Annotated in this window: 188 protein-coding genes, 1 tRNA gene and 7 pseudogenes (1 of these 196 cut by a window edge); 25 read left to right on the top strand and 171 right to left on the bottom strand. The window is 53.1% G+C overall.

Annotated features, from left to right (window positions below; all coding sequences use genetic code 11):
* From FHS18_RS08715 to FHS18_RS08700, 4 genes are all read right to left on the bottom strand, one after another.
* Positions 1–416: the beginning of a DUF2334 domain-containing protein gene (locus tag FHS18_RS08715; RefSeq protein ID WP_183599087.1), read on the bottom strand. Its footprint begins 1504 nt before the window's first position; the window shows 416 of its 1920 coding nt (coding positions 1–416); it begins with the start codon at positions 414–416; its stop codon lies off the left edge, out of view.
* A 229-nt stretch (positions 417–645) separates the two neighbouring features.
* Positions 646–1572: an EamA family transporter gene (locus FHS18_RS08710; RefSeq protein ID WP_183599085.1), complete on the bottom strand. Its 927-nt coding sequence runs from the start codon at positions 1570–1572 to the stop codon at positions 646–648.
* A gap of 38 nt (positions 1573–1610) precedes the next feature.
* Positions 1611–2288: an LrgB family protein gene (locus tag FHS18_RS08705; protein WP_183599083.1), complete on the bottom strand. Its 678-nt coding sequence runs from the start codon at positions 2286–2288 to the stop codon at positions 1611–1613.
* Positions 2285–2656: a CidA/LrgA family holin-like protein gene (locus tag FHS18_RS08700; RefSeq protein WP_183599081.1), complete on the bottom strand. Its 372-nt coding sequence runs from the start codon at positions 2654–2656 to the stop codon at positions 2285–2287. The genes FHS18_RS08705 and FHS18_RS08700 overlap by 4 nt, the downstream gene beginning before the upstream one ends.
* A gap of 109 nt (positions 2657–2765) precedes the next feature.
* Here FHS18_RS08700 and cidR point away from each other — a divergent pair, with 109 nt between their 5' ends.
* Positions 2766–3662: a cidABC operon transcriptional activator CidR gene (cidR, locus tag FHS18_RS08695; protein ID WP_183599079.1), complete on the top strand. Its 897-nt coding sequence runs from the start codon at positions 2766–2768 to the stop codon at positions 3660–3662.
* Positions 3663–3809: 147 nt separating this feature from the next.
* Here the strand turns inward: cidR and FHS18_RS08690 are convergent, their stop codons facing one another.
* The 3 genes from FHS18_RS08690 to FHS18_RS08680 form a co-directional block, all read right to left on the bottom strand.
* Positions 3810–4202 (bottom strand): DoxX family protein, encoded by a 393-nt coding sequence (locus FHS18_RS08690; protein WP_183599077.1) that lies wholly within the window; start codon positions 4200–4202, stop codon positions 3810–3812.
* Positions 4203–4349: 147 nt separating this feature from the next.
* Positions 4350–4655, bottom strand: a complete 306-nt coding sequence (locus tag FHS18_RS08685) for a VOC family protein (protein WP_183599075.1) — start codon at positions 4653–4655, stop codon at positions 4350–4352.
* A 19-nt stretch (positions 4656–4674) separates the two neighbouring features.
* Complete coding sequence (locus FHS18_RS08680; RefSeq protein WP_183599073.1) at positions 4675–5217, bottom strand: hypothetical protein; 543 nt, start codon at positions 5215–5217, stop codon at positions 4675–4677.
* A 250-nt stretch (positions 5218–5467) separates the two neighbouring features.
* Between FHS18_RS08680 and FHS18_RS08675 the strand changes: the two genes are divergently transcribed.
* Positions 5468–6766, top strand: a complete 1299-nt coding sequence (locus FHS18_RS08675) for a globin-coupled sensor protein (protein ID WP_183599071.1) — start codon at positions 5468–5470, stop codon at positions 6764–6766.
* 33 nt (positions 6767–6799) lie between these two features.
* Here FHS18_RS08675 and FHS18_RS35130 read toward each other — a convergent pair whose 3' ends face one another.
* From FHS18_RS35130 to FHS18_RS08610, 14 genes are all read right to left on the bottom strand, one after another.
* Positions 6800–7621, bottom strand: a complete 822-nt coding sequence (locus tag FHS18_RS35130; RefSeq protein ID WP_183599069.1) for a CPBP family glutamic-type intramembrane protease — start codon at positions 7619–7621, stop codon at positions 6800–6802.
* 134 nt (positions 7622–7755) lie between these two features.
* Positions 7756–8619 carry an AraC family transcriptional regulator gene (locus tag FHS18_RS08665; RefSeq protein ID WP_183599660.1) on the bottom strand — a complete coding sequence of 288 codons (864 nt, stop codon included), beginning with the start codon at positions 8617–8619 and terminating at the stop codon, positions 7756–7758.
* Between the two features lie 93 nt (positions 8620–8712).
* Positions 8713–9234, bottom strand: coding sequence for a VanZ family protein (locus FHS18_RS08660; RefSeq protein ID WP_183599067.1), 522 nt, complete (start codon positions 9232–9234; stop codon positions 8713–8715).
* A 161-nt stretch (positions 9235–9395) separates the two neighbouring features.
* Positions 9396–9596, bottom strand: a complete 201-nt coding sequence (locus FHS18_RS08655) for a KGG domain-containing protein (RefSeq protein WP_183599065.1) — start codon at positions 9594–9596, stop codon at positions 9396–9398.
* Positions 9597–9834: 238 nt separating this feature from the next.
* Positions 9835–9915 carry a putative holin-like toxin gene (locus FHS18_RS35360; RefSeq protein ID WP_221401261.1) on the bottom strand — a complete coding sequence of 27 codons (81 nt, stop codon included), beginning with the start codon at positions 9913–9915 and terminating at the stop codon, positions 9835–9837.
* An 89-nt stretch (positions 9916–10004) separates the two neighbouring features.
* Positions 10005–10541, bottom strand: coding sequence for a DinB family protein (locus tag FHS18_RS08650; protein ID WP_183599063.1), 537 nt, complete (start codon positions 10539–10541; stop codon positions 10005–10007).
* 112 nt (positions 10542–10653) lie between these two features.
* Positions 10654–11643, bottom strand: a complete 990-nt coding sequence (locus tag FHS18_RS08645) for a cell wall hydrolase (protein ID WP_183599061.1) — start codon at positions 11641–11643, stop codon at positions 10654–10656.
* A gap of 346 nt (positions 11644–11989) precedes the next feature.
* Complete coding sequence (locus tag FHS18_RS08640) at positions 11990–12619, bottom strand: hypothetical protein (protein WP_183599060.1); 630 nt, start codon at positions 12617–12619, stop codon at positions 11990–11992.
* Between the two features lie 117 nt (positions 12620–12736).
* The gene (locus FHS18_RS08635; RefSeq protein WP_183599058.1) at positions 12737–13552 is read right to left on the bottom strand and encodes an ABC transporter permease; all 816 of its coding nucleotides are present in this window, start codon (positions 13550–13552) and stop codon (positions 12737–12739) included.
* Positions 13553–13554: 2 nt separating this feature from the next.
* Positions 13555–14577, bottom strand: coding sequence for an ATP-binding cassette domain-containing protein (locus FHS18_RS08630; RefSeq protein ID WP_183599056.1), 1023 nt, complete (start codon positions 14575–14577; stop codon positions 13555–13557).
* Between the two features lie 613 nt (positions 14578–15190).
* Complete coding sequence (locus FHS18_RS08625) at positions 15191–16486, bottom strand: hypothetical protein (RefSeq protein WP_183599054.1); 1296 nt, start codon at positions 16484–16486, stop codon at positions 15191–15193.
* Positions 16487–17311: 825 nt separating this feature from the next.
* Complete coding sequence (locus FHS18_RS08620) at positions 17312–18529, bottom strand: replication initiator protein A (RefSeq protein ID WP_183599051.1); 1218 nt, start codon at positions 18527–18529, stop codon at positions 17312–17314.
* A 231-nt stretch (positions 18530–18760) separates the two neighbouring features.
* Positions 18761–19639: a CAP domain-containing protein gene (locus FHS18_RS08615; protein ID WP_343060465.1), complete on the bottom strand. Its 879-nt coding sequence runs from the start codon at positions 19637–19639 to the stop codon at positions 18761–18763.
* A 189-nt stretch (positions 19640–19828) separates the two neighbouring features.
* Entirely contained in the window at positions 19829–21241 is a 1413-nt protein-coding gene (locus FHS18_RS08610) for a DHA2 family efflux MFS transporter permease subunit (protein ID WP_246427560.1), read from the bottom strand.
* A 195-nt stretch (positions 21242–21436) separates the two neighbouring features.
* Here FHS18_RS08610 and FHS18_RS08605 point away from each other — a divergent pair, with 195 nt between their 5' ends.
* On the top strand, positions 21437–22087 hold the full coding sequence (locus FHS18_RS08605) for a TetR family transcriptional regulator (protein ID WP_183599047.1): 651 nt from the start codon (positions 21437–21439) through the stop codon (positions 22085–22087).
* A 68-nt stretch (positions 22088–22155) separates the two neighbouring features.
* Here the strand turns inward: FHS18_RS08605 and FHS18_RS08600 are convergent, their stop codons facing one another.
* The 28 genes from FHS18_RS08600 to gltC form a co-directional block, all read right to left on the bottom strand.
* The gene (locus FHS18_RS08600) at positions 22156–22638 is read right to left on the bottom strand and encodes a hypothetical protein (RefSeq protein WP_183599045.1); all 483 of its coding nucleotides are present in this window, start codon (positions 22636–22638) and stop codon (positions 22156–22158) included.
* A 206-nt stretch (positions 22639–22844) separates the two neighbouring features.
* On the bottom strand, positions 22845–23018 hold the full coding sequence (locus FHS18_RS08595) for a GapA-binding peptide SR1P (RefSeq protein WP_183599043.1): 174 nt from the start codon (positions 23016–23018) through the stop codon (positions 22845–22847).
* A gap of 297 nt (positions 23019–23315) precedes the next feature.
* Entirely contained in the window at positions 23316–24131 is an 816-nt protein-coding gene (locus FHS18_RS08590) for a glycoside hydrolase family 16 protein (protein WP_183599041.1), read from the bottom strand.
* Positions 24132–24241: 110 nt separating this feature from the next.
* Positions 24242–25450 carry an MFS transporter gene (locus FHS18_RS08585; RefSeq protein ID WP_183599039.1) on the bottom strand — a complete coding sequence of 403 codons (1209 nt, stop codon included), beginning with the start codon at positions 25448–25450 and terminating at the stop codon, positions 24242–24244.
* A gap of 82 nt (positions 25451–25532) precedes the next feature.
* Positions 25533–26120 carry a TetR family transcriptional regulator C-terminal domain-containing protein gene (locus tag FHS18_RS08580; protein WP_183599037.1) on the bottom strand — a complete coding sequence of 196 codons (588 nt, stop codon included), beginning with the start codon at positions 26118–26120 and terminating at the stop codon, positions 25533–25535.
* A 155-nt stretch (positions 26121–26275) separates the two neighbouring features.
* Entirely contained in the window at positions 26276–27166 is an 891-nt protein-coding gene (locus tag FHS18_RS08575) for a class I SAM-dependent methyltransferase (protein ID WP_183599035.1), read from the bottom strand.
* 197 nt (positions 27167–27363) lie between these two features.
* A complete protein-coding gene (locus FHS18_RS08570) occupies positions 27364–27588 on the bottom strand; it encodes a hypothetical protein (protein ID WP_183599033.1) in 225 nt (74 codons plus the stop codon).
* Positions 27589–27674: 86 nt separating this feature from the next.
* Positions 27675–28544: an SDR family oxidoreductase gene (locus FHS18_RS08565; protein ID WP_183599031.1), complete on the bottom strand. Its 870-nt coding sequence runs from the start codon at positions 28542–28544 to the stop codon at positions 27675–27677.
* Between the two features lie 38 nt (positions 28545–28582).
* The gene (locus tag FHS18_RS08560; protein WP_183599029.1) at positions 28583–29737 is read right to left on the bottom strand and encodes a GNAT family N-acetyltransferase; all 1155 of its coding nucleotides are present in this window, start codon (positions 29735–29737) and stop codon (positions 28583–28585) included.
* Positions 29730–31082, bottom strand: coding sequence for a F390 synthetase-related protein (locus FHS18_RS08555; RefSeq protein ID WP_183599027.1), 1353 nt, complete (start codon positions 31080–31082; stop codon positions 29730–29732). The genes FHS18_RS08560 and FHS18_RS08555 overlap by 8 nt, the downstream gene beginning before the upstream one ends.
* Positions 31079–31978, bottom strand: a complete 900-nt coding sequence (locus FHS18_RS08550; RefSeq protein WP_246427540.1) for an MBL fold metallo-hydrolase — start codon at positions 31976–31978, stop codon at positions 31079–31081. Before FHS18_RS08550 ends, FHS18_RS08555 begins: the two co-directional genes overlap by 4 nt.
* 5 nt (positions 31979–31983) lie before the next feature.
* The gene (locus FHS18_RS08545) at positions 31984–32976 is read right to left on the bottom strand and encodes an NAD-dependent epimerase/dehydratase family protein (RefSeq protein WP_183599025.1); all 993 of its coding nucleotides are present in this window, start codon (positions 32974–32976) and stop codon (positions 31984–31986) included.
* Positions 32973–34205, bottom strand: coding sequence for an ATP-grasp domain-containing protein (locus tag FHS18_RS08540; RefSeq protein ID WP_183599023.1), 1233 nt, complete (start codon positions 34203–34205; stop codon positions 32973–32975). Before FHS18_RS08540 ends, FHS18_RS08545 begins: the two co-directional genes overlap by 4 nt.
* Positions 34195–35196 (bottom strand): beta-ketoacyl-ACP synthase III, encoded by a 1002-nt coding sequence (locus FHS18_RS08535; RefSeq protein WP_183599021.1) that lies wholly within the window; start codon positions 35194–35196, stop codon positions 34195–34197. The genes FHS18_RS08540 and FHS18_RS08535 overlap by 11 nt, the downstream gene beginning before the upstream one ends.
* A gap of 235 nt (positions 35197–35431) precedes the next feature.
* Positions 35432–35863, bottom strand: coding sequence for an L-fucose mutarotase (fucU, locus tag FHS18_RS08530; protein WP_183599020.1), 432 nt, complete (start codon positions 35861–35863; stop codon positions 35432–35434).
* Complete coding sequence (locus FHS18_RS08525; protein ID WP_183599018.1) at positions 35863–38502, bottom strand: transglutaminase domain-containing protein; 2640 nt, start codon at positions 38500–38502, stop codon at positions 35863–35865. The genes fucU and FHS18_RS08525 overlap by 1 nt, the downstream gene beginning before the upstream one ends.
* Positions 38499–39536, bottom strand: a complete 1038-nt coding sequence (locus FHS18_RS08520) for a carbohydrate-binding family 9-like protein (RefSeq protein WP_183599016.1) — start codon at positions 39534–39536, stop codon at positions 38499–38501. Before FHS18_RS08520 ends, FHS18_RS08525 begins: the two co-directional genes overlap by 4 nt.
* Positions 39537–39551: 15 nt before the next feature.
* Complete coding sequence (locus tag FHS18_RS08515; RefSeq protein WP_183599014.1) at positions 39552–40871, bottom strand: glycoside hydrolase family 125 protein; 1320 nt, start codon at positions 40869–40871, stop codon at positions 39552–39554.
* A 15-nt stretch (positions 40872–40886) separates the two neighbouring features.
* Positions 40887–42293: an alpha-L-fucosidase gene (locus FHS18_RS08510; RefSeq protein ID WP_183599012.1), complete on the bottom strand. Its 1407-nt coding sequence runs from the start codon at positions 42291–42293 to the stop codon at positions 40887–40889.
* 34 nt (positions 42294–42327) lie between these two features.
* The gene (locus FHS18_RS08505; RefSeq protein WP_183599010.1) at positions 42328–45438 is read right to left on the bottom strand and encodes an alpha-mannosidase; all 3111 of its coding nucleotides are present in this window, start codon (positions 45436–45438) and stop codon (positions 42328–42330) included.
* 3 nt (positions 45439–45441) lie between these two features.
* Positions 45442–47748: a glycoside hydrolase family 3 N-terminal domain-containing protein gene (locus tag FHS18_RS08500; RefSeq protein WP_183599008.1), complete on the bottom strand. Its 2307-nt coding sequence runs from the start codon at positions 47746–47748 to the stop codon at positions 45442–45444.
* An 84-nt stretch (positions 47749–47832) separates the two neighbouring features.
* Positions 47833–49485: a type 2 periplasmic-binding domain-containing protein gene (locus FHS18_RS08495; RefSeq protein WP_183599006.1), complete on the bottom strand. Its 1653-nt coding sequence runs from the start codon at positions 49483–49485 to the stop codon at positions 47833–47835.
* A 190-nt stretch (positions 49486–49675) separates the two neighbouring features.
* Positions 49676–50575: a carbohydrate ABC transporter permease gene (locus FHS18_RS08490; protein ID WP_183599004.1), complete on the bottom strand. Its 900-nt coding sequence runs from the start codon at positions 50573–50575 to the stop codon at positions 49676–49678.
* Positions 50576–50590: 15 nt separating this feature from the next.
* Complete coding sequence (locus FHS18_RS08485) at positions 50591–51496, bottom strand: ABC transporter permease (protein WP_183599002.1); 906 nt, start codon at positions 51494–51496, stop codon at positions 50591–50593.
* Positions 51497–52223: 727 nt separating this feature from the next.
* Positions 52224–54467 carry an AraC family transcriptional regulator gene (locus tag FHS18_RS08480; protein WP_183599000.1) on the bottom strand — a complete coding sequence of 748 codons (2244 nt, stop codon included), beginning with the start codon at positions 54465–54467 and terminating at the stop codon, positions 52224–52226.
* A gap of 275 nt (positions 54468–54742) precedes the next feature.
* Positions 54743–55756, bottom strand: coding sequence for a sialidase family protein (locus FHS18_RS08475; RefSeq protein WP_183598998.1), 1014 nt, complete (start codon positions 55754–55756; stop codon positions 54743–54745).
* Complete coding sequence (locus FHS18_RS08470; RefSeq protein ID WP_183598996.1) at positions 55753–57021, bottom strand: alpha-L-fucosidase; 1269 nt, start codon at positions 57019–57021, stop codon at positions 55753–55755. The genes FHS18_RS08475 and FHS18_RS08470 overlap by 4 nt, the downstream gene beginning before the upstream one ends.
* 188 nt (positions 57022–57209) lie before the next feature.
* A complete protein-coding gene (gene gltC, locus FHS18_RS08465) occupies positions 57210–58106 on the bottom strand; it encodes a glutamate biosynthesis transcriptional regulator GltC (RefSeq protein ID WP_183598994.1) in 897 nt (298 codons plus the stop codon).
* Between the two features lie 149 nt (positions 58107–58255).
* On the opposite strand from gltC, the gene gdhA reads away from it, so the two are divergent.
* On the top strand, positions 58256–59644 hold the full coding sequence (gdhA, locus tag FHS18_RS08460; protein ID WP_183598992.1) for an NADP-specific glutamate dehydrogenase: 1389 nt from the start codon (positions 58256–58258) through the stop codon (positions 59642–59644).
* 71 nt (positions 59645–59715) lie between these two features.
* Here gdhA and FHS18_RS08455 read toward each other — a convergent pair whose 3' ends face one another.
* The 25 genes from FHS18_RS08455 to FHS18_RS08335 form a co-directional block, all read right to left on the bottom strand.
* A complete protein-coding gene (locus FHS18_RS08455; protein ID WP_183598990.1) occupies positions 59716–62040 on the bottom strand; it encodes an ABC transporter permease in 2325 nt (774 codons plus the stop codon).
* Between the two features lie 2 nt (positions 62041–62042).
* Complete coding sequence (locus FHS18_RS08450) at positions 62043–62747, bottom strand: ATP-binding cassette domain-containing protein (protein ID WP_183598988.1); 705 nt, start codon at positions 62745–62747, stop codon at positions 62043–62045.
* A gap of 200 nt (positions 62748–62947) precedes the next feature.
* A complete protein-coding gene (gene iolB / locus FHS18_RS08445) occupies positions 62948–63766 on the bottom strand; it encodes a 5-deoxy-glucuronate isomerase (RefSeq protein ID WP_183598986.1) in 819 nt (272 codons plus the stop codon).
* A 25-nt stretch (positions 63767–63791) separates the two neighbouring features.
* A complete protein-coding gene (gene iolG, locus FHS18_RS08440) occupies positions 63792–64814 on the bottom strand; it encodes an inositol 2-dehydrogenase (protein ID WP_183598984.1) in 1023 nt (340 codons plus the stop codon).
* Between the two features lie 110 nt (positions 64815–64924).
* Positions 64925–66382: a CoA-acylating methylmalonate-semialdehyde dehydrogenase gene (locus tag FHS18_RS08435; protein WP_183598982.1), complete on the bottom strand. Its 1458-nt coding sequence runs from the start codon at positions 66380–66382 to the stop codon at positions 64925–64927.
* 197 nt (positions 66383–66579) lie between these two features.
* Positions 66580–67596 (bottom strand): 5-dehydro-2-deoxygluconokinase, encoded by a 1017-nt coding sequence (iolC, locus tag FHS18_RS08430; protein ID WP_183598980.1) that lies wholly within the window; start codon positions 67594–67596, stop codon positions 66580–66582.
* Positions 67593–68519, bottom strand: a complete 927-nt coding sequence (gene iolE / locus FHS18_RS08425) for a myo-inosose-2 dehydratase (RefSeq protein WP_183598978.1) — start codon at positions 68517–68519, stop codon at positions 67593–67595. The genes iolC and iolE overlap by 4 nt, the downstream gene beginning before the upstream one ends.
* 34 nt (positions 68520–68553) lie before the next feature.
* A complete protein-coding gene (gene iolD / locus FHS18_RS08420) occupies positions 68554–70419 on the bottom strand; it encodes a 3D-(3,5/4)-trihydroxycyclohexane-1,2-dione acylhydrolase (decyclizing) (RefSeq protein WP_183598977.1) in 1866 nt (621 codons plus the stop codon).
* Positions 70420–70815: 396 nt separating this feature from the next.
* Positions 70816–73059 carry a glycoside hydrolase family 88/105 protein gene (locus FHS18_RS08415; protein WP_183598975.1) on the bottom strand — a complete coding sequence of 748 codons (2244 nt, stop codon included), beginning with the start codon at positions 73057–73059 and terminating at the stop codon, positions 70816–70818.
* A complete protein-coding gene (locus FHS18_RS08410; RefSeq protein ID WP_183598973.1) occupies positions 73056–74819 on the bottom strand; it encodes a prenyltransferase/squalene oxidase repeat-containing protein in 1764 nt (587 codons plus the stop codon). Before FHS18_RS08410 ends, FHS18_RS08415 begins: the two co-directional genes overlap by 4 nt.
* Positions 74816–75781, bottom strand: a complete 966-nt coding sequence (locus tag FHS18_RS08405) for a sugar phosphate isomerase/epimerase family protein (protein WP_183598971.1) — start codon at positions 75779–75781, stop codon at positions 74816–74818. Before FHS18_RS08405 ends, FHS18_RS08410 begins: the two co-directional genes overlap by 4 nt.
* A 65-nt stretch (positions 75782–75846) precedes the next feature.
* Complete coding sequence (locus FHS18_RS08400; protein ID WP_183598969.1) at positions 75847–76722, bottom strand: carbohydrate ABC transporter permease; 876 nt, start codon at positions 76720–76722, stop codon at positions 75847–75849.
* A gap of 41 nt (positions 76723–76763) precedes the next feature.
* Positions 76764–77666: an ABC transporter permease gene (locus tag FHS18_RS08395; protein WP_183598967.1), complete on the bottom strand. Its 903-nt coding sequence runs from the start codon at positions 77664–77666 to the stop codon at positions 76764–76766.
* Positions 77667–77757: 91 nt separating this feature from the next.
* On the bottom strand, positions 77758–79326 hold the full coding sequence (locus FHS18_RS08390; RefSeq protein ID WP_409348541.1) for an extracellular solute-binding protein: 1569 nt from the start codon (positions 79324–79326) through the stop codon (positions 77758–77760).
* A 561-nt stretch (positions 79327–79887) separates the two neighbouring features.
* Entirely contained in the window at positions 79888–82122 is a 2235-nt protein-coding gene (locus tag FHS18_RS08385; protein WP_183598963.1) for a helix-turn-helix domain-containing protein, read from the bottom strand.
* A 321-nt stretch (positions 82123–82443) separates the two neighbouring features.
* On the bottom strand, positions 82444–83124 hold the full coding sequence (locus FHS18_RS08380) for a hypothetical protein (protein WP_183598961.1): 681 nt from the start codon (positions 83122–83124) through the stop codon (positions 82444–82446).
* A gap of 103 nt (positions 83125–83227) precedes the next feature.
* The gene (locus FHS18_RS08375) at positions 83228–84607 is read right to left on the bottom strand and encodes a sensor histidine kinase (RefSeq protein WP_246427538.1); all 1380 of its coding nucleotides are present in this window, start codon (positions 84605–84607) and stop codon (positions 83228–83230) included.
* 17 nt (positions 84608–84624) lie between these two features.
* A complete protein-coding gene (locus FHS18_RS35125; RefSeq protein WP_183598959.1) occupies positions 84625–85323 on the bottom strand; it encodes a response regulator in 699 nt (232 codons plus the stop codon).
* 186 nt (positions 85324–85509) lie between these two features.
* Positions 85510–88719 carry a type 2 lanthipeptide synthetase LanM family protein gene (locus FHS18_RS08365; protein ID WP_183598957.1) on the bottom strand — a complete coding sequence of 1070 codons (3210 nt, stop codon included), beginning with the start codon at positions 88717–88719 and terminating at the stop codon, positions 85510–85512.
* A 96-nt stretch (positions 88720–88815) separates the two neighbouring features.
* The gene (locus FHS18_RS08360) at positions 88816–88983 is read right to left on the bottom strand and encodes a hypothetical protein (protein WP_183598955.1); all 168 of its coding nucleotides are present in this window, start codon (positions 88981–88983) and stop codon (positions 88816–88818) included.
* 229 nt (positions 88984–89212) lie between these two features.
* Positions 89213–89383: a hypothetical protein gene (locus FHS18_RS08355; RefSeq protein WP_183598953.1), complete on the bottom strand. Its 171-nt coding sequence runs from the start codon at positions 89381–89383 to the stop codon at positions 89213–89215.
* 139 nt (positions 89384–89522) lie between these two features.
* Positions 89523–89891: a DoxX family protein gene (locus FHS18_RS08350; protein ID WP_183598951.1), complete on the bottom strand. Its 369-nt coding sequence runs from the start codon at positions 89889–89891 to the stop codon at positions 89523–89525.
* Positions 89892–90069: 178 nt separating this feature from the next.
* Positions 90070–95388, bottom strand: coding sequence for a glycoside hydrolase domain-containing protein (locus tag FHS18_RS08345; protein ID WP_183598949.1), 5319 nt, complete (start codon positions 95386–95388; stop codon positions 90070–90072).
* Between the two features lie 31 nt (positions 95389–95419).
* Positions 95420–97039 carry an S-layer homology domain-containing protein gene (locus FHS18_RS08340; RefSeq protein WP_183598947.1) on the bottom strand — a complete coding sequence of 540 codons (1620 nt, stop codon included), beginning with the start codon at positions 97037–97039 and terminating at the stop codon, positions 95420–95422.
* A 25-nt stretch (positions 97040–97064) separates the two neighbouring features.
* Entirely contained in the window at positions 97065–100601 is a 3537-nt protein-coding gene (locus FHS18_RS08335) for a PA14 domain-containing protein (protein WP_183598945.1), read from the bottom strand.
* A 256-nt stretch (positions 100602–100857) separates the two neighbouring features.
* On the opposite strand from FHS18_RS08335, the gene FHS18_RS34870 reads away from it, so the two are divergent.
* The 3 genes and pseudogenes from FHS18_RS34870 to FHS18_RS34285 all read left to right on the top strand — a co-directional run.
* Complete coding sequence (locus FHS18_RS34870) at positions 100858–100989, top strand: hypothetical protein (protein WP_281378690.1); 132 nt, start codon at positions 100858–100860, stop codon at positions 100987–100989.
* 363 nt (positions 100990–101352) lie between these two features.
* Positions 101353–102366, top strand: coding sequence for a hypothetical protein (locus FHS18_RS08330; protein WP_183598943.1), 1014 nt, complete (start codon positions 101353–101355; stop codon positions 102364–102366).
* Positions 102367–102390: 24 nt separating this feature from the next.
* Positions 102391–102532 (top strand): annotated as a pseudogene (locus FHS18_RS34285) (type I methionyl aminopeptidase); the annotation flags it as partial.
* A 40-nt stretch (positions 102533–102572) separates the two neighbouring features.
* Here FHS18_RS34285 and FHS18_RS08325 read toward each other — a convergent pair.
* The gene (locus FHS18_RS08325) at positions 102573–103079 is read right to left on the bottom strand and encodes a DUF4188 domain-containing protein (RefSeq protein ID WP_183598941.1); all 507 of its coding nucleotides are present in this window, start codon (positions 103077–103079) and stop codon (positions 102573–102575) included.
* 375 nt (positions 103080–103454) lie between these two features.
* Here FHS18_RS08325 and FHS18_RS08320 point away from each other — a divergent pair, with 375 nt between their 5' ends.
* Together FHS18_RS08320 and FHS18_RS34865 are read left to right on the top strand one after the other, a co-directional pair.
* Positions 103455–103904: an SDR family NAD(P)-dependent oxidoreductase gene (locus tag FHS18_RS08320; RefSeq protein WP_246427537.1), complete on the top strand. Its 450-nt coding sequence runs from the start codon at positions 103455–103457 to the stop codon at positions 103902–103904.
* A 15-nt stretch (positions 103905–103919) separates the two neighbouring features.
* Complete coding sequence (locus FHS18_RS34865) at positions 103920–104042, top strand: SDR family oxidoreductase (RefSeq protein ID WP_343060458.1); 123 nt, start codon at positions 103920–103922, stop codon at positions 104040–104042.
* Between the two features lie 184 nt (positions 104043–104226).
* Here FHS18_RS34865 and FHS18_RS08315 read toward each other — a convergent pair whose 3' ends face one another.
* Positions 104227–105036, bottom strand: coding sequence for a GNAT family N-acetyltransferase (locus FHS18_RS08315; RefSeq protein ID WP_183598939.1), 810 nt, complete (start codon positions 105034–105036; stop codon positions 104227–104229).
* 566 nt (positions 105037–105602) lie between these two features.
* A complete protein-coding gene (locus FHS18_RS08310; RefSeq protein ID WP_183598937.1) occupies positions 105603–106088 on the bottom strand; it encodes a GNAT family N-acetyltransferase in 486 nt (161 codons plus the stop codon).
* Positions 106089–106899: 811 nt separating this feature from the next.
* Here FHS18_RS08310 and FHS18_RS08305 point away from each other — a divergent pair.
* From FHS18_RS08305 to FHS18_RS08295, 3 genes are all read left to right on the top strand, one after another.
* On the top strand, positions 106900–107214 hold the full coding sequence (locus FHS18_RS08305; protein WP_183598935.1) for an ArsR/SmtB family transcription factor: 315 nt from the start codon (positions 106900–106902) through the stop codon (positions 107212–107214).
* Positions 107215–107301: 87 nt separating this feature from the next.
* Positions 107302–107733, top strand: a complete 432-nt coding sequence (locus tag FHS18_RS08300; protein WP_221401248.1) for a DMT family transporter — start codon at positions 107302–107304, stop codon at positions 107731–107733.
* A gap of 11 nt (positions 107734–107744) precedes the next feature.
* On the top strand, positions 107745–108218 hold the full coding sequence (locus FHS18_RS08295; protein ID WP_183598933.1) for a DMT family transporter: 474 nt from the start codon (positions 107745–107747) through the stop codon (positions 108216–108218).
* Positions 108219–108688: 470 nt separating this feature from the next.
* On the opposite strand, the gene FHS18_RS08290 is transcribed toward FHS18_RS08295, so the two are convergent.
* The 21 genes and pseudogenes from FHS18_RS08290 to FHS18_RS08195 all read right to left on the bottom strand — a co-directional run bounded on the left by FHS18_RS08290 (position 108689) and on the right by FHS18_RS08195 (position 129482).
* The gene (locus FHS18_RS08290; protein WP_183598931.1) at positions 108689–108982 is read right to left on the bottom strand and encodes a hypothetical protein; all 294 of its coding nucleotides are present in this window, start codon (positions 108980–108982) and stop codon (positions 108689–108691) included.
* 512 nt (positions 108983–109494) lie between these two features.
* Positions 109495–110734: pseudogene (locus FHS18_RS08285) on the bottom strand (IS110 family RNA-guided transposase).
* Between the two features lie 198 nt (positions 110735–110932).
* Positions 110933–111469 carry a hypothetical protein gene (locus tag FHS18_RS08280; RefSeq protein WP_183598929.1) on the bottom strand — a complete coding sequence of 179 codons (537 nt, stop codon included), beginning with the start codon at positions 111467–111469 and terminating at the stop codon, positions 110933–110935.
* A gap of 199 nt (positions 111470–111668) precedes the next feature.
* Positions 111669–112094: a C39 family peptidase gene (locus FHS18_RS35355; protein WP_183598927.1), complete on the bottom strand. Its 426-nt coding sequence runs from the start codon at positions 112092–112094 to the stop codon at positions 111669–111671.
* Positions 112095–112441: 347 nt separating this feature from the next.
* Entirely contained in the window at positions 112442–112903 is a 462-nt protein-coding gene (locus tag FHS18_RS08270) for a GNAT family N-acetyltransferase (RefSeq protein WP_183598925.1), read from the bottom strand.
* 520 nt (positions 112904–113423) lie between these two features.
* Positions 113424–114711 (bottom strand): annotated as a pseudogene (locus tag FHS18_RS08265) (IS110 family RNA-guided transposase).
* A gap of 971 nt (positions 114712–115682) precedes the next feature.
* Positions 115683–116273, bottom strand: coding sequence for a hypothetical protein (locus tag FHS18_RS08260; protein ID WP_183598923.1), 591 nt, complete (start codon positions 116271–116273; stop codon positions 115683–115685).
* Between the two features lie 138 nt (positions 116274–116411).
* Complete coding sequence (gene hisC / locus FHS18_RS08255; protein WP_183598921.1) at positions 116412–117515, bottom strand: histidinol-phosphate transaminase; 1104 nt, start codon at positions 117513–117515, stop codon at positions 116412–116414.
* 252 nt (positions 117516–117767) lie between these two features.
* On the bottom strand, positions 117768–118127 hold the full coding sequence (locus FHS18_RS08250; RefSeq protein WP_183598919.1) for a DUF6463 family protein: 360 nt from the start codon (positions 118125–118127) through the stop codon (positions 117768–117770).
* The gene (locus FHS18_RS08245; RefSeq protein ID WP_183598917.1) at positions 118121–118351 is read right to left on the bottom strand and encodes a hypothetical protein; all 231 of its coding nucleotides are present in this window, start codon (positions 118349–118351) and stop codon (positions 118121–118123) included. The genes FHS18_RS08250 and FHS18_RS08245 overlap by 7 nt, the downstream gene beginning before the upstream one ends.
* Positions 118352–118387: 36 nt before the next feature.
* Positions 118388–119572 carry an ArsA family ATPase gene (locus FHS18_RS08240; protein ID WP_183598915.1) on the bottom strand — a complete coding sequence of 395 codons (1185 nt, stop codon included), beginning with the start codon at positions 119570–119572 and terminating at the stop codon, positions 118388–118390.
* Positions 119573–119635: 63 nt separating this feature from the next.
* Positions 119636–120112: a MarR family winged helix-turn-helix transcriptional regulator gene (locus FHS18_RS08235; RefSeq protein WP_183598913.1), complete on the bottom strand. Its 477-nt coding sequence runs from the start codon at positions 120110–120112 to the stop codon at positions 119636–119638.
* A 199-nt stretch (positions 120113–120311) separates the two neighbouring features.
* Entirely contained in the window at positions 120312–121493 is a 1182-nt protein-coding gene (locus FHS18_RS08230) for a styrene monooxygenase/indole monooxygenase family protein (protein WP_183598911.1), read from the bottom strand.
* A gap of 213 nt (positions 121494–121706) precedes the next feature.
* Positions 121707–122657 carry an NAD(P)-dependent alcohol dehydrogenase gene (locus FHS18_RS08225; RefSeq protein ID WP_221401247.1) on the bottom strand — a complete coding sequence of 317 codons (951 nt, stop codon included), beginning with the start codon at positions 122655–122657 and terminating at the stop codon, positions 121707–121709.
* Between the two features lie 262 nt (positions 122658–122919).
* The gene (locus FHS18_RS34280) at positions 122920–123327 is read right to left on the bottom strand and encodes a putative collagen-binding domain-containing protein (RefSeq protein WP_281378702.1); all 408 of its coding nucleotides are present in this window, start codon (positions 123325–123327) and stop codon (positions 122920–122922) included.
* Between the two features lie 36 nt (positions 123328–123363).
* Positions 123364–124347, bottom strand: a pseudogene (locus tag FHS18_RS34275) (glycoside hydrolase family 140 protein); the annotation flags it as partial.
* 280 nt (positions 124348–124627) lie between these two features.
* Complete coding sequence (locus FHS18_RS08215; RefSeq protein ID WP_183598907.1) at positions 124628–125389, bottom strand: thermonuclease family protein; 762 nt, start codon at positions 125387–125389, stop codon at positions 124628–124630.
* A 122-nt stretch (positions 125390–125511) separates the two neighbouring features.
* Positions 125512–126615, bottom strand: a complete 1104-nt coding sequence (locus tag FHS18_RS08210; protein WP_183598905.1) for an LLM class flavin-dependent oxidoreductase — start codon at positions 126613–126615, stop codon at positions 125512–125514.
* Positions 126616–126655: 40 nt separating this feature from the next.
* Positions 126656–128014 carry a hypothetical protein gene (locus FHS18_RS08205; protein ID WP_183598903.1) on the bottom strand — a complete coding sequence of 453 codons (1359 nt, stop codon included), beginning with the start codon at positions 128012–128014 and terminating at the stop codon, positions 126656–126658.
* Positions 128015–128045: 31 nt separating this feature from the next.
* Positions 128046–128819 (bottom strand): DODA-type extradiol aromatic ring-opening family dioxygenase, encoded by a 774-nt coding sequence (locus FHS18_RS08200; protein WP_183598901.1) that lies wholly within the window; start codon positions 128817–128819, stop codon positions 128046–128048.
* A gap of 18 nt (positions 128820–128837) precedes the next feature.
* Positions 128838–129482 (bottom strand): alpha/beta hydrolase, encoded by a 645-nt coding sequence (locus tag FHS18_RS08195; RefSeq protein WP_183598899.1) that lies wholly within the window; start codon positions 129480–129482, stop codon positions 128838–128840.
* Between the two features lie 194 nt (positions 129483–129676).
* Here FHS18_RS08195 and FHS18_RS08190 point away from each other — a divergent pair, with 194 nt between their 5' ends.
* Positions 129677–130228, top strand: coding sequence for a helix-turn-helix domain-containing protein (locus tag FHS18_RS08190; protein ID WP_183598897.1), 552 nt, complete (start codon positions 129677–129679; stop codon positions 130226–130228).
* 114 nt (positions 130229–130342) lie between these two features.
* Here the strand turns inward: FHS18_RS08190 and FHS18_RS08185 are convergent, their stop codons facing one another.
* The 9 genes from FHS18_RS08185 to FHS18_RS08145 all read right to left on the bottom strand — a co-directional run bounded on the left by FHS18_RS08185 (position 130343) and on the right by FHS18_RS08145 (position 140444).
* Positions 130343–131260: a carbohydrate ABC transporter permease gene (locus tag FHS18_RS08185; RefSeq protein ID WP_183598895.1), complete on the bottom strand. Its 918-nt coding sequence runs from the start codon at positions 131258–131260 to the stop codon at positions 130343–130345.
* Positions 131261–131278: 18 nt separating this feature from the next.
* Positions 131279–132211 carry an ABC transporter permease gene (locus FHS18_RS08180; RefSeq protein ID WP_183598893.1) on the bottom strand — a complete coding sequence of 311 codons (933 nt, stop codon included), beginning with the start codon at positions 132209–132211 and terminating at the stop codon, positions 131279–131281.
* A gap of 84 nt (positions 132212–132295) precedes the next feature.
* Positions 132296–133816: an ABC transporter substrate-binding protein gene (locus tag FHS18_RS08175; protein ID WP_183598891.1), complete on the bottom strand. Its 1521-nt coding sequence runs from the start codon at positions 133814–133816 to the stop codon at positions 132296–132298.
* Between the two features lie 188 nt (positions 133817–134004).
* Positions 134005–135528 (bottom strand): response regulator transcription factor, encoded by a 1524-nt coding sequence (locus tag FHS18_RS08170; protein ID WP_183598889.1) that lies wholly within the window; start codon positions 135526–135528, stop codon positions 134005–134007.
* 4 nt (positions 135529–135532) lie between these two features.
* On the bottom strand, positions 135533–137341 hold the full coding sequence (locus FHS18_RS08165) for a sensor histidine kinase (RefSeq protein ID WP_183598887.1): 1809 nt from the start codon (positions 137339–137341) through the stop codon (positions 135533–135535).
* 200 nt (positions 137342–137541) lie between these two features.
* Entirely contained in the window at positions 137542–138021 is a 480-nt protein-coding gene (locus FHS18_RS08160; RefSeq protein ID WP_183598885.1) for an SRPBCC domain-containing protein, read from the bottom strand.
* 21 nt (positions 138022–138042) lie between these two features.
* Positions 138043–138624 (bottom strand): TetR/AcrR family transcriptional regulator, encoded by a 582-nt coding sequence (locus FHS18_RS08155; protein WP_183598883.1) that lies wholly within the window; start codon positions 138622–138624, stop codon positions 138043–138045.
* A 751-nt stretch (positions 138625–139375) separates the two neighbouring features.
* A complete protein-coding gene (locus tag FHS18_RS08150; protein WP_183598881.1) occupies positions 139376–139753 on the bottom strand; it encodes an Ig-like domain-containing domain in 378 nt (125 codons plus the stop codon).
* 163 nt (positions 139754–139916) lie between these two features.
* Entirely contained in the window at positions 139917–140444 is a 528-nt protein-coding gene (locus FHS18_RS08145) for a pentapeptide repeat-containing protein (protein WP_246427536.1), read from the bottom strand.
* A 613-nt stretch (positions 140445–141057) separates the two neighbouring features.
* On the opposite strand from FHS18_RS08145, the pseudogene FHS18_RS35350 reads away from it, so the two are divergent.
* A pseudogene (locus FHS18_RS35350) lies at positions 141058–141219 on the top strand (hypothetical protein); the annotation flags it as partial.
* Here the strand turns inward: FHS18_RS35350 and FHS18_RS08135 are convergent.
* Positions 141185–141649, bottom strand: a complete 465-nt coding sequence (locus FHS18_RS08135; RefSeq protein WP_183598877.1) for a hypothetical protein — start codon at positions 141647–141649, stop codon at positions 141185–141187. The pseudogene FHS18_RS35350 and the gene FHS18_RS08135 sit on opposite strands and share 35 nt — an antisense overlap.
* Before the next feature lie 20 nt (positions 141650–141669).
* Positions 141670–142395: a hypothetical protein gene (locus FHS18_RS08130; protein ID WP_183598875.1), complete on the bottom strand. Its 726-nt coding sequence runs from the start codon at positions 142393–142395 to the stop codon at positions 141670–141672.
* A 158-nt stretch (positions 142396–142553) separates the two neighbouring features.
* On the opposite strand from FHS18_RS08130, the gene FHS18_RS08125 reads away from it, so the two are divergent.
* A complete protein-coding gene (locus FHS18_RS08125; RefSeq protein ID WP_183598873.1) occupies positions 142554–143561 on the top strand; it encodes a DUF3231 family protein in 1008 nt (335 codons plus the stop codon).
* 154 nt (positions 143562–143715) lie between these two features.
* On the opposite strand, the gene FHS18_RS34860 is transcribed toward FHS18_RS08125, so the two are convergent.
* The gene (locus FHS18_RS34860) at positions 143716–143880 is read right to left on the bottom strand and encodes a DoxX family protein (RefSeq protein ID WP_343060485.1); all 165 of its coding nucleotides are present in this window, start codon (positions 143878–143880) and stop codon (positions 143716–143718) included.
* A gap of 192 nt (positions 143881–144072) precedes the next feature.
* Positions 144073–144324: a hypothetical protein gene (locus tag FHS18_RS08115; protein ID WP_183598871.1), complete on the bottom strand. Its 252-nt coding sequence runs from the start codon at positions 144322–144324 to the stop codon at positions 144073–144075.
* 77 nt (positions 144325–144401) lie between these two features.
* On the opposite strand from FHS18_RS08115, the gene FHS18_RS08110 reads away from it, so the two are divergent.
* The gene (locus FHS18_RS08110; protein WP_183598869.1) at positions 144402–144797 is read left to right on the top strand and encodes a MerR family transcriptional regulator; all 396 of its coding nucleotides are present in this window, start codon (positions 144402–144404) and stop codon (positions 144795–144797) included.
* Positions 144791–144901: pseudogene (locus FHS18_RS08105) on the top strand (YnfA family protein); the annotation flags it as partial. The gene FHS18_RS08110 and the pseudogene FHS18_RS08105, both read left to right, overlap by 7 nt.
* A gap of 86 nt (positions 144902–144987) precedes the next feature.
* Here FHS18_RS08105 and FHS18_RS08100 read toward each other — a convergent pair.
* The 7 genes from FHS18_RS08100 to FHS18_RS08070 form a co-directional block, all read right to left on the bottom strand.
* Positions 144988–146256, bottom strand: a complete 1269-nt coding sequence (locus FHS18_RS08100) for a GerAB/ArcD/ProY family transporter (RefSeq protein WP_183598864.1) — start codon at positions 146254–146256, stop codon at positions 144988–144990.
* Positions 146253–146495, bottom strand: coding sequence for a hypothetical protein (locus tag FHS18_RS08095; protein ID WP_183598862.1), 243 nt, complete (start codon positions 146493–146495; stop codon positions 146253–146255). Before FHS18_RS08095 ends, FHS18_RS08100 begins: the two co-directional genes overlap by 4 nt.
* Positions 146496–146503: 8 nt before the next feature.
* Entirely contained in the window at positions 146504–147742 is a 1239-nt protein-coding gene (locus FHS18_RS08090) for a Ger(x)C family spore germination protein (RefSeq protein WP_183598860.1), read from the bottom strand.
* Positions 147739–149343 carry a spore germination protein gene (locus FHS18_RS08085; RefSeq protein ID WP_183598858.1) on the bottom strand — a complete coding sequence of 535 codons (1605 nt, stop codon included), beginning with the start codon at positions 149341–149343 and terminating at the stop codon, positions 147739–147741. The genes FHS18_RS08090 and FHS18_RS08085 overlap by 4 nt, the downstream gene beginning before the upstream one ends.
* A gap of 283 nt (positions 149344–149626) precedes the next feature.
* Positions 149627–150952 (bottom strand): LLM class flavin-dependent oxidoreductase, encoded by a 1326-nt coding sequence (locus FHS18_RS08080; RefSeq protein WP_183598856.1) that lies wholly within the window; start codon positions 150950–150952, stop codon positions 149627–149629.
* Positions 150953–151197: 245 nt separating this feature from the next.
* The gene (locus FHS18_RS08075; protein WP_183598854.1) at positions 151198–154662 is read right to left on the bottom strand and encodes an S-layer homology domain-containing protein; all 3465 of its coding nucleotides are present in this window, start codon (positions 154660–154662) and stop codon (positions 151198–151200) included.
* 268 nt (positions 154663–154930) lie between these two features.
* Positions 154931–155902, bottom strand: a complete 972-nt coding sequence (locus tag FHS18_RS08070; protein ID WP_183598853.1) for a 2,3-butanediol dehydrogenase — start codon at positions 155900–155902, stop codon at positions 154931–154933.
* Between FHS18_RS08070 and FHS18_RS08065 the strand changes: the two genes are divergently transcribed.
* Entirely contained in the window at positions 155895–156806 is a 912-nt protein-coding gene (locus FHS18_RS08065; RefSeq protein ID WP_183598851.1) for a LysR family transcriptional regulator, read from the top strand. The two genes, FHS18_RS08070 and FHS18_RS08065, sit on opposite strands and share 8 nt — an antisense overlap.
* A gap of 95 nt (positions 156807–156901) precedes the next feature.
* On the opposite strand, the gene FHS18_RS08060 is transcribed toward FHS18_RS08065, so the two are convergent.
* Together FHS18_RS08060 and FHS18_RS08055 are read right to left on the bottom strand one after the other, a co-directional pair.
* Complete coding sequence (locus FHS18_RS08060) at positions 156902–157891, bottom strand: tRNA dihydrouridine synthase (RefSeq protein WP_183598849.1); 990 nt, start codon at positions 157889–157891, stop codon at positions 156902–156904.
* Positions 157892–158208: 317 nt separating this feature from the next.
* Positions 158209–158559: pseudogene (locus tag FHS18_RS08055) on the bottom strand (YheC/YheD family protein); the annotation flags it as partial.
* A gap of 196 nt (positions 158560–158755) precedes the next feature.
* On the opposite strand from FHS18_RS08055, the gene FHS18_RS08050 reads away from it, so the two are divergent.
* The gene (locus FHS18_RS08050; RefSeq protein ID WP_246427533.1) at positions 158756–159739 is read left to right on the top strand and encodes a CapA family protein; all 984 of its coding nucleotides are present in this window, start codon (positions 158756–158758) and stop codon (positions 159737–159739) included.
* A 255-nt stretch (positions 159740–159994) separates the two neighbouring features.
* Here the strand turns inward: FHS18_RS08050 and FHS18_RS08045 are convergent, their stop codons facing one another.
* Entirely contained in the window at positions 159995–161179 is a 1185-nt protein-coding gene (locus FHS18_RS08045) for an MFS transporter (protein ID WP_183598845.1), read from the bottom strand.
* A gap of 123 nt (positions 161180–161302) precedes the next feature.
* On the opposite strand from FHS18_RS08045, the gene FHS18_RS08040 reads away from it, so the two are divergent.
* The 3 genes from FHS18_RS08040 (at position 161303) to FHS18_RS08030 (ending at position 162771) form a co-directional block, all read left to right on the top strand.
* Positions 161303–161689 (top strand): winged helix-turn-helix transcriptional regulator, encoded by a 387-nt coding sequence (locus FHS18_RS08040; RefSeq protein WP_183598843.1) that lies wholly within the window; start codon positions 161303–161305, stop codon positions 161687–161689.
* Positions 161690–161886: 197 nt separating this feature from the next.
* Positions 161887–162207, top strand: a complete 321-nt coding sequence (locus FHS18_RS08035; protein ID WP_183598841.1) for an NIPSNAP family protein — start codon at positions 161887–161889, stop codon at positions 162205–162207.
* 27 nt (positions 162208–162234) lie between these two features.
* Positions 162235–162771, top strand: coding sequence for an NAD(P)H-dependent oxidoreductase (locus FHS18_RS08030; protein ID WP_183598839.1), 537 nt, complete (start codon positions 162235–162237; stop codon positions 162769–162771).
* A 115-nt stretch (positions 162772–162886) separates the two neighbouring features.
* On the opposite strand, the gene FHS18_RS08025 is transcribed toward FHS18_RS08030, so the two are convergent.
* Positions 162887–162962 (bottom strand) — tRNA-Ala (locus FHS18_RS08025).
* Between the two features lie 69 nt (positions 162963–163031).
* Complete coding sequence (gene nrdR / locus FHS18_RS08020) at positions 163032–163511, bottom strand: transcriptional regulator NrdR (protein ID WP_183598837.1); 480 nt, start codon at positions 163509–163511, stop codon at positions 163032–163034.
* Positions 163512–163669: 158 nt separating this feature from the next.
* Between nrdR and FHS18_RS08015 the strand changes: the two genes are divergently transcribed.
* On the top strand, positions 163670–163888 hold the full coding sequence (locus FHS18_RS08015; RefSeq protein ID WP_183598835.1) for an alpha/beta-type small acid-soluble spore protein: 219 nt from the start codon (positions 163670–163672) through the stop codon (positions 163886–163888).
* A gap of 78 nt (positions 163889–163966) precedes the next feature.
* Here the strand turns inward: FHS18_RS08015 and FHS18_RS08010 are convergent, their stop codons facing one another.
* From FHS18_RS08010 to FHS18_RS07905, 22 genes are all read right to left on the bottom strand, one after another.
* Positions 163967–164536 (bottom strand): lytic transglycosylase domain-containing protein, encoded by a 570-nt coding sequence (locus FHS18_RS08010; protein ID WP_183598833.1) that lies wholly within the window; start codon positions 164534–164536, stop codon positions 163967–163969.
* A complete protein-coding gene (gene coaE / locus FHS18_RS08005) occupies positions 164533–165129 on the bottom strand; it encodes a dephospho-CoA kinase (protein ID WP_183598831.1) in 597 nt (198 codons plus the stop codon). The genes FHS18_RS08010 and coaE overlap by 4 nt, the downstream gene beginning before the upstream one ends.
* Positions 165130–165148: 19 nt before the next feature.
* Positions 165149–165847, bottom strand: coding sequence for a sporulation membrane protein YtaF (gene ytaF, locus FHS18_RS08000; RefSeq protein WP_183598829.1), 699 nt, complete (start codon positions 165845–165847; stop codon positions 165149–165151).
* Between the two features lie 218 nt (positions 165848–166065).
* On the bottom strand, positions 166066–166920 hold the full coding sequence (gene mutM, locus FHS18_RS07995; RefSeq protein ID WP_183598827.1) for a DNA-formamidopyrimidine glycosylase: 855 nt from the start codon (positions 166918–166920) through the stop codon (positions 166066–166068).
* 97 nt (positions 166921–167017) lie between these two features.
* Positions 167018–169687 carry a DNA polymerase I gene (gene polA, locus FHS18_RS07990; protein ID WP_183598825.1) on the bottom strand — a complete coding sequence of 890 codons (2670 nt, stop codon included), beginning with the start codon at positions 169685–169687 and terminating at the stop codon, positions 167018–167020.
* A gap of 117 nt (positions 169688–169804) precedes the next feature.
* Positions 169805–171022 carry an EAL domain-containing protein gene (locus FHS18_RS35120; RefSeq protein ID WP_183598823.1) on the bottom strand — a complete coding sequence of 406 codons (1218 nt, stop codon included), beginning with the start codon at positions 171020–171022 and terminating at the stop codon, positions 169805–169807.
* Between the two features lies 1 nt (position 171023).
* The gene (locus tag FHS18_RS07980) at positions 171024–172433 is read right to left on the bottom strand and encodes a GGDEF domain-containing protein (protein ID WP_183598822.1); all 1410 of its coding nucleotides are present in this window, start codon (positions 172431–172433) and stop codon (positions 171024–171026) included.
* 226 nt (positions 172434–172659) lie between these two features.
* Complete coding sequence (gene phoU / locus FHS18_RS07975; RefSeq protein WP_221401245.1) at positions 172660–173316, bottom strand: phosphate signaling complex protein PhoU; 657 nt, start codon at positions 173314–173316, stop codon at positions 172660–172662.
* 47 nt (positions 173317–173363) lie between these two features.
* Positions 173364–174122, bottom strand: coding sequence for a phosphate ABC transporter ATP-binding protein PstB (pstB, locus tag FHS18_RS07970; protein ID WP_183598819.1), 759 nt, complete (start codon positions 174120–174122; stop codon positions 173364–173366).
* 17 nt (positions 174123–174139) lie between these two features.
* On the bottom strand, positions 174140–175027 hold the full coding sequence (pstA, locus tag FHS18_RS07965) for a phosphate ABC transporter permease PstA (protein WP_183598817.1): 888 nt from the start codon (positions 175025–175027) through the stop codon (positions 174140–174142).
* Positions 175024–175938, bottom strand: coding sequence for a phosphate ABC transporter permease subunit PstC (pstC, locus tag FHS18_RS07960; RefSeq protein ID WP_183598815.1), 915 nt, complete (start codon positions 175936–175938; stop codon positions 175024–175026). The genes pstA (FHS18_RS07965) and pstC (FHS18_RS07960) overlap by 4 nt, the downstream gene beginning before the upstream one ends.
* A 76-nt stretch (positions 175939–176014) precedes the next feature.
* Positions 176015–176944, bottom strand: coding sequence for a phosphate ABC transporter substrate-binding protein (locus FHS18_RS07955; RefSeq protein WP_183598813.1), 930 nt, complete (start codon positions 176942–176944; stop codon positions 176015–176017).
* A 531-nt stretch (positions 176945–177475) separates the two neighbouring features.
* Entirely contained in the window at positions 177476–178135 is a 660-nt protein-coding gene (gene phoU, locus FHS18_RS07950) for a phosphate signaling complex protein PhoU (RefSeq protein ID WP_183599641.1), read from the bottom strand.
* A 30-nt stretch (positions 178136–178165) separates the two neighbouring features.
* Entirely contained in the window at positions 178166–178939 is a 774-nt protein-coding gene (gene pstB, locus FHS18_RS07945; RefSeq protein WP_183598811.1) for a phosphate ABC transporter ATP-binding protein PstB, read from the bottom strand.
* Positions 178940–179050: 111 nt separating this feature from the next.
* On the bottom strand, positions 179051–179188 hold the full coding sequence (locus tag FHS18_RS07940; RefSeq protein ID WP_183598809.1) for a hypothetical protein: 138 nt from the start codon (positions 179186–179188) through the stop codon (positions 179051–179053).
* A gap of 82 nt (positions 179189–179270) precedes the next feature.
* Positions 179271–180410: a methyl-accepting chemotaxis protein gene (locus FHS18_RS07935; RefSeq protein WP_183598808.1), complete on the bottom strand. Its 1140-nt coding sequence runs from the start codon at positions 180408–180410 to the stop codon at positions 179271–179273.
* A gap of 124 nt (positions 180411–180534) precedes the next feature.
* Complete coding sequence (gene pstA, locus FHS18_RS07930; RefSeq protein WP_183598806.1) at positions 180535–181440, bottom strand: phosphate ABC transporter permease PstA; 906 nt, start codon at positions 181438–181440, stop codon at positions 180535–180537.
* Positions 181437–182396 (bottom strand): phosphate ABC transporter permease subunit PstC, encoded by a 960-nt coding sequence (gene pstC / locus FHS18_RS07925; protein WP_183598804.1) that lies wholly within the window; start codon positions 182394–182396, stop codon positions 181437–181439. The genes pstA (FHS18_RS07930) and pstC (FHS18_RS07925) overlap by 4 nt, the downstream gene beginning before the upstream one ends.
* A 106-nt stretch (positions 182397–182502) precedes the next feature.
* Complete coding sequence (locus tag FHS18_RS07920) at positions 182503–183354, bottom strand: phosphate ABC transporter substrate-binding protein (RefSeq protein WP_409348543.1); 852 nt, start codon at positions 183352–183354, stop codon at positions 182503–182505.
* Positions 183355–183401: 47 nt separating this feature from the next.
* Positions 183402–184805 (bottom strand): TolB family protein, encoded by a 1404-nt coding sequence (locus FHS18_RS07915; RefSeq protein ID WP_183598800.1) that lies wholly within the window; start codon positions 184803–184805, stop codon positions 183402–183404.
* Positions 184806–185256: 451 nt separating this feature from the next.
* A complete protein-coding gene (locus FHS18_RS07910) occupies positions 185257–187467 on the bottom strand; it encodes a putative bifunctional diguanylate cyclase/phosphodiesterase (protein ID WP_183598798.1) in 2211 nt (736 codons plus the stop codon).
* Positions 187468–187677: 210 nt separating this feature from the next.
* Positions 187678–188670, bottom strand: a complete 993-nt coding sequence (locus tag FHS18_RS07905; RefSeq protein ID WP_183598795.1) for an aldose 1-epimerase — start codon at positions 188668–188670, stop codon at positions 187678–187680.
* 251 nt (positions 188671–188921) lie between these two features.
* On the opposite strand from FHS18_RS07905, the gene FHS18_RS07900 reads away from it, so the two are divergent.
* Positions 188922–189854, top strand: coding sequence for a phosphatidylinositol-specific phospholipase C/glycerophosphodiester phosphodiesterase family protein (locus FHS18_RS07900; RefSeq protein ID WP_183598793.1), 933 nt, complete (start codon positions 188922–188924; stop codon positions 189852–189854).
* 114 nt (positions 189855–189968) lie between these two features.
* Here the strand turns inward: FHS18_RS07900 and FHS18_RS07895 are convergent, their stop codons facing one another.
* The 14 genes from FHS18_RS07895 to FHS18_RS07830 all read right to left on the bottom strand — a co-directional run bounded on the left by FHS18_RS07895 (position 189969) and on the right by FHS18_RS07830 (position 211463).
* The gene (locus FHS18_RS07895; RefSeq protein WP_246427532.1) at positions 189969–190826 is read right to left on the bottom strand and encodes an alpha/beta hydrolase; all 858 of its coding nucleotides are present in this window, start codon (positions 190824–190826) and stop codon (positions 189969–189971) included.
* 55 nt (positions 190827–190881) lie between these two features.
* Positions 190882–191808: an aldo/keto reductase gene (locus FHS18_RS07890; RefSeq protein ID WP_183598791.1), complete on the bottom strand. Its 927-nt coding sequence runs from the start codon at positions 191806–191808 to the stop codon at positions 190882–190884.
* A 15-nt stretch (positions 191809–191823) separates the two neighbouring features.
* Positions 191824–192813, bottom strand: a complete 990-nt coding sequence (locus FHS18_RS07885) for a Gfo/Idh/MocA family protein (protein ID WP_183598789.1) — start codon at positions 192811–192813, stop codon at positions 191824–191826.
* Between the two features lie 195 nt (positions 192814–193008).
* Complete coding sequence (locus FHS18_RS07880; protein WP_183598787.1) at positions 193009–193281, bottom strand: DUF6171 family protein; 273 nt, start codon at positions 193279–193281, stop codon at positions 193009–193011.
* Positions 193282–193296: 15 nt separating this feature from the next.
* Entirely contained in the window at positions 193297–194781 is a 1485-nt protein-coding gene (locus FHS18_RS07875; protein ID WP_183598785.1) for an alpha-N-arabinofuranosidase, read from the bottom strand.
* Positions 194782–195113: 332 nt separating this feature from the next.
* Positions 195114–197483 carry a glycoside hydrolase family 95 protein gene (locus FHS18_RS07870; protein WP_183598783.1) on the bottom strand — a complete coding sequence of 790 codons (2370 nt, stop codon included), beginning with the start codon at positions 197481–197483 and terminating at the stop codon, positions 195114–195116.
* Between the two features lie 114 nt (positions 197484–197597).
* Positions 197598–199319: an ABC transporter substrate-binding protein gene (locus tag FHS18_RS07865; RefSeq protein WP_183598781.1), complete on the bottom strand. Its 1722-nt coding sequence runs from the start codon at positions 199317–199319 to the stop codon at positions 197598–197600.
* A 151-nt stretch (positions 199320–199470) separates the two neighbouring features.
* Positions 199471–200376 (bottom strand): carbohydrate ABC transporter permease, encoded by a 906-nt coding sequence (locus tag FHS18_RS07860; RefSeq protein WP_183598779.1) that lies wholly within the window; start codon positions 200374–200376, stop codon positions 199471–199473.
* 12 nt (positions 200377–200388) lie between these two features.
* On the bottom strand, positions 200389–201369 hold the full coding sequence (locus FHS18_RS07855; RefSeq protein WP_183598777.1) for an ABC transporter permease: 981 nt from the start codon (positions 201367–201369) through the stop codon (positions 200389–200391).
* A gap of 155 nt (positions 201370–201524) precedes the next feature.
* Positions 201525–203081: a response regulator transcription factor gene (locus FHS18_RS07850; RefSeq protein WP_183598775.1), complete on the bottom strand. Its 1557-nt coding sequence runs from the start codon at positions 203079–203081 to the stop codon at positions 201525–201527.
* Positions 203074–204861: a cache domain-containing sensor histidine kinase gene (locus tag FHS18_RS07845; protein WP_343060451.1), complete on the bottom strand. Its 1788-nt coding sequence runs from the start codon at positions 204859–204861 to the stop codon at positions 203074–203076. Before FHS18_RS07845 ends, FHS18_RS07850 begins: the two co-directional genes overlap by 8 nt.
* A gap of 704 nt (positions 204862–205565) precedes the next feature.
* On the bottom strand, positions 205566–206921 hold the full coding sequence (locus FHS18_RS07840; RefSeq protein ID WP_183598771.1) for an MATE family efflux transporter: 1356 nt from the start codon (positions 206919–206921) through the stop codon (positions 205566–205568).
* Positions 206922–206941: 20 nt separating this feature from the next.
* Entirely contained in the window at positions 206942–209302 is a 2361-nt protein-coding gene (locus FHS18_RS07835; RefSeq protein ID WP_183598769.1) for a beta-galactosidase, read from the bottom strand.
* 103 nt (positions 209303–209405) lie between these two features.
* Positions 209406–211463, bottom strand: a complete 2058-nt coding sequence (locus FHS18_RS07830) for a beta-galactosidase (protein ID WP_183598767.1) — start codon at positions 211461–211463, stop codon at positions 209406–209408.
* 134 nt (positions 211464–211597) lie between these two features.
* Here FHS18_RS07830 and FHS18_RS07825 point away from each other — a divergent pair, with 134 nt between their 5' ends.
* Complete coding sequence (locus FHS18_RS07825; protein ID WP_183598765.1) at positions 211598–212431, top strand: AraC family transcriptional regulator; 834 nt, start codon at positions 211598–211600, stop codon at positions 212429–212431.
* Positions 212432–212510: 79 nt separating this feature from the next.
* Here the strand turns inward: FHS18_RS07825 and FHS18_RS07820 are convergent, their stop codons facing one another.
* The 12 genes from FHS18_RS07820 to kduI form a co-directional block, all read right to left on the bottom strand.
* Entirely contained in the window at positions 212511–214178 is a 1668-nt protein-coding gene (locus tag FHS18_RS07820; RefSeq protein ID WP_183598763.1) for an S-layer homology domain-containing protein, read from the bottom strand.
* Between the two features lie 84 nt (positions 214179–214262).
* The gene (locus FHS18_RS07815; protein WP_183598761.1) at positions 214263–217337 is read right to left on the bottom strand and encodes a glycosyl hydrolase 53 family protein; all 3075 of its coding nucleotides are present in this window, start codon (positions 217335–217337) and stop codon (positions 214263–214265) included.
* Between the two features lie 103 nt (positions 217338–217440).
* Complete coding sequence (locus FHS18_RS07810) at positions 217441–219018, bottom strand: ABC transporter substrate-binding protein (RefSeq protein ID WP_183598759.1); 1578 nt, start codon at positions 219016–219018, stop codon at positions 217441–217443.
* 76 nt (positions 219019–219094) lie between these two features.
* On the bottom strand, positions 219095–219967 hold the full coding sequence (locus tag FHS18_RS07805; RefSeq protein WP_409348544.1) for a carbohydrate ABC transporter permease: 873 nt from the start codon (positions 219965–219967) through the stop codon (positions 219095–219097).
* Between the two features lie 78 nt (positions 219968–220045).
* Positions 220046–220966, bottom strand: a complete 921-nt coding sequence (locus FHS18_RS07800; RefSeq protein ID WP_183598755.1) for an ABC transporter permease — start codon at positions 220964–220966, stop codon at positions 220046–220048.
* A 546-nt stretch (positions 220967–221512) separates the two neighbouring features.
* Positions 221513–223069 carry a response regulator transcription factor gene (locus tag FHS18_RS07795; protein WP_183598753.1) on the bottom strand — a complete coding sequence of 519 codons (1557 nt, stop codon included), beginning with the start codon at positions 223067–223069 and terminating at the stop codon, positions 221513–221515.
* A 40-nt stretch (positions 223070–223109) separates the two neighbouring features.
* The gene (locus FHS18_RS07790) at positions 223110–224837 is read right to left on the bottom strand and encodes a sensor histidine kinase (RefSeq protein WP_183598751.1); all 1728 of its coding nucleotides are present in this window, start codon (positions 224835–224837) and stop codon (positions 223110–223112) included.
* Between the two features lie 217 nt (positions 224838–225054).
* Complete coding sequence (locus FHS18_RS07785) at positions 225055–226188, bottom strand: glycoside hydrolase family 53 protein (protein ID WP_183598749.1); 1134 nt, start codon at positions 226186–226188, stop codon at positions 225055–225057.
* 198 nt (positions 226189–226386) lie between these two features.
* Positions 226387–227832, bottom strand: coding sequence for a cardiolipin synthase (cls, locus tag FHS18_RS07780; RefSeq protein WP_183598747.1), 1446 nt, complete (start codon positions 227830–227832; stop codon positions 226387–226389).
* 181 nt (positions 227833–228013) lie between these two features.
* Complete coding sequence (gene kduD, locus FHS18_RS07775; RefSeq protein WP_183598745.1) at positions 228014–228766, bottom strand: 2-dehydro-3-deoxy-D-gluconate 5-dehydrogenase KduD; 753 nt, start codon at positions 228764–228766, stop codon at positions 228014–228016.
* A 21-nt stretch (positions 228767–228787) separates the two neighbouring features.
* On the bottom strand, positions 228788–229543 hold the full coding sequence (locus FHS18_RS07770; protein ID WP_183598743.1) for a DeoR/GlpR family DNA-binding transcription regulator: 756 nt from the start codon (positions 229541–229543) through the stop codon (positions 228788–228790).
* 33 nt (positions 229544–229576) lie between these two features.
* The gene (kduI, locus tag FHS18_RS07765) at positions 229577–230410 is read right to left on the bottom strand and encodes a 5-dehydro-4-deoxy-D-glucuronate isomerase (RefSeq protein ID WP_183598741.1); all 834 of its coding nucleotides are present in this window, start codon (positions 230408–230410) and stop codon (positions 229577–229579) included.
* Positions 230411–230686 lie beyond the last annotated feature (276 nt).

The raw sequence follows: 230686 nt of genomic DNA, 5'->3' as shown, positions 1-230686 counted from the left end.
TCACCATACTGATGGGTATACCCGTGCATGCCAAGGACCGCGCCGCCTTGCTCCGCATTCTGCAGCAGACGGATGAAAGCCTGCATATAAGCATCCGGATTCGGATCGTCGATGCCTCGATTGGTCCATTGCCCATCGTCGTCGACTTGGATCGACCGCGGAATGACCGCCATATGGAACGCCGTGCCCGATTGCTCCAGCCCTTCTAGGACAGCCCGCAGCTTGCCGAGACCCTCAAGCGTGCCGTACTCGCCGCCCGGGCCGATATCCTCCAGCCTGAGCATCGCATGCTGCTTGCCTTTATTCGGGTAAGCGTTCGTTCCGCTTTGATCGTATAGGTAAATCAATAAGGCAACTGCAGCTAGCGATGCTAGCGCAATGAATAGCCGCTTCCATCTGATCCTCTTGCGAAACAACCCTATTCCTCCCCCCGTTATCTCGAACGGACTTATCGCCCGCTTATTTCGACATAAAACAACAACGAGAGTAAGTATAATTCATCCGATAGAAAGAGAATAGTAGGAAATTAGATATTTTGGCTTATTTTAATAATCCGCACGAACTAGAGGAAAATGTTGGATCGGCGCGGGTTTGATGGATGTGGGGCATGAGGAAAAAGACGAAGAGGAACAAGAAAAAACCACGCTAATGCAGCGTGGTTTCCTTTGCCATTATTGTGGTTGGCTTAGTCCGGCGGGAAGGCTTCCGGTTGACCAGTAAGATGCTGATGAGAATGCAGAGCAGGCCGACCAACAAGGACAGCGTGAACGGCTCGTTCAGGAACAGCGTTCCGATCAGGATCGCGACAAGCGGAATGAGGAATGTGTACGACGCCACCTTGCTCGCTTCGCCGGCATCCATCAGCTTATAGAAGATGACCCAGCCGATCGCAATGACGAAGACCGAGATGAACAATAGCGTTAAGACGAAAGATGGCTGCCACTCCACGTCCGACCAGCTTTCTACTCCGGATCCGACCGCTAGCATGAACAGGCCGCCGATAATGAGCTGCATGCTGACCAGCCAGATCGCATCCACCTTAGGACCGATCTTCTTCACGTAGATCGTGCCGAGCGCCCAGCTAAGCGCGGAGCCTAATGCGAGCAGGATGCCTTCGACCGAGATATGGCCGGACAGGCCGCCTGCCCCGCTGCAGATGACGCCTACGCCGCCGAAGCCGAGCAGCAGACCGACGACTTTGAAGCCGTTCATCGGCTCGCCGAGAAACCGCCAAGCGAACAGGCCGACAAGCACCGGCTGCAGGAAGACGATGGCGGAGAACAAGCCGGCAGGCAAATAATGAAGACCGATCGTCTGCAACCCGTAATACAAGACGACATTGACTACGGAAGAAATGACGTAAATCGGCCATGTCTCCGCGAAGCGGAGCCGGCGAACATGGCGCAGCCCCACGAACAAGAGCAGCACGCCGCCAATCAGCGTCCGAATGCCGGAGAATAGGATAGGCGGCATGAATTCAAGCGCATATTTGGATAAAGGCCAGTTGATGCCCCACACGAGGATGAGGAACGCAAGCAGCAATGCCGTCTGGAGTTTCGATAATTGGGGCACTTGGATATCTCCTTATCGGATCATGGAATGAAGTTCGATCATAGCGCAGCGAGCAGCCAAGGCGCAAGGAATAACGTCATGATGGCCGATAAGATCATCGCGATGCTCGATACCGTCCCCGTCATGCTCCCAATCTCGAATGCCTTGGACGTTCCGGCGCCATGCGCGCTGGTTCCGAGCAGGACGCCGCGCGCGACATCGCTGCGGATTCTGCATAGGCGGATAATCGTCGGCCCGATCATCGAACCGAAGATGCCGGTCAGCATGACCGCGACGGCTGTGATCGTCGGAATACCGCCAATCGTGGCCGAGACCGTCATCGCGATCGGCGTCGTTGCCGAGTGCGGGAGCAAGCTGTAGATGAGTTCCTCGTTCAGCTGCAGCTGCTTGGCGATCAAGGCCGCTGACAGAATAGCTACGGCTGATCCGGCCAGCACGCTGACGATGATTTCGACCGCATGCTTCTTAATGACGTCAAAATGCCTCGACAGCGGCACGGCAAAAGCAATCGTGGCAGGCTGCAGCATATCGGATAGCACATGCGCGCCTGAATTGTAAGTCGTAACCGACGTATCCGTCAGGAGAAGCAGCAGCACTAACGTAACGGGCGTAATGATCAAGGGCGACAGCCATATCGTCGGCCTCATGCCGTGAAGCTTTTTCGCCGCGGTATAGACGATGATCGTGGCGAGGAAACTGAGAATTGCCATCATCATGAGGTCGACCGCTCCTTCCTGGCGGCGATCCGCTGCGCCACAAGGCCGCTGCATACCATGACGACCACCGTGCCGAGGGCGATGACGAGCGCGATCTGCACGCCGCTGCTTGCGAGCAGCTGCCGGTACGAAATAATGCCGACCGCCGGCGGGATGAAGAACAGCAGCATGGTGGCAATCAGCCAGCCAGCGCCGTCTTCGACGTAACGACGCGGAAGAATTCGAAGCTGTAATAGCGTAAATACGAGCAGCATGCCGAGAATGCTGCCTGGAATCGGTATATGGAGCCAGGCTACGAGAAGACTCATGAGCCAGGCCAATACGATGAACAACAAGACTTGCGAACTTATACGAATGATGCTGCGCACGATGCACACCTCTTTTCTTCGCAAGTGTACAGCAGCTGTTTTCATAGGTAAAATACATATACAGCATGACTTTCATTCCATTTATCTATGCATGAGAGGAATTTGTCCGATGGATGTACGGCATTTGCATTATTTTCTGGAGGTCGCGCGGCAGAAAAGCTTTACGCGGGCGGCGGAAGCGTTGTTCATCACCCAACCGACGATCAGCAAAATGATTAAAAATCTCGAGGAGGAGCTCGGGGTTATCCTGTTCGACCGGGTCGGCAAACGCATTGAGCTGACGGATGCCGGAGCCATTCTGCTGGCGCAAGCTCAACAGATGGTGCAGTCGTTCGAGCAAATGCAGGGCAGCCTCGATGAGCTGACCGCCGTCAAACGCGGCCGGATTCGAATCGGCCTGCCGCCGATGATCGGCGTCAGCTTTTTCCCGAAGGTCATTGGCAAGTTTCGCGAGCAGTACCCGAAGATTGCGCTGCAGCTGTATGAATACGGCGCGAAGAAGGTTGAAGCGGAAGTCGGATCGGGCGAGCTCGATATCGGCGTCATTCTGCTGCCGACGAAGGCGGAGCAGTTCAACTCGTTCACCTTCGCGAAGCAGCAGCTCATGCTCGTCGTTCACCCCCGGCACCGGCTAGCGGAGTACTCTTGCGTACCGTTAATCGAGTTGAAGGACGAACCCTTCCTGCTGTACCACGAGCAGTTCACGCTGCATGACCGGATCATCGCGGAATGCCGGAGGCTCCATTTTGAACCCAATGTGGTGTACAAAAGCACGCAGTGGGATTTCATCCGCGAGATGGCTGCCGAGAATCTCGGGGTCGCCTTACTGCCCGAGGCCGTCTGCCGCGAGCTCGACCCGGAGCGTCTCCGCGCTATTCCGCTCGTCGATCCGGTCATTCCATGGCATGTGGCGATGATCTGGCGCCGGGACGGCTACTTATCGTTCGCCGCGCGGGAATGGATCGCTTTTACGCAGGGGCTGTTGACGGAGAAGAATGGGGAGTGAGGGAGTCGGACGGAGAGTAAATTCCCTATCTTTATTTTGTGCCTAAATTCTTTTCCAATTCTTCTTCTATCCTGGCAATCTTGATTTCCTTTGATTTATCTAGCACGAAAAAAAACGCAGCCCCGTTCTGCTGCGTCTGATTACACATTATTTGGACAGGGAGAACAGTTTACGGACGCGCGGATCTCTTAGCCAAAGCCCTGCCCAAGCGAAGATCGCCAAGTAGACGGAGAACAGGACATGCGAGAACAGCGGGTTATCGAGTCGGATATGCGTGGCAACTACTCCGCCGTAGTACCCTGTCAGCAGGATTGCGCCAAGAATCGAGGTACGGGGGAAAGCGTAGAGTACGGTGGAGATAAGCCCAAGGATGCCGATTGTCAGCAGATGATGTTCGGCAAAACCAAGGCTCGTCGTGCTCTCCACGATCGAAGCCGGCTTGAAGAGTTTCGAGATGCTGTCCATCAGCATGAACACGATGACGATGCCGCTTAGCAGATAGGCAGCCCAACGGCGGCCCTTCGATTGCGCTTTGACCATGTGATTAGATACCTCCGTATTCCTAATTGGGATACTTGAAGCGTATCACACCGAAGCGCCTCGTGCTTCTTCTCGATTGCGGCATTGCTCGTTCATCCTTAATGGCATCTGGCAGCGGCCCATTCTGCATGGTAAGACCGCGATCCGTTATGCCGTATGGGCGACCAGCATGTTGCCGTCGGGGTCAAAAAACTTCAGAAACCGGCGACCCTCTTCAACCGGTGCAGCCTGCGGATCGCCATGTACCGATACTCCACTCTCGGCAATCTTCCGGCAGAACTCATCCATGTCCACGACCTGAAATCCGATAACGGGGAATGGCTCTCCATGGACGGTAAACGTTGAAGCTGTCGCGTCGGTTGTTTGCCATAAGAAGATATGGGTTGGATCATTTGTACGTGACTGATGAACTTCTTCCCCATAACCATCGCTATCCGCTCCTTTGACGTTCAATTCGTTCTTGCCCGCCCGATTACCGCTGCAAGGCTTGCCTCTTCCCGCTATACAACCACCGATATCCGAGAAACACCGCCATAAACAGGATCACGCTGAATATCGTATTCCCGGCAATATAGGGCTTCACGTACCCGGAACAATAGAAAGGCAGCTCTTCGCACAACAAGCCGTAGCCCGACTGCGGGAATTCCTGTCCATACCACGGAAAACCTTGAGCCATCATTGTAGCTAAGACCGCTATCCCAAGCTTGTCCACGGCTTGCGTGACGACGAAAGTCTGCAGCAGCACTAGGCGCTGTTTGAGCGAAAATAATCGTTCTCGGTTTACTTCCGCCATAGCCATGCTTAAGGTGCCGAGATAAGGGATCAAGGTGAAGAAGAATCCGAAATACAGCCACGAGAACGAACGGCTTCGGTCCGCGGGCATGTCTGCGAATGCCGAATAAGTGAGCGCTGCGAATATGTAGGTCAAGAAATAAAAGATCGTATAACTAGCTGCGATTACGAGTGTCCGCAGAACAATCGAGCTTGTCATTCGCCCGATCCGTAATTGTTGCATCCCTCTACCTCCTGTCCACCGATAGCAAATTCACACATTATTTTACCAGATATAACCAAATATAGACAATTAAAATCGCAGGTACAATCCCGCATCATCCTCTTTCTGGTAATGAATACCGATATCAGTAAGCCATCACTTCATTTTCCAAAGGTATCTGACGATATATCGGTAGACTAGTAGCGGAATGCTGCATGTGTGATACCTTACATGCATACCAATCCGCTTCCAGAGAGGAGATTGTTTACGCATGTTTTTCACCAAAGAGAAAAGCAGTGCCTCAACGCTGCAGCAATTTATTAACGATGAACTCGGCAACGTAACGCTCGAGTTGGATAAAGGCTCCGATCTTGCCGTTCAATTGGATTTAATGGAGCTTACGACGATTGATCTGGCGGTTCTTAGAGGGATTCGCTCAATCGTTTCCAAACATTTGAGCTCCGTTTATCAAGAGACGCTCAATCATACACACCCTGGTGTTCGAAGAATTACGGATACAACGCTTATTGGCATATCCAGAGAGATGAGCGAACAATACGTGCTTTCGTTGTTCGATGGCGTGATAAATTCGGCATTCGTACAGCGCAGGATTGCCGTCGGTCGAATGTATGTTCAGATCGGCGTCGAAATTCATTGGTTTATGTCCGTTTATAAATTACTCATGTCGCGCATTCTCGTACATGTGCAGAATGAGCTATCTCTGCAACCAGAGGAATCGCTAACCGTATTCTTGGCGGTATCCAAAATTTTCAACCTCGAAATGCAAAGCGTCATCGCTTCCATGCAACAAGCGCAGCAAGAGCAGCTGGCGAGCAAGGATCTGGAAGCGAAGAAAAACTTGAAGGACTACGTTGGCGGCTTCGTGGACAGTCTGGCGGCACTAACCGAGCAGACAAGCGCGTCCGTCGAGCAAGTCGTTCTTCAGTCCGAGCGCATCTCCGATACGGCGCAGAAGAGCGCGGGAACTTCGGTTGCGATGGAAGAGAACTCCGAGCACGGCAAGAATCAGCTCGACAAAGTCATCTCCAATATGGTCGAGCTCAAAGATAACGTGCAGCGCATCACCGAGACGATCGCCTCGCTCGAGAAGAATTCGAAGAAGATCGGCGACATCGTCGATGTCATTACCGAGATTGCCAGCCAGACGAATCTGCTGGCGCTTAATGCAGCGATCGAGGCAGCCCGGGCCGGTGAGCACGGCAAAGGCTTCGCGGTCGTGGCCGATGAAGTACGCAAGCTCGCCGAGCAGACCAGAAGCTCGTCCTCGAACATTACTGCTTTGGTCCAAGAGACGATTACGCAAATCACCAGCGTTATAGGCCAAGTGAGTACGATTACTCGCGTTGTCGATGCCGGCAACGAGGAAATGACCAACACGACCCATGTGTTCGAGCAGATCCTGAGCAGCAGCACGGAGAATAAGGACATGAACCAACAAGCGGAATCGGATCTTCAGATGCTCACCACCCTGCTCGGCGAGATTAGCACGGCCGTTGCCAAGATGGCGATCTCCACGGAAGAACTCAGCGATACGATCACGAATTTCTAATCGCTTTACCTCCGCATAAACAAAAACACGCCATCATCTGGCGTGTTTTTGTGCATATAAGGCATATGCGGCGCAAGCGGTCAGTCCGATCGTCAGCAGTCCCTCAGGACTTGGCATCGCAAGGCTGAAATGCTGTGGATCGACAATGATGTACGTTTTCAAAATCATCGTATCGATAAAAGCGTTGCCGAACGTATGCATCAGCACTGCGGGCCACACGCTATTCGTCCGCCAGCGAATCTCTCCGTACACGATGGAGGCGATGATCATGCCGAGCAAGAAGCGGGGGATGAACGTCAGCATACTTTCCGACGTCTCCACGAATCGGTAGAGATAAGGAAAATGCCAAGCGCCCCAGATGATGCCGGTATACGCATGTACGAATAGCCTGTGATGACCCATCGTAAGCAGGCGGGGGACCAAGTAACCACGCCAAGCGAACTCTTCGAATACATTCTTCGCAAGTGAAGGCAAGAGACTGGCCGCAACCGCCCCGATGAAAGCGTACGATAGAATCCCACCGCTGAGCCAGCCCATCTGGCTGCCGACAAGCACGACAATCGTTCCGATAACCGGATAGAAGAGGATACTAACCGCGTACCGTACGGCATTCCCCCGCAAATTCAGCCTCCAGCCGAAGTCCTTCCAACCGTCTGCCGTGAAAGAGCGCAGCGCGATCATCGCGATCACGGGCGTAACGATCCAGATCAATTGCCCGAGGCTACCGTTCTCATCCGTGCCTGCATAGATATCGACGAATCGTCCGAGCCATCCGCAGCTGACGACGATGATAGAAAAGAACAGAAGCTGACGCATGCCCGATTGTCTCGGTTCTTGCTTACTTACTCCGCTCACGATCCTCCTCACCTCCGCCTCATTCTCCTATTCTCCTTCTATTGTATGGAGAGAATAGGAATCCCAAATCCGCCTGCGGAACGAGATTACAGAGGACAAGGTAAATGACAGGCATTAGAGAGGACCTGTGAACGCTATGGTTGCGGCTTGCGGATGACAGGGATCCATATCTCGCTTTTGTAGTTAGGCGAGCTCGTATCCTTCGATTCATTCCACAGCATCTCCGGTCCTTGAGCCAGCTCATAACTTGCGGAAGGGAACCACTCTGAATAAATGCGGCCCCACACGTCCTGCAGCGCGCTTGGGAACGAACCAACGGCCGTGAATACCGCCCATGTCGAGGCCGAGACTTCAAGTGCCGCGAACGGTTCCGGACAAGCCTTCGTCGTCACAACCCCGATATAATGATCCAGCTCGCCGTTCTCCTCCATCCGCCCTTCCGAGAAGTTCGTCGACGCGCTGATCAGCCCGTTCGGTTCGGTATCCGACAGTTCCTTCATCGCGCGGATCCTCGGTTCGTCCAAGCTTTGCCACATGGAGGCGATCTCCGGATTCACCCCGTTAAAAATAATCGGGACCCGCTTCATTAGCCCCACTATACGAAAAGTATCCTTCTCTACGATGCGAAAGTTCATTTCGCTTCCTCCTCGAATCGTCAATTGAAAGGACATGCGCGGGAACGCCTTAAGCGGCTGCCCCTTGTGCCTAGCCTCGGACGGCGTAATGCCATGCAGCTGCCAGAATGCGCGCGTGAAGGCATCGGGCGAGAGATAACCGTATTTCATCGCGACATCGATCACTCTCGCGTCAGAACCTTGCAGCTCCAGCGCGGCCAGCGTCAGGCGCCTGCGGCGAATATATTCATGAATCGGGATTCCGGCCAGCATAGAGAACATCCGCTTGAAATGATACTCCGAACATAGGGCAATACGGGCCGCCTCTAACAGTTGAATGTCTTCCGTCAGATGCGCTTCGATATAGGCAAGCGCTCGATTCATTGGCTCCAGCACCGCAGCACCTCCTTTCAGTTACGATCGTAGCATGATGGCGCAGCGCCCATCCGACATTTTGGGTAGCGGTTCGGACGGGTGCTATCCGAATGTGCTTGTGCCTGACTTTTTGGACGAACCGGGCAGCCAGCGTTTCCGGCCAGGGGTGATATAGAACAGCATCAGCCCCAGCACGCCGCCGGCCGTATTCAAGATCAGATCATCCACGTCAAAGCGGCCCATCGCGAAGATCATCTGCGCGCATTCAAGCGCGAGACTCACTCCGAAGGAACCCAACAGCACCCGGAGGAACCGCTTTCTGGACAATGCCGCGATGAAAAAGCCGAGCGGCGCGAAGATGGCGACGTTGCCGATCAGGTTGACGAAGTCGTTCCCGTTCGACAGCCTGTCAAGATTGCGGTTGATCGATACGAGCGGGGTGAAATTGCCTTGCCGGAAACGTTCGATGACACGGCCCGGGTCCTCGATCGAGCGCCGCAGCTGCTCGCCGAGAAATGCGACATCCACCGTATCGAATTTGAACAGGATCACTTTCACAAGAATATATAGATAAACGATCAAGAGGGCCAATATCGCCACTCGGTTCAGGAGCCGGACTATCATTTGCGTTGTTTCTCCTTCCTAGTTGTACCTCGCTAACGTTTATCTTAAGCGCTGTCGGTATCCATCCGCAACTTCAAGCGTTAAGAACGAAGAAACGAGCCCACGATTGCTCGTGAACTCGTTTCTTGTTCCTATATCAGAGAGCTTCCAAAAGGCGATCCTTAGGACCGGCCGCCTTTTCTGCCCGCTTCTTCCCGGCTCATCTTATCCTCATCCCGGTCGCCGCCGCTTCTGCCGCGGGACTCTCCGCCTTTTTCGCCAATTTCCTGATAGAATTCCTTGTCATGGGTTCTTGCCGTCGCCTCGCCACCCATGCGTCCTGCTTCTTCACGGCTCATCGTTTGTTCCTTGGTTTGTGCCATTACGAATCACTCCTTCGTGGGTTTTGATGTTACGTCTATGTATTACCCTTGTCCAACGATATGAAACATCCGCTGCCGTCCGTTGCGCGACTAAAAAGGCTGTGCTATGCTTAATAATAAGTAAGGGCCGACAGATGCCTGAGAACATCCATCGACCCGGGTACACAGCTGCTTGAAGAAGCAGTCGGCTATAGGAACTAACGATCATGAATAGACCGCGATCCTGGCGAGGGGCGGTCTATTTCTTTTTGTTGACAGCAAGCATCAGCGTCGCGAATGCAATCATGAGCGAGAGCGCTTCATATACCGTCAGAGGCATCACCTCCCTTCCGGGAGATTAGCCGACCGTCCTTCCAAGCCTTCTATGCACTTGTCCATATTATACCATGCGTACTGACAGGCGTGCGTTTATTTCTTGTTCAGAATGCCCAAATAGGCAATCCACGGACCAACATCCTCTCGGTACCGCTCTGCCATTACACGCGTAATCTGAGCCGTATGCGCCAGATCATGAACGACCCACGTGGCAAGCAGTTCCCTAAGCCTTACCTCACCGAATGCCGGATGAAGACCGGTAAGCTCCAGCTGTGATTCTTCCTGCACGAGCTCCTTCAGTTTAGTAATATTCAAGTCCCGCAACTCACGAAACAGATGCAATTGATCAGCAAGCGTCGGTTCCTCTCCCTCAACCGCTCCATTCAAGTGAGCATAGCGGTCAAAAGGCGGGAATGGCTGTCTTGTCCCCTCCTGAATCAGAAACATTAGCCGAGGGAGCCAATTCGTTCGTTCGCCATCGATCAGATGGGCAAGCACTTGCCGAGCATTCCATGTGCCTTCACCCTCATTGCAAGTCAGCCATTCATCCGATAACCCTGCGAGCAAGCTATCCAGCATGCGCGGCGTTCGCGACAAGATTGCAATGGTCTCGTCGAGCTTGAAATTCATTGAAGCCCCCTTTCAGATACGAATCTGTTCCAATGACCTTTAGTGTATATCCTAACAAATTAAAAAAGCCCGTCAATCCATTCCTCTATCAGGAATCGATGACGGACCGTCGTTACTTGGCAAAACTATGATGGCCGATCGTAACAATGACATCCATGCTTGACCAGAATTCGCCCTTCGATACGTTCGGGTTGAAGAAGTACACCGAATTGCCTACGTTGTTCTTGCCGTTCAGCGCATCCTTCACGGCACGCAGCACGCTTGCGTTCGGCTTGCTCTTGTCGAGCAGTCCGTTATGAGCCGGCGGGAACTGCCTGCCGGAATAGATCACGTCGCGTATCGTGTCCGGGAACTTCGGATTCTTGACCCGGTTCAGAATGACGTTCGCGATCGCCAGCTGGCCTTCATAACCTTCGTAGCCGGCTTCCACCATCGTAATCTTCGCCAGCAGCTGGAACTCGGTATCCGTGTAGGATTCAGCCGGATTATTGAAGAAGGCCGGAATGACTACCTTAATCTTCGTCCCTGCGACAGAAGCTACAGCTGTGTTGGTATTAAGCCCGTTGCGTTCGAGCAGCTCGGCCAGAGTTGCCCCGGTGGCCTTGCTAATCTGCGCCCAGCCATAGTTAGTCGCCGTCACTTCTGGCTTCACGATCGTGAAATCGAGCACGTCTCCGCCGGCGTTCGTATTCAGGTTCGCATGGAGGATCTGAGCGAACTCGCGAACCGGAATGTACAACCGGCCGTCAGCCATAAATGGAAGCGCATCCATGACATAACGGACCCCGTTGAAATAAACGACCGGTACCCGGTTGCCAAGCACGACCTTGTCATTCAAAGCGGTATGTATCGTTAGTTCTTCATTATCGTTATCCCAGCTGGCATTCGCACCGAATTCATAGGCGAGCGCTGCCGGCACATAAAGTCTGCCTTCCCGCGCATATACAGGCTCCGTCATCTTAATGACCTCGCCGTTCACTTTAATGGTCACCTTCTCGGTTGTCGCTGCGGATATGAAGGCGGGTGGTCCTACGCAAAGCAGAAGTAACCCCAAAACCATCGTGCTGATCAGCCATCTGAATGGCTTGCTTGCTCTGATCATGTGTACCTCCTTCGCTTGAACGAAATTGTTGTACGCCCCTTCTACTAGGCCAAATTATAACACAGCAAAATACGCCCGTAGGATTAACATTTTCACAGAATTACGGAAAACGGGCGAAAAACGCTGAAAATTTGATTAAAACGGAGCTTCATTGGGTAGTTCAACCGGACTAAAGAAGGTGAAACAGAGGTGGACTGGCGATTTCGTCCTTGAAAAATAACGATCAGCACGAGCGGAAACCGACTTGTCAATATACGTAAAAACCACGCCCTCTCGGACGTGGTTCCTTTGGTGTATAGGGTAGCTTGGCCAATGTTGTTCAGGACAACGCATACTTGGCCGAATGTTAGTTGACGCCATGCTCTTCGCGAATTTTGTACAAGCCCTGCAGCAGAATCTCCGAAGGGTCGCGGTTAAGCAGGTAGTGCGTGAGCAGAAGATGCAGCGGGACAGCGCATACATTATTGCCATCCTTGAATTGCGGGAATCCGGTCTCGAATACAGGACCGTGATCCTTGTGCCAATCCAGACCTGCGTGAACTTGCTCCGGCGCGAACTCCTCACGGACCGCCTCGATGCAATGAGGGACCAGAATCTTATCGATAATGGCTTTGGCTTCGTCCTCGTTCGCGGGAGGTTTCTGCATCTGCTTGCCGCCCTTGGTCTTCATCAATTCGTAGAAGAACGACGCCATCCACATGGCCGGGTTGTTGCCCGACTGAAACTTCGCTACCAGCTCTCGAAGGAAGAATCCGCAGACGTAACCGTCATTCGCCTCGTCCTTCACCTGATACACAAATACCGGACCATAGACAGGCTGGTGCAGCACCTGGCCTTCGACATGTTCGAATTGCGACTTCAGCGCAACCATGCCGTTATGGTACACCGCTTTGACCAGCTCCAGCAATTTCTCATTGCTCTCGGCTGTTTCTGCTTCATTGCCATTGACTTCCGTGTTCGTAGTCTCATTGTTCATCGTCGCTTCACCCGCTCTAAGTATAGCACTCGGTTGTTTGCAGAGTCTAGCAGCGTTAACAACTTTACCCACGGTGAATGGTTTGTGTTCACCATCGCAAGCGCGGGAAATTCTCGCTTACGTCCGGCGCATATAAGCACGCACCGTAATCGGCGCGAAGATCGCCACGATAACAAGCGCCCCGATCAGCGAAATCGTGAGGTCCCAGCCTGCGGAACCGGTATTGGTCAGATCGCGGACGGCGGATACAAGGTGCGAGATCGGATTCATGTCGACGAACCACTGCAGCCAATTGGGCATGGTATCAACCGGCACGAACGCGTTGGACAGGAAGGTGAGCGGGAATAACACGAGCATCGAGATCCCTTGCACGCTGGAAGCGGTACGGGCAATGACGCCGAAGAAAGCGAAGATCCAGCTCATCGACCAGGAGCAGAATATAACGAGCAGCGCGGCAAGCGCTACATATCCAAGCCCGCCTTCCGGTCTGTAGCCCATGACGTAGCCCATCGAAAAGGTTAGCGTGGTTGCGATCGTATAGCGCACGGTATCTGCGAGCAAGGCGCCGGCTAGCGGGGCTATCCGCGCGATCGGCAGTGATTTGAACCGGTCGAATACCCCTTTGTCCATATCCTCGCGCAGCTGCACGCCGGTCACGATCGAAGTCGTAATAACGGTCTGGACGAGAATGCCCGGGATGATGACGGGCAGATAGCTTTGCACGTCGCCGGAGATGGCGCCGCCGAAAATATACGTGAACATGAGGGTGAAAATGATCGGTTGGAGCGTGACGTCGAACAGCTGCTCCGGCGTTCGTTTAATTTTGAGCAGCCCGCGATAGGCCATGGTCAGCGAGTTGCGGATCGTCTGCCCGAGGCTGGTGGAGTTCTTCAACTGCCGGCCGAATCCCGGTTTAATCGAGGTTGTTTTCATACTTAAGCTTCCTCCGACTGTTTCGATTTATGAGCGGTCGTCTGCTCGGCATCCGTGACGCCATGGCCGGTAATGGTCAGGAACACTTCGTCGAGCGTTGGCTTCTGCACGCTCATCTCCGACAAGCCGATCCCTTGCCCGCGGAGCGCGATGAGCAGATCGGTTACCAGATCCGCATTCGCCATCGGCGCCGTTATTTTGCCTGCTTCCGAAGAAATGCTGGACTGCACCTGCAGCACCTGCTCGACGATTTTGCGCGCTTCGGCCATATCACCGGCCTCTTGTACGCTCAGATGGAGCGACGACGTGCCGACGGACGCCTTCAATTCATCTACCGTGCCTTCCGCGACGACACGGCCGCGGTCAATGACCGCAATCCGGTCCGCCAGTTGATCGGCTTCCTCGAGATATTGCGTGGTGAGCAATACGGTCGAGCCCGTATTCACGAGTCGCCGGATCGTCTCCCACATTTGTGCACGCGTGCGCGGATCAAGCCCGGTCGTCGGTTCATCCAGGAAGATGAGCGGCGGCTGCGCGATAAGGCTGGCAGCCAGGTCGAGCCTGCGTCGCATCCCGCCCGAGAAATTTTTGAGCGGACGCTTAGCTGCTTCCGTCAGTCCGAATTCTTCCAGCAGTTCCTCCGCCTTGCGCTTCGATTCCGCCCTTCCTAGCCCCAGCAGTCTGGAGAATATCACCAGATTCTCGGTTGCGCTCAGCGATTCGTCGACTGAAGCATACTGCCCAGTCACGCCGATCAGCTGCCTGACGATTTGCGACTCTTTCACCACATCGTGTCCGAAAATCTTCGCCGAGCCTCCATCCGCCCGCAGCAATGTCGCCAGCATCCGGATCGTCGTTGTCTTCCCTGCGCCGTTAGGCCCCAGTACCCCGTAGATCGATCCGGCGCGCACGTTCAGATCCACGCCGTCGACCGCCCGATGGTTCCCGAACATTTTGACCAGCCCGCGCGCTTCTACCGCCCACTCGCGTTTCCCTTGGTCTATGTTGTTGTGTTTCTTGCTCATCGTTGTTCCTCCTTATTCGGTTCTCATCTCGTATGAGGAGATCTTATCGCTCCTTTATGAACTGAATTTGAACTCGGGAATGAGAAGATGAACGATGGTGTTTCTATCTTTTTAAAATAAGAATCTTATTAAAGAAAAATCTATTAGCGTCTGTTTCATAAGGCATTGATTGCAGGCGGGGCAAGGCTTTGCATCTAGCAATCTATTATTTTTTCAGCCTTGACAGTCGATAGGCGTGACAAATTCAGACGAAATCCGATATTCGTCAAGAATACAGAACAACGCAGGCCGGTTAGGACAAGCAGCAAGATTAAGGAGTCAGCCAAGAATACTGCCAACAGGAATCGAATACTATCCACATCTTCTGTCTGAAACATTAACCGATGTACAGGCAAGCGGAGGCGAAGGGACGGTATCTGTCTGGATTCGTAACCGGATCATTATCGTTCATGCAGCTTCATCAACCTATATAGTAGAAAGATTGCAACAAACAGGGGGTCGATTACGAGGCGAGAACAGCAATGGGGTCATCCGCTTGGTTGAAGATGGGCGAAGAGGCAAACGCAAATAACCCCCTTAAACTGCAGGGGGCTTGCAAAATCTAAATCTTCTATTAAGCTCGCGCGAAGCGTTCGATCAGGAAATCCTCGAGATAGAATTCCTCTGGCGCGCCAGCCGCGGCGCAATCCCTGGCATGCTGAAGCATCGGCAATGCCCGCTTGCAGACCGATTGGAACGAACGAAGCGAAAAATGCCCGCGAATGGTCCGGTAGAATTGCAGCGGACGTGCGCTTGCGAAGGCATCTGACTCATCGCCGCCAATGAACGCGTACAGACCGGTCCGCTTGGCTGCATCCATATAGGATTGGAATGCTCGGTCCGCAAGTTCGGACTCCAGCACACGAACGGGATCGCCTGCGAATAAATGCCCACGCTCCATCAGCTCCCGCAGCCGGATTGCCGCGTAGCGAACGGTCTTTAGCCCTGAGCGGTGAAGCAGTTGAACGAGCCGCAAGAAAGTGCGTCCGTTCTCCATCAGCTCGACCTCGCCCAGCTTATAATAATGTAGCAACATGCGAAGACGCGATACCGTCTTGGAGTACGGTACCTTCGCTTTCGGTATGAAACGGTAATGTCTGCCTGCTTCGTGCCGCACCTGATAGGCCGGATTCGGAACGCAGACAACCGACCATCGTCCAAGCGAATCTTTGGCGACCTTTGTCTCCGACAGCAGCGGCTGGCCAGGATGCGGCGCCAGATTAGCCAATTGATGAAGCAGCTCCCGCACTTGAGCCGGACGGGACTTGTGCGTCAACGTATAGAGCCAGCAATCCTCGCTTAGGAATTCCTTGAATTCGGTGCGTACCTTATCGCCATTGCGGCTGATCAGATACAGATACAGCTTCTGGGCCGAGACGGGCAGATCGGTGAACGCCTTCGTGAACACGACCGGATGGAACAGCACGAAACGCCCGGAACGGCGTTTGAAAGATTCCACGCGCCATTCCGAGATAATGCCGCTGCGTGTCGTCGAGATCAACTTCAGCTCGATAAACTTTTGCACCTCTGCGTAGAACTGCTCTTTGGATCCAGGTTGTTCATACTCTTCATTCATCAGTTTATAGAGCCGGTGAACGGAAACGCCAACAAGCGACCCTTCAGTATTGAAGCGCCGGAAGATCGTCATCATAAGCCGCAGAGACATAGCGGTCACGTGAAATTTGCGTACAGGGTGGCTGTTGCGACGGAACATCTTCGCTTCATCCTCATCATAGGCCTGCTCGATGCTGAATAAATCATGAAGGAAGGTATAGTCGACCGAGACCGGATATGTCGCGCCCTTGTTCGCGTTATTCAGTTCCATGTAACTAAGCGAGTTTGCCTGCTTGACGCGTTGTTTCTTGTCCATATCCGGCTTCGACCTCCTTCCTTATCAGGATTCGTGAAAGAACTTCGGTCGAATCGACTTTACGTCAGCCGGAGCGGGCGTTATAATAAAGTCAATGACCTAAAAAGGCAAAACTAAAGCAGACCTTTTTAATCGCATTTTTGCGCGAAAAAAGGACATGTGGAATTGCTGCTTCCCTGTTGGAGCAGGGAAGATCAGCAGATGAAGTTAGAACCGCCTATTCATTGTTCACTGTTATCGAATGTTCCCAGTTGGAGCTGGGGGCAAGCAAGTAAAGTTTGGAGACTTTACTTATCTACTTTTCACCCCCGTATTCGTACGGGGGTTTTTTATTGCTATATTGTAGTGCTATGTATTCACCAACGAGCAGGCGGAAGTTGGAGTCTTCCGAGAGCCGTTTGCCCTTGAAAGTTTGGAGTCTTTCGAGAGCGGTTTGAACTTCTTATATGCGTCTTACCATTCGACATTAACAGACGAAAAATGATTTGGCAAACGGAGTAGAGAGGATAGAAATGTGGAGTAGACAGGATAGAACGGAGTACAGCGGATAATAATATGGAGTACAGAGGATAGAAAAATGGAGTACAGCGGATAGAATGGAGTACAGCGGATAGACCGATGGAGTGCAGAGGATAGAACGGAGTACAGCGGATAGTTTGATGGAGTACAGAGGATAGAAAAACGGAGTGCAGCGGCTTTTAAAACGGAGTACAGCGGATAGAAATTTAAAAGTTTTTTTGACAATTGTCCGATTTAAAGACAATTGTCCGTCTCTCCCCTCCCGAAACCGAACGCATGTCCGCATAAAAAAGAAGCCTCCAGATCTTACGATCTTTCGGCTTCTATCCCGATCTCATCGATTGTCGCTTGCACTTCCATCGCGGCGAGCGACAGCTGATGACCGAATCCGACCTTCCGCGCCCACTCGCTGGGGGTGAAGATCACTTTCTTGGCCGTGTTCCAGCCGCCTTTGTAAATAAAGTCAAAATCGCTCAAAAAACCAAAATCCTTCAGTTCCTGCATACTTTCCTTGATCGTCTGCACCGCTTTCGGACGCGTACTGGAATGGAGCCCGATATGCTCGATCAGCGTATCGATATCCATGCCATACTCCTGATCCTTCATCCGGTTCGAGATCGTCAGATACAAGCTCTTGGACGTCGGCGATGCGAGGTCATTATAGAGCGCCATCGAGATGAATACGACGTTGCCCGCCGCCAAGCTTTCGTGCATGTAATTACTGAACGTAATGTCTGCTTGCATCATCTCCGAGTCGATATCCGCGGTCGAGATCGGATTATGCGTGACCGTTCTTGTCCGCTTGCCGGTCTTCGGGTTGAAGTATTCTTCCATAATGATCGAAGTCTGCGCCAGATTGTTCAGCGCCTTCTCCATGATGGCATACTCCCCGCCCGTCTTCTCCGAATAGATAACCTCGGCCAGCTCCGAGAATTTGAAGGAGAAGTGCGCATTGCGCCCCTTGTCCGCCCACAGCTTGAACAAGCCGACGAACACCTTCATATCTTGCGGCGTCAAGAGCGCCCCGTTCTCGTTGCGGTAGTACAATCTGCGGAAGCCCTTCTTGCTCAGTTCGATAATGCCGTCTTTCGTACGCAGCTTCTCGAGCGTCTTCTCGTTCGGACTTGTCGCATAGATGAGTCCGTGATCGAGAATGTTACGCTCAACCTCATGCGTCGGTTCCTTCTGATACTGGCGCTTAATCTCAATCGCCCGGTCCAGCAGCGATATCTTCACCGCTAACATGTTCTCCTGCTCATATAGATCGTGATCGATCGGCTGGCCGCTTTCCTTGGCGGACAGAATCACTTTGGAGATATCGTTCTTCTGCGACTCCAGCTTGGTCGATACGCGCTGCAGCTCATAAATTTTCTTGCTGATCAGCTTCTCGCCACGCCGTTGAAGCTCCAGCTCATACTCGGATTGGACGATCATTTCGTCGTTGAATCTCATTTGCGTATCCGCCTTGAAATCCACGAGCGCCTGACCGTGCTTGTCCAGGAAGGACAAGATCGATTTACTCAAACGGTCCACCAACTTTCACTAGCACATTCTTAACTCTTATTGTATCTGCTAGCTGGGTGAACGACAATAAAAACCGCCAATATTGGCATGATGCCAAATAGAGGCGGTCAGACGAAGTGAGCTTTTCACTTCGTGAAAACTCTAAGTCTATGCTTCCGAAGTGAGCTTTTCACTTCGTGAAAACTCTAAGTCTATGCTTCCGAAGCGAGCTTTTCACTTCGTGAAAAGCTCTTACCCGATAAATTGCTGCACCCATTCCCCGTTGTAATACGCAATGCCGATCTGCTTGAAGCCGTCCTTCAGGATGTTGGCGCGGTGTCCCGGGCTGTTCATCCAATCCTTCATGACGTCGGCTGCCGTACGTTGTCCCTTGGCGATATTTTCTCCCGCGACGTTATATTTAATACCGAACGATTTCATCATATCGAACGGCGAACCATAGGTCGGGGATTGGTGGGCAAAATAGTTGTTATCGTACATGTCCTTCGCTTTGGCCATGGCTACCTTCGACAGCTCGGCATTCATCGTCAGGGCGCTCAAGCCTGCTTTCGCACGCTCCTGATTAACGAGATCGAGCACCTGCTGAGCGACAGAGGAACCTGCCGCTGGTTGCTGCGTTGCCGGCTGTTGCGTGACTGGCTTCTGCGCAGCAGGCTGACGGTTCGTATTCGGCTGCGTCGTCGTGGTCGTGCGATTGCCTGCCGGCGTTTGTCCCCAGTATCCGCCAGTCGGTGCCTGCGTCCCGTAATTGGAACCGTTCGGAGCCCCTGTAGGCGCTTGGCCCGTCCAGTTCACCGAGCCGGGATTCGCATAGCCGCCGCCAGTTCCATAGCCCGTACCGGTTCCGGTACCATACTGCGTCCGTCCAACAATTCGGATCTGAATGTCTTCGTTCGCTTGCTGCCGAATACCCGTCGAGTAACCGCGATCCGTCGACGTAGACGAAGACTGGTTCATGTTCGAGTGTTGAGCCGGCCGATTCGTGGAGAGCAATCTGGCATGATCGTTGGCCTGCTGACGAGGCGTCGCATCGTCGCTGGCACAACCGGTCGCGAGCATCATGGATGTGAGAACAGTTGTGATGGCAATGGCTTTCTTAATGATGAACACCTCCTGATGAGTGTAAGAAGATAAGGCTAACGACTGAAGGATTTGTAGATCACGCTCGTGTTATGCGCACGCCAAAAAGGCAAATCCTTACCCTCCGTGAGCGGTGTGGATTTGCCTTGCTATATTGGGGTCCCCGCTTAATCTTTGGTAAAAGCGGAATTACCTGCGGTTAGCATTACGGGATAGAAGTTAGTGCATCGCTTTGGGGCGTTCAGACCCGCCTTCTACCTTCACACGGCGAATGAAGAGCGAGATGACAAAGCCGACGATACCTACGACAAGCGCGAAAATAAACGCATGCTGCGAACCGAATGCCATCGCATGGGCCGATTCCGACGCTGCCGCCGGATCTGATGACGCGCTCATGTAATCGGCGATACCGCCAGACATGAGGCTGACCGCAACGGCGGTACCGACTGCACCGGAAATCTGCTGCAGCGTATTCATGAACGCAGTGCCGTCTGGATGTAGATGCGGCGGCAGCTGGTTCAAGCCATTGGTCTGTGCCGGCGACATAACCATGGAGATGCCGATCATAAGCAGGATGTGCAGCGCGATGATCAGTCCGATCGAAGTATCCGTATCGAATCCCGTCATCATGAACAAGACGATGCTCATGACCAGGAACCCTGGAATGACGAGCCACCTCGGACCGAATTTGTCATACAGAATACCCATTACCGGGGCAAGCAGGCCGTTCACGATACCTCCCGGCAGCAGAATCAAGCCTGCAGCCATCGCCGTCTTCGCAAGTCCCCCTTGGAAATACATAGGGAAAATGAGCATAGTGGACATGATGACATTAAAGCATAAGAAGACCATGAGCAGCCCGACAACGAACATCGGGTACTGGAACACTTGCAGGTTCAGCATTGGCTGCCTTAACTTGTTCTGCCGCAGACAGAAGACGAGCAGAGCCAGCGCACCTATAATGAAGGATCCGATTACGACCGGATCCGTCCAGCCGCCGTCACCTTCGCCGGCATGACTGAAGCCGAAGACGATCCCGCCGAAACCGATGGTCGAGAGCAGAATGGACAGCACGTCAATCTTCGGTTTGGTAATCGTCGAGATGTTCTGCATATATCGAACGCCGACCAAAAGCGAGATAAGCAGGAACGGGATCGTGAACCAGAAGATATAATTCCAAGACAAGTATTGAATGGTCAGTCCGGCCAGTGTCGGCCCGGCTGCAGGCGCGAACATGATGACAAGGCCCATCGTGCCGAGCGCTTGACCGCGCTTCTCCGGCGGGAATATGACGAGGATCGTATTAAAGATGAGCGGGAGCAGAATTCCGATGCCGACCGCTTGCAGAATACGCCCAATGAGCAATAGACTAAAGCCAGAGGATAATGCCGCAACGACACCGCCGACGATGGAGATGCCGAGCGAGAAAATGAATAGCTGCCGGGTCGTAAACCATTGCATGAGGAAGCTCGATACAGGAACGAGTACGCCAAGCGTGAGCAGATAGCCGGTGGTCAGCCATTGTACGGTGCTTGCCGTAATGTGGAGCGATTCCATCAAATCGCTCAACGCGATGTTCAGCGCCGTCTCGCTGAACATCCCGATAAAACCGGCGATACATAACGCGATCATGATGGGCACGACGCGATATGAGGTTGACGCATGTGCCTGTGCTGCAGGTGTTGCTGTTGAAGCCGTTGTCTCCACTTGTTTCATCCTTCCAAAGGGGCTTATAACCTTTTATTTGAGTTTATTCTACAACCGTTGAATAATAAAAGTCAACGAGTGATGAATTAATTATTTTTTTTCTGAAAGTAGGTTTGTATCGTGGAAGAAACCAAACGACGTCCTGGACGTCCGCCCAAACAAACGGAATTCGGACGGGACTTTCTGCTGTCCAATGCGCTTAGCGAATTTTCCCGGCATGGTTACGAAGGGACAAGCCTGCGCACGATCGCAAGCCTCTCCCATGTAGACGTCGCGCTGATTTCCCATCATTTCGGCTCCAAGTTGGAGCTGTGGAAAGCCGTGGTCGATTATTTGGCCGACAGCATCAAAGTGCGTTCGCCTTTCAATAAACCGTTGTTATTTGAGGATCAGGCCGAAGCCCGGGCTGCCATTGAGGAATTCGTGGAGGATCTGGTGCAATTCAGCTTCGAGCATCCGCATCACAGCATGTTCCTGTCGCATGAGGCGGTCGGTCAGAACGAACGGTCCGAATATTTGATGAACAAAATGCTCCAACCGACGTTCCAGGCGCTGAGACCGTTCATCGAGGGCTGCATGAAGATCGGCGCGGTCCGGCAGCAGAATGGAGCCCTCTTCTTCCTGATGCTGATCAATTCCGTGTCGCTGCTCGCCACGATGCCGCATTATGCCGCCTTGTTGTCCGATCATTTGTCTAAGGAAGAGGGTTTCAAGGAGGAAATGAAGCGAAGCGTGCTGTCTAACTTTTTCCATATCGGAGAGTCGAGATAAGGTTAGGATGCTGCAGCACGACGAACAAGGAGGCGCCAGATGGCTGCCTCCTTCTATGTGCTTATTTGTTATTCGGCGAGGAACGGATCGGAATATCTGGATAACCAGCCAGCTTCATCTATCGCTATGAACGCATAGTAGGTTCCAACGGCCAGTTGGTTAGTTTCTAAGGTGAATGCTGCTTCTATGTTCGCCGTAACGTCCTGTTTCGTTATCGCCTGTTCTTCAATAAGCTGCTGCGATAGATCGGGCTTTTGGAGTATGGCTGTTTCGATTAAGTAGATGGCCCCGTCCCTCGAGCTAGTCGCATAGAGAATTACCGCCGCTGAGGCCGGGACCGTATCCGTGGAGGCATGCGTTATGATCGGCTCGTCTACGAGAACGAATCCATCATCGTTCACTACGAGATTTCCCCCTCTATCCTCACCGATCCATACATATTCACCTAGATTGAGCCCATCGGTATCGAAAACAACCGGTTCACCGGCTGCCGCCGTTTGGCGCAATCCTTCGCCTTCGTCTACGGCTGCCGCAATTTGGGCCGGCGTCATCTCTCTCGCCTTTTTCTGCTAGAATCATTAGGCCTGAATTATACTACCGCAAACAATATGGGAAAGACCCGGTACCGTGCGGTACCGGGTCCATTCACGTATTAGGTTGGGAGTCTCGTGAGTTAGAACGGCTCATCAGCGAATGTTCTTGCTTCAAGCGTGCCGCCGGCGGCTGCTCGTCATCGCCGACGGGCAGCCGCTCCGGATCATGCGTTTAACGATTCAACTTCCATCTGCCGCTCTGCCTCGCCTGAGCACTCCGGGCGGGCGCACACGATATAGAAGAAAGTGACTCTCTCCGTATCGACTGTATCCATGATTTCGTTGCAATGCTTGCAAATGACCGTTCCGAGATTCAAATCGCCAGTGGTGTTCGGCATGGTTCTTCCCCCTTCTCGCGTGCAAATTCGGCAAGCTGAATGTCCGCGTCCCGGTTGCCGGGAACCGTATCGTACTTCAGGGTCTCCTTTCGATTTCTAACTGTATTATAAATCAAAATGGATATAATGTGTAATATATATTTAAAAATGAGCTATAAATATTTTTTATTATGACGTACTAAACGATGTGTATATCTCATATATGACGTACTATATAAAGGAGAAGCCATTCGGAACATCTCATCGGTTCAAATAGAAAGACCGCCCACGAAATGTTCGCGGACGGTCGAATTAAGGTTAAGATATCTTCTTATAACAGCGGATATAATCAATGACGCATTCGCTCGGATACGTCGGCTTGGTGCTTGACCCGCTTTCTGAAGACGGGATCTCATAAATGTTCAACATGAATTGCATCGGGTATTGCGGCGACTGCGCGGAGCGATGAATCAGCTCATTGTCGATATAGAACTCGACCCCCTCGTCCGTCCAATTCACAGCATAAATATGGAACTCGGTCGGATCGATCGCAAACGTCCGTTCGAAAAATTCTTCATACAGCGTCTTATCTCCGAATGGATGGATGCCGAATCCGATCGTGCATTGATCTTCTTGCACATTCCAGCCTTTCAATTCAAAAGGGCAGATCTCGGCGGATTGCTCCGGTTCCTCCTCGAATCCGATCATCCAGAACGCGCAGACATTGTTGGGATTAGCGATGCCCTTCATCCTGATCTCGACATAACCATACATCGGCGTGAACAATCGTTCGGCGGCTTGTTCTTCTCGAACGACGCAGTCTGGCGAGAATCTGTGTTGACCGTATCCAGTGCCTGCAGGTCCGGAGAATACCCCCGTCTGGAGGTTGCTGACCTTCACGTCGCCATTGAACTCCGGGGACCACGGTACTTGGTCCTCGGTGATCTGAAGCACAAGCTGACTGTCCTCGAAGCGATAATTCGCTTCCGTGTTGTTGCGGCTGCTCCATTGCGGCAGATAGTACGGCAGCCATTTGGTCCGATCCAGCTCGCGTTCATCAAAATCATCCTGAAACACGAGCTCATAACCTGCTTTGTCAACGCTATTCCTTGGGTAACCTTGGCTTGGCTTCATCTGTTCCCTCCATGAATCGATATCCCTCTTCCATATTATAACATTCGGGAGCGCAAGGAATAGAACAAATGTTTGCAACGGATCTTCATGGTTACGTTAGCTTTGGTACGTTAATTACTGTTTAGCGAGGGGCGTGCCTTGCCCGTCTTGTTGCGAAGCGACATGCCGAAACAGATCAGCAGCACCAAACTTGCCACTATATAAGGGACGTTAATATTCATATCGAACAGGAAACCGGCAATGATCGGCCCGATGATGTTGCCCAGGCTCGTAAAGGCCGAGTTGAGGCCGGCCACATAACCTTGCTGGTCTTCCGCCACCATGGACATCTGCGTGCCGATGGCTGGGCGCAAAATATCGATAGCCAGGAAGATGACGAAGGTAACGGCGAAGATCAACCAGAATTGATGGACGAACAGCGTCAATAGAATAAACACGCCCGCGAAGAACAAGCTGACCGAGATGACCCGCTTCTCGCCGAACCGGTTCAACAGCCAACCGAATGCCGTAAGCTGGACCACCGCGCCGGCGATCGATCCGAAGGTAATGATGAATGCGATATCTTTGGGCCCGAACGAGAATTTATGATCGACGAATAGTCCGAATATCGTCTCGAAGTTGGCCAGACCGAACGACATGACGAATACAATGATCAAGCTGAAGAAATAAGGTTCGCGATAAGCATACCGCAATTGCGTGAACAGACTCTTGGCCGGTTCGGCTGCGGCTGGCGAAGACGATAAACTCTTCCGCGCTTTCGGAGATTCAGGCAAGACGAAGATATTGATAAGGGCTGCGATAACTCCGGCTACGCCGGCAGCGTAGAAAGGCACGCGGATACCGAACTCCGCAATGTAGCCTCCGATTCCGGGACCGATAATGAACCCTGTCGTAATCGCTGCGTTAATATACCCCATGCCCGTGGCACGCTCTTCATCGGTCGTAATGTCTGCAGCATAAGCCATGACGGCCGGCATCACCATTGCCGCGCTAATCCCGCCGAGCATTCTGGCGGCGAACAACAGCCAGGTTTGACTCGCAATGCCGAAGAGCACTTCGGAGATGGCGAACAAGACCAAGCCGATAACGATGATACCTTTTCGACCGAACCGGTCCGAGAGTCTGCCGGCCACCGGCGAGAACAACAGCTGCGTCAGCGAGAACGCGGCCACCAGCAGTCCGGCAATGCCGCCGGTGATGCCCAAGCTCTCAATGAACTTCGGCATAATCGGGACGATAAGGCCGATCCCCGTAAAGACGAGGAAGAGATTAAACATGAGGATTAATAACGATCCTCGATTTTTCAACAACAATGCCATTTTCCGTGTTCCTCCTGTTGCTCGAGAGCAATACTGAATATTCATTCAAGATGTTGTCATAAAAAAGGCCAGCCGCTGAAGGCTAGGCAATGCCGTGCAAAAATACATCGATCGCCAAACGGTAAATGGCCAGCGCTTCCTCGCGCTCCATATTCCGGCTGTGCTGACTTAAACCTAGCGTCAGGCTGTCTAGAATAATAGCAAGCCGCTCTACGTCGTTCACTTTGAATTCGCCACGATCCACGCCCCGCTGAAGCAGTTGCCGGTTGAACGCCAGATAATCTTGCACCATCTCGTTAATGCGATCTTCCACGTCCGACGCTTTCTCCGCATTATTGAAGAACTCATCGACGGCTTTGGTCAGCGGATGGTTCAGTTGGTCATGGGCCAAGTGCTCTGCCAGGCCATACAGCTTCTCGGTCGTTGTCAGATATAGCGGCTCCTTGGACAGCCACGTTTCTTCCCATTCCGTGTTCCACTCTTCAATGAGATGGAAGAATAGCCCTTCCTTGCTCTTGAAATGATAATAAATATTACCCGGGCTGCATCCGGTCGCCTTCACGATATCTTCAATGGATGTCGCCTTGTAGCCCTTCTGCACGAACAAGGCTTTGGCCGCATCGGCAATCCGTTTCTTCGTCTGTTCCGTTTGCTGCTGCTTCTTATTCACGCATACCGCACCTCTTCCTGGCGGATATCCTGGGTATGTACCGCCGTCACATCAATACTGAACTTTCATTCAGTATTGTAACGGAAGACTGCCGGTTAAACAAGACTAGACAGATCGTCTTTTCTCGCTTACCGGCGTACCACGCTATGTCGGGCTCAAATCTCTCTCGTATACATGTTCTGATCCTGCAATCGAATCAGCACTTTGCCGAAACGCCCGCCCTCGTGGATGACGACTTTGTCGGACGGATAGGTCTGTTCCAAATAGTCGGCAATGAGCTGCTTCTTCTGTCCATCTACCGTCAGACGGTGATGGCCAAGCCAAGTGATCGCTTCCTGCAATGCCGCTTCCTTGGAGAGTTCCGTCGTTTTCGTCTCCCGCGTGATCAGCGATTCGTACGCATAGCCTTTCAGGTACAGCAGATGCAGCAGATACCCGAATTCCATCTGTTTGGCTTGGTACGGACGATCGGTGACGAGCGGCCAGACTTCCTTCACCAGGCTATGCTCGTGCGGACTCGCGGGCATACTCAAGTAACAAAACTTCTTGGCGCACTGGAGCACCTTCTCCACGCTGTCCCAATCGTGAATGACCGGGCACATCGATACGAAGACCAGATCGAATGCTTGGCCCCAGCCTTCGGCCTGCACGTCGATATTCTCGAACGGTTCGGTGACAATCTTCACCTGGTCTTCGGCGAACTTCGCGGTGTTGGTTTCCAACAATTCGACCTGTGGCAGCGAGGTCTCGATCGCGGTCACACGAGCCCCGCGCTCCGCGAACGGCACCGAGAACACGCCTGTAGCGGCGCCGATGTCCAAGACGGATAGGTTCTCGAACGGTATTCCCTGTCCTTCAATCCAGTTCAGAATTCGTTTGGACCGTTTTCTGCCCTCTTCGCTAAAGGATTGTTCGTTGAACGTCTTCGCTTTTTGGTCAAACGCTCTCGTAGGGTCGATCCCGGCACTTCTCATTTTGTTGATTCCTGTATCGGAATCTTCTTTCCACGCCTTCTCCCAGACGGCCGCATTGAAAAAATCGTTCATTTTTATCGTTCCTCGCTTTTTTACGTAATGGTGTACAGATGGCTCAAAAGTTAATTAGAGATATTAAAGACTCTTGTTATCTATAATACGACGATATAGCGCCAAGTTGCAACACGAATTTCCGTGCTTAACCTTCCATAGCATGCAAAAACACGCCATCAAGTGGCGTGTTCAGGTTGGTTCGTCGTCCGAACGATTTACAGGCTGTTGGTTTCTTCTTCCGTAAGCGTGCGGAATTTATTGACGCTTCTAAGGAATCTTTTGCCGTCCGCGAGAATGACGGTCTTCTCGTTGAACCCGCTGATCGTCGTGATCGGGCGTTGGCGAACATTATTCTGAGAGACGAAAACCAAAACTTTGTGTTTAACCGCTAATTCGAAATCTTTGTCCGTTTCCAATGATTGTCCGGCTGCAAATGGCATATATAGGTCCTCCAATTTTTAAACGTTATCGAATGCAATAATAACGCAGTTTGAGGGTACAAGCAACCTTATCAAGCAATTCCTTCCTAACGCGTCCCCCGTTCGATCACGCGCTCGAACCATTTCCAGGGAAGAAGCGCCTTGCCCCACAGCGCGAGCGTCGATCCTCGGCCGATCGGATAGCGAAGGCGAGGCGATCGCGCACGCGCAATTCTTCCGATCAGATCAGCGACCTGCTGCGGATCCGGCGCGGTCTCGGACGTGCGCCGCGCATAGCGCATAATCGCCTCCAGCCTGCGGACATAAGGGGAATTTCCGGAGCTGCGGATCTGTTCCAGCCCTTTGTCCCAGATCGGCGTCCGGTATGCGCCCGGCTCCACCAATGCGACATGGATGCCCAGCGGTCCCAATTCGTGACGCAGACTTTCGCTGAATCCTTCGACGGCAAATTTGGAGGCGGCATAAGGCGCATAACCCGGGAATCCGATCCGGCCGCTGACGCTGCCTATGTTGATGATTATGCCGCTGGACTGCTTTCGCATGACGGGTATTACCGCTTGGGTCATCGCCACGAGACCGAAGAAGTTCGTCTCCATTTGGCGCCGCCAATCGTCCATCGCCACCTCCTCGACGAATCCGCCGACGGCAAATCCGGCGTTGTTGACCAATAGATCGATGCGGCCGTATTTATCGAGCGTCTCGCTTACTGCTCGCGCAATGGAGAGCGGTTCCGTGACGTCGAGCGCAAGAATAACGATCCGCTCGGCCACTCCGGTACGTTCGGCGCGCTCGAGCAGTTCTGCCGCCTTACGCGGATCGCGCATCGTCGCAATGACGCGATACTGCTGCTTCGCGAGCTCGATTGCGGTCAACATGCCGAAGCCGCTTGATGTCCCCGTAATGAAAGCGACTCGCTCCTTCGAAGACGAGGCCTGCTGCTGGTTGATGCTGGACATGGGTCACCTCCTTCATGGTGTGCACGCTGTCTAATACACTATAACTTAAGCTTACGCATGATCGGAACGCCGATTCCGTTCAGCAGACGTTCCAAGAGCGTCCAACACCATCTTCGGCTCGGCGGCAGATGCTTGTCGTAGACGGCAGAATACTCCATGTCTGCGACGGCGCCGCGATTGCGTTTGAATTGGGCCGCTCCCGCGCTCTCATGGAGCAGCTGGCCGTTCTCGTGCGCTTGCCGCAACAGGCAGGCCGACAGCATCCGGTAAAGCCCGGTAGATTGAGGGAGCGAGGTATCATATCCGAACAACGGCGTGGTCATGACCCCATTGCGGCAGAAATAACCCATGACGGCATCCAGCCTTCCATCCTTGCGAAGTCCGTACAGCGTTAGTGCGCCTGTTTGCTTAGCCATGCGGATAAAGGATTCGTCGAATTGCGGGTTGTCGTATGAATATTTGTCCAGATAGAGCATGGCGTATAATTGCGCGATACGGGGAATGTCTTCTTCCGTCAGCTCCGCTGCGGAAACGAATTCATAGCCATTCCGCTGAACCAGCTGCAGATCGCGTTTTAGGAGCCATCGCGACTTGGCATTGCCGACCGCCTTCTTATCCGAGCGGTACATATAGATTTGGCGGCTTGGCACCAGTTTGCAGCCCTCAGCCCGCAGCGCCGACAGAATCGGTGCATGCAGGGTCGGACAGAGCGACCGGAACACGATCGCATGATCAGGATATGCCGATCGGACTTGTTGCAGGACGGCCACGGCTTGCTCCTCCGAGATGGAGGGGAACAGGTTGGTCGACAAGAGCCAGTTGTTCACGTGAACGGCACGATTGATCTGCGATTTGGTCATTCCCCACCCCAGGACGTCCAGCACCGCCGCTAACGCCTTCTCGGTTAGCGGGCGATTCAATAGCGCCAACTCTTGCTTGGCATAGCGAATATAGTGCGTGTAGGGCGAACAAACATAAGCATTATCGTATTCGCCTGCGTTGACCGTCAGCGGCAGAACGAGATCATCGATCTGCAAGACGTTTAGCTTCGTTCGGACATTGCGGATATAGCGGCCAGCCCCTTCGCGCATCAGCGGTTCCAGGTACGCTTGCGCGTATCGTCCGTCCTCCGTCTCCGGCCAAGTCAACCGGTCCAGCTGCTCATGCTCATAGAGGCGTACGCGTTCATTCATCCATTTGCCACCTCCTCTCCACTCGCCGCAGTTTGCGGACCCCCGGCGTGAACGAATAGGAAGCGAATGTAATGGCCGGGAGCCGGCAGTGCAATCGCCGGAGCAGTTCCTTCATCTTCACGGTTACTTGCTCCTCGATCGTTTCCCTGTCCGCCCCTGCAGCAAGTTGAAGCTCGACTTCCAGTTCCTGTTCCCCATGCTGGATCACCCGATACTCTTCGATTGCAGGGGAAGCGGCAAGAACGGCCCGTGTGACATAATCGGGGAACACCGGCGTAAGCTTCCCGCTTGCAAGGCTCTTCATATAGAAAATATCGTCGCACCGTCCCTCGATACGCTCGATTGCCGTGAAGACCGAGCCGCAAGGGCAAGGTTCCGCTTCGGTCAGCACATCGTTCAATCGATAGCGGACGATCGGCTGGGTCGTACGGGAGAAATCGGTGACGACCGGCACGAATTTGCGCTTGGTCGGATCTTCTTGCACGTATTCTTTCTCGATATGGACGATATCCTCGTTCAGATGGAGCGTTCCGTGCGAACAGGTGCTGGCAAGGAATCCTTCCGTGCATTGATAGACCTGGTGAATCGGCAGACCGAAGGTAGCTTGGATCACGCGAGCATCCAGCGGATCGAGTACTTCCGCAACGGAAATGATCCTACGCGGCACACTGATCAGCCTGCCTGTCCGCTTCTCCTCGGCAAGCAGCCTGAGTAACGACGGGGGCGCCGCCCAGATGCTCGGCTGATACGCTTCAAGTCTCTTCACATGATGCCCGATCGGTTCCAGCAGATCAAAATATTCGAACTGCAGTTTGCCGCCCCGCACCGATTCATAGAGGTTGCTGTTCGCCCGAAGGAAGAAGGCAATCTTCTCCGGTTGCCACAACGGTCCCGGCAGCAGCTTCGCCAGCATCGTCCCTGCCCAGGCGGATTGTTCGCGCCGGCTGACCAGGAACAAGCCGCGGTTGCCCGACGTTCCCGACGATAAGCCAACCGTGATATCCCCGGTCTGCGGGCGGAAATTACGCGTCGTCTCCGCTTCCAGGGCGATCTCCATCGCGGTCTCCTTCCGGATGCCGGCCGTATTCAGCCGATCGAAGTGTTCCATCATGTCCGTTTTGTCGATGATCGGGAATTGTCTCCACTGCGTCAGCGGCCGTTCGCCCCATAGTTCCTTGTAAAAAGGCGCGCGTGACTGCACGAACCGAAGATGACGGAGCACTTGCCGTTCTTGCCAACGCTCGAACGCTTCACGATCGGACCATTTACGCCCGAGACGGATCCGCATGTACTGCATGAGCAAGATCGCAAGGTCCTGCGCGCCTTTGCTGCCTTTCCCGGTCATGTTTTCCCCTCCCCGATTCCCATCTGAAGCGGCTCCAGACAATGGCTAGGGATAATGCGAATATGCGGATAGTGCTCATGCAGGCGGCATAACCTCTCGAACGAATCGTCATAACTTCGAGGATCATCCATTATGATACGGGCTACCGCATGCGGCTTGCGGCGTTCGCGATAGGCGATGCTCGACCAGACCGCGTCCGCGCACAAGAAGTACGCGCCCTCCGCCGTCGTCAGGAGCAAGCCGATTTGACCGGCTGCATGACCAGGCACGTCTACCGCGATGATGCTCCCGTCCCCGAACAGATCATATCCCGCCTCGAATGGAAAATCGTTCGGCAGCTGCAGCCGCGGCGTCTCCTCGACCAATAATGAGCGATTCTCGAAATCGTCCGGCAACAATCCGGGCAGGTACCCGGCTCTGACGGAAGCAAATGTGCCTAGTTTGTTGACCGTGGAGTAGGCCTCCTGTTTGTACAACAGGCGCGCGTGAGGGAAATCGCGCAGACCTGCCGTATGGTCGGCATGAAAATGCGAAAGCACTACGTAACGGATCTCCTCGGCGGGAATGCCATCTTTGAGTAGCTGATTCATCGCGCTGTCTTGGCTATCGAATGTAACGGGGGTAATCATTCTGTACAACGCTGCCGGAAACCGCTTCGTCTCTTCGAAGAAACGAGCGGAATAGCCGGTGTCGAACAAGATGCAGCCCTGCAGCGGATGTCGGATGCACGCGAACCCCGCCGGGAACGGCACCGGCTTGAAAGAACCGCCGCGCAGGGTTAGAAATTCAGGATGGCGGCAATAACCTGCCGCATACAGCTTTAGCTCAACCAGCACCTCTGAATTCACGCCTTGCGTTCCTTCGGCATGCTTCATCGGTGTTGCATTTAACGTCATTGAAGTCACCTTCCTTTCGTCCTCCACCACTCTGCGAATGCCTTTAGCCCATCCGAGAGGCCGATTCGCGGATCGTACCCGAGCAGCTCGCGCGCCAATGTAATATCGAGCGTCTGATGATAAGCGAGCACGCTGACCGAATACCGGGTTAGCGGCGGTTCTCCGAGCTTCGGCAGCAGACGATGGCTCCATTCCATGAGCGCCGCCGCACTATAGGCGACCGAATACGGAATTGCCCGCGTCCGCAGCTCCGTGCCCATCATGGCGAACAGCTCGTTCAGTACGTCGCGCAGCATGACCGGCTCGCCGTTCGATATGTTATAGGCTAGGCCCAGCGCCTCCTGCGGCGCTTCCCAGCCCAGGAGCATCGCGTCGACGACATTGTCCACGTACGTTAGATCAAGGGCGACGTTCCCTGCTCGGAACAGCGGTACGCCCTGCGACTCGTTCGCGCGCATCAAGCGCGGGAATACGGCTTGGTCCAGCGGCCCGAATATGGCGCGGGGGCGCAAGATGAGACCGGCGAGTCCTTGCGCGAACGCCTCTTGAACGACATGCTCCGCTTGCAGTTTGGTTGCCGCGTAAGCATTGACCGGCTTGGCCGGGAGCGCGTCGGACTCGCGTATGCCGATCCGGTCCTTATAATCGAAATAGATGCTTGGCGTGGAAACATGAATCAGGCGCTGAACCCCATGCTTCCGGCAGCCGTCGACGACATTCCTTGTACCGCCTACATTGACGGCCTGAAACTCGCGGTAATCGCCCCATGGAGTAGACAACGCCCCGCAGTGAAAGACGGCATCTTGGCCCGCGCAGGCCCGCGCTACGGCGGCAGCATCCCGCAAATCCGCTTGAACGAATCGTACGCCTGCAGCCTCGAGTCTCGCGCCTACGGCCTCATTTCGTCCCAAACCGGTAACGTTCCACCCCAGTTGGCTTAATCTCATGCACACATGCTGTCCTAGAAAACCGGTAGCCCCGGTTATTAATGCCTTCATGGTCTGTCACCGTTCCATTCTATGTCGATCGTCGTTGCTTGAACGAGCTTAATGCCGCGTTTACGGCTGGTACGCCATGCGTCTGCCAGAAGGAGCAATTGTTCCGCATATGGCCTGGGATCTGCCGCGCTGAACACGACATCCCGCGCCGAGCGGAATGCGCGCCGCCAATGGCGCAATTCGCTTATGCTGCGGATTCCGCCGAGTCCGGCGGCCACCATCGGGAGCGTAAGCATCGCGCCGCTCGATGCGTGTGGCGTCAGCAAGGTGCCGGCGATCGTCAGCTTGCTCGGGTGAAGGAACGCCGTTACGAGTCCTTCGCCTGTTCCGAACAGATGGACGCCGCTCGTCGCGCGAGGGTTGCATTCGATCGCATACAGTCGGCCGTCAGCCTCTTCAATGAAATCGAAGGCGATTTGTCCGGTGTAACGGATCGCTTGGACCAAGCTTCGTACCCACGCGAGCGAAGTTTCGTGTTCGACCGATTCAAAATAGACGGATGCGCCTTGACCGACGCGATAGCGGCTCGGATAGGCCGAATGGGCAATCAACTGCCCCTCGAACGCGACGCTGTAGGTGCAAATATGCCGTCCATGGACGAGGCGCTGAGCAACCCACGGCGCTGCCGGCGACACGGCTGACACGTTGTCCTTCAACATTCGACGCCGGTTATCGAGTGAATCCTCCTCGTGCATGAACAGCACCTGCGAAGCGAAGCGGGAATACGCCGGCTTCAAGACAAAGCTCTCGCGAATAGGCTCCGCTGCTGCCAGCGCAAGCCAATCTTCGCGCGTCTGAATGAGCTTGGTTGACGGTGTCGGCAAGCCAAGGCGTTCGGCAAGCATGACGAACCGCCATTTGTCATGCAGCTCGCGAAGCTGCTCGATCGGCGGCGCCCACACTTTGCAATGCGGATGAAGGCGGTCCAGTCCTCGGGCAACGTAAAAAATTTCTTCGCATGTCGGGATCAGGACATCGACACGCTCAGTCGTTACGATCGATTCAAGTGCCGCAAGGAACGGTTCGGTATCCGGATTGGGCGGTGGGACTTGGAAGCTGCGCGCAACCGCCCGGGAAACCCGGCATAGATGAAACCGCGCGCTCTCCGCGACGAGCACCCGATGACCGGCAGCATGGAAGGAACGCGCCAGCTCGAGCGTAACCGGCGCGCGTCCTCCGGTGAGCAGGATTGTAAGCGCTCTGCCGTCTGCGAAATCTTTAGTAGACAAGAACCATCCCTCCGAGCGATAGTCCGGCGGCCGTGCCGATCAGCAGCACCTTGTCGCCGCGCCCGATCTTCCCTTGGTTAATCGCTTCATGCAGCCCCATCGGGATGGAAGCGGCGATCGTATTCCCATGATTCGGCGTGATGTACATCAGCTGTTCTTCGGTAATGCCGAGCTTTTTGCGCAGCAGCCTCATGGCCATCGCGCTTCCCTGATGCGGAATGACGACTTTGAAATCGGCCATGCTTAATCCCGCCGGTATGAGCAGGTCGTCAACAAAGCCGGGCAGCAGTTTGGACGCCATCTTGAAGATCGCTTGACCGTTCATATCGAACAGAAAGTCCTTCTCCGTCGCCGCGTTATGCTCGCGAGGGTGCAAGCGTGTGCCGCCGCCGCGGATTTCCGATAACCTTGCGCCTTTGCCGTATGTCTTCATCGACGCGTTGAGGATTGCGGATGCTTCCCCCTCCTGGGAACGGCCGATGACCGCCGCAGCCGCGCCGTCCCCGAATAATCCCGCACTCTCCTTCTCGTCCCAGTTCAGTCCGACCGAGGCGATCTCGCTCGATACGAGGAGGACATGCCGGTAACGGCCGGCATCAACCAGGTAAGACATCACATCGAGCCCCGTGAGGAAGCTGATGCAGGTGGCGTCGATATCGAAGGCCGGAACGCCGGACATCTCTTCCCCAAGCGCGAGTTGAATGAGCGAAGCTGTGCTAGGCAGCGCTTGTTCTTTCGTTCCGCTCGTGCATACCAGGCAGTCGATATCCGCGAACGTAAGCCCTGCTGCTGCCAATGCCGCTTCAGCCGCTCGAGCTCCCATATATGATGCGGTCTCCCCGTCCCCCGCAAAGTGGCGAACGGCAACATCCGTCGTTTTGCGTACCCAGCCTGATCGGGTCTGAAGGCGCATATCCATTTCTTCATCCGTCACGAGGCGTTTCGGTAGGTATTTTCCCGTACCGAGTATTCTGACTTGTCTTGTATGCATAAGTTCCTCCGCTTTCATTGCTGTTTCGTACCATCTCATTCTAATCGGACGGAATAAACGGCAATAGTTCCAATTTCACGTAGTACCTCCTGCAAATTTCGACAATACACGCCGACATCCCTTTTTAGTCAGCATGGGGAATAAATCAATGGCCTATCTTTTCGGGCGGGCATGTTCACCCATGCCAAAAAACCGCAGAACGAATCTGCGGTTCAGACAAGATCGGATCGTCTCCTTACGGGATAATGACGCCTTTCTTCAAAATAATATTCGCGTATTGCGCGCGTTCGCCCGTCGCGACGATCGCGTAAGCGGACTTGGCCCGCTCGTAGAAGTCGTAACGCTCCAAGCGTTCATCGGCAGCCCGCATGCCGCAACGCTCTTCGATGATCTCGGCATAGCGCTGCCAGATTGGCGTATCGACCGGGTCGCCCGGGACGACGTCCATGAGCGTAACCGGCTTGGCCGTATACTTATCGAGCGGGAATAACCGGAGGATGCCATCGAGCAGCTCGGGAATCGGCATGCCGGGGCATCGGATCAGCCGGTGCGCCAGGCGGGCAGCCGGGAAGTTCGCATCCGCGAGGAGCAGCTCGTCGCCGTGGCCCATCTCGGCTAAGATACGCAGCAGCTCCGGGGATATAAGGGGGGAAATACCGATCAGCATTACGAATCTCCTCCTAAGTTCTGTTCCAATTGCGTGCACGCTTGCAGCGCTTCCTTCCCCGTCCCGATCTTATAGCCAGAAGCGCTATAGCGAATACGACGCTGCGCATCCAGCACGACCACGTGCGGGAAGCCCGCTTCGCTTGCTGTCGCCTGGGAGAAGATCGGCGGCAGCGCGTCTCCGTCACGGCTTCGTAAGAATAGCGCATTGGCTGGCAGCTTCGGATATTGGGCGGGATCGAATGAAGATGTCCGTTCGTCATCGCCGATGATCAGCAAGATCGGCAGCCCCTGCTCGGACAAAGGCTCAGCTAGTTCGCTTAGTTCCCGCAGCAGATGTTTCGTCGGTTCCCGCTCCGGTTCGAGCCAAGCCGCGATTAGGGCTCTGCTGCCGGCGAGCTGACCGAAGTCCGCCGTTGTCCCATCGAGCAGCGTCAGCGGCTCGGCCAGCCCGACGGTCCCGAGCACGGGCAGAGTCGTCTTCGCGCTGCGGAACGTGAGCGGGACGTCAGTTGTCTGCCCGGCGTTTACGGTAAAATACGTCAGCCGCGCCAGGACAGCTCCGTCCGGCAATCGTATGCCCGATACTAGGCGATAATCGCCCGGTTCCGCTTCGAATGACTGCGCATAGACATCATGCTTGCCGAATGGATCGAGCAGCGTCTTATAGGCACCGTTCTCCAGTCTGGCTACGGTGAAGTTCTCCGCATAGGATGGCGCCGGAGGTGCTGCCCCCGTACCCGGGTCAGGCAGCATGCGGATCGTTCCCCAACGGTCGTTGCCTTCCGCGGCACGTCCTGTCGCATCGAACGTAGCATCTTCCCATATGCCGTGCTGCCAATATTGCGGCTTAAGCTCGCTCGGATGCAGTCTAGCCGGTATGCCGAGGCTCCGGCAAACCGCCACGAACAGGATATGCAGGGACGTCTCATCACCGCCCATCAACTCGTACGTACCGATCGGATTGCCTCTTCCCTTCAAGTTCGGGAGATCCTCCCAATAGGCGTACTGCTTCTCGAGCCGGCGGGCAAGCTCGTTCGGCGCAGAGCGGAAGGCTTCGATCTCCGCCTCCGTGAAGGAAGATCGGAATCGCTGCCTGTACGGAACGATCTTCTCGTAGAGTACGCGCGGACGGAGCACGGACGTGGTGAATATCTCCTCGGGAAGGCCGTCTTTATGTGCCAGAGCGCCGACGAGATGGTCGTTCAGCGTCTCCATCCAGGTATCGATCAAGTCCTTCTCGTTCATGGACTCGAGCAAACGGAGCGGCCATTCTCCATATGCCGCGGTGTTTGCCTCAAGGAAAGCGGCGATCTCGCGGCTGTTGCCTCGCGCCTTCTGCAGCGCCTCCCATACCCGTTGCGGGGGAAGCCCTGCACGATTCGCAAGCTCCAGAGCCTGCTTCTCGTCCATGAAGGTCGCTTCATAGGCCGACCGTATCGCAGTTCCCTCTTCCAGCCGTTCATTATGGCGTTCGATGGCCGATTCGGACAGCGGTGCAGCGGCGCTGCCTTCCGTCTCGGGCGGCGGCACCAGCTCCAGATCGACCGATTGCGCAGGCTGAGCCGACTCGGCAATGATGATCTCGACACGTTCGCCGCTTGAAGCCGGGCAGACGCACTCCCCCCACCGGCCTTCATGCACGGCACGGATCAGGAGATCGCCGTAGCCCGTCTTGAAGACCGCTTCCCCTTGCTCGTTCGCCGGCAGAGCCGCGATCGGATAGAACTCCGCCATATTATAGAGCTCGAACCGGACTAAGGCTCCGCTGACCGGATTCCCTTGCTCATCCTTCACATGGACGGTAATCGTCCGCGTCCGCGCATAGTTCTCGAGCAGATTGATCTCGGTGAACCATTCATCGGCCAGCGTAACGTCTTCCGGTCCGCCGTAATTCCCGCTGATCCGGGTATTGATCAGCATCGCCCGCCTCGCCGGCGGGCTGAACCAGCCGACATTCAGTCTCGCTTCCGGCTCGCAGGCGCCGAAGTAGTACCACTGCCCGTCGGCCCAAGCCTCAACCCACGCATGGTTATCGTCGCAATGCGCCCAGCGCGGCGTGTACACCTGCCTCGCCGGGATCCCGATGCTGCGCAGCGCCGCGACCGCGAGCGTCGACTCTTCGCCGCACCGGCCGCGCGCGTTCCGGATCATGGACAGCGGCGATAAAGTCCGGAGATCGCTGCCGATATAAGTTGCCCGTTCATGGCACCAGTAGTTGGTCTCGAGAATCGCATCCTCCATCGACAGTTTGCTCGTTCGCTGCGCCAGTTCAGCGTGCAGGATACCGCGAGCATCCTCGATGTTCTCCGTATTGACCCGGTAGGGCAGGACGAAATGCAGGAAGAGATCATCCGGTACCCGCTCCCCCCACGGCATCGCCTTGCGAATCTTAAGCGTCTGGCGGACATGGCTTAGGAACAGCTCGCCGTCGTAATCGGCCAAGTCGTTGACCGGCATATAAGCGAACATGAATTTGAGCGACCACGTTTCTTCCGCGGTGAGTTCCTCTTGTTGAAAAATACCGAACAGCTGCCGCTCCCTTCGGTGCGCAAGCCGCCGTTTCTCCTGGAATTTGCGCTCGATTACGTCCATCACTTCTGCGTCTAGCGAGAATACGTCAGGGTGCTTCGTCGTCATTCCATCGGCTCCTTCCATAACAGGCCGTCTTCCCGGATATGATACATGGCCGTACCGTCCGCAGACGGAGCGGATATCTGGAACAATCCCCGCGTCACTTCGACCGCCGGCTCCATGCTCCATTCGCCATCTCCCATCAGCTTCCCTGCTTCGCCACAGAACGCGCCTTGGGTCTCGTAATAGTTACGCTGGCGGTAATAGAGCTTGCGCAGCTCCCACTTGATTCGTTCATCGGGCGGCAGCTCGAAGGGTTGCGCACCGGCTTCCTCTTGGCCCGCGAACACCACGTAGCCCCACAGCTCGGGATAATGCATGTTGACGATGCCCATCGGCGACCAGACCCAGTTGTCCTCCGGGTAAGGCTTGCCCGTTTGCGGATTCATGACCTTGCGATACTTTCCGTCTTGCACTTCCGTCCGCCATTCGACGCGGGAGAAATTGATGCGCCAGAACTCGCCCGGGAGCGGCGGCCGTTTCTCGTAGGCGCACTCCTTCAAGGCAGCCCATGGCATCGCAACCTCAAGGGTCCACTTCCGGTTGTCCGCGAGCGGATTGTTCAACTCGCCATCGATATGTATCGCGGTGCGAAGCCCCGCGATATCCCAGCCGTTCACCGGCGGGCCGCCGTCGCGGTAAGGCTTCACGAGCAGCAGATCCCAGACGGTATTCAGCGCATTGATCTCGAACTCGTAATAGTTGTGCGAATCGCCATCCGGATCGATGAAGATCTCGAAGTCGTTATCATAGAAGATGACCGAGTCGCGCTCGGTCAGCGTCGCCCAGATTTGATCTTCGATCAGCTCGGCGGCAAAATAGAAGCAGTCGTCGTCCCACAGCATTTTGACCCGCGTCCGCTTCGCCGGCCGCGGCCGTAGATCGCCTTCGATATCGACGAAATCCTCCGTCCATTCGGCTGCATCCCAGAACGGTTTGTCCACCCGTCCATCCAGCTCGAGCGAACTCTCCGCCCGGTTGCACCGATAATGCTTCGGCGCATAGGCGATATTCGGTTCCGGCACGCCGCTTCGGTTCATTTCGCTTCCTCCCGCCTATATAATCTCATCTTCCATGGCCTCATAGACCAATCTCGCGAACAGGCTGTTCGACCAGGCGAACCACGATCTCGTGAACCGCGACGGGTCGTCGGCATGGAAACCTTCGTGCATATAGCCGGTATCCGCGTCGGACGCTTCTAGCATCGCGATCATCGCTAACTTCTCTTCCTTCGTCGTTGCCGTCAACCCTTGCATGGACAGCGCCATCGGCCAAATATACTTCTCCGGCGTATGGGGACTTCCGATCCCCCGGGCCGCAGTCCCCTCGTAGTAGAACGGATTCTCCTTCGAGAGCGCGAACCGTCTCGTATTCTGATAGATCGGATCTTCCGCGCTTACGTAACCGAGATACGGGATGGACAGCAGCCCCGGCGTGCCCGCGTCATCCATCAGGCAGTGGTTGCCGTAGCCGTCCGTCTCGTACGCATAGATCGGGCCGAATTCGGGATGGCGATAGATGCCGTACAGCTTGATGCCATGCTCGATGTCCGCCGCGAGCGTCTTCAGCTCTTTTACCAATGCCTGGTCGCGGAATATCCACTCGGCGAACTCCTGCATATGGCGCAGCGCGACAACGGCAAACATATTCCCCGGGATGTTATAGTGAAAATCGCACGCATCGTCGCTCGATCGGAAGCCGGACCAGACCATCCCGGTGTAGTTGACCGGCATGCCCAGGCCGTTGTTGCCGAGCGTATCCTCGCGAATCCCGCTGTCGCGTTGGAACCGGTACGGCGACGATTCGAAGTGCCGCTGCTCGGTCTTGAATACGTCCACGATCAGGCGCATCGTCTGCTTGAACCCGGCATCGAAGATGTCGGTAAGTCCCGTCTCTCGCCAATACGCGTACGCCAGCCGCACCGGGAAGCAGAGGGAGTCGATCTCGAATTTGCGCTCCCACACCCATGCCGACATGTCCGTCTCATCGGCCGCGTTCCAATGCCAATCATTCTCCGATTCGTTAAAAGCGTTCGCATACGGATCAATACGAATATACTGCATCTGCCGCTTAATAAGTCCCGAGAGAATGCGCTGCAATTGCGGATCGTCCTTTGCCAGCGGCACATAGTGCATCACTTGCTCGACGGAGTCGCGCAGCCATGAGGCCGGAATATCCCCCGTGATGATGAACGTCGTGCCGTCGTCCATTAACTTCGCGGTCGTCTCGAGCGTGTTCGGGAAGCAATTCGCGAACAGCCGCGCAAGCTTCGGTCGATGGGCCAGTTTCTCCTTAGCCTCTTGCAGGACGCGCTGAACGGATTCCGGCAGCGGAAGGGGAGGGATGCTGATCTTCGGTAAGTTGAACGATTCCATTCGTGCTGCTCTCCTTTACTTGGATGTCGCGGTCAGTCGGAACACATGCGCGATCGGGGCCTGCTTATGCGGCTGACGCTCCGAATCCGGCAGGCGAATCGCGATTCCTTGTTCCGTCTTACGGAATTCAAGTCCCGCAGGTCCGCCGACCAGATCGATCCGGCTGCATTCGCCCGCAATCGGAAGCTCGATCTCCTCCGGCACCGTCTCCTGCTCATCCTTGTATAGGTAGAAGGCATAGACCGTATCTTCTTTTCGCGTAAAATGGTACCGCCCCGCGGAGTAAGGCTCGCAGGTTCGCGTGCCATAGATCGCTTCGCCATGGATCTTCAGCCACTCGCCCATCCCCTTCATGCGGGAGATGGCCGTGCGGGACAGCCGGCCGTCCGGCTGCGGCGCGACGTTAAGCGCCAGATTGCCGCCTTTGGCCACGATTTCGACGAGCAGATGAATGAGCTGCCGCACCGTCTTGTAGTTGTCCTCATAGCGGAACGAGAACGCCGATCCCATCGTGATGCAGCTCTCCCACGGGACATGGAGCGCCCGCTCGGGCAGCGTCTGCTCGGGCGTGATCAGATTCTCGTAAGGCCCGCCGACCGTCCGGTCCGCCGCGAGCAGCCAAGGCTGAACCTGACGAGCTTTATCGACCGCTTCTCCGATCCGGACATTCTGCTCGCGGTAATCGTTGACCCATCCGGCATCCAGCCAGAGCACGTCGATCCGCCCGTATTTGGTCATCAGCTCCATAATCTGTTCGTGCGTGAACTGGACGAATTTCTCCCACAGCCACGGATAAGCCTTCGGATCATAAGTCGGCCCGCGCGAGGTCGTCGTGCCGGCCTGCATGCCCGGCGCCCAATAGTAAGGCGTATGCCAGTCGGCCTTGGAGAAGTAAGCCGAGATGCCTAGCCCCCTCGCCCGGAAAGCCTCGAACAGCTGCTTCGTAATGTCCGCGTATTTGTGCGTATGGAACGGGCAATCCGAGCCCGTAACGCGATAGTCCGTCGTGCGCGTGTCCCACATGCAGAACCCGTCGTGATGCTTGGTCGTGAAGTTCAGATAGCGGAACCCGTTCTCCGCGGCTAGATCGGCCCACAGTTCCGGCTGGAAGCGGAGCGGATTGAACGTCTTGTTCAGCGCAAAATACTGCCGCTTCAGCTCCTCGGCATCGATGTCCCAATCGATCTCGTTGCGCGACCACTCCTCGTCGACGTCGCTAAGCGCCCATGATTCCACCAGTCCAAGCTGGGAGTACGGGCCCCAGTGCATCATGAGGCCCAGCTTCTGATCCTGGAACCATTCGAGACGTTCGAGCAGGAGCGGGTCCTCCGGCTTGACCCACTTCTCCTCGCTGCTGTAATTATGGACGCCTTGCTCCACGATGGGTTCATGTTCAGCGTCGATCATTTTGCTTTCGCTCATGCTATTACCTCCCTGGTCGTCCTCTGTGATCGGTTTACTCGCAACGAATCGATAACACCTCGAACGGCTTGAACACCAGCTGGACCTCGCCGTCCTTCACATCCAGCTCCTTAAGTTCGTCTTCCAGCAGGTTCACGATCCATGAGCGGCTTGGCTGCCCTGGCAGTCGCAGCGTGACGCGATCGCGGCTGCCCGAGGATTCGTATAAGCGGACGATCGTGCCCGTCCCCTTCTCCGCCGGTTTCACCGTATCGAGCACGACCGATCGGCTCTGTAGTCCGATCAACGACTGCGTGCCCGGGAGTTTGCGCTCGTCATTGGCCCCTTCTGGGACGCGGAGCGCAGTCGCGGGATGGTTCAGTTCGATCGCGCTGCGCACCACTTGCGCGCCGCGCCAATCCAGCTCATGCGGCAAGATGGAATACGTGAAAGCATGCTCTCCTTGGTCTGCGGTCGCATCCGGCCACTTTGGCGCGCGCAGCAGCGAAAGGCGCATCGTCTGTCCCTTGATGTCGTAGCCGTACTTGCAGTCGTTCAACAGGCTGACCCCGTAATCGCCTTCGGACAGATCCGCCCAGCGGTGGCCGCACACTTCGTACTGCGCCTGCTCCCAGCTCGTATTCGTATGCGTCGGCCGCTCCAAGGCGCCGAACGGAATCTCGTAGGTCGCTTTAGCCGCCGCCAGATCAAGCGGGAAGGCGACCTTCAGCAGCTTATGTTTCTCGTGCCACTGCACGCTGGTGTTGAAATCGACTCGGCCCGTATGGTGATGCAGCACCATATCCTGCTGGATGGAAGAGTCGCTCAGTTGCCATTCGAACCGCAGAATGTCGGCCGTCTCTCCCTGCAGGACGACTTCCTTGTTCACCAGCACGACCGATGCGGCGCGCTGCCCGTCGAAGCGCGGATCGATGTCCCAAGCATCCCAGGAGAGCGGCCGATCATGGAACAGCTGCAGCTCGTTCGCGGCCGCGCCTTCTGGCAGCAGCTCGCGTTCCGCCGCTTTGTCGAACCAGCGCACGATCTCGCCGCGCTCGTTGAATGCGAGCACGTAACGGATCGTTTCCCACGAGTCGCCGAGACTCGCCGGCACATCCGCCGCTGGCTCCTCTGACGGACGAAGCCAAATCGTCGTGTAGCCGAAAGCAGGCTGATCCGGAACCGTCACCAACAACGTACGGCTTGCCGCGTCAGGACCTCCGCCGCGACGCACATCGCTCGGCAGCCTCTTTCCTTCCGAGTCGTAAGCTGCCATTCGCGCAAGCTCAGCTCCGCCTTCGATCGCAACGGTATCGGTCCGCTCCCAGCCAAGACCGTTGAAGACGACATACGGGATCCCGTCGCCATCCGCTTGCACCCGCGCAGCCAATGCTTGAATCGAATGCTCCAGCGTTCCGCGGCCGATCGCGAATACTTCCTCGTATTCTTCGCGAGACGTCTCGTACGTCTCGGTAATGGCCGTGCCCGGAATAATATCGTGGAACTGGTTGAGCAGCATCAGCTCCCAGCCCTGCCGCAGCGCGGATTTCGCCGCCGATTCATCGATATATGGCTTGGCGAGACTGCTCCAGATTTCCGCTTCGCGGTACAATACCTCCGCTTTGCGGTTGTTCCGCTTGTTGCGCGCATGCGTCGTATAGGTCCCGCGGTGAAGCTCCAGATAGAGGTCGCCGTGCCATTTCGGTAGCTCTTCCTGCTTGCGGCCGACTTGCTCGAAGAACGCGGCAGCGGTGCTGAACCGGCTCTCCGGCAGTCCCGTCATCAGATTCGACCGCTGCACCAATTCCACCATCTCGCGCGTAACCCCGCCTCCGCCGTCGCCATGTCCGTACAGCAGCATCAGCTCATCGAGCTGTTCCTTGTGCCGGTACGACTGCCAATGCTCATGCACATCCTTCGGCTTCGTATGCTCGTTCAGGCCATGGTTCAAATACGAGACAACGGACGTACCGTCGATGCCGACCCAATGGAACAGCTCGTACGGGAATCGGTTCGTGTCGTTCCAATTGAGCTTCGTCGTCATGAAGTAGTCCACGTCGGCCAGCTTCAGCAGCTGCGGGAGCGACGCGCAGTACCCGAACGTATCGGGCAGCCATTCGATGTGCGACCGCTTGCCGAACTCCTGCTCGTAGAACAGCTGGCCGTAAAGCATCTGGCGGACGAGAGACTCGCCGCTCGGAATATTGAGATCCGGCTCGACCCACATTCCCCCGACGAGCTCCCAGCGTCCCTCGGCGACCCGGGCCTTGATCTTCTCGTACAGCTCCGGATCGTTCCGCTTGGCGAATTCATAGAGCAGCGGCTGGCTTTGGGAATAGACGAAGTCCGGATATTCCTCCATCAGCGACGTCATCGTCGAGAACGTGCGGCTTACCTTGCGGACCGTCTCGCGTACCGGCCACAGCCAGGCGATATCGATATGCGATTGCCCGACCATATGCATGAGCCCGTTCGACCGCTGATTCGGCGTAAGCGCAGCTGCCTGTTCGATAAGACGCGCTTCAACGGCCCGGAGGGATTCTTCGTCCGTCCATCGTTCATCCGGCCATAGCTGCATCTCATCCATTGCCGCATAGAGATACTCCGTCAGCTTAAGCCGATTCATATCTTGTTCTGGCAGCAGCAGCATCGACTCGTATGCGGCCTGCACGCTGTACAGCAAGCTCTGCAGCGGCGCGTTCACCTGCACGAGCCGCAGCCGGATATGGGTTACCGGAGGGTTAATCGTCGATTGCGCATTCAGCGGATCGACCGGTTCCGGAATCGGGTCATATAGCTCGATCTCGAGCAGCGGTTCGCTGCCGACGCCTTCCAAGTAAAGCGGCACGAACGGGTGGTTGCGGTCCAGGCCTTGATACGATCTGCCGTTCACCCGCAGCAATCCTTCGCCGCCGCCTTCGGCCAGCAGCCCGATCGGATGTCCGGACCATTCGGCGGGCAGCTCCACCTGTTTCTTCAGGAAATAGGTAATGCCGTGTTTGGCATCGAGCTGTCCGCACTCATCGAGCGTGTACGTTCGCGGGTCGAATTCGTACTCGCCCGGCCGTATGTAACGGGATTTGCGCATCTCCCAATCTGCGAGAGGTATGGACGCCAGCCATTGCCGGCTCGTTAATTGCTTTACGAAACGTAAAATCCGGTACATCGTTTATGCCTCCTCTTGTACGAACAGCGGCACGCTCAGCACGTCGCTCGCGTTCCTGCCCACCATGATGCCGAATTCGCCCGGCTCGACGACGGCTTCCAGCTGCCGGTTGATCAGCTGCAGCTCCTCCTTCGCTACCATGAACGTCACGGTACGGGACTCGCCAGGCTCAAGATGAATTTTGCGGAAACCCTTGAGTTCCTTGCCCGGTCTCGTGACGGAGCTGACTTTGTCGGATAGGTAGAGCTGCACGACCTCGCTGCCTGCCGCCGTTCCGGTATTGGTCACGTCCACCAGCACGGTCGCGGTCCCATCAGGGGCGATCGTCTGCCGAAACACCTGCAAGTTGTCGTACTCGAATGTCGTGTAGCTAAGCCCGTAACCGAACGGATAGCGCGGCTGAACGTCCATCTCCAGATACCGCTTGCCCCTGCTGCGCTTGCCGTTGTAGTAGACAGGAAGCTGACCGACGTCCTTCGGTACGGACACCGTCAATCTGCCGGAAGGGTTGCAGTCGCCGAACAGAATATCCGCGAGCGCATGGCCGCCCTCCTGTCCGGGATACCAAGCCTCCAGAATGGCATGCGCATGCTCGTCGATCCACGGTTCCACGACGGGACGGCCGTTCATGTAGACGACGATGACCGGTTTGCCCAACGCATGCAGTCGCTGCGCCAGTTCAAGCTGTACGCCGAGCAGGTGAAGTCCGGTGCGGTCGATCCCTTCCCCGCACTCCATATCGCTCCAGGCATGATCGCTTACGACCGAAGCGCCCGTGCGCAGGTCGATCGTGCCTTCGCCGAAGTCGCGGGCGCTCGATCCGCCGAGCGCGAGCACGATCACATCCGCCTGCTCGGCCGCGGCAAGCGCCGTATCGAAGCCTTCCCGCGAATCGCCTTTGATCCGGCACCCGGGCGCATAGAGAACCCGTGCCCCGGCAACGTCGCCAAGCTTGGCGCGGATGCCGTCCAGCAGCGTTGCCACTTGTTCGCGCGGCTGAGGAGACGTGTAGTCGCCCAGCTGATTGTAGACGTTGTTCGCGTTCGGGCCGATGACCGCGATTGTACCGGTGTTTTTAGCGAGCGGCAGCGTATCGGATTCATTTTTGAGCAAAATGATGCCTTCGCGCGCAAGCTCTCTGGCCAGCTCCTTATGTTCCGGGCAGCCAATGATCGTCTTCGCCCGCTCCGGGTCGACGTAAGGGCGTTCGAATAATCCAAGCTCGAACTTCGCCTTCAGAATGCGTCCTGCCGCAAGGTCAAGGTTCGCTTCCGTAACCAAGCCTTTGTCGACGGCCGCCCGTAGATGCTTGCCGAACATCTCCCCGGACATCTCCATATCGACGCCCGCCTGCAGCGACATGACCGCCGCATCTTCGCCGTCCTTGGCCACATCGTGGCCCCAAGCCAGCATATTGATCGCGCCGCAGTCGGTAATGACGAATCCGTCGAAGCCCCATTGCTCGCGCAGCAGCTCGTTCAACAACTCGTCGCTTGCCGTGCAAGGCACGCCGTCGATTTCGTTGTACGCCGTCATGATGGACTTGGCGCCCGCTTCGACCGCCTTGCGGAAGGGAAGCAGATCGTTCGTATGCAGCTCCCGGAGCCCCATATGGGCCGGTGCGGCATTGCGTCCCCCTTCCGTGCTGCCGTAAGCGACAAAATGCTTCAGCGTCGCGATGACCGTATCGTCCCGGTCCAATCCTTCGCCCTGGAGTCCTTGCACGGAGGCTTCGGCCATCTCGGCGATCAGGTAAGGATCTTCACCGAAGCATTCCTCCGTTCGTCCCCAACGGGGATCGCGGACGACGTCCAGCACCGGCGAATAGGTTGCGGCTCCGCCTTGGCTCCGCGTCTCGGCCGCTACCGCTTCGCACATTCGGCGATACAGATCGACGTTCCACGTACTCCCGAGCAGCAGCGGTACCGGGAACACCGTCGAGCCGATCGCCATATGGCCGTGCGAGCACTCTTCGCCGAACAGGATCGGGATCCCGAGGCGGGAGTGTTCGATCGCGTAGCGCTGGATTTCGTTTATGGCTCTGGCCCCCTCTTCAGGGGTGAGGCCGTTCTCCAACGTCACTTCGGTCCACGGATCCGCGCGCAGCACGCCGTAGAGCGAACCGACGCCGCCCTCATCTACTTGCGCCCGGAACGCTTCATCCAGCAGAATCGTCCCGTCCGGCTGCTTATGGTACGTCTTCCATCCGAAAGGCTGGATCAGCTGGCCGATTTTCTCCTCGATCGTCATCAAGGACAGCAGCTGTGCCGTCCGCTCCTCCGAATTCAGCAATACATCGGTATGGCTCATTCTTTTCGCTCCTTATCCATGCCCTATATAAAGCAGAAGGAAGTAAACCTTGTAGGGTATACTTCCTTCCCGTTCATGCACGGTTTATTGTTTTGCGATCGCCGCTTGGTAGATCTCGATGTATTTGGCCAGATTGAGACCGTCGAAGCCTTTGACGTAAGCATCCCAATCCTTCTCGATATCTTTGTTGCCGATGATGAATTGCGCCATGTTGGACATGACATAGTCTTTGATCGCCGTCGTCAGCTGTGCGGCCGCATCCGTATCTTCAGGGCGGATATACGCCGTCGATGGGTATACTTCTTTCGGTGCGTATGCCGTGTACGCGCTAGTCGCGTCTGCCAGGCGTTTCTCGTAGCCTTTGCCGCTCAGCGGATCTTGCGCCGTCGCGAACAGATCGCGGAATTCCTTGGACAGGTCCTTCGGTCCGAGCAAGGACCAGCTGTCGTTTCGGACGACGTTCTCGTCTTGCGGCTTCAGGTTCTCGAACGTGTATTTCGCGGCGCCGCCGCTGACGTTCTTCTCGTCCGCCCCTGCCATGTTCCAACCGATGCCTTCGGTCGGGCCGTATTCGCTGTAGAGCGAGCCTTCTTCGCTGAACGCGTAGTCGACGATCTTCATCGCCGCGATCTGCTGCGCTTCGCTCGCTTTGTTCGTGATGGCGAACGCGAATTCGCTCAGACCCATCGATGTGCCGGCAAGCTGGACGCCATTCGGTCCTTTGAGCGGCGGTACGATGACCCAATGCTTCTGGCGCTCGTTGTTATCGTCATACGTATCGACCAGGTAGCTGAGCAGCGCCGTCGTAATCGAGCCGACGATCTCTTCGCCTTCGCGTTTGCCCAATTGGCTGACCGCTTGGTCGTTCTGCGTGAAGGAAGCCGGATCGATCAACCCTTCGCTGTACAGCTTATGCATGTACGTCAGGCCTTCCTTCCACTCCGGCTTATTCGCCGCGAAGTCGACCTTGCCATTCGTCATCGTGAGGTATTTGCTGTTATCGTTATAGATAAAAGCGTTCATCAGGAAAGCGTCCACGTTGCCGTTCCAGACCGATTTGTCCGGCGCGCCGGTCAGCGGAATTTCGTCGGCTTTGCCGTTGCCGTTCGGATCCTGCGTCTTGAATGCCTTAAGGACGGTATACAGCTCATCCGTCGTGGTCGGGATGGCGAGGCCTACTTTATCCAGCCATTCCTTGTTGATCCAGAACTTCTGGGCATGTGTACAGTGATAACATTCGTTCAGGCGCGGGATGCCGTAAATATTGCCGTCCGGCGAAACCATCGCTTCCTTCAAGTATGGCTTCTTCTCCATCATCGCCTTCAGGTTCGGCGCATACTGGTCGATCAGATCGTTCAGCGGCAGCAAGACGCCTTGCTTGCCGTAAGTGACCAGGTCCGCGTTCGAGAACTTGCCCTCGAGGAACACTTCCGGATAGTCGCCGCTTGCCAGCAGCAGCTGTCTGCGGTCATTCAGCGCATCGGTCGGCGCCAAGTCCCACTTGATCTTCACATTGAATTTTTCTTCGACCAGCTTCGTGTAGTCGTTGTCTTCGAGCGGTGCCTTCCCTTGCGGCGCGAAGAACGTCACTTCGACCGGTCCCGCACTCTCCGATGCCTCGCCGCCGTTCGTAGCGGAAGCGCCGTTCTCTTCGGTGTTGCCGCCGCCGGAACAGGCAGACAGCATGATGCTGCTTATCAATACAACCATCAGCGAAACCCACAATGATTTTTTCAAATGGACCCCTCCCAAATGATTCGTTATCCGTATGGTGCAGCCGTATCCGTAACCTATGCCTTCTGGCTGATTGGTCTGCGTTCATGGTCCAAAGACCAAGAATGCAGCATTCAGCGATCGTCATGCCTCCCTAATGAAGCTCGGGCATTCCCCCTCTCAAGCGGTTAACCTCTTGCAATAGGATCGTTGGTTAGCCTTTAAGCGAACCGATCATGACCCCTTTCACGAAATGCCGTTGCACGAACGGGTAAATGATGAGTACCGGTACGCATGCGACGACGATGAGCGCATACTTCAGTACTTGTTCGAACCCTTGGTCGCGGAGCGTTGCCGCCGTGCCTGCCAGCATCTCCGGGTCAGCCGAGTTCAGAATGAGCAGATTCCGCAGGACGTATTGCAGCGGGAACAGGTGCTCCGATCTCAAGTAAATCAAGGCATCGAAGTAGGCGTTCCAATGTCCGACCGCATACATGAGCGTCATGACGGCGAGGATCGGCTTGGACAGCGGCAGGACGATGCTGATCAGATAGCGTGTATCTCTGCATCCGTCGATGCTGGCCGCTTCTTGCAGTTCGATCGGGATCGAACTCTGGAAGAACGTTCTTGCGATAATCACTTGGAAAATCGAGAATGCGCCGGGCAGCCAAAGCGCCCACCTCGTATCGAGCATGTGCAGCTCTTTGACGAGCAGATACGTCGGGATCAACCCGCCGTCGAAGAACATCGTGATCATCATCAGGATCATGATGATTTTGCGTGCGCCGAAACCTTTTTGCGATAACGGGAAGGCTAGCAGCACGGTGAAGAGGACATTGATGAGCGTCCCGATTACGGTGTAGACAATACTATTATAAAAGCCAAGCATCAGCTGTGAGCTGTTAAAGATCGACTTGTACGCCTTAAATGACAGCTCGACCGGGAACAGCCATACCTGGCCGGAGACCACCGCCTTCGGGGAACTCATCGACGAACTGAAGATGTACACGAGCGGATACAGCACCGTCAGCATGATCGCAGTGAGCAGCAGATAGATGATGATGAGCAGCACGCGGTCGCCGAACGGCTCTTTGATCCGATTTTTGCTAAACATAGGCCACCGCCTCCTCTACCATAAGCTTGTCTGCGAAACCCGACGTGCGATGAAATTGACCGATAGCAGCAGGATCAGGTTAATGACCGAATTGAACAGTCCGACCGCCGATGAGAAGCTGAAGTTCGCCCCGAGCAGGCCGACCTTGTACACATACGTCGAGATGACTTCGGAAGAGCTGACGTTCAGCGGATTCTGCATGAGATAGATTTTCTCGAACCCGACGCCCATCACGCTGCCCAGGCTAAGAATGAGCATGATGACGGTGACCGGGATCAAGGCCGGCAGATCAATATGAATGATTTTCTGCAGGCGGGATGCGCCATCCATCCGGGCCGCTTCGTACAGGGAAGGATCGACGCTCGCCAATGCCGCGATATAGATGATGGACGCATACCCCATCTCCTGCCAGACGCCCGACCAGACGTAGATCGATTTGAAATATTCCGGCACGCCCATGAAGTTCGTCGTCGGCAACCCCAAGAACGTCATCACGCGTTCCACCACGCCGACATGCGGTGTCAGCATCAGGATAATGATCGATACCATGACGACCGTGGAGATAAAATGCGGCGCGTACGTCACCATCTGCACCGACTTCTTGAAGAAGCCCGTCCGAATTTCGTTCAGCGCGAGCGCCAGCAAGATCGGAACCGGGAACCCGGCCAGCAGCGAGTAGAAACTGATGGTGATCGTGTTCTTGATGAGCAGCCAGAAATTCGGGGAATCAAAGAACGTCTGGAAGTGTTTGAAGCCTACCCACTCGCTGCCCCAGATTCCTTTAATGACGTTGAAATCTTTGAACGCGATCTGAACGCCGACCATCGGGATATACTTGAAGATCAGCAGATAGAGCACCGGGAGCAGCACCAGCAAGTATAACTCCCAGCTCCGTCTCATGTTGAGCCATGCTTTGCTCATAGGCAGTTCTCCTTATATAGTTTCTGCCGCCACGCCCTGTCGTTACAAGCTGCCTTGTTGCTTCGGTCGCCGCGGGGCTTGAAATACAAGGAAAAGAGGCATTAGCCGTTTCACCTTGTGTCGGTTTCGTAAACCCATCGTAGCCTGCTCCCGCTTTCTCCTTCAATTTGTAAGATTCGCAAGACGTTGCATTTTTCGCGGAACCCAGATTTGGCGCGGGTTTGAAGGTGAAATATGACGCGGGTATGCATAATTCTACGGGGTGCTTTTTTCCTTGTTACCTCCTCTAATTCCCCTCCAGAGGAGGGGACCCCAAGGGCTGCCGCCCTTTGGAATCCCATTTTTTTCGCCTCCCCCATGCCCCCTCCGCGGATGGTGTTATAACAGTTCATTTGAAGGACTGCGCCCTTTAGACCAGTCTTTTTCCCTCGCCCCTTCCCCCTCCGCCGAGGGGAACCAAGGGCCACAGCCCTTTGGATACCCGTAATCGGCGTGGTCCGGGACGAGGCCGTCGTTGATCTGTCCTTTCGTTGGCGGCCCGCTTTTGTCCATCTGGACAAAGCTCTGTGTTCGCGCTTCGTTCGTTCCGTTGTGCCTTAGGAGGAGACCTGTATGTTGTGCGCTTGATGCGTACGGTGAGCGATCCGTCGCTTGCGTCCACTTCGTGGACCCGCTTTTGTTTTAAAACAAAAAATCCTTATGCCCCGTCCGGGGCATAAGGATTGAATTACGAAGTGCGCGCTTGCGCCTGCGCTGCTTGCACCGCCTGCCTGCGGAAATCGCTTGGCGAGACGCCGACGTTGTTTTTGAACGCGCGGTTGAACGAGTTGTAATTATAATAGCCGACGCCGAGGCTGATTTCCTGCAGCGAGCTTGCGGTCTCGAGCAGCTTGCGCTTGGCGTTATGCATGCGCAGTCCGATCAGGAAGTCGACGAAGTTCTCGCCAAACTCGTCCTTGAACAGCTTGCTGATGTTCTTGGCGTTCAGGTCGAATATTTCGCTTAGGTATTCCAGCGACAAGTCCGGATTGGCGTAGTGTTCCTCGATGAAGCTGCGGATCTCGACGACGACGCTGCGGCTGCGGCTGCATTCCCGGAGCGTCTGCATCGCCGCCGAGGCTTGTTCATAAATTCGGCTGCAGCCCTCTTGCAGCTCCTCGACCGTTTCCCACTGTTTCTCGAGCTCGCTAAGTCCGTTCTCCATGTCCCGCCATAGATTGCGGTATTCCTTGGACAACTCTTGGAACAAGCGGTTCACGTGCTGGAAGAGGAACTGGAGCAGACTGTCGATCTCCTTGCGCGTACAGACTGATGCCCGAATTTGACGGAATAGATCGTCCAGATGCTTGTTCCAGTTCGGATCGGACGAACGCAGCGCCTGCGCGAACGCGTGGATCGTATTGAAGTACTCCAGGTTCCGCTCGAGAGGACGTACGACATCCTCCGGCGCAATCAAGCGGCCGGTGCCGAGAAGGGCTTTGTACTGCAACAGATTACAGGCTTTCTCGTAGACGTTCCGAATCTCCTCGAGCGTGTCGGCGCCGCCCTCCTGACCGATCGTCACGGTGAAGCTTAAGTTATGGTTCACCCAATTGACGATCGTTCCGGCGATCAGCCCCCGGATCTCCCGCATGTTCCTGTCGCCGCCCGGCACCCAGACGATCGCCGTCAATTGGCGGTCGGTCGTCCACTCCGCCCATACCGATGCCTCGTGCTGCGATACGGTTTCTTGTACGATGCTCGAGAGCAGAAACTTGAAGATCGACTGGTCGTGCCCCGTATTGGACGCGATGAAAGCCTGATAGCGGTCGATCTCCAGCACTTGCACGAATGCGCGCATCCCTTCGACATCCAGCTTGTATTGCTGCAGGTCGGATCTCCACTTCTGTTCCGTCACCGGAACATTGCCATCCAGCGCTTCATGGAAGCGGTGCTTCTTTTGCAGAATCGCATGCTCGGCATTCTGCTGCTTCACCTTGCGCGTCTCGTCCATGAGATGCTCAAGCGCGCTGTGAATGAAGCCGAGTTCATTCTTGTCTTCCTTATCCTCGGCATCCGCCTGGATCAGGGAACTGGTCTTAATGAGCGAGACGAGCTGACCGATCGGTTTATAATTGCGCTTGGTCACGTATATAACCCAGACAACGCCGAACAACACAGCAGCGATCGCCAAGATAATCCACACATTATAAAGCCCGAGCGTCAACCGTACGAATCCCTTCTCGATCGGCCCGCTCTCGACTTGCCAGCCCGTGTATGGCGAGATGTAGTTCGAGAACACTTCCTTCGTCTCCGCGCTGTCCGCTTCCCCGCCGAGCAGATTCATGCCTGCGCCATCCAGCAGCCGGACGTAACTCGTATCGGTGCTGTACATTTGGGTGATCGATTGCGTAAGCTTCTCCAAGCCGACGTTGACGACGAAGAAACCCTTCGTATTGTCCGTATAGTAAGGCACAGGCTGCACGAACGTGACGACCTCGACGCCGGCCACGTCCGGGTACGACTTATAGGCGCGTTTGCCCGTCCACTTGGTCGCTGCTTTCTTCTGTGCATATTGTTCGATAAGTGGCTTATCCGGGAATTCGTTAAGCGCGGCGGAACCGTCCCCAAGCACGAGACCGTCTTTCATCCGCACAAAATAGATCGAATCGATGATCGGATAACTGAATTTCAGATCTTCCATCACTTGAATCGCTTTAATATTCCCATAGACGTCGATCTTGTCATGATTGAAGAAGGCACTGACGTCCGGTTCGGTGAGAATTTCGTTAATGACGCGGTAACTGATCGACTTCAGCGAGTTGTCCGTGAAGTGTACGACCTGCTGCGCCAGGAATTCGTTCGCTTTGATTGCATCTTTGCGATTCTGCTCATTCAAGGTTTGAAAAAAGACGACGAAAAGAATGGTCGTCACGACGAAAAATACGGGGAGGTACGATAATAGAAGCTTGCGGAACCACTTTCTGTTCATAGGCACCTCCCTTTCCCGTTCGCATGTTTGTTAGGTGAAACGGTTAACGCAGTGCTTTAAGCGGCGATGCGAGTTTCATTCCGAAGAATGCCAGGCTACAGAATACCATGAACTTCGTACGTATAAGGTTCCAAACAGAAGCCGACAGGCGTCAGCTTCTGTTACACTATACTTCCATGTTAGCGGTAAAGGGATGGAAATTCAACGATTTTACGTATTTCCTGCTTAAGAAGCGACTATTTGGGCAACAAGTCCTATCTCTGCATGCCCGTTGTTCAGCGCGTAAGCTTCAGATGGTAGAAAGCGATCCGTTCCCGTCGCCAAGTGTATGTAATCAACAGCTCATCGCCGCAAGCGATAACAGCCGGATAGGAATATTCGCCCGGCTCATCTTCCAGCACGAATTCCTCGCCCCACGTCATCCCGTTATCGGATGAAAAGCAGACGGCAAGCGGGGTTCGCGGCGAATCGGTCGTATATCCGCTGATCGGGTTAAAGACGAGCGCGAGCAGGCCGCTGTCCGTCAAGACGGCATCGATCCCGCTGTTATTGTTCGGCAGCACCGTCCTATAAGCCATCCCCCACGTAAGACCTGAATCTTCCGAATCGCTGCGGTAAATGAAACCTTCGGTGCTCCGCAGCAGCATATGGACACGCGAGCCGCCGCTCGTCCATAGCGTCGGCTGAATGAGTCCCTTGGAAGGTCCATGTTCGGTTCCGACCAACGAGCGATCGTCCATCGGCACCATTTCGCTGCGCATCCACGTCCGGCCTTCATCAGGGCTTCTGTCGACGAACGCTTCCCAGATTTCTTTGCCCGGCTCATCTGCAAGGCGCCGTTCCACGGAAGCTGGCGCGATCCATGTGCCATCTTGAAGCCGGATCGGCTTGTTGCGTACGGGTCCGCGTCCGCCGATATCGCCAGGAACGAGCTCGCGCGGCGCCGTCCATGTTCGCCCGCCGTCTTCGGATTGCATGATCCGCGTATGCCAGGCGGGAATCTCAACGCCGACCTTGTAGAACAGCCAAACACGCTCCCCTTCCGCGTAGAGTACCGGATTCCAATGTGCCACGCCTTCCTCATCCGCTATCTTATAGGGCTTCGACCAGTTCCCTTCATGGCGGTGCGACATCCAGATCGCGACATCGCTTGCCTTCTCGTAAGCGCCGCCGAACCAGGCAGCCAGCACCTTCCCGCCCGGCAAGACGACGAGCGTGGAAGCGTGGCAGCTCGGGAACGGCCTTTCATCCTCGAAACTGTATTGCTTCGCGAATACGCTGACCTTCAATTTTCGTTCGCCCCCTTGAATGCATCGATGCTAACGCAGTGTATGGCAAACGAACGAATCTGCGGTACGTCCGCGCTTTTCGTAATGCGCAAGCGTATCTGCCTGGCGCCAATCGGATCGAACGTATCGATCTTCTTATGGCCGATCGCGCTGCCCGCGGCAATCGTGGCCCACTGGCCGTCAATCTCCGCTTCAAGGACGTATTCGTGCACACGCTCTCCGTGTTCGAGCTGTTCCATCAGAATGATTTGGTCGATTAGCGTCTCCTCCGCCAGCTGGATGATAAGCTGATGGCCGGTGCCTTTGGTTTCGGCAATCGGCGGGCCTGTGAACCTCCGCCTGACTTCATCGCCGAATTCAATTGCCCGGGCAATTTCCTCGTCCGGCAGCAATCCACGGTCGTCCGGTGCCAGGTTCAGCAGCAAGGTGGCTCCATGACCGACACTGCGTCTGTACATATCCGTCAGCTCTTCGACCGTGCGGAGCGGCACTTGATCGTTCGGGTGCCAGAACCAGTGGTTGCCCCGGATCGGGACCGGACATTCCGCGGGCACCCAGGCCGGCGTCTCCGGCAGCCAAGCCGTCATCTCATTGGTGAACATGCTGACGCGCGCGGCTTCGGACGTATTCCAGCATGGATAAGGCGCGACGCCTTCTTCGTTCCCGACCCAGCGCACCGTCGGCGCCCCCATATTGAACACCATGGCGTCCGGTTGGTGCTCCCTCACAAGGCTCATAATTCGCGGCCAATCATACTGTCGACCTTCCGAGCCAGCACCGTCGAACCAAATTTCCACCAAAGGACCATAACCGGTAAGAAGCTCGGTCAATTGCGTACAGTAAACGTCGTCGTAGGCTTGCGGGTCCGGATATCGGGGGTCGTGACGATCCCATGGCGAGAGGTAGATGCCGAACTTCATTCCCTCTGCACGGCAAGCCTCCGCGCATTCGCGCACGACATCGCCCCGCCCGTTCTTCCACGGGCTGGACTTGACCGAATAATCGGTGGTCTTCGTCGGCCATAAGCAGAATCCGTCATGGTGCTTGGCGGTCAGCATCAAGTAGTTCATGCCTGCCCGCTTGGCCGTCTTCACCCATTGCGCGGCATCGAGCATGCTCGGATTGAAAACCGCCGGTGAATCGCTCCCGTCGCCCCATTCCCGGTTATGGTAGGTGTTCAGTCCAAAATGGCAGAACATGCCTAGCTCCAAGTCCTGCCAGGCAAGCTGCTGGCGGGTAGGCCTCGCCAATACAGGGGTATTCATGATTCGTGCCTCCTCTCGATTTTCCATGAGAATAAATGCACTTGCCGTTATACGCAATTGGATTTTTTCGGGAAGTACACTTTTTTCCGCACGGGAGCCATTTGCGGGATCGTTAAGGCGTTTTTCCCCGCGCTTGAGTGAACGGAAAGCCGTCTTCTCCCCCTGCAGCGCATAAAGAGCATGTCAGCTTAACGATCGGCCGATGCAAAAAATTCCGAAAGAAAACGATAGAATAATTGCTCCGTCGGAAGCAATTTTCGCTGTGTCGGACAAATGACCCCTACGGTCCGGGTGACCTCGGGATCGACGAGCGGAATCTTCACCGTGGAATGCGGGATGTTGTCGATCAAGGTGACCTCGGGCATGAGCGCAACGCCGAGTCCTGCCGAGACCAGTCCCTTCAAGGCATCGATATCATCCCCTTCGAAGGCAATATGGGGAACGAACCCGATCTCACTGCAAGCGTGCATCACGATTTTCCGGAAAATCGTCCCTTCAGGCAGCGTGACGAAAGCCTCTTCTTGCATCTCCGACAGTTGGATCGATGTTCGGTTAGCCAGCCGGTGCTGGAGAGGTAAGAGTGCGACAATCCGTTCCGTGAATAACACTTTGGATTGAATTTGTTTATCTTCCTCGGGCAGGGGGGCAATCAAAGCCAGATTGAACTCGCCATTGATGACGCCGTCAATCAAGTCCCGGTATAGGGCTTGTTTCATCTGGAATTTCGCTTCCGGATATCGTTTGCGAAAAGCATAAATCGCGGTCGGCAGCACATGCGCGGCCAGACTGATCGGGAACGCAACGCGGACGACGCCCTTCTCCGGATCCAAATATTCCTTCACTTCCCGTTCGGCTTCTCCGATCATGTTCATTACCTGTTCCACGCGCGCCAGCAAAATCTTCCCGATCGGCGTTAACTTCACTCGCCGTCCTTTGCGGATAAACAGATCTACCCCCAGCTCGCTCTCCAGCTGAACGAGCTGCCTGCTGACGGAAGATTGCGCAACGTGGAGGGCGTTAGCCGCGTCGGTCACATGCTCTCGTTTGGCGACCTCGATGAAGTAACGCATTTGTCTAATTTCCAAGAGGATCCCCCTTCCTTCATGCGCAAAACGCATTAACTTTATCTGATATGAATATTGTTGCGATGAATTATTTGAATTTAATATTAAACTACGATCGGATAAAGAGGAATAGACAAGCGGAAACTCACATCGAAGAAGGAAGTGTACCCATGAGTTTAGTCGAAGAAATTGAACAAGTGCGCACGCAGCAGGCTGAGCAGGCGCAGCAATACGTCAATGACGTATTCAAGATTGTCCAGAAGCGAAATCCGAATGAAACCGAGTTCCATCAAGCGGTCAAAGAAGTGCTGATCTCCTTGATTCCCGTCATTGCCCGCAATCCGCAATACGTGAAGCATGCCGTCCTGGACCGGCTGGTAGAACCGGACCGGCTTATTTATTTCCGCGTGCCGTGGACCGATGACCAAGGAACGGTGCAGGTGAACCGCGGATACCGCGTTCAATTCAGCAACGCGATCGGACCGTACAAGGGCGGCTTGCGCTTCCACCCTACGGTGAACGCGAGCATCATCAAGTTTTTGGGCTTTGAACAAATTTTCAAAAATTCGTTAACCGGTCAGGCGATCGGCGGCGGCAAAGGCGGTTCCGATTTTGATCCGAAAGGCAAATCGGACTTGGAAATCATGCGCTTCTGCCAAAGCTTCATGACCGAACTGTCGAAACATATCGGACCGGACACGGACGTTCCAGCCGGCGACATCGGTGTCGGAGCCAGAGAAATCGGCTACATGTTCGGCCACTACAAACGTCTTGTCGGCGCGTACGAAGCAGGCGTATTAACCGGCAAAGGCATTGGTTACGGAGGAAGCCTGGGCCGTAAAGAAGCTACCGGTTACGGGGCGGTATACTTCGTCGAACAGATGCTTCGGAATGCGGAATCCTGCTTCGACGGCAGCCGCGTCGTCGTATCGGGATCAGGGAACGTCTCGATCTACGCCATGGAAAAAGCGATGCAATTAGGCGCCAAGGTCGTGGCATGCAGCGATTCCAGCGGCTATATCTATCATGAGGCCGGCATTAACCTCGATACGATCAAACGGCTCAAAGAAGTCGAGAACCGCAGATGCGATGATTATGTGCTCGAACATCCGGATGCCGTCTACGTGGCGGGCTGTTCCGGAATCTGGACGATTCCTTGCGATATCGCGCTGCCATGCGCCACGCAGAACGAAATCGATAAAGCCGCGGCTGAATTGCTCGTTAAGAACGGCGTCAAAGCCGTCGGCGAAGGCGCCAACATGCCTTCTACCTTGGAGGCTATAGATGTCTTCTTGGAGAACCGCGTCTTGTTCGCTCCGGCCAAAGCGGCCAACGCGGGCGGCGTGTCCGTCTCGGCGCTCGAAATGGCGCAGAATAGCGCTCGGCTGTCTTGGACGATGGAAGAAGTCGATGCCAAACTGCAACAAATCATGAGCAATATCTATAACGAGTGTATGAGCGCTTCGGAACAATACGGCGTCCCGGGCAACCTGGTTATCGGGGCCAATATTGCCGGATTCGTCAAAGTCGCCAATGCCATGATCGCGCAAGGCGTGTAACGTACGAGCTATCCTTAATAGGATGAACAAAAAAGCTGTTGTCGGCGGAGTACCGGCAACAGCTTTTTTGCCTATTCGAATCCTTTTAACGCCGCCAGCATATGGATGCCAGTTACTTTTCTTCGCAGCAAGACGTTAGATAGGAAGGTAAGGGCGTAGGCGACAATAACCGATAGCAGCAGCATCCATTCATTCAATTGATTCGGAATTTGCTGATGGGAACTCGACAGGGCCTGGATGACGAACGTATACGCATAGCTGCCGACGGGGAGGGCCACAAGAATGGCAAAGGTGGTCAATATGATATTTTCCAGGAAAATGAGCCGGTATATTTTGTTTTTGGGATAGCCCAATACTTTAAGCGTCGCAAGCTCACGGTTCCTTTCATAGATGTTGATCGATGAAATCGTATACATGGCCCCGAAGGAGAGGATGGCTGCACATAGGATAAATAGCACAAAAACAAACTGATTTTGCTGAACGATATATTGTGCGGATTCCTTGAGATCCTGCCGATCTGCTAACCCAGCGACCCGTTCGTCTTGCTCGAAGACATTACGAATGGTGTTCAGGTCTGCCCCTTGCTCTGCTTGAACGACAAGCGAGGCGGGGCGATAATCGATGCCCAAACCTTCCAGATAAGCCGGCGTGCAATAAAATGCCGGGCTTGAGTACTGCGAAGTCAGCTGGATCACCTTCATCGCGACAGTCTTATGCCTCATCTCCGTTGTTTCAAATTGAAGATGGATGGTATCGCCTTCTTCGATGTTATATTTGTCCGCATAGGATTGAGGAACCAGCACTCCGCTATCGTCTAAATTCAATAATTGGCCATCGCGGTCAAAGAAATGGATGAGTCGATTCCCTGGCTCAGTAACGGTCAAGGTGGCGTTCTCCAGTTCATCCCCTTGAACGAAGGCAACCGGGTAGCTGGATAACCAATAGCTGTGCTGTACGCCGGGAGGGATGACCACCGATTGCGTCGGCGCACCTGGCTTGTAATCGACTTTCAGATCGTAGGAGTAGACTTCTTCCGCTTGTCTCGCTACTTGAAGCAACGCGTTCTGCGTGCCGAATGCGGTGATCAGCAGCGCTGTACTTGCAATGACACCGATGGAACTCGCCAGCGCTCTGGGCTTATTCAACATCATATTGCGACTAATGAGCTTATACGTGTAGGGAAGGCGCTGCCAGATCCAAGGTACTCGCTCGATCAGCAGCTTCTTCGACTTCTTGGGCGGTTTGGGGTGCATGGCTTGTGCCGCGCGTTCGCTCACGATTCTTCTGCCGCTTAAATAACAGGCCAGCATGCCGAAACTGCTGGAGATCAGAATAGGAGGAAGGAAGGAGATCAAGGATATCGAGAACGTAATGCCTGGCAAGGCGTAAGCCCTTGCATTCGACGTCGTGACGAAAGGAATAAAGATCCAATTGGCTAGCACGCAACCAAGAATAGAGCCGACAATGCCAATCAGCAACGGATATCCCATGTAATGAAACATAATGCTGCGATTCTTGACGCCAAGCGCCTTCATCACGCCGATTTGATGCCGCTCCGAATCGATGAGTCTCGACATCGCCAGATAAAGAATGATGGCTGCAATGGCAAAAAGAAGCAACGGAATTACGCTGCTCATCAGCTTATTATTGTAAATCGTCTGGCTAAGCTGCGAATAGCTGAACGTCCGTTCTTTGCTGACTTGGTTCATACAAGGAAGGTGCGCAGACTGCTGCTCGATCGCTTGACCTAATCGGCCGATATCGTAGCCCTCCCGTGCTTCTACCAATAACTCGTTATAGAACGGGCCGCCTGCGATGTCAGCTGCCGTGTCTTCGGTCGTATAAGCGAATCCTTCCGTTCGATGGTCCTGTATTTCATTCTTCTTGGCGTATTCCACATTCTCGCCCAAGCCGCTGATGATGAAAGTTGACTCATGTTTATTCATAGTCAGCCGGATTGGATCGCCAACGTGATAACCATGTTCCTGCGCATAATGGGCATCTAACAAGAGCTCTCCCGCATGTGACGGGATCCTCCCTTCCGTTAATGAAGGCGTATTGATCGTATTGGGTTCAGGAATGGAATGAATCGTTAAGGCAGCTTGGTCCTCTTCAAAGGATTGCGTCGTCTCAAAGGTATATCGCCCTTCTATTCGCTGCACGCCGTCAATCTTGCTTAACAACGCGGCCTCGTCTTTCGTAATCTTACTGTAGTAGACATGAAGATCGCTTAGATGATGTTTCTCAAAATAGGCGTGCGTATAATCGCGAAGTTGATTGCTGTAGGTGCTCAGCCCTGCATAGAAGAATGCTCCTACGGCAACGACCAATACCAACGCGATCCATTGCCCGATCGATTGCTTCATGCTCCTTGTTAATTTCAGTAATAACTTCATACTCACCACTCGATCCCTTCAACGCTTAACTTCCTGTCATTCCTCGTTATGCGTTCAATCTTTCCGCTCTTCACCTTGATGATGGTGTCAGCCATTGGCGCAATCGCGGCGTTATGCGTCACCAAGACGATGCAGGTGTTCAATTGCTTGTTCAGCTCTTCCAAAAGCTTCAATACCGCCTTGCCCGTCCGATCATCCAGCGCGCCGGTCGGTTCGTCACACAGCAGCAGCAAGGGATTCTTGGCAACCGCTCTTGCAATCGCGACGCGCTGCTGTTCGCCGCCGGAGAGCTGGGATGGAAAATGGTTGATTCTCTCCTTTAGACCGACACGGTCCATAATTTCCCTGGGGTCAAGATGGTTTCTACACACCTCCGCGGCAAATTCCACATTCTCCAGCGCGGTTAAGTTCGGAATCAGGTTATAAAATTGAAACACGAAGCCAACCTGCTCAGCGCGATACTGCGTTAATTGTTTGTCGTTCCATCTTGTAATGTCCTGACCACCGACGATGATTTGGCCCGAGGTGGCCGTATCCATTCCGCCAAGGATGTTCAGAATCGTGCTTTTACCGGCACCGCTTGCGCCGAGGATCACGACGAATTCGCCTTTGGTTAGAGTGAAATCAATCCCGTCCAGCGCCGTGACCGGCACTTCGCCAATCGTATATTGCTTCGTTACCTTTCGAAACTCGATGAACTCGTTCACATCGCATTCCTCCTTCAAATGGTCAAGATTGGAATGAAATCCCCTGCAAGGAACGTAACTCAAGTGATAACGAGTTGATTATATTACTGTAAAATAATGTAAACCTCCATCTCCAGACTGCACTTGAGCTAGACTAGAGGCGGGCAATAGAAAAAGACATCCACCCCTATTGTTGTAAAGGGGTAGATGTCTTCTAGGTATTACTTAACCGGCTGCGGCGGCATGAGCCACGCGTGTGCCGGGTCGTTGTAGAACTTCCACGTCCGGGTCGGACCCGCCATGACGTTCAAGTAGTAGACGTCGTAGCCTGGCGGCGCCGATACCGGATGGTAACCTTTAGGCACCAGTACCGCTTGGCTGTCGCCTACGGTCAGCGTCTCGTCGAGCGACCGGTCATCCGTGTAGACGCGCTGAATCGCGAAGCCCTGCACCGGATTCGTGTGGTAATAGTACGTTTCTTCCAGCAGCGATTCTTCCGGCAGGCAGTCGCGGTCATGCTTATGCGGCGGGTAACTCGACCAATGACCGCCTGGCGTGAATACCTCGACGACGAGCAGGCTGTCCGCCGGTTCGCTCTCGGGCAGAATATTGTGCACCAGACGAGCCATATTGCCGCTGCCCCGATGCTCGACGCCAACCTGTTGCGGAGCGATCAGGCGTGCCTGGCGACCGCCTCTGCCCGGAGCCAAGCATACAGCCAACTCCAGCTCCGTCAGCGCCGTCACGGTGTAGCTGTCTCCGCTTGGTACATAGACCGAGTACGGAGGAATCTGCTCGAATACGTTCATCCGCTCGCCGATGCCGCTCCAGCTGCTCTCGTTCGTCGAGAGGTCCGCTTTGCCGCTAACCAGCACAAGGCACGCTTCCTGATCTCCCGTTGCCCGGCTCAGCGTCTGGCCCGCAGTCAGCTTGAACACTTCGAATCCGACATAATCCCAGCCTGCGGACTCCGGCGTTATCTTAAGGACGCTGCCGTCTTCGCCGGGTACCGATTGTGGCGTCACGATTAAATTGGCCATTCGTATATCACGCTCCGTTCCTTCATTATGCCAACGCTGTCAGCTCGGCAAGCTTCACCGGTCTGCCCAGCTTAACGGATTCTTTCGCCGCGCGCGCAATCAACTCTGCTTGCAGCCCGTCGAAGCCTTCTACCGGGAGCGGACGGTCGTGCAGCACGCTCTCGATGAACTGTCTCGTTTCATCGATATAAGCATCATTGTAGCGCTCCAGGAAGAAATGCAGCGGCTTGTCGCGCACGACCCCTTCCTCGTCGCTGATGACGACCGTGTTCGGGTAATCGTTGTCGGCGGAGACGGCACCCTTGGAACCGAACACCTCGACGCGCTGATCGTAGCCGTATGCGGCGCGGCGGCTGTTATCGATGACGGCGAGCGCTCCGTTCTCGAACGTAAGCGTGGTGATTGCCGTGTCGAGATCGCCATACTCGGCGAATACCGGATCCACCAACACCGCGCCTTGCGCGAACACGCTTACGACCTCGCTGCCGGCCATGAACCGGGCCATGTCGAAGTCATGGATCGCCATGTCCATGAAGATGCCGCCGGATACTTGAATGTAGGCCGCGCTTGGCGGATTCGGGTCACGCGACGTGATTTTGATCAAATGCGGATCGCCCGCGCGCCCTTGCTCGACCAGTTGTCGCAGCCGTTTGAAGTTATGGTCGAACCGGCGGTTAAAGCCGATCTGCAGCTTCACGCCAGCCTTCTCTACCGCTTCGAGCGCCTCGCGAGTCCGGTTCACGTCCATGCTGACCGGCTTCTCGCAGAAAATATGTTTGCCGGCGCCTGCCGCCTGGATAATCAACGGGACATGCGTGTCCGTCGAAGAGCAAATAAAGATGGCGTCGATGTCCGGATGCCCGATCAGTTCGGCGCTGTCCGTCGTTACGAGCCCGATGCCGCGCTCGCTTGCCCATGCGTTCAGCTCGTCGTTCGCGAACAGATCGCTGACCGCAACGACTTCCGCGTCTCCCATGCGAAGCAGATTATCGGCATGAATCTTGCCGATGCGCCCTGCGCCGATAATGCCCACTCTCACCTTGCCCATGCTGCGTTCCTCCCGATTCGGGCGCGCTGTTGCTAATCGCGCGCGCCCTTCCTTCGCTTATTTGTGCATCCATGCCGTATGACGGCCCTATATGTGCAGGTCAGCCGCAATTACCAGCGAGCTGTCACCATTTTCTTGCGCGTGTAGAACTCGACGCCGTCCGTGCCGTTGGCATGAAGATCGCCGTAGAACGATTCCTTCCAGCCGGAGAACGGGAAGAAGGCCATTGGCGCTGGAACGCCGAGGTTGATACCGAGCATGCCGGCATCGATCGTCTCGCGGAATTGGCGGACATGGCTGCCGTTCTGCGTGAACAGGCATGCGCCGTTCGCGAACGTTGAACGGTTCGCAATCTCGATGGCTTCGTCGAGCGTTGCGGCACGCATGACGGAGAGGACTGGCGCGAAGATTTCATCCCGCCAGATCTTCATCTCGCAGCTGACGTGATCGAAGATCGTCGGGCCGACGAAGTAGCCGCTTTCGCTCGCAGCCGCATCTTTGCGCCCGTCGCGCAGCAGCGTTGCGCCTTCCTGCTCGCCCGCCTCGATGTAACCGAGCGTGCGCGCTTTGTGCGAATCCCGAATAATCGGACCCAGGAAGACGCCTTCATTCAGGCCGTTGCCGATCGTGATCGCGTCGGCCGCTTCCTGAAGCTTCGCCACGAGGGAATCGGCAACGTCGCCGACCGCGATGACGACCGCGCATGCCATGCAGCGTTCGCCTGCAGAACCGAAGGCCGCGTTCACGATCTGATTCACGGAAGCGTCGAGGTCCGCATCCGGCATGACGATCGAGTGGTTCTTCGCGCCAGCCAGCGCCTGGACCCTTTTGCCATGCGCCGTTCCGGTCTTGTAGACGTATTCGGCGACCGGCTGCGAACCGACGAAGGAAACCGCGGCGACGTCACGATTCTCCAGAATACCGTTGACCACGTCATGCGCGCCATGCACGATATTCAGCACGCCGGCCGGCAGTCCAGCTTCGGCGAACAGCTCGGCAAGACGAGCGGCGAGGATCGGCGTCCGCTCCGACGGCTTCATCACGAACGTATTGCCGCACGCGATCGCAAGCGGATACATCCAGCACGGCACCATCATCGGGAAGTTGAACGGCGTAATGCCGCCCACGACGCCGATCGGATAGCGGTACATGCCCGATTCGAGATTGGATGCGATGTCCGGGAGCTGCTTGCCCATCATCAACGTCGGCGCGCCTGCCGCGAATTCGACGCATTCGATGCCGCGCTGCACTTCGCCGTAAGCTTCCGTGTAGCTCTTGCCGTTCTCTTGCGTGATGAGGCGAGCCAGCTCTTCCCAGTGATCGACGAGCAGCTGCTGGTATTTGAACAGCACGCGCGCCCGGCGCGGAACCGGCGTCTTGCTCCAGCTGCGGAACGCGACCTTCGCGGCGGCGACCGCCTCGTCGAGCTCTTCTCGGGACGAGATCGGCACATGGGCCAATACTTCTTCCGTCGCCGGATTATAGACCGGCTCGGTCTTACCGGAACGGGACGGCACCCATTGTCCGCCGATGAAGTTATTCAAGGTTTGAGCGATTGCGTTGGTCATGGGAGATCCCTCTTTCGATTGAATTGATGTTTCTAACAAGAAACCGCTGCGTAAGAGTGATGAACTTAGATCGCTGTTGTTCGTGGATTCTGTTGGATGAATTTGCTTAGGTAGGAATCCACTCACAAAGGCGAACGCTTTCGCTTCTACGATTCATCCCTCTTCCTCCGCTCATTGTTGAGGAAACATAATCATATTTAGTTACTAGAAATTTCGCCTGCCAGACAGCGTTCAATATATTCATGCACTTGTGGAGCTTGCGGCATGGCGTCCGAGCAGCTGTGGCTGGAGATGACGATGCACGCGGCGGCGCTGCCGAACTCCATGCTTGCGCTAATGTCCCAGCCTTGCATCAGGCCGTAAAGGAAGCCGGCTGCGTAGGAGTCGCCCGCGCCGAATGTCTTCACGACTTTGGCCGGGAAGCTTCTTGCCCGGTGGGAGGCGCCGTCCTTCGTATAGGCGATCGAGCCTTCCTTGCCGTGCTTGATGATGACGACGCGCGCCGAGTGGTCGAACCACTTGGACGCCGTGATGCGGTCGTCCCGCTGCGGATTGTTCTCCAGACGCTCCATCATGTCGAACTCTTCCCGCGTCCCGATGATGATGTCGCATTTCTCGGCCGCGAGGTTATAGTAAACGGCCGTCTCTTCCTCGGACGTCCACGTATACGGGCGGTAATCGAGATCGAAGGCAATGACGGCACCGTGACGCTTCGCATATTCCAGCGCCTGGAACACCGCTTCGCGCGACGGGCTCTTCGCCAGCGCCGTGCCGGAGATGAGGAGCATTTTGCTATCGGCGATGACGGATTCAGGCACTTCGCCCGCTTCCAGCTTCAGATCCGCGACATTGTCCCGGTACATCAGAATGCTGCAGTCCGTCGGACTCTTGATCTCGGTGAACGCGAGTCCCGTGACGGCTCCGGTCCGGTCGATCGATACGCCTGTCGCGTCGATGCCTTCCTTGTCCAGATAACCGGTAATGAAGCGGCCCATCTGGTCATTGGCAACTTTGCCGATGAAGGCGGTCTTCAGTCCAAGTCGGGACATGCCGATGCAGATGTTCGCCGGCGAGCCGCCTACATATTTGGTGAAGGTTACCGTCTCTTCCATCGGGCGGTTAATCTCGTTCGCGTTCAGGTCGATGCACAAGCGGCCGATTGCGGTAAAATCCAGCGGCTTCGCCGCATCGAACGTGACGTTATGATTGGTCATGGCTGAGCTCCCTCCCGCGCACCGCCTGGAACGAGTGCGTCGATATAGTCAAGCGCTTTGCGCGCATATTCATACGGTGGATGAGTGGCCGGATCTTGTTCGCCCTCGAGCATTGCCCAGCCGTTGTAGCCACGATCGACCAACTCTGCGATAATTGGCGCGAAATCGATGCAGCCGTCGCCCGGAACCGTGAACACGCCTTTGCGGATACAGGTGACGAAATCCGCCTCTTCCTCCCGTGCCTCCGCAAGTACATCCGGACGGACATCTTTCAGATGGATATAGGCAATGCGGTCATAATGCTTGCGCAGCACCTGCAGCGGATCAGCTCCGCCATAATACGCGTGTCCCGTGTCGTACAGCAGGGAGACGAGGGATGGATCGGTCAACTCCATGAGTCGGTCGATTTCTTCACCTGATTCCACGACCGTCCCGCCGTGGTGATGGTAAGTCAGCGCGAGGCCATATTCGCGTGCGATCCGGCCTGCCTCGTTCAGCCCTTCGGCGAGCGATTGCCAACCGGCCTCGTCGAGTCGGAGTACTTCCTTCTCGTTAGGCGTACGGCGCGGATCAAAATGCAGCGATCCGCCTACCTCCGCCGTGCTGATGACCTTGCTGCCCATACTGTGCAGGAACTCGGCATGCGCCCGGTAGGCCGCTAGCTCCTGCTCCCGGTATGCGGGATCCGAGAAGAGCACGGACTTCCACTGGGAGACGAGTTGTATGCCCCGTGAGGATAATTCATGCTTCAGCACCTCCGGGTCCTGCGGATACTTGCGCCCCATCTCCGTGCCGGTTAACCCAAGTCGTTCTATATCGTTCACGATCGTCTCGAACGTCGTGTCCGCTCCGTGCTCGCGGACGTCCTCTCCCACCCAGTTGATGGGATGGATGCCGATGCGAAAAGCCTTGTGATCGTCCATTCATGCGTCCTCCTCGCTATGCTGATCCGTAGTTCTAGATCTCTCTGGCTTTGCTCGTTTCCTCGGCCATCGCGCGCTGCGCCGCCTCGACTTTCGGGCTTGTGGATACGGCTGGCACATCGACCCGCCACCAGGATTCATAGCCCGACGTATTCGTGCCGGGCAGAACCTTGATCTCGATCAGCGTCGATACCGGTTCATTAGCTGCCTGCGCAATCGCCTCGCGAAGCTCGCCGGCCGTACGGACCGTATAAGCGCTTACGCCCAAGCTGCGCGCATGAGCGGCAAAGTCCATTGGCATGTAGCCGCCGCTAAGTCGTCCGGTAGCTTGCTCGCGATAGCGGAACTCGTTGCCGAAACCGTCGCTGCCTTGGCTCCGCTGCAAGTTATGGATGCACTGGAAGCCGCTGTTGTCGAAGAGCAGCACCGTCATCTTCACGCCTTCCTGCAGACTCGTGACCAGCTCGGAATGGAGCATCAGGTAACTGCCGTCGCCAACGACCGCATAGACGTTCCGATTCGGTTCCGCCAATGCCGCGCCGAATGCGCCGCTCACTTCATAACCCATACAGGAGAAGCCGTATTCCATGTGATAGGTTTTCGGTTCAGATGGACGCCATAACCGGTGGAGGTCGCCCGGCAAGCTTCCTGCCGCTGCGACGATCACATCTGACGGCTTGAGCGACTCATTGATAACGCCGAGCGCCCGCGTCTGCGATAAGCCATCTGCATGTTCGGTTGTATATAAACGGTCAACTTCGCGATCCCATTCCGCCTTGTGTCCAGCCAGCTCGCCTTCGGCATAGCCGCTTGCGTAGTTCGCTTCCGCCAGCGCCGCATGGAGCGCGCGAATCGCTTCTTTGGCGTCCGCCGTAACCGATACGCCGTTTAATTTCACGGAATCGAACGCATTGACGTTGATATTAATGAAGTGCACGTCCGAGTTGCCGAACGCCGATTTCGAGGCCGTCGTGAAATCCGAATAGCGGGTGCCTACGCCGATAATAACGTCGGCTTCCTTGGCCAGCCGGTTCGCCGCAAGCGTCCCCGTGACGCCGACGCCGCCCATGTTCAACGGATGATCCCATGCCAGCGCGCTCTTGCCTGCCTGCGTCTCGGCGACCGGAATGCCGAATGCCGTCGCGAATGCCGCGACCTCCACCGTCGCATCGCTGTAATGGACGCCGCCGCCTGCGATCAGAAGCGGCTTGCGCTTGCCAACCAGCAGCTCGGCTGCCCGTGCGATCGCATCGCGTGCGGGAGGTCTGCGGTCCAGGATGTGGACGCGCTTCTCGAAGAAAGCTTCCGGATAGTCGTATGTCTCCGCCTGTACATCCTGCGGCAATGCCAGCGTAACGGCGCCCGTCTCCGCCGGATCCGTCAGTACGCGCATCGCTTGCTGCGCGGCGGTGATCAGTTGCTCCGGCCGAACGATTCGGTCCCAATACCGGCTGACCGGCTTGAACGCATCTGTCGCCGACACCGTATAGTCGCTTGGATCTTCAAGCTGCTGCAGCACCGGATCGGGCTGGCGGCAAGCGAAGTTGTCGCCCGGGAGCAACAGGAGCGGAATTCGGTTGACGGTTGCCGTACCGGCTGCCGTCACCATGTTTAGCGCGCCTGGTCCAATGGAGGATGTGCAAGCGTAGATTTGCTTGCGTCCGTTCTGCTTGGCGAACGCTGCTGCCGCATGGGCCATGCCCTGCTCGTTCTTGCCCTGGATGAAACTCAGGCTGCCAGGACTGCGCTCGAGCGCTTCGCCGATGCCTGTCACGTTTCCATGCCCGAATATGCCCATGACGCCTTTGACGAATTTCGTTTCTACCCCATCGATCGATACGTATTGGTTGTCGAGAAACTTGAGCAATGCCTGCGCCATCGACAACTTGATCGTCTTCATCGAATCCCCGCCTTTGTGTGAGATTAAGCGCTTAACCCAAGGTGAAACAACGATCGCCAGAGTTAGTGGCGATACGTGTTTCACTCCGGAGAAATACAAGTGATCTAGATAGACATGAAATCTATCTACGCTTGAATTTCAAGGTGAAACAACGATCGCCAGAGTTAGTGGCGATACGTGTTTCACTCCGGAGAAATACAAGTTCTCTAGATAGACATGAATCTATCTACGCTTGTATTTCAAGGTGAAACAACGATCGCCAGAGTTAGTGGCGATACGTGTTTCACTCCGGAGGACTACAAGCCATGTAGATAAGATTGAGAACCTGTCTATGCTTGTAGTGAGAATTATTAAAAAAGATGCTCTTGCGAGCGAATGTATGACAACCTAAGCAAATTATTTTGTAAGCGCTCCATTACCGAGCCAAGACTTGAGGAGACTGACCTCTACGCCTGCGAGCATCATGATGCCGATGCCGTGGTTGTCGTTGACCACCGTACGCAGGTCATACATGTAATAGTCCGGCGAGAACGAATAGCGGGAGCCGCTGCATACGCCATGGACGTTGCCTGAGCGGTCGATCGCGACGCTGGTAAGTCCGCGCCAAGCTTTGTGAGCCGACTCCGTAAACCGCGCTTCATCATCGAGCCATCCGAAACGGACGCCGCGCGCGAAGGCGTAAGCGAACATGGCCGTACACGACGCTTCCTCATACGCTTCCGGCTCATTCAACACCTGCCGCCACAACCCCGAATCGCTTTGCAGACGGGCAACGCCATCGCACATGGACTGGAAGAAGTCGAGCAGCGCTTCGCGGTTCTCGTGATCCTTCGGCAGGTGCTCGAGCAGCTCGCTTAAGGAGAACAGCACCCACCCGTTGCCGCGGCCCCACGGTACGCGCGTCGCCTGGCCGTATTTGAAATCGTGCACATGGGACATAATCTGCTGATCTTCCATGAACAGGTATCCCCGGTACAACAGGAACTGCCGTGCGGCCTCGTCCATGACTTCCTGCTTCCCGCTTACGATTGCATAGCGAGTCAGGAAGGGACCGCTCATGTATAGATCGTCCGCCCACATCGTTTTGTCGAAATACTCGCCTTCGCTAAGCCGGAAGAACGCGCCATCCTCTTTCCGTTCCAGCCGCTTCAGCATAAAGTCCACGATCGTGTCCGCAATGCGGGGGAAATTGTCGTCCCCGGCACGCAAGTGCGCCTCCAGCATAGCGGAGCCGAAAGAACCGCAGTTATCCAGCATCTTCATCAGCACCAACTGATGGTTGATGCTCGGGAACCCGTATTCGGCTTTATCCCACAGCGCGTAGTCATACATGTCCGTACAGCTGCGAATATGCGACAGCGCATACTCGGACAATTCGTCGCTGCCGATGGCTTGCGAAGTACGGAGCAGACCGTACATCGTGACGCCAAGCGGATAGTCCCAGCGCCCGAAGTTCGTCGCCGTTCCTGTCGTCCACTTGTTGCTCAGCATCGCGTTCTCGTAGAACGGGCGAAGCCGGGTATCCGGTGCGTCCAAGCTCCAATAGGTATAGCCTGCAGAACGGCCGTTAAGGTCCACGCATGGCAGCAGCTCGGATGTTTGGCAGACGGCTGATGCGCTAACTTCGCCATTGGCCGCAACCGGTCCGGCATAGAGCCAGGCGCCGCCGTAACCATGCACATGCACGGGCTGCTCGAGCACAATCGGCTTGCCGCCAGCCGAAACGTTCAGTTCGAAGCCCCAGCCTTGCGGGCCGTTCTCGGTGCGGACTAACAAGTGACCGCTGCCGATCGAACGCGTCAAGCTTTGGCGGAATGTTCCGGCTTCAGAAAGGCTGAGCACGAGCTCGCCATCGATCCATACCGATGCCGGTCCGAACACGCGGCCTTCCAGCACGAGCGGTCCCGCGCCGGTAATTGGCAGCCTTGCCCAGCCGTAGCCGGCCACGCGCGCTTCCGGCCGACCGTATAGCCGTTCCAGATTCGGCACAGCGGCTTCGTCATCCGTCCAGTTCGTACGCGGCAGCCAGTTCAAGCCGGTCGCTGCCTCTTCTTGCTGTTCGTCAGGCCATGCGTCGACGCCGTAACGAGGCGCCTTCACCGGCTCGGAATACACCCAGCCAGCGCTGCCTTCCCGACTGGCAAAAGGCGCGAGCACATTCAAGATGCGCACCTTGGCTTCATCCGCGCCGAAGCGGCAGCCGAAGCCTGCGGGCGTCCGCCGTGCCTCGATAAGTATCCGGTTCCAGCCTGGGGAGAATAGCATCGGAACGACGACGCGCGCATCCGGATCCATCTCCTCGACAGCGGACGTGCGGAAGAGAAGCTGATCATTCATATATAGACGGATCGGGCCGATCGGCTCCAGATTGCAGTCGATCGAACGCTCGTTGTCGCTCCACACCAGACCATAGACATAGGCATAATCGCCGTGGGCCGCCTGCGGCAGCTTGACGGATAAATCCATATCGTACAAGCCTTCTTCGTTCTGCAGCATGCCCTGACGCGAGAAGGCGCGGTGTGCGAACGGAATCGGCGGATTGGCGCCGACATAGCGGCGGGCCAGCAGATTCAGAATCTGCTGCCCGTCATCGCCGAATGCGTATCTTGCGCTATTGCGCGAATCGATATAGACGGTCATTGCTCGCTCCCCCTAGCGCCGTTCTGCGGTGACAGCCGGATATGGAATGTGCGGTCGTAAGGCGTCAGCACGTTAACGACCAGCGTCTGGCAGTTCGTCGGGAAGGCAGCACCTCGGATCGATTTGGCCCGGTGCTCGTGCGCGCCTCCATCCAGTTCGATCCAATCGTCGCCTGCTGCGTAAGTGACGACGCCGCCGTGCCAGAATTGCGTTCCCGTCTCGGCGGGCGAGAGCTCTCCTCCTTGGAGGGTACCTTCCTTCCCGAATACGAAGGAGATCTGCGTCAGGAGCACATCCGGCTTATCGCACCGAACGCGAAGCTGCCAGCCGTCTTCCGTCTCGTTCAGCTCTACATCCACATGATGGTGCTGCAGATGCGTTACCTCGCGCAGTTGATGCGGAAGCAGATACCATGGGCTCACCGCGCCTCCCGCGGAAGCAGGCAGACGGTCGGTCGCAATCGGGCCGTAATAGCCTTTGGACTCCTCGCCGCTCAGACGGTAACCGTTATCCTGCTGCGCCAGCGCGTTCATCTTGATGAATCCCGGTTCGAACGAGCTGCTGACCTGGACGCCGAGCAGCCGCGCAGCGCCATGCCGGAGCGCCAGGAACGAATTCGTCTCCGTCATGACCGTGAGGCTCGTCGCCCCATCCCGTTGCCGGGCGACCGGCGCACCGAAGTCGGGATGCAATCGGCTGTGGAAGATCCGGCCGCCGTGACCCGCTGCGTCCATCTGGCTGAGATAATGCTCCCTGTCGAATTGCCCGTTGATGACCACCTTGTACTGTTCAGGCAGATTACCCGGGGTTACGCCGGTTTCGCGCAGCTGCGGATGCAGCAAATACCCGAGCAGCCCGTTGTTCGGGATTGCGCCGGGATGGTGAAGCGCTTCTCCGCCGAGCTTCGCCAAGGCGGCGAACAGCGGATCTTGATCGCGATGGGCCATGTGGCTTGCCGCGAGAAAATACCCGGACATATCGAACGCCTGGCCGAAATCTTGCCGTCCGGAATAGTCCGTGACGACTTCCCCGTCCGGATGGACCAGATACGCCATCATCCGCAGATTGCGGCGAACCGGTTCGAGCAGTTCCGGCCGACCGAGCAGTTCAGCGGCGTGGTAGAGCATAATGTCGCTTACGCCGTTATAGATGCCGTTGCTGCGCTCGGTCCATTCGCCGTCCTCTGTAATGTCGATTCCTTCCGCCAGCCACTGAGCAGCGCGCTCCGTCAGCGCTTCGTTCCCCGTCAGTCTGTGCAGGAAAGCGAGTGCTGCCGACAGCACCCAGCGATGATTAGGCGTGTGGCCTCCTCCGGTGAGCAGCGCGGGAACCGAGTTCTCGAGGAACTGCCGGATCAGCGTCCGCACTTGCGCCAAAGCGGTCCATTCATGATTCTCGAGCAGCTCGTACAGCTGGGCCAGCCCGACGACGGCGAAGGCCGTGTCCGGCGGCGAGTGCAAATTCGTCCAACCCGGCGATATCGTGCCGTCTGCGTGTTGGAAGCGAACGATGAAGGCCGATGCCAACTCAAGCCGGCCAAGCAACTCTTCATCGTGGTAATACCGGGAATCCGGATTCACGAGCGCGCATCCCCATACCGCCATGACGGTCAACGTCCCCGTATGAGTCGGCCACGCGATGCCATTGTCCGGATCGGCCACGCCGCCGTAGAAGCGGCTGCCTTCGTCCGTAATTTGATTGTCGTTGCCTGCCGTTACCCAGTCATCGTTCACGGCGACCAGCTTGTCATATATCGTCATGCGTTATCATCCTCCAAGCGCGCTGCCTCAAGCTTCGTCATCAGCAGATCATGGCTTTGTTCAATCTCTTCCGGTGTGCAGGCGGCTTTCAGCTCGTATACTTTAACCGGAGCTTGCGCGATGATCGGAAGGAAACGGTCGAAGTATTCCATGTCGCCGCTGTGCACGTAAGGACACCAGTGGTCGGACAGGCCGACCGTCTCATGGATGTGAATGCCGACGACATTGTCCTTAATGAGCGCAATGTCTTGCGCATTATCGTACAGCCCCATCCGTTCCATCATCATGCCGTGGCCAAAATCGTACCAGAGGCCGACTTTTGCGCCCGGCAGCCGGTCGAACACCGTGCGCGCCTCGCGCAGCGTCGGCATCTGATAACAGCGCGAGCGCGTCTCGATGCCGATCGCGATATTCCATCCCTTCGCCTCGAGTCGGTCGCACACTTCCTCCAGACTGTCTCCGATCCGGCTGATATACCGCGCGGCAAGAGATTCGCGGCGCTCGATCATTTCGCTCCACAGCTTCGCGTACGCGTCGGATTCTTTCCCTTGCTCGTTGTAAATCTTTTTGAGCGCCTGATCGATGTTATAGTCGAACGGCACCTCGCCGGGATGAACGACGACGGCCTGCGCCCCGTAACGGTTCGCATATTCGGCAGAACGGATCAGCAGATCGATCGACCGCTGCCGCTTCTCCTCGTCATCGAACCCGAGCAACACGGAATCGGTTCCGTAATCGGGGTCCGCTATGTGTGGAAATGTATTGTGTACGCTTGATACCCCGATATCGCCGCGTTCGATCATCGGTTCGATCGTCCGGAGCATCTCGGGCGTTACGTTATAGTTCAGCTCGACGCGCCGGAAGCCAAGATCGCGTATTTCTTCGATCATGGCGTCGCCCGCCTGATGGCGTTTGATGTTCCAGCACGTCGAGAACGAATACTCGCCTTTGTCTTTGCCCATACCAACCTTCATCTCCAATCGAAACTTGCGGCCCTGATTAAGCAGCCGCGCAACTTTCCGTACGGTTAGCCTTTGACCGCGCCGAGCATGACGCCGCTCACAAAGTAACGCTGCAGCCATGGGTAGACGAGCAAGATCGGCACCGTCGCGAACATGACGCTCGCTGCTTTTAACCCTTCCGGTTGGAGCATCGACTGCCCCGTAGCACCCTCCGCTTGCATCAGTTCGCTGACCATGTTGTTCTGCACGAGCTGGTACAGCTTCAATTGAAGCGGATACATCTCCGGACTTGTAATATACATGAGCGTGTCCTGGAATCCATTCCAGCGGCCGACCGCGTAGAACAGGCTCAAAGTGGCGATAACCGGCATGGACAGCGGCACGATGATGCTGATCAAGGTGCGGATATGCGAGGAGCCATCCATTTCCGCCGATTCCTCGAGAGAATCCGGAATATTCTGAAAAAATGTAATGAGGATAATCAGGTAGAACGGGCTGATCAGCCCTGGAAGCACGAGCGCCCAGATCGAATCGAGCAGATGCAGGTTCCGAACGAGCATATATTCCGGAATAATGCCGCCGCTGAAGAACATCGTGATGACGATTAAGAACATAACCGCTTTGCGGCCCTTGAGCTTGGTCTTAGCCAGCGGGTAAGCCGCCGCAATACTCATCAGCATGCACAGAACAGTGAATATGAGCGTGAGCACAACGGTGAATCCAAGTGAGCGGATCATCGACATGTCGGTGAATACTTGCTTATATGCTTTCCAGTTGAGCTCAACCGGCAGGAGGCTGACCTCCCCGGACATAATGGCTCGCGCCGAACTTAACGAAATCGCCAATATGTGAAGAAATGGAGCCAGACATAGCAGCACGAAGAAGAGGATGGCAATCGTATTGACGACGTCGAATGTGCGGCTGGCCTGTTGTTCTCTCATGTCTTATCGCTCCTTTCCTGATTTTCAATAGTTAGGATAGCTTACATAATACTCTGGTCCGCGAGCTTCTTGGACGCATAGTTGGCGCCGAGCACGAAGACTAATCCGACTACGGCTTGGAATAAGCCTACGACAGTCGCCAGTGTATATTGGCCGGATTCGATACCGATCCGGTACACGAAGGTACTGAGTACGTCCGAGTAATCGCGGACGGCGGTATTGCCGATAACGAACGGGCGATCAAATCCAATCGCAATCATGTGGCCGAGGTTAATAATGAGCAGCGTCACGATCGTCGGTTTCAGCGATGGAAGCGTAATGCTCCATATCTTCCGCAGGCGTCCTGCGCCATCGACATCGGCTGCTTCGAACAACTCCCTGTTAATTCCAGTCAGCGCTGCCAAATAGATGATCGTTCCCCAGCCCGCGCTTTGCCACACACCGACCGCAAGATACGTGATCAGCCAGTCGTTCTTGTCCGTCAGGAACGGAATCGCTTCGAATCCCATCGAGGTAATGATGTTGTTGATCATGCCGGATTGCGTACCGAAGACTTGGTAGACGATCCCGCCGATGATGACCCAAGAGATGAAATGCGGAATGTACAGAATCGTTTGCGACAGTTTCTTGAACCAGGCCGTCTTCAGTTCATACAGCATAATGGCCAGGAAGAGCGGCGCCGGGAAAGATACGAGCAAGTCCAGGAAATTAAGCATGAGCGTGTTGCGCAGCGTCTTGTAGAAATCCTTCATCGCGAATACTTCTTTGAATGCCTCAAAGCCGATCCATTCGCTGCCGTTAATGCCTTGGAAGAAGTTGAAGTCCTTGAAGGCGATCAGAATGCCGTACATCGGCGCATATTTGAAAACAATAAAGTAACAGACCGGTAAAACCAGCAGTGCGTACAATTGCCAGTATCTTCGCAAATACACAGCCAAGTTCATTTCTATCCACCCCTATCCGCTTGACAATCTGCCCGGAGACGAAGGCGCTAGTTACCTCCTTCGCCCCGAGCCGTTTATTTGTAGGTCAGTACTATTTCTTCATTTCCTCATAAGCTTTGATGCGTTCATCGAGAATCGCTTGACCGCCGGCAGCCATGTAGTCCTTGATCATGGACTCATACGCGCTCTCGAATTGATCCGGTTTCACCATCGTCGTCTTCACGACGATTTCGTTCAATTTGTCGCGCAGCGCCGTACCGTACTTGGCTTGCGCTTCGATCGGACGGTCGAACAGGACCGGCTTGATCGTATCGGATCTCGAGACAGACAGCGCCTTGCGCGTCTCGTCCTGGAATTGCTCTGGCATATTAACGACATAGGACTCGACGTTCTTCTCGGTTTCACCTAGCTGTTTGCCATTCGAGATGATCGCCATATCGCCCCAGTTGTAGATGCGGTTCTTGATTTCGTCAGTAGCATCGGCTTTGGCCATCGGGATGCCGTTCTCGAGCGTGTAGTTCTCGCCTTCTACGCCGTTCTGAATGGCGAGCAGGTTATCGCCGGATGCCATCCAGTCGAGGTATTTGACTGCGGCTTCCGCGTTCTTGCTGCTCTTCGGAATCATCAGGTACAGACCGACCGGTGCATATTCCGGTTTCGGATGCTTGCCTTCCGAGTCCGTGTAGACGTCAACCGCCGACAGCTTCGCATCCGGAATATTCTTCTGAAGCGTCGCATACAGGCCGTCCGGATAGAATGGGTTCATGTCGTCTTCACTGAAGAATCCGACCAGACCTTTGGCTGCGTCCTCGTTCAGCTTCTTCTTATCTTCGTCAAGGCTGAAGTCTGTGCTCATCAAGCCTTCGTTGTAGAGCTTGTTCATGAATTGAAGTCCGTCTTTGAAGCCAGGCAGCAGAATCGGATAGTCATTGGAGCCGAGCTGCTGAGTGAGCGTGTAGCGCTGCTCTTCTGTCACAGGCTGGATAAAGGACCAGAGCAGCGGCTCGAATTGCGCCGGTGCAAGCGACATGCCGAGCGGGATCACTTTGCCGCCGGTTTGACCCGGATCCTTTTCTTTGAATGCTTTGAGCGTCGTGTACAGTTCGTCGGTTGTCTGCGGCACCGGAAGACCCAGCTTGTCGAGCCAATCTTGGCGAATGAAGGATGAATATTTGCCCAGATGCGCACGTTTGGCAGGAAGCGCGAATTGCTGTCCTTCATATTGACCGTAAGCGAGTGTATCATCCCCGAGGAAGGTCTTCAGGTTCGAACCGTATTGATCGAGCAGTTCGCTAAGGTCTGTCAAACCGCCTTGCTGTGCGTAACGGTAGAAGGTGCCGGAATCATACGTGAACACGATATCCGGAACGTCGCTGCCGCTTGCCATCAGCACGTTCAGCTTCTGTACCTCTTCCGAGCGCGGAACCGGTACGAATTCCACTTTAATGTTGTTAGGCGTGCCGAAGTTATCCTGCACGTATTTCGTTAAGTAGTTGTTCGTGATCGTCGAACCGGCCGGCGAGTTGCCGCGGTCGAATACTTCGACTTTCAATGTAACTTGCTCGCCGGAAGCAGCTTCGCCGCCCGTGGAGCCGCTTGCATTGGTATTGCCGTTACTTGCGTTGTTGCCGTTGCCACCGCTGCATGCGCTGAGCAACATAGTACATCCGAGTGTGAGTGCTAATAGCGTTTGGGCTTTCATTTTTCCTCTTTGCGCTTTTACCATCGTTCTTACCCCTCTTTCGTCATGTACGCTTTCCCCCGCGGTGCCCTTATGACCCTAAGCCGATCCAGCGAGCATTCGTTATTGAACGCGCTTACAGTTGGCGTTTGCGGCCCGTTGTTCGGGGAGTGGTCTCAGTATGGCACGGTTTGCGATGCGATGACAATAAACTGGTTTCTCCGTCGCAAACCGTTTCGCCAAACCGTTGATATTACTAGGTTTTCGCACGGTATACTGATCATTTTCCCGATATAAACCGGATTCCATTCAAGCGATTTTCGCACCGATAAACCATAATCCCTGCCCGCTTTTCCCTTTAGGAAGAAACGTTTATCCGAAATACAAATGATAAGTTTCACGCCAATAAATCATCTTGTATTTCTCCGGAATGAAACGCGCCTAAGCCATTAAAGACGGCGTCAGCCGTTTCACCTGGTGCGTCTACAAATAAAAAATGCGGCTGTATCAGCCGCATTCCTATGAGCGCCAAAAAACCTCTTACGACTCTGCCGCCGGACGCACTTTGAGTCTTCTGTACTCGCCAGGCGTCACGCCCGTCGTCCGTTTGAAGACGCGCCCGAACGTAATCGAGTTGGCATAACCGACCTGCATCGCAATGTTCTGCACCGTCTCGTCCGTCTCCGCGAGCAAACGCTCGGCCTGTTGCATCCGCAGCTGGACGAGAAAATCGACGAATTTCATATCGTACTCCAACTTGAACAGATGGCTGGCGTATTTGCCGGAAATTTGGAATCGGTCGCTCAGATGCTTCAACGATAGATCCGGGTCGGCGAAGTTGGCCTGGATATAAGCCTTCATCTCCGTCATCATCGTTTTGTAGCTTTTGTTCTCGCCCATGGCGACATAGGCATCGTACAGCTCGAGCAAATAATCGAGCAGCAGCTCTTTCATCTCGGCAAGGGATACCGCCCCCCCCACCTTGCGGGTTAGCGCGGATATCCGGTCGTCATCCAGCCATTCGTTCAACGTATCCGACAGATCCTTCAGCTCGCGGCTGAGCGTCTGCAGGAATAGCTGCATCAGCGAATGGATATCCTCATCTTTAATCTTATCCGTCTTAAGCTCGGCGAATAATTGCTCGAACGTCTCGCGCCAGTTTTCGTTCGTGAGCCGGAACTGCTGTACGCATTCGGTGCATTGCTGCATATGGTGGAACGTGCCGCGCGAGTTGTCTCGCGGTATATCGCCGCTGTACGTGATCGCGTCACGGCCGATGGACAATTCGTATTCCATGCCGGACAACGCGTCGCGGTACGATTGCGACGTACGGTTCCAATCCGGCACGATCGAGCCGATTCCGAACGACAGCACGAGCCGCAGATGTTCGCCGACCCACTGCCTGGCTACGCTGGCCGTCTTCCGAAGCTGTTCGAGCATAACTTCATCGTTATCTTGCATGGCGAACACGAACGTAATCCGATCCGCCGTCGACCATTCGCCCCATCCTGTCAGATTCTCGCCCATGGCCAGCTCTTGGAGGACGTTGCCGAGCGCGAACTTCAATACATTCTGCTCATTCGGCGTATTCTCGCTCTGGAATTCCTCGTACCGGTTCAGCCTGACGACCATGACGGCATAATGCCCCGTATCCGGCAGCAGCTGCAGCTTGCGCATTCGTTCGATCGTCTTCTCGCCTCGCTGTCCGCTAATGAGCTCGCTGAACAGCTGCCTGCGCTGCAGGACCGCGCTCTCTCGCTGCTCCTTCTCATAGTCTTGCGATTGCACGATCAGATTCTCGAGCGCGCGGTCGATCATCGTCAGATCGTCCATGCCGACGGCGTTGCCGCCGCTGTCCCGCAGCTGGAACGTCTGAATCCGGTTCATCATGAGCTGAATCGGCTTATAGTTGCGGCGCGTGACCCAAATGATCGTGATGATGGCGGCGACGAAAGTAAGCACGGCCAGAATGACCCATACGTAAGACACGACGGATACCCATCCGAGCAAATGTCCGTCTTGAATCCCGCTCTCGAACGTCCAACCAATAGGAGCCGACGCAAGTGTCGTCAACACTTTGCCGCCCTTCGCCTCCTCCGGGTTGTTGGACACCGGATAAATCAGCTGACCGGCGGCATCGGTTATATGCATGAACGACACCTGATGATTCGTCATGCTGCCGATGATCTGTTCAACTGTGTACAAATCGACATTAATGACGAGGATACCGTCCTTGCCGAAGGGGAGCGGCGTCTGCTTGTACATCGAGATGACCCGAACGGGTTCCAACCGGTCGAATTCCCGGTATTCGCGGCTGACCGACCACCCTTGGAATTCCCGCTTATTCTTCGCTTGCTCGATGAACGCCCGATCCCCGAAGTCAGCCAGATCGGACTCGGCGCTCGGCGTCAGCACCTTATCGTCCGTTTCCCGGAAGAGGTAGACCGACTCGATCAGATCGCTGTCCTCGACCAACGCCCGCAGACTGTGTACGACGTTGTACTTATTGGTCGTCACCTGCGACCCGTTCAGATACGCGGAGTAGTTCAAATTTTTGGCAGCCTCGTTGAGCACCGTAAATTCGACCTCATGCAGGGCGTTCTCAATGCTATCGACGACATAGCCGGTTGTAATCTTATCCGCCTTGGCGGTCTCGGACCGCGAGATTTCATTGACCGCGATAAACGACAGGAAAATAATCATCGACACGGTAAGCACCAAGATCGGAAAATACGAAACGAGTAACCGGATATACCAGTTATTGAGCTTGAGCATGTTCACCCTCCCGCACTTTCATGTAAGCGTTGTCACTATCGTTTAAAGGTATGAGTTAAGCGGTTAACTTTAGAATCCATTGTAGCACGTGGGCGGGGGAATCGGAACATTTTTAAGCGGCAAGTGTTGGGATATACCGTATGTATACAAGCCTGGAACCAATACATGGAAAACAAGGATCAACGAGGAAATCCTTGTCGTTGCGTGAAATTGCTCTTTGTTCGTAAATGCCAAAAAGGTCCAACCGCTTCTCAGTGGTTGGACCCTAAAGATTAAAATGTCTTACAAGTTGCGCTCATGGAATGTTGGAATGTTGCCCGTTCAATCCAACAGCGTGCTAATGCGAATACCCGCAATCTTGTCATCTTTGATGTGGAATGTCATGACATCCACATAATTTACCGGCTCGTATCGGAAACTATCTTCTGCGGCGGTCGCCCCGTCTCCCATCAGCTTTCCTTCCGGATACGCTTTAGTCAGCTCTTCGACACTGTCGCCGACTTTGATGTTTCGGATCGTGGCATATTTGGCATCGGTAATCTCAATCGTGGTGATACGGAATTCGCTTCCTTTGCCCGCGTCGAATGTCTCGATCTCAAGTCCCGGATATTGGTATAGGATCTTCGTGCGGCCAAGCAATTGATCCATATTCAAACCATCGTCTGCCGAATAGGTGTGGGACGTGATCTCTTCCGCCTTGCCGAATATACGTTCAAGCTTCGTTTGGTCAACAACGTCAGATAGAGCAACGGTCTGATCTTCATGCACAAAAGCGAGCTCGTTAAGGATCACGTTCCCTTCCTTGGGGATCGTGCCCTCCTTGATCACCTCGGAATCCGTGCTATTATTCGATGAATTGCCCGACGAATTGCTAGCCGCTGCGTTATTGGTTGTTGAATTGCCTGCCGCCGAATCTTCCCGTTGTTCTTGGCATCCCGCCAACAATGTCGTAGTCAGTACCGCGAGCAACACCACAGTTGCTGGTTTTCTCAATGCTTTCATAATAAATTCCCTCCATAATTGAATTTGTTAAGCCTTATGAAGTCATTTTATGAAAACAATTTATTAGACTAACAACAATCCTGTATCATTCTTGTAACTAACTTCAAGCTAGGGGAAGAATGATGGAGACGACGGTGCCCACGCCGATTCTGCTTTCAATGGTCAAGCGTCCGTCGAATTTCTCGACGATTTCTTTGCACATGGAGAGCCCGAGGCCTGAACCTTTGGCAGCATTCGCATTCTTCGCTCGATAGAATCTTTCTTGAACCCGGGCAATCTCATCCTCATGAATGCCGATCCCCTGATCGCTGATCCGAATAACCGCTTCCTTCTGTCCGACCAACGTTTCGATTCTAACCCGCGTGCCGGCATTGGAGTACTTGATGGCGTTATCTACAAGATTCGCAATGGCGTGCGTCATCAAGATTGGATTGACATCGATGAAAGCCGTTTTGCCCGGCTTGACTTCCAACGTAATTCCTTTGGTTTCGGCTTTGGAGCGCATCTCCGCTGCGACACGCTCGGTTAACGCGGACAAATCTGTCTTTTCCTTGCCTATTTCATCCGTTCCCGCCTTGTCAAATCGAGATAACGTTAACAGTTCGTTGATCAGCAGGGTAAGCCTGTCCGATTCATTCACGAGATGTGAATAGATTTTTTGCAAATTCTTATCTTCTGTCTCACCCTCGTACAAATATTGGGAGAACCCTCGGATCGCGGCAAGCGGCGTTTTCAATTCATGCGAGACATTGGAGACAAACTGTTTCTGATGCTGGATATAGTCGTTTAATTGTATCCCCATCTGATTTAATCCTGCCGCAAGCATCCCAAGCTCGTCTTTGCGGTTCAAGTGGACCTGCTGGAACTGCTGTTTGGAGAATTTCTCCGTCGCGCCAAGCAAATATTGGATCGGTTTGGTCGTATTGCGGGCAATGAATAAGCTTGCAAGCGTGATCAGAACAAGGAAACCTACTGCGCCGGCAATCAGAATCGTGCGGATTTGATCCATGGTCTCGTAAAAATAGGAAATGTCCTCCACAAACTCGAACGCATAAACATTTTCATAGTACATGTTCTGAATGGGTATCGCAAAATACAGCAATTTCGTATCGGCGACGGTATAAGCATAATTTCCCTTCAGGGCATTCTCGATGTTGCCCTTAAATATCAAAGGCGTGCCATTATGTATGACGATGCCATCCACCGCCAATCCCAATAACGACTGATTTCTATCGTAGATCCGCACTTCCTTGCCGGATGTTTTCAACCTCTCGAGCGCGGTTCTCGGCACATCCGAGACTTCACCCCCGCCCGTTGAACTTTCAGCTTTGGCGATGATTTCCCTAAAGGACAGCTCATACAAGTCGGCCTTTTCGATCATTTTCTTCTCTATGGTCTTGAAACTATAGTAGTCGATCGCCTTGTCCACGGAAACAATAATGATGGCAAAGGATAGGACGGAGAAGAATAAGTAAGTCAACAAAAGTCGGGTTGCGTAGTTCAGGTAGCGTCGCCTCCCAGCTGATAGCCGAATCCGTAGATGGTCTTCACGTACTTAGGGTTTTCGGCGTCATCCTCCAGCTTCCTTCTTAACCGCATGATAGTCATATCCACGCTGCGGCTGTCCCCCAGAAAATCATATCCCCACGCGATCTCCAGAAGTTCGTCCCTTGTGAAAATTTTTCCGGGTCTCTTGAGCAGCGTTTCGAGAATTTTATATTCTTTGGCCGTCAACGAAACCGGCGTTCCGTTCTTCAGCACCACTTTGGTTTCCAGATCAAACGACAGTTCGCCATAATGCATCTGGCTGTCTTCGCCGTGCCTATTCTGGTTGTTGTTCTCGTATCTTCTAAGCACCACTTTGATTCTGGCAATGAGCTCCCGATTATCGAAAGGTTTGGTCAGATAATCCTCCGCACCCAGTTCAAGTCCCAGCACTTTATCGATAATTTCGCTCTTCGCCGATAACATAATGATCGGAATCGCATGTTTCTTGGTCATTTCCTTGCACAGGTCATAACCGGAATAGTCCGGCAGCATCAAATCCAGCACGACCAAATCCGGCTTAAAGGAATCCAACGCCTGGAGTCCCGTAGCGCCATCTTCCGCTGTCTGCACCAGAAAGTTCTCCCTCCGGAGGACAAGCTCAATCAAGTCTCGGATAGCCGCTTCATCATCGATGACAAGAATCTTCTTCACTCGTGCCTTCCTCCCCTATGTACAATGATTCGGTTATCGCCTGCCCAATATCATGAAAATTCCGTTACGCCTTATCATAGCACGGCTGTGCGGGAATAAATGCAAGGATCAGGTAGAGCAAACGAATAGGGGACAAGATACGCCCCCTATCATCCTATTAACCCTCTAATGGTTCCGCAGCTTGCTCTAAACCTCAAACAGCAGCACCGAAGGGAACCGCTTCGGATCGGACAATCGCAATAACTCGTAACCGATACCCGATAAGCCTTGGAAGAAGCCGAGCGCCGGGCCGCCCGTGCGGGAATCCATCGTCAGACCGAAGGTGGCGGAATTCTTCTGCCGATTCAAGACCCAAGCAGTACGCTTCAACATATGCGCCGACAGCTCTTCATCTTGCAGCGCTTCCGAGGCGGACAGCAGGAAATCGATGCGCCCATAATGCCCGCAGCATAGATGGCAAGCGCCGCTCCATTCGCTCCCCATACTTCTCGTCAGAGCACGCTCCAGTCCTGTACGGTCCGTGAGGATATTCATCTGAAGGGCAGCCAGTCGTGCCATGCCGATGCCTGTCGCGCCATGACACCAGCTGTTCGCGCGGTAGTTAGGTTCATCCCCGCTCGCCGTTGCCCGGTAATCCGGCCAGTTCTCCCAAGCTTCCGAGTACGTATGGTCTTCATAGTCGAAAGCTTCCAATGCCGCTTCCAGATAGGAAGCGTCGGCTGTGGCCCGGTACAGACGGCACAACGCATACGCGATGCCGGAGCTTCCGTGCGACAATCCGGTCAGCAGGTATCCTTCGGGAAGCGGAATGGCTGCATGGTTCCATGCCCGGAAGCCTAAGTGACTAGGTACGCGCTGCTCCAACAATCGTTCCCCGCACCGGATGGCTCGTTCAAGATGCACCGGATTGCGCGTGGCATGGTGCAGCGCGAGCAAGGCGAGCAGCGCCCCTGAAGATCCGTACACGAGATCATACCGCGTATCTTCTTCAATAGCGGAATCCGTGATCAAGTCAGCGATCCGCTCTGCCTTGGCAAGGTAGCTCGCATCTTGCAGGAATCGGCTGATCAGGACGAAGGAATAGACGATGGAGCCTAATCCGGCGCCTCCTCCGATCCCCAGTTCTGTGGCGATGCCTGATTGTGGACGGTCTAATAAACCGGCGCATGTCGCTTCAGTTAGTTGGTGAACGAGGCGTTCGCTAGCCTGATCTCCCGTTACGCTTGCCGCGGCGGCTAAGAATAGCGCGATACCGGCGTTCCCCGAATACAGGTGGTGGATGTTGGTCAGCATCGCGTAACTGCTGCTGTTAAAGTCGAGATCGTTTTTGACCACTTCCGCAATATTGACGGCTTCATGGAGGCAATCCGCTTGCGATACGGGCAAGAGTTGGTCGGCAAGCGCGAAGAAGGTTTGATCTGACGGGAGCAAGGATTGCTCGATCGAAGCTTGTTTGCCGCTGAACGCATTCCGGATGATGGAAACTTGCTTGTGTCTATCTTGATCGCATAGCTGCCGCAAGCGAGCGCATACGCCGTCATAACCTGATTGGATGAATACGCACGGGATGATATCTCCCGTTGGCAGCGTCAAGGAGGTGCTCGTCGCGGCCACCGTAAAATACGGGATGTCCATTCGTTCCATTGCCAGATGCTCAGCTCGGATGAGCGGCCACAGTAACGGTTTGCGGGCAGAGCCAACCATAGCGCCAGCAAGCTGATCGAAGATGATGCTGCGTTGAATGCCGCCGCTCATCGATTCTGGATACAGGCTTTCCTTATAGAGCTGGTAGTAATCGCCGGTGCTCCGAAAAATATAACGTAACTTCTTCGTCCGGAACAACGTGAGCGGGCCGTCCGCGGCGAGCAATTCCTGCTTCTTCTCCATCAAGAGCGTATACATGGCTTGGAATCCGGCTGCGATCGCATCCTTCCATTCATACGGATGTAAGATTCGCGCGCCAAGATAAGCTGCGTTCTTCGAGCCAGGAGACTTCTGATACATAAAATCGCAGGTCATCCCGTCCGTATTGATGTCCTCCCAGACAGGCTCCTCGAAAGACGTCTCCATGGATGTCTCCGCGCCGAATCCGCATAAATCATGTACCTGTCCCTCTTCGTCCTCCATCATGGTCTCACTGGTTGGGAAGAGCCCCGTGTGAAGCACCGACGTCTGCCCGATGGCTGGCTGAACCGAGTCGAGACGCTCAGCGTCGCTCAGCGCAACCGCTTTATCCGGATAGAGCAGCATCTCCAGATCGATCGGAACGGGATGTTCGCCATGGGCAATGATGTTCTGGTAATGGAAGTCCGTGCCCTTCAGGACGTAGAGCATACAGGCAAGAGCTCCTGCCCGGTGAAAATAGCGGCCCGCTGCCTCTTCGCTATCGCAGGGCGATTGCTCGATAAATTCCATCCATCCGTATGCGGTGCGATTAAGTATAGTTGCCACATACAAAGCCGGCGATGCCCCTGCGACGTTCAGCCATTGCAACAGATGGAAGAAGGCTTCCTCCATCCCCAGGTCGCGAGGCTTGTAGACGACTTTCCCACCCGATGCGAACGTCAAGATGAATACGGATCGCCCATCGTGATGAAAGTCGGACAGATGCGGATCGACGGTAACCACTTGACCAAACACTTGGCTATGCTGGAAGACTTGTTCGAGATCCGGCAGGTCGGCTTCAAGCCGCAGCAATAACTCGTGAAGCGCGTCGACCCATTGGTCGCAAGCGACGGAGAGCGATTTGGCTAATACGGGGTAGTCGAGGAAGAAATCGGCGTAACCGCCGCCGAGCAGGTCTTTAATGAAGGAATCGTATTTCTTCCGGGAACGTTTGGTTCCGGTTCTCTTGCCATTGCGATAGCATTTGCGCAGGATGAACTCCCATTGGAAGGACTGTGCGCCGATCTGGGACAGCCGCTTCAGCAAGCTTCTCTCCAGCCCGCGTTGCGCGCTCTCGGATAGCAGGCCGTCCAGCAAACCCGCGGCTCGATCTTGCAGCCGCCGAACGGCCATATGAACGAATGGGGTGAACAACGGCTCGAATGGCAGAGGATCTTGCTTGTTCAGGAACCGAGGGGACACAGAGGCGGAAGGCGAACAGCTCAGCAACGTCTCTTCTAATGTGCGTACCCATTGCGGGAATTCCGCAGCGTCGCTCCATTCGGCTTCTTCCGATACAGCTTCGGACACCTGAATCGTCCATTGATCCCATTGCAGCCGTTGTCGGAACAGCAGCTCATTCTCGGGGGCGACGGCCTCTCTCCATTGGTCCGACTGTTCTAGCGAAACGAGTATGGATGGCGTCGGTTCCTTATCATTCGCATTCGACCGCTCATAGAGACTCCTTGCTCGATGCGCGATGGCTAGTAAAACCGCTTTATCAATTGCCAATCGAATCAACTCCCTAAGTCCCTCTATAACAAAGAGAGTGAACACGTTGCCATGTCCACCCTGCTTCTGTTGATCTTCACGCTTGGCCGTAATCCATTACACCGTGCACACGGCTGTGTAAAGAATCGACGTACAGCCCGGGTTCAGTCCGAGATTTTGACAGCCGCGGTTGCCTCTTGGCGCTCTCAGTCCGGATTTTCCTGCCACTTTTTTGAAAGAAGCTGCTTTTTTGCTCACTTTTTTGGCGCTTACTTTACGGTTCATAGCAATCCCCCTCACCTTGTCCGACGTTGTGTTGCATTATAGTTAATGCAAGAAAAAGAACGTGGGATACGGTAGAAATATCATAACGGCATGCTATTCTAGTAGATTTGGCACGTGCCCATTTGAGAGAGAGCCTGGAAATTCAGTCGAAGACGGATGAACGGCAAAGAGAGCGAACATGTTATCATGTCGCTCTCCATGGAGGATCGTGCTCGTATAACAGTTTGGATTAGAAATCTGTACAAACCGTCGTAAACAGAATCTCGATACAACCTTGATTCGCTCCGAGATTCCGGCAGTCCCGGTTTCTTCTTGGCGCTCTTACAGCGGCTTTGCCCGCCACTTTTTTGAAGGATGCCGCATTCTTGCTTACTTTCTTGGCGCTCGCTTTACGGTTCATAGCAATCCCCCTCACCTTGTCCGACGTCGTGTTGCATTTATAGTTAATGCATGGACAAGGAAAGAGGAACCTGCCGAATATCACAGCTTTCATCGGTTTCAGTAGAAGGGACAAGCCCGTTTAATAGAGATGGGACAACTTACCCGAAGACCGCGGACAGTTCGTCTGCGTACAAGAGCACGACGGCAAGCGCGATCAACAGATTCAAGATGGCAGGGAATGTCTTGCCAAGCGAATGTTTCACTCTCAGATGCGTAACAATCGCCACGAGCATCATAATGCCGATCCCGATTGCGGACCAGGCGGCAAATCCCGCATCCCAGTAGCCGATGACGAGCCCGATGGCGCCAAGGGCCTGGAGGTAACCCGTAATTAAGCGGAACCATTGCGGCAATTGAATGGATTCGAACAGTTCAATTTGATGTTTAGCTCCCGCAATCTTGCTTCCGCCGAAGAAAGCCATGGAGAATAGCAGCCAGCTTTGCAGAACGATGGCTAGAATATGCATACGAACGATCCCTCTTTCTATTCGTTATAATGGACACCATTTGGTGTCCTATTACATCATATACTGCCGGCAGGATTGTTGTAAAGCCTTATCTTGCAATTGTCGCAGGCGATTCTCTACAGGCAAAAAACTGGCGCCATTCTGGGATGGCGCCAGTTAACAGGCGATGATTGCAGGACTAGATGGATTTGCTAAACGTCATCTTGTCGAAGTTGCCCACGTACAGGAGGCTGGACGTCGTCGTGCCTTTGAACACGATGCAGATCGTCTGTTCTCCGGTGATGAGCTGGTCCAACTGCGCGGTCACGGTCTTGTAATTGTCCCAGGCTCCGCCCGTATTCGGCAGATTGACTTTCCCGATCACGTCGCCATCCTTGCTGTTCAGTCGAATCTCAGCAACGACGTCGTTCGGCGCGCGGTTGGAAGGCGAGTCATAGTCGATCGCGATCGTGTTCTTCCCCTGCTTGCCGAAGTCGGCTTTATAGGTCAGCCATGCGCCGGTGAACGTGTTGCCGACGACCGTTCTGCCGATCGGAGACGGCCGTGCCTCGGTCTTCAGCGGGTTGCTGTTGAAGGTGTTCTTATCCGGCGACCAATCGAGCCGATTCTCGAATTCGAGCGTGACATCGGCTTCCGTCTGTTGGCCGGTCAGCGAGAAGCCGGCGTTATCGAAGTTGCCGATGTATTTTTTGCCCGTCTCGCCTTCTGCCGCGCTACCAGTGAACACAAGGTACAGATCTTGAATACCCGTCACGGTCTCCGTCAGATCGGCGGTAACCGTCTGATAAGTCCCCCAGCTGCTAGCCGTCGGCGGCGTCGCCACCGTACCGACCAGTTGGCCGCTTGGGCTGCCGAGCCTAACTTCCACGGCGGCATTCGCGATCGTATTGGTCGAATTGCCCGCATACTCGATGGCGAATTGGTTCACGCCTTGTTGTCCGAAGTCCATTCGTTTGTATGCGAGCCATGCCCCATTGAACGTATTGGCAACTTGCTTGCCAACGCCGCCTTTGCCCGCTTCGGTCTTCAGCGGACCGCTGTTCGACGGGTTCAGTTCCGTCGTCCACTCGTCATAGCTCTCGAGTTCAAGCTTCGAATAATCGCTGCGAACCGCCTCATAGCCGAGCGTCAGCTTATCGAAATTGCCGATGTACGGCAGCGAGCTTGTCGTAGCGCCTTTCATGACGACCGCGAGCGTCTGCGCTCCGGTTACGGTCCGGCTTAGCTTCGCTTGGGCTGTGCTGTATGTTCCCCAGCCGCTGCCCGTGTTCTTCAGGTCGGCAGTGCCCAGAAGCTCGCCTGTTTCGCTGCCGAGTCTGACTTCGAGTGTGCTTCCTGCCGGCGTTCTGCTCGTCGGCGCATCATAAACCACCTGAATCAGGTTGGATCCAGTCGTGCCGAAATCGACATTGTAAGAGAGCCACGCCCCAGTGAACGTATTGGCTACGACGGTCCCGCCATTGCCCGCTTCGGTCTTCAGCGGCTGGCTGTTGAAGGCATTGTTCGCCGAAGTCCAAGCTGCGCGGTCTTCGAACTGCAGCACCACGGTGTTCTCAGGCACCTCCGGTTCTTCCGGTTCGGTCGGTTCTTCCGACGGATCCGGCAGCGGCAGCGGCTCCGGGATCGGATCCGCAATCACCGGCGGACCTTCCGGATCCGGCTGGCTGCCAGGCTCGGCCTGCTGCACGTAAGGATCCGCAAGCCACAGCGGCGATGCGTAGATATCGCCGTCGAAGGCATTAACCAGATACACATTCACTTTATAGTTGTCCGAGTTCAGATTGTAGATCTGGGAGATGCTGAAGCTTCCTTGCTTGATCGGCACCGCGCTAGATACCCAAGCGCGTTCTTGGCCGTCCATGAGCTGGAAGACGACGACGGCCGAATCGCCGTATTCGCCTTTCAACGTACCGGTCACATCCACCGATAGATTGCCTTTCTGCTGGAGGTTAACCTTCAGATCATACACATCCCACTTCACGTCGGAGGTATAGGCTGCGTTCGAGCGCAGAACCTCGCCTGCAGCGCGGTTCAAGGCGATATTCTCCTTCACGCGCACTTGAATGGCGCCTGCCGCATAATGAAGCGGTCCGACGGTCTGCGGATTGGCGCTGGCCGTTCTCCACTTAGCGCCGCCATCGGTGCTGAATTGGTAGTCCGTCGCGGCATTGATGCCGCTAACAGGCGTCCAGCCGAAGGTGTTCGCCTTGTCGTCCACGACAGGATTGGTCGGAGCAGCCGGCGTCGCCAGCTTCCTGACCGCCTCGAGGCCGAAATCGAACGCCAGATCCGAGCTAGTGCCATTGACCTGATGCACCTCGGCAGCCAAGACATTTTCCCCCTCGACCAAATAGGCCGGATCGATCAGGAATACGTTGCGATCGCGTTCATCCCCGACGGTCGCATTGGCATACGTGTCGTACTTGACCGTACCTGTTGGCATATTGGTGCGAATCACCTCATGGCCGTTCAAGTACACGACTGCGCCGTCGTCGCGGATCAAGCTGGCATCCAGTTCAAGAATGCCGTCAATATCCTTGGCGTCGAACGTCTGGCGGAAGTACGTCGTCGGATACTTGCTGCTCGCGTTCGGCCCGAAGCTTACCTTCGTCACCGGTTTGCCATAGTTATCGTACCCGAGCATCGCAGGACCGGAGTTCCACTTGCTGTCATCGAAGTTCAAATCGGTCCAGCCTTCGCCGGCAGATTGGCCTTTGTCGTAATAACGCCATGTCGATTGCTCCGCAACGAGCGGTTCATGCGCCAAGTTGTTATCGATGTCGGCCGAATAATCGATCGTCGTCGGCTGCGCGCTTGCCTTCGCGCCCCAGTTCGTGTTCGGCGTGCTGTCCATCTGGAATTCCAACGTGCCGCCTGCCATCAGATCTTCGTACGAAATCCACGCTTGATCGAAGTCGCCGCCGTTCAGCTTCGCGGACTGGATAAAGCGGTTCTCGCTGGATACGTTGTCCGCCTTGATCGTCAGCGTCTTGCCGCTGCCCATATGCAGCTTCACTTCGGAGAAGATCGGCGAGCCGATCAGGAAGTGCGCTTCGCCCGGGTTGCCCGGGAATAAGCCGAGTGCGCTGTATACGTACCAAGAGGACATGCCGCCTGCATCATCGTCCATCGAAGGCAGGTAGCCTTCCGGGTCGTCACGGTAGATGCGCGATTGGATCGGATACGCATATGCGCCGTGGTTATGGTACTTCTGCGTCACGACTTCCGTCGTATACTCTCTTGCATAATATTGAGTCAGGTAAGGATAACCCAGGTAGTTGAACAAATAAGGAGCGAACAAGTCTTCCTCATTGACGGCCATGTATTCATCGATCGCGAAGAAATGCTGCAGCTGCTTCGCCATCTCCGTCTTGCCGCCCATCAGCTCCGCAAGACCGTTGATATCCTGCGGCACGGACCAGCGATACTGCCACAGATTGCCTTGGTAAGCATAGCGGTCTACCGCTAGAATATCGCCTGCGCCGACCGTTGTGCCGTTAGGCGTGAAGAAGCCGGTCTTAACGCCCTTCTCATCCACTTGATTCGGATTCCATAGCTGCTTATAAGACAAGGCCAGGTTCTTGTACTTCTCATACGTGGCCTCATCGCCGATCAGCTGCGCCAGCTTCATCGGGAACGACGCGCTGTTGTACTTCTCCAGCTTGCCGGAGATCTCTCCGTCGCTGATCGCGAAGTTATCCGCATCGACGGCCATCCCTTTCAGCGCCTTGTGCACGTCGAAGTCCTGGAAGCCTTTGGCGTACGCATCCAGAATGACGGCGCCGTTAAACTCGTTGCGTACGGTTGGGCTCGGCCAATAGCCATCGCCCCACTGGGTGTAAGAGCCGCGCGTGCCGTACAGATCGACGAGCGATTTCACCATGTTGTTATAGCGCTGCGGCTCGAGGAGCGAGAACAGCGGATATTTGCGGAAATCATCCCATGTCGTCCAACCGTTGTAATACTCGAAGTCTTCACCGAGCTCCGAAGCTTGACGAATCGTGTTCTCGTCTCGTCCCGCCTTGAACGTACCTGCCGAGCTGGTCACGTTCTTCGGACTCAAGTAGGAATGGTACATCTGCGTATAGAACACGCGCTTGTTCGTTTCGTCTGCATCCGTAATTTCCACTTTATTCAGGGCGTTGCTCCAAGCTGCTCTTGCCTCGGTATGCCGCGCCTCGAAATCCCAGTCCGCATACTCGCCGCGCTCGGCTTGCGCCTGCTGCACGCTGATCGTCGACAGGCCGACTTTCGCTTGAACCGTCTTGTTGTCCTTCGTGTTGAAGTTCAGCCATACGCCGCTCTTCGTGCCGGCGCGCTGGGCTGCCGCACCGACCGAATCGTTCTGCCACGAAGTATAGGAATCGAAGTTGTGGTCGAACTGGATCGAATAATAGATCGTGTAATAGCCATGTCCGCACACGTTCTGGGATTTGATCATCCCGGTAATTTCATTCGTGCCGACAACGCTTAAGTTAGCATCCACCATACCCGCGTACGAGTTGGAGAGGTCGACCAGCACCGAACCCGTATTCTCCGCATTCGGGAACGTATATTTGTGGAAGCCTACATTGTCGGAAGCCGTCAGCTGTACGCCAACGCCGGAGGCGAGCGTTACACCGTAGAACCCTGCCGATGCTTGTTCGCTGAGCTTGTCGTACTTCTGCTTGTAGTCCGCGACGTTGTTCGTGAAGTCCCGCGTCTGCGGCATCATCAGAATGTTGCCGCCCGCGCCGCTGCAGCCTACGCCGCTGAAGCGAAGATGCGAGAAGCCCTTCAGGTACTTATTCTCGTAATAGTAGCCGCTGAATGCGCCGCCCTCGCTGTCCGGACCGAGCGATACGAGGCCGAACGGCGTAGATGGACCGGGATTCGTCTGGCCGTTATCGCCCAGCGTATTGATGAACGGATCGACATAGTCGATCGGCGCCAGGTTTGTGATTGGGTCCGCCGGTACCTTGTCCGCGTCTACCCCGTATAGTTCCAATTCATAGATCCGCGCGATGTTGCTGTCATATGCGGCTTTGTCGATATACAGCCGGACATAACGCGCCGAGAACGGCTCCACGAAACGATCCACGATCGTCTGGGCGTTGTTCGTCACGACGTCAACGTCCGTCCATGTCGTACCGTCATCGCTCTTCTGGAGGCGGAAGTTCTTCGTATTCCAAAATGGCGCGTTCGAAGACTCGTTAATGGCCGCATTCTGCAACACCCATTCGTTGATGTTGTAGACGTTGCCGAGATCGAGCTGCAGCCATTTTTTGGCGACGGACGTATTATCGCACCACTTCGTATCGCTCTTGCCATCGATCGCATGGGCCGCACTCTCGTTGGCGTTGCATTGGCCGGAAGACGTCGCGGTCGCGCCAAGCGCCACGTTCCGGGTTGCCGCAACATCGGCGGAGGCTGCAACTGCGATACCTTCCATAACCGGCAGCAGCATGTTGTACACGAACAAGAATGTCATAGCAGCTGCGAACAGCTTTTTCCACATGTGAATGTCGTCCTCCCTTCGCTTGTCTTCCTTAAGTTCCTGCAGGCAGCAGCCGGTTGATCATCACGGCCGCTTCTGCCCGCGTTACGGATTTCTTCGGATATAACTGCTGTCCGTTGCCTTCGATGAGCCCCTTCGACCAGGCCTGATTCACAGCCTCGACGGCCCATGCCGAGATCTCGTCCGCATCGGAGAAAGCCGGCTTTCCTTCGTTAGAGGCGGTCAAATTAAACTCGCCGGCTGCCCGAACGAGAATCGTGATCGCTTCTTCGCGCGAGATTATGGCATTCGGCAGGAATTCGCCGTTATTGCCCGTGACGATGCCAAGCGCAGCTGCCTTCGCTACGGCGTCCGCATAATACGACCCTGCTGCGACATCGGTGAACGATGCTCCGCCTGCTTGAACGTCCACGTTGCCTGTCCATTCCAAGCTGCGCATGATCATCGTCGTGAATTCAGCTCGCGTAATTTGCCGAGCTGGGGCAAAGTGCTGCTCGTCCACGCCGGTTACGATATGTCTCGCCGCGAGCGATAGGACCGATTTCTCCGCCCAATGTCCCTTCAGATCCGCGAAACTCTTCGTATAGTCCAGAACCGCATACGTGGAGAAATGGTTCGTCCGGAACGTGAAGCTGCCACCATCTGCCGTACCGACCACATACTCCAATTGGTTGCCGTTCACGTAATACACGCCGGCAAGTCCGCTTGTCACCGAGCGTTGCTGGTCATCCGTCAGCTTCAGCGTGACGGTTGCTTGTTGATCCAATTGATGCACCGCTGTGCTGCTGCCGCCTGCAACTAGTTGAATGTCAACCGAGATGGCCGCTCCGATGAAACGATATCCCGCATAGGCATTCGCAGCCTGATTAATCTGCTGCTTCACCTCATCGGTAAGCGCAGTGTTCACGACAATGCGGATCGTTCCGGCTTGTCCGCCGTTAGCTGCAGACGAAGCTGCGCCTGCAGGCAGACGGATCGAGCCTCCGCCGAATACGAGGATGAGATCGCGTTCGGCCGAATTCAACGCGCTCAGCGCTTGCGCCGGAAACTCCAGCGTGTAGTCCGCCGTGCCCGCATCGGCTGGCAGTTCAACCGTGACTGCATCCCGCGCTTGCGCAATTGCGGCGGCAAGCGTGTCTGCGCCGAATCGGAAGCTGCCATCTGCCGCTAATTCGGGCTCAATGACCGCATTCGCGGTTTGTCCGGCATCGGCAGGAATGGGGCTCGAGCTGCCGGGAGGCGACGTACCTTCGTCAGGGGTGGTGCTTCCTCCGTCACCTGGGTACAATCCGCCGACATCGCCTCCGCTTAATGTCTCCACGACGGAGAACGACTTGGTCAGCGTAGCGGAACTGCTGCTAGCAGCCACGCGATAGGTGCCGTACGGCGCAAAGTCCGCAGACACGGGAATGGTAATCTTAGCCGCGTAGCTGCCATTCGCGGGCTTAATGACATCCATATAAAAGACAGTATCGTTGGGACGTATAATCTTCACGACAACGTCGTCCGCTGCCGAACCGGAAAGCGTAATCTCTTCGCCGCGCAGCACTTTCCCCGCGCTCACATCGAGCGTGAAGGAAGCCGCCGCGAATCCCGACACCGGCGTCAGAACGAAGAGCAGCGCCAGCATAGCTGCCAAAACCTTTTTCACCTTAGCAGTCCTCTCTTCTCATCCATTATTGGAGTTCAATGGGCCTTGCCAGTTGGACTGGCGTTGTAAGCTTGCTGTTGAATTGATCAACGACGAACACCTTTACGCTGTAATCCGCGTCGGTCTCGTTGAAGTATTGCGTAATGGCCATCTTCGTCTGCTTAAGCGGAACCGCGCTGATCAAGATCGGAGTCGGGCTGGTTCCCTTCACGAGTTGGAAAACCAGGTAGGCTTCTTCGTCGTAACTAGTCAGTTCCTCTACGTTCACCGCCACTTTGATCTGATCGCCGCGTTCGATCGTTCCCGTGAGCAGGAACGTATCCCGCGTATCGTTCTTCGTGTAGGCCTTGTTCGAGATAAGCGGCGTTCCTGCCGAAATGCCCAGCTCCGCTAGAGCGGCAATGCGTACCTGAACGGCACCGGAAGCGTAATCGCCATTGGCAATCGGCTGCGGATTGGCTGTCGCCGCCTTCCAGGTTGCGCCATTATCGAGGCTGTATTCATAGTCCGTTACGTCCGCATAGCCTGGCGCATTCGTCCAGCCGAACGTATTGTGCGCGTCGTCCACTACAGGCGCTGTCGGCGCAATCGGCGTATTGCCCGCGCTCGTCACGGTCGCAGGGGCCGAGTTATCGCGTTTGTTGACGGCCTTCACCACGAATTGATACGCCTGATCGGGGTTGGTACCCGTAACGGCATATTGATAATTCGTCTGCCCGTCCGTCACGGGGACATACACGTTCCAGTTCGCGCCAAGCTTTCCGTTCGTCTCATAGATTCGGAATCCGCGAATGGCGTTGCCTGGCTGATCCTGCGGCTTCGTCCATGTCAGCACCCGGTTCCCGTCTTCCGATTGCGCCGCTGCCAATCCTTCGACCGGATTCGGCTTCGTGTCTTCCCTTACGATGGTGTAAGCATCGAACGGTACATCGTCGCCGGATTGATAGGACGTGATGGTGAAACTGTTCTCCGTTAACTCGACGCCGGAGTAGACGGCTTTCTTCGGCTGCAAGAAGACATCCGTATAGAAGTGATCCACGCCGTTCTTGATGTCATAGAATTTCGTCGCCGCGGAGTTGTTGATCATGTAGAGCGTGCCGTCCGGATTGAGGACATTGCCGTCAGCATCCTTCTGAACATCTTTAATCGGCTTGTTGTCGTACATTTGGAACGAGCGCATGAACGTATGATCGTGTCCTTGCAGGACGACGTCGATGCCGAGCTCGTCGAAGACGGGATACAGCATCTCGCGCAGTTCGAGAATGTCGCTGTCTAGAGCATGGTTGCCGACGGAATAGATCGCCTTATGGAACGCCACGATCTTCCACTTCTTATCCGTCCGCGCGACTTCGTGCTTCAACCATTCGATCTCCTGCTTGAACGATGCCTTCTGACGGTCATCCCAGCCCATATCCATCGTGTTCAGCACCATGATGTGCGCGTCGCCATAGTCGTACGCATAGACGCTGCCCGGCGGCAGCGGGTCATCGATCGAGTTGTTCGGATAATGGAAATGATAATAGTAGTTATCGTTATAAGGGCCTTCGTGATTGCCGACAGCGGCCATCAGCGGCAGGTTCATCAGCAGTTTCTGCGGTTTGCCGAAGTAGTCCAACCATTGGGATTCAAGCGCTCCCGCATCGACTTGGTCACCGGTCATAAGCAAGAACTTCGAATCCGGGAAACGCTGAGTCGCTTGGTTCAACGTATCGGCCCAGACCGTGTAATCTTGCGAGTTCGACCCTTGCGAATCCGTTAGATACAAGAAATGGAAGTTTTTCTCCTGCTCGCCTTCCGTCGTGAAATAACCGGCATCGCTCCAGTTCCCGTCGGAGCCGACGCGGTATTTGTAAGCTGTGCCCGGCGTCAAGCCTTCGACCAGCACCTTATGGCTGATGAACGATCCGGTCGTGCTGCTCGTGATCTTGAGATTATTCAGAATCCGCGTCTCTTCCGGCTTGCCTATGAAACGCAGCACGTCCGGCGCGTCGAATGTCCCGATCGCAGGCACAACCTCGACGATGCTGTCCGTCGCATTGGCCGGCGCACTCTGAGGACGGTTGTAATTCGTATACCATGCGAACGACCGGTTCGTCTTCGCGCTGCCGTAGAGCGACATGGCGATGGCGATCGGCGAGTAGTCCTCCACGTTGGATAGATTGACAGGCGTAAAAGCAAAACCGCCGATCACCGTTCCGTCGGCATATTGCATGCCGGCTTCACTGTCATAACGGACCGCAATTCGCTGTCCAGGGAGGATGGCTTTCGCAAGCTTCAGCTGCAAGTTGGACGTAGTGGCCTCAATGCTCTCGACCGCAACGTCAATCCCGTCTGCCGTCACGGCGATATGTTTGTCCGCTTCGGCAGGAAGCGCTGCGAGCTCCGACAGCATCGTAAGCGTAAGTTCATTGCCTTCGGCTGCTACGAAGCCCGACGCTGCGCCCGTATAATCCGCAGGAAGGAAGAAGGCATTGCTCGGCACGATTTCCTTCGCGATCGTCGCTGTCGACCAGCGCAGGTACAAGTTCGCGCCGCCGTAATCTTCGAAGTATTCGATTTTCATCTTATATTTACGGCTGCCTTCCAGTTGGATAGGTACGCTAATCTGCTCCTTATCCCAGTCATTCACCCAATGGTCGATGACAAGCTCATCGTCGATCCACAGTCGGAATCCGTTGTCGCCCATCATGTAGAACGTATACTCACCGGTCTCTGGCGGCATGATCTGTCCCGACCAGCGGACGTTCGCGCCATCCTCACCGCCTGTAGCGGTCGCCAAGATCGGATTGAGATCCGTGAAATTGACGAGCGGATCGATCATCGTCGCTTTATAGGCGCCGAAACCAAAATTGTTACCCGAGCCCGTACCCGCGTAATATTCGGCCAGCAAGCCGTTCACGTTACCGACGGCCGATTGCGCAACGCCGGCAGGAAGCGCAATCGGATCAGCGGTTACACCTGTTCCCGGTTCCTCGGACTGATCTAGTGCGAACCCGAAGGCTTGGAATTCGTAAATCTGAGCTGCGTAATGACCGGTCTCCTGATCAAGGTCGCCCGGGTTCGTTATCGCAAGTTTGAAATATCTTGCTTGGACCGGTTCCTCAAGATCATGCGTTGTCAGACCGGAAGTATTCCCCGTGACCGTAACAACCGGAGTCCAAGTCTCATCATCGCTGCTTGCCTCAATCGTAAAATCCTTCGTAATGAACGATTCGAGTTCACCGCCCGCGCCCGCATGGGCAACGATGAACCGTTGTACGGTAACCTCCGAACCGGCATCGACCTTGAGCCAGTACGGTTTATCCGCTGCAGGCAAGCTGACGTCACCCTCAACCATCCACTTGCCGCTGTCAAGATGGCCGTCGATCGCGAGATCCGGCGCAACTTCCGTCGACACGTATCCGTTGGCCGACGCGGTAACCCCCGGGGCCGCGAACACATTCACGGCTGCCGTCTCGGCTTCCGCGCGCTGCACAACATAATATCCGGCTGACGCGAATACCGACACCCACAGCATCAACACCACCAGCATGCGGTTGGTCAGCTTCATACTTCTCCTCACTCCACTTTCCCCTCCTACTAATGTGATTTACTAACTTAATATAAGGCTGCGTAAAATGAAATTCTGTTCAACTCTGTTATCGCAGCGTGAAACAATCGTAAACAGGAAAGTGGATTTCTCGACAAAAAATGCGGAGCTACGCCGGAATCGCTTCGTTTTCATGTAGATAATGGAAGTTACATAGATATATGTAAGCATTTCAGAATGGTAGTTTAATAAATTAACTTTCATGTTTAGAAAGTTTTAACATAGGGTTATGAAACCGGAGAGCAAGGAGCTCCTTGCCGAGGAAGGCACGATTACCGCTTCCGGCGACCTCGCGACAGTGCAAGCGCTAGTCGAGCTGCTCGATACATTCGACGGGCAGTTCCCGATCGTATTTCCTTAAGATAACAAAACAAGCTGACACCGGACATGACCGGCGTCAGCTTGTTTTGTTATGATTTCGCTTTCGGAATCCTAGTATAGACAGCTCATCATTCATACGGAACCATCGGAGAATGAACGATAGAATAAAACCACCAACATAATAGAAAGGGGATACAACAAGTCATTACGATTAGTATGACAACTGCTTTGCTTTTTATTGATCTCTTCATTTTTAACCTCCGCGTCAGCTAATCGCTTGGCTACTTCTTTGACGAATAACCGTGAAACTTTGTTGCGTTATGTTGCCTGTCAGTTTTATTCTCTTCCAATTTAAGGAACATAATTCTTGCTTCCCTCGTCTATGAACCAGAGGTGATGAGAGATGGATTCAAGACGTCGACGGATAGCCACGGGAGCGGTGCTGCTCGCGTTCATCGTATTTATTGGCTGCGGGCCAAAGAACGAGTTAGGAAAGGAACTATCGGTTGCCTTACCAGATCAGGCCGCCGGCAGCTCCGTTGCGGAGACTCCCGCACAGACAGCCGCCAATGGGACCCCTCCTGCTCAACCGGCAGATGAGCCGCCACAGGATAGGGAAGATTTATTCCCAGGCGGCGTCTCCTACTATGAAGGCTCCGACCGGATGGACAGTCTGGAGAGCGGGAATACGCCAGCCTATTTTAAGAAAGACACGATGCGGCCTTACGGCTTCTACATTCCCGAAACAATGAAGGAGATTAAGCAGGAAGAAGGGTTAGCCTGGGGGAAGGAGGATCCGAAGGTCGAGCTCTCGCTCCTTGACGCGGATAAGGTCCCTTCAGAGATCTCCTACAGCAGCTACATCAATCCCCTGCTGTCTAAGTATCATGAATATGTAGGTACGGAACGAGGCGAGGACGGGATCTATACCGATTACATCTTGCTGACAGACCATGGCCGCAGTTTTGCTATCCGACTCCGCTATCCCGGTGAGGACCAAGCCGCCGAACTTCCCGATCTGCTCGCCTCCGCCAGGTCCCTCCGCTATGTGGCCGATCCCGCCGCGTTCCAGCCCGGCATGGAAATCGAATTCCCGCAAGGTGAGAACGAAGAGGAATCCGATATCTATCAACTTGTGGAGGAATGCCTGCGGGCGATCGCGTCCTCAGACAAGACTGCCTTCCGCAAGACGCTGCAAACGCCGCACGCCGATTACTATGATTACTTGCTGGAGCACGAGGGCTCGTATCGGTTCACCAAGCTGGAGTACCCGATCTCTTACCCTCGTGATACTGCTAGAGCGGATGTCGGGATCGAATACGAATTGCTAAAGGACGGTATTGTTCGCCAAGCAGGTTATACCATCTCCCTTCTCAAGGACAAGGAAGGCCGTTGGTATATCGCGACCATTGACTAGGAGGCATTTGTTGCATTTCTTCGCCACGGCTTCGGCGTCGTGCGCGACCTTCTCGCGCATGGCATCGGCCGGCGAAGGCCCCCGTATTAAGGGAGGCATGGTGTTCACGATCGAACCCATGATCATTAGAGGCCGACCAACGAGATGGTCGGCCTCTTGTTTAGATATTTGCTGTTTCAGCCGTAGGAATCGCTGACGATTGACGGTTAATGAGGGTTTCTTGGCGTCGGTACGGCGGGCTCATTATTCCCGCCCATGCGGCGGCGCGACGTTTCCATATGCCCAACAGCCGGTACATGCTCCGACACCTTCGCGAGCCCAAACACCGGCATATTGCCGTATACGCACTCATATTCACCCGATCGGATTTTATAGGTTTCATGGTAGATTCCGACGGATCCATCCGTTCCGACCTTGCGATTAAAATTCCTCCATGCTATAAGATGCTGCCCACCGCGGGCATAAGCCTCCAGTTGCTCATAAGATTCCCAATATTGGAGTAGATGGACGCTGCGCCATCCGAACATAAACTCCGTGCCGCGGAAGCCGAGCTTGCGATTGGTATAAAGTTCCTGCAGCATGGGCCCCATTGCTTTAAAGACCGGCAACCACTTATGTATGGCCCAGAGCCGATTGATTCGCATGCCTATTATAAAAACAACGAAATCCCCATCCATACGAGCTGAGTATCTTCCTGAAATTACTTTCGCCATTACATTTCATCTCCCTCAAGTGAATTTATTTATTAATAAATAAATAACCTATCCGACGTTTAGTTGTCAACTATTTTCTTCCAGTCATTGTGACCAGCTGGCTTATGTAATTACGAGCTAACGTCACTAGTTAGCGTAATCTATTGGGCAAACAACTGATACAAAGCAGCTTTATGATTCGTTACCTTGACGGTCATGAGGGTGAAAGTGGAGAAAAGGTCTGTTCGTGGCCGCTTAAGGACATAACCCAAGGACCCCTCCCACCCTAAAAGTAAAGCGGAAGGGGCTAGGCTGGGAACGCGAGGTCAATCAACCGAGGTATAAGGACGCTGGCTTCCTCGTTCATTATAAAGCTCTCCCCATTCTTTCATCAGGATGGGCCGTGCTGCAGCGCTAAGGCTCGGCAGGGAAGGCGCTAATGTCGTCATAGCTGGTCGACGAGCGAAAGAACTTCAAGAAGTTTATGAAAAAATTGTCTCTCAGGGAAGCAGAGCCCTCGCTGTTCAGACTGACGTTGCCGAACCTCGTCAGGTCGAAGTACTTGTAAACAAGACGCTGGATACGTTTGGAAGTCTGGATATGGCTTGGAACAACGCCGGCATTCTTGGTGCGTTCTCACCGATACACTCATTATTCTTTGAAGATTTCGATACTCTGATGTCGGTCAATCTGCGTGGTGTGTTCGCCTGTCTAAAATACGAGATCGCAGCGATGCTCGAATGTGGAAAGCGGGGGCGTTCGTTAACACCTCTTCGTGGACGGCGCATGGGGCAATGCCGGGTACTTCAGGCTACGCAGCCTCCGAGGGAGCACTCGATGCAATGATGAGCTTTACGGCGGGTGGGGCAATCTGAAGACGTGGCGGATGTCGTGGTCTGGCTTCTCTCCGAGGACGCTCGTTTTGTTACTGGTCAAAGCTTACTCGTAGATGGCGGTTACACGATCGGCGGATTACGCCCGTGATTGAGAACGATATATTAAAGCCAAACGGTAGACGAATGATAAATTCTCGGCTACCGTCGTGTATAGATTAATATACACTGTGGGCTATTGTAGAAGTATTCGATTGTCCGTTAGTTAAGCGACAAGCGGCTTCTGGATCATTGAACTAAAGTTCTCCAGTTAGCTCAATGGCCACAAATAGTATTTACAGTGAAAAACCTGCACACTGATATTGGTGGGTCTGCTTAAAACCAAGTCGTAGTGCTAACTTACTCGAAGCATCATTGTTCAAAGAACAATCCCAATAGCAGGAATAGCCATTCTGGATGATATCGTTGACCACCAGACTTGCCAGATTAGACCCTATCCCTCTTTGGTGGTGCTTGGGGAGTATTTCAATTCCAACCGCATGCTTTTCCTTTGTGACAAAGCTGGAGTAACAAACGCCGATGACTTCAGAGTCCACGATTGCCGCATAACCATAACCCTTTTCATAAAAGTCCTCTTCGGTATCCCAAAATTGATTAATATGAGCATATACAAATTCCTTATTGAGGAAATTGCGTATCCTCCATTCTTGCGATCGCAAACTCAATGCCTGGAAATTACCAAGTGAGTATTTCAGACAAGGCTCAAAAGCTGATAATTCGTACACGATTTGATCCCAGCACTGTAGGTCGTCTTTTGAAGAAAATAACGAATTCAGGTTCCATTTTTCATGATGGCCCGAAACTTCGAAATAGTTCATCCCAAGTCCATTCATTCTTGGTGCAATGTTTTTGGTAAGAAAGTCATGCAAATTCCCTAAAAACACCTCATTGTTTTCGTCTCCAATAAGGTAATGTCCCTTCATACCCTTACTCCAAACTAATGCGGTCCTTGGTGAGTTTACTTGGTCAGAGAATACCCATCCAGGATTATTATTTTCTAGAATGGAAAGAACCTCGGGGTGAGGATGGCCGTTTTCAAGAAGTGGAATAGCTCTTTGAAATTGACTTTGAGACAGTTCGAACATAATTCGTAACCCCTTTACAATTAGTGCTGACACACCCTTAAGTTATTAGAATATTTTACCACATGCGTGGAGTAAACAAAGACTATAATCAAACTATCCCGCCAGTTCAGCAAAGACAGTGGATCTTGCGACCGGCTGCCATCACGGGTTTATTCATCTATCGTTCCCAGTTAGCGTAACGCCCTAGTGCCTTTCGAAAGCGAAATTAATAGTTCTTTCTTTGCTTATTTTTTTCGATATATCCCCACATATAATAAGCTCCCCAAAATAATACTGGAACAATTAATGTAACTGGTCTCAATTCCCTTGGTAAATAAAATGCCATAAATATTGCAACCAACAAGAAAGGAGGGAGGAGGGTCCAATACTTTCTGTTTCGCAAGTTCGCACTTCCTTCCTAAGGATATTTGATTATTATAACTACACACTATAATACCATAAACTGGAATTTTGCTCCTGTTACTCTAATGAAACAGGGAGCAGCGCTGACGCGACCTGCTCCCTGTTCTGTTAAACTATCGTTCCCAGTTAGCTTAATGATGTAAGTAAGTTGCTAAAGGCTTACACTATAATTTTAATACCATACGAACTGTCTTTAGAATATGCCCATCAAAGTCATCGTCAAACTCTTTTACAATTTGAAACTTCTTTGCCTCGTAGAATTTTCTTCCAATAATATTTTCTTTTTCAACATTAATGAAGACTTCTTTAACGTACTGGGACTCATTAATTCCCTCTTTTAGCAGTGCTGAGCCTATCCCTTTTCCTTGATACTCTGGATAAAGATAAATAGCAGACAATTCAACTTTCCCATCATTTCTTACAAATGAAAAATTGGCGAATCCGATTATCTCCTTGTTAAGTTCAGCAACGTAAATATGCGAGCGTTCCAAGCGTCTACTCATCATTTCATCATTGTAAGCAGACTCCAGGAAACGTTCTTGGACCTCAATTGGTATTATCCCATTATAGGTAGCATTCCAACTTGTTTTTGCAACATTTTGGACTTGTTGAATATCACTTATTCGCATTTTACGAACCGCAAACTCCATTTTCAGACACCTCCACCATAATGTGGCATTTCCCAAAATTATATCGTGGAATAGGAGATTTGTCTTATGGGATTTCATTGCCTCTACTCCACCACGCAGGACTACTCCCTATTGATATTCACACAAATGGCAATTAACATATATTGGTATTATCCTGCCCATTACTTCAACGAACAGCGGCAGCAGATCTGTGATCGGCTGCCGCTGTGTTCTTTAAGCTATCGTTCTTCGTTAGTTTAAAAGAGAAAAGTAAGCTGGAAAGAGCAACGGAAGACTTGATATGACCCCTACAATAACGATAACTAAGGTATTAAACAATGACCTCAATAGCCACGTTACTGTTTCACTTATGTCCCGATTATAGAACCATGTCAAAATATAGGTCAGTATGAGATAACCGACAAGTATTCCAACCCCAATCATTTTTGAATATGTACTTGGACCAATGTACTCTTCTCTAAAGCGATGTTGGTATTCAAAACCGAATATCGAAATGTAAGAACTCGAAAGAACAATTATTGTAATAACGGAGGAAGGCAGCAATAACAGATATTTTACCTTTGATTGTTTTAGGAATGCCAAAGAGCTCATATTACCATCCTCCCCCATATACATTTATTCCATTTTAACACAATTTCATTGAGCTCAACTGCTCCTTACTTCAACAACGAACGGCAGCCGATCGTGTGCCGTCGTGTCTTGTTGAGCTATCGTTCTCAGTTAGCTTAGTCTTCCATCTTCCAATTTTGAATTCTTGTTAAAAATTGCAATCGAGTTGACATATCGAAATTACTCGATATATAATCCCCTCATGAAACCAATCGACGTCTTCAAAGCATTATCGAATGAAACTCGACTAAACATATTGCAGTGGTTAAAGGAACCCGAGAAGCATTTCCCTAAACAAGGTGCTCACTTGCCAAAGGAGGTAAGTTACAAAGGAGGAGTGTGTGTAGGGGATATTCAAGAAAAAGCGAATGCTTCTCAATCTACGATCTCACACTACTTAAATATGATGCAAAAAGCTGGTTTGCTCGAATCTATTCGTCATGGTCAGTGGACGTATTATCGGCGTAATGAAGAAGTCATTCGTCAGATAACCGAATACTTTGAAACAGAAATATGAGCTCAATGATGATTTCTGTTTTTTTAAATCGATATATCGATATTTCTAGATATATAATTATAGAGATATAAGGAGAGAACATCTGAAATGATACGTTATTTATCGTATGTACTTGCTTTATTAGCAGGGGCAGCACTCAGTTTTGAAGGAGCCATATACGGTGAGTTGGGAAAACACATCGGTGAACTGGAGACTAGTTTTTATAATTTCTTTATGGGTTCAATAATCGTGGGCTTACTCTGGATTTTCTTCGGTAAAGGAAATATTTCATATGTAGTCAAAGCACCAAAATGGACAATGCTCGGAGGGGTCTTAGGTGTTGTTTATTTAACTTCTATCGTGGTCAGTGTTCCTTTTGTTGGTATTGGAATGACCATGGCAGCGATAATTATCGGTCAAATGATTATGAGTATGGTTATTGAACATTTTGGCTGGCTGGGTAGCATGAAATCAAAAATCAATAAAGAAAAAATATTTGCCCTTATTGCAATGGTTATTTCACTCATTCTAATTAACTAGGAGGCCCTATAATGATTATTCTTATGATTTTATTCACATTGTTAGGCGGTATCACATTAAGCGCTCAATCATCTATAAATGGTGCTTTTGGTCGAAATGCTGGAACACTTGAAACTACACTTTTAACCTTTATTACAGGAACGATGTTCCTTGCAGTCTTTATTCTCTTTTTTGGTCAAGGGAATCTGTCGGCATTATTTGAAGCGCCTAAATGGCAATTAAGCGCCGCATTTCTAGGCACTATGTACTTATTACTGACTGTAATAGCCGTGCCACGAATTGGGGTGATAGCAACAAGCATAGCCGGTATTATTGGCCAACTTGTAATTGGAATGTTTATCGATAACTTCGGCTGGTTCAATAGTTTAGTATTACCGTTGGATTGGAAACGTATGACTGCGATACTATTTATGTTCATTGCACTTTATTTTGTTTACAAAGGGAATAAACGCTCAAGTCATGAGACTGAAATGAAAACGACTTAATATCCGGTTTATAACAATATCGGGCTCATCAATGGACCTGAGCACGCCGGAGCGGTTTTACACAATGGCCTAGCCGACTTGATTCTAATTGGTCGTGAACTTCTGAAAGACCCCATAGGCCACGTAGATCAGCGACAATTTGGAGTAGAATTGGCTGATCCAAATCAATATCATTCATTTCCGGCAAATCGCCCTTCTTAGAACATATAGTACAATCACAAGATCCACACCTATAAGATGTAGGGTGGATCTTTTTAATTGAAACGAATTTCCTGATTAATGACAAGTATTCGAAGTACCCTGCCCGATAACTTAACGACAGAAGGAGCAGCTACCGCGGCGGCAAACTGCTCCTGGATCATTGATCTAAAGTCCCCAGATAGCTCAATGGTATTAGCCTAAAGCAAGTATCCTTTCATAGCTAAGTCCAGTTACCTGATGAATTAATTCTATTGAAAGTTTAAGCTCTTTCATTCTCCTGGCAATGTTATCCTTAGTTGTCCAAATGCCAAATATCTTCCATTTTCAAATCCGTCTTCTCTCGCCACTTCAATTTCCTTAGAGACAATAATAACTCCCCCAACTAATTTCCCTACCCATGACGCTTGTTGGTGATCGTACTCAACGATTGCTTCACCTTCGATATCTTCTGTATAAAGAATAATTTTCTGACCTTCCGACAATTCGAAGTGGTTAAATTCGTCATCAGGTATTCTGAGCTTTTCAAGATCAGGACCGTTGAAATCAGTCCATAATTTCTTCATGAAATCAATTTTCCTTTCGTCAGTTCCTATAACTGATCATATATGCTCAATATCTTGTCTGCAATTAAAACGAAGCTATCCTGAAAAACCACGCTAAACTCCCTCTATGGAGAATCGTTTTCCTCTTAAATACGCTTGTTTTCTTAGGTTTTGAACGTTTTTCTTCCGTACGAAACAACAACTGAATGGAACAAGGTTGTAGAAGATGCAGAATATGGGGCGGGGAAAGCAAAAAAAGCATATCCACCAAGACCACTCGTTTAAAAAAGTGGTCGTTCTGGAGATTTATGGTCGCACCTTTGGATCTCCACATCGCCTCATGGAGGTCTACCCTCCCATGTCTCACAGAGTCTTCGCTCCCACATTCCTTCATTCAACCTGTCCATGAGGTGGAGGTCGGATATGCTGCCCGACAGGATCTTCGTCCGTATGTTAACGCTGTTCCGACTCATCCGTGCTTCAATTGTCTGTACCTTTGTTACTTACGTTCGTCTTCTATGAAAAACATGAATTTAAGCCGCTAACGACACTTCCGTGAACCGTGGGATATCCTGCAACATCTTTACTTCGCTGAACCGATGCCCTTTTTTCAAGACACCAAAGAGAATTCGAACCAGCTTGCCGCAAAGCGCAATGAGCGACTGCATCTTTTTCAACGGATTATCTGGCCGTTTGGTGTAGTACTGATGCAAAGCCTTAAACGCTCGGTTCTTCGCCACCAGCGGCATCATGACGCGAAATAACAGCGCTCGCAGCCGCTTACGACCTCGCTTCGTGATCTTCGTTTGGCTTAACGATCTGTTTGGGATGCCGGTAACGTTCAATATCGCCAACTTCAGCGAGGAAACCGGCTATACTGTCCCGGCCAATTCCTTTAATGGCCAATAGTTGCTTCACCTGTGGGATTTGCCCCAAAAGCTCATCCAACCTTGCTTCAAGCTCTTCAAACTTACTCTCAAGCAACTCGTACTGCGTTAACAACAGTTGAAGCTCGAGTTTTGCAAGCGCAGTCCCTTCTCGTATACCAACAGAACGGCTTGCCGCTGCTTTCAGACTTCTCATACGTTCGACGCCGAGACCTCGCTTGGCAACCTGTCTGAGATGACTCAGCAAGGCTTCCTCCGACTCCGTAACCAGCTCATGCGGCAATAAACAGAGGCTGAGCATTTGGCGTGCGGACTTGCATTCCCAATCCTTAAAAACCGTGAGGAACTCTGGAAAATACCGGTCCAGCCAGTTATGAACGCGGCCTTGCACTACACGCAGGTCAGTGGACAGATGGTCGCGAATTTTCATCGCTTCCCTTAGTTCGGCATAGATGCTCTGGGGAAGGTTAGGTACGGCGTATCTTCCGTCTTTGACGAGCTGCGCGATGACTTTAGCATCTTTAATGTCGTTCTTGGTCGGCGAATTGTCATCCAACTCTTTGCTTTTCTTCACGTGGAGCGGATTAACCACAGCGCACATAACGTGCTGCTCTCTTAGAAAATGGGCCAGGTTTAGCCAGTAGTGACCGGTCGGCTCCATGCCAACGATGACGCCCTGGAACCCTTGCTCCGTCGCAATCTTTCTGAACCAGCCAACGAACATTTCGAAGCCTTCACGGTTGTTCTCAAACGTAATGGGCTTCCCGAACTCCACTCCGCGGTAGTCTTGTGCGCGAGCCACATGTTTGAATTTAGCGATGTCTACACCGACAATTAAGGTAGAAGAAGTAATTTGATTAATGCGTTCATTTTGAGTAGAATTGATCTTGTAGTCTCCTTGGTTTGTTTTTGGATCCGGTCGCTGGCCAGCATCGTGGACCCATTAACATCATACCAAGGAGTCTTTTTGTTTCTCAAACCTCGTATTTCTTCAATATAGGAATGCTGCCCGATAGCTAAACGACAGAAGAGCAGCTGCGCGGCGGCAAGCTGCTCCTGGATGGTTCTGAACTAACGTCTCCAGTTAGCGCAACCATGAGGTTAATGGTTTATCATCCCAAACTTGTACTTCTATGTACCTCTCTGGCCCATCTTTCCCCTGACTGTTCCATTCTTGTGGTAATCCGAATTCATCAATTAGATGGTAAATCTCATTTAACGTATATACCTGACCTCGATATTTTTTCCCATCTTGATACCTCATGGTTGGAAACAAATCTCCATACGTAAAACTTATGGTCAGTGGAACGAATTCTGTAATTGGGATTCGAAGTACCTTACCTTTCTCAAACCACTCCAAGAGCCACGGACACTCTCCAACAGTCATGTAATGGGGATAAATTCGAATAGGTTTTCCGCCTTTTTTCATAAATAATTCCCTTGCTCTTTTTTCAAGGCTTCGTCGAATAGTAAGATAGTCCATTGATCTTTTACTCGCAAACCCTTTTTTCTCAATCCGAATTTCATTAAGAACTCGTTCAGCTTCTTCGGGTTCCAAATCAGACAAATTACGAAAAGGTCCTACGGAATCATCGAAATAATGGTATAGGAAATCAATCATTCAAACCCCCACTATCTGGTAAAATGTCTAATCTAATCATACCATTTCAACCTGCTTTATTGAATTTTCCTGCCCGATAGCTCAATGAGGCCACCGATCTTAACCGGCAGCCTCATAATGTGTGGTTGTATGGAACTAACGTTCCCAGATAGCTTAATGAGTTAGAGGTATTTTTTATTCGCGAGCGGGAGAGGTTAGACTAGCTCGTTGCCGTTACATTTGGACGTATCACGATATACGTATTTTTACAAAATGGTACCCATGTCTTCCATAACGCCTCAAAATCATGGATTGATACTTTTCGGTTATAACAGGTTTCCTTACAGTTGATGGTGTGTTCCAAAGAGTCTGCCAAGTAAAAGTATTCGTCATCATATCCAACGACTGGTACAAAGTGCAAATACCTTTGATTAGGTAAAACTCTTATAAACGCAATGACCGGAATACCCATAGTTACTTGTTTCTTTAAGGTATCAACATTTCCAGAGCAAAAAAAGACGTCAAAACCTAGCTTCTTAAAGAACGAGAGAATGCCCTTAGGGGTAACTGTTCCATCGTATAACTTTCTAGGGTAGTTTTTATAGATCATGTTACCATCCGACTCTACCCCAAAATGTCTCAGCACGTATGCGCTTGAAAATGCGGCGCATTCATAATATTATGCTGAATGTCCATCCTATTCGAGGATTGAATAACATATGAATTTGGGACTGCGCTGGTCGAGATAAAGTCCTTACTCGGGAGAACAAAATAATATAATACTAAGACGGCCAGGCATATACCTATTGCTAGTATCGAAACAAGAATAAACCCCACTATATACCTCCTATAAATCCCTATATTTGAGATATTCGTGGGTTAGCGTGTGTATTCCTCCTAGTATTAGCGCATTCCTCTCATATCTTAACGACACAAAGAAGCAGACTGCCGAGTTGGCAAACTGCTCCAGGATCATTGAACTAAAGTTCTTCGTTAGTTGAACGTCGAGGCTTCATACACCTTTGTCTCATCACCAGTAAAGATGTATGCATTAGTAATATGAATCCAGCCGTATTTCTCATAATATCCGTTCAAATCTGTACAAAGATAAAGTTTGCTGTGACCCTTTTTATCCGTTTCTTGAAGAGCATGTTTCATTAATTGGGACCCAATTCCCCGTCCTCTTTGTTCTGGGGATACGTATAAACAAGCAAGCCACGGAAATATATCTTGTCGAGAAATCAAATCATTACGCAATAAAGCGTATGTACCAATAATTGACTCGTTTTCTATCGCTATATAAAAGCTTGGTAATTCACTATTAGTATTTATTGAATGAAGCATACAATCGTGATAAAACTTAAAGTTCTTTTCAGTGCCCCATTGATTCCAAAAAAATTGTACAGCTCTTTCGAAATAATCGGGCTTATCTTTTATTTCATAAACCTCTACCATAACATTCTCCCTTCCCTGTACTGAATAGCTTTTATGGCTTGCATATTCTACATAATTATATCAAATTAAGTTCCTAATTATGGGAAGAGTATTATTATAACTAAACTCCCTCTATGGAGAATCGTTTTACTCTTAAATAAACTTGTTTTCTTAGGTTTTGAACGTTTTTCTTTCGTACGGAGCAAAAGCTGAATGGAACAAGGTTGTAGAAGATGAAGAATATGGGTCGAGGAAGGTAAAAAAAAGCATACCCACCCAGACCACTCGTTTTAAAAAGTGGTCGTTCTGGAGATTTATGGTTGCACCTTTGGATCTCCACATCGCTTCATGGAGGTCAACCCTCCCATGTCTCACAGAGTCTTCGCTCCCACATTCCTTCATTCAACCTGTCCATGAGGTGGAGGCCGGATATGCTGCCCGACAGGATCTTCGTCCGTATGTTAACGCTGTTCCGACTCATCCGTGCTTCAATTGTCTGTACCTTTGTTACTTACGTTCGTCTTCTATGAAAAACATGAATTTAAGCCGCTAACGACACTTCCGTGAACCGTGGGATATCCTGCAACATCTTTACTTCGCTGAACCGATGCCCTTTTTTTCAAGACACCAAAGAGAATTCGAACCAGCTTGCCGCAAAGCGCAATGAGCGACTGCATCTTTTTCAACGGATTATCTGGCCGTTTGGTGTAGTACTGATGCAAGGCCTTAAACGCTCGGTTCTTCGCCACCAGTGGCATCATGACGCGAAATAGCAGCGCTCGCAGCCGCTTACGACCTCGCTTCGTGATTTTCGTTTGTCCCTTGTGTTTACCGGACGTGTTTTCTTTTAAGTTTAAGCCTGCAAGCTTAATGATCTGTTTGGGATGCCGGTAACGCTCAATGTCGCCAATTTCAGCGAGGAAACCGACTATACTGTCCCGACCAATTCCTTTAATGGCCAGTAGTTGCTTCACCTGTGGGATTTGCCCCAATAGCTCATCCAGCCTTGCCTCAAGCTCTTCAAACTTACTCTCAAGCAACTCGTACTGCGTTAACGACAGTTGAAGCTCGAGTTTTGCAAGTGCGGTCCCTTCTCGTATACCAACAGAACGACTTGCCGCTGCTTTCAGACTTCTCATTCGTTCGATGCCGAGACCTCGCTTGGCAACCTGTCTGAGATGACTCAGCAAGGCTTCCTCAGACTCCAAGACCAGCTCATGCGGCAACAAACAAAGACTGAGCATTTGACGTGCGGATTTGCATTCCCAATCCTTAAAGACCGTTAGAAACTCGGGGAAATACCGATCCAACCAGTTATGGACGCGGCCTTGCACAACACGCAAGTCAGTCGACAGATGATCGCGAATTTTCATCGCTTCCCTTAGTTCGGCATAGATGCCCTGGGGAAGGTTAGGTACGGCGTATCTTCCGTCTTTGACGAGCTGCGCGATGACTTTAGCATCTTTGATGTCATTCTTGGTTGGCGAATTGTCATCCAATTCTTTGCTTTTCTTCACGTGGAGCGGATTAACCACAGCGCACGTAACGTGCTGTTCGCTTAGAAAATGGGCCAGGTTCAGCCAGTAGTGACCGGTCGGCTCCATGCCAACGATGACGTCCTGGAACCCTTGCTCCGTCGCAATCTTTCTGAACCAGCCAACGAACATTTCGAAGCCTTCACGGTTGTTCTCAAACGTAATGGGCTTCCCGAACTCCACTCCGCGGTAGTCTTGTGCGCGAGCCACATGTCTGAATTTTGCGATGTCTACACCGACAATTAAGGTAGAAGAAGTGATTTGATTAATTCGATCATTTTGAGTAGAATTCATTTTGTAGTCTCCTTGGTTTGTTTTTGGATCCGGTCGCTGGCCAGCATCGATTACCCATTAACATCATACCAAGGAGTCTTTTTCTTTCTCAAACCTCGTATTTCTTCAATATAGGAATGCTGCCCGTTAGCTTAATAAACTTTGCTTAAAGAACTCTTAATAGTGAGCATATCCTTTAAGAACACCGAGCAATCCCTGAAAGCAACAATATTTACGAAAACAGCGTATTATTAAAATAACAGTAACTTTACTCTTTAATTGATTCTTCATTTATTACCACCGTAAGGGGGCTTTTTTATGCAAAGACGATCCTACTCGGCTTCTGAGAAACTTCAGCAATACAGCATTTACAACCCGACGTTATGGAAATGGCAGTGTCCATTACGTATTAAGGCGTTCCAATAACAATCCCCTGATATTCCAGACGTTGAAACTAGCCTTGCGACAGTTCCAGGAAGCAGGCCAATGCCTCATAGCGATAGGGGCCTCCAATACACGTCGCTGGACTTCAAAGCGCTCTTGGAAGAAAGCAAGATTTCTCAGAGTATGTCTCGAGTGGGGCGATGCATCGATAACGGCCCGATGGAATCATTGGGGGTACCTTAAAATGCGAAAAGTATTATTTGCACACGTACCACACTTTTGAGGAGCATGAAAAGGACATCATTCGTATAGCCATTTCTACAACAACGAACGATTGCAAGCAAAAATAAAACGACCTCTGACCAATGGAATTCAGGACGAAGGCCGCTTGATTGAGTTCTATTTTTTATACTGTCTACTTGACGGGGGCTGTTCAGCGGCAATCTGCTCCTGAAGACATACGTTTCTTGAGTCAGGGAGCAGTGCCGAGCAGCCAGCCCCCATTCGCGTTGAACTCCCTCGTTCGTTCTCACCCGCTCTTGCTGCGCAAGATTATTCCATCCCCGCTTACCGATGTTCTTCTGGATCATCGTGCGGCATAACCGCCGCTATACGGTATCCAGGAATAGCAGGTTCCGATAGATGAATTCGGTTGAATTGTACTTGAAGGTGAGCGATACGCCGCCCTCCTCTACCCCTGTTCCAATCGAGATCAAGGCTCGCGTACGAACCACGGAACGGACCATCTGCCTAACAACTTTATCATTGCCCATGCCCACGGCCTTATTGAAAGCCGCCGCAAAGCTGCAATCCCGCGCAAGCTTCAGGTACAGCGGCAACACCGCACGGGCGATCGCCCTATGGATGCGCACCTCAAAGACGGACTGCGTGGAACCCGGTAGAATCGTCGTGCCATTCGTTAACAGGAATCTGGGATCACCTGAAGGGAAAGCCACGAAATATCCGATGCTGTTGGATCCGAGCTGCTCAAAGTTAATTTTAGGCGATACGGCACGCAGCAGGCTTGCCATCTTGTCGAGATCCGCTGTTGTAACGGCCTTGCTCCACTTCATCGCATAGGTTTGGCTGGCTGCAATCGCCTGATAGAAAGGCAGCATCTTCCGGGCTGTTCGCTGCAGTACCCGAACCGGGACGAGACCGTCGTTGCTTTTGCGAAGAATGGTTTTCTTCTGGACCATACGCGTACCCCTCCTATATATCGCTAGGGAATTTCTCCTACAGCGTATGATAAAAAGGTCAGCCTGCTTGGGCATGGAGACCAAAGCCAGGCGGGTTAGCGCATGCCTGCCGGCGGATCGCCATTACGTCTATTGCCTTTAGGAAAGGGAATGCAACTCTCGCAGCTTATCCATGAGCATATCGTTTTCTTCCGGCAAGCCGACCGTGATACGAATATGATCCGGCAAGCCCCATCCGCCGCCGAATCGTACGATAACCCCGCTCTCCATTAATTGTCGGCAGAGTCGTTCGGCGCTTGCGCCCGGCTTAATGAGTATGAAATTACTCATGCTCTCCGTATACGGAATTCCGAGCTGCCGCAGGAGGCCGTACAACCGCTGTCGCTCCTCCTGTACGAGGCGGCTTGACGCTTCCACATGCTGGTCATCGAGAATCGCGGCCGCCGCCGCAACCTGCGCTAACGCGTTGACGTTAAACGGCTCCTTCACTTGAACAATACTGCGGATAATCGACTCAGGCGCAATGCCGTAGCCAACGCGAATACCTGCAAGTCCGTAGGCTTTGGAGAACGTCCGCAAGCAAAGAAGCGGATAGCCCGCCTTCACATATTCGATTCCATCGGTGTAATCGTCCGCCGTAACATAGTGACTATACGCGGTATCGAGGACAACCAGGATGCGCTTCGGTAAAGCGTCGAGAAGCCGCTGCAGCTGAGCCTTGCGGAGAATCGTGCCCGTCGGATTGTTGGGCGAGCATAAAAACATGATTTTGGTACGTTCGCTAACGGCATCGAGCATCGCCTCGACATCGTACTCGTAATTGGCCGATAGTGGAATCGTAATGATGCGCGCGCACATGAGTTTCCCCGCAAACTCATATTCGCTGAAGGAAGGACCGGGCACGATGACTTCATCCCCTTCTTCTAGGAATGCTTCGGATACTAACGTAATCAGCTCATCTCCGCCATTGGTTACGATGATCTGTTCGGCGGGCAAGTCAAATTTGCCGGCAATGCTCTTTCGCAAATCAATCGTCTGCGCATCCGGATACCGATGCAGATCGGACATCGCGCTTGCGATCGCCTCCAGTGCTCTTGGCGATGGTCCGAGCGGATTCTCATTGGAAGCCAGTTTGACGACTGTGGTCAGGCCGAACTCCCGCTGGACTTCCCAAATCGGCTTGCCTGGCGAGTAGGCCTTCAATTGCTGCAATGCGCCGCGAGCTTGTACGTTGTCTCCCATTAAACTCCACCTGCTCTTTCTAATTTAGTTTGCGTTATTGCGATAACACAATAATACTGTAATGCGTTAACTAAGTAAAGTATCTGCGCCGACCTTTTTTCCAATTTTTCAAAATCCGACATCCGTTCTAGAAATGTAGTTTTCGACTACACGCTATCAGCAAGCAAATTTAAAGGGCCTCGGTCCAATGGAACGCAGGACCAAGGCCGTCTCACTTTTTTCGCTATCTATTGGGCGGGAAGCAGTTCGGTTTCACGCTCGCGTCAGAACCCACGCCTGCGGAAGGCCGAGCCAGAAGCCCGATACCGGCATGATGACTGCCCCAATGAGGCAGATCACGAACAGCAGCCATCCGAATGAAGCCGGCGGCGCGATGCCTTTCTTTTTCATCAGCCAATCCGAGATATACCCGATCAGCATGAGCAGCAGGCCGAACATCATGAACCAGAACGCCGTCCCGCGCTCCCATTGCCCTTCGCCGACGGTGTTCCATAAGCCTTCGCTGAAGATGGGAACGAAATGCTTCGCGTAGATCGCGATCCCGACTATCGAATGTAACAACCCGGTCAGCATAAGCAGAAGGCCTATTGGACGTTTGGTACGACTCACCATATTGTTCCGCTCCTCTCTGTACGGTCAGCAGACCGCTCATCGCCTGCAATATTAATCTTGCGGGCAGCAGGCGGGTTCTGCTCTTCCTCCAGCGCGTCGATGACGATGTCGATGACCGACCGAGATGCGAGCAGCCATTCTTTGACGGCGCTTCGCATATGTTGCTTCGTCTGCCGCTGCTCGAATTGTGCGAACAGCCGCTCCGCGCGTACCAAAGTCTCCATTAACCTTTCCACCCCTAGGCTCCCCCGCATCGTCCATCAACCCTTCCTCTGGTTATCTCGACCGCCGAACCGGATCAACAGCCTGTCGTCCGCGAATTTGGCGCCAATCACTTGCCGCCCCATGAGCGGCCGCGGCAGGATGACCTTGCGCTTGTAAGCACCTGCATTGACCGTCAGCTCATCTCCCGTCTGCGTCAGATCCAGCTCCGCCTTCGCGATGAAAGGGAGATGGAGCTCCAAGATCAGCTCCCCATCCTCTTCGCGGATCGACTCGGTTCTGCCGCGGTAGAACATGGCGGCCGGGTCCCGGTCACCGTAGACGACATTTGCCAGCTCATTCAGAATGTCCTTCCCGACGACCTCCTGCTGCATCATCGGCGCTTTCAGAATCGGCAGCGGGCGGAAGTTCACGTCGATCTCCTCCTCGTACTTCTTCTGAAGCGACCGCCAATGGGCGAAGTAGCCTTCTCCCGCCTCATCCGGCAATATCCGGTTGACGATGACGGCATCCGTGTTGAAGCCGAACAGGTTCAAATACGTGAACGAGCGCTTCGCCTCCGACAGCACCATCTTCTCCGGATTCAGCACGATCCGGACAGACGTAATATCGGGATCGAGGATGAACTGCTGCATCTCTTCCAGCCCGCGCGCGAACCGCTCGATGCTGTCCAGCACATCATCGGAGGGCAGCTCGACGCCTCCCACGATCTTCGACACCGGCCGCACGAGCTTGATCAGCCTGCGTTCATGCGGGAAGATTTTATCCAGCCACCAATTCAGCACGTTCGGATAGCTGAGCAGCCGCAGCGTCTCTCCAGTCGGCGCGCAATCGACGATCAGCACGTCGAACATCCCGCTCTGCGCATGTTTCTTGATCTGCAGCAGGCTGAATAGCTCCTCCATACCGGGGAACACCAACATCTCTTCCGTCGTAATGTCGCTCAGCTGCGCCTTATCTAGGAGTTTGGTCAGCCAACTTTGCACGGCTCCCCAATTGTTCTCCGTCTCTCGCAGGCTGCTCACTTCCTGTCCCCACAGGTTCTCGTCAAGCTGAACCGGATCCGGCCCGATCGGCATCCCTAGCGAATCGGCCAAACTATGCGCGGCATCCGTGCTCAGAATAAGCGTTTTTTTGCCTGCTCTTGCCAGCTTAACAGCCGTTGCGGCCGCGATACTCGTCTTCCCGACGCCGCCTTTTCCCGTGTAGATGATGATCCGCATACCATTCGCTCCTTTTAGTACGATTTCGTAGTAATTGTGTAAAAAAGAGACCGGTCAAACCGGTTACTCCTCAATCGTAATTTTGACCGAAGCCTTCTTCGTTTCGGGCAGTTTAGAAGGTCCGTCGCTTTGGAACGCTCTTGCGGCCTTGAGAACAAGCATCGTAAACTGTTCCAGTTCTTCAGGCGTAAATACCGCCTCCAGCCTTCCGAGCAGCGAGAGCATCATCTGCTCCGATTCCTTGGCAATTTGTTTCCCCTCTTGCGTCAAGGTGACCCGTTTTACCCGTTGATCCTGCGCGGATGTCGCACGGGCGATAAAGCCTTTGCGCTCCAGCCGTTTGGCGATGCTCGTCATGGAACTGAGCGGCGCTCCCATCTCGGCTGCCAGCTCGGACATGGTCAGGTCTCCCCGGAAGAGCAGAATGAGCAGCGTGGATAGATCCGACCGGGTCACCTTCTGCTCCAGAGGCTGCGTTTCGGTCATAAATGCGAACGGGCGTAGACCGGTCTTGAGGAATAGGTCATATAGCTGCTGCATACCGGCGGCTCCTTTAATACGAATTCGTAGTTCTTTCAATGTCAATTTACTACGAAAGTGTACTATAGTCAACCCTTAATTTGGTAAAGCTTCTATGGCTATCCTTCTCCGACCTGCATGGAATCTAATCAAATAAACCGTTCTCCGCATGCATGGCATGACGGAGGACGGTTTTGTTAGCGCGCTTTGTTCGGACGATTCACGCCCTTTCAGACGCTTGAGTAAAGGCCTCGTAAGCGCTTGAAGGATGCTCGAACCAGTGCGCGATTCGATTCGCTATCTCCTGTTCTTGGGCGGCTTGCATCAACATCTGCGCAATATGCTCCGGCAATGGGCCCGTCATCGCGTTCGTCCAATTTGTCACCGCCGTTACGTACGGTCGGATACGACACCAATACGCCATGCCTACTTGTTCATCCCAAGGGGAGTCCTTGTGCTCCAAGAGAGTGGTTAACAGCTGCTCCGCGCAATAAGAGGCGGTGTTACACCCCTGACCCGTTATCGGATCTGCAAGAATGGCACTATCTCCGCATCCTAGGATTAGTCTATCGCCGTGCATCCCATATGGCCTTCGGACAATTGGCGTAATCGCCGTCTGGAGATAAGCTCCATGTTCCACCAGTGAAAAATGCTCCGCATGGATTCGCGCATAAACCCCCGGAAAGTGATTGTGCACGATTGTCTTCATTCGCTCCTCAAAATCTTGCGCAGACTTGATCCCCTTAAACGCGTCCAACGGCCCTTCGGGCACCGCTTCAATAAACAAAATGGTAACCGGCCCCTTTTCAGTTAAAGCTGGGATTTCGAACATTTCACCGGCACCGGGAAGTACCGTTATCGAAATCCCCTCAGGCATAACGGGGGACACGCCGGTAAAATAGCCGACAATACATTTCCGCTGCGGTGTCTGAAAGGGCGTAAGTTCTTGCTCTATGGGAAACGGGAACAACGGACCTGACTTGCCCGTCGTATCGATCAATAGATCGTAGTTTTCAGCTAGTTCCCCGATTTCATTTGGTTTTACTCTCGCTTTGCGAAAAATCACACCTTGCCGCGTCAGATCGGACGTTCCTGCAGCGAAAGCATAGCGCTGGTCAACTGACTTGGCCGGGCTAGCGAGTTTTCCCACGAATAGCTTCTGCGAGCCCATGTTAAAATGGATCGTGTGAATCGGCGGCGCTCCATCCACCGCTTGCATTCCAAATCGCTGCGCTCTCTCCAGCGCCGGATGAAAATGAACTTGCGTGGATCGAATTCTTCCTTGGCGAATTTCATCCAAGTCCTCGTAATGGTGCACCGTCACGTCGAATTCGTTCTTCAAAGAGTAGGCTAGCTGTAAGCCGGCAACCCCGTTACCGATAATTCCAATCCTTTTCCTCATACCTTCACCTCTCCTATATCACTTCCATTTAGACTATGCTTCGGGGCGATAACTATGTAGCAAATTGATCCGGGCATTTCGCAAGAGGCCGTTCAATAATGATAGATTCGCCTTAAAATTCATCACGGCCAAATAGTAAAAGGAGCATGCCGCGGCTGCTCCTTTTAGTTGCTCTGTTTATTCATGTAGCGCCTCTCGGAAATATCCGCCTATTTACATCCCAAGTACGATTTTCCCTTTGGTTCGCCCGCTTTCAATATGCCTGTGAGCCTCTACAATCTGTTCTAATGGATAGCATTTCTCAACAACGGAACGAATTTTATTATCCTCTATCAGTTGACTCAAAAATCCCATATCCAAGTCATTCGGTTTGGCAAGATGGATCTTAGCCTTCTTGCGACCAATCATAGGACTAACCATCAATTGAAAGGGGTGGTATTTGGGGCGTAGGGGCTGTTCTGTAATATAAATCCCGGTCTCGGTAAGAGAACGCATGCAGTTGAAGAAAGTTCTCTTACCTACAGCATCCAGAATGATATCGTATTTTTCTCCTTTGTCAGTGAATTCCTGCTTCGTATAGTCGATCACGTGATGTGCTCCAAGCCTTCGCACCCACTGGATATTTGAAGTACTGCAAACAGCGGTTACCTCAGCCCCATAATATTGCGCAAGCTGAACAGCAAAGTGCCCAACGCCGCCCGAAGCTCCATAGATTAATACCTTTTGACCCTGTTTAATTTGTGCTACATCCCGCATTGCTTGCAGTGCCGTCAGGCCTGCGCAGGGTACAGCCGCTGCCTCTTCAAACGATATATTTTGGGGTTTAAGAGTTAGTACACTCTCACGAGGACACACATATTCCGCATGAGATCCGAAACAACTCCCGAATACTTCATCGCCAACCTTAAATTTTTTTACGTTATTGCCAACAGCCTCTACCGTACCCGCAACGTCTATGCCCAATATGGGATTTTTGGATTTCGTAAGACCATGCTCTAACCGTAATGGTAAAAATCCTTTACGACACAGATAATCGAATGTATTGACCGAAGCATTACGTACCCGAATCAACACCCTATCGTCATCCTTGATAGATGGCTTTTGCGTGTCCCTGATCTCCATAACCTCAGGCGAACCATAGGAATTAAAAATCGCTGCTTTCAACCTTTTAACCTCCCATAAGATCAACTTAGAGATCGATTGAACTGTCCTCATAGATAAACGCTTCTTCAAAATGTATTTTATATCCAACCCTACGTCAAGGAAACTTTACATATATAAATTCGGCCTATCTGAACCAAACTGCCAGCAACTTAACAACACAAATAGAGCAGCTGCCGCGGCAAGCTGCTCCTGGCTATCCGAACTATCGTCTCCTATTTGCTGAAAGTTTAGAGGGTTATTTTCTTAAGCATTAACTTGCGCGTCACTCGACCGTTGGGAAGAAAACTTCGTCTTCCGCTTCCTCTTTCTTCTCCGATTGCAAGTTTGAGGTGTTAGATCCGGGAGCTGCATACCCAACTTCTGCGTCGTCGAGAACAAGAACCCAATCGTTTTCTTTACCCGCTGTCGGCGTAGTGAACGTAACGATGGTTTTCTCGCTGATTGATGCGAACGGTCTCGTCAGTAGAGATCCGTCCGAGTCGTAACATTGTCCGTCACGGGGATTAAACCACCAAGCATGAATCGTTGATCCCTTCATGTGTGTCAGGTCAATCTTTTCAGTGCCGCCGCTAGTAAAGTAGATCCATGCAAAGCTGCCCTCACTGTCCATGCAGGCCTGTCGATGATCTTCCAGGCAACCGTCGGCACAATTCTCGGGATGAGTTAACATCTCTTGGCATGGCTGCACGCGGTGGAAGGGACGGGAATCCATAAGGTCACGTAATACCTTCATCTGCCATGCGCCTGGCCGGTCCATTGCTTCTTGCCACGTATAGAGCGTACGTTCATCTTTTTTTCTGGCAAAGCGCCAAATGCTATGATGCCCGTAGGTATGTCCGCAGGAACCCGCAAACAGCGACCAGTATGCCCTTCTTCTTACATTCCATTCTCCATGGGTTTGGATCGGATAGGTGAAAGGGAATGCCGAAGGCATCTCTTCATAGTTAGGCTCCCCGTCCAGCACAGGCTTAACAGGCGCCTTTTTGTAATCTTTTTCTACTTGCTCGTAGCTTCGAATGGAAGGGTTGTGGCCGGACTGCAGCATATTAAAGCTGATCCAAGCGTCTTCATCCGTCCAGTAATCCGTCGTGGAATAGAGCGGCGGATTGCCAAAGCAGCTGGTATGATACGTGATCAGAAGATCGCTCCAAGCCTTATCCGGTTGATTCCATTTCAGGTCTTTACCCAGGACGCCTTTGGCAAGCCCCTCCGCCATCTTCCTCCACAAATTCCGATAATCGACCCCGTCATGGACCGGATGCCGGTCTCCGCCCAAGGCCCAAATGAGGTTGGATTGCGCGCGATATCGTTCCCCTAGCCATAACGCATAGGCATAAGCATTGTCTACCGTTATGATCTTATCGAATTTCTTCCCGAACCAATTGTCGCCGACGACTAGCTGCCCCCATACCGGCAATAGCAGCACATACAGTTCAAGTTCTTCGGCCATTTGAATCACTTGATCCAGATACTCGAAATACCGAATGTTGGGCGTTAAAGGATTATCGTCGATTAACGCTTTCTCGCCGCACGGGGATCTCATCTCCAGATCGGCTTCCGGATCCAGGGCAACAATCTGAATGACGGAAAAACCCTTTTCCTTGCGGTTCGCCAGATATTCCTTCACATCTTTCCAGTGGAGTTCAGTTGCAATCGTCCACGCGGTATCGCCAAGCCATAAAAACGGTCGTCCGCTCTCTCTGTTTCAAGTCCTCTTCCATTAGCCGAGATATACAACCGTTCACATTTCCTTGTTACCAAAAGATTCGCCCACTTTCATCGTCTCTTGTTGGATATCCATCTGATCTTACTGACGATTGTACGCTTCCTCCGCTAATTGCTCTAACGTTATCTAGACTTGTTGACAACAAGATTTCGACCAATTTTGTATTCATGAATATGTATTGAAAAAAACGACCGCTCCCCAGTGGAATTCAGGGAAGCGATCGTCACTTCATCTCATGCTCTTCTTATGATTTCGGCTTCCGGAATCCTGCGGCAACGGCTTCCGCTTCCGTGCAGAACATCTCTTCGGCCTTGGTCTGTTCGTAGGAACGGTTGCCCGGCACATGATAGATCTTGTCGCCCTTGGCATTGATATTGCCTTTTATCGTAGGGTTCGCGCATGCGGCGGCAGGCACGTCTTCTTCAGCCGCGGCTTCCCCGCTCGCTGGCGCTCCGGAGCTAGCCTCAGCCTCTTCAGGATGGAAACCGTCATCTTGGACATAATTCTCGATACTCCAGATTCCGATTCCCTGCTGCTGCGCTTTCTTCTGAATGTTGCGGAACTGATCCACATATTTGACATTCGGGGCATAGACATACGCGACGCGTACCAGCCCCCGTTCCAACGCCATCTCGTTAAACATGCGGTCGTCAATCCATACATAGGCGAGCAGCCTGCCGTATTTGTCCCGTTCGGAGACGTCCAACTCCAACTGCACGGTTTGGTTCGACAGCGTCTTCTTGGCGAAGTCGGACGCTTCGGGCCCGAAAGGCTGCACGGGCTTGCTCGGGTGAACCGTCTCCGGCCCATCAATCAGCAGCATGCGGACGGTTTCTTCCGTGTTGCCCATTTTAACTTTGATCGTATCGGAATCGACGACCTTGATCACCTTCGCATCGATTCGATTGGCATTGCCAGTCTCTGTTGCAGCTCCGCAGCCGGCCAAGAGCAACACCATCATCAGGAAGCCGATAATGGCGGTAACGGATAATGATTGCTTGTTCATGATGTAATCCTCCATGCTGATTCCCTAGTTGTCGATATCTCATTCATTATGAACCTATTGGTAAAATGAAACAACCGTCCCTTGGCTGCGTGCCAAGGGACGGTTGCGGATGAAGAAATCTCTTACGTTCCTACTCGCTCAAGAGCGCTGCTCGCGAGTGTCTTGCTCGTCTCCCTCCGCACGACCGGCGCGATCTCGCTCGCGATCAGTTCGATGGTCTCGGCAACCTGCCGATAAGGCAATCCGCCGATATCGATCTGGGCGAGGAAGCGCTGATGGCCGAACAGCTCATGTTGGCGCAGGATTTTCTCCGTGATCTGCTGCGGACTTCCTACGAACAAGGCCGTCTCGGGACTAGCCATTTGTTCGAAATCCGCTCGAGTCATGTTGAAGGCCATTCCACGTTGACGATTGAAGTACGTCCAATAATTGCGGTAATACGGATAAAATTCATCCATCGCTTGTTGGCTCGTTCGCCCGATATAACCATGCCCCGTTATGCCGATCTTCAGCTGCTCACTGTTGTAGCCAGCCTGTCTGCCTGCCTCGCGGTAAGCTTCGGCCAGCGGTTGGAATCGGCGCGGGTCGCCGCCAAGCATGGCAATGGCCATCCCGAGTCCGGAACGGCCGGCCCGGACTGCGCTCTCCAATGTTCCCCCGACGCCGATCCAGATCGGCAGCTGCTGTTGGATGGGTCTTGGCGCGACTTCGGCATCGCTAAGCGACGAGCGGAACTGGCCTTCCCAAGTAACGCGCTCCGTCTCGCCCAGCTTCAGCAGGAGCTCCAGATTTTCGGTAAACAGGGCATCATAATCCTTCGTGTCATACCCGAACAGCGGGAAGGATTCCACGAATGCTCCGCGGCCCGCAATAATCTCCGCGCGTCCGTCCGAGATCAGATCGAGCGTCGCGAAATCTTCGAAAAGACGAACCGGATCCACCGTGCTCAAAACGGTCGTTGTGCTCGTTAGCTTAATATTCTTGGTCGCTTGAGCGATGGCAGCCAGGATGACAGGCGGGGCAGTCGCCGCGTAGTCCAACCGGTGATGCTCCCCGACGCCGAAAATATCGAGCCCTGCTTCATCGGCAAGCTTGGCCGCCGCAATGATCTCTTTCATCCTTTGATGCGCGCTTACCGATTGATTCGTATGCGGGTTGGGAACGAGGTCGCCCAGTGTATACAGACCGATCTCCATTCCTTTAGTCGTGGTGCGTTCCTCTCTCATCTGAACCTATCCTCTCTATCTCTATCGCTCATCTTTCTAACTATCCGAGCGCAAGCACGACATATATAAGTAAACTAATCGCCATAACGCCTGCGAATTTGTAATTCGGCGCGGCTAATTCGAATACCGACTTTCCAAGTAGTCCTGACAACAAGTTATTCACGGCCGATGCCGGCGATATCGGGTTGGATAATGCCCAGCTTCCGAGCAGCAGCACCGCGAAGTACGTCGGGCTGATCTGGACGCTGACCGGATCGATGCCCCCGGCAAGCATGGTCACGGGTACGATGGGATGAAGGCCGAGTAAGGATGTGCTTGCGATCACAATTACGGTCAAGATGGAGAAGGTGACGGAGATCGGCAGCGGAACATGGTCCAGCAAGCTCGGCACCATCGCCCCGAAGTTCGTAACCCCGATCGAACCGCTGAAGAAACCGGCGGCCAGGAATAATGTGATTTCTTTTTGCAGCGCTTGTAACGTAACCGTCACGTGCGTCCTGATCCCTGCTCTGTATATGGACATGGCTCCCTTCACCAGGCACCACAATAACGGGAAACCTACTGCAGCGATACAGATCAACAAGACCATGGGCAGCTCGATCAAGCGTTCCATCACCAAAATGACCACGATAGCGGCGATTAAGTAAATTCCGAGTTCGAACGGGAACCTTCCTGCCGCCTTACCTGTCTCCTCCAATTGGTCGGCCGCTTCTAACTCCGCATGCTGCAGCTTCCGATAGTCGACGAGCAAGCTTACGACGAGGCTGAGGAGCGCAAGCCCAAGCATATAGGGCAGAACGGACGACCAAGGGAGCCGAAGCGATGAGGTCACGAGCGTCATGGCCGCAAAATAAGGCGACCACAGAATCGCGCCCGCGAAACCCCGGTTCAGCGCATTGGCCAGCAATAGGCTCATGCCTGGCTGCGGCTTCACGAATACCATTTGGTACACGACAGGGATCGAGCCGACGTTGATGAATACGCCCATGATCTGCGTAAGCAGCTGCGTCCCGATGAATAGCGCATTCTTGCTGCGCAGCTTCGCATCGTAGAACCGCTTCAAGGACTCGACGTATGCGGGAATTCGCACCGGAATGCCGAACAGCGGAGCGAAGAGGAACAGCGTTACGATCGTCACGTTGATCCCCGCCGACTCGAACCATACCTTCGCATCGACTTGCTGAACGGCTAGCAGGACGACTCCCGCGGCCACGAAGAAACTCGTCAACCAAAGCGTCATCCCCTTTAGTTTCGGCAGCAGCAGGGCGATGGCGGCAAACACCAATCCGCCCAAGAGATAGACCAGCTCTTCAAGCGGCGCCACCTGAAGGACAATATAGACGGCGGCAATGGAGAAGATGATCGTCCTCTCCACGACAGCCTTCATTGCGGTGGGCATAGTTTGAACCGCCCTTCTTTATCATTTCATCTTAATTGAATTGCCAGCAGCTCAGGCTTAAGGAGCCGAATTGATAGCTTCGGTGCAGAAGTTCCGCCTTGCGATTCACGTCACCTGTCCCCATCGCAAGCAGCAGCGGAATGAAGTGTTCATTGGTCGGAACCGCGTCTTGGGCATGAGGCGCCTGCTCGCGATAGCGGAACAACGCTTCCGTATCCCATGTCTCAAGCTTGTGCTCGAGCCACTGATCGAATTGCTCGGCCCACGGTTCAGCGCCATCCGGTTGTCCCCAATTTAATAGCCTTAAGTTATGCACCGTTCCTCCGCTGCCGATGATCAGCACATCCTGCTCGCGAAGCGCACCGAGCGCCTTGCCGATCCGATACTGTAGCTCATTAGGCAGATAACGGTTGACGGACAAGGCTACGACCGGAATATCCGCCTCCGGATATAACAGTTTGAGCACCGCCCACGCCCCGTGATCGAGCCCTCTACGTTCATCCTGAACGCTCTGGATTCCATGTTCAGTGAATAAGGCTTGAATCTGCTCCACTAACGCGCGGTCGCTTCCGGCCGGATAAGTCAATTGGTACAGCTCATCTTGGAATCCGCCAAAATCATAAATCGTGTCATACGTCTGGGCCGCGCCGACCGCTTGTACCGTTTCCTCCCAGTGGGCGGAGAACAGTACGATCGCCTTCGGTCTTGGCATCGTATCCTTGAATTGCTTCAGCAGCTTCGTATATTCGTTATCCTCCAGCACGATCGACGGAGCGCCGTGCGCGAAAAAATAGGATGGCATCATCTTATACACTCTCCTTCATTATATGTTGGCATCGGTCTTAAGCCAATTTAAAACGTCCAATTGATTGTCTTCCGATACGCCGTGGTCGGTCGGATATAAGTTGAAGGTCAACCGTTCCGTATGTTCGCGCAGATAAGCGGCCGTCTCATGCCCGATCTGAACGGGGAATACCGAATCAAATTCGCCATGCGATGCGAATATCGAGACATCCTTGATGCTGCGAAGCGCATAATCCGTCTTCACGAATCCGGGAATGTATCCGTTCAACGCTACGATTCCTTTCAGTTGCGTTCCCATTGTCAGCGCAAGCGACATGGACAGGATGGCGCCTTGGCTGAAGCCGAGCAAATACCGCCGGTCCGGATCGACCGGATACTTGTCTGTCGCATAATGAAGGAAGGCTTCGAGATGATGAATCGCTTGGTCGAACATCTCCCGAATCGGATTCCCCAAGCTTTTCAGCTCATAATATTGGTAACCGGCACCTAACGGCAAATTCCCGCGGATCCCGATAATAATTAACTCTTCGGCCAAAGGAGCGACCAATCCGAACATGTTGCGTTCATTCGAGCCTTTGCCGTGCAGCGTGAAGATCGTCGCGTACTTCTTCCCTTCCACCAATCGGGAAGGCATGTGAATGTCGTACGTATACATCAGATTCATGTTCCTCATCCTTATCTTGTAAAATAAGCGGCGCGTTGGCCTATAATAAGACGACCATGCCACCCACGAATATTAGTAATAAAAATATATTTTCTGTATGTGTAATTTATCGCGAATCGCATTGACCTGTCAACAGAAATATTGATAATATGAATTTATGTTTCGTATTACAAATATTATTGAGGTGTGATCCCATGGATATCGGCTCTACGATACGAGCGATCCGGAAACGCAAGAACATCACTATTGCCCAAATATGCGAAGCAACCGGACTATCCCAAGGCTTCATGAGTCAGGTTGAAACGAATAAAACGTCTCCCTCGATCGCCACGCTGGAGAATATCGCTCAAGCGCTCAAGGTTCCGCTGGCCTATTTGCTGCTTAAGAAAGAAGAACGGATGAATATCGTCCGGAAGGACGAGCGAAGAATGACGACCAGCGGTTCGGAGAATCTTAAGGTGGAGCACTTAAGTTTCACCAAGAATGTAAGAACGGTCATCGTCGAGCTTCCTCCGGGCGCTTCGACAGGCGCTGCGCCTAATGCCCATGAAGGCGAAGAAGTCCATGTCGTCATGAAGGGGAGAATCTATGCCGAACAAGGCGAGGATTCGGCCGAGTTCGAAGAAGGCGACTCCTTCAGCTGGAACGCCTGCACGCCCCATCTGGTGCGGAATATCGGCGAAGATACGGCAATCGTGCTGATCTCCGTGTATACCGAAAGCGAGAACGGACCGGAACATATTTAAGCGAAAAAGCCCTCATTTACGCCATTACCGGCATAAGTGAGGGCTTCCGTCAGTTTGTCAGTATCCGAAGTCCAGCGATCGGCTTCGGATACTCATATGTTCATAAGCTATGCCTTACTCCTTGACCGCACCTACCGTCAGCCCTTGGACAAAATAGCGCTGGAAGAACGGATACGCCAGCACGATCGGTCCCGTAGCGAGCACTACCATCGCCATGCGCGACGTTTCCTGCGGCATCTCGGTCAATATTGTCGTGCTGATGGATGAGTTGGACGCATTCTGCATCAGGAACTGCATGCTCGATTCGATGCGCATCAGCATCGATTGCAGCGGGACGAGCTTCGGATTCTCGATATAGAGCAACGCATTGAACCAGTCATTCCAGTAGGCAAGCGCGCTGAATAGCCCGATCGTCGCAAGACCTGGCAGCGCAAGGGGCAGCACCAGCCGGAACAGCGTCTGGAATTCGCCCGCTCCGTCGATCTTCCCGGACTCGATGACGGCATCGGGAATCATCGTGACGAAGAAGGTGCGCATGATCAGGATGAAGAACGCGTTGACCGCCATCGGCCAGATGAGCGCGCCTATCGAGTCTTGCAGATGGAGCAGCTGCGTCACCACGATGTAGGTCGGCACCATGCCGCCGTTAAACAGCATCGTGAAGACGGCGAAGAAGCTGAAAAATTTGCGGTAGGCGAAGCTTCTGCGGGAGATCGCATACGCGTACAACGTGTTGAACACGAGACTGATCAGCGTGCCGACGACGGTAATGAAGATCGTGACGCCATAAGCGCGCAGCAGCGATTCGCCTGTCTTGAAGATATACCGGTACGCATCCAGACTCCATGCTTCCGGGACGATTTTGTAACCGTTCCTCGCCAGAACCATCTCATCCGTGAACGAGATGATGACGACGAACAGGAACGGAAACACGCATACGATTGAGACCAGCATCGCTGCCATATTGAGAACTACGTTGACGGGGCGCGATACCTGTTGGAAGTTTCTTTTTCTCACTCTGCTAGTAGCCAATTGGATATCCCCCTTCCATCAAAATAGTGCGTTGTCTTTGTTGATTTTGCGAACGATATAATTCGAGGTAATGACGAGGACGAAGCCGACGAAGGACTGGTACAAGCCCGCTGCGGTGCTCATGCCGAACTCGCCCGACGTCTTGAGGCCCCGATAGACGTACGTATCGATGACGTTGGTAGTCGAATATAAGAGGCCGGAATCCCGTGGAACCTGGTAGAACAAGCCGAAATCGGCGTAAAAAATCCTTCCGACCGCAAGCAGGGTCAGAATCGTCATCAAGGAGGTCAGCTGCGGCAGCGTAATATGGACGATCTGTTTCCATTTGCCTGCGCCGTCGATCATGGCTGCTTCATAGAGCGAGCCGTCAATCCCCATGATGGCGGCCAGATACATGATGCTGTTATAGCCGACGAATTTCCAGAGATAGATGAAGACCAGAATGAACGGCCAGTATTTCGGCTCCGCGTACCAGTTGAGCGCGTCCAAGCCGAACCAGCTCGTTAATTGATTGAGCAGCCCCTTGGAGGTGCTTAAGAAGCTGAAGACAAAATATCCGACGATGACCCATGACAGAAAATACGGCATGAACATAGCAGTCTGGTACGTCTTGGACATGCGGCGGTTGCGAATCTCAACGAGCAGCACGGCAAGCGCGACAGCAAGCACCAGCCCGAGCACGATGAACGCCAAGTTGTAGAGCACCGTGTTCCGCGTAATGATGAGCGCGTCGCTTGTCTGGAATAGGAATTCAAAGTTTCGCAAGCCTACCCATTTGCTGTTCCAGATGCTGGACAGAAATCCGTTCGAATCGTAGCGGTATTCGACGAACGCGATGACGGACCCCGCCATCGGCAAATAAGAGAACAGCACGAACCAAATGGCGGCCGGCAGCACCATGAGCAGCAGCATTTTATTTTGCCGGAATCGTTTGAACGAACGAGAGAGCATCGTACATTTCTCCTTCCTGATCCAATAGAAGAGGCCGGACGCATAGGATCCGGCCCCCTTTTTCTTTACATGAGCTGTAAGCTGTTATTTGGAGGCGCGCCATGCATCAAGCTGCTTCTGCGCTTCCGCAATGATTTTGTCCAGACCAGCCGCATTGAACTTCTCGATCGCCTTCGGCAGATATTCGTCCGGGTCGACCGTGCCAGTCATAAGCGCCGCCCAGAATTCGCCCTTCACGTTCTGGATGGCAGCCAGTTCGTTCGTTACGCTGGAAGCGTCGAAATTGAAGCCGAGCGTAGGCGCAGGCTTGCCGGCGCCGTTGAACGATTTGTATTCATCCCACTTGTTGTCCGGGTCGCCAGGGTTCAAGAAGGTCAACATGACATTGCCTAGCGAGAACGTCGGCATGTCATAGTTCTTGGAATCCGGCAAGTTCTCCATCCGGTTGTCGCCCGCCATCTTGTAGTGCGTGCCTTCGATGCCGGAGTCGATCATATTGCGCAGCACCGGATCGGTGTTGACGAGATTGAGGAATTTCATCGCTTCTTCCGGATGCTTGGAGTTCGCGGATATTGCCTGCATCGAACCCATGACCGACCAGTTGAAGACGACGGATTCGCTCGCTGGCGTCGACACGACCGGATAGCCGAGGCTGGCCGACCATTGGTTGTCCGCGAACGGCGTCGTCGCGGCACGGTCGATGAACCATTTGCCGGCTTTCTGCACATCGTCCAGCGACGTGATCGTCGCCGCTTCCGGCGAAACATAGCCCGCTTTGTAATAAGCGCGCATCGTCTTGAGCGCCTGCTTCATCTCCGGCGTATCCAGAATGTTGACGACCTTGTAGACCGTCGTATCCAGCTTGACCGCCATCGGCAGGTTGGAGATGAGATAGTCGTATGGCACGACCGGCATATAATCTTTATTCAGCGCGAACGGCACGACGTCCGGCTCTTGTTCTTTGATCGTCTTGAGCAGCGGTTCAAGGCTTTCGAGGGAGAATACGTTGGATGTATCCAGCCCATGCTTATCGACGAGCGTTTTGTTGAAGCGCCATACTTCAAGCGCGGGAAGCTCCTTGTTCGCCGGAATGCCGTAGTTGTGGCCTTCGACTTTGGAGCCTTCCAGGAAGGCGGGATCCAGCACGCCCTGGATGCCTTGACCCTCGGACTTCAGCAGATCATCGATCGCGAGGAAAGCGCCCTTTCTTGCATTCTGAACATAATCGAACGCCCAGGAGGAGGTGAACAAGATGTCCATCGGCGTGCCGGAGGCGGTGAGCACCTTCATTTTGTCGCTGTAGTCGCCCCAATCGAGCTGCGTCATTTTGACCGTCACGCCGATTTTGTCCGCCGTATATTTGCTGACTTCGGCCATGACTTTATCCGTATCTTTCTGCGGGGTTCCGATCGTGTACCAGATCAATTCCACGGGCTCGTTCTTCGTCTCTGCCGCCGGCGCATTCGCGTTCGACGATTCTTCGGCCGGCGCCGGCTGATTCGAAGCGTTGTTGGCATTGTTGTTGCTGCTACAGCCGCTAAGCGCCAATGTGCCGCCCAGCATCGCCGTCAGTCCTACCGCGAGCATTCTTTTGTTCTTGAACATCTCTTTTCCCCTCCAACTAATGAATCGTCCTTGCCTATTTCCACGATAACCCATGAAAGCATTTTCAAATAGAAAAGAAACTGTACATTACCTGTTCAAATTAAACCAGGCGAATCGTCTGGTTACGGTTTGACCATGCCCATTCAAAAAAACACTTCCGTCCTCGGGATCGGAAGTGTGGATGAACGTTATTGACGCGCCTTGTAGTCATTCGGCGTCACGCCGACGATTTTTTTGAACTGCTTGTAGAAGTAGCTTGGTTCCAGATACCCGACCTGTGCCGAAACCTCGTGCACCTTGAGCGGAGAGTGCCGCAGCATCTCCTTCGCCTTCTCGACCCGGACCTTATTGAGATATTCGGTGAACGCCTCTCCTGTTTCCCGTTGGAACAACCGCCCTAGATAGGCAGGATGGACATGGAATTTATGACCCAGCGTCTTCAGCGACAAATTGTCGGCATAATGCTGCTCCAGATGCCGCACGACCAGCTTCACGACGGGGCTGCGATCGGCTTCCTCCAACTCGCCGATGATCACGATTACGGCTTCTTTGACCGCCGCCAGCAAGTCGTCGATCCGCTTGGACTGCGACACCTTACGGAACAGCCAGGCGTGCATCTCGGCCGATGCCGGATCGCTCTGGTTGAACTTCTGGATTTCCATTTTCATCCGGACGATCATCTCGATGGCCATGTCGCGCAGCTTCTGCAGATCCATATTGGCGCCCGCGAGCAGCTTATGGAAGTCCTGTTCAATGCGACCCAGCAGCGTGTCGACTTCCTTCGTCAGGAGGAGCGACCGGTAATCTTCCCACGTGATCTCCACCTTAACGGCCTGCGCGGAATCAACGGACAAGAACAGCTTATAGCGGGCAATGCCGTTATCGTCCATCAGCATAAAATATTCCTGGGCTTTGCGCGCATTCTCGTAGCTTAACCGCTGTCCTCCGCCGGTGGGCTCTACTGTGCCCAGGGAGATTCGGTACATGTCGGATCCATGCCGCAGCATCAAATCGCGAATCGCTTCTTCCGCCAGCCGCGTGCACGCTTCGGGGCGATCGCCCAGGAAGACGATGACCAAGTCGCCTTCCATATCGCGGAAGCACGGTGCCGCGAGATTGGCGTGGATCTCTTGTCTGAGCTTGCCCAGCTGCTCGTCGTCAGACGGACTCAGCCGGATGATTCCCGCGAGCGCATAAGCGCCTTCCGGTCTCATCCCGAGCATATTCACCCGCTCGCCGAACGCTTCTTCGCTGATCTGGTCGGTCATCCAACGGTAGAAAATATTATCTTGGAGAATATGCTTCTCCTCGTCCGTGAAACTCAGATGCGACCGGCTCGCGTTAATCTTCTCGGTCGTATTCTTCAGCGTGGCGTAGAGCTCCTCGAAATTGATCGGCTTGAGCAAGTAATTCTCGATGCCGAGCGTCAGCCCTTGCTTCACGTAATCGAATTCGTTATACCCGCTCAGAATGATCGTCTTCAGATCGGGCATAAGGTCGCGCGATGCCCGGATCAGCTCCAGACCGTTCATCTGCGGCATCGTAATATCGGTAATCAGAATATCCACATTCAGCTGTTGCAGCTGGCTCAGCGCTAGCTGCCCGTTCGAAGCTCTGCCGCATACCTCGAGCCCGAACGCTCCCCAATCCACGCCGTCGGTCAAGCCTTCCAGAATGAACGGCTCATCATCCACTAGAAAAACGCGATACATCGCTCTATTCCCTCCCATTCACGGCCGGCGACCATACCGTCACCGTCGTCCCGTTGCCCGGGTCACTGTCGATCTCGAGCCCGTATTGTTTGCCGTACATCAGATGCAGCCGTTCGACTACGCTGCGCAGCCCGAACGAGGGGGCCTCATCGGAAGAATCGGCGAGATGCAGCCTGTTCCGGATGGCCTCGAGCCGATCCCGCGGAATGCCCTGCCCGTTATCCTTCACGATGACCCGGATCGAATCGTCGACCAGCGATGCCCGAATCTCCACCTTGTTATCGTCACGTTCGCTTTGGAGTCCATGGACGATCACGTTTTCGACGATCGGCTGCAGCGACATTTTGGCCACGTGCAGATGCGCAAGGCCCGGGTCTATGTCGATCTCATAGGTGAAACGATCCTTGTAACGGATCCGGAACAACTCCAGGTACTTGCGGCAATTGTCGATCTCTTCCTTGAAGGTGACGACGGACTGCTGCTGGACAAAGCTGCGGAACAGTCCCGCGAGACTGTAGATCATGTCGCTCACATCGTGCGCGCCGAGCGACAGCGCGCGCATCCGGATGACTTCCAGCGTATTGTACAGGAAATGCGGATGGACCCTCGCCTGCAGCGCGGCCAGTTCAGCTTGTTTTTGTTTGATCTCGGACTTGTATTCGCGGTCAATGTAACGGGACAGCTCGTCCATCATGTCGTTGAAACCGCGCGATATTTGGCCCAGCTCGTCTTCCTTCTCTTCCTTGATGCGGACGGTCATATCCCCGGTCTCGACCCTGCGCATGAGACGAATGATCCGCTTCACCCGTTTGGCAAAATTCACGACGAATAGGGTAGGCGCGATAATGGCGATCAATAGGCAGATGGTGCTGATCAGCAAGATCAGCCGGATCAAATAAGCGGTCTTGGCGGCCATTTCGCTTCGGGGCGTAATGCCGACGATACGATAACCGAGCTTATCGGAGGTGAGCGTATTCAAGTACGAGTCGGCGGCGGCAATCTCGCCGTAGCTCGCATCGCCTTGGGAATCGTCGTACGGATAGCGTTTGCCATAATGCCGGCCTGACGAATCGAACAGGACATCGCCCTCCGGCGTCAGCACGAGAATGTAGCCCGGCATGGAATCGGCATAGTCCGCCAGCGAATTGTAAGCGCCTTCCGAATTGAAGAGCACGAGCATCTGCCCGACCAATTGGTACGTCATCATATCGTTGATCACATTATGGACCGCGAACATCGGACTATCGCTCTGCCCGATCGATTTGAGGACCCAGTCGTTCGCTTTGGTCACCGGCTCGTTCTGCAGCAGCATGGCATCCGGTACGTATGAATAGGCGGCGTTCGTATCGACCATCCGGATCTGTTTATGCTGGTCGATCATGTACAGGAACTGCCCGTCTGTGCTGTAGAGAATAATGTCTTTAATGTCCGGATCGTCTTCGATGAGGTTCAGGAAGTATTCCAGTCCCTTCTTCGAACCGTTCGTGCTGGCGAGGTACTTGTCCAGCCGGTACGCAATATAATCCTCGTAAGAGTTCTTCAGCAGGAAGCTCACATTATCCGAGAGTTCCTGGTCACGGTAAACGTCTTGCATCATGCGCTGCACGGCATCGTATTTGTCCTCGAAATAATTGTCGATGCTGCTCATCGCATTCAGCTGGATCTCCATATGGCTCTGAATAACCGATCGCGATAGGAAGAAGTAAGCGAAGTAGGACAAGGTCACGATCGTCAACACCGCGATCGAAGCGTAGACGAGAATGAGCTTGATGAACCAATTGTTCTTAATATAATTGCGATATGCTCTGCGCAAGCCACCCCGCCTCTCTTAAGGGACAAGGAAATTGTTCCCTTACCATCCAGTCAGCGATCAACACGACAAGCGTATCACTACTGATTCGGAGAAGACAAGCGGAAACTGGTTCGGCTGCGGGGGCGAGCAGTGCGCAATAATAAGCCCCCGATCGAGCCGTTGTGGCTGATCGAGGGCTGGTGAAATAGGATTGATTTAGTTCATCGCGATTCCTCTCCTCGGTCGGCCACGATCGTCTGCTGCTGGATCGTATTCAACACGTCCTCCCAATGCTGCTTCATCTGCTCGCGCGTACTTGCGTGATCCAGATTCTCTTGATGAAAACTGATCGTAGTCCGGTCCGGATCGTTCCCGAGCAGCCGGATCTGAACCGTGGAAGGTTTCGCCCATTCCTTCTTGCCCCATCTTAACCGCAATTGTTCGAGAGGTTTAACGACTCGGAACTCACCTGTGATTCCTTCGGATGAAGCGAAGCGAGCACCTTGCGCGAAGGCAACTTCCGCCACCTCTCCAAGCCATATGCGCACGCCTTCGGATGACGTAAGGAAGGACCAAGCCTGCTCCTTAGAGATGGGAAGCGTCCTGCGCACCCCAATCTGGTAACCTGCCGATGCGGTCTTCCCCACCACTTTACCATCAGACACCAATGTACTTCCCCCTCCATCAGATAGTTCGTACATACTAACACGCCAACGAAAAATTTAAGGGGTTAGCCCCCTTACGAATAACTCGATGCTCGACGCCATAATTCGCGCCGCCGTCTCTTCGGTCATGGCTGCGCCGCCTCCGTAGAGCTGGGAGATGAACGCACCGTAATTCATCCACATGAACGTCATCGCCTGCGCCTGTGGATCCTTTGCGATCAGCTTATTCTGTTCCAGCATCTGTGAAAAATAGTTCGTTAACAGCTCGAACAGCGCCTGCGGATGCTTCTGCGCCTTCTCCCGAATGCCTGTCAGCTCGTTATCCCCAAGCACGATCAGGAACAGCTTGCGGTTCCGGTTCATAATGTCATGATACATGCCGCTAATGAGGAGCAGATCCGCCCTCAGATCCCAGATCAGCTGATCCTGGAATAGCTGGGTCATCTCCACGGCATAGTGGTAATGCTCTACCGCTTGCTCCAATAGATTCATTTTGCTGCCGAAGTTGCGGAACAAGGTCATCTCGGTCACGCCTGCCGCTGCCGCGATTTCTTTGGTCGATACGCCTTTATACCCTTTCTCCGCCATGAGATCTATGGCCGCAAGCATCAGCTTGCTCTTGGTGTTCGCCTTCTGCATACGCTACCTCAATCAATATAGTTAGTGATAACTATCATTATGAGTTTACAATATCAGGTTAACTTATCGCTGTCAATCGCACCCAATAGTACAACGACAAGAAAATAGCCTCATTAGCGACAAGAAAATACCCATATTTCATGCATTTGTACCACAATGACCAACAAATAAAAAGAGTACAGCGTTGATGCAATTGAAATCAACAACAAGTAGAGGAACATGTATGGTAAGCGGAATAGACGTATTTTAAAAGAAAAAAATGCTCATTTAAGACATGAGCACTTCACAATGCATTAAATAGTTACAACTACAACCGAATATGCGCCGTTGTATGACGCCTACGATAAGGGCATATCGGGCTTAAAGATCGGCGATCCTGAAAAAGCGGTGCAATTCATCATTTCCGTCATAAACAGTAATAATCCACCGCTTCGTTTGCCAGTCGGCTCCCAAGCAGCGTATACCATTCGTCAGGCTTATACCAAACGGCTTGAAGAGGTTAATGCGTGGGTGGAGCGAGCGGCTGAAGCGGATTAATGAGGTAGACGCAGGCTATGCCGATTACACATTTCGTGTTTAGTTCGGTATTTTACTATCCCGTCCACTTTCTGCTTTGTCTCACTCTCCCCCGAATTGGAAGTATATTGCCCTAGCCCTATCTTAATGAAAATGGAGCAGCAAACTCACAGGTCAACTGCTCGTTGAACTAACGTCTCCACCGTTAGTTCAATGATTTTTATAATGCTAGCATCTATTTCTCCGTTGTAAAAGAAAATTTATGTTTCTTTTGGCCTGCTATTACAGTCACTAATACTGTCTTACCTTGTTTAAACTCCGTCTCCGGCTTAAATGCCACTCCATGGCCACTAGCCCAACTTCCTCCAGGGATATATTCATTCGGCTCATCTTTATATCGTACAATTATGGCTACGTTATTGTTCCGAACTTCTTTCCATTGAGCCGAGACCTTTATGTCTCTTGAAACACTGGTAGACTTATCCTGGGGGTAGGTCTTTTCTATCCACTGACCTGATGGATACACGGTTCTTTGCAGCCAGAAAAAGCTAACCAAAATAAGAAATACTAAGACAACACCAAGCATTCTTTTGTATCCAAGCAGTATGTTCAAGTTAAAATACTCCTCACAGGATATGAACTAATGTCTCCGTTAGCTCATCAACGAGGCTGCCGTTTCATGACGCCAACTTTGTCCTGATGTTTATTGAGCTATAGTATTCATTAGCGAAGTAAATAAAAACGGCTGCCTAAGTAACCATCTTGTCACTTGTCCTTTAATTGTTCTTGATTAAATCCGAAATCAAGATACCGTTTATTTTCAATCCAGTAATGTCGCAATCAGTTATCTCAACATTTGATAAATCACAATTTCTTAATTGCCCTTTTGATAGGTTACAGTTTTGAAAACTAACTGGTTTATATTTTTCTTCAGGATTGAAGTTTCCGTCTCCCTCCATAGGAAGAACCACATTATGAAATTCCGTTCCAAATAGATGGACATGGTCAATAACAGCATGACTAAAGTTAGCATGCTGAATACCTACACCCGACAAGTTTGCATTCGAGATTTTAATTCCACCCATATTAACATCATTCAAAGACATTTGACTCATGTTTACGTTATTAATTTTCGTCTTTGCCAAGCTGACATTATCAATATCAAGCTCCTCGGCTCTGACCTCCCGCCACTTAGACCCTGATATGTCTGCCTTTTGCAAATCCAAAGGTTCTACCTTTAAGCTCATTGTCATATCTCCCTTCGAAATAATAAATTGATCTGCATGTGTAACTTCAACAGGCATTCATTATTCCCTTTATTATCCACTTAACTAATCTCCCCTATAGCTTAGCGACAAAAAGAGCAGCTGCCGCGGCGGAAACTGCTCCTGGATCGTTTGGCTAACGTTCTTACGTTAGTTAAATGATGCATTACCTATTGTTTTAGGGACTTCCAATTGAGATATCGCCGAAGAACCTCATCTGTAGTCAAGTTGTATTTCTCACCTATTACAGAGAAGGCTCTAAGGAGCTCGTATAATTCTTTATGTTTCTCACCACTCCCTAATGATTCTACTGCCTTTATACAATCCAAGATCATCAGCTCGATAACAACAACCATCCCCTAACCAGCATTTTATAGACCATTTTATGTTAACCCCACGAGGGAAAACACGGTCATTGACTAGTAGCAGACAAGCCCCGTTTCTAAATGGAACAGGGAACAGCACCGTGGCGGTCTGCTCCCTGTTTTGGTTGAACTATGGTTCCCAGTAGAATTTCAGTTACGGGTTTAGGTCCCACCCGTTTGTTTCTTCATAAACCACAGATAAAAAATATGGGACAAGTAAAAGGTAATTAAAAGTGTGACCCAAGTTAGAAAGCAGTCCCAAGTGATGTAGATAGGAATGCAGAAATGACATAATTGCCTACTCTCTCAATAGCTTGTCTCCTCAATACGCACCGTCTGAAGAAAGCCGGGGCTTCATTTATGAGCGATTTAGCACCCCTGATACGAGAAGATGGATTAACAAGCGAATTACAATTAAGCTCCAGAAAAACCTTTGTTCATATCAGTAATAGAAAGAGCACTGTATTCGCTCAAGATTGAACGAATGATATTGCTTTCTTGCTGACTCTCATATCTAATAATAATTATTACATCAAAACGCTCTGAACGGTTAAGCTCTAATTGTTTACGTTTCTGAACCACTTTTTGAAGAATCAAGCCAGTACACGCCCCGCCTGCCAGTCCAATCATTCCCCATATTATTGGCCCCCAGTATAATATAAAACCGTAAATTACACCGAGAAGCATGGTTATCGAAGATAAACACGAAACAAAAAACAAATTTAATCCCTCATGATTATAGGGATGATTGATCTTTACAGGGTACATTTCTTTATCCAGTGGTATCGCCAAGATCCTTTGGTTAGGAATGACCCCTTCAAGGTCTTGTAAAGCAAGCTCCAAGCTCAAGGAATGTCCGAAAACTGAAACAATGTACATTTGTTTTGCCTCCATAGAAGTTATAACAAGGGAAAACTTGTGTTCTGGTACTTATCCTTTAGAAAACGAGTCTGCTCCATCTGGAAAAGTCGATTGCTTTCAATGACCCGACTCCAGCAATCATCCACCGCGAACAAGTAAAGAGATGGCAAATATAAAACCCAATTCCAATGGATTACATTAGTTGCTTCTTCAAAATGACCTGTTGCCGTGAAATATACACTTGGCAGAGCTTTCGATTGATAAATAACAACAATAAACCAAGCCAGAAGGTAAACACCTTGTATAATATTTCTTGAGATAAGATGTCCCAAACCTGGTGTAAAAAGCGACCAAACTACAGCAACCCAAGGATTAAGATAATTTAAATAGTTTATTTCAGCCATGTCGAGACGGAAGGCTTCGATCGGAGCTTTATTCTTTGAAGCTAAAGCGGCAAATTGATTAATTTCCGTTGCTAATCGAACAAAAAGCCATTGAAGATCGAGTATATCCTTTACCATCTGAAATTGACCAACCATGGAATATTCGATTGCTTCATTAATTCCCGATTGTAAATTAACAGTAAACTCAAAAATAAATAGAAGAAAACCTTTTATCGATTTTCCAATCATTATATGTCCTGCTCCAGGCATTGCAGCTGACCACCACATGGGTTGATAAGGATTGCGAATGACCAAGCTGTTCGTATTATAAGGTGACATTGACATTCTAGGACGACGAGGTCCTCTATATATATGATCCATGAAATCACCCTCCAACGTATAAGGGTAACATAACCAATTTAGAAAGCTTCATACTGCATACTGATCAAGCTATATCTTTTTTTTGATCATTCAAACGTATAGATTAGGGGTTTGGTGATACAGTAATTAGATACCACATGACTAGGGGGGGAAATGACTTGGCCCAAACAGAACACAACATAAGATTGACCTCAGCCGAAATGGCTAATTTATGGACCTCGTATATCAGCGATTCAAGCTTCAACTGCGTTTTTAAACATTTTCTCACCAAAGTCGAAGATAAAGAAATCCGCCCTATACTTGAATATGGGTTAAAGTTAACAGAAAAACACCTCTCAACATTGAAACAAATTCTTCATCATGAAGACTTCCCGATTCCACATGGATTTACAGAAGAAGACGTTACACCCGATGCTCCACGACTGTTTTCAGATAGTTTTTTTTTGCATTATCTTAGTAGCATGGGGAGGAGCGGCTTATTATTTAATGCTGTAGCAATATCGACTGCCGCTCGCTCAGACGTATTTGATTTCTACAATGAGTGTCTTGCTTCATCAGCAGAAGTATTAAAAAAATCCAGAGAGGTTCTACTTTCCAAAGGGTTGTTTATTCGACCACCTTATATTCCTATACCTAAAGAGGTTGAATTTATTCAATCGAGTGATAAGTTCTTTGGAGGATTTTTTATAGACAAGCGGCCTTTAACTGCAATGGAGATTTCCCATCTGAACATAAACATTCAAACAAATTCGATTGGAAAAGCCCTTATCATGGGATATAGCCAGGTTGCAAAGACAGATGAGATCCGTAAGTATTTCCTTAGAGGCAAGGAAATCTCAAAAAAGCATATCGAGATATTTAGTTCTATATTAACTAAAGAAGATCTCCCTGCTCCGATGACTTGGGATGGAGATGTCATGGAATCTAAAGTAGCGCCATTTTCAGAGAAGTTAATGATGTATCAAGTTGTTGCATTATGTGCGGCTGGTCTTGGAAACTATGGATCAGCCATTGCTTCAAGTCCAAGGCATGATCTTGCTACTAATTATGGACGGTTATCCGCGGAGATTGGGAAGTATGGCGAGGAAGGAGCAAGAATTATTATTTCAAATAATTGGATGGAACAACCTCCCATTGCTATTGACCGTAAGGCATTAACTACATAATAGGCTGCTATAGAAAGAATCAGCTGAGGTCAGGACTTTTATCAATCCTGACCTCTTTGATTATTGAACGAAGACTAAGGACCATTAGAAGTATCCTTTAGCCACACATGCAGCGCAGGCTCCGCACCGCAGATGATGAAATGGGTTAGCGAATTTAAGCCCATTCCTTAAGGCGTGGAAATCGTAGTATGACAATGGCAATTGCGCCGAGGATTCTCCCAATCCCCAAAAACGTAAGCAAGTAGACCGGATATCCGAGATGGATCATTTCCTCAATTTGATGCTCTCCCTTGGCGAGAAGAGCAATCCACCCATAAATAAAAGCCCAGCACCTAAAAAAGTGGTAATCCAGTATATCGTATTTCTATTGGCTTGAATGACCTTTTGCAGGAATATCTTTGCTTCCTCGGGATATCCGTTTTCAAGCTCTCCTCAAATGCTTTTGTACTCCATGCGCTGTTCCTTCGTAAAAACGCCGTGGCAGCTAACTATTGGTATTTCATTTTCCATGTTATGCTCCTTTCGTTTTGCAAGAAATGCAGCCGCAACCTGTTGTCATGCAAGATGATCCGGTTGTTTTTCGTCTTTGATACATCACGATCCCAGCTATCACAAATAGAAGCGCGATACCCGCAATGACAAACGGATTCAAAAAGAAAGAGGATACTCCTAAAACTGCCAGACCTCCAATCAGCGGCAACGCACAGCACAAAGCGCATGCCCCTAATAGTCCAAGACCGGCAAGCCAACTCCCCTTTTTCATTTACATCACCCTCCAAGTAAGATTATAATTTCAATCATAAAACTTAAAGCTAACTTTAAGTCAAGGGAGTTGTTGTTATGGCTGGACTTAGCATTGGTAAGCTCGCGGAAAAAGCAGAAATAAACGCATCGACGCTGCGTTACTATGAATCCGTTGGATTGCTTCCTGATCCGGAACGCCAAAATGGACAACGTCGATATGACGAGGGTGTGTTAGATCGCATCAATTTTATTAAAGTCGCACAGCAAACGGGTTTTAGCATTCAGGAAATTACTATTTTGCTAGAAGGTTTTGAACCAGGAGATTCACTATCGGATCGGTGGGAACAGATGGCAAAGCAAAAACGCGCCGAACTCGAAGCGCGAAAGAAACAGCTAAATTCGATGATACAGATTCTAGACAGCGGCTTAAGCTGCAAATGCCTTACTTGGTCGGAATGCAAAGATAAAATCGAAAAGGAAGGCTCGTGTTAGGGGGATGGCTTGTCGATAAGAAAACGCCCGATATTTACGACTGGGTAGGAGTTGCTATTTGTATACTCTGCGTTTCCGTCATGTTATGGGCTCCGAGAGGGTAATACTTCCAACAGTTTATTCCTTGTAACAATATCTTGTCGTCGTACCCCAATAAAAAAGCCTTAGCTAATTAATGCCAAGGCGTCTCTCAAGATTTTTCGACCTGAACGGTCGACATACTTTCTTTGCGCTCACTTCCATTCCGCTGTTCCGGAGCTGTAACACGCTGCTCGGAATTGGCTTCACTGCTTGTTCCTCCGCGCTCCTGCTCGGGCTGTTGGGTATCCTTCATGCCCTTCCCGGAAGGAGTCCCTTGCTTGCGGAACACCGCGGCAGCGAGCAATAGCATCGGCATGAGCAAACCTAGCACGCAGCCGAAGACGGGCCATATCGCGAAAGCAAATAGGTTGGTGTGTGCCGTATTGCGGTAGATGACTAGCGACAGCGGCACAATGATGAACGCGAGCGGCAGAATGAGCGGCCTATACGTGCTGAATCTCAGCAACTGCGCCGTGGTCAGGCACAGGACGTAGAAGCAGATCATGGCTTTGGTGAATACCGTGCTGATCCAGATCATCGCGACCGTAATCTCGACCCGCTCCAATACCTCCCCGATCTGAATCTCCTTGGCCATGTCGTAGACCGCGAAAGGACTGCGCAGCGTCAGATCGGCGCCGAGTACCAGCAGGAGCAGAAGCGCAATCGACAATCCGGAGATGCCGATCACCACGGAGGACATCCACATCGCTCGCTTCAGCTTGCCAAGGTCTTCAGACCGTACGCAAGAAAACAGCATCATGACATAGACATACTCGGCGAGCGGGAAACCGGTTATCGGATATAACCCTTTGATCGTCGGTATCCACCCATCGGCAAGCACGGGCAGCAGATTCGAGACTTGCATTTTATTCGTTAATAGCGCGAACACCGCACCGAAGACAAGGAATACCCATACGAACAAGATTTCACTGGACCGGCCCATCACCTCTATGCCAAGCGCAACGCCATACATGACGATCAGCATGAACGCGATATGAATGAACCATCTTGGCGTCTCCGGCAGTACGCTCGTGCCGACGAAGTCTCCCATATTGCGGAATACGGCGGCCGTGAGGACCAGGAAGAAAAATAAATACAGCACGGTGTATACCATGCCGGCCGCCCTTCCAAGGATCTGCTGTGTATAAGACACGAGCGATTGACCCGGAAAGCGCTTCGCAAGCTCCAATGGGGCATATAGAAACATAAAATTGAGCCCAACCGCCATAATCATCGTGATCCACGAATCCTGCTTGGCGATTACCGTCACCATGGTCGGCAGGATTAGCGCCGCGCTGCCTAGCGTGAACATGATATGCAGCTTGCCCATTTGACCCGTCGTGATGCTGCCGTTCATCATCTGCTGATTCTGCGTCATACTTGGATCCCCAGCCAGTCGACAATCGGCTTGTAGACCGGATGGAAAACGAAGCTGATCAGATCGACCGGATTCGGGATGGGCATGCGAAGCGAATAACCAATCGCGTACACGGCGCCAATAGCCAAAATCCCGACCGACCACAGACCTTCCGCAGACCGGCCGCTACTCCGTCGATTCTTCCACGTCAGCACGCCGATGACCAGCGCAACGAGGCCGATAATTGCCGCTTTCAGCATCCCATCCCTCATTTCACAATCGATTTCGCACGCAAGCCCGCGCCGGTCACGTCAATCTCGATCTCCATACGGTGCGGCGTTTGCGGAAAATAGGATACCCAATCGTCCTGCAGCTTCTTCCACGTTTTCGCTTGGTCTTTATAAATGACGGTCGACCAACCCAGCGCATCCGACTTGAATTTCTGCTGAAGCTTGTTGATCGTCTGTTCGATCTCCTGCCGAACCGCCTGCTCGGTCAAGCGGCTCACATCCTTAAAGGTCTGCTCGTTCATCACGTTAACGTCCGGGCAGTTGATCTCCGAGATGCTCCCTTGCGCATGCAGATCGATGACGATCTCGGGCAGTTCTTTGCCGGCTTTCTTGCGGGCATGTATCCGTACGCGGTTGCTCAGAATTTCGACGATGAGATTACCAGGCGTATCGGCCGCAGGGCAGCCGACCTTGACGATCGTGTTCTTGAACTTCCCGTACATCCAACTGAGCCCGCGCGACTCTTTCGGAGTCATGTAGCCGATCAGCTTCCCGTCCCTCAGAATGCCCATCGTCGTAAGCCTTGGCACCACATCGGGCTTAATCTTATCCACGTTGCCGCGGTCATTGCCGGCATCGGCTTCCCCGCTAAGCGTAATGGCGGGTATGGCGGATTGCTTCCAATTATGGACCGCATCCCGGATCACGTCCTGGGCGGTCACTTCGTACACTTGCGACCAAGCACTCTCATTCGTGTTCACCGCATACCGGATTTGCTGCACCGGAATTTGCTCCATCATCGTCGTCGTCTCGAGCAGCTTCTCCGCGCGACCGCCTTTGGCGATCAACAGCAGGATCCCCGTCCGTACCTCCGGATTCCGATCGATCAGGTCGAGCAGCGGCCAGATCCCTTTACGTGCCGCCTGCTCGCCGATAATCAGCAACTGGGTATGGGAGAAATATAACCTTCTCGATGTCATGGCGGTCATCTTCCGCAGCGCCTCGAACAAGGTATCTCCCGTTTCCGTGAACGTCGTCACGGGCTGGCCTTGTCCCCCGCCGATGCCGCCGGTCACATTCTGCGGGAGCACGACCTGCACCGTCACCTTGTATTTATGTTTGCCGCTCAAGTCGTCATCCACGGCGACGGCGAATACGATACCCATCCGGTCCAAAAAACGGATATCCCAGCAGCCTGCCAGCAGCGGAGCCAACATCGTCAGCACAAGAAGGACGAGGACCGCGCGCGCTTTCCTGCTTACCTTTCTCCCGCTCATCTAGACTTGTTCCTGCCCTGGCTCTCGTCCGGGTCGGTGGATTCCCTTACGGGATTCCGATGCCCGAGCACCTGCGGCCGCTCATGCATCCGCCACAGCGGCACGCGCATGAACGTATCCTTCAAGTCTTGCCAGAAGAACGGAGCGAACGGCTTCAAGTAAGGGATACCGAACGATTTTAAGCTGGAGAGATGGAGAATGAGGAACAGGACGATAAGCGCAACCCCGAAGAATCCAAGCGATGCCGCAGCGATGAGCAGCAGGAATCGGAGGAGACGGGCCGCGATGGCCAAATTGTAGGCGGGCGATACGAAACTCGAGATGGCCGTCAGCGATACGATAATAACGACGGCGGGCGATACGAACCCGGCCTCCACGACCGACTGTCCGATGACCAAGCCCCCGACGATCGAGATCGTATTGCCGACCGCGCTGGGCATGCGAACGACGGCCTCCCGCAGCACCTCGAACACCACTTCCATAAGGAAAGCTTCCACGAACGCAGGCAGCGGCACCCCTTCGCGCTGCGCCGCCAGCTTCAGCAATAGCGGCGTCGGAATCATCTCTTGGTGATACCCGATAATCGCGACGTAGATCGACGGCAGCGTAAGTGCGATCAGAAAGGAGACGAAGCGCAGCATCCGCAGAAAACTCGCGATATCGTAGCGTTGGTAATAGTCCTCCGCCGCTTGGAAGAACACATTGAGGACCGCGGGAACAAGCAGCACGAACGGCGTCCCGTCCACAAGGATCGCCACGCGTCCCTCCAGCAGCCCGGCTGCAATGACATCCGGTCGTTCATTGTGATGGATGGTAGGGAACGGCGTATATTTCTGGTCCGAGATCAGCTCTTCGATATAACCGGACTCGAGCACCCCATCGATCGAGATCGCCTTCAGCCTCGTCCGCACTTCTTGAACGATCGACTCATCGGCCAACCCCTGGATGTACATGATTCCAATCGGGGTCTGGGTGATCTCCCCGAGCGTCAGCTGCTCGAGCCACAGCTTCGGACTGCGGATTTTGCGCCGGATCAGCGAGGTGTTCGTCCGTATCGATTCGGTGAACCCTTCTCGCGGTCCCCGAATGACGAGGTTGGTCGAAGGCTCCGTCACGTCGCGCTTGGGACCCCCGATGACGCCGGCAGCTATGACTTGCCCTAAGCCTTCCACGAATAGGAGCACGCTGCCGATCAAGAGCGATTGATACGCTTCCTTCCAATAAGCGATATTCTCTATGTTGCCGACATGGATGAGCTCCTTCTTCAGTTCCTCCACGGTCTGGTCCGCGTGTAGTGAAGGCGGCGTCAAGACGGCCAATTGCAGCGGCGCGAGGATATGGTCATTCATCCGCAAGTCGTCGATTAACCCTTGAATATAGATTACGGCCGCGGGAATGGGATTCGCTTCCCCGATTGCCAGTTCGCGAATGATGAGATCCGCGCTTTCGCCCAGTTCACCCTTTATGCGTTCCAACGCTTGCTGGAGGGAAACATCAATCGGAAGTCCTTCATACGGCTGCATATGCGGTTTCGTCGCTTCGTCGCGGCGATTCTGCTTATTGTTCGCGGCTTTTTTCCTTGGAAGAACGATGTCGATCATTCCTTCAGGTGCTAGGATTTGGGAATAGGATGGCTTTTCCAGTCGGGAAATATGCAGTGAGGGGTTGAAACGAGCTCAGCTAGGGCTTGAAGGTTCAAATGCACAAACTCGAATAAACCTTGCTTATCCTGAACCGTTCTGTTCATGAGAAGCAAGGTTCTTCAATTAAACCTCTAGCGATGATACTGCCGTGGTCGATTACGGAACGATTCTCATAGGTTTATTAGCCTGGAAAGATGTCGGTGTTGGTCGAACGTATCCATAGGCTTCGCTTGAAAGAAAGTTAGACCGCTTCTTCGGATTTGGTATACCGGTTAAGCGGAATCGGCAAGTCCAGGTTGCCGCGCAGCGTATCGCTTTCGTACTCTTTACGGAACAACCCTCTCTCCTGCAATACCGGGACGACGAGATCCACGAAGTCGGCTAGGCCATTCGGCACAACGGTGCGAACATTGAACCCGTCGGCGGCGCCTCCTTCGAACCAAGCCTGGATGCGATCGGCGATCTGCTCCGGCGTGCCGATGAACGACGAGCGCGGCGTCGATGCTCGGAACGCGACTTGGCGCAGCGTAAGCCCCTGCTCCTTCGCTTCTTGCTTGATACGATCGGTCGTGCTCCGGAAGCTGTTGCTGCCGAGATCGCCGATATCGGGGAACTGCTCATCGAGCGGGAATTGCGAGAAATCGTAATGTTCGAAATACCGTCCCAGGTAATTCAATGCCTGGTCGATATCCACCAGCTCCGCCGCCCGTTGATACTTCTGCTCGGCTTCCTCTTCCGTGCGTCCCACGATCGGGCCGATGCCTGGGAAGATCACGATTTCCTCCGCCTTGCGGCCGTAAGCCGCCGCTCTTGTCTTCACGTCTTGGTAGAACGCCTTCGCCTCTTCGAAGGTCTCATGCGCCGTGTACACGGCATCCGCCGATTTGGCCGCCAGCTCCTTGCCTGCCTCGGATGAACCGGCTTGGAACACGATCGGATAGCCCTGCTTCGAACGCGCGACGTTGAGCGGTCCCTGCACGGAGAAATGCTTCCCTTGGTGATGCAGCGTATGCAGCTTGGACGAGTCGAAGAAGATGCCGTTTTCTTTGTCCCCGATGAACGCATCGTCTTCCCACGAGTCCCACAGCCCTTTGACGACCTCCAGATGCTCCTCGGCGATTTCGTAACGCAGCGCATGTTGCGGATGTTCGCCCTTACCGAAGTTGAGCGCCGAGCCTTCAAGCGGCGAGGTCACGACGTTCCATCCCGCTCTGCCGCTGCTTAGTTGATCCAACGAAGCGAACTGCCTGGCCACGGTGAACGGTTCGCTGTAAGAGGAGGACAACGTGGCGACCAGTCCGATATGCGACGTAGCGCCAGCCAGAGCCGACAGCAGCGTTAGAGGCTCGAATCGATTCAGAAAATGAGGGTTCGATTTCTCGTTGATGTACAAGCCGTCCGCGATAAAGAGCAGGTCGAACTTGCCTTCCTCGGCTTTGAGCGCTTGTTGCTTATAAAATTCAAGGCTCACGCTAGCGTTGGTCGGAATTTCGGAATGGCGCCAAAAGGCGATGCTATTGCCGACTCCGTTCAGATTCGCCCCAAGCTTGAGTTGACGTTTCGACATCGTATGTACCTCCTATGGATTGTCGCGATATAAGCGACGGATAGATAACTTATTATTCTTATGAATAAACTGGTGTTTGGATTATTGTATCGGAACTGTCTGCTCGTGTCTTATAGAAAAAACCAATTTCAGTATTCAAACATTGAATATCAGGCGGCTTATTTCTTGCATCCGTCTCCCAAAGCGCCCGATTACAAAGAGACTGCTCTTCTAGAGAGCAGCCTCTGATCCGCGATCGATGCGAATTATGAATTATAGTCCATTACTCTGCTGAGCAGCACAGCCGCTTCCGCTCTTGTTACGTGGACCAGCGGGTCGAAGGATCCGTCTGATCGGCCATTCACAATGCCAAGCCTGCTCAAACCATGAACGGCCTCCAGGGCGTAAGATGAAATGCGATTGTCATCGGTGAAATTCGCGTTTCCTGCGCTAGACGTTACAGCCGCTTGCTGTCTCACTGCTTCATAAAGGATGACCGCCAAATCTTGTCGCGTAATCGAGCTATTCGGCGAGAAATGACCTTTGCCATCTCCGTTAATCAGGTTATTGGCAGCTGCGATATCGACATAGGGTGCATACCACGACGCCGGGTCAATATCCGAGAAGTCGGCAGACGCTCCCTCCTCCTTGAAGCCTAAGCCAAGAACAACCCATTTGACCCATTCCGCACGCGTGATGGAACCTGTTGGATCAACGGCTCCGTTGTCGCCTCCTGACACGATCCCCTTCTCCAATAGCTCAGCAATGGCGGATTTGGCCCACGCCGGTATGGCAGCGGCATCCGTTAGCTGAACCGTTGGGCGCCCTTCATAATTGCTAAGCGTTACCGGGCCCATCAGACCCGCGCTTAATTGCTTCTGCCCTTTAAGTTGTTTATGAGCGGCCGCAATCGTTGCATCCGTGCTTTCGGCGAGGCCGATCAGACGGTTACGGTAGGCTGGCACAATTTTTACGGTAATCGTATTGGTCCCGGTAACGAGCTTGTCGGTGATATCCAATTCATAAGGGGCGAAGATGACTTTCTCATAATCGCCGTCATTGACCTTCACCTCGGCCGCCGCGGCTCCGATGCTGCCCAGCTTCAAGACGTATGGTTTGGCAGGTGACACGTCGACGTTGATCGAGGCCGTGTAGTAACCATTCGAGGCCAGGTACTTAAATTCGTCACGCTGGCTCCAGTCGAACAGCGGGTTGGCTGCATTAATGAAAGTGCGGGACGATTGTTCATCCGGGAACAGATCATTCTTGATGTCTAACGTCCACGATGTAATCTCGTTATTCGAACTGGATGTGACGGCTCGGGCAATCGGATTGCCAGCCGCGGTTAAGCGTGCGTCACTGAAGAGCTGGGATCCGCCCGCGATAACCGCAATAGCGCCTTCACCTTGCACATAGCCCTTCAGCTGGCCATTCGTCATAGTTGCGCGAGAGACATGCCCCGTTAACGGATCGAGCAGGTATACATGCTGCGCAAGGGACGGATCAATGTTAACCGTAATTGCCTGTTCTTCGTTGCTCGTGTTGGCGATGAACGCAAGGGACGAACCATCGAGCGCGCGTCTGGTCATCCGTAAGGAATCGTTCGCCTCGTAGCTGATCATTCCTTTGGCCTCTTGCAGAGCAGCGGCTAATTCATCGGCATTGCGCGGATTGGCGGTGATGCTCGCCATGGATTTAGCCACGGATGCATCCCCATCCAGATAGCTGCCTGCCTCATAATAGTAACCTGGCTGCTTGCTTGGCTTATCGCCATACAGTACGATGTTAGCCCCGGCCTGTGCGAGTAATTCCAACGCCTTGGCGGATGCGACAGGCAAGGTCACGCCGGAAGGTACGACAATCGCTCGATAGCTTCCGCCGGGCACGGAGATGGAGCCATTCTTGTAGGCTGCCTTGGCGAGTATATCGTCATTGACGAGATCCCAAGCGAAGCCTTGTCGACTCAATTCGGCGGACAGGCTCTCATCCGCATTGCCGAACGAAGGCATATACAAGAGCACATCTGCATCGTTGTCCCCTTGGCGGACCAAGTATTGCGCCCTTGCGGCATATGTGTTGATGTCCTTGAAGTATGGCCAGAAAGAAGCGTCCGATTCCGATACGTTGGTCGCGATATCGCTGCCGGCTGCCTTCGGGCTGAAGAATGGCGACCAGCCCGTTTCGCTGAAGCCTTCCCGGTTCCATTGATAAGCCATCCCGTGATAGATGATGTCATTCACGCCGGAAATCATATATTTGTTGATGCCTGCTTTGTAGGTTTGCGGCGTTAGCGAGTAGTTGCCGCCGGGATGGAACACGAAGCTCTCCGCGGACACCAGATTGCTGTTCCCGTAGATGTGGGCGCCGGAACTGACTTTGCGGAGCGTGTTCTCATCGAGATTTTCCGTTTCGGGCAGAATGCCGGATACGCCCGCTGACTGAATGTTATCGACCGGCGGATTGTAGCCTTGCTGCCGCAAAATGAGCCCTTGGTCACCAAGCTTGCTGATGCTCTCCGCGTACCAATTGTTGAAAAATTCACTTGAGATGGCTTTGTTGTAGTCGTAGTTGATTCTCGCATCCACGTCCGTCGCAAAGTCAAAATAGTTGGTCGCTCTCCCGAACATCTGGTCTGCTCCGAGTTCCAACACGGCAGGAAGCAGCTGAATAAAATCATCGCCGTATGCTTCCTGCAGTTGCGCTTCAGGCACGACGTAACGCTGGGTGAAGAACTCGAAGCTATCGTTGAACACGGCGCGGAGCGCTCCCCCGTTGGCAACCGTATAGCTCAATACGCCGTTGTTCTGCAGCTCGTCTAAGTAGGCGGAATAGAATGCTTGAATCGCTTCCGCATTCAAGGGATCGACGAGGTAACCTTTGTCCGCGCGTTTCATCGACGTGAGAACAGGATTGCTGCCGACCGGCATGGTGTAGACTGCGATCAATACCCATCGTTCCTTGTCTTGGATCGGCAGCACGTCAGCAAGATTGTTCACTTTTCCAGGGACTTCGACATTGACTTGGCCTGTAATGTCGATTACGCTGGCCTGGTCGAGCGTCATCGTCACATCATTCACAGCCGTCACTTTGGCCGCAAAAAGCTTATACAGCCGTTGTTGGTCCTTCACTTGATCCCAGTTCAAGACGCTGAATGAGCCGCCGGCAAACCCTTTGTCTCCGTTCGATTCCGCAAAGGTATCATAGCCGCTCGGCTTCATGGCTGCCGGCACGGTTAACCGAGTGAGATCCGAGTCGCTGGTAAGGAGCTTATCGGCCTCCGTGCGGCCCACGAGGAACGTCCATTCATTGTCCTCGATCGGCACATCCTTGCCGCCTGCCGTCCAGCCCGTTCCCATGTTCAGATCGATGGTGAGACCAAGCTCGTCAGCCTTCGTAAGCGCAGCCTTCAGATTGGCATAATAGTTCTCGTCGCCGTAGGTATGTATGGGGTCCTGATCGTTCAAGCGCTCCGCATTGCTCATCCCGCCTGCATTCGGCATAATTTCGGCGCCGCCAAACATGTTGTCGGACAGCAATTGCAATTCACGTTCGAGCTCCGCCTTGTTGACGTCTCCCCCCGGCCACCACCAGCGAACCTTCGGCCGGTATTGTTTACCTGGAAGCGCGAACTCCTGGGCGAGCCCGTCCAATGGCGCCGCCTGAGCTTCAGCCATCGCCGTTACCGGCGCATTGGCAGCCACCATCGAGGCGATCACCGACATACTGATCATCTTACGAGTTACTCCACGGGTCATGCATTACATCCACCTTTCATCCATTGATTGTTCAAAGGGTCTGAGCATGGCAGATTCGTGTGTATTAGCAGGTTGTCAGCGCTTACATGTTCTTGATGGTCTAACTATAAGATGGATCACCCTCCCCTTGAAGGTGACATTATTCTGGTAAGGATGATTATCTTCGGTAGTTCATGCCACGCCTTCGCTGCATACCAAAAACAGGAGCCGTCCGCGGGCAGCTCCTGTTAACGTGCTTGTTGAATTAACCGATCTGAACGAGAATCTTCGCTTGGCTCTTGTCTTTCACGAGAAGCTCCAGTCCGTCCTCGATGATATTCTCAAGCGCGATCTTCTTCGTGATGATTTGCTTCACGTCCAGCTTGCCGTCTGCGATCAAGGCGATGATCTCCGGGAAAATATGACGATAGGCGAGGATGGAAGTGACATTCGCTTCCTTGACCATCAACTCAAACATGTTGATCTGCGCCGGCTGAGCGAATGCGGCAATGATCATCACTTCGCCGCCTTGTTTGACGGATGACACTGCGGATGTGAGGGTCGGTTGAACGCCTGCCGCTTCATAGGCCACGTGAACGCCGCCGGCAGCCAGAATGATCTCCGTCGCGTTCTGTTTCAGGCTGTTGATCGCAATCGCGCCGAGCTTCTCGGCTAGCTGCAAGCGCTCGTCCGAGACGTCGATCGCATATACCTTGGAGGCGCCGGCGGACTTCGCGGCCAGAATCGTCAAGAGTCCGATCGGGCCTACGCCGTAGACGGCAGCGGAATCGCCAACCTTCAGCTTGCTCTGGCGAACCGCATGCATGGCTACCGCGGTCGGTTCCACGAGAGCGCCTTCCTCGAAGCTCACGTTATCCGGAAGCTTGTGGACCATATACGGCTCGACGAGCACATAATCGGCGAATCCGCCGTTGTCGTTCAAGCCGACGAAGCCCATTTTCCCGCATTGGTTATAGAAGCCCATACGGCAGCTTTGGCACTTCCCGCAATACATGATCGGTTCGATTGCGACTCGGTCGCCCTTGACGAAGCCGTTCACGCCTTCGCCGATCTCCTCGATCTCGCCGGCGAATTCATGACCGAGCGTGAGGGGAGCCGACTTCCCGGACAAGGGATGCGGATCCTCGGTTTGAACTCCGATCCCGTGATGATATTTAAGGTTTATAATGATAGTATAAGCGCGTCTAATATCCAGAGAGGTGAATCGGATGAACATCGAACAGCTTGAATATATCGTGGAAATCGCCAAGACGGGCTCCTTATCCGCCGCTGCGAACGAACTGCATGTGACGCAATCCGCGCTGTCGCAATCCGTCTCCCGCCTGGAGGAGGAGCTGGGCATCAAGATTTTCCAGCGCTCTCATGCCGGAGCCGTTGCGACGGAAGAGGGACGAAGAATTCTGAAGAAAGCGTTGGAGGCGCTGCATGCCATCGACGAAATGAAGGAGAACGCTCTGCTGGATCGCAATATGATGCAAGGCGAGCTGGATGTCGCTTCTTTTCCCGGAGTCATGCCGCTGCTCGTCAAGGCGGTCTCGTCCATCAAGCAGGAGTATCCTTTGCTCCGGGTTACCGTGGGAGAGAATTATTCGATGCAGATTCTGGAAGATATTCGTGCCAATCGACTCGGCCTTGGCCTCATTGCGATGTACGCCAAAGATATTGAGCGGTTGACGGGACTTGCCTTCGAGCCCATCGTTCAAGGAAAACTGGTAATTTGCGCCAACAAGAAGTCTCCGATCGCCCAGCATTCCAGCATTCATCCGAGGGAGCTTAAAAAGCACGATCTGGTTCTGTACCAAGGAGACAGCTTTCTGGACGACTTCGTGACGGATTACCGTGCGGCCTACGGGGATTTGTCCATTCTGTTCTCGACGAATAACGGGGGAGCGATCGATGCCGCCTTGTCCGAGAACCTGGCCATCACGATCGGCCACGACTTCTCCTTCTACGGCAATCGGCAGTGGCTTGCCGATCAGTATGCCATGATCGACATTGCGCCGTTCGCCCAGCAGCCGATGCAAGTCGGATGGGTGAAGTCGGAGAAGAAGCAGATGTCTTCGGTGTATCAGCTGTGCGTGAACCGGTTCAAGCATGAGCTCGACCGCAAGCGGATTTGAGGTATGAAAAAAGGTGCCAATATAGATTGGCACCTGCAAGAGTGAGTTCTTCATTATCCTAACCCTGTCCCACTGTCGGGACAACCCTTATCCACCTAATGTCCTTGTTCCTCTACCCCATCATGCTCCTTGCTTCCGAACTCACTCAGCAATGCACGCGCTTCGCTTGTTGATTTGGCGTTCATCAAGCTGTTTCGGAGTTCGCTTGCCCCTCGAAACCCACGGACATAGATTTTGAAGAAACGGGCAAGAGCGCTATACGAGCGTGGTATCTCTGCTGAGTATTGATCATGGAGGTCCAGATGGAATCGCAGCAGATCCAGCAATTCCGCACTGCTGTGATCCTTCTGCTCTTTCTCGAATGCATATGGATTCTGAAAAATCCCGCGCCCGATCATAATACCGTCGACTCCGTATTGCTCCGCAAGCTGCAAGCCAGTCTGACGGTCAAGGATATCTCCGTTAATGGTTAGAAGCGTATCTGGCGCGATCTCATCACGAAGCTTCTTAATCTCCGGAATCAGTTCCCAATGCGCTTTTACTTTGCTCATTTCGTCTCTGGTCCGCAGATGAATGGACAGATTAACAATGTCTTGTTTCAAAATATGGGTTAACCAGTCACGCCATTCGTCTACGTCACTAAAACCGAGCCTTGTTTTTACGCTGACAGGCAGCCCCCCGGCTTTGGCGGCCTGGATGATATCCGCTGCGATTTCAGGTCGGCAGATCAGACCGCTGCCCTTTCCATTCTCCGCTACATTCGCCACAGGACAACCCATATTAATATCGATGCCTTTGAATCCTTCTTTGGCCATACCGATGCTCATTTCACGGAAAAATTCCGGCTTATCTCCCCAGATATGGGCTACGATGGGCTGTTCATCTGGGGTAAAAGTCAAGCGCCCGCGCACGCTTTTGTTCCCTTCCGGGTGACAGTAACTCTCCGTATTCGCAAACTCCGTAAAAAACACATCCGGCCGGCCGGCCTCGCTTACGACATGACGGAAAACAACATCCGTCACATCTTCCATCGGTGCTAGTACAAAAAAAGGCCGTGGTAAATCACGCCAAAAGTTTTCTTTCATCCTTAAAAACCCCTCTATACCTACCAGAACAATCATTGTCCCGAAAATAGTAAAATACGTCACTCTTTATTATAAACGGAATCATGTTCTGACAAAAGAGCGAACCCCTCACTTATCGCTGCCAGCGATGCGCTCTCCCACTATGGTCAGTTTCACTGCCCCATCATGGGTAGTAAATAAAGCAGATCGCCAACATCCGTCCTCCTGTCTAGGATGTTGGCGATCTTTTCACGTTCTGGCATATCGCGGTTATAAGTGCTTGTTGGTGCACTTTCTTCATACCGCGTGACCGATAATAGTGACGCCCTTGGAGCTCTTTAGCATCCGAGAAGCTTGCTCAAGCGTTGGCGTGCTGAGGTTGTATTTACCTCAATGATCCACGGCTTCATATTTTGGTCCAGGCCGATATCGATACCGAAAAGGAAGATTCCAGGGTACAATCTCTCCAGCTTATCGCTCACCGATTGACCCAGTTGGTTTAGGGATGCGATGATTTTTCGTTTGCTTCTTTCATTCACATAGGGACGAATCAGGTCATCTATCGATAAGGCGGTTCCCCCGCTGCGGATATTCGTCACTATTTTACCGGGCTGAGCGGCTCTACCGACGAATCCTTCATTAAACCAATTACCGCTATGTTGTTTTCTCATCATCAAGCGCAGATCGAACGGCCGATACTTTTCGGAATATGCTCGGTTTTGTTAGGCCTTCGGTTCATGGCTCATCCTCCTGATCGATCCACTCGCACGTTAAACTTTTATCCATATCCTATTCGTATCACGGGCGGGTGTCCTTAGGCGATCAACCAAATAGAAGGCGGATCCAAATGAAGGTGCATAAAATATGGGCAGTGGAGGAGGGGTTATGTTGAGTAAAATAGTAGTGGCTGCTGTTGGAGACCTGTTGATGAAGAGCGAGATTATTGCTTCAGCGAAACGAGCTGGTAAATATGACTTCGATCCGATTTTCAATAAGGTGAACCCTTATTTGAAGAAGCACGATCTAACCATTGCAAATCTGGAGACGACGTTCTCGGGGAGAAGAAAATTGGGGTTATACAAGGGCCCTGATCCCAAATGCAACTGCCCACGCGAACGGAGGCATCCACGCACAGGATTTCCCGTATTTAACTGCCCGGACGACCTGGCATCCGCTTTGAAGAGGAATGGTTTTCAAGTATTGATCACGTCGAACAACCATTCCATGGATGGTGGAGTAGAGGGAGTAAAGAGGACGCTGCAGAAGCTCGATCAGTTTGGTTTGAAGCATACGGGGACCAACCGCTCTCGAGAAGAAGCAAGCAAACCCTTAATTATTCGAGCAAAAGACATCACGATCGGCATATTGGGTTATACCCAAGGAACCAATTCACTTCCGGTTCCTACACCTTGGCTTGTCAATCGAATGGAGTTCATGAAAGTCTTAGCGGATGTTCGTAGGCTGAGGAATAAAGTCGATTTTCTCATTGTGTACCTTCATTTCGGGCGAGAATATCAATCTCTCCCCAGCAAAGAACAGAAGAAGTGGGTGCAACTCCTCTTCCGAAACGGTGTGAATGTAGTTCTAGGTGCGCATCCCCATGTTTTGCATCCGGTACAGCAGTATAAGATGAAGGACAAGGATGGTCGGATGAGAACACGGATCGCCGCAACATCCTTGGGGAATTTCGTCTCTACGAAGTTGAGGGGAGATTCGAATACTATGCGGGGGATGATCTTTTCCTTTACGATCACAAAGAACCATGAAGGAATAACGGATATTTCGGGCACTGCTCGCCTACCCACCATGGTTCAAGTAAGTAAAGAAAAGGGAAGGAAGGTCTACACTATTGTTCCAATAAAAAGATGAAAATAGGCTGCCATTAGGAAGCGCTAATGGAGCCTAGGGGCATGTATGACTTGATTCGATTCGCTGAAGTAGTGCCCAGTGTTAATTTGAGACGCCGTGCTCGTCCGCCCAAGGATCCCTGCGCTCTCCCACGTGAGTCGGTTGCACTACCAACAAATTGCAAATTGCGAAATATCTTATCTCATTATGATGTCCTTCCAGAAGAAAAGCCCACGAAGTTAGGCTTCTCTCCTACATTCCTCAATGACAAAATAATTACTTCGCTGTCTCTTTCTTTAACACATCTGCTGCGATAAATAGTTGTCGATAAATGAATACGAGAGCGCATGCGAATATGATCACACATGCATAAAACTCCATTTGGAAACCGAAGCGGTAAAAAAACGACCCTACGACGGGACCGATTGTCATCCAAACGTAACGAAAAAAATTGTATACACCTGTAGATGTAGCCCGATGATGCGGCAGTTCATTTGCGAGCAGCGTTGTTTGCAATGGAAGAGATATACCAAGAAAAATGCCAAAGAGAGAAAGGCTAAGGGTCAAGATTGGCAAGGAAACCGAAGCAACCACTGCAAATAACAGAATAGTTGCCATATTCAAAAATGCCATAGTAATAAGTAATTTTTTCAAATCAAAATACTCTTGAATTCGACCGCCCACTAAACTACCAATAACGACGCACAAGGATATAGGAAGGAACATCAGTCCAGTTTGGCTAGGACTTAGTTTATAAAGATCGGTAAGAATGTTTGGTAGTAAAATCAATAACAAATAGAATACTGAGTATTGGACTGAGCCAAGAACGACAATAGCTAAACCTACCCGATGAGTAAGTACATTGGATAACTGTCGGATACGGAATCGATCAACACCGCTCGCTTTCGTTTTGGTTTCAGGCAAAAATAAAAGCAAAATGAACCATAGCACCAATGTGATTCCAAAAAGAGCCCAGAAAATACGATGTATTCCATAATGCTGTCCAACAAATCCTCCGAATATTGGCCCCAATCCCGGTCCAAGTGCGACAAGCATTTGATAAATGCCCATGGCTCGACCTCGCGACTTCCCCTCAAATAAATCCCCGATTACAGTAAGGGCAGCGACTGATCCAACAGCTCCTCCACAGGCTTGTAATGCACGAAATAAGATAAGCATTTGAACAGAGCTAGACATAGCCGCACCTACAGTTGCCAACAAAAAAAACAGAAATCCGATTAACAGAATTCTACGTCGACCATACTTATCGATTAGCGGTCCATATACGAGTTGCATGATTGCAAAAAAAAGGGGATATATGGATACTGTCAAATTGATTGCATCCTGCGACGCTTGAAATTGCTGTCCAATCTCAGGCAACATTGGTGTATAAATAGTTTGAGTGAATGGACCGAAGAAGGCCACGATAGATACCAAATAGACGAGAAATTTTTTTCGCATATAAGATCTGATCCTCCGTAAGATGATGTAAGATTGTTTTACAAGGCTCATCATATATAATATACTAAAGAAATGTAAGTACGCACTTTTTAGGTCAATACTTACCAGAAGGGAAGTATGGTTATGGGGTCTTATGAGAGCATGTATGAATTAAACGGGAAGCAGTTTTACTGCCCCATCGAACTTTCTGTTTCTATACTTGCTGGTAGATGGAAATCGACCATTATTTGCGAACTACTTCAAGGAAAAAAAAGATATGGTGAACTCAAGAAAAATATATTGAACATTAACCATAAAATGCTAGCCGAACAATTACGAGAGTTGGAGTCCGCTGGGATCATACAGAGATATGTCTATCCTGTAGTTCCACCAAAGGTTGAATACGAGTTAACAGCATTAGGAGAAGGTTTACGACCCGCTGTCGAACATCTGAGACAATGGGGTATGTACTTCACATCCGATGATCCAGATGAATCGCAAGCCGTTGCTCAGGACGTAAAGGAATTATAATAAACTCATAAGAAGTGGCCGTCTGGAACGATATTTCATGTTCTGGACTGCCACTTTTTTTACTCACTGTAGCCATACTTTACCTTTGGTGAGTATGTACCGAAAAAGTGCGTACTTACATTTGGTTAGTTCGTTATGTATGATTGGTCACGTGGACCACATAAACCGTTTCAAGGAGGCTAACATGGAGGTGAAATATGATATACGAACTTAGAATCTACTATATTCATCCCGGGAAGATGCAGGAGATCCAAGCAAGGTTTCAAAATCGAACGTTGCAAATATTTGCAAATCATGGAATGAAAGTTACCGAGTTCTGGGAAGACGTTAATGAAGAGAATAACCGCCTATATTATGTCATGGAGCATTCAGATATGGAGACACGGAATCAAAGCTTTGAGAAGTTCCACAATGATCCGGAATGGTTAGAGCTTAAACGTGTTACGGAACGCAATGGACCTCTTTTCGAGAAAATTGATATTGTTTTTCTAAAAACGGTCGCATTTTTCAAAAAATAACAAATCCAAAATAAAGGAGAAATCCAAATGAAAACATTAGTCATTGTCACTCATCCAAATATCAACGAATCCCGTATCAATAAGGCGTGGGTCCAAGAATTACAGCAGCACAGCAACATTACAATCCATCAACTCTATCAAGCTTATCCGAACGAAGTCATTGATGTGGCTAGGGAACAAGCGCTTTTGGAAGCTCATGACCGCATCATTTTGCAATACCCTTTTTATTGGTACAATATGCCGCCATTATTGAAAAAATGGTTAGATGCCGTAATGCAATATGGCTGGGCTTTTGGTCCGGACGGAGATAAAATGCAAGGCAAAGAGATTGGAATTGCGATTTCAACCTACGGTTCAGAAGAATCTTATCAGTTGGGTGGGGCTAACCGATTTACAATCGAGGAATTGCTCAAGCCGATCGATGCCATTTGTCATTATATCGGTGCTCGATTTATACCGCCGTTTACATTGAGTGATGTTTCAAATGTGACCGATGAGGAGCTCGAGAAAAGCAAAATCGATTATGTAAGATACATTACATCTGTTCAGACTACTTCTGTGTGACTAACCCATATAGGTAGAAATACGAAGGAACTGCGGAGGAATGGGGTTCGCCCCCTGCGTTGGCTCCACCAAACACAAAAAAACGCAGCCAGTTGGCTGCGTTATATGTTGTGTATGGTGGAGCCTAGGGGGATCGAACCCCTGACCTCATCGCTGCCAGCGATGCGCTCTCCCAGCTGAGCTAAGGCCCCGAGATTGCCTGATCTGTTTCAGACAAGTTCGATCATACCACGGAAGGATAGCGCTGTCAATCGCAAATCTTAGTCTTTCCTTCCGCCGCTCAGCGGGTGGTTGGATAGCAAGTTGTTGAGTTCCTTCATGAACATATCGATGTCCTTGAACTGGCGGTATACCGAGGCGAAGCGGACGTATGCGACTTCGTCGACCGGGTACAGCTCGGACATGACGATCTCGCCGATGCTTTGGCTTTCGACTTCGGCCGAGGCAGTATTGCGTAATTCTTTCTCCACATGGGAAACAATAACTTCGAGCCGTTCGACTGAGACCGGCCGTTTCTCGCATGCCCGAATAAGGCCGCGCAGCACTTTGTCGCGGGAGAATTCCTCGCGGCTGCCGTCTTTTTTGATGACGATGAGCGGAGTTTCTTCGACCATCTCGAAGGTGGTGAAGCGACGGCTGCATTTCTCGCATTCCCGTCTGCGGCGGATCGATTTGTTCTCATTCGCGGGTCTGGAATCCAGCACTTTCGTACCGGCATAATCGCAATACGGACATTTCATCGTTGTTTGGAACCTCCATCTACATTAAGCATCCAGTTCGCCATAATGGCCGTCTGCAACGTAAAACGCTTACGGAAAGATTTACTAATCAATTCGTTGTTATGAAAATCGCAATGACGCACATAATACAGTTACCAACCGCAAGGAGGTGAACGACAATGAGCCAAAATCGCAGCAGCAATCAACTGGTAGTACCACAAGCGACAGCAGCCCTCGACCAAATGAAATTCGAGGTTGCACAAGAGCTGGGTATCTCGATCCCACAAGACGGTTACTACGGTAACATGGCAACGCGTGACGCAGGTTCCCTTGGGGGCTACATCACTCGTAAGCTGGTCCAAATCGCTGAGCAATCCCTTGCAGGTCAGTACAAATAATAACGATTCATGGAGCTTCGGCAAGCCGCCCTCTACAGGCGGCCCCGGAGCTTCTCTTCTTATTATCCATAAGGAAAGTTAAAAGCCGGGATACAACTTCTTGTACTTATTATAATAATAAATGACGCGTTGTACATAGTGCCTCGTCTCGCCGTACGGTATACGGTCGAGCGTCTGCTCCGAACCATCCCATGTCCCGTCCGACAGCCATCGCTTCACATTACCCGGACCGGCATTGTATGCCGCGATAGCAGCATACCGATTATCGTTAAACTGATCATGCAGCGAGTCCAGATACCAGGCGCCAAGCTCGATCCCGACATCGGCCCGGTTCGCCAGCTTGTCCTTCGTAATGCCGTCGAAACCGCCGCGTTCCACGATCCAGTCCGCTGTATCGGGCATGACTTGCATGATACCGATCGCGCCTTTTTTAGACACTTTATTGGGACTGAAATTCGTCTCTACGCGAGCGATAGCCGCAATGAGATGCGGCTCAAGCCCGTAATTCTGCGCACTGACGCGAATGTCTTTCTCGTAATGGAGCGGATACATCCAGCGGCCGAGCCAATCGGATTTGAAAAATAACACGATGAGAAAGGCGAGTACGAAGAGCGCCAGAATCCGTCGCCGCAATCGATGCTTGTTCATGGCAAACCCTGCTCGCGCCAGAATCGTTCGACCTGCGCTCTCGTCGCTTCCAGATCGCCGCTGTTATCGATGACGAAGTCGGCTCGCTCACGTTTCTCTTCAATATCCATCTGCAGTCCGACCCGCCGTTCTGCCTCAGAGCGCTCCAGCGAATTGCGCGCCATCAGGCGTTCCACCTGCAGGCTGCGCGGTATGTACACCACCATGACCGCATCGTATACATCAGCTTGACCGGTCTCATACAGCAGCGGAATATCCACAATGACGAGTCCGGCCGGATCCTCAGTTGTATAAGCTTCTACTTGACTGTGCATCCGCTCGCGAATCGCGGGATGAAGGATAGCTTCCAGATCCTTCAGCTTGTCCGGATCGGAGAACACCATGCCGCCCAACTTGCGACGGTCCAGCGTTAGATCCTCAGCGAGCACCTCTTGTCCGAAGCGATCGACGATCGCCGTGAGTGCGGGTTCGCCGGGAAGCACTACTTCCCGGGCGACCCTGTCGGCGTCGACGAGCTTCGCGCCAAGCGAGACGAGCATAGCCGATACCGTACTCTTCCCGCAGGCGATTCCGCCCGTTAATCCGAGTCTCATACATTCACCTCAATATAACCTATAGCAATTTCATGATGCCCATAACAATCAGCATAATACCAGGCAGGACAGATAAAGCTTGCATGCCCTTCATGCTGGCAAAACGGAAGCCAAGCTGCATGCCGCCGAGCAGGAACAATCCGCTCGAGGTACAAATAATAAGCGCGGTCAACACCGGCGAGAAGCCGATCATCGCGGCGCCAAGACCCGCCCCGAAGCTGTCGAGCGACAAGGCAAAGCCGAGCAGGATCGCCTCGGATGCAGAGATAATGCCCGAGCGGTCTACGTCTGCGATCTGCGGGGTCCGCAAGATTTGAATGACAAGCCCCAGGCGCTTCAGCTCGAGTATTACGATCGTCTTGGCAGTGATTCGCTCCGCGGGCAGCTTCTCCGTCGCCGAAGGCGCCTTCTCTTCTTCTTCAGTCACCTCGTCGCTATCCTGCTGGCCTCTTCGAAAATGTTGAATGAGCGCCCAGCAGCCGATGACGAGGAGCAGAATCGCACCGATCCAGCCTGCAAAGTCCGGTGAAAGATAACTGGCCAGCACCGTACCGATCTGCATCGCCAGCCATACGACAAAGCCTGAGCAGGCCGAGATGATGACCACCGAGAAGACAGGTATGCGAATCCGGCGCAAACCGTACGTAATACCGACGCCCAGACCATCCAGACTGACGGCAAACGCGAGCAGCAGCAAAGATAGAACATGTGCGAGCAACCGATGTCCCTCCCATGATGGCAAACCTGCTGTCTCTTCAGAAACAGTGTACATTCGCCCATGAATGGTTCATCATATGCCAGTGCCCTACCCCTGCGTGACATCTGCGCCTAACTTCATTCGCGCTTCGAGCTTCTTCCTTATTATTCACTGCAGGAACCGTCAACTGGTCTTCACAATTCGGACAGGCACGCGCCTATGGAAAGCGACTAGACCGCTTAACCGTTCTTCTTCCCGCGTACTTTCGGCAGCGGCTGACACGACAAGCAGATATGCGTTCCGCGTCCGCCTACGACCGTCTTATCGATCAGCCTGCCGCACTTGTTGCACGGCTCATTCTTGCGGCCGTAGACCAAGAGCGCATGCTGGAACATGCCCATCTCGCCTTGTCCGTTAACGTAGGACTTGATCGAGGAACCGCCTGCATCGACTGCCCGCTGCAAGGTCGTCTTGACCGCTTCATACAGACGCTCCCATTCGGGTCCATTGATCGTATCGGCCGTACGTTCCGGATGGATGCCAGCCAAGAACAGCGCTTCGTCGACATAGATGTTGCCAAGACCGACGACATACTCCTGATTGAGCAGGAGCGGCTTGATCTTCGTCGTCTTCTTCGCAAGCTTCTGCTTGAACGCGTCCAGCGTGAACGACTCGTCCAGCGGCTCGATGCCGAGCTTCTTGAGCGGAGCCATCACGAATTCATCCCCGGGCGCGAACAGATGCATCGTGCCGAATTGGCGGACATCCTTGTAACGCAGCTCCGTCCCGTCATCGAAGTGAAAAATAACATGTGTATGCAGCTCGACCGGCTCGTCCTGGCGATAGACGCCGTAGCGCCCCTCCATCCGCAGATGGGACACCAGCACGAGTTCGTCGAGAATGATTCGCAAAAATTTGCCTCTGCGTTCGACCGTTCGGATCGTCTGTCCGGCCAGCGCCGCGGCGAATGCCTCCGGCTCGCTCGGGCGTTGAATAATGCGCGGCAGCGACACCGTTACCCGTTCAATCCGCTTGCCTGCGACAAGCTGAATGAGCGTTCTGCGGACCGTCTCCACCTCTGGTAATTCCGGCATCTCCCATACCTCCCTTATGCAACAAACCAGTTTGAGTCGAAATTTGTCGCATAAGGTTCATTATAACGTATTACGGCAAAATATGCTCCCCTGACGCTTACTTCGCTTCGTACCAATCGACGCCAAAATTAACATCCGCCTTCAGCGGCACATTCAGTTGGAGCGCACCGGCCATTACCTCCGGCACCAGCGTCTTCATGGTCTCCAGCTCGTCGTCAGGCACCTCGAAGACAAGTTCGTCATGCACTTGGAGCAGCATTCGGCTCTTCAGGCCGCGCTCGCGGAGCGTCTCATCCATCTTAACCATGGCCAGCTTAATAATATCGGCGGCGGTCCCCTGAATCGGCGTATTCATCGCCGTCCGCTCTGCGAAGGAACGCAGGTTGAAGTTCGAAGCTTTGATCTCCGGCAAATACCGGCGGCGCTCCAACAGCGTCGTGACATACCCGTCGCGGCGAGCCTGCATGACGATATTGTCCATGTAGCCGCGCACGCCTTGGAACACTTCGAAATATTGCTCGATGAACCGGGCGGCTTCCTTCCGTCCGATACCCAAGTTATTGGAAAGTCCGAAATCGCTGATGCCATAGACGATACCGAAGTTGACGGCCTTCGCTTGGCGGCGCATATTCGCATCCACCTGATCGGCTTCCACCCCGAACACGTCCATCGCGGTCTTCGTATGAATATCCATATCTTCGATGAAGGCTTCCTTCAGCCGCTCATCGCCCGAGATTTGCGCGAGCACGCGCAGCTCGATCTGCGAATAGTCCGCGGCAAGGATGTACCAGCCCGGCTCCGACGGCACGAATGCCTTGCGAATGCGGCGCCCTTCTTCCATGCGAATCGGGATATTCTGCAGATTCGGGAATTGGCTGGACAGACGTCCGGTTGCCGCAATGGTCTGGCGGTAGTACGTATGCACTTTGCCTGTGTCTTTGTTAATCTCTTTGAGCAAGCCCTCGACATACGTGGACTGCAGCTTCGTCAGCTGGCGGTAGTGCAGGATGAGCCGCACAATCTCGTGATAAGGCTCCAGCTCCTCCAATACTGCGGCATCCGTGGAATAACCGGTCTTCGTCTTCTTCTTGGCAGGAAGACCCAGCTTCTCGAACAATACTTCGCCCAGCTGCTTCGGCGAGCCGATGTTGAATTCCATACCGGCATGGGTATAAATATCGCTCTTATACCGCTCGATGTTCGTCTCGAGCTCTTTGCCAAGATCCACCAACACGTCCGGGTTGACCTTGATGCCCTGCTTCTCCATCCCGGCCAGTACTACGGACAGCGGCTGCTCCAGCTCGAAATACAGCTTGCTCATGCCCGTGCGCTCCAACTCTTCGTATTGAAGCGGAATCAAACGTTTCAAGCCGTCCGCCTTCTGCGCGAGATGGCGTGCAAGTACCTCCACATCGGGAACTTTGAACTTGGCGCCTTTGCCATAGACCGATTCGTCGGAGGCTACGGCCGGCACGCCGTATTTGCCTGCCAAGAACGCCAGCGTCTGGTCGGTGTTCGTCGGGTCGAGCAAATAAGCGGCCAGCATGACGTCGAAGGACGTGCCGCGGTATTCGATGCCGTGCCAGAACAGCGTGAGCTCCGCTTTGTGCAGATCGTATCCCTGCTTTGGCGCGTCCTCGTCCGCTAACCATGCACGTACCGGAGCTCCGACAGTACCTGTCAGGGCTTCATAGGAAAGGGAATAGACCTTCTCGCTGGACGTAAACGCAAGGCCCAGCAGCTGCGCCTGATGCGGGTTATCGCCCGCAGTCTCGATGTAGACGCAGTCGACCCCGGCGAGCGCTTCCGTTAACTCATCTGCGCTAAACGCATCGTCGACGATAACCAGTTCGTAATTGGCTTCGGCAGGAACGGCAGCCTCACGCGTTGCGCCCGCTCCTGCTTCAGGCAGATCAAGCCGCTCGATGAGCGATTTGAACTCCAGCTTGCGGAAGGAGTCAGCCAGCTGGCTTTTGTCATAACCGTTATAGGCAAGCTCGTCCACTTTGCCTTCCTCGATCGGCACTTCGCGGAAGATCGTCGCCAGCTTCTTGCTCATGATGGCGTCTTCCTTGTGCGTCTCCACTTTTTCTTTCATCTTCCCTTTCAGGCTGTCGGTATTGGCCAGCACGTTCTCGACGCTGCCGAATTCATGCAGCATCTTGAGCGCCGTCTTCTCCCCTACGCCTGGAATGCCAGGGATATTGTCGGAAGTATCGCCCATTAGACCCTTCAGGTCGATAATCTGATTCGGGGTCAGGCCGTATTTCTCGTGAATCTCGGCTGGATTGTAACGTTCAATCTCGCTTACCCCTTTGCGCGTGAGCGCGATGGTGACATGATCCGAAGCCAGCTGCAGCATATCCTTGTCGCCGGAGACGACAACCGCCTGAACCTGCTTCTCATCGGCCATCTTCGTCAAGGTGCCGATAATGTCATCGGCCTCATAGCCACTCAGCTCGAATTGGGCGATGCCGAACGACTGGAGCAGCTCCTTCAGCACCGGGAATTGTTCCGACAGCTCCGGCGGCGTCTTCTGGCGGCCGCCTTTGTAGTCTTCGTAGCCTTCATGGCGGAAGGTCACCTTGCCCGCATCGAACGCAACGAGCATGTGGGTCGGCTTCTCTTCTTCGAGCAGTTTCAACAGCATATTCGTGAATCCGTAGACCGCATTGGTATGTAGACCCGCAGAGTTCGTCAGCGGCGGCATGGCGAAGAACGCCCGATAGGCAATACTGTTTCCATCAATTAAAATCCATTTTTCCATCCGAGCACCTCGCGCACGTATTTTACTACTAATAATCATAGCATAAAGCAGACAAGCTTTCCCACCGCCCGGCGACCCAAGCAGCAAGAAAGCTCGATTATGCTTCAACTATTCCAATCATTGTGCTGCTGGTATATCCGCCTGAGGCCTGCCAAGCAAATAACCTTGCCCATAATGTACGCCCATCCCGCGAATCTGCTGCAGTTCGTCTTCCGTCTCGATACCCTCGGCAACGATTCGGCTGCCCAGCTTAGCGGCGAATTCCGTGAACGTCTGCACGATATGCGCCTTCACCGGATCGGCATGGATGCCGCGAATGAGCGAACGGTCGATTTTGATAAAATCGGGCTTCAGCTCCACGATCGATTGCAGCGACGAATAGCCTGCTCCGGCATCGTCGATCGCGATCTGGAACCCTTGGTTCCGGTAATGATCAAGCGTCTTCTTGGCCTTGCCGAAGTCGTCGATCGAGCTGCGTTCCGTAATCTCGAAGACGACGTTGCCAGGCGCAAGTCCGCATTGCTTCAGCAGCGAGAGCGTCCGCCCTGGCGTGAACATCGGATCTTCCATAATTTCAGCCGTGATATTAATGAATAGCTTCTGCTCTGCGTTCAGTCCCCTGCTCGATTCAATGGCGCGCTCCCGCGCAAGACGATCCAGCGTATAGACCATCCCTTCGGCCGCCGCAAAATCAAAAAGCTGCTGCGGACCGGCAAACCATTCGTTCTGCGGGAAGCGCATGAGCGCCTCGTAGCCATAGACCGTATCATCCTGCAGCGCGATGATCGGCTGATACACCGAGTGCAGCTGCCTCTGATTCGTCAACTGCTCGAACATGCGCATCCGCAGGCTTCGCTCGACGGCAAACAGGGATTGGCCATGGATGAGCGCTTGTTTCATGCCATCGTACAGCATACTTTCATACGTGACCGCATTCGCTTCGCCCATATAGGCAACGCCGGCATGCAGACGAAGTCCGCGCATACCCTGCACCGGCACGATGCCGATAAACCGCCGCTCCCAATCTTGCTTGAACCGGCCAGCCAACGTAAGCAGCAGCTCCTTCATCAAATCTTTGTTCGCGTGCAGGAGCTTCATGCATATATAGACGTCATCCTGCATCCAGAGCAATTGCATGTCCGCAATCCCCGTCCTTGTCGACGGACGTGCCATCTCCCGCTCCACGAAGCGCCGCCATGCAGCCAACACAGACTTCTCCATGATCGCTCCGGAAGCTTCTTCCCGATGCCAGGATAGATAAATCATACCATAGGGGGCGCTGTGCCCTGGCCAAGCTGCGGCCATCGGCGTATCCATGCTTTTGACTTGTTCCACGTTACACTCGTTCCTCTCCCAGATGCTTTTCGAACACGCCGCCAGACACGAATGCGCTGCCCTTTCTTGACTTTGCAACCTTCTTAAGCCGCGCCGCGGCTTGCGATAAGATCTCAGGCGTGACAGTTCCTTCACCTTCCCAACACACTAACGATAACGATAAGCTGACGCCGCCTTGATCCACTGTGCGTCCGCTTCTGTCGGTTACCTCCTTGAGCGAGCCGCCTTCATAGAAAGCACTCACGCTTCGATCGAACCGCTCGATAATTCGGCTGCACAGCCTCTCTCCGCATGCGATATCCGTAACGACGATGAAGTCGTCGCCTCCAATATGCCCGACAAATCCTTGCGCGCCGCCCAATTCTTCCGTTGCTTCGAGCAGAATCTCCGAGCAGTGTCTAATAAGCGCATCGCCTTGGCTGAATCCAAAGCAATCATTGAACCATTTGAAATAATCCATATCTGCATAAATGACAGCGAAAGCCCTTCCCGTCTGTATACGCCGAGTTAACTCCCGTACAATTCGCGCGTTCCCGGGCAGTCCCGTCAGCGGATTGGCCGTTCTCGCTTCCTCCGTGCGGAGGTTGGTCATACATTCCAGGATCGAGCGGATCGAGGCTGCACCTAGGAACTTGCCGCCTTGGGTAATGATGACGACATCGTACAGCTTGGCATGTTCCCGCTTCATGGCAAGCGAAGATACCATCTCCACAGAGGCAGAAGCATCGACGATAAGCGGATGGTCATCCATTACTTTCTCGACAGGACGGTTCCAATACAAGGAAGTACCGAACGGTCCTGCCAGCAGCTGGTACAGCTTTTCTTTCATGACCAGTCCTACCGGACGCTCTTGATCGCAGATGACTGCCCCGGCGAGGTTCGTATTCGATTCGAACAGCTTGCCTACTTCGGATACGCACGCCGTCAAGTCGAACTTAGGGAACCCTTTGGCCAGCATGCCGATCGGAGATGACAATCCGCTATCGTCCGCTTCCTGCTGTCCGCTGTTGCTATGAATCTCTCCAATCTCCCTGCCGCTTTCTTGAACGGCCGCAAGCGTCGCCTCTTTGAACGCACCATAGAGCACCGCTTCCGCTGGCCGTCCGATGCTGGATGGGTATGCAGTCGCACTACCAATGGCATAATGGCCCTTATGTAAGCTGCTGCTCTGATCCAAAAGATGGCGCAAATGGCCGACCGTATTCTGAAGAAGCCTGTCCATTCGTACATCCGTCTTCTCGCGGGCCATAATAAACCCGTATTCGTTCTCGAGCCTATAGGTCCAGAAGAGCCGCTGTTCATTCGCCGACCATTTGCTCAACGCTTGCTTCGCTGCCTCATCACTGGTCTGATCCAGCTGCACGACGATGATTCCAACTCCGCCATGCTGCCAACGTTTTGTGATTTGCAAGATCATTTCTCTATCCAATAGTCCATAGCCTATGTCTGTCACAGCAATCCCTCTTAGATGAGTCATATTCGTCTGATCCATTATGGGTCTATTGTACCGGTTGAATGTTACATGTACATCTATGCATTGTTAACTTCTCGTAAACTCGCGATTCGTAATGGTAGAAAAAACAGCCCTGTGCACAACAGGACTGTCTCGAAGTATTACTATCATGCAGTTATCAGGTCTACAGGTTGAGGTCGGGGCGCTTGCCGAGTACCAAATAAACGACGCTCTCGCCGATATTGGTCGCATGATCGGCGATCCGCTCGATATACCGGCTTGCGAAGCTGAGCTGGCTCGCTTGCGCCACCGTCGTCGGATCCTTCACCATGAGATGGTACAGATCCGTAATAATTTGATTCAGCAGCGCATCGACTTCATCATCGTCCTTAGCCATCTTGTAGGCAAGGTCGACATTCTCTTGGATGAAACATTGAATCGATTCATAAATCATCTGCTGGGTCAGTTCAGCCATATGCGGCAGATCGACCAACGGTTTAACGAGTGTCTGCCCGTCCAGTTGAAGCACGATTTTCGCGATATCGACCGATAGATCGCCCATCCGCTCCAGATCCGTCGCCATCTTGAAGGCGGTCAGAATACGACGCAAGTCCTTGGCCACCGGCGCTTGCGTTGCGATAATACGAGCGCCAAGCTGGTCGATATGTTCTTCCAGCTCATTGAGTTTGCGATCTTCGGCAATCACTTTCTTCGCTCTATCGGTGTCGAGCGTCTGCAAAGCAATCATAGCTTCGCCTAATGCGCGTTCGACATGTTCTCCCATCTCGACCAGTTCATCCTTCAGCTGATCAAGCCCTATGTCCAGTTCCTTGCGTACCAACGGTATCGTTCTCTCCTCTCGTTAAACCACTTCGGTGCCGGTATGAATTATCCGAACCTGCCGGATATGTAGTCATCCGTCTCTTTCTGAGTAGGGTTCGTAAACATAACTTCCGTGCTGTCCGCTTCAATCAGCTTGCCCATATAGAAGAAGGCGGTGCGGTCGGAAACCCTTGCAGCTTGTTGCATGTTATGCGTAACAATGACGATGCAATACTCTTTCTTCAGCTCTGCGATAAGTTCTTCGATCTTCGACGTGGAGACCGGGTCCAAGGCGGAGGCCGGTTCGTCCATCAGAATGATCTTCGGCTTAACCGCGATCGAGCGGGCAATGCATAGACGCTGCTGCTGTCCGCCGGAAAGCGCAAGCGCCGAGTTGTGCAGACGATCCTTCGTCTCTTCCCACAGCGCCGCTTTGCGAAGCGAATCTTCGACGATTTCGTCGAGCTGCTTCTTTTTCTTGATCCCATGGTATCGAGGACCGAAGGCAATATTCTCATAGATCGACTTGTGAAAAGGATTCGGCCGCTGCCAGACCATGCCAATCTGCTGGCGCAGCTCGACCACGTCGATGCTCGGATCGTTAATGTTGACACCATCGATCCAGATTTCGCCGGTTGTTCGTACGCCGCCGATCGTATCGTTCATCCGGTTCAGACTGCGCAAGAAAGTCGATTTGCCGCAGCCGGAAGGACCGATGAGCGCTGTCACCGTTTGGGGGGCGAACGAGAGAGAAACCTTCTTGACGGCTTCCTTCTCGCCGTAGAATACGCTCAGCTCATTCACTTTCAGACCATTCGTTTGCATGTGCTATTGTCCTCCTACTAGCGGGTTGCGGTAAATTTGCGGTGCAGGTAACGTCCGAACCAGCGTGCGCCGAAGTTGAAGAGCAGCACGGTGATGACGAGAACGGCGGATGCGCCAGCTGCAATCTCTGCAGCATCCGGCGCAAGTCCTTCGCTGTTAATTTTCCAAATGTGCACGGCCAGCGTCTCTGCTGGGCGCAGCGGGTTCAGCGGCGAGAACGGGCTGAGCGGATTCCAGTCCGTGAAATCCAGACGCGGCGAGCTCATGCCTGCGGTGAACAACAGGGCTGCCGCTTCGCCGAATACACGGCCAGCCGCTAGAATCGTACCGGTAATGATCGTCGGCAAGGCGATCGGGAACATGACGGATGTAATCGTCTTCCAGCGCGACAGGCCAAGGGCGAGACTGGCTTCTTTCTGTTCACGCGGCACCCCGCTCATCGCTTGCTCCGTAATCCGCACCATAAGCGGAAGGTTGAAGACGGTCAGCGCCAAGGCACCGGAGAGCAAGGAGAAGCCGATATCGAATTTCTGGACGAATACGAGCATACCGAACAAACCTACAACAATCGACGGGAAGGACGACAGCACTTCCACCACCAGGCGGATCGAGTTCGTCAGTCGTCCCGGCTTCGCGTATTGGCTCATGAAGATGCCGGCTCCGACGCCGATCGGAACGGTGATCAGCATCGTCAGGACGAGCAAGAACAAGGAGTTAAACAGCTGCGGGCCGATACCGCCGCCAGCCTTGATTGTCTCAGGCGCCGAGGTCAGGAAGTCCCAGCTGATATGCGAGATGCCGCGAACAAGAATGAAGCCGAGGAGACCAATCAATAGCAGGACGATAAACGCCGCCACGGCAAAGATAACAACGGTAGCAATACGATCAGCAGTTTTGGCGTTCATCGATGATTTCTCCTCTCCAGCACGCGAACGATAAAGACGAATATGAAGGTCATGGTAAGCAGAATGAGGGCAAGCGACCATAGCGCATTGTTATGCGCACTGCCTGTAATCGTGTTGCCCATGCTCAGCGTGATGGCGCTTGTCAGCGTGGACGTCGATTCGAACAAGGACCGCGGAATATGCGGCGCATTACCGATGACCATCTGAACCGCGAGCGCCTCGCCGAAGGCACGGGACATCCCAAGTACGACGCCGGTAAGCAGGGCAGGCAATGTGGTCGGGATTACAATGCGATAGATCGTCTGCCAACGTGTTGCACCTAGGGCGAAGGAGCCTTCCTTCAGGCCGCTCGGCAACGCGGCAAGCGCATCGGTTGCAATCGTCGTAATGGTCGGAAGAATCATAACTGCAAGGACGAGCGAGCCCGCCATAATCCCGATCCCCTGACCAGGGAAAATAGCACGCAGCATCGGCACGATCACACTAAGTCCAACGAAGCCGTAGACGACCGATGGAATACCGGCAAGCAATTCGATGACCGGCTGCAAATATTTGCGTCCGACTCCCGGCATAATCTGTGTCATGAAGATCGCCGCGCAGCAGCCCAACGGCGCTGCAATGAGGGCGGCGAGCAAGGATGTGCTGAATGAACCGAAGATAAAAGGCAGCGCGCCGAATAGCGGTGGCTCGCCTTCCGGATTCCACTTCAGTCCAGTTAGCAAATCTCCGATGTTCACGCCATTTTTGAAGAACGTGCTTAAACCTTTGGAAGCGACAAAATAAACGATTGCTACGATTGTAACGATTAGAAACAGAATACAAAGTGTCGTATAGATACGGCCGATCCATTCTTCGCGAACATGCGGCTTCACAAATGCGACTTTCTGACCTTTCACAGCAGGCTGCTCCATAATACCTCTCCTTCTCAACAGCCAAGGAGAGGCGAGCGTTCCCGCCTCTACCGGCTTTACATGAATCAAACCATTGTTACTTCGTGACGTTGCCGTCTACATCGCGTTTCACTTGCATTTTGTTCACTGGGATATAACCAAGCTCGGTTACGTCCGCGTTCTGAACTTCATCCGTCAGCATGTAAGCGAGGAATGCTGCAGTCGCTGCGTCCGGCTCACCCTTGGTGTACATGTGCTCGTAAGCCCATACCGGATAGCTGCCGTCGATTACCGTAGCTTCACTTGCTTCAACACCGTCGTACTTGACAGTTTTCACGGAATCATCGAGGTACGAAAGAGCTAAGTAACCGATTGCTCCCGGAGTCTCGCCTACGAGCTTCTTAACCGTACCGGAGGAATCCTCTTGAATCGAGCCTTGCAGGTCTTCCGTCTTCGTGCCGAGTGCGTAGGTTTCGAACGTCTTGCGCGTACCGGAGCTGGATGGACGGTTGATGATCGTAATTTTCTCGTCAACGCCGCCTACGTCTTTCCAGTTCGTTACTTTGCCAGTGAAGATATCCACCAGCTGTTGTTTCGTGAGGCTATCGATGCCTACGTCTTTGTTCACGACCGTCGACATTGCAACGACTGCTACTTGGTGATCGACAAGGCCTTCAGCCAGCGCTGCGTCTGCGTCTTTGAATTTCTCTTCTGCGAATATATCCGAGTTACCGATTTGTGCTTGTCCGCCTGCTACTTGCGTCAGGCCTGTGCCGCTGCCGCCGCCTTGCACTTGAATCGTAACGCCTGGGTTCGTCTCCATGAATTTCTTCGAAACTTGGTCAACCAGCGGTTGGAGTGCCGTCGAGCCTACTGCGAGAATGGATCCGGAAAGTTCTTCTGCGCCGCCGTTGTTTGTTTCTCCTGCGCCTTGGTTCGTGCTGTTATTCGCATTGTTGGAAGATCCGCAAGCTGCAAGTCCGATCGTCAACATAACCGCTACAACAAGCAACAACATTTTTTTCATTCTAGTGCTTTCTCCTTCCGTCATTCACACGGGTAATTTGCTTTACGAGATTCATTGTAAGTCGCGGTCGTTAAACGGGTATTTTCACTGTGTTAACGGAATGTAAATATTTTTCCGTTTTCCTCGCCCCTTCCCCCTCCATTGGAGGGGAACCAGAGGGTCATCACCCAGTCTACGCTTCCGAAGTGAGTTTTCCGTTGGAAAACTCTGAGGACACCGATAAGCGGCGAAATAAGTAACGTGGCCGTCTTCGATCTGTCCTTTCGAGCGTGGACCGCTCTTTGTCCTGTGGACAAAAGCTCGGCGTTTCGTCTTCGTTCGTGACTTTGATGCCTCAGGAGAAGATTTGAGACGGTAGGCGCACCGATCGATACAGCCAGACGACCTTCGCTTGACGTCCACTGCGTGGACACGCTTTACGTGACTTACACAGAAAACACACAAAAACTTTAAATTGAAAAGTTTTTGTTAACCAGAAAAAAACAACCTGCCTGGTTATACCCGACAGGTTGCCTTTATTGTTGCTATTCATTAAGCATTCAATTCCGGGCGTTTGCCCGTTACTAGATACACGACGTTCTCGCCAATGTTCGTGGCGTAATCGCCGATACGCTCGACGTAACGGCCCACGAAGCTCAGCTGGCTGGCTTGCGCGATCGTCGACGGATCTTTAGACATCAGTTCGAACAATTCACGGATAATCTCTCCGTACAACGCGTCGACTTGATCGTCGTCCTTCGCCATTTTGTACGCCAGATCTACGTTTTCTTGCACGAACGATTGAATCGCTTCTTTGGTCATGCTTTGCACGGTCTCGCCCATGCGGGGCAAATCGATGATCGGCTTGATCAGCGTCTGGCCTTCGAGGCGCTTTACGACTTTGGCGATGTCGACCGACAGGTCGCCCATCCGTTCCAGGTCGTTCGAGATTTTGAACGCGATCAGAATTCGGCGCAGATCCTTGGCTACCGGCTGTTGCGTCGCGATCAGGCGTGCGCCAAGTTCGGATACCTTCTCGTCCAATCGGTTAAGCTCCACATCCGCGTTCACGATTCGTGTAGCCTCGACGACATCGAGGGTCTGCAATGCTTTGAGCGAATCCCGCAGTGCGTTCTGGACATGCGCGCCCATCGCAAGCAGCAGCTCGCGAAGTTCTTCGAGTCCGTGGTCAAATTCTTTACGGGCAGTCATCATCATCTTCTACAACTCCTCTTCCTCTTCTTAGCCGAAGCGACCGCTGATGTAATCTTCCGTGCGTTGGTCACGCGGGGTCGAGAACAGCTTCTCGGTCTCCGCATATTCCACGACCTCGCCATTGAGGAAGAAGACGGTCTGATTCGAGACGCGCGCTGCCTGATGCATATTATGGGTAACCATGACGATGGTATACCGGTCTTTGAGCTCTTGAGCAAGTTCTTCGATCTTCAGCGTCGAGATCGGGTCAAGCGCGGAAGTCGCTTCGTCCATCAGCAGCACGTCCGGGCTGACGGCAAGCGCACGCGCGATACATAGACGCTGCTGCTGGCCGCCGGAGAGGCTGAGTGCAGAGCGCTTCAAATAATCTTTCACTTCATCCCACAGCGCTGCGGAGCGGAGTGACGACTCGACGAGCTCGTCGAGCTGCTGCTTGCCGCGGATGCCGTGCAGGCGTGGTCCGTACGCTACATTATCATAGATGGATTTCGGAAACGGGTTCGGCTGTTGGAATACCATGCCGACCTTCTTGCGGAGCGTCTCCACATCCACTTCATTAGAGTAAATATCAGCGCCGCCAATGGCGATCTTGCCTTCGATTCGAGTGCCGGCAATCATGTCGTTCATCCGGTTAAGCGTACGCAGCAAGGTCGATTTGCCACAGCCCGAAGGTCCGATGAAAGCGGTGATCGCCTTCTCGGGAATTTCCATCGATACATTCTTCAAGGCGTGGAATGTACCGTAAAATAAATTTAATTGCTCGATTTCAATCAAAGCTTTCGCTTGAGCTGGCGCTTGCATGGCGTTCTCCTCCGGTATGATAGACTAAAAACAGACAGCTTTTCTAAAATTACAAGAATGGATAAGTTTCACGCTTATCCATTCATTTTTGTATTTCTCCGGAATGAAACTTCATACGCCGCCAAAGGACGGCGCAAGCCGTTTCACCTTGAAATACAAGAATGGATAAGTTTCACGCTTATCAATCATCTTGTATTTCTCCGGAATGAAACTCCATACGCCGCCAAAGGACGGCGCAAGCCGTTTCACCTTGGACTATCCGAACTTGTATTCATCGTAACGGCCTTCTGTCAGCCTTATATTCTCGTTATGTTAACGCAATGTAAAAATATTATTGCCCAACTTTTGCTTCGCTCTTCCCGCTGCTCATGCTGGCCATAATCTTGTTCAGCTCGTTAGCCACGCGTTCCGACTGTTTGTAAGCCTCATCCGACAATTGTTCGATCGTTACCGCGCTTGCTCGATTGCCGGCTGCAGCATGGAACAGCTGCTCGAATGCGCCGCCCGCATTATCGACCGATCGTTCGCTCGATAACACTTGTTCGCGGCTTTGCTCGACCAGAGAGGCCGTAACGTTGACCGATTCAAGGATCGAATGGATCAGGCTGCTTATGTCATTGGCCGACCGCTTGGTCTGCGTCGCCAGCTTGCCGACTTCGCCAGCGACGACCGCGAAGCCTCGTCCATGTTCGCCTGCGCGGGCGGCTTCGATGCTTGCGTTCATCGCGAGCAGATTGCACTGTTCGGCCAGGTTGCGAATCAGATTCGAGACGGCGCCTATCGCATCCGCACGTTCCTGAAGCTGTCGGATCTGCTCGACCTGGCGGCTCGTCAGCTCCGAGATTTGCATGAAGGCGGAGCGGACGGTCGTAAGTTCATTTTTCCCATGAAGGGTGTAATCAACCATCTGCTCCGATATGGCCTCCCCATGTCTGGCCGCCTTCAGCACTTCTTCGACCGAACGGTCGATCTCGTGCACCATCGCCTCGGCGCCGCTCATCGTCTTCACCTGCATCGATACGGCCTGTTCCTGCAGCAGCCGGGAGATACTCAGCAAATCCGACATGGTTAGGATCCCTTCCAACTTTCCTTCCCGAACGACGATGACACAGTCATACAACGTCCGTTCTTCGCGGTTAAGCGCGAAGTCGAGCAGCTGCTGCTCGCCGATCGCAAGCTCGACAATTAAAGGATTCACGTCCATCAGCTTCGTAATCGAACGCTCGAAGAACAGTTCTTTGCCGAAGCGCTGCGCCTGCAGGCGCGACAGCTGGCCTTTCATGACCAGGCCGAGCGGCCGTTTGGCTTCATCGCACACAACGACGCATACATGATCCGGCGCGGCATTAAATTGCTCGATAACATCGCAGCAGCGCTCAGCAGGCAATACCGTCATCGCCGGTCGAATAAAGGACGCAAGAACAGAAGAAACAGACGGCTCCGGTTTGGCAACGATTGACATAGTACGCATGGTTAATATCCCTCCGTTACAACTCTAATGCCCTCACTATAGCGAGAAACCATTATCGGACATACAGGAAAATGTTAACCGAGTGTGAAAATTGCGCCTAATTGTGTCAATCATCGCCACTATATTACTTCGTACTCATCTTGCGGTTATTCATCCACAGCGGGATGCGGAAGACGAGGTTGATCAGCAGCACGATGAATACAAGCACCGCCGCCGCCTTCTCGGCGATCTCGGTCGCGTCCGGCACGATCGCTTCGGATTGGACGTACCAGAGATGAACCGCAAGCGTCTCGCCTGGCGAGAACAGGTTGAAATCCCACATTTCGCCGGAAGTCGTAACCCCTGCTGTCAGAATGATAACGGCGCTCTCGCCGAACGCGCGTCCTGCCACAAGGCAGATGCCGGTAATGATACCGTTCAGCGCAACCGGGATCAGAACGCGGCGGATCGTCTGCAGATGGGTGCCGCCGAGGGCGAACGATGCATGCTTCATCTCCTGCGGCACGGCACGCATCGCTTCTTCCGTTACGCGCGTCAATACAGGCAGGTTCAGGAATGCGAGGCTGACCGCGCCGCCGATGATCGTCAGGCCGATATCGAAGGTCTCGACGAAGATGACGATGCCGAACAAGCCGAAAATAATCGATGGCACCGAAGCAAGGCCTTCGACGCAAATGCGGATGAATCCGATGAACTTGTTATCCGGCGCGAATTCGGACAGATAGATCCCGGCCGCCATGCCAAGCGGAATGGAAATGATTAGCGAGATAATGAGCACGTAGAAGGAGTTGAACAACGCAGGGCCGATACCCCCGCCCTCCATGATTTCATCCGGAATGCCGATCAAGAAGTCGAATGACAGCTTCGGCATCCCTTTCTCGAGAATGAGGAACAGCAGGCCGATGATGAAGATGATCGTGCAGATGCCAACGCCCCATACTAGGGTCGTGAACAGTACATTCTTGATACGATTCCCATTCTTGCGTGAGGATGCGAATGGATTGTTGACAGTAGGTTGGTTGGTACTCATCCCCGCACCCCTTTACGTTGAATGAAACGGATTAACACAATCATGACCAGCGAGATAATGAGCAGCAAGAAGCCCATCAGATAGAGCGCATAGTTCCAAGTGGAATCGAACGGCACGTTCGCAATCTGCATGACGATATTACTTGTCAGAACCGAGGTCGGCTTGAATAAGCTGTCCGCCAGCTGCGGCGTATTGCCGATAACCATAACCACGGCCATGGTCTCGCCTATCGCGCGAGCCATACCCAGAATGCCGGCATACATCATACCGCTCTTGGCTGCGGGAAGTACGACGCGGAAGATCGTATGGAAACGCGTTGCGCCGAGTGCATAGGAGGCATCGCGGTATTTCTTTGGTACGGCTGTAATGGCATCGTCGCTGATCCGGCTGATCGTCGGCAATACCATGATCGTCAATACGATCGCGGCCGCGAGCAGGCCGTCGCCCATCGTCGTGCCGGTTACGTCCCGCAGGAGCGGAATAAGCAGCGTCATCCCGAGGAAACCGTATACTACGGATGGAATACCGACGAGCAGATCGAGAACCGGACGGAGCATCGTTCTTAGCCAGCCTGGCGTCATTTCCGCAAGGAAAACGGCGATCAGGATCGAAAGCGGCATCGCGATGAGCATCGTAAGCGCGGTTAATGCGAAGGTTCCGAAGATAAAGACGAGGCCGCCATATTGCTCGTTCTCCGGCACCCATTCCGTGGAGAAGAAGAATTCGGCCGGTGAAACGTGTTGGAACGTCAGAATTCCGGTACGTCCCATAAGGAACAAGATGGAGAACAAAATGATACAGACGAATACAGCGCAAGCGATGCAGATGAGTTTGAATGACTTGTTGTAGAACGCAAGCCTTGCCCGGCGTCCGAAGGTACTGCCCGAACTCGTCTTCAGACTCGTACCCAATTCGCTCGCTGCCTGCCGATTGGCAGTTGCCGATACTTCCAGCATAACGATATGGCTCCTTTCACCTTTTACAATTTCTTCATTTCTTTATCCGCAAAAGAAGCCAGCTTGGCATCGATATCCAAAGCTGGCTTCCTTCTGGCGGGACCGACTATTTCATCGCGGAGATTGGGATAAATTTGAGCTTCTTGAGCGAGCCGTTCTGGAACTCTTTGCTTTGCACATACTGGATGAACGCTTTAACCGCACCAGTAGGCTGGCCCTTAGTCATGTAGTAGCCATAGCCCCATACTTTGTACTTGCCGTTGATAACGTTTGCTTCCGTTGGCGCAACATCGTTAATTTTCAGCGCCTTCATTTTGCTCGTTACATACACAAGGTCAATGTAGCCGATTGCGTTAGGCGTTGTTTCAACGGCCGTTTTCATGTCGCCGCTCGATTTTACTTCTTTGTAGTTATCGCCTTTGGACATGAAGTCCGTGCCGTTCAGCGCTTTAATTTGGAAGTTAACGCGAGTACCGGAACCGAATGCGCGGTTAACGACGACGATTGCTGCGTCGCTGCCGCCAACGTCTTTCCAGTTCTTCACTTTACCGGAGAAAATGTCTTGCAGCTGTTTCGTTGTCAGGTTATCAACGCCAACGTTCTTGTTCACGACTGCAGCGAAAGGAATAACCGCTACTTTGTGTGCTACTTGGCCTTCGAACTTCTTGAAGCCCGGAACGTCAGTGGAAGCATCCCAGTCAACGGCGCCGATATCGGCGATGCCTTTACGAACGGATTGAGGACCTGTGATGGAACCAGCTGCGGAAGCCGAGATTTTAACTTTCGGATTCGCTTTTTTGAATTCTTTTGCCGCTTGAAGCGTCAATGGAAGAAGCGCGGATGAGCCGTTGATGACGATTTTGCCGCTCAGCTTGCTTGCTGCGCTTGCAACCGGAATTGCAGTGGCCATGACTGCGAGAGCCAGTGTCGTGAAAGCCAGCGTTTTGAACCATTTCATTTTCATTTTGGAACGTTCCCCTTTCAATTTGAGAAGCTAAATTTTAATTATTTCGTAACGGCTTTCCATTTGCCGTCTTGGAATACTTTAACTTGGCCGTTCTCCACGATCGCGATCGAAGTGCCTTTGCCTGCTACGATCTCCGATACGTCTTCGGATACCGTGTACAGAACTTTTGCCGTGCCCGATGTCGGATCCACTTCGATAATTTCGCCGCCCGTAGCCGTAGCCGTCAACGCGTACAGCTTCTCGCCCGTGTACACCGCTTGAACCACGTCCTTGTCGCCAACCAACGTCTTCACGCTCTTATCGCTGCTTACCGCGATCAGCGAAGAGGTCGCTTTGCCTTCTTCCGAGCTTACGTAGAAAGCAGTTCCTGCACCAGCCGAAGCGCCGACGAATACTTTGTCATCCGCTTTGTCCGTCAGTTTCACCGGCTTGCCGTCTTTCACGCTTGCGTCGAAGTAGTACAATTGCGGCTCAGTGCCGGTCATGTCGATCACGACGTCGTCACTTTCAACAGGCTTGCTGGCGTCAGCCGTTACCGCGCCTGGCTTAATGACGGTGTAGACGAATTTCGTGCCGTCAGTGGATACGGCCAGATCGGATTTGTAGTCGACTTTATCTTCAAGCACTTTCGTAATCGTGCCGTCAAGCGCGAGTTTCGCAACTACGGAGCCTTTGTCGCCTTGGAGGAAGTAGATCGCGGAGCTATCCGCTGCCCATACGAGCTCAGGCTTGATCGTATCGTCGGAAGTTACTTTCGTTGTCGACTTCGTAGCCAGGTCGATGATGTAAACGGCGCCCGCCGCATCCGTATATGCGGCTTTCTTGCCGTCTGGCGAAGCTGTAAGCTCCGAAGCAGTCTCGGTACGGAACACCTCAGTGAATTCGCCCTTCGCTGTCGATACTTTATAGTCTGCACGGCTGCCGGTCTCGGTCAGCACGCTGACAAGAATCGTCGATGGATCGAGCCATACTGGCGCTTCTGCACCTTCGAGTTTCTGGAACGTTTCAATCCATACGCTGCCGGTATCATCTGTCGTGCTGTCCACGCCAAGCGCGTCCACATAACCTGTCAGCTCGATATAGAGCGAGCTGTTCACATTCTCGACTGCCGCCTCAAGCTCAACCGGCTCGCCGTCGACCAGAACCGTAGCCGAACCAGCGTGAAGTTCGATCGAATGGCCGTTGATGTAGGCCATAATTGCACGATTCTCGCCTGGTGCAAACAATGCGCCTGCTGCAGCGCCCAGGTCGCGGACCGATACGAGCGTTACGCCGTCTTTTACAATCGTGCGTACTGGAGCTGGCACGTCGTTAATGTAGACCAAGCTTTGGGAAACCTGGACGTTGGCAGCTGTGATAGTAGCTGCAGATGCTGCCGATACAACCGATGTGCTAACAGCTGCGGCAAGCACGGAGATGATGACCGTTTTCTTCATGGACATGGAATGAGTTCACCTTTCCCTTGTTCGACGATTTTTTCTTTAATCGCTTGCATGACCCTGCCCCGTTCGTGTGTCGAACCTTAACTCAAGCAGGTGCGCCTTGTGGGCGTTCCTTATGTACAAGACCGATTATAGTAGGCGTTTGTAAACCGGCTGTTAATCAAATATGTAGTTATTGTTAATCAATTCCAGGGACTGGAAACCCAAAAAGACCGGCATCCGACAAGGATAACCGGCCTTGATCACGTGAGGGACTGTAGGACAAACTCACTAAATGAGGCCATATCCTAAGACCCGCGCCCTTAGTAACCCGGGAATGTTGCACCAGCGCGAAACAAGAAAACCCCCTTCATGAAGGGATGGCCTTGCCTGCGTAGACAGGTTCAGCCTCTCTTAATTAAGGGGGTGATCAGTGATGATTGTGATGTTGATGTTTATTCGTCGTCGCCGTCTAACCGAGCAACTTCTCCACTTCCTCCGGCGGAAGCGGCTTGCTGAAGTAATAGCCCTGTACCTCGTCACACATATGCTCTTGCAAAAACTCGTATTGATCCTTGCTCTCTACGCCTTCGGCTATTACGCGAAGTCCGAGGCGATGCGCCATAACGATGATCGAGCCTACGATGTCGGCATCATTCGTATCGGTCATAATATCCCGAACGAAGGATTGGTCGATCTTCAACCGATGCAGACCGAATCGCTTCAGATGATTAAGCGAGCTGTATCCTGTACCGAAGTCGTCCATTGCAATCTGCACGCCAAGCTGACGGAGCCCATGAAGCGTCTGCACAGTGGAATTGACATCCATCGTCATCGATTCCGTAATCTCAAGCTCGAGATATTCAGGGTCCAACTCGGTCTCTCTTAGCGTGTTCGAGATCGACTCGATCAGATCATGCTTGGTGAATTGCGCCGCCGACAAGTTAATCGACATGCGAACCGGCGGATAACCGATTTCCTGCCATACCTTATTTTGCCGGCAGGCTTCGCCCAGCACCCATTCGCCGATCGGCAGTATGAGACCGGTTTCCTCCGCGAGCGGAATGAACCGGTTCGGCGGAATCATGCCCATCGTCGGGTGATTCCATCGGATGAGCGCCTCGATCCCGATCAATCGGCCAGTCTGCGTATCCATTTGCGGCTGATAGTGGAGCGAGAATTGCTTCTGCTCGATCGCGCGCCGCATCGCTGTCTCGAGCGCCAACTGATCGCCGGTTAGCGTGCGCATGTTAGCGTCGTAGAATTTGAACGTATTCTTGCCGCTTGCCTTGGCCTGATACATGGCGCTGTCTGCCTGCACCATCAATGTTTCAATATCCGTGCCGTCCTTCGGATACAGCGCAATGCCCATGCTCGGCGTCACGTGGAACTCATGCACGCCTAGAATGAACGGCGCCTCGAAGGCGTTAAGGACACGTTCAGCGATTCGCGCAATTTCCTTCTCGTCTACGACATTACGGAGCATGAACATGAATTCGTCTCCGCCCATCCGTGCGACAAGATCGTTCTCGCGAATGCACGATTTCAGACGAATGGCGACTTCCTTCAGCAGCCGGTCCCCTTCGGTATGGCCGAGCGAATCGTTCACCAGCTTGAAACGGTCCAGATCCAGGTACATAAAGGCCAACTGGCCGTCGCTTGGCTTCTTCGGCTTATTGATCTCTTCTTGAGCCGTCTTAATGAACATGCGCCGATTCGGCAGCGAAGTCAGCTCGTCATGGAAGGCCAAATAATTGATGCGAGCCTCCGCGGCGTACCGTTCCGTGATATCGCGGAACTGACCGTAAGCGCCGATGACGGCCCCTTTATCATCGACGATCGGATTGGCATCGAACAGACCGACGATCCCGAACTCATCCATCGAAATCTCGATTTCTTCGTACACGTTGCCGTTGCCGATAATATCGCGGAAATAACGGCCAATATAAGGAATCTGGAAAGCCGATTTGCCCGTCCAGTCCGCGCGGCAGGAATGAAAGGCGAGCGCAGCCATTTCATTAATATCAATAATTTGCCCTTTATCGTCCGTTATAATCGACGCATTGCGCTTCGTATCCATAATGATCTGATTCAGCACATGAAGCCGTTTATTCTGGCGATGCAGCTGAAGCTCGCGTTCGATGGAATGGACGACTGTTCCGAGCATCGCCAGGTATAGCGGGCTGTGATGTTCCACTGCGGTCATGATCGAGATCGTACCGATCAGACGGCCATCGTAATGATTGAACGGAACGGCATAACAGGCAGTACCGTGCAGCGCGATATGATAGTGATCCTCGCCGACCAGCGCGATCGATTCGTTATATTGCAGGGCAATGCTGACGCAATTCGTACCGGAATCCTGCGGTGAGAAGCCGCGTCCTACTTTGAAGCCGAAGCTATGCATCTTCTCGATCATCTTCGGGCTTCCGTCGACCTGAAGAAAAATGCCGTCTGCATCATTCACGGAAATGAGCAACGGGATTTGCTGAACCAGCGAATTCAACATCTGATCGATAAAGTATTGTGTTACCGACAGTACTTCCTCATATTCCGCGAGCTTCGCATGAAGCTTCTCCTCCGAATACTCATGGAAGCCCGGGTCATCGTATATATTTAAGTTATAGCTGCGGCAAAGCGCATGCGATTCCGTTATATAGAGAGGTTTCTCTAGCTGCTTCATCCCCGTTGGTCCTCCTTCTCGTCGCAAGGCTTATCCCCATCCCGCTCGTCGATAAATAATCTATTATTCTATATGTCGACAGAAACCATTGATTACTTTACAACGTTCGACAAATTTTCAGCATTTATTAAGAATAAACGACACTAATCTGCTATAAAAAGACAAAACAAGAGCCAATGACCACTTTCCTCGTCATTGGCTCTTCATCAATTACTTCGTATAGAGACGTGCTTTCTCTTCCCAAATTTCGCCCGGGGCAAGGCTGAATAATCCGATTTGATCCGCTGGCAGATCGACATGCGGCGCATTGACCAGGTTGATCTGCGGCTCTGGGCAGAAGAAGCCTTCCGTCGCGCCATTGTTCCAGATCATCCACTGCTTGTAGGACGTACCGACATCATAGACGAGCGTAACGCCAAGCTTCGTATCCGTCAGCTCCATACGGTTGCGGCCATTCTGCGGCACGGCAGTATAGTGGTTGTCCATCGATTCGAAGAACGGATTGACGCCTCCGTCACGAAGCTGCTCTTCTTGCTCGGTAAGCGGCTGGTAGGCGCCTGTTGGCAGCATACGCTCGCTAAGCTCCCAACGCTCGCCAATTGTCAGCTTCACGCGATAGTCTTTCGCTTCGCCTTGTGGAGCGAACGGAGCGTTAATCGCCGTGTGGAACGCGAACAGGCACGGCATGACGTCTGCGCCGTCATTGCGGACGAACAGTTGCTGCGCCAATCCGTCGCTGCTCAGCGAGTAACGCAACTTGATCGTAAATCGGTGGGGCAAATATTGGTATACGGGGTGACCTTCCTTCACGTTCAGTGCGGCAACGACGTAGCTCTCGGTCTTCGTTTGACCGAAATCTTCTACTTCCCAGGCCGTATCGGAGACGAACCCGTGCAGGTGATTGCCTGTCAGCTCTTCATTGACCGGGAACTGGTAGGTCGTGCCGTTCCAAGGGAATTTGCCGTCTTCGTAACGGTTTGGCGGATAGAGTATCGGGATACCGTGAATCCACGGACGTGCCTTGAAGGAAGGGAACTCCTCTTCCGTTGGCTCGTGCAGGAATTTGTACCCGTTCTCATTGTCGCGGAACGCGATCAGGTTCGCGCCGATCTCAGGCAGCAGGGCTGCTTCATAACGGCCGGCTTTCAGCCAAATTGCTTTTTCGCCTTGATATGTACCTTCGTAAGCTTGGATCTCACTCATTCGTATTCGCTCCTTTAACTAGAACCTCTACCACTACTAGATTACCAAATTTGTTGCAGCGAGAGAAGTTGCGTTTGTTCCTGTTTATAGCGGATTCGTACCGGGTAATACATGCTGTTATTGCGCATAAAATGTCTTTCCTCGTCGACGTCCAATCAATTATGATGGAACAAGCGTGCTAGATTCTACAAAATCTGAGATAACGCGATAGACCGTATGCTCATCGTGATTAGTCACCTGGAGGTTCGAGAATGAGAAGACCTGTAATTCTGCTCTTATTATCGGCAATCATGCTGCTTACCGCTTCCGGAGCTTCGGCGCAGGAAGTGCATTGGACCGACGAGAAACTCGTCGCACATGGGCTGGGAGCAATCGACGGCCATACTTATACGAACACGCTCGAAGCATTCGAGACCAACTATGCCCAAGGATTCCGGGTGTTCGAGGTGGATCTTCAGCTGACCTCCGACGGCTATCTGGTATCGCGGCACGACTGGCAGCCATATCTGTATCGGATGTTCGAACAGGAACCGCCGGCAGAAGGTTTGCGGGGCGAACCGCTCTCCCTGGAAGCCGTCAAGTCGCTGACGGTGCATAACGCCTACCACATACTCGAATTCGGCGAACTGCTGAAGCTGATCGAGCAATACCCGGACGTCACTTTCGTAACCGATACGAAGGATGTTGACCCCGCTATAATTGAGAAACAGTTCCGAACCATCGCAGCTGCTGCCGGTCACGACGCCAAGTTGCTGCACCGCATCGTTCCGCAGGTATACAATCAGCAGATGTACCATCAGATCGATGCTATATTTCCGTTCGACTCATACATCTATACGCTCTACGAGTCGCCGGACACCGAAGACGAGGTGCTCGGTTTCGTCCGGCACTATGATCGCATTGACGCCATCACGTTGCCCGAATCGAAAGCGAATGCCGGATTCCTGCTTCGTCTGAAAGCTGCCTCTGTCAAAACCTACGTCCATACGATAAACGACACCGCATTAATGACGGATTATATGCGTAGAGGCACCTATGGCTTCTACACCGACAAGGTGAACGGTGAACAATTGCTGGCCACAACGCCAGAGCCGACCTCGCTTAGCTCCTTGTTGTCCGCCGGGATGCTGAAGATCGTCATTCAGCCCATCCTTCTGCCTTTGCTCCAATGGACTTATCTATAATTCCCTGCAGCGTGAAGCCCCAGTGATCCTCTGAAGATCACCGGGGCTTCTTCTTATATATTGCACTTGCACCGTATGTCGGTTAAGCGGATCGAACCCCGCTTCACGCCCAACTTATCCTTGCGTACTGTCAGATGCAAAACCGTAACGGTTCAGCCACAACCCGCATACTTCGGACCAGCTGGCGACGTGCGGATCCTCTTCAGCGAGTCCCAGTCCGTGTCTGCCTTGCTCGTACACATGCAGATCGAACGCGACCCCTGCTTTTCGCAATGCCATGGCGAAATTAATGCTGTTCTCTACAGGCACTGGGCCATCATCCGCCGTATGCCATAGGAAAGCAGGAGGCGTATCTGCCGTAACTTGCAGCTCCGCGCTGTTCTGACGCACCATCTCGTCCGTTGGATCCGTGCCTAGCAGATTACGCCTGGAGCCTTCATGCGTGAAGGGGTCCTGCATCGTAATAACCGGGTAACAGAGCACAATTAGGTCCGGGCGGCTGGATTCGCGTTCGATCGGGTCTTCCGCTTCCGCACGGCCGCGGTCGTACTGCGTACCGGCCGAAGCGGTCAGATGGCCGCCTGCGGAGAACCCTAACACGCCAATCTTATGCGGATCGATTCCCCAATCCGCTGCGCAATACCGCACCGTTCTTACCGCGCGCTGCACATCGCGCAGCGCGGCAGGGTACGCATAAGGCTCTACGCGGTAGCGCAGTACAAAGGCATTGATGCCGATGCGATTCAGCCAGCGCGCAATTGGCTCGCCTTCGTGATCCGCCCGCATCCCATAGCCGCCGCCTGGGCAGACAATGACCGCTCCGCGGCTTTTGCCTTCAACCAAGTAAGGCGTGATCGCTGGACGATCCTCATCCGAATGGCCCTGCGCATAAGGTACCTGGCCTTCAGGCCATAGCTCGATTAGTTCTGTCTCAAAATACAAGGTTTGATAAGTTTCACGTTTATCCATCATCTTGTATTTCTCCGGATTGATCCGCGCATCGCCATGAAAGACGGCGCATGCCGGTTCACCTCAAATCCAGCCACTGCACTTCCTCCTGCGTTAACGTGAGCTCCGTCGCTTCCTTGCACGACTCCATCTCTGCCTGGTTGCGCGGTCCGATGATCGCAGACGTCGGGAATGCCTGGTTAAGCACATAGGCAAGCGCAATCTGGATCGTCGTCACGCCTTTCTGCTTTGCTAGCTGTTCCGCACGGGCGTAACGCTCCCAGTTCGCATCATTATAGAAGACGCGCACCAGATCGGCATCCGAGCGGTCTTCCTTCGTGAAGCGGCCGGTGAAGAAACCGCGTGCCTGCGACGACCAGGACAGAATCGGAAGGCCGCTCTCTTCATGCCACGCGAGCGATTCTTCATCGATGCTGATACAGTCTGCCCAATAAGGCTCCTGCGCTTTGGCTAGGCTCAAGTTCGGACTGCTGAAGCTGAATCCGCGCAACCCGTTCGCCTTGGCGTATGCGTTCGCCTCCGCAAGTCTTGCGGTCGTCCAGTTGGACGCTCCGAAGGTAAGAATGCGGCCGGCTTCGACATGTTCGTTCAGCCATTCCAGAATCTCGCCGACCGGCACGTTCAGATCGTCCCTGTGAAGCGCATATAGATCGACGTAAGAGGTGCGCAGCCGCTCAAGACTGATCTCAAGCTCCTCGGCAATCGCCGCCTTGGACACCCGGGAGCCGTCCTTATTCGGATGCGCGCCTTTGGTCCAGATGTTCATCTGATCGCGGTTGCCCCGCTCCTCCAGCCACATGCCGATCGCCTGCTCGCTCTTGCCGCCGTAATAGATATAGGCCGTATCGATCGTGTTGCCGCCAATCGCCGTGAAAGCATCCAAATTCGTTTGAACCGTCTCATATACCTCTGGTGCAAAATAATCCGAGCCCATAATGAGCTGAGTGACCCCTTGCTTCAGTCCTGGCAGTTCAATCGTCTTCATCGCTATGGCGCCCCCTTATGGCTGAATGGTTACCCGGCTGCGGGTATATGCGGATTCCAGACATGCATCGATTACTTTCATATTCGCAACGGCATCTTCAGGCGTGAAGCGTGCCTCTTGCTGGCCCCATACGACGCGGGCAAAATCATCTGCCTGCAGGGCATACTGATTCAGCGTCGGCTGCTGCTCTTCGCGGACGCCGTCTTTGGTGTGGACGAAGAAGTTGGCGCCAAGGAAAGCCGACGGCAGCTCAATCCGGCCTTCTGTGCCGAGAATCTCGAGCGTATTGCGGAACGCGGCCCACATGCCGCAGTCGAACGACAACGCAACGCCGTTGCTAAATTCAAGAATGCCTGCCGCCATCATATCGACATTGTCATGTTCCGGCGACAACAGCGCATGAACGCTCGCAGCCTGAGGCTCTTCGCCAAGGATAAGACGCGCCGCGCTGATCGGGTAACAGCCGACATCATAGAGCGATCCGCCGCCCCACTCCCGCTTGTAGCGGACATTCTTCGAATCACCTGCATTGTTGAAGGTGAACGTGCCGTGAAGCCCGCGCAGCTGGCCGATCTCGCCGGAGGCGATAATATCTTTGATACGGTCGTAACATGGATGGTAGCGATACATGAACGCCTCAGCCAAATGAACGCCTGCGCTCTTGGCCGTATCGGCCATACGCTGCGCTTCTTGGGCATTCAAAGCAATCGGTTTCTCGCAGAGTACATGTTTGCCGGCTTCCATCGCTTTGATCGACCATTCCATATGCAGATGGTTCGGCAATGGGATATAGATTGCGTCAATCTGGTCGTCCGCGAGTAATTCCTCGTAGCTGCCATAGGCAGTCGGGATGTTCAGCTGTGCCGCAGTTTCCTGCGACTTCGCCAGATCACGGCTGGCAATGGCCGTAACGATACCTGTCTCGGATTGTCCAATTCCAGGAATGACGGCTCGTTTTGCAATTCCGGCGCATCCAAGGATGCCCCAACGTAGCTTTTGACTCATGTTTGCACCTGCTTTTTGTTGGATTTGCCCTCATTATAGTGCAAGCGCATCCATGAATATATAGGACATTCGAGAAGCTGGATATTATATTTTAGTCACTCGCTAATTTGCAATAAAAAGAAAGACCGCATGCGCGCTTGGATGGCAGGTCGCCACGTTAAGCAGCATGCGGTCTTCCTGTTACTCCCGTCCCGGCTAATTCCACAATCCGCCGCCGGGCCTCGGACACCGGTTCGCCGCGAGCTTCGCCCGTACGCGGACGAAGCAGCCGCAGTGAGCGCAAGTCGTGCCGTACTGGAGGCTGTCGCAGCCGTTGCATTGCGCAAGCCGATCTTCATACTGCGAATCGGCTACGCAGCTGTCCGGGTGGCGGGAGAGACGCTCGATCATCCGGTCGATCTGCTCTTCGGAGACATGCACGCTTGCGCTGCAACCTTTGCAGCCTTCAGACTGACCTGCTGCCCTCATCGCGCTGGCCCTGCCTTAGCCTACATGCAGCACGGCTACGGATGCAGCCGGCAGCGTGATGCGCAGGATACCGTTCTCAATCTGAATGCCGCTCAGTTCCGCCGGAGCAACGACATTCGGCGCATCTACCGTGTTGTGCGCGCTCAGGTCGTCATGGTGAAGAATGCGTCCTTGCACGTGCGGTTCCGCATCCGCAAGCCCGCGAAGCTCAATCGTCAGCTCTGCCGCTTGATCATGGCTGATGTTGCACAGGCTGATGTTGACGCGCCCGTCTTTGCCGCGGGAAGCCGTTGCGCTGATCTGTTCCAGCGAAGTGCCGTTCATCTCGTATTTTGGCGTTTGTTTCGTCAGCTCAAGCGCTTCGGCATCCTGATGCGCCTTGTACATCTCGAATACATGGTACGTCGGCGTCACTGTCATTTTCTCGCCCTCGGTCAAGATGACGGATTGCAGCACGTTGACGGTCTGGGCAATATTCGCCATATGTACGCGGTCGCAATGGTCGTGGAATACGTTCAGCGTGATGCCGGCCACGAGTGCGTCGCGCATCGAGTTCTGCTGATACAGGAAGCCTGGGTTCGTGCCTGGCTCCACCTGGAACCATGTGCCCCACTCGTCAACGATCATGCCTACGCGCTTCTTCGGATCGTATTGGTCCATAATCGCGCTGTGTCGCGTAATGAGTTCATCCATATAAAGCGCGCTCTTCATCGTGTTGAACCATTGCGTATGATCAAAGCCGAGCGCAGGTTGTTTGTTCTCCCATCCGTCCGGGAGCGTGTAGTGGTGCAAGCTCAGGCCGTCCATGAAGCGAGTCGATTCGCGCATGAGCACTTCCGTCCACTTGTAATCGTCAATGTTCGGTCCGCCCGCAATGCGGTAGATCTTGTTGTCGCCGTAGTTGCGCACATACGTCTGATAACGGCGGTACAGATCCGAATAATATTCCGGACGCATATTGCCGCCGCAACCCCAGTTCTCGTTGCCGACGCCGAAATATTTGAGCTTCCACGGCTTGTCTTGGCCATTCTTGCGGCGTAAGTCCGCCATCGGCGATTCGCCGTCAAAGGTCATATATTCGACCCATTCGGACATCTCTTGCACGGTACCGCTGCCGACGTTGCCGTTCACATAAGGCTCGGTCTCGAGCAGTTCGCAGAGCTTCATGAATTCATGCGTACCGAAGTGGTTGTTCTCCACGACGCCGCCCCAGTGCGTGTTGACCATCCGTTTGCGAGTCTCGCGCGGACCGATGCCGTCCTTCCAGTGGTATTCGTCGGCGAAGCAGCCGCCCGGCCAGCGCAAGTTCGGGATTTGAAGATTCTTAAGCGCTTCCAGTACGTCATTGCGAATGCCGTTCGTGTTCGGAATATCGGAATCCTCGCCAACCCAGATCCCGCCGTAAATACAGCGGCCCAAGTGCTCCGCGAAATGGCCGTAAATGTGTCGACTGATCGTGCCCTTGCTCAAATCCGCATTAATAACGATACGATTGCTCATGCTCGTACTCCTTCATAGTGGATTAATATAATAATTAACTAGTCAGAGGATGCGAAATGGCCTGCGAAGCTCTCCCGCCGGGCGCATTCCATCTTGGAGAACTCTGTATAAGCCTAAACCTAACAACGCTTCGATCCATCCGTTTATACATGACTATTAAACCACGAAAAGAAAGTTAAGGCAATGATAAATTCATTACGCGGTTCACTATTATATTAATCATAATAAATTGCTATTGCCTGGGAAATGAAACGGTGCGCAAAAAAGGCTTCTTCGTTCACAAGGAACAAAGAAGCCCTCCGCTTATGCTTACATGTTGATCGGCGGACGTTTTATATCGGCTGCACGCGGTAGACAGCTCCCGCTTTCGTCGCAAATGGTTCGCCGGCGGCATGCCGCTCGCCATCCGGCCCAACCACCGTAACGGGGACTTTCGAACGAATCGTACAAGTCGAGCCGTATAGCGAAGTCACTGCGGCTAAGATCATTCTGCCTTCCTCCCAAGCCATATCGATACTGAACCCGCCTCGAGCTCGCAATCCTACAACGCTGCCAGAGGGCCATTGTTCTGGCAAAGCCGGCAGCAGCTCGATCCCGTTCAGATGGCTTTGCAGCAGCATCTCCGCAATGCCGGACGTCGCGCCGAAATTGCCATCGATCTGGAATGGCGGATGCGCATCGAACAAATTCGGATAGATGGAACGGGTTAATAGCGTACGCACGAAGCTATACGCGCGCTGCTCGTCTTGGAGTCGCGCATAGAAATTGATCAGCCAGGCACAACTCCATCCCGTATGTCCCCCGCCTTGCGAGATTCGGAATTCGAGCGAGCGCCGGCTCGCCTCGAACAGTTCCTCCTCCTCAGGGTGAATGAAGGCGCCCGGGAAGAGACCGTACAGATGCGACACATGCCGATGTCCTGGCTCCGCCTCGGCGAACGGCTCCGACCACTCCTGGAGACGTCCGTCCGCTCCGATAGGCAGCGGCGCCATTTGACCAAGCGCATCTTGAAGTTCTTCACGCAGCTTGGCATCGATTTCGAGAATCGATGCTGCCGCGATCGTATGCGTAAATAACTCGCGGATGATGGATAGATCCATCGTGGATCCGACGGACACGCTGACACGGTTGCCTCTCTCCGTAAGGAACTGGTTCTCTGGTGAAGTTGACGGAAGCGTGGTCAGCCTGCCGTCTGCAAGCGGCTGCAGCCAATCAAGCGCGAATAGCGCGGCTCCTTTCAGCAGCGGATAGGCCTCCTCCCGGAGGAATGCTGCATCCGGGCGGTACAAATAACGTTCCCATAGATGGCGGGTCAGCCAGGCACCGCCGAGCGGCCAGAACGCCCAGCTCGCATCGCCGTCGGAAGGCGTGGATACCCGCCAAATGTCAACATTATGATGGGCGGTCCATCCGCGGCAATCATAATGGATATTCGCCGTCCGCGAACCGGTCTCGCTCAACTCCCGAATCATGTCGAACAATGGTTCATGGCATTCGCCTAACGCCGTTACTTCCGCCGGCCAATAATTCATTTGCGTATTGATGTTCGTCGTATAGTTACTGTTCCACGGCGGCTGGACGTGATCGTTCCATATGCCTTGCAAGTTGGCAGCCTGCGTGCCGGGTCTGGAACTGGCGATGAGCAGATAACGTCCATAATGGAAGAGCAATGCCTCCAGGCCGGGATCCGCCTCTCCGCTTGCGTAGGCTTTGATCCGCTCGTCTGTCGGCAAGGCCACGTCATTGCCGTCGCCAAGCACAAGCTTTGCCCGACGGTACAGCATCTGATGCTCTTCAATATGGCGTTGCTTCAATTGATCATAACCGACGGCCGCCGCAGCTTTGACAGCCTCTTCGCTTGCCTGACTAGGATGATTCGAGCCTTGGAGCGGCTGCACATTAAAACCGGTAAAGTTCGTCGCCGCTCCTAGTATGACGAGTACGGAAGTTGCATCCCGAACGTGCAGCTTGCCTTCTTCGTCAACGGCTACCGTCCCTCCCTCGGCGGATACATGTGCATAAATCGCGAACGATAGGCCGCGAGTCTCCTCATATAAGACAGACTTCGGATGGTTGCCCAAATAATTGTCCGCGACATGGCTCGGCGCTTTGCCCTCAAGCTTGACGTTGCCCGTTGACTCGTTCTCGCCCGCTTCGGCAGCTGTGACGAATTGCAGCTTGGAGCTAAGATGAAGGGACGCATTAATCCGTGCCCCGGACTGGCCGGCAAGCCTTAACACAAGCACTTGATCCGGGCTGCTGACGAAAGCTTCCCGTATGTAAGCACCCGCTTCATCCACGAATTGCGTCGTCGCGATTCCGGTATCCAAGCTAAGCTCGCGGTGGTACTGCTTCACCTGGCCGTTCATATTCTGCTGCACATACATATCGCCCATCGCCATATAAGCCTCGGACCGCGTGCTCAGCATCTTGTCATTAATCAGCTTCTCGGCTTCTTCATAGCGCCCTTCGAGCAACAGCTCGCGGCTCTGCTTCAGGTGCCGGATCGCTTCATAATTATTCGTATCCCGCGGGAAGCCTGACCACAGCGTATCCTCATTTAACTGAATCCGTTCCGTCTCCGGCCCGCCGAAGACCATCCCCCCGAGTCGGCCGTTGCCGATGGGCAACGCTTCTTCCCAGATTGTTGCAGGCTGCTTATACCACAGCGTGTGCAGCGGGTTCGCTTTATTTGGCTCCAATCCGATTCTCCTCCTTGGTGCTTCCCATGTGCAATCGATCGTATTGTCCTTACTAGCAAAAGAACCCGGGTTGCCCCGGGTTCTCCATGCCTTGCTGCTGCTATCTCGCGCGCCTTATTCGCCGCTCCACAGCTCTACGCGTGCTTTGACAAGCTCGCCGCGAAGTTCTTCTGCTTTCTCGACGTTAGCTGCGTCCAGCTCTTTCATGTAATCGTCCCATACTTTGTCGAAGTTCTCCGGTGTTGCAAGGATCGCCTCTGGGATACGTTTCCATGTAATTGTTTTCAGCTTCTCATCGAGAATCGTGATTTCGGAGTCGCCTGGAACCGGAATGTTCCACGCTGCGCCCCATGGCTTCACTTCGAACTCATCTTCTTTCGGGAACAGGTCTTTCCAAGTTGTCGCTTTGTAAGCGGCAAGTACTTCTTTCTCCACATCATTGAAGCCCGCTACGATTTGCTCTGGGAAGTTCGTCGTGAAGTAGTTGCCTGTCGAGTCCTTCACGCCATCGCCGTAGTGAGGTCCAATCATCGTGTAGTTACCGATGCCGGATTCTTTTTGGAAGTTCGCTGCATCGTTGACTTTGCGGTTGTTCACATCTGCAGGAATGACGCGTTTGGTGTCTTCTACATTGTAGTGCTTGCCTTCGACACCCCAGTTAACCAGAACTTGACCTTCCTCGGAAGCGAGGTAATCCAAGAACTTGATTGCGCGAACCGGATCCGGATTCGTGCTGGAGATCGCGATACCGTAGCCGCTCATGAAGCCGGTTGGCCAGAACGACGTTTCTTTGAATTCTTCGGACAATGTCACTGGATAGTGGCCATAGCCGTATTCGAATTTGCCTTCAGCTTTCAGCGCTTTCTCGCCGTCGCCGTAATCCCAGTCCTGGTCGATCAGGCCTAGCACGCGGCCGGAAGCGACTTTCGCTTTGTATTGGTCATACTTTTGAACGAAGCTCTCTTTGTCTAACAGACCTTCAGCGTTCATATGGTTCAACCAACGGAAGTATTCTTTCTCTTCCGGACGTTTGAAGTGGTAAGTTACTTCATATGTCTTCGGATCGATATAGTACTCGCCGTCATCCGGTGCGCCTGTTGTCAGGAACGCAGGGTTCGTAACGGAGATGTACATGTGCCAGTCGTCAGCGTTGAGCGTCAAGCCGATGTTCGGGTTGCCGTTCTCGTCCGTCGGATATTTTGCTAGATACTGTTTAATAGCGTTTTCAAAATCTTTTACGGTACGGATCGTCGGGTAGCCCAACTCTTTCACGACGCGGTGCTGAAGCTCGAAACCGCCGCCTGCGTTGAAGTAGGTTTGGTTTACGCCTGCATTCGTTGGGATAACATAGATCGATTTGTCTTCGTTGCTGTAACGCAGACGAGCCATTTGGTCGCCGTACAGCTTTTTGATGTTCGGCGCATGTTCTTCGATTAGATCAGTCAGGTCAATTACCGCACCTGCATCAACGAATTTGTTGATACTGTTCTTAGCTGCAATTAGGTCCGGGTAGTCACCGCTTGTCGCGATAAGAGCGGATTTTTGAACGGGATCGCCGACCGCGAATTCAGCTTCGAGCGTAATGCCTGTTTTGGACGTGATTTGTTTGCCGACTTCATCTTGCATGCCTGCCCAGTTCGGATTAGGGTCCTCGCTGTAATAAGACATCGTAAGCGGCGTTGTATCGGCCGTTGCGTTGCCGTTTGCTCCTGAATTCGAAGCATTACCGCCGTTATTCGTGCCAGCGTTGTTGTCGTTGCCGCCGCAGCCTGCAAGCAAACCAGCAACCATTGCAGTCGTCAGCACGACGCCGGACCACTTTCTCTTTCTTGTCATGTGGTAAACCTCCCTGTTTTGATTAAGAACGTATATTGTACAAACAGGTTGCCCTGCCAATACCAAATTTATGAGCCCGTCGTGGGCAGGCCTAGCTGCAATTCCAGCCATTACCTGCCCATCGGACCGGCCAATTGATTAGGGCCTAATGTTAGCCCTTCACCGCTCCAAGCGTCATCCCTTGCACGAAGTAACGTTGCAGGAATGGATAGACGAACAAGATCGGAACGGTAACGACGATCGTGATCGCCATCTTGACGGATTCCGGCGAAACGGAAGCCATTACTTGGGTCATATTGGTGTTGCGGTAGTCGCCGTTGCCGGATGTCGTACTTTGCAACACTTTCATCAGTTCATACTGCAGCGTTGTCAGCTCTGGCGAACGTGCGTTGTAGAGCCAAGTATCGAACCAGGAGTTCCATTGGCCGACCGCCAGGAAGAGCGCGATGGTCGCAAGCGCCGGCTTGGCCATTGGCAGGATGACGCGCCAGTAGATCGTAAAGTCGTTCGCGCCGTCAAGCTTCGCAGACTCCTGCAGAGCGTATGGGATGCCGTCCATGAAGGAACGGATGATGAATACGTTGAACGCGGAAACCATGCCAGGGAGTACATATACCCAGAAGGTGCCCATCATGTGAAGCTCTTTGATCAGGATGTAGCTCGCGATCATACCGCCGGATACGTACATCGTCAAGGCAAGGAAGATCGAGATGAAGCGTCTGCCTTGGAAGTCCGGACGAGACAGCGTATACGCCAGCATCGAGGCACTCAGCAAGCCGAGCAGCGTTCCGACGATCGTACGCAGGATCGATATCTTGAAGCCTTGGATCAATCCGCTGAAGGAGAAGATGACCTCATAGTTCTTCCAAGTGAACTCCCTCGGATAGATGCTGATTCCGCCGCGAACGCTGTCGGTCGAGTCGTTTAACGACAAGGCCAGTACGTTAAGGAACGGGTACAGCGTCACGATCACAACCATGATGACGACAGCATAGACAACAACATCGAAAATCCGGTCCGATATAGGGGCGCTAATTCGTTTCGATTTCGTGGACATTTGGCACCCTCCCTACATAATGCTTTCTTTCGTAATTTTCTTGAAAATTCCGTTGGCCGAGAACAACAAGATGATGCCCACCACGGAGTTGAATACGTTAATTGCCGTACCGTACGAGAAGTTACTCATCTGCAGACCATATTGCAGCGCGTACAGATCAAGTACCTGTGCGTAATCGGAGACGAGGTTGTTCGAGAGAAGGAACTGCTTCTCGAAGCCGATGCTGACCAGATGGCCGATCGACATGATGAGCAGGATTACGATTGTCGAGCGGATACCCGGCAGCGTAATGTGCCAGATTTGACGCAGACGGCTTGCACCGTCGACTCGTGCCGCTTCGTACAACTCGGAACTGATTCCGGCCATGGCAGCCAGGTAGATGATCGTATTCCAGCCGGTTTCTTTCCACACATCGGCCGCTGTAACGATACCCCAGAACCATTTTTCCTTCGCCATGAATTGATAAGGCTCATCGATGATGCCGAGCCACATGAGCAAGTCGTTCACTGCGCCGTTATCGGTCGACAGCATCTTGATGACGATACCCGCGACGACGACCCATGACACGAAGTGAGGCAGGTACGAAATCGTCTGCGCGACGCGCTTGAACGCGATATTCTTCACTTCATTGAGCAGAACCGCGAACACGATCGGTACGACGAATCCTGCGATCAGGCCCATGAAGCTCATGGCCAGCGTATTGCGAAGTACCAGGTAGAACTGATCGTCGGTGAACAGGCGCTGGAACTGGTCGAAGCCTACCCACTTCTGATCGAAGACACGATCCCACAAGGAAGCTGTAGGCATCGGCTTGTACTTCTGGAAGGCCATCGTCCAGCCCCACAACGGCACATAGCTGAACACGAACACCCAGATCACGAATGGTAAAGACATCATGTACAAATATTTTTGCTGGAGGAATGTCCTCCAGAACCGGGAAGATTTGCGGTTGCCTCTCTCCTTGGGCTCTTTTTTTCCTGTTACCGCTTCCATAGCCTTACCCCTCCTTGCTGTATGACCTCATTTTATCGGAATGGACAGTTACAAAGTACCCCAATGATTTTCTACAAATTCATATAATAATTTGATGAGTTCCCTTTAAAATTAGAGAACGTGTACCCGAAAAATCAGGCACACGTCCCATTGAACTATTTCTTCTTGTAGGCAGATGGCGATTCCCCCACATACTTGCGGAATTTGCTGTGAAAATAATCGACATTCGTATAGCCGACCTTCTCCGCAACCTGGTATACTTTCATGCCTTGTTCAAGGAAAGATTTGGCCTTCTCGATCCGCACCTTATCCAGATAGCTATTAAAATACTCACCGGTCGTCGACTTGAAGAGCTTGCCGAGATACGCGCTGTTGTAACCAAGCACATCGGCTAGCGTCTCCAGCTTCAAGGGCTGCTGATAATTACGCTGAATAAGGTCGATCATCTTCATGATCTGCTTGTCCGTCCCGCCTGCATCAAGGCCGTCCATTGCCCGCAGCAGCAGCGCTTCGACACTCTCGATCAGCGTTTGGAAGGAATAGGGCTTGTACAATTCTATAATTCCGTTGGACAGCTCGTGTCTGCGTTCCTGAAGCTCTGGCCGATGCAGCGTCAGTTTGCCGACCGCGCCGGTCACCAGCTGCACTATCCCTGTCTTAATCTCCTGCTCGGTATAGTTAGCCTGCAGCATCGAACCGCCCGATTCTCTCACCAGCTCGCATGCCGCCTTATCATTGCCGATATCGAGGGCAAAATAGAGCTTGTCCGACATCGTATCCAGATCGAACGGCTCGCTGTCGGAATCCGGGTCGGGTAGCAATTGCTCAATCGACGGGGTATCCTCGTGGAGGATCTGCCCCTCTTTATAGAAGAAACGCATATTCATGACTCGCACAGCGTTCGCATAGGAACGCACAAGCTCCGTAATATCGGCTACGGCTCCTCCGGAAACGGCCGTAAAGGCAAGCTCCCGTTCTGCCGCGATATCGCTGATTTCCTGATAGAGCTTACTCCGTTGGTGGTCCGTCCGAAGCGGTTCCTTGAGCAGTAAGCCGATATAGGGCTCCGCGTAGAAAACGATGCCGCGGCCGGTGTCCTCGAGGTTCGTCACGAACCGGCGCTTGATATAGGCGAATGCGCCGGTTTCCAGCCCCTCTTGCGCCTGCAGCTTGACAAGCAACAGATCGTAATCCGTCCAGTCGAGTCCCGCGTTACGTGCGGCTTCCCTGACCTGGATCGCTTCCTCCTCGGTAGCGATCCCCTCCAAGCATACCTGGATGAGCCGCTCGCGGTTCCATTCGTTCATCGCCGAATGCCTTCGGTTGACTTCAGCTTCCTGTGCCAGTACGGTCCGGAGCCGATCCAGATAACCTGTCAGTTCGTCCTCGTCGACCGGCTTCAATAAATAACCGTCGATCTGGTACTGAATGGCCTTCTTGGCATAATCGAAATCGGCGTATCCGCTTAGAATCAGGATATGCAGATTCGCATTAACCTCTCTCAGATGGCCGATCAATGTCAGTCCGTCCATGCCCGGCATTCGAATATCGATGATCATCAGATCAGGCCGCAGCTGTTCATGCTTCTCCAGCGCCTCCCGTCCATTCGCCGCGGTATCCACCACCTGGTAGCCGAACTCCTCCCAATCTATGAGCGACCGAAGTCCTTCACGGATCATCGGTTCATCGTCGACGAGCAGTACTTTATACATCGCTTCTCCCCCCAAACGGTATGATGAAATGAATCCGCGTACCTTCCGAAGGAACGCTGTCAATGACAAGCCCATGCTCTTGGCCATAGGTAAGCTGCAGCCGCATGTGGACATTGCGAAGCCCGATCCGGTTACGCTCGTCATCGTCCTGCTCGAGGAGCGATTGCTTGACGGATTCCGCCCGCTCCGGGGTCATACCGCTCCCGTTATCCATCACTTCCACATGAACGTCTTGACCGACTAACTCGGCCTTGATCCGGACAAGCCCGCCCTCTTCCTTGCTCTCGAGCCCGTGCACGACGGCGTTCTCGACAATGGGCTGGATAATAAGCGGCGGGAGCAGCGTCTCTTCGACCTTCGGGTCGATCAGCAGCTCGAAATGAAGGCGATCGCCATGCCGGAATTTCTGGATTTCGAGATAGCATCGCACGATGTCGATTTCGCTGCGCATCGGAATGCTGCGATTGCCGACCTCGAGGTTTTTACGCATCATTTTGCCCAGCAGCCGAACGACCTTGGCGATCTCGGTCTCGCCCTTCATATGGGCCTTCATGCGGATCGACTCTAGCGCGTTGAAGAGGAAATGCGGATTGATCTGGCTTGCCATCATCTTGAACTTGATCTCATTTTGTTTTTGGGCTAGCTGCCGCTTCTGCTGATTCGACTCCTGCACCTCGACCACCAACGCATTAATGCTCGATACCATGGCGTTGAATTGACGCGACAATTGGCCTATCTCATCCTTGCCGTCAATCTCCATCACGATACCGAGGTTTCCCGTCGCCACCTTGTTAATGTTCTTGCTCAGTCTGAGCATCCGCTTGGCCAGCAGGATGGAGAAGGCATAGATCAAGAAGATGGCAACCGCCAGACTGATCGAGATGACCGTCACGGCTAACCGGATCGTCTGGTTCGCTTCGCCGACAATATCGTCGATCGCGAAAATTGAAATGACGCGCAATCCGTTCATGCTGGCAGCAGGTTTTAATTCTTCGATCATGACCTGTGACTTGCTGCCGTTCACGACCGTCTCGAACGTGCCCGTCTCCTCATGCTTGATCAGATTCTCGAAATCCAGTTCGTTCAGCGGACGGCCCAGGCGCCCCGGACGATTCGCCGATACGATCTGATTGCTGCTGTCGACGATCATCGTGTCGAACGACTCCTGATTCAGGATTTGATTCAGCATGCGGGAGTTCACGTTGATGACCAGCACGCCGCTCTTCCCTTGATTCGGAAAGTCTACCCTGCGGACGAGGCTCAAATATTTGACATTATCCCTTTCGTCCACAATGTACACCCAGTCGACCAAACTGCTCGAGGTCGCCTGCTGATACCACTCGGCATTGCGAATCGCATCGGTCGGCTGAATGAATTCCCAGTTATCGAGCAGCGTAGGGTTGTCCACGTAGAGCCGGATATTGCCGATCTCCCGGTAGAGCTTCATATATTCGCGGAAGTCCGGATATTCCTTATACGCTTTGACCACATCGTACACGGATTCGTAGCGGCGGCTGGCTACCGTCTCCAAACGGGTGTCGTTCGCCAGGCGGTAGGCGATGTCATAGGAGACATTGACGACCTCGCTGGTCCGCTTCTTCACCCGGTCCACATTCGTCGCAGCCTGATCGATGGCATTGCCGATCGCCATCTCGCGCAGCTCGTTCGTTAGGAATAGACCGACGATCAGTACCGGGACGAATACGACGACAATGAAGGAGAGAATCAGCTTCGTCCGCAGCTTCATATCGTTAATCATGCGAATCAAGGTCTTGTACACCGCCATTCCTCCTCGTACGTAAGCGGTTTCGTAAGCGGTTAGCGCTATCTAGGCGTTACGTTTCTTACCGCTAATGCGGTTAATTAATTTTCATTTATAAAGGCTACCTTTCATTGTAATCGAAGATGGGGGGAATTTAAAATATGCTGGATTATTCATTTTTTCAGTATGAAATTATACCTTTTCCCTCGCCCCTTCCCCCTCCGCCGAGGGGAACCAAGGGCAACCGCCCTCTGGACACCCGTAAGAGACTATATTCGGAACGCGGCCGTCTTCGATCTGTCCTTTCGTGGCGGGACCGCTTTTGTCCTTGCGCATTGGTCGGCATGGCTTGTGATCATGCCGATGCAAGGACAAAGCTCTGGGGCGAGCTTCGTTCGCGGCGTTGATGCCTTGGTTGGAAGGCGATTCGGTGGAGCGCCCATGTTGCTTGATGCAAAGAGTCGCTTTGCCCGCATTGCGGACAAGGCTTATGGTTGTTCTTGAAATACGAACCGGCAATGCCTTGTTGGCATTGCCGGCACTGTTTCACAGTTAAAGTGAACAAGAAAGCGAAGCAAGAGTGATGAATCTGAGAAGCGGCAGCGTTCGCCTTTGTGAATGGAGTCCAACCTTAATCATCAATTCAAGGAGTCCATGAACAACAGCGATCGAAGGTCAGCACACTTGCGCAGCGAATACCTTTGTGAATGGATCTGTCTATGTTATTTTGCAGACAGCGCTTGTTCCAAAGAACCGACCAACCTACGCTGTCTCCTGAACCACTGATAAACGAAGAAGCTGCCGCGCAGCACCTCGTCGAGCATCATCGCGAGCAGGACCCCTGGGAGTCCCCAGCCGAGCACCGCACCGAACCAATACGCGCCGCCGGTGGACACGAGCCACATCCCGATAACGGACAGGATGGCGACCGGTCGGGCGCTGCCGACAATGTTAAGCGCATTGGATAAGCAGAACGGGATGACCCGAAGCGTCTGCCAGATGATACATAAGCCCAACAGCGGCAGCGATAATGCGATGATGTCTGCATTGCTCGTGAACATCGACATAATCGGCTCACCGCCAATCCAGATCAATACTGCGGCTGTCGCGATGAGGATCAAGCCAGCCGAGATCGCCCGCAGCGGTCCTCGATAGACCAGCTGGTGTTGGCTGGCGCCGTACCATTGACCAATCTGGATACTTAAGGCGCTGCCGACGGCAGCAGCGATCATCCAAGGGAACTGCTGAATGGTCTGGATATACGTGTAAGACGCGAGCGCATTCGCCCCCAGCGAAGCGATAACGGACAACAGTACGATTTGCGAGAATCCCCAAGACATGGCCGTAACGGAGACCGGCAATCCGATGCCCACAATGTCTTTGAGCAGCGAACGATCCCAGCTGAACCAGTCTTGTCTGGTCATTCTCGGTTCGAACGATCGCCAGAGCAGTACGATCGATAGCGCCAGTGCAGCGGCTCGGCTGACGACGGTCGAGATCGCGGAGCCTTCCACGCCCATGGCCGGGAACAGGCCAACGCCGAAGATCAATACGTAATTCAGGAGCAGGTGAAGGACGTTCATCCCGATCGTAATGACCATCGGGCCCTTGGTGTTCCCCGTATTCCGGATCAAAGCATTGACGACCAGATGAAGGGTCACGATCATCATCCCGCCGCCTACGATAGACAAGTAGGAGTGGGCATATTCGAAAACATCGCCGGGGACCTGCATCATGCGAAGCACCTGCCCCGAAGCAAACAGGAAGAAAAGGCCGCCGGCAAGTCCGAAGGCCACATTGATCTGGATGGCAATCGCCGCCGTTCTCCGGGTTGCCTCCCAGTTTCGCGCGCCCCACATGCGGGCAAGGATCGCGCCTGCCCCGGCGTTAATGACCGTGAACAGCGTCATAGCCGTCTGGAGCACCTGATTCGATACGCCGACTGCGGAGACGGCGTTATCGCCGATCCGGCTGACCATCAGCGTATCGACCGTGCCCATAAGAAACTGCAGCAGCAGTTCGATCCCGATCGGCCAGGACAGATGCCTTAAGCCGAGTTTGTTGTGACGTGAGGCCATGGTTCTCGTTCAGCTTCTTTCTATTGATTCTGTTCGGGATGAAGAGAGATGCGATAGACCGGTTCAGCCGTTATTTGGTGAAAAATTGCCGTTTGCTGGCCATCGAATTGCAGCTCGGCAGCCATAGCGGCATCGGCCGCAAAGGTAGCTGCTCCTGTCCGCAGAGGCGTTGTCTCCAGCACGATCTCCCCATCTTGCACGTGATCGATAAGTCGTGACAGCCCCATCTCCCATGGTGCCCCATTATGGAAATGATCGTGAATCAGCCGGCCGCCAGAGAACGCATAGCCGACATTCCCGGTATACGCGATATTCAGGATCAGATCTTCTAAGCCATCGAACATATCCGCATGCAGACGAATCGCCACTTTATGGTCGTGAATCCGCTTCACATCAAGCTCGATCTGCTTTGTCGGGCATGTAACTTGGTAGGCGGTGAACCATTCCTGCTGCTGCACAGCTAGACGGACGTCCGCATTATTCGGCTGCCAGTTCACATGACCTTGTTGGCCCCCTGTATAAATACGGAAGTTGAACGCACCCGATCTTGGCCCCAACAGGTCGAAGCCTGCCGCAGTAGGAACAATCGGCGTCTCGGAGAACAGCACGCAACGTTCGCCGTTCAGTTCCGCCTCCCACAAGGTGGCTGCTTCCGCAGCAGTCATGGCGTAGATTGGAACCTCAGTACCATCGGCACGATGAATACGGATCATGCTCGGGCGATGTGAAGGCACGACAACGCAGTATTCACCGCCGTCCTCCTGAGCTACTTCGCCTTCCTGCGTTTCTATCGAAGCAATCCCTTTTCCGTCCAGAATAAACTCCCCGTCAGTGCCTTCTTGCATCAGGAAGAAGTACGTATCCACTGCTTCCGTAGCCTGCGAGGTGACCGGTTGAGCGGTCGCGCTGAGCAGGTTCACGCCTCCGAGATCGAAGTTGAACGGCAGGAAGAACGAAGCATTCTTCTTGACCGTGAGCGGCTTCTTCCTTGGAAACTGAACGATCTTGTCCTCCAGTTCGATGGCAAAACGAACGTCGGCATGCTCTTGCATCTCCACATGATCCTGATAGTTGTTCACGAACACGAAGCCGGACCGTCCGTCTGTTCGAACGGCATAACGCAGCGATCCGGCATGCTCAGGTTCAAGTGACGGTGCGTCTTCTGGCAGTACGGTAGCCATCGGAGCAATCACGCCGCCGAACTGTTGCAAGAAATAATGGAGCGGCCGAAGCAGGTGATTGGATCGGCGAATTTGTCCGAATTCCCCGATCGGCGCTTGAAAATCGTACGTAATCCGCGGCGTCGTGCTCTCGTTCAAGAAGCCGGTCTCCCCGACCGGATTGGTACCGCCGTGGAACATATAGTAGCCGATGAAGTTACAGCCGCTGGCGATTTTGACCAAGCTCATCGCAAGGACGCTCTCCGGCTCTACCTGGAAACGGGCCAAATACCAGGTCTGCATGCCGCCGCCCATTTCGCAGCAAGCGAACGGGTACGCCGTCCGGTCATAGGGCGGATCGAAGTCCCTAGCCGCTACCGCATCGTCATGATAGCTGGTGAACAAATACTCGCCCGTCGGCTTCTGCTCCGGATTGTCTTTGCTGATCGTCCATGGCGTGTAGGCATAGCCGCCGTAGAGCGGCAGTACCTCATCGACCGGAACCGGAGCGTTCCCCCAGCCCGTGATCGAGTAGATCGGCGCGACCAGCCCCGCTTGCTTGGCGAGCTCCTTCAAGCGCATAATGTGCTCCGCCCCGCCGCTGCCGCCGCTTAAGTACTCATCGCCTTGTTTGGCGGTAAGCTCCCACAATGCGGCTGCCGCATTGAACTCATTTTCGAGCTGAATGCCGATGACAGGTCCGCCTTCCTGATAGAGCAGCCCCGCTGCCTGCTTACCGATCTCCTCGTACAGGCGCCCAACATAGCTCAGATAGCCTTCGTCATTGGAACGCACATCGAACGAGCGGCCGAACAGCCAGTCCGGAAGACCGCCGTTCCTCACTTCACCGTGGCAGAACGGACCGATGCGCAGAATGACCGCCAACCCTTGCTGTCCGCATAGCTCGACGAATTGCCGCAAATTCCGGTTGCCTTCCCATGCGAAAGCGCCTTCCACTTCCTCATGATGGTTCCAAAAAATATACGTCGGAATGACGTTGATGCCGGATAGCTTCATCTTCGCAAGCTCGGTCTCCCAATCCGCTTCCGGATAACGGGAATAGTGAAACTCGCCGCATATGGCGAAAAACGGCTCGCCGTCCCGCTCCATGTAATAGTTGGTGAAGCTGATCCGCTCGCCTTGCGGATTGCTCCCGCCAAGCCGCATCGTCGAAGGATAGATCGCTTTGCGGATGTTCTTCACCTGGATCGAATACGTCATGCCCAAACAGCTCCTCTCTTATCTAAAAGGCCGAACCCGAAATCCTTATATCCGAAACAAGCCAGGGCGATTGCCCCGGCTTGTCGTCTCATGCTGTCTTTGCTTATGCCTTCCGTTTCAGGAGCTGAATGCCGTTCACAGGCAGTTCAACCACTTGGCCGACGGAAGCGTTCGATTCCATATCGGCGTAGCTGCGCTCATCGAGCTTCACTTGCTGCGGCTGGCCGCTGAAATTCATCAGGAAGACGAAGTCCGTCTCGCCGTCCGAACGTACGGTTGCGCTTACGCCTTGAGGCAGCTCGGTATCGATAGCCCGTGCCACGCCTGCTTCTTGTACCGCTTGCTTGTAGAAGGCGCCGAGGAAATCGTCCTTGAGGCGCGTCGCCATATGATAGGCGCGGCCTTGACCGAAACGGTTCAGCGTCAGTGCAGGACGACCCGCATAGAAGCTGTCCGTGTACGTGCCGAGTACTTCAGCGCCTTCGGCATGGATCAGCTCGCAGAGTTCGCCGGCTTCGAAAGTGCCTTGAAGGCCAAGTACATTACCTTCAGCCATGGCCAAGCCATTGCGGTCGTGATCATAGAGACCCTCGATCTCTTCCGCCCAAATGCCGAGCGTCTTGCGCAGCGGGCCCGGGAATCCGCCCAGATGGCACAGATCGTGCTCATCGACAACGCCGGACCAGTAAGTCGTAACGAGCGTTCCGCCTTGCTCCACGAATTGCTCCAGCTTGCGGCCTGTCTCCTCGCGGCACAGATAGAGCATTGGCGCGATGATGAGCTTGTAGCCGGACATATCGTCTTCGGATCCGATGATATCGGTCGCTACGCCCTGCTCCCACAGCGCACGGTGATGCGCATAGACGGTTTCTTCATACTTGATACCCATGTTGCGCGGACCTTGGGAGTCCTTCACCGCCCAGCGGTTATCCCAATCGAAGATAATCGCCGTCTGCGCTGGCGTTGCGGTTCCGACAACCTCCGAGATATTCTTCATCGTCTCGCCGAGTTCAGCAACGTCCTTGAAGACGCGCGTATGCTCGTGGCCGGCATGGTCGACAACAGCGCCATGGAACTTCTCGCTCGAACCGCGGCTCTTGCGCCATTGGAAGTATTGCACCGAATCGGAGCCGTGCGCTATCGCTTGCAGCGAGGACAGCTGGTGCATGCCCGGCTGTTTCAGCTTGCTGACCGGCTGCCAGTTCGTCAGCGATGGCGTGCTCTCCATCAGCAGGAACGGCTTTTGCTTCAACGAGCGGTACAGATCATGGTAGAACGCAACGGATGCAGCTAATTCGCCGTCATTCGCGAACTCGTGCCATGTCGGATACGCATCCCAGGAAATGACATCAAGAATCTCGGCGAATTTGCGGTAGTCAAGACCTTCGATCATATGCATGTTCGTTGTCGCTGGCAGAGACGGGTTCGCGCTGCGCACCGATTCGATCTCATGGCGGCAGAAGTCGACTGTCTGAGCCGTTACGAATCTGCGCCAGTCGAGGTTGTGGCCGTGTACCATCGTTTCGCCATGCGGCGCAGGCGATTCAACCTGGCTCCAATCCGTATACGTGTGTGCCCAGAACGTCGTCCACCATGCCGCGTTAAGCGCGTCGAGCGTGCCGTATTTCTCCTTCAGCCAGCCGCGGAAAGCCTCTTGGCAGTAATCACAGTGGCAATCGCCGCCGAATTCATTGGAGATATGCCAGCCGATTACCGCAGGGTGGTTGCCGTAGCGCTCAGCCAGTTTGCCGTTCAGGATAGCCGTCTTCTCGCGGTATACCGGCGACGTGTTGCAGTGATTGTGGCGCATGCCGTGCAGGTTGCGGACGCGGTTCTTCTCGACTCGCAGCACTTCCGGATACTTCTGGGACATCCAAGCCGGACGCGCGCCGCTCGGCGTAGCCAACCATGCGTAGATCCCGTTCGCCGCGAATCGGTCAAGCACTTGGTCCATCCATTCGAACGTGAAGTTGCCTTCCGTAGGCTCAAGCGACGCCCAGGAGAAAATACCGATCGCCATGACGTTGCAGCCCGCAAGCTTCATAAGGCGAATATCCTCTTCAAGTACCTTCGGGTCGTGCAGCCATTGGTCAGGATTATAGTCAGCGCCGTGCATCAGCACAGGCAGTTTTTCGCTAATCGGTGCAAATTTAGTCGTCATATCCAAATCTCTCCTTCGATTATCGTCATATCCGCTTATATGCTTTGATTATATCGCTCAACAGGCTTATACTCATAGAACAGATGATTCAAAAAATCGTACAATCTTAACATGAAGGTGGTTGGCCCCTCCAAATGATGCCTTTTGTACTCGCCGAATTCGCCAATTTGGAGCAAATTCTGCCGCTCTATGTGGTCCTCGTCGGCAACCATGCCCAGAAGCATCTCGCAAGGCCCGAAGGGTACCCGGCGCACCAAATTTTCCTGTCGCGCAGCGGCAAAGGCTTGTTCAAGATTGAAGGCAGACAGGATCTGATCTTGACGCCCGGAACGCTCCTTATCCTACCCGCGGATCAGCCGCATGAATATTATCCGATCGGCTCGGATGAGACATGGGATTTAGGCTTCGTGGCATTTAACGGCTCCGCGGCGTTACCGCTGCTCAACCAGATGGACGAGCTTATTATGATGGCGCGGCTTGCCCCGAATTTCGATGATTTATGGAGCCAGATCGAGTCGCTGTGGCATCTGATCAGCTTGAACGGAGAGCAAGCCTATTGGGAATCGTCCAAACGGATCTACAGCATGCTGGTCTCGGTCCTCGAAGGGCAGTCCGCCGTGAAGAAGCCCACCAAGAACGTCTATCCTTCCGGCCAGTCGAATGCCGCCCTCCAAACCGCGGTCAAGCTCATCCATGACCATTACAATGAACGGCTGTTGCTGACGAATGTAGCCCGTGCGGCAGGATATTCCGTGCAGCACTTCCATCGCCTCTTCGTCGAGAATTTCGGCATGACGCCGCAGCAATACATTTTGCAGCTTCGCATGCGCCGTTCGGTCCAGCTATTCGAGGAACAGCCGGGGATTACGGTGGAGAAGGTCGCGGAGATGACCGGCATGGAGACGAGTTATTTTATCCGCATGTTCAAGCGTACGTACGGCAAGACGCCGAAGCAGTATAGCAAATAACGCTCTGTTCGTAACGAAAATAAAGCGTGGACCGATGCATTCGCCGGTCCACGCTTATTTGTTGCACAATATTGACTCTCTACAGATTCATCAGCAAGTATACCGCCTGAGCCGCTTCGGCACGCATGAGCTCGCCTTGCGGCACGAACCGGTCAGCCGCCCGTCCCTTCACGAGCCCAAGCTCGTAGGACTTGGCAATCGAAGGGAGCGCCCAAGCCGCGGCCTCGTTCAAATCTTGGAACGGCAGCTTCGCGTCGCTAGTCGTCTGCTCTTCTTTCTTCGCTTGAACAGCGTTGATCAGCATGACGGCCATCTCTTGGCGCGTAATCGTGGCGTTCGGATCGAAGCGGTTCCCGCTGCGTCCTTTCACAATACCGCTAGCATAAGCCGTATTCACATCGCTAGCATGCCAGGCGCCGGATTGGACATCCGTGAATGGCTGAGTGCCCGTCGCCGCTTCAAGCTTAAGTCCGCGAACCAGCAGCGCTGCGAATTCGGCGCGTGTGACGAGCTGGGAAGGACGGAATTCGCCAGCGCCAATTCCTTTCACGACCTGCTTGGCGGATAGCTCGGCGATGACGCGGCTCGCCCAATGATTTGCCGGGACATCCGAGTAATCGGTTTTCATTTCGAGAACGGCATAGGTGCTGAAGTGATGGATGTCTGCCGTTAACGTATTGCCGCTCCACTCGCCGCCAATGTATTCAAGCGCACCGTCAGAACGGACATAATATATGCCGGTCAGACCTTGATCCGCTGCAGCATCGGCTGCAAAGCGCATCGTTATCGGCTCTTGGAAGGTGGTCATGGACTGCTTCGAACCATCCGATCCTTGAATGCTAAGCGAAAAATCGTAGGCTTGCCCCCGGCTTACAACCGTCGAGTGGCTGCTTCCGCTCTCGCTTGAAGAACCGGACTTCACGGCATCGACCCGCTTCATCGTAAAGGCGATCGTGCCGGTTACGCCATTCGGCAGTTGGGCGATAAGCGCGTTCAACACGCTCGAAGGCAGCTCGATGGTCAGCTCCTCCGACTGCAGGACGACGTTGTTCCCGCCGATAGCGGCAAGCACTTCAGGAGAGAGTTTAATTTGGGTTGCCGAGGCAGGAAGTTCGATCATGGACTTCCCGTTCTCGTTCTTCACTGTGCTTGGATTGACCCCATAGACAACGTCGTTCCCGCCTTCTTCCTCTCCGCTTGTAGGCACCGACGGCGTTGATGGCGAGGATGAGCCCTGCGACGGCTCAACGATCCGGACTGCGGCGGAAGCTTGCGGCGTTAGCGCCGTACTCTGCACTTCGCTGTTCACCAGCGTGATGGCCGGAAGAACGAAGCTCGTGCTGCCGCTTTTGCGCGCTGTAAAGGTTGCGGTTAGTAATTTTTTGGTTCCGCTAACCCCAGCGGTTTGATCACCGATCTTCGTGAAGGCCAACGTCAGTTCCCCATTATTGTCAGTGACAGGGACCGCATACCCTTGCGGCGAGAAATCATACGTGGCATTCCCGTAGGCCATGAATGCCGGATCATATTGAAGCTGAAGCTGATAGCCGTACAGTTCGGCAAGATCCCGGCCGATGACGCTTACTTGAACACGCTCTCCTTTGGTGACCCGCGAAGGCGCCTCGATGGTAATCGTTGGCTGTTTCTCCTCCGTATCAGGCGATTCGGCTGCATAACCGACTGCGGACCATATAAGCGATAAGCTGATGATCAGGGCAAACATGCTGAATAGTCGTTGTTGCTTCACGATTGCGCTCCCCTTCCTTGCCAAGACATAAGAAGGCAGGCGGACACCTGCCTTCTATCGATTACTTGCTTTCAGAGCATTTTCTTATTCGAACTTGCCTGGAATCTTCTTAGCGGTCGCAATCAGATCGACAATATCGATTTTGTTGTCGGCATTGGTATCGAACGGACGATACAGATACCAGTCGGTTGCTTCATTCGTCTTTCCGAAGCCTTTGGACACATTCGCCAGGTCCTTAATGTTCACCGCTACCGCCAAAGTCGTAATCGTATAAGCGGAACTCAAGTAAGTTTCAACCGCGGCATTCAATGCGGATACGGCTGCGTTGATTTCTTCTTGCGTTGCATTTGTGTTTCCTTTGACGGTCTTAGCGTCTGCAATACGGGTTTGCAGCGCATTGCGGCTTTCTACCGGGTAGCCGCCAAGGAATGCGCCGGCCTTCGTCGTGCTGTAAATCTGCTCGGCCTTCGTAATGGCAGCGTTGAGCTGGCTCAGGTCAATGGTACCGGTAATGGAAAGCTGATGTACTGCGCTGACCGCCGTACCGGTCTGCTCGCCGTCCGAATAACTGATATTCTTCACCGTAATGGAAGTCTCGTTGGAGCTGGCAAGAGGCTTCGCCGTAAACTTCAGCTTCAAGAGCGAGGACGCGTCGCTAATCGGCGTACCCGTCGTTGCGAGCACGATATAAGCCGCGTCGCCGGCTTCATTCTCGGCTTGCTGTACGACCTGCAGTCCCTCTACGGTCGAGCTTGCTTCTACGAATTCCACATAAGAAGGATTGTAGAGCAGCGTCAATTCTTGCGTAAGGAATGGAAGCGTAAGCTGATCGAGGCCATAAGTCAGTTCGAACGAATCCCCTCCATCGACCGCGCTGGCGCCCGTAAGCTCAGCTGTAGCGCCCTGCACTTCCACAAGTTCGATATGGTCGAAGTAACCCCATACTTCTCCTGGCGCTGCAACATCGAAGCCCACGGTAACTTGACCGTCCGTTACTTTGATGTTCGGAATCGTATATTGCACCCAATTGTTCCAGCCCGTATTCTTCGCAGCGGCGATAATGGCTTCACCGCCGTATCCTTCCGCGAACAGGTTTAACTTCGACTCGCCGCCTCCGCCGGAAGCCCATGCTTTGAGCGCATAGGTGCCGTTCTTCAGGCCCGTTACCGTCTGAGACAGCTTGAACGCATAAGGAGTACCGTACCAATAGTTGAAGGCATAATCGCCATCTTGGGCATTGCTCGGATTGTCATTGATTTTGCCGGCATCGCTCGTGCCCGTAATCGTCCAACCCGTAAGGTCTCCGGATTCGAAGTTGCCGTTCTTAAGGAGTTCATCCTCCGACACTTGGACGAGCTCGACATCGTCCAGCCAGCCCCAGATCTCCTTCGGCGCATCGACATCGAAACCAAACGTGATCTCGCCGTTCGTGACATGAATATTCTCGATCGTATATTTCTTCCACGCATTATAGCCGGTGTTAACGATATCGGCCTGAACCGCTTCGCCGCCGTAGTTATCGGCGAACAGCTTCATGGCGTTCTCGCCGCCTCCGCCGGAAGCCCATGCGCTGAGCGTGTAGACCCCATTCTTGAGGCCCGTAATGGTCTGCGATAATTTGTACGTGTATGGGGAACCGTACCAGTAGTTAAATCCATTCTGACCCGAATGCGAATTGCCGGCATTCGTCTCGACTTTGCCCGCTTCCGTGCCCGACAACGTCCAGCCTGTCATCCCATCCTCAAAACCGGGATTAACGGCCAGATTCGGGGAATCCGTCACCGTTACATCAATCGAAGCCTTCTGTTCAAGTCCCGCAATGGTACCGTTCAACGAGAACGTGCCCGGCGTGCTTAGCTGTTCATCCGTCGCTTCATCCCATGTAACGGCCGTGGCTTGGATGGAGCCTTCGTTGTAGAGGACATTGGCCGTCGCCGGAAGTTCTGGTGTTTGACCTCGGGTAATGGTGATGCCTTCCGAAGGATACACAAGGATTGGCGTTTTCGCCTCAAGACTACCCGGCGTGAATTGGAATGCATCGAGAGATGCCAGCGCATTGCCGTCATAATCGAACATCGCCTGGTTCTCCCAGCCGTTGTAATCGCCCGAACGCCAGCCTACGCCAGGCAACCATGCCGGCTCCCAGTAGAAGGCGCCAAGCCCCAGACCATTCTGGACATGCGCAACCGTATTTAATACGGTCTCGGTCACCAATTTCTGATTCTCAACCGAAGCCGGGAAACCGGCGATCTTCGTCTCATTCTCGCCTGCAATATTGCCCTCGCCTGCGTCTCCGCTTTCATATGTGAACGGGTAAGCGGTTTCAGCAACGACGATTTGTTTGCCGTAACGCGCCGCCAAGTCGTCCATATTCGATTTGAGCTGCTGGAAGGTGCCGTGCCAGTATGGATAGTAAGATAAGCCGATGACATCATAGTCGATGCCTTGCGCTGTCACCTCGTCGAAGAAACTGCGGAATTTGCTGTTGTTGCCGCCCTCGGCCAAGTGGATCATGATTTTCGTGTTGTGTCCGTCCGGCGTTGTGTCGCGGACCGCCTGCACGCCCTGCTTGATCAAATCGGCCAACTGGGTGAAATTGCTGAGCGATCCTTCCGGATGAATCATCCCGTTGTTAATTTCGTTACCGATCTGAACCATATCCGGGTAGGCGTCGACCGCTTCCAACTCGGTCAGCACTTCTTCGGTGTAATCGTACACCGCTTGCTTTAGCTGCGTGAAGTCGAGTCCTTCCCAAGCTACCGGCTTCACTTGCTTGCCCGGGTCAGCCCAGAAGTCCGAGTAGTGAAAATCGACGAGCAGCTTCATTCCCGCCGCTTTGATCCGTGGAGCCAGTTCAATCAGTTTCGCCTTGTCATTGTATCCGTCTGCTTCAACCGGATTATTCCACACGCGAAGACGTATGTAGTTCACGCCGTGATCTTTAAGAATCGTTAGCAAATCCTGCTCTTCGCCATTCTCATAGAATTTGATTCCCTGATCTTCAAGTGCTTGCAGCGTAGAAATATCCGCGCCTTTAATAAACTCATCCGCTGTTTCCGCGGCTTGTGCAGTCCTCGGCGAAATGATGCCGAAGATCGTTGTAAGCGCTACCGCAAAAGATAATAAAATAGCTGTCCAACGCTTTAATGCAGGTAACATGGCTGAATCCTCCCTGACTCGCTAATTTATGGAAGTAAATTTTTTTTGAAAAAAGCTGTCCCAAAACCATTCATTTGGGACAGCCTTAGAACCTAAACGGACATTACTTCTGTGCTGCGAGGAATGCGTCGATCTGGCTTTGCAGCTCCGTTTGTACCTTCTCGATACCAGCGGATTTCAGCTGTGCGTTCAGATCGGCTTGACCTTTAGCAAGGTCTTTCACAAGGCCGTACTCGAGCGGAATTGCGTAACGAAGCATGACGTTACCGATGTTCGCGACTTCGTTCTTCACTTTGGAATCGTCAAAGACGAATGTTTCGAGCGGGAAGTGGTACACTTTGCCTACCCATGCGTCGAAGATCGATTGCGCTTCTGCCGGATAGGAAACGTCCGTACGGTTCAGCGTCGAGTTCCAACCCCAGTTGGAGAAGCCGGTGTAGTTCGCTGCGCTTGGACCAGCGCTAAATTTGTCATCGCCTTCAGCATTGTAGTGCGTGCCAGCAATGCCATACATCGTCAGGTCATGAATTTCTTTGTCATTCTGCAGCAGGTCGATCAGCATCAGGGAGCGCTCTACGTTCTTGGAAGAAGCGTGGATCGCAAGACCGTTCTGCGTGGAGATCGCGGAAATCTTCTTCTTGTCCGGCGTCAAGTCTGCGATCGCCAGCTCGAAGCTTACACCGTCACGGCGAGCTTCTGTCAGGTTAGCTGCAACCGTACCCAGGTTTTGCGCATACGAAGCGGTTTTGCCTGCTTTGATATCCTGCCATACGTCATTCTTGTTGCTGACGACGTTGCGGGACCATGCGCTGCTGTCCGACAGATCTTTGTAATACGTGATCAGGCTCGTGAACTCCGGCGTGTCGTATACGTTGAATACTTTGCCTGTTGCATCGTCAAGTTTGTAAGCGAGCGGAATGTTGTAGTCGACGAGGTTCCAATCGTTCTGCTGCTCGAGCAGGATTTGGTCCAGCTCATGCCATTTCCAGCCGTCAGCCGGCTTCGCGCCGAAGGCGTTAATGCCTTTCTCGTTCGCTGCGACCGCTTTCAGGTAAGCTGCATATGTCTCTGGGCTTGTAACAGGCTCCAGATTGTACTTCTTGCGTAGATCTTCACGGATCAGAACCGTCTTATCCGTAACTTCGATGTTGTTATTCGGCACCATGAACAGTTTGCCGTTTACTTTCGCTTGCCCCCAAGAAACGGTCGGCATCGCTTCCCATGTCTTAGGCATGTACGTCTTCAGCATATCATCGGTCAGCTCCAGGAAGCCGCCTTTCAGCGCTTGGTCGTTATAGAAAGCCCAGTTCGCCGTGTATGCGATATCGAAGTCTTCGTTGGCCGCGAATTTCAGCGGGTACTTCTGGTTCCAATCCGCCCAATCGAGGAATTCGGCTTCGACGGTTGCGTTGATTTTCGCTTTAACCAGCTTGTTCAGCTCGCCGAATACTTGATCATAGTCAGCCGGTTTGCCGCCGACGAGCAGCATTTTAATTTTGACTTCTTTGCTTGTATCGACGCCGCCGGCATTCGTGGTGCCTTCAGCTGCCTGATTCGTCGTCGTTTCGCTGGACGTATTGTTCTGTTCAGCTGCATTGTTGTTACCGCCGCAAGCCGCCAGGAACGTGGACATGGCCAGAACGGTAGTCAGTGCGAGCGCAGCAGATTTTTTTGTTTTCATGACTGCATTTCCCCCTAAGATGTAAATGAAAGTATTTTTGCTTGTATATGATAACCGGGTAAACCCGAGGTCATCCTTACCCTTTGACTGCACCAATCGTCAAGCCTTGCACGAAGTAACGCTGAATGAACGGGTAGGCCAGCAAGATTGGACCAGTCGCTACCAGCGTCATCGCCATCTTAAGGCTTTCGGTCGGCAACGCCATATTCACTACAGCCCCGGATTGCATCATTGCTTTGCGCATGCCGTCCATATTGCCGAGCATTTTGTAGAGATAATATTGCAGCGGCATCAGGTTTTCATTTTGGATGAAGAGCAAGGCATTATACCAGTCATTCCAGTAGGCCAGCGCGATGAACAAACCGATCGTCGCAAGCGCCGGCTTAGCCAGCGGCAGAATGAGCTGGATGAAGATGCGGAAGTCGCCTGCGCCATCGATTTTGGCCGATTCGGTAATGGCTTCCGGAATGCTGTTCATAAACGATTTCATGACAATGATGTAGAAGACGTTGAGCAACATTGGCAGTATAAGCACGAGCAGCGTATCGCCCATGTTCAAGTACTTCGTAATCATCAGGTACCATGGCACCAATCCACCGCTGAATAGCGTCGTGAAGAAGAAGAAGAACGAGAATTGGTTGCGCCATTTGAAGTCTTTGCGCTGCAGGACGTAAGCGGTCATGGAGGTCAGGAAGAGTCCCAATACCGTGCCGATTACGGTAACCGCGATCGTAACGCCGTAAGCTTTAAGCATCTGCTCCGGATATTTGAACAGAAGGCTGTAGGCTTCCGTCGAGAACGACGTTGGAATGAGCTTGAATCCTTCTTCAATAATGGACTGTTCGTCTGAGAAAGAGGACGACACGACCAACAGGAAAGGAATGAAGCAGAAGACGGCGAGAATCGTGATGACGACATAGCCTAGAATTTGCAGCAGCAGTTTGTCCATTTGCCGCTTGCCTTTGCCTCCCGACTGGGAGGCTTTGTTTATCGAAGAAGCGGTAGCGCTCATTTTCTTCCCTCCAATTTAGAACAAAGCGTGATCTTTGTCGTATTTTCGCACTGCATAGTTGGCAATCAAGATCGTCGCAAAGCCAAGAATCGATTGGTAGAAACCTGCAGCTGCCGACATGCCGATATCGTTCGAAGAGATCAAGGTACGGAATACGAAGGTATCGATGACGTCCGTAGCCGAGAACAGCAGGCCGTTGTTGCCGACCATATTGTAGAACATGCCGAAGTCGCCGCGGAAGATGTTGCCGATTGCGAGCAGAACCAGGATGATGATCGTCGGGATCAGGTTCGGAATCGTGATTTTCCAAATGCGTTGGAATATATTCGCCCCATCGATCTCCGCTGCTTCATACATCTCTGTATCGATGCTCGTGATAGCCGCCAGATACATGACCGATCCGTATCCGAGCGATTTCCAAGCTGCGACCAGTACCAGGATGACCGGCCAGTAGCCAGGCGTATTATAAATGTCGATCGGCTCCATGCCGAATGTCGTCAGGATCGAATTGATCGTTCCTACATCGAAATTGAACAGGTTGTACGCGATTGCGCCGACCACAACCCATGAAATAAAGTAAGGCAGGAACATGACCGTCTGCGCGATCTTACGGAACCACTTGCCAGCGACCTCGAACAGCAGGATCGCAACCGTAATCTGCAGCACGTTGTTCACGACGATAAACGCGATATTGTAAAGCACCGTGTTTCGCGTAACGAGCCAGGCGTTGCCGGATTCGAAGAAAAATTTGAAGTTGTCCAGTCCATTCCACGGGCTGCCGAAAATCCCCCCAGTGTGGTTGTACTGTTTGAAGGCGAGGACGATCCCTGCCATCGGTACGTAGGCGAATAAGAGAAAGAATAACACCGCAGGCGTAAGCATTAGCAGCAGCGCCCGGTTCTTCTTTACTTCACCCCAAAATCCGCTTCGGTTCATTCCCGAACTCTCCTCTCGTGTTGCTCTCTGTATGTATCCTCATTATACGAAAGCGCAAACAGGATTCGGATTCAGGCGGACAACTAAAACTTATACTAATTCACCGATTTAAAAAGTTTACCTCGCCCCTTCCCCCGAAGGGAACCAAGGGCTACCGCCCTCTGACACCGCTATTTCGCCTCCCCCTTCCCCCTCCGCGGAGGGGAACCAGAGGGCAACTGCCCTACTGGATACCCGTAAGGGGCCAAGCACGTGACGCGGCCGTCTTCGATCTGTCCTTTCGTGGTGGGCAGCGCTTTTGTCCTTGCGGAGTTTCATGTGATGACCTCTGACTGGACAAAGCTCCGGCTTCGAGCTTCGTTCGCGGCTTTGATGCCTCGGGAGGAGACCTGATGGGTCGAGTACACTTGGTGCACCGTGCTGGTACTCGCTTGACGTCCACTTTGTGGACACGCTTACCTTTTTCTGGTCGGCATGCCTCTCCTTATTGAGCTTCACAACACAAAACCCGCCTCCCTGTGGGATGCGGGTTTGAACGGCCATATCCTAGACCTTATATTTCTTCCGATACTCGCCCGGCGACATGCCGGTCGATTGCTTGAACTGGCGGTTGAAGTAGATGATGTTCTTGTAGCCGACGCGTTCGGCGATTTCGTAGATCTTCAGCGTCGGGTTCATCAGCAGCTCGCAAATGCGTTTCATTCGGGCATCGTTCAAGAAGTCGCTGAAATGGGTGCCCGTCTCTTCCTTGAACAGATGGCCAAGGTAATTCGGCGTAAAATCGAAGTGCGCCGCGACTTCCTTGAGCGTGATCCGCTGCTCGAGATTATCTTCGACATACTTAATAATCTCTTCAATAATTTTGCGTTTCTGCCGCTGTTTCTTCACATAGAGCAGTTCCGATAATTCGAAGAAGCGTCTGCGCAGCCAAGACAGCACATCCCCCATCGTCTCGAACTGGAACAGCACCTCGGGCTGTTGGGATTCCCAGCGCAGCAGCTCGTACAGATTCTCGTCCTGCCGCTGCAGATCGGCGTGAAGCTTAGACGTAATGCGGATAATAAGATCGTAAATATCGCTCTTGCGCGTCACGTAGACGTCGCGCTGGAACAGCTGCATCAGGCAATCGTCGATGGTGACCAAATCGTATTCCAGAATGGCTTGCAGCATCCGGCCTACAATTTCGTCATACGACGCCACGAAAGCCGGCTTCGCCCCCGAATCCGCTGCTTCCCGGATAATACGGTTTTTGCCCAGCAACCACTTGGCGCTGAGCGCTGCTTGGGCTTGACGGTACGATTCGTGGAGTTGACCGATCTCATGGGTGTACTTCCCGATGCCGATCGTGATGGTCAACGGCGACGTATGGCGTATCGTATGGATCAATTCCTCGAGACGGGCTGTGAAGCTGTCTTCCGGCAGCGCGGACAAGACAACGACCCGGATGCTCCGGTTCATCAGCAGCGTGCCGAGTCGATTGTTCTCGCCATAAGCTTTGATTAAACCTTCAATGTCAAGAATCATTTGTTGCCGCTCTTCGTCCGTGACGCGCCATTCCAGATCATCGATCTCGATTATCGCCACCGCCGCGCCGACTACGAGCAGCGGCGTGAGATGGTCGCGGATATGCGGTTCGACCTGCTGCGGGTCAATGTCATGGAACCAACGCAGCAGCAGTTCCTGGCTGACCAGCGAGAGCGCTTCGCTGAACGAACGGTCCTTCTCGCGTTCCCGCTGCAGTTTCGTGCTAAGCGAAGCCAGCTGCTGGTACAATTCCTCGTCGTCAACCGGCTTGAGCAAATAGCCGGCGGCATTGATTTGGAGCGCTTCCTTGGCATAGCCGAAATCCTCATGGCCGCTAATAAAGACGATCTGAATATGCGGGTAGATCTCCTTCACTTTACGGGCAAACTGGATCCCCGTCATAATCGGCATGCGGATATCGGACAAAATAATATCGACATGCGTGCTCTCCAGCAATTCTAGCGCCGCAAATCCGCTGTTCGCCGTACCAACCACGTTCAAGTTCAAGCCGCTGCCCGCAACCCTGCGGCGAAGCCACTCCAGATCAACCGCTTCATCATCCACCAATAAGATATTCATCGCTGCATCGTTCCCCCTGTCGCTCTTACGGCGTATTCCATTAAGCGTCCTTCGCTTGTTCCGCTTCTTCCTCGTGCTCCTCTACAGCCGGAAGAAGGAGAATGACTGCCGTACCGCCGCCATATATACTCTTGATCTGCACGCCGTATTCATCACCATAACGAAGCTTAATCCGCTCGTTCACATTCTTAAGCCCGTAACCGCCAGAGTGGCTCGGACCAACAAGCAATCCCTTGACGACCTCGGGTTTCATGCCGATTCCGTTGTCGATGACCTTCAGCTCGACATTGCGGCCAACGAGCTTGCCGGAAATTCGGATCGCGATTCTTCCGCCGAACCAGGCATGCTTGAAAATGTTCTCGACGAAAGGCTGCAGAATCAGCTTAATGATCGTCATCTTCTCCAGACGTGGATCGATATTCAGATAGACGGAGAATGCATCGGCATATTTGACCCGCTGAATATCGAGATACGTTTCCACCTGCTCGACCTCCTTGCCGAGCGGGATGAGCGTTTTGCCTTGGTTCAAGGTAAGCCGGTAGAATTTGGCCACGCCTTTGACCATCTCGGTCACCTTCTGCGTCTCGCCTAGATTCGCCAACGAGTTGATCGTCGACAATGTATTGTACAGAAAATGCGGGTTAATTTGGGCCTGCAGCGCCTCTAGCTCAGCCTGTTTCTTCTGCAGCCCTTCCACATAGACGGTGTTGATGAGCTCCTGAATATTGGCGGCCATCACGTTGAACGCATCGGCGATCTGAACGAACTCGTCATTGCCGGTTATCGGCAGCCGCTTCTGGAAGCTTCCATCCTGGAAGGCGCGCAGCATCTTAATGATCCGTCCCATTTTTCGGCCTGACAGCCTGGCCACGATGAACCCGATGAAGGCCATAACGGCAAAGCTGACCGCGCATACCATCATAATCGACGCCCGAAGCTTCGCCGCATCTTGCTTCAAGTAGGTATAAGGCACAAGGGTCTGGATCTGGTAACCCGTTCCGGGTATTGTGACGACCAGGCTCAAGTAGTCCTTGCTATCAATGGATTTATCGGCCTCGCCGCGTTGGAACACCATCTTGCCCGTCACGGACTCTTGAAGCTGAAGAATTATGCCCTGTTCCACCGGAAAAGCATCGAAATCGCCGAGCAGCTCATCCAGTCGGGTCGTAATTCGCACATAGCCGATAACCGTGACATAATCGCTATAAGTAACCAGCTTGCGGATATGCGACAAGTTCTCCAGCTTCTCATCCGTATCCACCTGCTGCCAAATGTTGTCGACGTTAAAGTTCTGAAGCTGCTGATACCAAGCGCGGTCGGCAATGGATTGCGCATTCAGGATGTAATAATCGCTCCGTTTGATCGGCATGCTCACATCTTCGCCCTCGACTACGTTGAGCGACGGGTTCTTCGAGTATAGCATCAGCCGGATTCGGCTCCCGTATAATTTCAGCGGAGCTTGCAACTGAGGGACAATCTCGTCCATCATCGTCAGGTAAATATCGAACGCGTCGCCCTGCGTCTGGATGGCCCGCTGGAACGGAAGGCTGCTGAACAGCGTATCGGATATGCGCTGCACCTCATCCATTTTGTACTTCATATTATTCTTGGACTGCTCCATGGCCGCCCGGATGTTCGTCTCCGCCATCTCCGTCCTGGATGCGATCAGCATCGAGTACGAGATATAACCGATGACAATATCCGTTAATAGCACAAGTATCAGATAAGGAACCATCATTTTATAGGTGAACGGAATGTATCTCTTCATTGGCAAGTTGTCCAATCCTAATGTAGGTAATCTTATTATTGTACACGGAAGACGCGATATGCGACAGAGATGCCGAGCAACGAAAAGCGATACTAATTCCACGATTTGCCCCTATAAGGTAAATCGGCTTTTGCCGTCTTCGTTGGCGCAGCGCGTTTCATTCTATTTCAAGCGAAAATAAGCCCTCTCCTGCATGCGGGAAAGGGCGTCGTATGCGTTATTCGAACTTCCGGAATACGTCTAAGGATGCGAGGGCATTGCCGCCAAAATCGAACAAGCCTTGGTTCGCCCAATGATTGCCCATCTCCGCGATATCGTTGCAATATTGCATGCCCGCAGGACTCGCCCAGCTGGTGCCTTTCACCGGCAGCCATGCCGGCTCCCAGTAGACGATGCCAAGCCCCTTGCCGCCGGGTACCTGCTGCACGGTCGTCATCAAGTCATGCAGAAACTGCGCTTGTCCTTCGACGGTAGCCGGATAGCCGCCAATCTTGGCCGATTCTTCGGTGAAAATATCCGCGCCTGACGGGCTGTCCGCCGTGAAGCCATAGGCCGTCTCGACGACCAGCACCTCCTTGCCGTAGCGTTCGCTAATATCGCGCATATTGAAGCTTAGATCATCCAGGCTGCCGTGCCAGATTGGATAATAGGAAAGTCCGATAATGTCGTAATCGACCTGCCGCGCGGCCATCTCATCGAACCATGTCCGATACAGAACGTTAGAGCCGCCAGCATCCAGGTGCAGAATGACGCGAATCGGTCCTGCTTCTCTCGCCGCGCGTACGCCAGCCTGCAACAGACGAGCCAGCCGATCGAAGGCAGCTTTCCACTCGCCGGCATCCGTCTCGACGAACCGTTTCTCTTCAAAATGATACTTCGGCGTCTGGCCGTCCGGCCACAGCGTGCCGTTCGTGGTCTCATTGCCGATCTGCACCAGCTCCGGCAGCACTTCGTTCGCCGCGAACGCCGCCAACACTTCTTGCGTATAGCGGTATACCTGCTCCTCAAGCTGCTCGCCCGTTAACGACTGCCATGCCTTAGGCTTGATCTGTTTCTTCGGATCGGCCCAGAAGTCGCTGTAATGAAAATCGAGCATAACCGCAAGCCCCTGCGCTTTGGCCCGCTTGGCCAGCTCGAGCGTCGTCTTCAGGTCATTCGTCCCGCCCATATAAGGATGGCCCGATTCGTCGTACGGGTTCACCCATAGTCGAAGGCGGACGCAGTTAAGTCCTTTCAATCGCAAAATTTCCAATAAATCCTTCTGCTCCTGATCCAGGTAATAGGCGCCGCCCAACGATTCCAATTCGTTCAGAATCGAGATATCCGCGCCTTTAATAAACGCCTGCTTCATGTCGATCGCCTCCTCCTATCGCTTGTCATCGCCGATTGCGTATGCACAGCTAATCAACTTACATTCGCAGTCCACTATACAAAATTGCAGGCCGAATCGCAATCCGCGCCAGTCGCGGCCCCTTTAAACGGCAAAAAGAGCTCTCCCGACATCATAACGATGCATGAAAGGGAAAGCCCTCTGACGCGATTACTCGGATTATAGAATTGGCGACAGCAGCCGAGTGAACGACTCCTTGAAACGCTGCAGCCGCGATCGCTGCTCGTAGATCTCCATCGTCAGCTCGCGGCTAGTGAACATATCCGTCTCGAAAATCTGCTTTAATCGCTCAGTAGTGGTACTGTCATAAATGATCGCGTTCACCTCGAAGTTTAGCTTGAAGCTTCGGATGTCGACGTTCGCCGTACCGACTGATGCGATCTTGCCGTCGACCACGATCGTCTTGGCGTGCAGGAAGCCCCGCTCATACAGCATGCAGCGGCCCCCAGCTGCAAGCAGATCGCCCAGATACGAGTACGATGCCCAGTAGACCATCTTATGGTCGGGCACCGCTGGTATCATCAGGACGACGTTCACTCCCGACAGGGCGGCAAGGCGCAGCGCGGTCAGCACGCTTTCATCTGGAATAAAGTACGGTGTCTGAATGTAGATGAATTCCTTCGCGGCGTGGATCATTTTGATATACGCGTTCTTGATCTGCTCCGCCGTATTGCTCGGACCGCTCGACACAATCTGGACGCCAACGGTGCCTGCCGTCGGAACGACCGGGAAGTACATCGGGTTCTCCGAGACTTCGACGTTCGAGGCCAAATTCCAATCCATCAGAAAATGAGCCTGCATCTGCAGCACGGAGCTGCCCTTCAACCGAAGATGGGTATCCCGCCAATAACCGAAACGTTCGCTCAATCCCAAATACTCGTCCCCGATGTTGAATCCGCCGATAAAACCGACGTTGCCATCGATAATAGCCAGCTTCCGATGGTTGCGGTAGTTGACCCGGAAGTTCAAGAACGGGATCTTCGAAGGGAAGAAGGAAGCGACCATTCCTCCAGCGAGCAGCAGCTCGCTGAAATACGAGCTGCGAAGGCGGGTGCTGCCGATGTGATCGTACAGAAAACGCACCTCGACGCCTTCTTTCGCCTTCTCGACCAGCGCGGCCATCAGCCGTCTGCCGATCACGTCGTCCCTGACGATATAATACATCAAATGTACATGTTGCTTGGCTTCCTGAATTGACGCGATCAAGGCATCGAATTTATCGTTGCCGTCCGTATAGATCTCGACATCATTATCTTGCGTATACAAGGCGAAGCCGCTCGACAAGTTCATGTAGATCAGATCGCTGTACGGGATCATCGCTTCATCATGGAAGTGGATGTCATGCTGCAAGTAAGCCCGACGTTGTCCTTCCACAATCGCTTTGATGACCATCGTCGTTTCACGGCTTAATTTATACAGCTTCACCTTGCTCAGGTTCTGCCCAAAAATCAAATACAGGATAAAACCGACGACTGGGATAAGTACCAGGACCATAAGCCATGCCCAGGTGACCCCAACATTGCGCCGCTCCAAGAAAATGACGGCTGCAGCGAGCAAAAAGTTAATGATTAATACGAATGTGCTTAAGTGTTCATACCAGGCCATGCCAACTCGGCACCCCAATTCCTTGTAGATGAGACCACTATAGCGCATTCACGGCGTATTTGGAAGTATTGGATGCCGCATGCGAAAGCTTACATGCAAACCAATCCGCTGGAGAAAACAAAATGCCGCATGTCCAACCTCATGGTTGTACGTGCAGCATTCCGCTTCTGGTAAACGTTTATTATCGGGCGAGCCAGCCGCCGTCGACATTGAGCACATGGCCGTTCATGTAATCCGACGCCGAGGAAGCCAGGAATACGACCGGCCCCTTCAAGTCGTCCGGCGTTCCCCAACGGGCTGCCGGAATGCGGTCCGTGATGGACTTGTAGCGCGCTTCGTCCGCAAGGATCGGCGCTGTGTTGTTCGTCGTCATGTAGCCTGGAGCAATCGCGTTCACCTGCACGCCGCGGCCTGCCCATTCGTTAGCGAGCGCTTTGGTAATGCCCGCTACGCCATGCTTGCTGGCTGTGTAGCCTGGCACATTGATGCCGCCTTGGTAAGTGAGCATCGAAGCAATGGAAATAATTTTGCCGCTGCCGCGCTCAAGCATCTGCTTGCCGACAAGCTGGGAGAGGAAGAACACCGAGTCGAGGTTCAGCGACACGACATCGTGCCAATCCTTCCACGAATGCTCGGCTGCCGGCGTGCGGCGGATAATGCCCGCATTGTTCACGAGCACATCGATGCCGCCGAAAAATTCAGTTGCTTGCGCAACGACGCCTTCCAGCACCTCTTCGTTGCTCAGGTCTGCTGCGATCAGTTCCGCGTTGCGGCCGAGTTCCCGCACGAGACGGACCGTTTCTTGCGCTTCCGAAGAAGAGACGGCGATAATATCCGCGCCTGCTTCGGCTAGGCCGATCGCCATCGCTTGTCCAAGACCGCCTGATGCGCCTGTGACCAGCGCTTTTTTGCCTGTAAGATCAAATAAGCTCATCGCTGCTATCTCCCTTACCTTCTATTCGTATTCGATATCGATGCCTGCGGAACGGAATTGCGCTGCGAGGTCGGGCGGACAACCATCGTCCGTCAGAATCCGCGTAACCTCGCTGAGGGAAGCAAACGTCCGTAAAGCGCTCTGCCCCAGTTTATGGTGATCCACGACTCCGAATACTTGCTCGCTCGCCGTCATAATCGCCCGCTTGTAATCGATCAGGTCATTCGTGTAGATCGTAAAACCGTATTGCAGATGAACCCCTGTAGCGGCAATGAACGCCTTGCGAATATTAAGGGCTTGAATGTAGGAGACCGCCTCGGGACCTGCCAGCATGTTGCGTACCCGGTATCCGCCCGGCACGACGAGCCGGATCTCATCCTTACGGACAAGCTCCGCAATAATATGAAGATCGTTGGTCACGACCGTCAGCGGGAAGTTATCGAGTCGGCGGGCAATCTCGAGCGTGGTGCTGCCGCCGTCAAGCGCGATAATATCGCCAGGTTCAATGTAACGAAGGGCAAGCTCAGCGATCGCGGACTTCTCGCTCTGGTGACGGGATAACGCCCCCTTCGGCGAGAGGATGCCCAGCTGATCGCCTTGCGCGAGTACGGCGCCGCCATGCACGCGCAAGAGCAACCCCTTCTCCTCAAGCTTCGCGAGGTCTTCCCGGATCGTCTTGCCCGTAACGTCAAGCCGTTCGCTAAGCTCGTTAACCGTCACTTCCTTAAGCTCCAAGAGCGCTTCCATTATTTTTTCATGCCGTCTTAAGGAGTTCATCGCCATCATCCGTTTCGTAACTGTAATTTCTTCTTATTTGAGATCCTGCATCGCAACGGCGTCCATATCTTCGAAGATCTGATTCTCGCCCGCCATGCCCCAGATGAACGTGTAGTTGTTCGTGCCGACGCCGCTGTGAATCGACCAGCTTGGCGAGATGATCGCTTGCTCGTTGCGCACAACCAGGTGGCGCGTCTCTTGCGGCTCGCCCATGTAGTGGAAGACGACGCCGTCTTGCGGCATATCGAAGTACAGGTATACTTCGGAGCGGCGGTTATGCGTATGGCAAGGCATGGTATTCCACATATTGCCTGGCTTCAGCAGCGTCATGCCCATAACAAGCTGACAGCTCTGTACGCCGCCAGTATGGATATAACGGTAGATCGTGCGTTCATTCGAGTTCGTGATGCTGCCCAGGTGGTTAGGGGAAGCTTCGCTGATCGGAATGCGCGTCGTCGGATAGTTTTTATGCGCAGGTGCCGAGTTCAGGTAGAATTTCGCAGGCTGGCTGGCATCGTCGCTAGCGAAAATCACTTCCTGTGCGCCAAGGCCGATATAGAGGCCGTCCTTGCTGTCCATGTTATATACGGTGCCATCGACCGTTACCGTGCCTTTGCCGCCGATGTTGATAACGCCGAGCTCGCGGCGCTCCAGAAAGAATGCGGAGCCCATCTCCTTCTTATCTGCCTCCAGCTGGATCGTGCCTTGAACAGGAACAACGCCGCCTACGATAAAGCGGTCCACATGCGAGTAGGTCAAGACGAGTTCATCTTGCACGAATAGGCTTTCGATCAGGAATTCTTGACGGAGACGCGACGTATCAAAGCTTTTCACTTCATTCGGATGGGAAGCATAACGGATTTCCACGGTTCAATCGCTCCTTATAAGTTCATATTGGTTTATTTACGTTTAATATAAACCAATGTGAACGTATTGGCAAGGCTTATTTCGCCTCCCCCAAGCCCCCTCCTCCGAGGGGGTTCCGAGGGCAATGGCCCTCTGGACACCCCAAATTTGCGCGACTCGTGACGCGGCCGTCTTCGATGTGTCCTTCGTATTATTAGGTCAGCCAGAGTTTTCTGGTTGGCCTATTTTTATAGGCATCTTACGATGGTGGTAGCCGGGAGAACGGATGTGTCCTTG

The organism is Paenibacillus phyllosphaerae, from assembly GCF_014192105.1.
GTDB lineage: Bacteria > Bacillota > Bacilli > Paenibacillales > Paenibacillaceae > Paenibacillus_Z > Paenibacillus_Z phyllosphaerae.
This window is presented reverse-complemented; position numbering and strand designations above follow the sequence as displayed.

Bases quoted from the DNA above. Each gene is read 5' to 3' on its own strand.
- FHS18_RS08705 (WP_183599083.1), bottom strand. From the start codon at position 2,288: ATGATGATGGCAATTCTCAGTTTCCTCGCCACGATCATCGTCTATACC.
- cidR (WP_183599079.1), top strand. From the start codon at position 2,766: ATGGATGTACGGCATTTGCATTATTTTCTGGAGGTCGCGCGGCAGAAA.
- FHS18_RS08690 (WP_183599077.1), bottom strand. From the start codon at position 4,202: ATGGTCAAAGCGCAATCGAAGGGCCGCCGTTGGGCTGCCTATCTGCTA.
- FHS18_RS08680 (WP_183599073.1), bottom strand. From the start codon at position 5,217: ATGCAACAATTACGGATCGGGCGAATGACAAGCTCGATTGTTCTGCGG.
- FHS18_RS08675 (WP_183599071.1), top strand. From the start codon at position 5,468: ATGTTTTTCACCAAAGAGAAAAGCAGTGCCTCAACGCTGCAGCAATTT.
- FHS18_RS08665 (WP_183599660.1), bottom strand. From the start codon at position 8,619: ATGAATCGAGCGCTTGCCTATATCGAAGCGCATCTGACGGAAGACATT.
- FHS18_RS08660 (WP_183599067.1), bottom strand. From the start codon at position 9,234: ATGATAGTCCGGCTCCTGAACCGAGTGGCGATATTGGCCCTCTTGATC.
- FHS18_RS08655 (WP_183599065.1), bottom strand. From the start codon at position 9,596: ATGGCACAAACCAAGGAACAAACGATGAGCCGTGAAGAAGCAGGACGC.
- FHS18_RS35360 (WP_221401261.1), bottom strand. From the start codon at position 9,915: ATGCCTCTGACGGTATATGAAGCGCTCTCGCTCATGATTGCATTCGCG.
- FHS18_RS08650 (WP_183599063.1), bottom strand. From the start codon at position 10,541: ATGAATTTCAAGCTCGACGAGACCATTGCAATCTTGTCGCGAACGCCG.
- FHS18_RS08645 (WP_183599061.1), bottom strand. From the start codon at position 11,643: ATGATCAGAGCAAGCAAGCCATTCAGATGGCTGATCAGCACGATGGTT.
- FHS18_RS08640 (WP_183599060.1), bottom strand. From the start codon at position 12,619: ATGAACAATGAGACTACGAACACGGAAGTCAATGGCAATGAAGCAGAA.
- FHS18_RS08635 (WP_183599058.1), bottom strand. From the start codon at position 13,552: ATGAAAACAACCTCGATTAAACCGGGATTCGGCCGGCAGTTGAAGAAC.
- FHS18_RS08630 (WP_183599056.1), bottom strand. From the start codon at position 14,577: ATGAGCAAGAAACACAACAACATAGACCAAGGGAAACGCGAGTGGGCG.
- FHS18_RS08625 (WP_183599054.1), bottom strand. From the start codon at position 16,486: ATGGACAAGAAACAACGCGTCAAGCAGGCAAACTCGCTTAGTTACATG.
- FHS18_RS08610 (WP_246427560.1), bottom strand. From the start codon at position 21,241: ATGATCGCGTTATGTATCGCCGGTTTTATCGGGATGTTCAGCGAGACG.
- FHS18_RS08600 (WP_183599045.1), bottom strand. From the start codon at position 22,638: ATGACGCCGGCCCAAATTGCGGCAGCCGTAGACGAAGGCGAAGGATTG.
- FHS18_RS08595 (WP_183599043.1), bottom strand. From the start codon at position 23,018: ATGCCGAACACCACTGGCGATTTGAATCTCGGAACGGTCATTTGCAAG.
- FHS18_RS08590 (WP_183599041.1), bottom strand. From the start codon at position 24,131: ATGAAGCCAAGCCAAGGTTACCCAAGGAATAGCGTTGACAAAGCAGGT.
- FHS18_RS08585 (WP_183599039.1), bottom strand. From the start codon at position 25,450: ATGGCATTGTTGTTGAAAAATCGAGGATCGTTATTAATCCTCATGTTT.
- FHS18_RS08575 (WP_183599035.1), bottom strand. From the start codon at position 27,166: ATGAACGATTTTTTCAATGCGGCCGTCTGGGAGAAGGCGTGGAAAGAA.
- FHS18_RS08570 (WP_183599033.1), bottom strand. From the start codon at position 27,588: ATGCCATTTGCAGCCGGACAATCATTGGAAACGGACAAAGATTTCGAA.
- FHS18_RS08565 (WP_183599031.1), bottom strand. From the start codon at position 28,544: ATGTCCAGCATCAACCAGCAGCAGGCCTCGTCTTCGAAGGAGCGAGTC.
- FHS18_RS08560 (WP_183599029.1), bottom strand. From the start codon at position 29,737: ATGAATGAACGCGTACGCCTCTATGAGCATGAGCAGCTGGACCGGTTG.
- FHS18_RS08555 (WP_183599027.1), bottom strand. From the start codon at position 31,082: ATGACCGGGAAAGGCAGCAAAGGCGCGCAGGACCTTGCGATCTTGCTC.
- FHS18_RS08550 (WP_246427540.1), bottom strand. From the start codon at position 31,978: ATGACGTTAAATGCAACACCGATGAAGCATGCCGAAGGAACGCAAGGC.
- FHS18_RS08545 (WP_183599025.1), bottom strand. From the start codon at position 32,976: ATGAAGGCATTAATAACCGGGGCTACCGGTTTTCTAGGACAGCATGTG.
- FHS18_RS08535 (WP_183599021.1), bottom strand. From the start codon at position 35,196: ATGCATACAAGACAAGTCAGAATACTCGGTACGGGAAAATACCTACCG.
- fucU (WP_183599020.1), bottom strand. From the start codon at position 35,863: ATGCTGATCGGTATTTCCCCCCTTATATCCCCGGAGCTGCTGCGTATC.
- FHS18_RS08525 (WP_183599018.1), bottom strand. From the start codon at position 38,502: ATGACGACGAAGCACCCTGACGTATTCTCGCTAGACGCAGAAGTGATG.
- FHS18_RS08520 (WP_183599016.1), bottom strand. From the start codon at position 39,536: ATGAACCGAAGCGGCGTGCCGGAACCGAATATCGCCTATGCGCCGAAG.
- FHS18_RS08515 (WP_183599014.1), bottom strand. From the start codon at position 40,871: ATGGAATCGTTCAACTTACCGAAGATCAGCATCCCTCCCCTTCCGCTG.
- FHS18_RS08510 (WP_183599012.1), bottom strand. From the start codon at position 42,293: ATGAGCGAAAGCAAAATGATCGACGCTGAACATGAACCCATCGTGGAG.
- FHS18_RS08505 (WP_183599010.1), bottom strand. From the start codon at position 45,438: ATGTACCGGATTTTACGTTTCGTAAAGCAATTAACGAGCCGGCAATGG.
- FHS18_RS08500 (WP_183599008.1), bottom strand. From the start codon at position 47,748: ATGAGCCATACCGATGTATTGCTGAATTCGGAGGAGCGGACGGCACAG.
- FHS18_RS08490 (WP_183599004.1), bottom strand. From the start codon at position 50,575: ATGTTTAGCAAAAATCGGATCAAAGAGCCGTTCGGCGACCGCGTGCTG.
- FHS18_RS08485 (WP_183599002.1), bottom strand. From the start codon at position 51,496: ATGAGCAAAGCATGGCTCAACATGAGACGGAGCTGGGAGTTATACTTG.
- FHS18_RS08480 (WP_183599000.1), bottom strand. From the start codon at position 54,467: ATGAACAGAAAGTGGTTCCGCAAGCTTCTATTATCGTACCTCCCCGTA.
- FHS18_RS08470 (WP_183598996.1), bottom strand. From the start codon at position 57,021: ATGAATACCCCTGTATTGGCGAGGCCTACCCGCCAGCAGCTTGCCTGG.
- gdhA (WP_183598992.1), top strand. From the start codon at position 58,256: ATGAGTTTAGTCGAAGAAATTGAACAAGTGCGCACGCAGCAGGCTGAG.
- FHS18_RS08455 (WP_183598990.1), bottom strand. From the start codon at position 62,040: ATGAAGTTATTACTGAAATTAACAAGGAGCATGAAGCAATCGATCGGG.
- iolB (WP_183598986.1), bottom strand. From the start codon at position 63,766: ATGGCCAATTTAATCGTGACGCCACAATCGGTACCCGGCGAAGACGGC.
- iolG (WP_183598984.1), bottom strand. From the start codon at position 64,814: ATGGGCAAGGTGAGAGTGGGCATTATCGGCGCAGGGCGCATCGGCAAG.
- FHS18_RS08435 (WP_183598982.1), bottom strand. From the start codon at position 66,382: ATGACCAACGCAATCGCTCAAACCTTGAATAACTTCATCGGCGGACAA.
- iolC (WP_183598980.1), bottom strand. From the start codon at position 67,596: ATGACCAATCATAACGTCACGTTCGATGCGGCGAAGCCGCTGGATTTT.
- iolE (WP_183598978.1), bottom strand. From the start codon at position 68,519: ATGGACGATCACAAGGCTTTTCGCATCGGCATCCATCCCATCAACTGG.
- iolD (WP_183598977.1), bottom strand. From the start codon at position 70,419: ATGAAGACGATCAAGTTGTCGATGGCGCAGGCATTGCTCAAGTTTCTC.
- FHS18_RS08415 (WP_183598975.1), bottom strand. From the start codon at position 73,059: ATGACCGTCTATATCGATTCGCGCAATAGCGCAAGATACGCATTCGGC.
- FHS18_RS08410 (WP_183598973.1), bottom strand. From the start codon at position 74,819: ATGACGATATATGACAAGCTGGTCGCCGTGAACGATGACTGGGTAACG.
- FHS18_RS08405 (WP_183598971.1), bottom strand. From the start codon at position 75,781: ATGGGCAAAGACAAAGGCGAGTATTCGTTCTCGACGTGCTGGAACATC.
- FHS18_RS08400 (WP_183598969.1), bottom strand. From the start codon at position 76,722: ATGAGAGAACAACAGGCCAGCCGCACATTCGACGTCGTCAATACGATT.
- FHS18_RS08395 (WP_183598967.1), bottom strand. From the start codon at position 77,666: ATGAACTTGGCTGTGTATTTGCGAAGATACTGGCAATTGTACGCACTG.
- FHS18_RS08390 (WP_409348541.1), bottom strand. From the start codon at position 79,326: ATGTTGCTCAGCGCATGCAGCGGTGGCAACGGCAACAACGCAAGTAAC.
- FHS18_RS08385 (WP_183598963.1), bottom strand. From the start codon at position 82,122: ATGCTCAAGCTCAATAACTGGTATATCCGGTTACTCGTTTCGTATTTT.
- FHS18_RS08380 (WP_183598961.1), bottom strand. From the start codon at position 83,124: ATGAAAGCATTGAGAAAACCAGCAACTGTGGTGTTGCTCGCGGTACTG.
- FHS18_RS08360 (WP_183598955.1), bottom strand. From the start codon at position 88,983: ATGAACCGTAAAGTAAGCGCCAAAAAAGTGAGCAAAAAAGCAGCTTCT.
- FHS18_RS08355 (WP_183598953.1), bottom strand. From the start codon at position 89,383: ATGAACCGTAAAGCGAGCGCCAAGAAAGTAAGCAAGAATGCGGCATCC.
- FHS18_RS08350 (WP_183598951.1), bottom strand. From the start codon at position 89,891: ATGCATATTCTAGCCATCGTTCTGCAAAGCTGGCTGCTATTCTCCATG.
- FHS18_RS08345 (WP_183598949.1), bottom strand. From the start codon at position 95,388: ATGTGGAAAAAGCTGTTCGCAGCTGCTATGACATTCTTGTTCGTGTAC.
- FHS18_RS34870 (WP_281378690.1), top strand. From the start codon at position 100,858: ATGAAACCGGAGAGCAAGGAGCTCCTTGCCGAGGAAGGCACGATTACC.
- FHS18_RS08330 (WP_183598943.1), top strand. From the start codon at position 101,353: ATGGATTCAAGACGTCGACGGATAGCCACGGGAGCGGTGCTGCTCGCG.
- FHS18_RS08325 (WP_183598941.1), bottom strand. From the start codon at position 103,079: ATGGCGAAAGTAATTTCAGGAAGATACTCAGCTCGTATGGATGGGGAT.
- FHS18_RS08320 (WP_246427537.1), top strand. From the start codon at position 103,455: ATGGGCCGTGCTGCAGCGCTAAGGCTCGGCAGGGAAGGCGCTAATGTC.
- FHS18_RS08315 (WP_183598939.1), bottom strand. From the start codon at position 105,036: ATGTTCGAACTGTCTCAAAGTCAATTTCAAAGAGCTATTCCACTTCTT.
- FHS18_RS08310 (WP_183598937.1), bottom strand. From the start codon at position 106,088: ATGGAGTTTGCGGTTCGTAAAATGCGAATAAGTGATATTCAACAAGTC.
- FHS18_RS08305 (WP_183598935.1), top strand. From the start codon at position 106,900: ATGAAACCAATCGACGTCTTCAAAGCATTATCGAATGAAACTCGACTA.
- FHS18_RS08300 (WP_221401248.1), top strand. From the start codon at position 107,302: ATGATACGTTATTTATCGTATGTACTTGCTTTATTAGCAGGGGCAGCA.
- FHS18_RS08295 (WP_183598933.1), top strand. From the start codon at position 107,745: ATGATTATTCTTATGATTTTATTCACATTGTTAGGCGGTATCACATTA.
- FHS18_RS08290 (WP_183598931.1), bottom strand. From the start codon at position 108,982: ATGAAGAAATTATGGACTGATTTCAACGGTCCTGATCTTGAAAAGCTC.
- FHS18_RS08280 (WP_183598929.1), bottom strand. From the start codon at position 111,469: ATGATTGATTTCCTATACCATTATTTCGATGATTCCGTAGGACCTTTT.
- FHS18_RS08270 (WP_183598925.1), bottom strand. From the start codon at position 112,903: ATGGTAGAGGTTTATGAAATAAAAGATAAGCCCGATTATTTCGAAAGA.
- FHS18_RS08260 (WP_183598923.1), bottom strand. From the start codon at position 116,273: ATGGTCCAGAAGAAAACCATTCTTCGCAAAAGCAACGACGGTCTCGTC.
- hisC (WP_183598921.1), bottom strand. From the start codon at position 117,515: ATGGGAGACAACGTACAAGCTCGCGGCGCATTGCAGCAATTGAAGGCC.
- FHS18_RS08250 (WP_183598919.1), bottom strand. From the start codon at position 118,127: ATGGTGAGTCGTACCAAACGTCCAATAGGCCTTCTGCTTATGCTGACC.
- FHS18_RS08245 (WP_183598917.1), bottom strand. From the start codon at position 118,351: ATGGAGACTTTGGTACGCGCGGAGCGGCTGTTCGCACAATTCGAGCAG.
- FHS18_RS08240 (WP_183598915.1), bottom strand. From the start codon at position 119,572: ATGCGGATCATCATCTACACGGGAAAAGGCGGCGTCGGGAAGACGAGT.
- FHS18_RS08235 (WP_183598913.1), bottom strand. From the start codon at position 120,112: ATGCAGCAGCTATATGACCTATTCCTCAAGACCGGTCTACGCCCGTTC.
- FHS18_RS08230 (WP_183598911.1), bottom strand. From the start codon at position 121,493: ATGAGGAAAAGGATTGGAATTATCGGTAACGGGGTTGCCGGCTTACAG.
- FHS18_RS34280 (WP_281378702.1), bottom strand. From the start codon at position 123,327: ATGTTAACTCATCCCGAGAATTGTGCCGACGGTTGCCTGGAAGATCAT.
- FHS18_RS08215 (WP_183598907.1), bottom strand. From the start codon at position 125,389: ATGAACAAGCAATCATTATCCGTTACCGCCATTATCGGCTTCCTGATG.
- FHS18_RS08210 (WP_183598905.1), bottom strand. From the start codon at position 126,615: ATGAGAGAGGAACGCACCACGACTAAAGGAATGGAGATCGGTCTGTAT.
- FHS18_RS08205 (WP_183598903.1), bottom strand. From the start codon at position 128,014: ATGCCCACCGCAATGAAGGCTGTCGTGGAGAGGACGATCATCTTCTCC.
- FHS18_RS08200 (WP_183598901.1), bottom strand. From the start codon at position 128,819: ATGATGCCATCCTATTTTTTCGCGCACGGCGCTCCGTCGATCGTGCTG.
- FHS18_RS08195 (WP_183598899.1), bottom strand. From the start codon at position 129,482: ATGAATCTGATGTATACGTACGACATTCACATGCCTTCCCGATTGGTG.
- FHS18_RS08190 (WP_183598897.1), top strand. From the start codon at position 129,677: ATGGATATCGGCTCTACGATACGAGCGATCCGGAAACGCAAGAACATC.
- FHS18_RS08180 (WP_183598893.1), bottom strand. From the start codon at position 132,211: ATGCTCTCTCGTTCGTTCAAACGATTCCGGCAAAATAAAATGCTGCTG.
- FHS18_RS08175 (WP_183598891.1), bottom strand. From the start codon at position 133,816: ATGTTCAAGAACAAAAGAATGCTCGCGGTAGGACTGACGGCGATGCTG.
- FHS18_RS08170 (WP_183598889.1), bottom strand. From the start codon at position 135,528: ATGTATCGCGTTTTTCTAGTGGATGATGAGCCGTTCATTCTGGAAGGC.
- FHS18_RS08160 (WP_183598885.1), bottom strand. From the start codon at position 138,021: ATGTACGAACTATCTGATGGAGGGGGAAGTACATTGGTGTCTGATGGT.
- FHS18_RS08155 (WP_183598883.1), bottom strand. From the start codon at position 138,624: ATGCAGAAGGCGAACACCAAGAGCAAGCTGATGCTTGCGGCCATAGAT.
- FHS18_RS08145 (WP_246427536.1), bottom strand. From the start codon at position 140,444: ATGCCTGTTGAAGTTACACATGCAGATCAATTTATTATTTCGAAGGGA.
- FHS18_RS08135 (WP_183598877.1), bottom strand. From the start codon at position 141,649: ATGTACATTGTTTCAGTTTTCGGACATTCCTTGAGCTTGGAGCTTGCT.
- FHS18_RS08130 (WP_183598875.1), bottom strand. From the start codon at position 142,395: ATGGATCATATATATAGAGGACCTCGTCGTCCTAGAATGTCAATGTCA.
- FHS18_RS08115 (WP_183598871.1), bottom strand. From the start codon at position 144,324: ATGAAAAAGGGGAGTTGGCTTGCCGGTCTTGGACTATTAGGGGCATGC.
- FHS18_RS08110 (WP_183598869.1), top strand. From the start codon at position 144,402: ATGGCTGGACTTAGCATTGGTAAGCTCGCGGAAAAAGCAGAAATAAAC.
- FHS18_RS08100 (WP_183598864.1), bottom strand. From the start codon at position 146,256: ATGACGCAGAATCAGCAGATGATGAACGGCAGCATCACGACGGGTCAA.
- FHS18_RS08095 (WP_183598862.1), bottom strand. From the start codon at position 146,495: ATGCTGAAAGCGGCAATTATCGGCCTCGTTGCGCTGGTCATCGGCGTG.
- FHS18_RS08090 (WP_183598860.1), bottom strand. From the start codon at position 147,742: ATGAGCGGGAGAAAGGTAAGCAGGAAAGCGCGCGCGGTCCTCGTCCTT.
- FHS18_RS08085 (WP_183598858.1), bottom strand. From the start codon at position 149,343: ATGATCGACATCGTTCTTCCAAGGAAAAAAGCCGCGAACAATAAGCAG.
- FHS18_RS08080 (WP_183598856.1), bottom strand. From the start codon at position 150,952: ATGTCGAAACGTCAACTCAAGCTTGGGGCGAATCTGAACGGAGTCGGC.
- FHS18_RS08075 (WP_183598854.1), bottom strand. From the start codon at position 154,662: ATGATCAGTATGTCGGTGATCGCCTCGATGGTGGCTGCCAATGCGCCG.
- FHS18_RS08065 (WP_183598851.1), top strand. From the start codon at position 155,895: ATGAACATCGAACAGCTTGAATATATCGTGGAAATCGCCAAGACGGGC.
- FHS18_RS08070 (WP_183598853.1), bottom strand. From the start codon at position 155,902: ATGTTCATCCGATTCACCTCTCTGGATATTAGACGCGCTTATACTATC.
- FHS18_RS08060 (WP_183598849.1), bottom strand. From the start codon at position 157,891: ATGAAAGAAAACTTTTGGCGTGATTTACCACGGCCTTTTTTTGTACTA.
- FHS18_RS08050 (WP_246427533.1), top strand. From the start codon at position 158,756: ATGTTGAGTAAAATAGTAGTGGCTGCTGTTGGAGACCTGTTGATGAAG.
- FHS18_RS08045 (WP_183598845.1), bottom strand. From the start codon at position 161,179: ATGCGAAAAAAATTTCTCGTCTATTTGGTATCTATCGTGGCCTTCTTC.
- FHS18_RS08040 (WP_183598843.1), top strand. From the start codon at position 161,303: ATGGGGTCTTATGAGAGCATGTATGAATTAAACGGGAAGCAGTTTTAC.
- FHS18_RS08035 (WP_183598841.1), top strand. From the start codon at position 161,887: ATGATATACGAACTTAGAATCTACTATATTCATCCCGGGAAGATGCAG.
- FHS18_RS08030 (WP_183598839.1), top strand. From the start codon at position 162,235: ATGAAAACATTAGTCATTGTCACTCATCCAAATATCAACGAATCCCGT.
- nrdR (WP_183598837.1), bottom strand. From the start codon at position 163,511: ATGAAATGTCCGTATTGCGATTATGCCGGTACGAAAGTGCTGGATTCC.
- FHS18_RS08015 (WP_183598835.1), top strand. From the start codon at position 163,670: ATGAGCCAAAATCGCAGCAGCAATCAACTGGTAGTACCACAAGCGACA.
- FHS18_RS08010 (WP_183598833.1), bottom strand. From the start codon at position 164,536: ATGAACAAGCATCGATTGCGGCGACGGATTCTGGCGCTCTTCGTACTC.
- coaE (WP_183598831.1), bottom strand. From the start codon at position 165,129: ATGAGACTCGGATTAACGGGCGGAATCGCCTGCGGGAAGAGTACGGTA.
- mutM (WP_183598827.1), bottom strand. From the start codon at position 166,920: ATGCCGGAATTACCAGAGGTGGAGACGGTCCGCAGAACGCTCATTCAG.
- polA (WP_183598825.1), bottom strand. From the start codon at position 169,687: ATGGAAAAATGGATTTTAATTGATGGAAACAGTATTGCCTATCGGGCG.
- pstB (WP_183598819.1), bottom strand. From the start codon at position 174,122: ATGCAAACGAATGGTCTGAAAGTGAATGAGCTGAGCGTATTCTACGGC.
- pstA (WP_183598817.1), bottom strand. From the start codon at position 175,027: ATGAACGCCAAAACTGCTGATCGTATTGCTACCGTTGTTATCTTTGCC.
- pstC (WP_183598815.1), bottom strand. From the start codon at position 175,938: ATGGAGCAGCCTGCTGTGAAAGGTCAGAAAGTCGCATTTGTGAAGCCG.
- FHS18_RS07955 (WP_183598813.1), bottom strand. From the start codon at position 176,944: ATGAAAAAAATGTTGTTGCTTGTTGTAGCGGTTATGTTGACGATCGGA.
- phoU (WP_183599641.1), bottom strand. From the start codon at position 178,135: ATGACTGCCCGTAAAGAATTTGACCACGGACTCGAAGAACTTCGCGAG.
- pstB (WP_183598811.1), bottom strand. From the start codon at position 178,939: ATGCAAGCGCCAGCTCAAGCGAAAGCTTTGATTGAAATCGAGCAATTA.
- FHS18_RS07935 (WP_183598808.1), bottom strand. From the start codon at position 180,410: ATGCGTACTATGTCAATCGTTGCCAAACCGGAGCCGTCTGTTTCTTCT.
- pstA (WP_183598806.1), bottom strand. From the start codon at position 181,440: ATGAGTACCAACCAACCTACTGTCAACAATCCATTCGCATCCTCACGC.
- pstC (WP_183598804.1), bottom strand. From the start codon at position 182,396: ATGCTGGAAGTATCGGCAACTGCCAATCGGCAGGCAGCGAGCGAATTG.
- FHS18_RS07920 (WP_409348543.1), bottom strand. From the start codon at position 183,354: ATGAAATGGTTCAAAACGCTGGCTTTCACGACACTGGCTCTCGCAGTC.
- FHS18_RS07915 (WP_183598800.1), bottom strand. From the start codon at position 184,805: ATGTCCATGAAGAAAACGGTCATCATCTCCGTGCTTGCCGCAGCTGTT.
- FHS18_RS07910 (WP_183598798.1), bottom strand. From the start codon at position 187,467: ATGAAGCAGCTAGAGAAACCTCTCTATATAACGGAATCGCATGCGCTT.
- FHS18_RS07905 (WP_183598795.1), bottom strand. From the start codon at position 188,670: ATGAGTGAGATCCAAGCTTACGAAGGTACATATCAAGGCGAAAAAGCA.
- FHS18_RS07900 (WP_183598793.1), top strand. From the start codon at position 188,922: ATGAGAAGACCTGTAATTCTGCTCTTATTATCGGCAATCATGCTGCTT.
- FHS18_RS07895 (WP_246427532.1), bottom strand. From the start codon at position 190,826: ATGATGGATAAACGTGAAACTTATCAAACCTTGTATTTTGAGACAGAA.
- FHS18_RS07890 (WP_183598791.1), bottom strand. From the start codon at position 191,808: ATGAAGACGATTGAACTGCCAGGACTGAAGCAAGGGGTCACTCAGCTC.
- FHS18_RS07885 (WP_183598789.1), bottom strand. From the start codon at position 192,813: ATGAGTCAAAAGCTACGTTGGGGCATCCTTGGATGCGCCGGAATTGCA.
- FHS18_RS07880 (WP_183598787.1), bottom strand. From the start codon at position 193,281: ATGAGGGCAGCAGGTCAGTCTGAAGGCTGCAAAGGTTGCAGCGCAAGC.
- FHS18_RS07875 (WP_183598785.1), bottom strand. From the start codon at position 194,781: ATGAGCAATCGTATCGTTATTAATGCGGATTTGAGCAAGGGCACGATC.
- FHS18_RS07865 (WP_183598781.1), bottom strand. From the start codon at position 199,319: ATGACAAGAAAGAGAAAGTGGTCCGGCGTCGTGCTGACGACTGCAATG.
- FHS18_RS07860 (WP_183598779.1), bottom strand. From the start codon at position 200,376: ATGTCCACGAAATCGAAACGAATTAGCGCCCCTATATCGGACCGGATT.
- FHS18_RS07855 (WP_183598777.1), bottom strand. From the start codon at position 201,369: ATGGAAGCGGTAACAGGAAAAAAAGAGCCCAAGGAGAGAGGCAACCGC.
- FHS18_RS07850 (WP_183598775.1), bottom strand. From the start codon at position 203,081: ATGTATAAAGTACTGCTCGTCGACGATGAACCGATGATCCGTGAAGGA.
- FHS18_RS07840 (WP_183598771.1), bottom strand. From the start codon at position 206,921: ATGGCCTCACGTCACAACAAACTCGGCTTAAGGCATCTGTCCTGGCCG.
- FHS18_RS07835 (WP_183598769.1), bottom strand. From the start codon at position 209,302: ATGACGTATTCGATCCAGGTGAAGAACATCCGCAAAGCGATCTATCCT.
- FHS18_RS07830 (WP_183598767.1), bottom strand. From the start codon at position 211,463: ATGACGACTAAATTTGCACCGATTAGCGAAAAACTGCCTGTGCTGATG.
- FHS18_RS07825 (WP_183598765.1), top strand. From the start codon at position 211,598: ATGATGCCTTTTGTACTCGCCGAATTCGCCAATTTGGAGCAAATTCTG.
- FHS18_RS07815 (WP_183598761.1), bottom strand. From the start codon at position 217,337: ATGTTACCTGCATTAAAGCGTTGGACAGCTATTTTATTATCTTTTGCG.
- FHS18_RS07810 (WP_183598759.1), bottom strand. From the start codon at position 219,018: ATGAAAACAAAAAAATCTGCTGCGCTCGCACTGACTACCGTTCTGGCC.
- FHS18_RS07805 (WP_409348544.1), bottom strand. From the start codon at position 219,967: ATGGACAAACTGCTGCTGCAAATTCTAGGCTATGTCGTCATCACGATT.
- FHS18_RS07800 (WP_183598755.1), bottom strand. From the start codon at position 220,966: ATGAACCGAAGCGGATTTTGGGGTGAAGTAAAGAAGAACCGGGCGCTG.
- FHS18_RS07795 (WP_183598753.1), bottom strand. From the start codon at position 223,069: ATGAATATCTTATTGGTGGATGATGAAGCGGTTGATCTGGAGTGGCTT.
- FHS18_RS07790 (WP_183598751.1), bottom strand. From the start codon at position 224,837: ATGAAGAGATACATTCCGTTCACCTATAAAATGATGGTTCCTTATCTG.
- FHS18_RS07785 (WP_183598749.1), bottom strand. From the start codon at position 226,188: ATGAAGCAGGCGTTTATTAAAGGCGCGGATATCTCGATTCTGAACGAA.
- cls (WP_183598747.1), bottom strand. From the start codon at position 227,832: ATGGCCTGGTATGAACACTTAAGCACATTCGTATTAATCATTAACTTT.
- kduD (WP_183598745.1), bottom strand. From the start codon at position 228,766: ATGAGCTTATTTGATCTTACAGGCAAAAAAGCGCTGGTCACAGGCGCA.
- FHS18_RS07770 (WP_183598743.1), bottom strand. From the start codon at position 229,543: ATGAACTCCTTAAGACGGCATGAAAAAATAATGGAAGCGCTCTTGGAG.